Here is a 220,170-nt window from a genome sequence, read left to right on the forward strand (position 1 = left end):
AGGTCGACGGCTCCCTCCGCTGCCGCATCTGGGGCCCGTCCCGTGCCAAGACCTGGGACTACCAGGTCGAAGCCCACACCGTCCGCCCCATCCCCCGGCCCCCCCCCCCCCCCCCCCCCCCCCCCCCCGGGGCGCCCCCCCCCCCCCCCCCCCCCCCCCCCACTATGCGCAGTAGTAGAGTGCCCCTACTTCCCGAGCACCGACAGCAGCGTGCTGGTCAGCACCCGAGCGGCGTCCTCCCGGTCCAGGCGACCCATCTCCACCTCCCGCGCGGCACTGTGCACGAGGCCGAAGAAGGTCGCCACCAGCCACGAGAGCGGCAGGTCGTCCCGGAACCCGGATTCCTCCTGCCCGCGCCGGATCAGCTCCTCGACCCGCTGCAACGGCTGCCGGTGATGTTCCCGGATCTGCTCGGTCGCCAGCACCCGGTCCGCCGCGATGAACAACCGGCTGTGCCGGTCGAGGATCTCCCACGACGACCGCACCAGCGCCTCCAGCGCCTCCGCCGCGGGCAGATCGTCCCGGAAGCCGGCCGCGAGCGCCTCGTCCGCCTGCGTCACCGCGTGCGCCAGGACCGCTTCCACCAGCGCCTCCCGCGACGGGAAGTGCCCGTAGAGCGTGACCCGCCCCACGCCGGCCGCCTTGGCGATGTCGGCCACGCTCGCGCCGGCATCGTCCCCGAGCAGGCGGCTCCCGGCCTCCAGGATGGCGGCGATGTTGCGTTCCGCGTCGGCCCGTCGCCCACGATCGGCACGGCTCTGACGGGTCATCGGCGACTGCCTCCGGGAGCGAGGAAAGACGAACAGAATCTGATCCGCTCAGGATAGGCCGCCCGGCAGCGGGGGCCAGGCCGCCGCCCTGCAGCCGGGGATTCGGGTCCGCAGTCGGGCAGTCGCGGTGCCGGCGACCACGCCTGGTGCGTACGTGCTCCTTCGAGGGCGACTGGCGACAGCCCAGAAGGTCAGCGCGCGTCATAGGCGGGCGAGGTGAACGGCCAGTCCGCCGCCAGCCAGGCCGACACCGCCTCGTACAGCGGCACGTCCAACTCGGCCCGCCCGGCGGTGACCCAGGAGGACACGTCGGCGTCGTGCCCGTCCTTGGGGCAGGGGTAGATGTAGACGCAGCCGATCACGTCGCCGCTGTCCGGGTCCAGGACGGTGTAGGTGAAGCCGCGCCGCTGCGTGAAGTCGTCGGCGTGCCGCCGGAGGTCGGCGAGGTTCGCCTCCAGGGACATGCCGCCTAGGGGAGGCCAGTTCCCGTCCGGGTAGCCCGGGGTGGCGCGGATGTGCTCGATGCTGCCGGTCCACGCGGCGTGGTCGGCGAGGTTGTGCTGGGGGCCCAGAGGCTCCAGCCGGAACCGCGGGGTGACCAGGCTGTGCGGGACGTCGAAGTCGGCCGGGACGAAGGCGCTGGTGTTCATGGCAGCGAGGCTAGAAGGGCAGCCCCTCCCCCCCACACCCCATTTGTCACACCTGACGTAGCGCCCGCATGGCGTCCCCTTCGATGCGCGACAGGTCATGCAGGAGGGCGCCAGCCTGCCGCAGGTGGCCAGGGTCGCCGCTCTCCCCCGCCTTCTCGACCAGCCCGGCCACCTCCGTCCACAGCACGGCTGCCTCGCCGTACAACCGGTGACCGGTGCGAAGGTGCTCATGATCGATCACCCGCACACACTCGCCAAGAAAGTCCCGGTAGAGCACCCGGAACAGCGCACCCCCGGTGCCACCCCGCTCCATGAGCAGCGCCGCCTGCGCCAGGTCACGCCGCGGTTCCTCAGCACGCCCCAGCCAGCCCGGCACCAACCGCCCGGCCTTCTCGATCCCCCGGTAGCCCAGGTTGGCGATCGGCGCAGTGAGAAAGGCCTCCGCACAGTCCCGGACGGCCGGGAGCAACTGCTCCTGCCAGCCGACCGGCCGCCCCGGCACGGCCAGGGTGAACGACCGGTTCCGCGCCGTCATCGGCCCGCGCTCGCCCCGCGCCAGAGCCAGCGCGGCCAGGCTGGTCCGCACCGCCCCACCCTGCTGGTCGGTGTCCACCAGGTAGGCGTCCTGCTCGTCGTAGCCGTACATGGCGACGACATGCCCGCCGAAGTGCACCTTCGTCCGGAAGTAGTCGAGGTGATAGGAGTCGAGTTGCAGCCCCACCGGCCGCCCGGCGTCGATAGCGCCGGCAACGTTCTCCCACGCCCGGCGGGCCGAGGTCGTCTCCGCGACCGTCAACGTCAGCCCCAGCCGCGCGGCGAGGTTCCGGGTCAGCTCGAAGGGCTTCACCCGCCCGCCCAGAAAGGGGAACGGCATGCCCTTGCCGTCCCAATAGACGAAGGACAGACCGGAGCCCAGCCCGAACAGCAGGGGCTCCGACAGCTCAAGCCCCTCGTGCCGCAGCAACACCCCCAGCGCGGTCGTCTCGCAGTGCTGCAGCCCGCGGGGTTCGACGTCCTGCACGACGGTCATGCGTGGTCCTCTCTACGCGATCGTCCCAGCATGAGGTCTCCCACGAGGGGAGAGACAAGCCTCACCGGGTCAGTCGAGCTCGGCGCTGCCCTCCCGGTAGATCTTCGCCGCCGCGATCCGTCCCTCCCTCAGCCGGTAGAACCCGGCGATGGCGAAGGACCGCTCCTCCCCGTCCACCGTCAGGGTCTCGGTCATCTCGCACGCCGCCCGGTCCCCCTCGGCCAGCAGCTCGTGGATCACCAACGTCGGCAGCAGCCCCTCCATCGCCCCGGCGAACAGCTCGGTCAGCTCGGCCCGCCCCTGCACCCGGCTGGTGCCGGTCACCCACGAGGCGTCCTCGGTGAACCCCGCCATCAACGCGTCCAGGTCGCGGGCATTGAAGGCGTCCACATGCGCGCGCAGGACGGCAGCCGCATCAACTTCGATCATCGTCGGAGTCTGACAGCCCCGGACCCCCGCCTGCCATCCGATTTGCCCCGCCCCGGAGCACGCCCGCCAGATCCGCCGGCACCGGCATCGGCTCCCTGATCCCCACCCGAGCCCGCCCCGTGTTCCCCTCCGGATACCGCCCCAGCGCCGACGCCGGCGCGGCCGCGACGATCCGGACCACCTGCCCGAGCGCCTCCCGCCGATCCCGCTGCCGTACGGCAAGCACGAACATGGCCACGTGATTGACCGTGTGCGGCCACGCCCACGGCTGGGAAAGGATGTGCGCCCGCTCCAGATGCCGCCACCGCACCTGGTCATCCACGGCCACCCGCGCGGCCCGCATCTCCTCGTCGTAAGCCCTGCGCACCTGTGCCGGCATCGCCCTGCCTCGTCCCTGCATGACACGACAATACAGCCAATCCTGAATTAACTCAGCACTGAATCAACCCTGCTGCCGATGCCGCTGGCCCTGGTCCTGCGTCAGCTTCGAGAAGGCGGCGTCCAGGCCGGTGGCGTCGAGCACCCGTTGCAGCGTGCCGTGCACATGGCTGAGCCGGAACCCGGCCCCGGCCGCTGCGGCGGCGTCGCGGGCGTCAAGCAGGGCCTCCAGCCCGTTGGAGTCGCAGAACGTGAGCGACTCCACGTCGATCACCACCTGCTTCGGCGCCTCGCCCAGCGCGTCCTGGACGACCGCGCCCAGCAGTGGCGCGGTCGAGACGTCCAGCTCACCGGCCAGCCGTACGACGACCTGGCCGGGCTCGGCGTCCGACTGGGCCGTCTCGGTCGTGAGAGTGGTCATGGCCACCGCCTCCCCCGGCCTCGGCGCTGCTGTCGCGGGAAGCCGTTGTCCGGCTTCCAGCTACCCCCGGCGGCTCCGGCGAATCCCCTGACCTGGTCAGACGTCCGCGACCCGGCGGAAGAACCACAGGCTGCGCACGAGCGCGACGGCCCCGAGGACGAAGCAGACGAGGCCGAAGAGCGCCAGCAACGGCAACAGCCAGAGCGTGACGATCCAGTACTGCAGGTCGAACGCCCCCCAGATCAGCGCCGGAACCACGGCACCCGCCACCGTCACCAGCGTCAGAGGCGCGAGCCGCAGCACCAGCCAGGGCCGGCGGGCCGCCCGGCGCCGGACGGCCCAGCGGCGCGCCCGGACGATCGCGGTGACCAGCAGCACGGCGATCACCACCGTGAGCCCGAGCAGGATCACGTTGACCAGCGTCAGCGCGTTGCTCATGGGCGTCGTAGCCGCCCCGATCCGCTCCGCGAGCAGGTTGGCGGCCAGCAGGCCGGGGTCGCCACCGCTGTTGGTGAGCACGATGGCCGCGATCCCGGCCTTGGGAGAGAAGGCCATGTCCCCGGTCCATGTGGCCAGCGTGCCCCCATGGCCGATCACCGGCGTTGGCGCGCCGGGCCTCGACTGCCAGCCGAGGCCGTACCCCTCGGCTTGCGGCTGCGGCGTGTGCATCTGGGCCAGGGAGGCGGCGCTCAGCAGGTCGGACCCGGAAGTGCCCTGGTTGAACCGCAGCCAGCGCACCATGTCGTCCAGCGTCGAGATCACCCCGCCGTTGCCGACGCACGTCCCCGGCATCTCCGGCACCGCGACAGCCACCCCGAGAACCACCTCATACGCGTACGGCAGGCCGTCCGCCTCGTCGGAGCACCCCAGCGTCGAACTCGTGCCGGTCATGCCCAGCGGCGTGAACACCTCGGCCTGAAGGAAGGCGTCGAAGGGCTTGCCCGACACCACCTCGACGATCCGAGCCGCGATCGAGTAGTTGGTGTTGTGGTACTCCGACCGGGTGCCCGGATCCGCGGCCAGCCGCTTGTCCCCCAGCGTGGCGACGACCTCCTGGGCGGTGCGCGGCGGCGGGAACACGTACTCGTTGTTGGTAGTCCCCGACAGTCCCGAGGTGTGGCTGAGCAGATGACGCACGGTGATCCCGGCGAACCGCGCATCGGCCAGCTTGAAGTCCGGCAGGAGCTTCACCACCGGGTCGTCCAGCGAGACACGGCCCCGGTCGACCAGCACCATGATCGCCGCAGCGGTCATCGACTTGCTCATCGACGCGATCCGGAACCGCGTCCGCGCGGTCACCGCGTTGCCGTCGCCGTCCCGGCCACGGACGATCGTCTCGACCGCCTTCCCGTCGACCACCGCCGCCGCCACCCCCGGCGTCCCGTAGACGGAGCGATACTCGTCAACCAACCCGTCGCCCGAGGCGTGCGCGGCTCCCGTCCACCCCAGCAGCAGTACGGCAAGCGTCAGGAAGGCGGTCACGAGCGGAAAGCGGAGACGCGAAAGAGGCACGCCCACGACCGTAGGCCGGGCCTACCCGGGCAAACCTCACCCGAAGGGGTGAGACGGGCCCCCTCGCCAGGATGGACTTTCAGCCCGGCAGCTCCTGCCGTCCCACCAGCCCGTTCTCGTACGCGTAGATCACCGCGTGCACGCGGTCGCGCAGGCCGAGCTTCTGCAGGACCGCCCGGACGTGCGACTTCACCGTGTTCTCGCTCAGCACCAGCTCGGCGCAGATCTCGTTGTTGGACCTGCCCCGGGCGAGCAGGCCGAAGATCTCGGCCTCGCGCGGGGTGAGGCCGTCCAGGGCCGCCGTGCGCCGCATCGGCGCCTGCCGTACGAGGTCCAGGACCGTCGCGGCCACCCCCGGAGCCAGCGCCGCCGTCCCCGACGCCACGTCACACACCGCCTGAGCCAGCGCGGCCGGCCGGACATCCTTCGTCAGATACCCGCTCGCCCCCGCCCGGATGGCGGCCACGACCAGCTCGTCATCATCGAACGTCGTCAACATCAGCACCCGCGTCGCCGGCGCGATCCTCACGATCTCGGCCGTGGCGGCGACGCCGTCCATACGTGGCATGCGGATGTCCATCAGCACCACGTCGAGCCGATGCCGCCGGACCACCTCGATCGCGTCACTCCCGTTCCCCACATCGTGGGTGACCTCGATCCGCTCATCCGCCGACAGCACGGTCCGCAGCGAGACCCGCAACAACTCCTGATCATCAACGAGCATGACGCGGATCGTGGTCATGCCCCCTCCTTCGTGGGGAGCCGCGCCCGCAGCGTCCACCCGTCGTCCTCGACGATCTCCAACGTGCCGCCCGCCGTACGCACCCGCTCCTCGATCCCCAGCAGCCCGGTCCCCTGCTCACCTGCCGCGCGCCGCGCCTTCCCCCCGTCGTCCCGCACTTCCACCACCACCTCGCCCTTAGCCCAGTTCAGCCGGACCCGAACCACAACCGGCGGCTCCAGATGCCGCAGCGCATTGGTGACCCCCTCCTGCACCATCCGAACCACCGCCACCTCCGCACTCAAACTCAACGCCCGCCGCTCCCCCACCTCCTCCAGCGTCACCGTGTGCAACGGACTAGCCGCCGAAGCCACCAGATCGGGCAACACCTCAAGCGAGATCGGCACCTGCCCCGGCGACACCCGCTCCGCCGCCCCCTGCTCCGGCAACACCCGCTCGGCCGACCCCTGCCCCGGCGACACCTGCTCGGCCGACCCCTGCCTTAGCGACGCTTTCCCTGACGGCACCTCACGCTGCGACCCCAAGGTCGCCAGCATCGCCCGCAGCCCCTGATGCGCATCCCGCCCAGCCTCGGCGATGTCCCCCAGCTCCCGCCGAGTAGCCGCATCCCCCGTCGTCACCGCCGCAGCCTCGATCCGCGCCACCATCACGGTGACCGTGTGCGCGATCACATCATGCAGATCCCGCCGAATACCGGCCCGCTCCCCCGCAACCGCCGCCGCCAACCGCTCACTCTCCGCCCGCCGCCGAGCCTCCCGCCGACGCCGAACCACCAACGCCGCCAGCCACACCCCACCAACCACGGCCATCAGCAACCCGCCCTCAACCAGGCGAGTCCACACCGGCACATCAGCCGCCAGCCGCGCCCACTCCACCACCTCGGTGAGCACCACCCCCAGCCCCGCCACCACCAGCGCGACCACCGAAGCCCCGACCGGCACCACACTCGTCAGCCGCCACAACGTGTACGGAAAACACAGCGCCGACGGCAACATGCTCAGCGACCACCCCGGAAACGGCATGACCACCAGCACCAGCATGGCCAGCGCACAAACCCCGAACCCCACCCACACCCGCCGCGCATCGGCATGCCCCGCCCAGGTGGGCCGCCCAGCCACCACCGCCCCCACATGAAGCAGCCCCACAGCCGCGGCAACCACACCGACCTGCCACAGCGCCGCCCCCAGATACCAGGCCCCCACCAGGATCACCAGGGACAGCGCCCCCAGAACCCCATGCACCACCACCGCCGTCACCGGCCACTCACCCCGGCGCTGCGAGGCCATCACAGCCCTCCCCGCCTTCCGACGAGCTCCCAATGCCGCCCAAAACCCAGCCCGACCAGCCACAGAGTAGTCAGCGCCCCCACCCCCGCCTCTCGGCCGATACGCGACCTGGCCCCACCGCGAAGACCACCGGTGGACACCGGCACAGACCCGTCCACAGGACCCGATAGGTTCACGCCCGTGGACGGCACAGCAGGAACCATCGCGACCGCAGCCGGCATGTTCGCCGGCACCAACGTCGACGACCTCATCATCCTGACCGTACTGTTCCTGTCCGCCCGAGCCGGCGGACGCCCCAGACCATGGCAGATCTGGGCCGGCCAGTACGCCGGCATCACGGCCCTCGTCCTGATCTCCATCCTCGCCGCCCTGGGCCTGACCATCGTCCCCGACGCCTGGACCGGCCTCCTGGGCCTGCTCCCCCTCGCCCTGGGCATCCGCGGCCTGATCTCAGCCCTCCGAACCCGCAACGACCAGGACCACACCCCACCCCCCGTCGCCTCCGGCGTACTCTCCATCGCCGGAGTGACGATCGCCAACGGCGCGGACAACATCTCCGTCTACACCCCGGTCTTCCGCACCATCGGAGCCGTCCCCACCCTGGTGAGCATCGCCGTCTTCGCCGTCGGCGTGGCCCTGTGGTGCCTGGCCGGCTCCTGGCTCGGCTCCCACCCCAAGGTCATCGACCTCGTCGAACGCTACGGCCGATGGCTGGTCCCCACCGTCTTCATAGCGATCGGCACCTTGATCGTCCTCGAATCCGGCGTCATCACCAAGATCCTCTAACCACAGCGTCCCGCCCGGGAACCCCAGCCAGCAGGACCAGCCCCGCAACAGCGCCGTAGAGCGGAAGCACCAGCTCCACCCCCTGCGTACCCGCAGGACAGTAAGGCTCAAAGAACGCAACAGTCGAAACCGCGTAGTAGGCCCCGGTCACGACCGCCCCGCCCGCCCCCAGCCGCGTGAGAACGCGACGCCTCCGGCCCGACGACCGTCTTACCGCCACGGCCAGCACCACCAGCACAAGCGGCAGAAGGGCAGCCATCACGCCGAACCCCAAACTGAGCACATCGCGCCAGGTGTACCCGCCTTCAGTGTTCAGGAAGGCACAGACCTGAATCTCCGCGTCCGCTTGCACCATCGACCAGTTCGGCAAAGCGGCCAGACAGACAGCCCCGACCCAGCACAGAGCCGCCCGATACTTCACCACCTGCGACCCACCAGCCAACCTGCCGAACGGAACGACATCAGTCGTCCATACCCTAGGACCTCGATCCCCCCAAGGCGCGGCGAGCGTAGGCTCGGACGTCGGCGTCGGAGTCTCCTTCCGCCGCCCGCAAGGCCAAGGCGACCTGGGGCTGCCCGGCCCAGGGGGCGAGGCCCTGAACAGCGGCCTTGCGCACGTCGATGTGCGGATCCCGGAGCGCGGAGAGCAGCGGATCCGGTGCGGCGGCTCCGGCCAGACCGTGAGCAGCGCCCACCCTGACCTGCCACAGCGGATCTTCAAGAGCCTGTACGGCTACCGCGACGAACTCCTCCGGTAGCGGCCCGAGCCCTGCGGCGGCTTCCAGGGCGGCCGCACGGACGAGAGGATCCGGATCGGCCGAGAGGGTGAGCAGGACCTTCAGCGCAGAGGGCTTGCCGATGGACGCGAGGCCGTGCGCCACGCGGATCCTGACTTCCCTGGAGGCGTCTCCGGCTGCAACCGCCAGGGCGGTGTCGTCGTCGAGCGACACGAGTCCGCGCACGGCCTCGATCCGCACCCTGGCGTCTGCATCCGCCAGCGCGGTGACGAAGACGTCGCGGCCGGCCAGCCGCAAGGCCCGCAGGACGTCCAAGGCCGTGGCGCGGACGACTGCGTCCTCGGAAGTGCCCCCCAGGGCCTGGAGCCGCGCGCCGAAATCCGCTCCGCCGGGGAGGACCTCCACCAGTTCACGGAGCGCGGTGGCCGCCGCGCGCCGGACCGTTCCGTGCGGATCGGCGAGCGAGAGGAGGAGGGCCTCCCCGGCGTCCGGGGGAGCGGTCTCCGTCAGGGTCGCGATGGCCGCCCGCCGTACCTTGGGGTCCGGGTCCCGCAGATAGGGCTCAAGGTCGGCGGAATCACCCAGGCGCAGGAGCTCGAGGATGCGGGGGGAGCGGCCGATCGCCTCCACCGCCAGGCGCGCCCGGGAGGCGGGACCCGAGGCGGCGGGAGCGAAAGCCGCCAGGACGACGGGGCCGGAGGCGGGTGGCGCGAAGTCGTCCACGGGCACGATGTAGGGGTCCACCGGCCGCTTGAGGAACTCCATCGCCCCGGCGGAGTTCTTGCGCAGGTTGAGGTGGAACAACCATTGCGCGTCGTCGCGTGCGGGCAGGTCGGCCCGGTCGTGGTAGAGGCCCCAGCGGCTCTCGGTCCGCACGGACGACGACCTGGCCGCCATCTCCGCGCAGTCGCGGATGAAGCTGACCTCCACGCATCGCATCAGCTCGTGCGGAGTGCGTGCCCCCATCGACGAGATCTCCGCACGCATCCGCTCGAAGGTCTCGACGGCGATCTCCAGCTTCCGCGAGGTTTTCGGAGGCGCGACATAGTCGTTGACGAAGCGGCGCAGCTTGTACTCCACCTGCTGCTGGGGCGGCCCGTCCGGGTGCCGCAAAGGCCGGTACATCAGTTCATGGGCGTCGGCGATCTGGTCTTCGGGTAGCTCTGCGCCGGTCGAGAAGTGCTCGGCCGCGTGCGCTCCGGCCAGGTCGCCGAAGACGAAGGCGCCGATCATGTAGTTGTGCGGCACGCACGCCAGGTCGCCCGCGGCGTACAGGCCGGGGACGCTGGTCAGGCCGTTCTCGTCGACCCAGACGCCGGAGGCGGAGTGGCCGCCGCACAATCCGATCTCGGAGATGTGCATCTCCACGTCATGCGTCCGGTAGTCGTGACCGCGTCCGGCGTGGAAGGTGCCGCGCGTCGGGCGTTCTGTGGTGTGCAGGATGCCCTCGATGGAACGAATGGTCTCGTCGGGCAGGTGGCTGAGCTTGAGGTAGATGGGACCACGCGCGGAGTCGATCTCCCGGGCCACCTCGGCCATCATCTGGCCGGACCAGTAGTCGGAGTCGACGAACCGCTCCCCCTCGCCGTTGACCTGGTAGCCGCCGAACGGGTTGGCGACGTAGGCGCACGCGGGACCGTTGTAGTCCTTGATCAGCGGATTGATCTGGAAGCACTCGATGCCGCTGAGCTCGGCGCCCGCGTGGTAGGCCATCGAGTGGCCGTCGCCGGCGTTCGTGGGATTCTCATAGGTGCCGTAGAGGTAGCCGCTGGCGGGCAGCCCGAGCCGGCCGGCCGCGCCGGTGGCGAGGACCACTGCCCCGGCACGCACCACCACGAACCGCCCGGACCTGGTGTCGAAGCCCGCCGCGCCGACCGCCCGGCCGCCCGAGGTGAGCACCCGCACCGGCATGACGCGGTTCTCGATGCGCACCCGCTCGCGGATCTCCCTGCGGCGCAGGATCCGGTAGAGCACCTTCTTGACGTCCTTGCCCTCGGGCATGGGCAGCACGTAGGAGCCGGACCGGTGCACCTTGCGCACGTTGTACTCGCCGTACTCGTCCTTCTCGAACTTCACGCCGTAGCGCTCCAGCCGCCGGACCATGTCGTAGCCGCGGGAGGCGGTCTGATACACGGCCCGCTGGTTCACGATGCCGTCGTTGGCGCGGGTGATCTCGGCGACGTAGTCCTCCGGGGTGGCCTTGCCGGGGATGACCGCGTTGTTCACGCCGTCCATGCCCATGGCCAGCGCGCCGCTGTGCCGTACATGGGCCTTCTCCAGCACCAGCACGTCGGCCCCGCGCTCGGCGGCGGTGATGGCCGCCATCGTCCCCGCGGTGCCGCCGCCGATCACCAGCACCTGGCACTCGAGCTCCAGCCGGTCGGCGAGAGGGGGAATCTCCACTACAGCTCCTCAAGAATCCGTTCGCGGGTCGGCCGGCTGACGATTTTGGGCCCGGTACGGCTCAGCACCACGATGCGATCGGCCAGCAGGAGTGCCTCGTCCACGTCGTGGGTGACGAAGACGACCGTGGCGCCCGTGGTGGCGAGCACCTCGCGCAGCAGGCGCTGCATCTCGGCGCGCGTCTGCACGTCGAGCGCGCCGAACGGCTCGTCCATCAGCACAGCTCCGGGCGCGGCCACCAGGGTCCTGGCCAGTTGCACCCGCTGGCGCATGCCGCCGGACAGCTCGCGTGGCAGCCGGTCCTCGAACCCGGCCAGGCCCACCCGCTCGATCCACTCCTCGGCTCGGGCCCGGCGTGAGCTCCTGGCCTCGCCCCGGATCTTCAGCGGCAGCTCGACGTTGCGCCGGACGCTGCGCCATGGCAGCAGTCCGTCCTCCTGGAAGACCATCGCCCGCTCGGCCGACGGCCCGTCGAACGGGGTCCCGTCGGCGAGGACCTTTCCTTCGTACGGCACGAGCAGCCCGGCCAGGCCGCGCAGCAGCGTCGACTTGCCCGACCCCGAGGCGCCCACGATCACGAGGAACTCCCCCGCCTCCACGGTCAGGTCGAGCTCGCGGATCACCGGGGAGCCCGCATAGCCGAACCCGGCTCGCTCCAGCGTCAGCGCGATGCCCATCGCAGGCTCCCTTCCGCCCGCGGCAGCCAGCGGGTCAGCCGGCGTCCGAGCAGCTCGACCGCCGCCGAGGTGAGCCAGCCGAGCACGCCGATGGAGGCCATGCCGACCAGCACCGCCGGATAGTCCACGACGGTGTACGCGTGCCAGGTCCGATAGCCGATCCCCAGTTCGCCCGAGATCATCTCCGCCGAGATGACGCAGATCCAGGCCACGCCCATCCCGACGGACAATCCGCCGAAGATTCCCGGCAACGCCCCCGGCAGGACCACGTGCCACAGCACGTGTCGGCGCTTGCCGCCCAGCGTGCGCACCGCGTCCTCCCAGAGCGTCGGCAGAGCTCGTACGGCATGCCGCGTGCTGACGAAGATCGGGAAGAACGCCGCCGCGGTCGTGATGAACACGATGCCCTGCTCGTCCCCGGGGAAGATCAGGATGGCGATCGGCACCAGCGCGATGGCCGGGATGGGCCGGACCGCCTCCAGCGGAGGCAGCAGCAGGTCGGCCGCCCACTGGGAGCGGGCCACGAGCACGCCGAGGCCGATGCCCGCCAGCGCGGCCAGCCCGAACCCGGTGACGATGCGGATCACGCTCTGCGCCAGGTCGAGGTAGTACACGGAGGTCGCGAGCTGCTGGGCGAACTCTTCCACGACCTCGCTGGGCGAGGGCAGCCGGTCGAAGTTCACCCCGATGCGCGCGTCCACCGTGGTCAGCACCTGCCAGACGGCGGCCACGAGCCCCAGCGAGAGCAGGCGGACCACCCATCGGAGACTCAGCACCCGGCCCTTGGCCGCTTCGGCGACGGGCGCGACGGCGACCGGCCGCTCGAGGGAACGGATCCCGGTCACACCGACCCGCCCGCCTTCCGCGCCTCTTCATAGGGGATCCGCTCGGCTCCGGGGTGGGCCTTGACGTAGAGGTCCGCGGCCTCCGCGGTGGTGAACGGCTTGAACAGGTCGTTCTTGTCCGCTGCCGGGTCCTTCACCCAGACGGCCTTGTCGGCGAACCAGTGGGTGCCGGTCTCGGTGTCCGGGACGTAGGCGGCCTTGACGGACCCGGGGGCGGCCGAGGCGACCTGGCGCAGCAGGCAGGTGGGCGTGGCGGCCGGCTTCAGCTCGTCGCCGATCCAGATCTCGCCCGCCTTGGCCGGGTCGGAGACCTGAATGCCGCAGGCGGCGTCGGTGCCGGTGATCGCCGCTGGATTCACCGTGGAGGCGGCAGCGGTGTCGTAAGCCGCGCCGTACGCCTTGCGGATGTAGGAGTCGTTGACGAACTTGCCGAGGTCGATGTCCTGGAAGTCGGTGCCGATCTTCTTCAGGTACGGGATGTCGTGCGCGTGCGCGTCCCTGAGCTGCTGTTTGAGCGTCACGTCGAAGGTGGAGACGCCGTTACGGCCGTTGTAGAGGTAGACGACCTCCGGCGGCAGGCCGGTTTCGGCTGCCACGCTCTTCGCCGCCTCGAGGGGATGCTCGTGCAGGTACTTCGTCGCGTCGATCTGGGCTTGGAGGAAGGCCTGCACGACGTCGGGGTGCTCACGCGCGTAGGCCTGCCGTACCACCACACCGTGGAAGGTGGGCACGCCGAGCGCGGAGCCGTCGTACAGCAGCCTGGCCTTGTCCTGGAAGACCACCAGCCCGGGCCAGGCGACGAACTGCGCGTAACCCTGCACCGCCCCGGACTCCAGCGCCGAGGCGCCGACCGGCGGCTGCTGGTTCACCACCTCGACGTCGACTCCGGCCTTCTCCAGGCCCTGGACGAGGGTGCCGTGCCCGGCCGAGCCGACGCTCGCCGAGACCTTCTGGTTCGCCAGGTCGGCGAGGGTCCTGGCCGGCGAGTCCTTGGGGACGACCACCATGTTGAGCCCGCCGCGCAGGTTGTAGCCGGTGGTGGAGACCAGCTCGGTCCTGGCGGTGTCGATCGCCTGGGTCCGCGAGGCGTTGATGAGCAGCGGATAGTCGCCCATCGAGCCGATGTCGATCTTCCCGGCGACCATCTTCGCGGTGATCGGCGCACCGGTGTCGTAGTCCTGCCACTCGACCGTGTACGTGCCGCCCAGGCGCTTTTCGAAGTAGCCCAGCTTGCGCAGCAAGGTGCCCGCGGTGACCGTGTTGATGGTCTTCGACTGGTAGCCGATGACGACCGTCGGCTTGCCCTGCGCTCCGCTCGCGGCCACCGAGCAGGCGCTCGTGGCGGCCAGGACGGCCAGCGCTGTGATGATCTTGCGCATCGATGGCCCTTCTATCGCAGCAGGTAGGGGATGTTGACGGTGACGGCATCGGCCGGGCAGCGGTCGGCGCAGGGGCCGCAGTACCAGCATTCGTCGACGTGCATGTAGGCCTTGCCGCTCACCTCGTGGATGGCCAGCGAGTCGAGGGGGCAGACATCCACGCAGAGCGTGCAGCCCTCGATGCAGAGGGACTCGTCGATCGTCACCGGGACGTCGGCTCTGGCGTTCACGAGGGCCATGGAAGCTCCGTTCTGGTCAGTTCGCCGCGCATGGTCAGCCGGTCGCCGCGGAAACGGATGAATTCCAGGTCGACGGGACGGCCGTCGGACAGGTGGGCGAGCCGCTCGACCATGAGCAGCGCCGCACCTCGCGTCGTGCCGAGCACAGCGGCGGTGTGCGGGTCGGCGTTGACGGCCTCGATGGACAGCTCCGCGTTGCCGAGCGGGCATCCTGCGATGCCTTCCAGCAGGACGAACACGTCGTTGTGCACGAGATCGGCGTCGAAGAGCGGCTCACCTACCTCACGGACGAGGTAGGTGAGGTCGAGGGAGAGCGGGACGCCGTTGAGCTTGCGCAACCGCTCGATGTAGACCACCTGGTCGGTGGTGCGCAGCCGGTCGGCGACGAGGGCCGGCGGGTCGATCAGGCTCATCGCTCTGACCTCGTTCAGCACCTCGCCCTGCTCGTGCAGCGTTTCGCCCAGTCCGAGCAGGCGGTGCAGCCCGTGCGCGACCTTGCCCTTTCCCGCCGTGGTGGTGCCCAGACCGGGACAGCGCTCGATGAGGCCCTCGTCCCGCAGCAGGTTGAGCGCGTCCCTGATCGTGTTGCGCGAGGCGCCGAACCGCCTGGCGAGGGCGTGCTCCAGGGGCAGGCGCCCGGCGTACGTCTCGGACAGGACCTCGTGACGCAGCAGGTCGGCCACCTGTCTGGCCCTGTCCGCGCGCAGCCGTTTGACGTGCATGAACAAACCATAGCTTTCAGGTAGGAAATTGTGGATAACGGCTGGATTGCGCCACCTCCGCCGCTTCCCCACCTCGGGCTTCGCGCCAGAACCGCCACCTGTCAGATCGGCGTGACCGGGTGCCCCACGATCGCTCCGAACAGACGACCCATGGCGCCGCTCACGAGATCACCGCCAGGCCGGGCGTGGAGTATTGGGAGGCCGGCCGCGCCAAGCCGTAGTGCTCGCGCAGCGTCCGGCCCTGGTAGTCGGTCCGGAACAGGCCCCTGACCTGCAGTTCCGGGACCACGTGATCGACGAAGTCGGTCAGGCTGGAGGGCAGCAGCGGGGGCATGATGTTGAAGCCGTCCGCCGCGCCGTACTCGAACCACTCCTGCAGCTCATCCGCGATCTGCTCCGGTGTGCCCGCCACCACCCGGTGACCGCGCCCGCCGGCCAGCCGGGCGAGCAGTTGCCTGACGGTCAGTCGCTCGCGGCGGGCCAGGTCCACGACGAGCCTGCGGCGGCTCTGCGCGCCCTCGGTCTCGACGGAGACCTCGGGCAGCGGCCGGTCGAGCGCGCTCTCGTCCAGGTCGATGCCGACCAGGTTCGACAGCTGGCTCAGCCCGTAGGCCGGGATGATCAGCTCTTCGAGCTCCTTCTCCAAGCGGAGCGCCTCTCGCTCCGTGGAGCCGATGATCGGCGAGATGCCGGGCAGCACGAGCAGCTCGTCCTGGCGCCTGCCATGTCGGGGAAGCCTCGCCTTGAGGTCGACAGAGAACTCGCGCGCCTCACGAAGCGTCTGCTGGGCGGTGAAGACCGCCTCGGCGTGCCGGGCGGCGAACTCCTTGCCGTCCTCCGACGATCCCGCCTGCACCAGGAGCGGGCGGCCCTGCGGCGACCGCGAGGTGTTCAGCGGTCCCTCGACCCGGAAATGCGGACCGCCGTGCCCGATGGGGTGGATCCTGGAGACGTCGGCATACGTCCCGCCCACGCGGTCACCCACGATCGCGTCGTCCTCCCAGCTGTCCCAGAGCTTGGTGGCCACCTCGAGGAACTCGTCGGCCCTGGCGTACCGCTCGGCGTGCGGAGGGCGCTCGATGCCGAAGTTGCGCGCCTCGGCCTCGCCGGCCGAGGTGACGATGTTCCACCCGGCCCGGCCGCCGCTGATGTGGTCGAGGGAGGCGAATTTCCGCGCCACGTGGAAGGGCTCGTTGTAGGTGGTGGAGACCGTCGCGATCAGGCCGATGCGGTCGGTGACGGCGGCCAGGGCCGACAGCAGCGTCAGCGGTTCGAGCCCGCCCAATGCGTTGTGGCGCACATCGCCCCACAGCGCCAGGCCGTCGGCCAGGAAGAGCGAGTCGAGCTTGCCGCGCTCGGCGATCTTGGCCAGTTCCTGGTAGTGGCGAACGTCGGTGAGCCGGGACGGCTCGGTGCGGGGATGGCGCCAGGCGGCCTCGTGGTGACCGACGCCGTACAGGAAGGCATTGAGATGGAGCTTCTTCATGACGTCCTCCAGGTCGAGAAGCGGCGCTCCAACGTGACCAGGAGCAGGTTGAAGAGCAGGCCGACGACGGAGATCGTGACGATGCCCGCGTACATGTCGGTGATGCGGAAATTCGACTGGGAGGCCTGGATGAGATAGCCGAGCCCGGCCTTGGCGCCGACCATCTCGGCGAACAGCAGCACCAGGATGGAGTAAGTGCCCGCCAGCCGTACCCCGGTGAAGATCGTGGGCACCGCGGCGGGCAGGATCACCTTCTGGAACAGGCGGACCGGGCCGAGGCCGAGCGAGCGGGCCGACTTGATCAGCAGCGGTTCGACCGTTTTCACCCCGCTGATCGTGTTCAGCAGGATCGGCCACGAGCAGGCGTAGAGCACGAAGGTGACCTTGGTGGTCTCGCCGATGCCGAGGATCAGGGTGAAGACCGGCAGCAGCGCCACCGCCGAGGTGTTGCGGAAGATCTCCAGCACCGGGCTGAGGAACTCCGCGACCGGCCGGTACCAGCCGATCGCCAGGCCGAGCGGGATCGCCAGCGCGACGGCCAGCAAGAACCCCGCCAGCGAGCGGGCCAGCGAGGCGGCCACGTGCTCCCCGAGTCGGCCGGTGGCCAGCAGTTCCCACCAGGCGCGCAGGTTCTCCGACAGCGGCGGCACGAACACCGGGTCCAGCAGGCCGATCCTGGGCAGCGTCTCCCACAGCGCCAGCAGCACCACCACGGCGGCCGACCGGCCGGCCACCTTTCGCAGCAGCCGCCACCGACGTGGCCGGATCACGGGAGCGGGAGGCTCTGTTTCGACGTCGTCGTCGGGCAGGTCGTACCAGTGCACGTCGCCGGAATACTCGTCCTTCTTGAGCACCGTCTGCTCAGACACCGGCGCTCACCTCCTCGCGCAGAAGGCTCCAGATGGCGTGGCGGTACTCACCGAAGCGCGGTTCGGCGCGCAGGTCGCCCTGGCGCGAGTCGAACTCGACCTCGATGATCTCCCTGATCCGTCCCGGCCTGGCGCTCATCACGGCCACCCGCTGGCCGAGGTAGACGGCCTCGTCGATGCCGTGCGTGATGAACACGACGGTCTTGCCGGTCTTCTCCCAGATGCGCAGCAATTCCTCCTGGAGGGTCTCGCGCGTCTGCGCGTCCAGCGCGGCGAACGGCTCGTCCATCAGCAGGACGTCCGGGTCGAAGGCCAGACTGCGCGCGATCGCCACCCGCTGGCGCATGCCGCCGGACAGCTCGTGCGGATAGCGATCCTCGAATCCGGTCAGCCCGACCAGGTCCAGATACCGTCGCGCCAGCTCCGCACGCTCCTTCTTCGGTACGGCTTTCGCCTCGAGCCCGAACTCGACGTTTCCGCGTGCGGTCCGCCAGGGGAACAGGGCGTACTGCTGGAAGACGATGCCCCTGTCCAGCCCGGGCCCGGTGATGGGGATGCCGTCGATGAGGATCTGCCCGGCGGTCGGCTCGGCCAGCCCGGCGATCAGGTCCAGCAGCGTGGACTTGCCGCAACCGCTCGGGCCGACCAGGGTCAGGAACTCGCCCTCGCGAATGTCCAGGTCGATGCCCTCGACGGCGGTGAAGGGCCGGTCGGAGTCGCGGATGGGGAAGGTCTTGCCGACACCTCGGATGCTGATCTTGCTCATCAGGCGCTCCCGTTCGCGTGCGGGTTGAACTCGTTGGTGAACAGGTCGGCCAACTTGACCTGGCCCGGCTGGATCTCGCCCTCGCGCTGCAGCCAGTCGATCCAGGTCTGGAACTCCCGGTCGGCGATCACACCGCCCTTGCCGGCGACGCCGGAGCCCTTCCAGTACTGCACCGCCGCGGCGTCCTCGTTGCGCCCACGCTTGGCGATGATCTCCTTGAACTTGGCGACCACCTCCTCCTTGCTGTGGGTCTGCGTCCACTCCACCGCCTTGGCGAACCCCGCGACGAAGGTCTTGACGGTGGTGGGGTTCTTGGCGATGAAGTCCTCACGCAGCACCACCGACCCGGCGGTGAACGGCCCGAACAGGCCGACGTCGGTGAACAACGGGCGCAGCCCCCCGCGCTCCAGCGCCTTGTCCTTCAGGATTCCGCCGAGCGTGCCGACCTCCACCTGGCCCTGCCGTACGGCTTGCTCGGTGTTGACCGGCGGGACGACGACCAGCTCGACCTGCTTGATCTCCTCGGGAGTCAGGCCCTCGCGCTTGAGGTATTCCTTGATGACGGCCTCGTGGTGCGCACCGAGAGTGTTGACGCCGATCTTCTTGCCGATCAGGTCGCGTGCGGTCCTGATGGGGCTGTTCTCGGTCACGTAGTAGCCGCTGAAGCTCTTCTCGTCGGAGCCGTAGTAGCCGATCACCGCCTTGATCGGCGACTTGGCCGCCTTGAGCTTGATGATGGCGCCGTTGAAGGCGCCGCCGAAGTCCGTCTGGCCGGTGGCCGCCGACTGGATGTCCTGCGGGCCGCTGGTGGTGTCGCCGACCCAGGTCAGCTTGATGCCGGGAAGGTAGCCGAGCTCCTGGGCGAGTTCGGGAAAGGTGACGAAGCCTGCGCTGCCCTGGTAGCGCAGCTCGGTGACCTCGGCGTTTCCGGTGGCCTCGGCGGAACCGCAAGCCGCCAGCGCGGTCACGACGATCAGGACGGACAGGGCATGTTTGATCTTGATCACGATGAGCCCTTCGCCTATTTCATGTATTTCCTATTGACTTTGCGGGAAATGCGACCGAAGGTCAAGAGCGTGAACCTTCTGGTCGCCAGGCTCCACGTCGATCTGATGCGGCAGGCGAGCGCGCTCTGTACCCGGCCCGCCCTCGCCCACCCACCAGACCTCACGGAGGAACCGTCATGTCATCAACCCTGGACATCCGGCGTGTAGCCGGGCACATCGGCGCCGAGATCCGCGGCGTCGACCTCTCCCACCCGCTCGACCCGTCCACCGTCGCGGAGATCAGAAAGGCCCTGCTCGCCTACAAGGTCGTCTTCTTCCGCGGCCAGACCCTCGACCACGGCTCCCAGATCGCCTTCGCCCGCCAGTTCGGCGAGCTCACCCACGCCCACCCGCACGAGGACGCACCCCCGGAGGAGCATCCGCAGATCCTGACCATCGACCCGCGCCGCTACGAAGAGCGCTACGGCGAGGGCTACCGCGAGCTCTACCGCAAGCGGCAGTACTCCTACTACTCCGGTTGGCACACCGACGTCACCGCCGCCGTCAACCCGCCCGCCGCCTCGATCCTGCGGGCCGAGACCGTCCCACCCTTCGGCGGTGACACCCAGTGGACCAACCTCGTCGCCGCCTACGAGGGGCTCTCCCGGCCGCTGCGCGACTTCGTGGACGGGCTGCGCGCCGAGCACCGCTTCCTCGCCGGGTACCAGACCGCCGAGGAGGACGGCAAGCTGCTCAAGCGGATCAACGACAACCTGCTCGTCTCCGTCCACCCGGTCGTCCGGGTGCACCCCGAGACCAGCGAGCGCGCCCTGTTCGTCAACCCCGGCTTCACCGACCGGATCGTCGGCCTGTCCACCCAGGAGAGCCGCCGGGTCCTGGAGCTGCTGTACGAGCAGATCACCCGTCCCGAGTACACCGTCCGCTTCCGCTGGCAGCCGGGCAGCGTCGCCTTCTGGGACAACCGGGCCACCGCCCACCTCGCGCCCAGTGACCTCGACCACCTCGACGTGCAGCGGACCCTGCACCGGGTGACCCTGATCGGCGACCGGCCGGTCGGGCCCGACGGGTTCGTCTCAGAGATCATCGCCGGACGCGAGTTCACCGCCGAAGCCCTCGTCGTCGCCTGACGACCCCGAGCCGCGGGCGGGACCGGGGTGATCCCGCCCGCACTGGTGCAGGAGGCCGCGAAGGGGACGAGGGGCGAGGTGGTCGCGGGCCGGACCAGCGCGGTTCCGACGCCGCCGCGCACCAGCCCGACGCCTGCCCACAGGTGGAGCCGGATGCCGAAGCGGAGGGTCCGGCCTACCGCGGCGGAAAGCTCCCGGATCCAGGCGATCTTCTCGGCGCGCGCGTAGCGGGCGTCCTTGTCCAGGAAGTCGCCGTAGGAGCGCTGCTCGCGCGACTCCCCACCGGTGACGACGTTGAGCAGCAGCCGCCCCTCCGACTGCGCGACCAGAGTGGGGCTGACGAAGCCGGGCTGGAAGGCGACCAGGAACTGATGAGGCGGCTGTCGCCGTTGGTGGGCAGGAACCAGTGGAACCTCATCAGGTCACTCCGTGCCGGGCGGACGGGCGCCGTCGAGGTCACGGGATCCCCTTGACGGAGGTGAACGGCACCGGGATGGCGGGGAAGGGGTTGTCCGGCAGCAGGGTGAGCCGTCTGGCCTGGTCGGATTGGAGAGCGGCGTCCAGGTGGAGCAGGGCCGCGCCGATCCCGGCCGCGCCGACCAGGTAGCCGGTGTCGGCGGAGACCTCGCCCGGGCGCGATCGCCGGTAGGCCTGGTACCAGCGCAGGCCGCGGCCGTCGTGGCCGGTGGCCCGGCCGATGAGGTGCTCCCCGAGCGTGCGGGCGAAGTCGAGGTATGGCTCCCGCCCGGTGGCGGCCCACAGCCCGACGAACAGCTCCAGCAGTCCGGCCGCGCCGCAGCACTGGCAGGCGACATCCCAGAATCCAGGGGTCTGGCGACGTGGCACAGCGCTCTGCAGGATCCCGCGGGCCAGCCGCTCGGCCCAGTCCAGGTGTCCCGCGTCGCCGGTGATCCTGTGCAGCTCGTAGAAGGTCCGGGCGACGCCGGCGGAGCCGGAGCAGAAACCCAGGTAGTACAGCCCTCTGCCCTGCGGCACGTGGTGGGGGATCATCGCGTGGGTGTCCGCCACGACGGCGATCGAGCGGACGAAGCCCGCGCCGCGCTCGGCGGCCGTGAGGAAGTCGCGCTCTCCGGTGGCCGCGTGGAGGCGGGCGAGGGTGAAGGAGGTGCCCGCCGTACCCAGCAGGAACCCCGGCGTGACCGCGTCGGCGGGCAGGTCCGCGCAGTCGCCGAACCGGTGGCCCGGCACCGGCAGCCGGGCCAGGCGTGCGCCCGCTTCGGCGGCCACCTCCGCGCAGGAGGGTGCGCCCAGTGCGGTGGCGGCGCGCAGCAGGCCCAGCACGATCCCGCTGTCGCCGCGCAGGGCGGGTTCGGACGACCAGCCCGCTCCGCCCTCCAGCAGGCGCGCGGCACGCATGATCCGGTCGGCGGCGCCGACGGCGGCTTCGGCGAACTCGTCGTCGCCCAGCACCCAGGCGGCCTCGGTCAGCGCGACGAGCGTGCCGGTGAGGCCGTGGTAGAGGGTCAGATCCTGCTGCTTCCGCCAGGTCGCCGCCAGGTAGCGGGCGCCGGCCCGCGCGTCCTCGAGGTAGGCCTCATGGCCGGTGGCGGCGGCCAGTTCCAGGAAGAACAGCACGATGCCGGCCGCACCCGCGTAGAGCGAGTGGAGCTCGGGCGCGAGAGCCGATCTGCCACTCGGGTCGGGGTTGGCCCGCCAATGCCTGCCGTCCGTGTCGTCGACGGCCGCGGTGCGGATCCAGCGACCCGCCGCGATCGCGGCCGTGAGGGGCGTGGACGCGTGCTCGCTCGTCATGCCTCGCAATATCCCACAGATTTGGTAGGAAAAAAAAGGAAACGAGATTGAAGGCCACCGGCCGCCGACCCTGACCGGACATGGCGGATCACCTCCGCCGTGGGAGTTTCATGTATTTCCTATTGACTTTAGGGGAAATACCGACTTAGCGTCGAGGGCATGAGCCAGGGCTTCCTCCTGACCAGGCGCTTCCACGTGGACTTCGGCCACGTCGCCAGCGCGCACTGTCGCTGATCACCGGACCTCTCATCCATCAGGCCATCTCCCGTGAGGACCCTCCAGTGACCGACACCCTTCCTGACCGCGCCATCGCGACCGACCAGTTCAAGCAGGCACTCGCCGTCCACGCCAGCGGCGTTGTGATCATCACCGCGCAGCACGACGGCGTCCCCGCCGGACTCACCGCCACCTCCTTCTCCTCCGTCAGCCTCGACCCGCCCCTGGTCTCCTTCTACGTGGACCGTTCCTCGACCACTTGGCCGCTCCTGAGCGTCGCCGACCACTTCGCGGTCAACGTCCTGGCCAGCGACCAGGCCGAGCTGGCCGCCCGGTTCGCCCGCAGGAACATCGACCGCTTCGCCGAGCCCACCCGCTGGCAAGCGGGTCCGCTGGGCGCCCCGCTGCTGCAGGACGTCTCGGCGCATCTGATCTGCCTGCCCCACGACAGGGCCGAGGTCGGCGACCACCTCCTGGTGGTCGGCCTGGTGGCCGAGGCGCACGTGCACAGCCAGGGCCGCCCGCTGCTGTATCACCAGGGCCGCTTCGGCCGCTTCCTCGCCCATCCCGAAGCCTGAACCCGGAGGACACGTGTCCGTCTCCACGCACGCCTACGCCGGCCCCGTCGACCTCGCCACCTACGGTCCCTACACCCGGGGAGAGCCGATCTACCCCTTCAAGGGCCGCATCGGCACCGAAGCCTTCCCCGCCGAGCCCGGCCGCTACCACCTGTACGTCGCCTGGGTCTGCCCCTACGCCCATCGCGCCGCGATCGTCCGCAAGCTCAAGGGTCTGGAGGAGGTCGTCTCCCTGTCCTATGTCGACGACGAGCGCGACGGCCGGGGCTGGGCGTTCAGGGAACGTCGTGGACACGACCCGATCAACGGCTTCACCCTGCTGGAACAGGCCTACGAGGCCACCGAGAAGGGGTACGGCGGGCACATCTCGGTCCCCGTGCTCTGGGACGGCAAGAACGGCGTGATCGTCAGCAACGACTTTCCGGACATCACCCTCGACCTGGCCACCGCGTTCGAGCAGTGGGCCGACGCCTCCGTCGACCTCTACCCGGTCGCCCTGCGCCCGGAGATCGACGAGCTCAACGCCTGGATCTACCAGAACGTCAACAGGGGTGTCTCCCCCGGCGCGCTGGAGCGGCTGGACGAGCGGCTGTCCGGGCAGCGGTTCCTGCTCGGCGAGACGATCACCGAGCCGGACGTGCGCCTGTGGGTGACGCTGGTCAGACTCGGTCCCGAGCACGACCTGGCCAGCCACCGGCACCTGTGGACCTACGCCCACACGCTCCACGAGCTGCCCGCCTTCAGGGACACCACCGAAGCCTGGCGGGATCGATGACCCGCAGGCAGGTCCACCTGGCGGCTCATTTCCCCGGCGTCAACAACACCACGGTCTGGACCGACCCGCGCTCGGGCAGCCAGATCGACTTCGCCTCCTTCGTCCATCTGGCCAGGACGGCCGAGCGCGGCAAGTTCGACTTCTTCTTCCTCGCCGAGGGCTTGCGGTTGCGCGAGCTCAAGGGCCGCATCCACGATCTGGACGTGGTGGGACGGCCGGAGTCGCTCACCGTGCTCAGCGCGCTGGCCGCGGTGACGGAATGGCTGGGCCTGGCCGGGACCGTCAACGCCACCTTCAACGAGCCCTACGAGCTGGCCAGGCGGCTGTCCACGCTCGACCATCTGAGCGGGGGCCGGGCCGCCTGGAACGTGGTGACCACCTCCGACGCCTTCACCGGCGAGAACTTCCGCCGCGGCGGCTACCTCGACAAGGCGCACCGCTACGAGCGGGCCGAGGAGTTCGTACGGCTCGCGCGAGAGCTGTGGGACTCCTGGCGGCCCGACGCCATCGTGGCCGATCCCTCAACGGGACGGTTCCTGCGCGACGACGGCATCGGGACGGTCGAGCACCGGGGCACGCACTTCTCCGTGGAGGGCCGCTTCACCCTGCCCCGCAGCCCCCAGGGACATCCCGTGATCATCCAGGCGGGCGACTCCGACGAGGGGCGCGAGTTCGCCGCCGCCAACGCCGACGTGATCTTCACCCCGCACGTCGATCCAGTCTTCTACGCCGACGTCAAAGGCCGCCTGGCCGCCTACGGCCGGAAGCCGCACCAGCTCAAGATCATGCCCGGAGTGACCTTCGCGCTCGGCGACACCGAGGCCGAAGCGGTCGAGAACGCCGCGGCCATCCGCCGCCAGCAGGTCGGCCCGCAGACCGCGATCGCCTTCCTGGAGCAGATCTGGGGTCGTGACATGTCGGCCTACGACCCGGACGGCCCGCTACCGGACGTGGAGCCGGACCTGGCAGAAGGCGTCTCCCAGGGTCGGGTGCCGGTCAAGGACCGCGCCGCCGTGGCCGCCAAGTGGCGGGCGCTGGCCGAGGAGAAGGATCTGACGATCCGTGAGCTGGTCATCGAGGTGACCGGGCGGCAGACCTTCATCGGCACCCCGCAGAGCGTGGCCCGGCAGATCGACGAGCAGGTGCAGGCGAACGCCGCCGACGGCTTCATCCTCGTGCCGCACCTGACACCGGGCGGGCTAGACGAGTTCGTCGACCGGGTGGTGCCGGAGCTGCAGGAGCGCGGCGTCTTCCGCACCGAGTACACCGGCTCCACCCTTCGTGACCATCTGGAGCTCGCATGACGTTGCACCTGGCCGTGGCCCTGGATGGGGCGGGCTGGCATCCGGCCGCCTGGCGGGAGTCCGCAGCGGATCTCTTCTCCGCCCGCTACTGGGCCGGGCTGGTCGCCGAGGCGGAGCGGGGACTGCTCGACTTCGTCACCATCGAGGACTCCTTGGGGCTGCAGTCCACCCTGCCCGACGGACCGGACGAGCGGACCGACCGGGTGCGCGGCCGGTTCGACGCGGTGCTTCTCGCCGCCCGGCTGGCCCCCCTGACCACCCGGATCGGCCTGGTGCCGACCGCCACCACGACCCACACCGAGCCGTTCCACGTGGCTCTCGGCATCGCCACGCTCGACCACGTCAGCGGCGGCCGGGCCGGGTGGCGGGTGCAGATCTCGGCCCGCGCCTCGGAGGCGCGGCTGGTCGGCCGCCGGGAGTTCCCGCCGCTCGATTCGGTCAAGAGCGATGATCCGCACGTGCTCGACCTGTTCGCCGAGGCCGCCGACTCGGTGGAGGTGGCGCGGCGGCTCTGGGACAGCTGGGAGGACGACGCCGAGATCCGCGACGTGGCCACCGGCCGGTTCATCGACCGGGACAAGCTCCACTACGCCGACTTCGCGGGGCGGTTCTTCTCCGTCAAGGGGCCGTCGATCACGCCGCGACCTCCTCAGGGACAGCCGGTGGTGACGGCTCTGGCGCATGCGCGCCTGCCGTACGAGTTCGCGGCGGCAAGCGCCGACGTCGTCTACGTCACCCCGCACTCGGCCGAGGAGGCCGGCGCCATCGTGGAGGAGGTCAGGGGGCTGTCCGGCGAGGTGAAGATCTTCGCCGATCTCCTGGTCTTCCTCGGCGACGGCGCGGCCCGTCGCAAGGGGCGCCTGGACGAGCTCGACGAGCTCTCCTCCGATGCGGCGACCTTCACCGGGACCGCCGTGGAGCTGGCCGACGTGCTGCTGGAGTGGCGGCGGGCCGGGATCCAGGGGTTCCGGCTGCGCCCGGGCGCCGTGCCGTACGACCTGGAACAGATCACGCGCGGGCTGACCGCAGAGTTGCGCCGGCGCGGGGCGTTCAGGAGCGGCTACGAGGCCACCACCCTGCGCGGGCTGCTCGGCTTGGCACGCCCCGCCAGCCGCTACGCGGAGGCGTCATGAAATTTCTGGCCATCACGTTGATAGTCCACAACGGGGAGAAGTCGACCACCGAGCGATTCCGCGAGGTCGTCCAGAACGCCGTCCTGGCCGAGGAGCTCGGCTTCGACGGGTTCGGCGTGGGTGAACGGCACGAGCGGCCCTTCATCTCCTCCTCTCCCCCGGTCGTGCTCAGCCACATCGCGGCGAAGACCTCCAGGATCCGGCTGTTCACCGCAGTCACCACGCTGAGCCTGCTGGACCCGGTGCGGGCCTACGAGGACTACGCCACCCTCGACCACCTGTCGGACGGGCGGCTGGAGCTGATCATCGGCAAGGGCAACGGCGCCGCGCAGGCCGAGCTCTTCCACGTCACGACCGAGGACCAGTGGGAGCGCAACCACGAGAGCTACGAGTTGTTCCGCCGGCTGTGGCGGGAGGAGAAGGTCACCTGGAGCGGGCGTTTCCGCCCGCCGCTCGTCGAGGCGGAGACCTGGCCTCGGCCCCTCCAGCAGCCGATCAGGGTCTGGCACGGCAGCGCCACCAGCAAGGCGTCGGTGGACCTGGCCGCCCACTACGGCGATCCGCTCTTCTCCGCGAACGTCACCAATCCCATCGACCCGTACGCCGAGCTGATCGACTACTACCGGGAGCGCTGGGAGCACTACGGGCACGATCCCGCGGACGCGCTGGTCGGAGCGGGCAGCGCCGGGTTCTACGCGGCCCGCACCTCGCAGGAGGCCATCGAGACCTACCGGCCGATCTACGAGGCCCGCCTGGCCTTCCAGCGCAGGCTCGGCATCCCGATCGTCTTCCCGTCCCTGGAGGACGCCATCGAGCGCAGCTCGATCCTGATCGGCAGCCCGCAGCAGATCATCGACAAGGTCCTGCGCTACCACAAGCGCTTCGGCCACCGGGTCATGCACCTGCCCGTCGACGCCGACGGCCTGACCCCCGGGCAGCATCGCGCCGCGCTGGAGCTGTTCCAGTCCGACATCGCCCCCGTGCTGCGCAAGGAGATCCCATGACGCTGTCCATCCTGGACCTGGCCCCCATCGTCTCAGGCGGCACCGCCGCCGAGGCGCTCCGCAACACCCTTGACCTGGCGCGAAAGGCCGAGGGGTACGGCTACCGCCGCTACTGGCTGGCCGAACACCATTTCGCGCCCGGCGTGGCCAGCTCGGCCCCGGCCGTGCTGATCGCCCTCGTGGCGGCGGCCACCTCGACGATCCGCGTCGGGTCGGGGGCGGTGCAACTCGGGCACCAGACGCCCCTGTCGGTAGTCGAGCAGTTCGGGCTGATCGACGCGCTCCACCCGGGCCGCATCGACCTGGGCATCGGCCGCTCGGGACAGCGCCGCGCCGAACTGGCCGTCTCCGCCGGCTTCGAGAGCAAGCCCGCCGAGATCGTCGACGGTCTGCTCATCCCGCCGCCCTTCGACTGGTCGCGGCTGGCCAAGCACCCGCACCTGGCCCACTACGCCACCCTGCTCCAGCAGCCCGGCGCGCAGACACCGGACTTCGCCGACCAGATCGACGACGTGCTCGCCTTCCTGCACGGCACGCACGACGCGCACGCCGTCCCCGGCGAGGGCGCCGCGGTGCAGGTGTGGATCCTGGGCAGCAGCGGCGGGCAGAGCGCCCAGGTCGCCGGGGAACGCGGGCTGCCCTTCGTGGCGAACTACCACGTCAGCCCGTCCAGCGTGCTGGAGGCGGTCGAGGCCTACCGGGAGGCGTTCAAGCCCTCCACCGAGCTGGCCGAGCCGTACGTGATCGTCTCGGCGGACGCCGTCGTCGCCGAGGACGAGGTGCGCGCCCGCGAGCTGGCCAAGGGCTATGACCTGTGGGTCCGCAGCATCAGGACCGGCGCGGGCGCGATGCCGTACCCCTCTCCTGCCGAGGCCGACGCCCACGTCTGGAGCGACGCCGAGCGCGAGCTGGTGCAGGACCGGGTCGACACCCGGTTCGTCGGCTCGCCGCGGCAGGTCGCCGACGGGCTGCGCGTGCTGCGCCGGGTCACCGGCGCCGACGAGCTGCTCGTCACCACCATCACCTACGAACACGACGACCGCGTGCGCTCCTACGAGCTGCTCGCCGAAGCTTGGAACCACCAGTGAAGCGCATCCCCGCTCTCCTCCCCTCCCTCCTGCTCACCCTGGCCGCCTGCGGCACGCAGCCCGCGCAAAGCACCGCCTCCACGTCGCTGACCTGGGCCGTCGAGACACAACCCCTTACGTTCAACCCGCAGCTGTGGGCGCAGAACAAGGCCAGGCTGCTGGTGTTCAACCAGTTCGACGCGCTCCTCTCGCGCGGCGAGGACGGTTCCTTCCAGCCGTGGCTCGCCAAGGCGTGGAAGGTGTCGGACGACGGGCTGACCTACACCCTGGACCTGCGTGAGGACGTCACCTTCCACGACGGCACCAAGTTCGACGCCGCCGCGGTCAAGGCCAACTTCGAGCAGTTCCTGGTGCCCGGCTACAACCCGGCGGTGGCCTCGATCCAGCTGAAGTCCTTCGCCAAGGCCGAGGTGGCCTCGCCGTACCGAGTGAAGGTGACGCTGAAGACGCCCGACGCGCTCTTCCCGGACTTCCTCGCCTCGCCGTACGCCGGGCAGGTCTCACCGAAGTCGCTCAAGAGCGCCAAGGACCTCAAGTTCGGCGGCCCCGACCTGGTCGGCACCGGGCCGTTCATCCTCGACCGGTACGTCCAGGGGCAGGAGGTCCGCTACCGCCGCAACCCCGCCTACAACTGGCCGCCCGCACGGGCGGCGCACCAGGGTCCCGCCCACCTGGCGGAGATCACCTACCGGTTCCTGCCCGAGGCGGCGGTCCGGGTCGGCGCGCTCACCTCCGGCCAGGTGCAGGTCATCGAGGGGGTGCCTGCGACCGAGGTCGCCCTGATCAAGAAGGATCCGAACCTGACGTTGCAGACGTCCTTGAATTCGGGCACCGCCTACTCCTACTACTTCAACACCTCTCACGCCCCCTTCGACGACAAGCGGGTCCGCGAGGCCTTCCGCGAGGCCGTGGACGTCGACGCGGTGCTGGCCTCCGTCTACCAGGGCACCGCGACCAGGGCGTGGAGCATCGTCGGCAAGCGCAGCCCCTTTTACGACGCGACGCTGGAGAAGTCCTTCGGTGGCGACGTGGCCAAGGCCAACGCCCTGCTCGACGCGGCCGGCTGGAAGGAGCGCGACGCCGAGGGCTTCCGCGTCAAGGACGGCAAGCGGCTCACTGTGCGGGAGGTCGCCTCCGCGCCGTTCGTCCGCGACCGCCGCGACATCCTCGCCCAGGCCATCCAAGCCCAGGTCAAGCAGAACGCCGGCATCGACTTCCAGGTCAAGATCGTCGACCAGGGCACCGCGCAGAAGGCCCTGGAGGAGGGCGAGTACGAGCTGTTCGGCAACTCGCGCGGCGACTCCGACGCCGGGGCTGCTCTCAACCTCCTCCTGCCGGGCAAGGCCGCGATCAACCGCACCCACTTCGCCGACCCGCACCTGGACGAATGGCTGGCCGCGGCCGCTTCCACCGGCGACCGCAAGGAGCTGTACGGCAAGGTGCAGCAGGCGGTGGTGCGGGAACACGCCATCGTCTTCCCGCTCTACGTCCCCGCCGACCAGATCGCCGCGTCCAAGAGCGTCCAGGGCCTCGGCTTCGACCCGGCCTCCGGCACCCCTGCCGGCGCCTACGACGTGCGCCTCGGCACATGATCAAGCGCCTGGGCACCGGGCTGGCCGTGCTCTGGGCCGCCGCCACCGCCTCCTACGTCGCGCTCCTGCTCGCTCCCGGCGACACCGTCGACATCCTCGTCGGCGAGGGGCCCGACACTCCGGAGATCCGGGCGCGGATCATCGCCGAGTGGGGGCTGGACCGGCCGGAGATCGTCCAGTACCTGTCCTACCTGTGGCGGCTGCTCCACGGCGACCTCGGCCGCTCCTACCAGCAGCAGCGCGACGTCGGCGAGATCCTGTCCACCCAGCTCTGGCCGACCGCCGAGCTCACCCTGGCCGCGGCGGTGACCGGGGTGGTGGTGTCGGCGATCATCGCGGTCACCACGGCGGGCCGGGGGCGGTGGCTGCGCGGCGCCGCCTCCGCCGCCGAGCTGGTCTCGGTGTCGGTCCCGCCGTTCCTGATCGGGATCGTGTTGCTGTCGGTGTTCTCCTTCACGTTCGGCTGGTTCCCCGTCTCCGGGGCTCAGGGATCGTCCGCGCTGGTCCTGCCCGCGCTCGCGCTGGGCCTGCCCATCGCCGGAGTGCTCGGCCAGGTGCTGCGCGGCGGGATCGAGCGGGCGCTGGAGCAGCCGTTCGCGGTGACGGCCCGGGCTCGCGGGCTCACCGAGCGCGCGCTGGTCGTCCGCCACGCCGTACGGCACGCGCTCATCCCCGCCGTGACGCTGGCCGGCTGGTTCACCGGGACGCTCCTGGGCGGCGCGGTGATCACCGAGGTGCTGTTCGGCCGCCCCGGGCTCGGCCAGGTCGCGATGCAGGCGGTGACCGGGCGGGACATGCCCGTCGTCATGGCGGTCGTGCTGCTGTCGGCCGTGGTGTACGTCGTCCTCAGCACGCTGCTCGACCTGGCCTATCGGGTCATCGACCCCCGGATCCGCTGATGAGCGTGCTCACCCGCGGCGCTCCCGGCCGCATCCGGCTCCTTCCGGTGGCCTACCTCGCTCTGCTCGCCCTCGCTGTGGCCGCTCCCTGGCTCCTCACCGGCACCGACCCCCTGGCCGCCGACCCGCTGGCCGCGCTCACCCCGCCCGGCGCCGACCACTGGCTCGGCAGCGATCATCTCGGCCGCGACGTGCTGGCCAGGGTGCTGTACGGCGCGCGTCACTCCGTCAGCATCGGCGTCGCCGCCACCGCCCTGGCCGTCACCGCCGGCGTCCTGCTCGGCCTGGCCGCCGGGCTGGCACCGAAGTGGCTGGACGAGGCGCTGGCCCGCTCGTTCGACGTCCTGTCCACCCTGCCCGAGCTGCTGCTCGCCCTCTTGGTGGTGGCGATCACCGGACCCGGCACCGGCAACGCGATCCTCGCCATCGCCATCGCCCAGATCCCGAACTACGCCCGCGTCATCCGCGCCCAGACCTTCGTCGTACGCCGCTCCGGCTATGTCGAGCACGCTGTCACCTTCGGCCACTCCCGCCTGGCGATCACCGCCGGTCATGTCCTGCCCAACGTGCTCGGCCCGATCCCGGTGCTGGCCACCATCGGGCTCGGCCAGGCCGTGATCGCCGGGTCCGGTCTCAGCTTCCTCGGCATGGGGCCGCAACCGCCGGCCGCGGAGTGGGGCGCGATGTTGTCGGAGGCTCGCAACTACCTGCGGGTCGCCTGGTGGGAGGCGCTCTTCCCGGGCCTGGCGATCACCCTCACCGTCGTCTGCCTGACCGTGGTCGGGCGCCGCCTGCAGGCCCGTTTCGAAGGGAGAACCCCGTGATCGTCGCTGTGGAGGATCTGCGCGTGAGCTTCGGCCGGACCGAGGTCGTGCACGGGGTCTCGCTGTCGATCGAGCCGGGCGAGTGTGTGGCGATCGTCGGCGAGTCCGGCTCGGGCAAGAGCGTCACCGCGCGCACCCTGCTCGGCCTGGCCGGACCCGGTGCGAGCGTGCGGGCCTCGGCGTTCCAGGTCGCCGGGCGGGACGCGCTGGGCTTCTCCCCCGGCGACTGGCGACGGGTTCGCGGCCGCTTCGCAGGACTCGTGCTGCAGGACGCGCTGGGATCGCTCGATCCGCTGCGGACCGTGGGCGCCGAGATCACCGAGGCGCTCCACGACGTGGTCCCGCGCGCCCGCCGTACGGACCGAGTGCTGGAGCTGCTCGAAGCCGTGGGCGTGCCGGAACCGGCCCGGCGCGCCCGGCAACGGCCCCACGAGCTCTCCGGCGGCCTGCGCCAGCGCGCGCTGATCGCCTCGGCGATCGCGGCCGACCCCGCTCTCCTCGTCGCCGACGAGCCGACCACCGCGCTCGACGTCACCATCCAGGCGCAGATCCTGCGCCTGCTCGCCGAGCGCAAGACCGCCGGGACCGCGCTGTTGCTGATCAGCCACGACCTGGCCGTGGTCGCCTCCATCGCCGACCGCATCCTGGTCATGAAGGACGGCCGGTTCGTGGAGGAGGGACCCACCGCGCGGGTGCTGGCCGCGCCCGCGCACGACTACACCCGCGCGCTGCTGGGCGCCGTCCCCTCGGCCGCGTCCAGAAACAGCTCCCTCACCACCGGCGCCCCACGCGCCCGCCCCACACCCGATCCGTCCGTCGCCCTGGCCGGAAAGGGACTCACCCGCTCGTACGGCAAGCGCCGCGTCGTCGACGACGTCTCCTTCACCCTGCGCCACGGCGAGACCCTCGGCGTCGTCGGCGAGTCGGGCTCCGGCAAGACCACGCTGGCCCGGCTCGCCCTCGCCCTGCTCGAACCCGACGGAGGCGAGGTTACCCTGGGACAGGGTCCGTGGAGCCGGCTTCGCGAACGCGAGCGCCGTCCCCTGCGAACAAGCGTCCAGCTCATCTCCCAGAATCCGCTGGACTCCTTCGACCCCCGCCATACCGTCGGCCGCCTGGTCGCCGAACCTCTCCGGCTGCCCGGGCCTGAGCGGCGCGCCCGGGTGCTCGACCTGCTGGCACGTGTCGGCCTGCCGGCCGAGATCGCCGATCGGCACCCGCGCGAGCTGTCCGGCGGCCAGCGCCAGCGGGTCGCCATCGCCCGGGCCCTCGGCCCCCGCCCGGACGTGCTGGTCTGCGACGAGCCCGTGTCCGCACTCGACGTCTCCATCCAGGCGCAGGTGCTCGACCTGCTCGCCGACCTCCAGGCCGAGTACGGCACGGCGATCCTGTTCATCTCACACGACCTGGGCGTCGTTCACCATGTCGCCGATCGGGTGCTGGTCATGAAGGACGGCCGGATCGTGGAGGAGGGCGAGGTCGAGGAGGTGTTCACTCGGCCCGCCCACCCTTACACGCAGGCCCTGGTCGCCGCTGTCCCCCGCCTGGAACTGGTCTGACCCCGGCGTCCCAGGCGGACCGAGCAACCCCGGCTGGTCCTTCTGGGTGCCGCGAGCGGCCACCATGAGCACCAGCCCACCACCGCCCCAGCCCGTCCGGCGGCACGCTCTTTCGCTGAGAACTCCCGGCTGTCCTTCAGAAGCCGATCGCCTCATGAACCAGGACGACGGTGCCGCGGTCCGGGAGGGCCTCGCGCTCCATGATGAGAATCTTGCCGATGAAGGAGGAGGAGCCGAACTCCCGCAGCCGCTGGTGCTCCCTCGGCAGGCTGTAGGAGCGGAGCCGCTGCAGGGCCGTCGCCAGGTCCGGCACCACCTTCTGGGCGCCCACCACCCAGATGGCCTTTCCAGCCCCCGAAGCGTACGGAGCGAACTGGCTGCCGCTCGCCGAGGCGACGACCAGGTGGCCTTCCTCGGTCACGGCGTGCACGCTGCCGACGACGACGTCCGGCGTGGCGCCCAGCCGGACACGGGCCAGCAGGTCGTCTCCGAGCTCACCGGCTTTGGCCCGCACGGAGAAGAACTCTCCCGACTCATCGAGATCGGCGGCGATGCCGGACAGCCGGAGCGTCTCGCTGGAGGTGGTGAAGACGCTTTCGTCGCGGGGAACCAGACCGGTGACCAGAGCGCGGGCCTCGGCCACGGTGTCCACGACGTGCACCAGGTAGCCGTTGGCGCGCAGCGCGGCCGCGGCCCGCTCCACCTGGGCAGCCGGTGCGGCGGTGGCGAACTTTTCATCGGGCGGCATGTTGCTCCCTTCCCGTCATTGGCAACGGGATCAGTCTGTATAACCATAAATACCTACAGGAAGTAGGCACTTTTTAGTGCCTCGGTGATGCGGAGATAACCGTGCACGCCAAAGCCCTGCCATCGGCCGTATTGAAGGCACGCGACGAGATGACCTGCCAGGTCCGCGACATCCTCAACCGCGTCGGCGACAAGTGGACCCTGTCGGTCGTCAACGAGCTCGGGCAGGGTGCGCGGCGCTTCACCGCGCTCAAGCACGCCGTCCCAGGGATCAGCCAACGCATGCTGACCGTCACGTTGCGCGTGTTGGAGCGCGATGGGCTCGTCTCTAGGCGCGTGTATCCCGTGGTGCCACCCCGGGTCGACTACCAGCTGACACCGCTTGGCCGCACCTTGCTGGAGCAGGTCTGGGGGCTGATCGATTGGGTCCAGGCGCATCACGGCGACATCGAGGAAGCCCGCGGCCGGTACGACGAGCGACAGGTTCCCGAATCGTTCGACCCGGACGATGGTAAGACCCACTGATCAACTGGGATTACCCACGAAAATCCAAAGGCCAGTTCCGCCATCACGGGACTGGCCTCTGAGCTGGAAAATCTCGGTGGGGCTAAGAGGACTTGAACCTCTGACCTCTTCCTTATCAGGGAAATCAGGAGGGGCCGGGAGCTAGATCGACATCTGCCCCCATCTGCAAAGACATTCCTTGATGATCCACAGACGTCCAGAGAGTTCCGCAGCGATTGTCACTCAGTTAGTCACTCAGAATTCGTCGTACCCGGACACCTGGCCAACGGAGAAGATGTGCCGGTTACCAGCACAGATCGTTTCCAGGACGTGGATGGGCGTGCCCTCGGTGGAGTAGCTCGCCCTGAGCACCTGCACGACCCAATCCCCCGGCTCAAGCTCCAAGGTCTCGCGCTCGAAGACCGTAGGCGGCCGAGCCGTCAGGCTCTCCTCCGCATGCCCGAACGAGTACCCGAGGGCGATCAGAGCAGACTGGAGTGAGGGCTGGACGAACTCTGGTTCGGCCAACCGGGTGTCGCCGAACAGGTCGGCGCGGAAGTAGCTCGTGGCGATCCGGACGGGGATATCGTTCGCCGTCATCATCTTGCGACGCGCGACGATCTCACTGCCGGGCTCGACCCGCAGGCAGGCCGCGACATGATCACTGGCCGGTTCCAGACCGACGTAGAGCATACGGCGATCAGCCCGGAGCCCCTGGCGCTCGGCCTCGGCTAGGAACAACGACTGGGAGCCACGAACGGACGGCTCGGTCGGCAGTGCGCGATGAACGAGCACCTTGGGAGCAGGCAGGGCCGGTCCCTCTGGTGCCCTCGCGGCCGGTCCTTTTCGCATCTGAGAGATGCGGCCAGGCGAGACGCCAAGTCGGGAGGCGATTTCCTCCTGGCTCAAGCCGGACTCGCGCGCCTCCGCAATAGCCTGCCTTCGCATCTTCGCCGCTTCGGTCACCAACCCCTGCTCCTCGGTCATGAGGCGGCTCAGCACACGGGCTCGCTCGACGGGATCAACGATCTCGGCAACTTCCCTCAGCGTCTTCAGGTCCATGAGGTCCATCCTCCTCGATAACCCTCAGTGACTTTAGCCCCCCTATTGCGGGGTCAAGCTACTCGCCCTACTCTCGACTTTAGCCCCCCTAAAGGAGGGGGTGAGAGAGGACCCCCGCCACGGGAGACCGGTGCTGGAACACCGCCCGCAGTCGGGGGTCCTGAAGCGCATCGAGAGCTTTGGGGCGTCCACGATGCTTATTCAGCGTACTGCCATGCCCTCCGACGGCAAGGCAGGGTTAGCCGTGCTTTCGGCTCATCGGCTACAGAGCGAGCTGTCCGCGCAGCATGGCGTTCCATCTGATCTCCACGACGGATACGGCTTGGCCTTGGTATCCGTTTGGGTCGGCCTCGTCGTGTGGTGCGACGGCGAACGGTTCTGGTGGCTCAGCGGCTGGGACGAACGCCGCCACCGGCCGGTATACGCCTGGCACGCCGCCTTGGACATCGAACGCGCGGCCCACCGGATCGCACGACGGCGGCAAACTCTGCTCAGTGATCATCCACTGTCCCCCGCCATTGTCGAGCTCTCCTCGACCACGCTCAGCCGGGAATGACAGTGACCCCCAAGCAGGCACCGGTCGGATGCACGGCCAAGATCGCGAAGTTGCTACACAGCCCAGCCCAGACCAGAGCAGCCGCCTACTTCCTGCGCGGCCAGCACGGGACCATCGTGGCATGTCTGCTCCAGGGAACCCTGGCGCTGGTCGAGTTGGACGATGGGGCAGACCTTCCCGGTGGCGTGCGTCGTTGGGCAGTCCATTGGGACGATCTCCTCATCGACCCCGTTCCGCCTCAGCCTTCGCCACTCGGCGGCGACCATCTTGTGGGGGTTTCGGGTGGGGTTCAGCATGCCGTACCTCGGGGCAAGAAGACGGGCCTGTGTGGTGAGCCCGTCAGTCCCTTGCCGTTCTCCGGCTGGTCGCTGCGCTTCTCGCCTGATGCCGTGCGGGCATGTCCGGCCTGCGCTGAGTTGCTTGCTTCTGCGTGATCGTGGGGCGGGCCGGTTCATCCCACGGCCCACATCTCCCCCGCCCCCGATAGCTGCCCGATTGTGTGTCCCGACCGAGGTGTCAACTCCGTCTTCCACTACCGCCGATGTCGTAGCGGTGCCGCACAGACGGAGTTGACGCCGACCGAGGGACACGAACAATGTGGTATCGGGGGCGGGGGTACGGACATCAGCCCGAAGTCGTTCAAGCAATCGGTAGTGCAGCGGCCGGCGTCCATGCGAAGCACCCCGCAGGGGCCGCGAAGCGGTGGAGGCCGGCGGCGGAACGGCCCTGGAACTCCCTTATGGCTAGTGACTGTCGCGCCGCCAGGAGCGTGGGCGGTGCGCGCCGGGACCGGCCTCCAGGCCGCATGCCCGGTGCGCAGCCGCCCCGGAGCGGGCGGCGGCGCGGCGAGCGAAGCGAGCCCTTGAACCAGTAGAGAAACTTTGAACCAGCTAGAGCATGAGCACGACAGGACCATCCGGGCTCATCTGCGAAACTTCTCCGTCATCGTCGACGCCTGAGGTGTCGCTGGCGGATTCGACGATGGATGCCGTCTCGAACTCCTCGGCCGCCGCCTTGATCTCGGTGGCCTCCAAAGGCTGGCCGTCCTTGCTGAACATGACGCGGCGAATCAGCAGAATGGGCGCTCCGACCTCCAAGTGCAGGCGTAGCCGTTCGGTCTCGTACGGCATGCGAGCCGTGACGGTGGTGAACCACTCGATCGGCCCCCGGTCGGCCTGAATACGCTCGTAGAAGGGGGCGAGCTGGGCCTGGACGCGCCCGCGCTTGTCCTTGGTCGGCGGCGGGATGACGTCGGTGTTTGTGTAGGAGTTGACCTCGATGAAGCGCTTCTTCACGTGCATCCACACGTTGAAACGGTGGTTGATCTTGTGCCCGAGCCGGGTGCCGAGCATCGCGGCGACCTCCCGGTTGGCGGGGATGGTGCGGTTCAGGCCGTAGACCTCGCCTCCCTCGCCGTCGTGCTCGCCCGGGATCGGGACGCGCAGCCATCCCCACGACTGATTGATCGGGTTGAACGCGAGATCGACCAAGTCGGGTCGCGGCTCCGCACCAAGCAAGATCAGAAAGCGATCGGGGACGGTGCGGACAAATGTGCCGCGCCCGCGCACGATGGTGACCAGCCCCTCCAGGACCAGGTTCTTGAGGGCCTGGCGGACGGTGGGTCGCGAGACGCTGTAACGGCTGGCGAGCTGGGTCTCACTCGGCAAGGGACTGCCGGGCGCGTAATGGCCTTCGAGGATGTCGGCGCGCAGCGCTGAGGCGATCACACGCCAGATCGAGTCTTCAGATGGTCCAAGCACTCCGTCGGGAAGTTCGTCGTTTTCCATCTTTCCTCCACTGGACTACTCCACTTGTACTACAGGTTGAGCTACTCTCAAACCATGACACAACTTGTAGTACAAGCAGAAGCACAGGAGCGTTCACGACGAATGGAGGACTGCTTATGACGACGCCCGCGCAGCATCCCGCCTGGATGCACGACCTCACCCGCCTCCTCAACGACCCCCGACACGGCCGCTGGCGACAGATGGTCGCCGCCACCGGCGGCTGCTCCCACCCCATCCACCTGACCGGTGGCTCCACCCTCGTCAATGCCAACACCGGCGAAGTCCTGCACGACTACCAGACCACCGACGAGCCCGGCGGCCACCTGCTCGTCGCCTGCGGCAACCGCCGCGCCGCCGTCTGCCCCGCCTGCGCCCAGCTCTACCAGGCCGACACCTTCCACCTCATCCGCGCCGGACTGACCGGCGGCAAGGACGTCCCCGGCACCGTCGCCACCCACCCCCGCGTCTTCGTCACCCTCACCGCCCCCTCCTTCGGCCCGGTCCACTCCCACCGTGACGGACGGCCCTGCCGCCCCCGCAAGCTCGGCACCCGCTGCGAGCACGACCGGTCCATCGGCTGCCACACCTACCACCACGCCCACGACGAGCGGCTCGGCCAACCCCTATGCCCCGACTGCTACGACTACCCCGGCGCTGTCCTGTGGCAGGCCCACGCAGGCGGGCTCTGGCACCGCTTCACCCTCGCTCTACGACAGCACCTCGCCGACACCACCGGCATGAGCCGCCGCGTCATGAGCCAGCACTTACGGCTCTCGTTCGCCAAGGTGGCCGAGTACCAACGACGCGGCCTGGTCCACTTCCACGCGGTGATCCGCCTCGACGGCCCGGACGGACCCCACACGCCTCCGCCCGCCTGGGCCGACCACGACCTGCTCACCCACGCCATCCCACCCGCCGTACAGCGGGCCACCCTCACCACCCCAGCAAGCGACCTCGGCCAATGGCACCTGACCTGGGGCGACCAACTCGACATCCGCCCCATCCACACCGACGGCCTCAGCGACCAAGCAGTGGCGGGCTATATCGCCAAGTACGCCACCAAGGGCGCGGAAGCCGCCGGCACCATCGACCACCGCCTGTCCTGCCCGGCCTGCACCGGACACGGACGCCTCCCCCGAATCGGCCCATGCGCGCACTGCCACGGCACCGGCCTCAAACCCGGCCTCCACCTCGACACGCTTCCCGTCACCGACCACGCCCGCCGCATGATCCGCACCTGCTGGGACCTCGGCGCACGCCCCGAATACCGAGCGCTCCGCCTGCGCCCCTGGGCTCACATGCTCGGCTTCCGTGGCCACTTCTCCAGCAAGAGCCGCACCTACTCCACCACCCTGACCCAGCTCCGCAACGCCCGCCGCCTCCACCGCGCCGCCCAAGCCCGCCAAGAGCGCGGCCTGCCCGCCCTCGACGACGCCACCACCCTCGTCCTGTCCCACTGGCGCTTCGCCGGAACCGGCTACACCCCCGCCGAAGCGATCATCGCCGAGCACATCCGCCAACGTGTCCAGACCGCCCGCCAAATCGCCCAGCGGGAGGACACATGGGCGCGCCCATCCTCATCCACTCGCGGCGGCTCTACCGGGTCTGCGACGCCATGCGCGTTCTCAGCCTCAGCCGCAGCGTCATCTACGAGCTCATCCGCTCTGGTCGCCTGCGGTCGGTCACCGAAGGCCGTACCCGCCTCATCCCGGCATCCGCCATCGACGACTACATCACCCTGCTCGAACAGGAGGCATCATGACCGCACGACGCAGCAAAGGAGACGGCGGCCTGCACTGGGACGAGGCGCGGCAACGCTGGATCGCCTCCGTCACCGTCGGCTACACGCCCGCCGGAAAGCGCATCGTCAAGAAGGCCAGCGGCAAGACCAAGACCGAAGCCAAGGGCAAGCTCAAAGAGATCATCCGCGACTACGAAGACGGCTTGATCACCAAGGACGACAAGGCCACGGTGGCGCAAGCCGTACGGGACTGGCTGGAGTTCGGCCTGAGCGGTAGGGGAGCCTCCACCGTGACCACCCGCCGCATCCTCGCGGAGCAGCACGTCATTCCGGAACTGGGGGCGCGGAAGCTCCGGGAGCTCTCCGCCGATGATGTGGACAAGTGGCTGGCCAAGAAGGCCAAGGTGCTCAGCACCGACACGCTCCGGAAGATCCATTCCATCCTCAAGCGCTCGATCTCTCGCGCACAGGCGCGCGACAAGGTGAAGCGCAACGTCGTCATGCTCTGCGAGATCCCCAAGGGCCAGGACGGGAGGCCGTCGAAGTCCTTGACGCTCAGCCAGGCGGAAGCCGTCCTCAAGGCGGCTGAGTCTGCCGTACTGCATGCCTACGTAGTGCTGTCGCTGCTCATAGGCGCGCGTACGGAAGAGCTCCGGGCGCTTACCTGGTCGCATGTCGATCTTGACGGACGGCCTGAAGCCGAGCCGCCCGTTCCTCCGTCGATCATGGTGTGGCGCTCCGTGCGGATGGGCGGGGACACGAAGACCCAGAAGTCACGACGCACGCTGGCCCTGCCGAACCGATGTGTGGCGGCTCTGCGAGCGCATCGAGAACAGCAGGAATTGATCAAGAAAAAGGCAGGGGAGCGGTGGCAGGAAAACGATCTGGTGTTCACCAGCAGGATCGGCACACAGTTGGACGCCGCCAACGTACGGCGTGCCCTCCGCGTCATCCTGAAGCGCACTGAGCTCGACCCGGACGAATGGACTCCTCGGGAACTGCGCCACAGCTTCGTGTCGCTCATGTCGGACGCGGGCGTCGCCCTGGAGGACATCGCCAGGCTCGTCGGACACAAGGGCACGGCGGTCACCGAGCGGGTCTATCGCAAGCAGCTCCGACCGGTGCTCCTGGAAGGCGCGGAGGCGATGGACAGGATCTTCAAGGACGAATAGCAAGCGATAGTCACTCAGTTAGTCACTCAGAAGATCAAAAAGGCCGTTTCCGACTACCGGAAACGGCCTTTGGGCTGGGTGGGGCTAAGAGGACTTGAACCTCTGACCTCTTCCTTATCAGGGAAGCGCTCTAACCGTCTGAGCTATAGCCCCGCACACACCGAACCGTATCGCATTCCGACCGGTTGCGGTGACGGAGAAAAGCTTACCAAGTCCTGGGGGCTGCTCGCGCCGCCCCCAGGACGAGATCTCAAAACTACTCAGCCTCACTGAAGGTGACCTCAACACCGCCGACGAGATCCGCCGCGACGTTGTAGATCACCGCCCCGAGGGTGGACAGGGCGGTGATGAGCACCACGTTCACCGCGCCGATCAGCGCGGTGTAGCCGAGGATGCGCACGGGCTCGAACCAGCCGGCGATGTCGAGCCCCAGCGTGTTCTGGCCGTCGGAGTTGTTCAACTGGTTGTACATCTGCACGATCGAGTCGAAAACCCCGAGAGCGGACAGCACGCCGTACAGGACGGCCACAGCCACGAACAGCACCACGAAGCAGACGAGGGACAGCACGAAGCTGAACTTCATCGCCGACCACGGCTCGACGCGGCGCAGGACGAGGTGCGCCTTGCGCGGCAGCCGGGCCTGTGAGGCGGCCTTTCCCTTCTTGGACGATTCGGCGGGCGCCGAGGGGGACGGAGGCGGCGCCTCGGAGGTGAGGGAGGGGCGCACGCGAACGGTGTCGTTCACGTCCTCCTTCTCCTCGACCGCGGCCTTCGTGCCGGCCTCATCGGTCTCCTTCTCCTCGACGGAGACCTTGGGATCGTCCGGCTTCTGCCCATTTTCGCGAGTCTTGGCTGAGCTGCCCTGCACGCTCATGGATTACTCTCCTCCCCCGTCTTCCTCGGCCTCCACCGCGTTCTCCATCGACTCGGTGTTACGAGCGAGGGCTACCACGCTGTCGCGTTCGGCGAGATTCATCAAGCGCACTCCCATGGTCTGCCGGCCGGACTGCTTGATGTTCCCGGCGGGCGTGCGGATCACGCCGCCGTTGGATGTGATCGCGAACACCTCGTCCTCCGGGTTGACCATGACAGCTCCGACCAGCTTGCCACGTGCGCTCACGATTTTCGCCGTCAGCACGCCCTTGCCGCCACGACCTTGAAGTGGGTATTGCTCTACGGGTGTCCGCTTCGCGTACCCACCTTCTGTCGCGATAAGCACATCCTCGCCGTCTCCGAGCCGATTCATCGCGAGAAGTTCATCACCCTCAAGGAATCGCATGCCGATGACGCCCGAGGTGGCCCGTCCCATCGGACGAAGCGCCTCGTCGGAGGCGGTGAAGCGGATGGCCTGCGCGTGGGTGGAGATCAGCAGCAGGTCGTCGGCCTCGGAGACCAGCCTGGCGGCGATGACCTCGTCGTCGTCACGCAGGTTGATCGCGATCAGACCGCCGGATCTGGGGGAGTCGTACTCCGACAGCCTGGTCTTCTTGACCAGTCCGGTCCGGGTGGCCAGCACCAGGTACGGCGCAGCCTCGTAGTCACGCAGGTCGAGGACCTCCATGACGACCTCGTCTGGCTGCATGGCCAGCAGGTTCGCCAGGTGCATGCCGCGCGCGTCACGCCCGGAGTCGGGCAGCTCGTACGCCTTGACCCGGTAGACCCGCCCCTTGTTGGTGAAGAACAGCAACCAGTGGTGGGTCGTGGTGACGAAGAAGTGGTCGACGATGTCGTCCTGGCGCAACTGCGCCCCGCGCACGCCCTTGCCGCCCCGCTTCTGCGCGCGGTACAGGTCGGTGCGGGTGCGCTTGGCGTAGCCGCCGCGCGTGATGGTGACGACGATGTCTTCCTCGGCGATGAGGTCCTCGATCGACATGTCGCCGTCGTAGGCGATGATCTCGGTGCGCCGGTCCTCGCCGAACTTGTTGACGACCTCGTCGAGCTCGTCGGCGATGATCTGCCGCTGGCGCGTCTCGGAGGCCAGGATCGACTGGTACTCGGCGATCATCGTCATGAGGCCGTCGTACTCGTCCTGGATCGCCTGCCGCTCGAGGGCGGCGAGCTTGCGCAGCTGCATGTCGAGGATGGCCTGCGCCTGGATCTCGTCGATCTCCAGGAGCGTCATGAGGCCGCGCTGGGCCTCGGCCGCCGACGGCGAGCGCCGGATGAGGGCGATGACCTCGTCCATCCGGTCGAGCGCCTTGAGCAGCGCACGCAGGATGTGGGCGCGCTCCTCGGCCTTGCGCAGCAGGTACCTCGTCCGGCGGACGATGACCTCGATCTGGTGCGCCACGTAGTACGTGATGAACTGGTCGAGGCGCAGCGTGCGCGGCACGCCGTCCACCAGGGCCAGCATGTTCGCGCCGAAGGTGTCCTGGAGCTGGGTGTGCTTGTACAGGTTGTTCAGCACGACCTTGGCGACGGCGTCGCGCTTCAGGACGATGACCAGGCGCTGGCCCACCCGCGAGGAGGACTCGTCGCGGACGTCGGCGATGCCGGTGACCTTGCCCTGCTTCACCAGGTCGGCGATCTTCAGCGCGAGGTTGTCCGGGTTGACCTGGTAGGGGAGTTCGGTGACGACGAGGGCGTGCCGGCCCTTGTTGTCCTCCTCCACCTCGACGACCGCGCGCATCGTGATCGAGCCACGGCCGGTGCGGTAGGCGTCCTCGATGCCGCGGCGCCCGACGATGAGCGCGCGCGTCGGGAAGTCGGGGCCCTTGACCCGGGCGATCGACGCCTCGAGCAGCTCCTCGTCGCTGGCGTCCGGGTTCTCCAGCGACCACTTCACCGCCGAGGCGACCTCGCGCAGGTTGTGCGAGGGGATGTTGGTCGCCATGCCGACCGCGATGCCGCCCGCGCCGTTGACCAGCAGGTTGGGGAAGCGCGCCGGCAGGACGACGGGCTCTTGGGAGCGGCCGTCGTAGTTCGGCTGGAAGTCGACGGTGTCCTTGTCGATGTCGCGCAACATCTCCATGGCGATGGGCGCGAGCTTGCACTCGGTGTACCGCATCGCCGCGGGCATGTCGTTGCCGGGGGAGCCGAAGTTCCCCTGCCCGTCGACCAGCGGGTGGCGCAGCGACCAGTGCTGCGCCATGCGGACGAGGGTGTCGTAGATGGAGGTGTCGCCGTGGGGGTGGTAGGACCCCATGACGTCACCCACGACGCGCGAGCACTTGAAGTACCCGCGGTCGGGCCGGTAGCCGCCGTCGTACATCGCGTACAGCACTCGGCGGTGCACCGGCTTGAGGCCGTCACGCACGTCGGGCAGGGCTCGCGACACGATGACCGACATCGCGTACTCCATGTAGGAGCGCTGCATCTCGGTCTGGATGTCGACAGCCTCGATACGATCCCCGGGAGGCGGCGGGGTGTTCACTTCCGTCACGATAGTCCTTTACACGTCCAGGAAGCGGACATCACGGGCGTTGCGGATGATGAAGGACCGACGGGCCTCGACATCCTCGCCCATGAGCACGCTGAACATCTCATCCGCCTGCGCGGCGTCGTCGAGGGTGGCCTGTCGCAGCAGCCGGGTGGCCGGGTCCATCGTGGTCTCCCACAGCTGCTGGGCGTTCATCTCGCCCAGACCCTTGAACCGCTGCACACCGTCATGCGCGCGCGGGTCGCGGCGGCCGTTGGCGATGCCCTCGGCGATGATCGCGTCGCGCTCGCGGTCGGAGTAGGCGTACGAGGCGTCGTCGCCGCGCCGGTCCCACTTGATCTTGTACAGCGGCGGCTGGGCCATGAAGACGTGGCCGTTCTCGATCAGCGGGCGCATGAACCGGAACAGCAGCGTCAGCAGCAGCGTGGTGATGTGCTGGCCGTCGACGTCGGCGTCGGCCATCAGGATGAGCTTGTGGTAGCGGAGCTTGGCGATGTCGAACTCGTCGTGCACGCCGGTGCCCATCGCGGTGATCAGCGACTGGACCTCGGTGTTCTGGAGGACCTTGTCGATCCGGGCCTTCTCCACGTTGAGGATCTTGCCGCGGATGGGCAGGATCGCCTGGAAGCGCGAGTCGCGGCCACCCTTGGCCGAGCCGCCCGCGGAGTTGCCCTCCACGATGAACAGCTCGCACTTCTCCGGCTCGTTCCAGGTGCAGTCGGCCAGCTTGCCGGGCAGGCCGGAGCCCGACTCCAGCAGCGACTTGCGCCGGGTCAGGTCGCGCGCCTGGCGAGCCGCCACCCGCGCCCTGGCCGCCTGGAGCGCCTTGTTGATGATGTCCTTGGCCTCGCCCGGGTTGCGCTCGAACCAGTCGCGCAGGTGGTCGTTGCAGGCCTTCTGGACGAACGACTTGGCTTCGGTGTTGCCCAGCTTCGTCTTGGTCTGGCCCTCGAACTGCGGGTCGGCCAGCTTCACCGAGACGATCGCGGTCAGGCCCTCGCGGACGTCCTCACCGGAGAAGTTGTCGTCCTTGCCCTCCTTGAGGAACTTCTGCTCGCGCGCGTAGCGGTTGACGATCGACGTCAGCGCGGCGCGGAAGCCCTCCTCGTGGGTGCCGCCCTCGGCGGTGTTGATCACGTTGGCGAAGGAGTAGACCGACTCGGCGTAGGAGTTGTTCCACTGCATCGCGACCTCGACCGAGATGCCCTCGCCCTCCTCCTCGAAGGAGATGATCGACGCGTGCGCCGGCTCCTTCTTGCCGTTGAGGTAGGCGACGAAGTCGGACAGGCCGCCCTCGTAGTGGTACTCGACCTTGCGGGGCTCGCCGTTGATGTGGTCGGGCCGCTCGTCGGCCAGCGCGATGGTCAGGCCCTTGTTGAGGAAGGCCATCTCCTGGAAACGACGGGAGAGCGTCTCGAAGCTCCACGTCGTGGTCTCGAAGATGTCCGGGTCGGCCCAGAAGGTGATCTCGGTGCCGGTCTCGTCGGTCTCCTCGTCCGTGGACAGAGGCGCGACGGGCTTGGCGTTGACCAGGTTGAGCCGGTGCACGCGGCCGTTCTGCTTCACCACCACGTTCATGGCTGTGGACAGCGCGTTGACCACCGCGGAGCCCACGCCGTGCAGACCGCCCGAGACGGCGTAGGACTGGCCGTCGAACTTGCCGCCGGCGTGGAGCGTGGTGAGGACGACCTCGACCGCGGACCGCTTTTCCACAGGGTGGATGCCCGTGGGGATGCCTCGGCCGTTGTCGATGACCCGCACGCCGTTGTCGGCGAGCAGGGTGACCTCGATGCGGTCGGCGTAGCCGGCCAGGGCCTCGTCGACGGAGTTGTCGACGATCTCCTGGACCAGGTGGTGGAGCCCGCGTTCGCCGGTCGACCCGATGTACATACCCGGTCGCTTGCGAACCGCCTCAAGCCCTTCGAGTACGGTGATTGAGCTAGCGTCGTAGGACAAGTGCGAAATCCTCCTGCCGCGGACACGCGGCGTGGGTGAGACGACTGTCGCAGCCGACCGCCCTGCCGTGCCCGTCACCGTCGTGAGTGCCCCGATGCGTTCGCCACCCAGGGGAATCGGCTCGCATGCCGGGGGTGACACGCAAGCGGACGTGTCCGGAATCCGCTTTCATTCTACCGGGTCCCAGGGCCCTAGGTGTGCATGAACGCGCCTGAACGCGCCTGTCGCTTGTTTGCCCCTCGGTTGGGCATCCCCCCACCGACTCGGGGGTCATCGCGTCAGAGGCTCGATTAGCCGTAGGTGTCGCCCGGTCCTTTGCTCCCGGTGACGCGCAGGCCGCCCATCGGGCGTGGGGCGTTTTGCGGGCCTCTGACCTTTACCTTTGTTACCGTCCCGTCGCCGAGTTCCTCGTTCAGGCGGCGGATCAGGTCTCTGGCCAGCATGCGGACCTGGGTCGCCCACGCGGTCGAGTCGGCCACGATCAGCACCTCGCCGTCCTCGAACGACTCCGGCTTGGTGTGGGCCGCCATGGCCGGGCCGGCGATGTCCGCCCATCGGCCGAACACCCCGCCCACCTTCGCGCTCTGCTCCCAGCCGCGGTCGGACAGCAGGTCCATGATGGCCCGTCCGAAAAGCTGGGGATCGCCGCCGAGCCTGGTCGCGCCGGACACCTTTCGCCGGGGTTCGCGGCGGGGGAGCTGGCCTCTTCTGGCGGCGTCGGCCTTCGCTTGAGCCAGCTTCTCGCGCGCCATCGCCACCCCACGCGCCGTCGCCGCCGGCCCGGACGCGCCGCCGCCGGGGGAGGACCCTCCAGGAGCACCGGCCCCGCCGGACGTGGTTCCCCGGGACGCGGTTCCCCCGGCCGTGGTTTCTCTGGATGAGGTGCCGCTGGAGGCGGTTGCGCTGGATGAGGTGCCGCTGGAGGCGGTTGCGCTGGATGAGGCGCCGCTGGATGAGGTGGTGCTGGATGAGGTGGTGCTGGATGAGGTGGTGCTGGATGAGGTGGCGGCCGGCGCAGCACCGCCGTTGCCCCGCCCGGCATGGCCCCCGCCGTCACCGGACGCCGGGCGAGCTGTCCCGCCCCCGCTGTTGCCGGGCACGCCGCGACCTCCTGCCGCGCCACCCGCTGCACCACTGTTGCCCGGGAAGGGGGAGTTCCGGGGGCCGTCCGCCGCGGACCTAAGCCGGGCGTCCACATCGCCGCGGCCACCGGCGACCCGCGGCCCATCCACAGCCGACCCCGACCCGCCGAACCCGCCCGCGGGCCGCCGGCCGTACCCGCTGGGATCACCAGGGAGCGCACCAGAGCCGGGGACAACCCCCGAGCCGGACACAGAGCTCGGGCCAGGCACGGAGCTCGGGCCAGGCACGAAGCTCGGGCCGTCGGCCCGTGGGCTCGGTCCACTGCCTGTGGACAACCCGCCGGCCTCGGGGAGCCGGGCGGGGGAGCGGCCGGGCGACCCGCCCGCCGTACGGCCGGCCCCGTCCACAGGGCCGCCGCCGGTCACACCCCCCGAAAAGCCCCCCAAGGTACGGCCGACCGCCCGGGTGGTGCCGAAGGACGGCCCCCCGGCCATCCCGCCGAAGGGCCCGCCGGACCCCCCGCCGAAAGGCCCCCCGGACATCCCAGGTTGTCCACCGGTGCCTGTGGAAAACTCAGCGGACACGAGTCACGCCCCCCTCCACCACGTCGAACCGACCCCCGACCAACTCCGAAGGCACATCGTCCGGAACAGCAGCCGTGATCAACACCTGCTCGGCCGGCGCGACGATCTCGGCCAACCGCCGACGCCGCTGGGAGTCGAGCTCGGCGAAGACGTCGTCGAGGATCAGCACAGGATCCCCGCCATCCGCCCTGAGCAGGTCATACGCCGCCAGCCGCAAAGCCAGCGCGAACGACCACGACTCCCCATGGCTGGCATATCCACGCGCGGGAAGATCACCAAGGCCGAGGGTGAGGTCGTCACGGTGCGGCCCGACGAGGGTGACCCCCCGTTCGAGCTCCGCCGTACGCACCTCCGCCAGCCGTTCCCTCAACCGCTCCTCAAGGGTTTTCCCCAAGTCTGTGGATAACGTCTGTGTATCGGGAGCTCCGACCGGCACGGGCACGCCGTCCTCCTCGTTGTCCCCACCTGTGGACAACGTGCTCCGATAGGTGAGATCCGCAGGCGCGCTCGTCGGCGCCAGCGAGGCGTACGCCGAGGCCACCATCGGCCGGAGCGTGTCCACGAGCGCCAGCCGCGCCTGGAGCAGTTCGGCGCCGTGCCGCGCGAGGTGCTGGTCCCACACCTCCAGCGTGCTGAGCACGTCACCGGCGCCCGCCGCCTCGAAGCCGGTGTCACGCTCGGCCCGGCGCGGGCTCCGCCCACCTCCGCGACGCGCCTGGGCGGCCGTGCGCAGCAGGGCGCTGCGCTGCTTGAGGACCCGGTCGTAGTCGGCTCGCACCCCCGCGTACCTCGGCGTGCGCGCGACCAGCAGGTCGTCGAGGAAGCGCCGCCGTTCGGAGGGATCGCCCTTGACCAGCGCGAGGTCCTCGGGCGCGAAGAGCACCGTGCGGAGCAGGCCGATCACGTCACGCGGGCGGGACACGGGGGAGCGGTTGAGCCGGGCGCGGTTGGCCTTGCCCGGGTTGATCTCCAGCTCGACCAGCGCCCTGCGGTCGTCCCTGTGGACAGCGCACCGGACGATCGCCCGCGCGGCGCCCTGCCGGACGAGCGGGGCGTCGGTGGCGACCCGGTGGCTCGAGTGCGTCGCCACATAGCCCAGCGCTTCGACCAGGTTGGTCTTGCCCTGGCCGTTGGGCCCGACGAAGGCCGTGACGCCCGGCTCCAGGCCGAGCTCCACGGACGCGTAGGACCGGAAGTCGGTCAGCGAGAGGTGGGCGACATGCACCCCACGAAGGTTAGTCGGCCACACCGACCACTGGAGTCACCGACAGGCAACCTGTGGAAAACCGCTATGACCCGGCCTCTACCTGTGGATGATCCACACCACGGACGTGGCGCGCGCCCGCCTGTGGACAAGCGGGCGCGCACTGGTGAGACGCGTCAGAGGGCGGGCGGGGTGACGTCCGCGCCGGGGGAGTCGGCGCCCTTTTCCACAGACCCGGCCGCGGAGGTGACCGCGTGCCCGCCGAACTGGTTGCGCAGCGCCGCGACGACCTTCATCGCCGGCGAGTCGTCCTGCCGCGAGGCGAACCGCGCGTAGAGCGCGGCGGTGATCACCGGCAGCGGCACCGCGTGGTCCACAGCCGCCTGCACCGTCCACCGGCCCTCGCCGGAGTCCTGTGCATAACCGCGGATGTCCTTGAGGTCGGGGTCCTCCTCCAGCGCCCTGACCAGCAGGTCGAGCAGCCAGGAGCGGATCACCGTGCCCGTGCGCCAGCTCTTGAACGAGCCGGTCACGTCCTTGACGATGTCGGAGGCCTCGAGCAGCTCCCAGCCCTCGGCGAAGGCCTGCATCATGCCGTACTCGATGCCGTTGTGGACCATCTTGGCGAAGTGCCCGGCCCCCACGTCACCGGCGTGCACGAAGCCGTCGGGGCCCTCGGGCTTGAGCGTCTCGAAGATCGGCATCAACTGCTCGACGGTACGGCTCTCGCCGCCCACCATGAGCGCGTAGCCGTTCTGGAGACCCCAGACGCCGCCGCTCACGCCGCAGTCGAGGAAGCCGATGCCGCGCTTGCCCAGCTCGGCGGCGTGCTTCTGGTCATCCACATAGTGGGAGTTGCCGCCGTCGATGACGATGTCGCCTTCGGAGAGCAGCTCGCCGAGCTCGTTGACGGTCGCCTGGGTCGGGTCGCCGGCGGGCACCATCACCCAGACCGCGCGGGGCGCCTGCAGCCGGTCGACCAGCTCCTGCAGGCTTCCGACGTCGCTGACCTCGGGATTGCGGTCGTAACCGACCACCTCATGACCGCCGCGGCGCAGCCGCTCGGCCATGTTGCCGCCCATCTTGCCGAGCCCGATCATGCCGATCTGCATGTGTACCTCCCCCTTGGGGTTCCATCATCCCGCACGCCCATACCCGCCGGATCGGGGGGCATCCACCGGTGGATCTCCGAAGAGCCCGTGCCGCCTCGACGCCACACCGCCGGCCCCACGCGCCCCAGAGGGCCCAGGAGCCGCCGACAGCCCACCGTAGCCGCCGCGCTCCGTCGGGGCCGGGAAGAGCCCCTCAGAGCGCGCCACAGCCGCGAGAAGGCGCCACGCGTGACGCCCAGGCACCCGGGTCGGCCGCCGAAGATCCTGCCACACCCGCCTGCCGTACCCCACATCGGTTATCCACAGGCGGTGGACAGATCAGCTGGACAGGCGGATCGGCATGATCAGGTAGCGGTAGTCGGGCGCGCCGTCGCCGTGCTTGCCGCCGGTGAGGATGGCCGGCTTGGTCGAGGTGGTCATCTGCAGGCGCGCGACGTCGGAGTCGACCGCGCCCAGGCCCTCCAGCAGGAACTGGTGGTTGAAGGCGATGTTCATCTCCTCGCCCTCGTAGTCCACAGGCAGCACCTCGACCGCCTGGGCCTCGTCGCCGCTGCCCGCCTCCAGCACGACCTCGCCGCCGCGGAAGGCCAGCCGTACCGGCGTGTTGCGCTCGGCGACCAGCGCCACGCGCTTGACCGCCTCGACGAACGGGCCTGTGGACAACTCCGCCTTGGCGGCGAACTCGGTCGGCAGCAGCGAGCGGTACTTGGGGAACTCGGGGTCGAGCAGGCGCGTCGTGGTGCGGCGGCCGGCGCTGGAGAAGCCGATCATGCCCTCGCCGGTGCCTCCGGAGGAGCTCAGCGCGATCTCCACCTCGGCGCCGGTGGACCCCAGCGACTTGGCGGTGTCGGCGAGCGTCTTGCCGGGGATCATCGCGATCGCCGCGAAGTCGGGCTGCCCCGGGCTCCACTTCAGCTCACGTACGGCGAGGCGGTAGCGGTCGGTGGCGGCCAGCGTGACGGTGTCGCCCTCGATCTCCATGCGCACGCCGGTGAGCATCGGGAGGGTGTCGTCACGGCCCGCGGCGACGGCCACCTGCGCGACGGCGGCGGCGAAGACGTCGCTGCCCACCCGGCCCGCGGCCGGCGGCATCGCGGGGAGCAACGGGTAGTCCTCCACAGGCATGGTCAGCAGGGTGAACCGGGCGCTTCCACAGGTCACGACGGCCTTGGGACCCTCGACGACGAAATCCACAGGCTGTGCGGGAAGGGCGCGGGTGATCTCGGCGAGCAGCTTGCCGGAGACGAGGACCACGCCCGGCTCACCGGTGTGGACCTCCAGCGTGACCTCGGCCGAGACCTCGTAGTCGAAGCCGGAGAGTTTGAGTTGCTGCTCCTCGGTCACTTCGAGGCGCATGCCCGCCAGGACGGGCACGGATGGGCGGGCAGGGAGGCTGCGTGCCGTCCATGCCACCGCCTCAGCGAGGACGTCTCGCTCGATTCGGAACATCACGGTGATCAACCTCCTGGGTTCGTCGCTGATTCAAGTGTTCACTCTCCCGCACCTTGGAACGTGCGGAACCCCTCTATGGGTCTTCAGTTTCTTTGTAAGAGAGATATCTGGTCTTCACACTAGGGGCTGGGGAAACTGTGGACAGCCAACGTTTTCCCAGCTCAGCATGGCTACCGTCATCCACGTGCCCTGTGTGTGACGCCTGGGGGAAACCTGTGCGCCTGGGGACGGCCGAAGTTTCCCCACAGGCCTTCCCCAGATCTTGGGTGCTTCATCCACCGGTCATCCACCGGGTTTCAACAGGTTTTCCACGGGGTACGGAGATCGTTTGGATGCCCCGAATTCTGTTCGCACAGGCTGCCCACAGGTTGTCCACGAGTAGCCCACAGGTTGTCCTCAAGGTGTCCCCAGGGTTATCCCCAGCCGCTGTGTACGAATTTTCGGCGATCGTCCACGGTCCCCGCGCCAAGATCGCGTCCACACCAGGCTTTTCACTGATCCACAAGGTTATCCACAGGGTGTGAATCATCCACGGGACTGCTGCTTGATCCGCATCGTCAGCTCGTTGACCTGGTTGTACATCGAGCGACGCTCGGCGATGAGCGAGCGGATCTTCCGTTCGGCGTGCATGACGGTGGTGTGGTCGCGCCCGCCGAACTGCTGGCCGATCTTCGGCAGCGACAGGTCGGTCAGCTCCCGCGCGAGGTACATCGCGATCTGCCGGGCGTTCACCAGGGCCCGGCTGCGGCTCGATCCACAGAGGTCGTCGATGCCGATGCCGAAGTACTCGGCGGTCTTCCCCATGATGGTGCTGATGGTGATCTCCGGCCCCGACTCGGAGGTGATCAGGTCCTTCAGCACCACCTCGGCGAGCTGCAGGTCCACCGACTGCCGGTTGAGGCTGGCGAAGGCCGTGACCCGGATGAGCGCGCCCTCCAGCTCGCGGATGTTCGTGGAGATCCGCGAGGCGATGTACTCCAGCACCTCGGGCGGCGCGGCCAGGCCCTCCTGGATCGCCTTCTTCCTGAGGATGGCGATGCGCGTCTCCAGCTCGGGCGGCTGGACGTCGGTGATCAGGCCCCACTCGAACCGGTTGCGCAGCCGGTCCTCCAGGGTGATGAGCTGCTTCGGCGCCCGGTCGGAGGAGATGACGATCTGCTTGTTGGCGTTGTGGAGCGTGTTGAAGGTGTGGAAGAACTCCTCCTGCGTCTGCTCCTTGCCCTCCAGGAACTGGATGTCGTCCACGAGCAGGATGTCGATCGCGCGATAGCGGCTGCGGAAACCGTCGGCCTTGTGGTCGCGGATGCTGTTGATGAAGTCGTTGGTGAACTCCTCGGAGCTCACGTACCGCACGCGCGCACCGTCATAGAGAGACTGTGCGTAATGGCCGATGGCGTGGAGCAGGTGGGTTTTCCCCAGGCCCGAGTCACCGTAGATGAACAGCGGGTTGTACGCCTTGGCCGGCGCCTCGGCGACCGCGACGGCGGCCGCGTGCGCGAAACGGTTGCTGGCGCCGATGACGAAGGTCTCGAAGGTGTACTTCTGGTTGAGGCGGGCCGGCTCGCTCGGCTTGTTGCTCTTCGCCTCCCACCTGTTCTGTGGCTGAGCCTGTGGATATTCGGTGGACGAAGGCCGCGGCTCAGGCTGTGGAGAGTAGTACTGCGGCGGCTCAGGGGCCTGGAAATGCTGGGCGGGCGGCGGCGGAGCATACTCGCGCGGCGGTTCCACACCCTGGGGATAACTCGACGGCCCCGGCTGGGGAGGGGCGACCGGCTCGTCGGGAATCGTGGTGTCGATCAGTACGGCGAGGCGGACCGGACGGCCGAGCTCCTGCGACAACGCGTGCGTCACCATGTCCCGGAGCTTGCGCTCGATCAGGTCCTTGATGAAGTCGCTGGGCACGCCCAGCACGATGGTGTCGTCGGCCAGCGCGATCGGCCTGACCATCGACAGCCAGGTGCGCTGCTGGATCGGCAGGTTCTCGCTGAGGAAGTTGTTGAGCGCTCGCGACCAGATGGGTACCAGATCCCCATTACTCACCGGGTGGTCCCCTCCTTCCCTCTCGCGGGCCCCCGCGATTGTTTATCCACACCCGCCTGCGGTACCGCCGGGGGCGGGCCCCCGCTGTCCACAGGTGGGCGTCCACCGGGTCTCCACAGGAGATCCACAGGCTGTGCACAGCCCCTCAAGCCTTGGGAGTGGCCGACAGTAACCTTGTGCACACCTGTGTTCAAGACGTTGTCCACAGCGTAGTGGTCTCTGGGTGCACATACTCTGGAGTGAGGCCACCGGTGGAAAAGTCGCCTGTGGATTCGTGGATAACCTTCTCCGGTATCCGTGGACAACCCGTCTCGGTTTGACCTGGAGCAGGATCGCCCCGTAACGTACGACGGTCGGCTTGCGCGCGACGGCTCTTTCGCATGCCCTCGCTACCACGGCCGGCCAACCATGTGTGTCAAGCGTCCTTGCACCTGGCGAGGGCGCACTTTTAAGCCCTGGAGCCCACCCGTGAGCAAGCGTACTTTCCAGCCGAACAACCGTCGCCGCGCGAAGACCCACGGCTTCCGGCTGCGTATGCGGACCCGGGCCGGCCGAGCTGTCCTCGCCGCTCGCCGCCGCAAGGGTCGCGAGAAGCTGTCGGCCTGACGCCTCATCGTCGACGCCCGACTTGATCGCCCGCCGGCAGTACCTGCCGGCGGGCGATAGGTGTCTATCGTGCTGTCCCGAGAATCCCGCATGCGGCGGGGAGCGGAGTTCACGGCCGCCGTCAAGCGCGGCAGCCGTGCCGGCCGCCCGGCCCTCGTGGTGCATCTGACCGAATCAGGGGAAGAAGCGCCGAGGGTCGGTTTCGTCGTGAGCAAGGCCGTCGGCGTCGCTGTGGTCCGGAACACGGTCAAACGGCGTCTTCGACACCTGATGCGGGACCGACTCGACCGGCTTCCACGAGGTAGCCTGCTGGTGGTACGCGCCAACCCGCCGGCCGCATCCGCGCGGTACGAGGACCTGGCCGCCGACCTCGACCTCGCGCTGGACCGAGTGCTCAGACGGCGCTCGATGGATGGACAGAGATGATGGACCAGATCGCGGAGCCCGGGCCTGCCGCCCGGATCCTCATCGCCCCGATCAGGTTCTACCGCGCCTTCATCAGCCCCCTGCTGGGTCCGCGCTGCCGCTTCTACCCCTCGTGCAGCGCGTATGGACTTGAGGCGATAGCCGTACACGGTGCACTTCGAGGTTCGTGGCTGACCGTCCGGCGCATCGGGCGATGCCACCCGTTCCATCCCGGAGGCCTCGACCCGGTGCCCCCACGATCACACGAAACGCAAGGGAGCTAGCTCGGTGGAGTTCAGCTGGCTGAATTGGCTCTATACGGCCATTGCCCAAGTCATCACCTGGATTCACCAGGCTTACAGCACCTTCATCAACCCGGACAGCGGTCTCAACTGGGTGCTGACGATCGTCACGCTCACCGTGATCATGCGGTTGCTGATCTTCCCGCTCTTCCTCAAGCAGATGCGCTCGTCGAAGAAGATGCAGGAACTGGCCCCCAAGGTCCAGGAACTGCGCAAGCGGTACAAGAACGACAAGCAGCGCATGAACCAGGAGGTCATGGCCCTCTACCAGGGCCAGGGCGCCAACCCGCTCGGCGGCTGCCTCCCGATCCTCGCGCAGTTCCCGATCTTCATCTCGATGTTCACCGTGCTGAACGCGATCGCGGACGTGAAGCGCGCCGACGTGTTCGGCATGCCGGCGAACGTCGTCGCCAGCGCCCGTGAGGCGCACATCTTCTCGGCGGGCATCTCCGAGACCTTCTTCTCGACGGACAACATCACCAGCAAGATCATCATTGGCGTGTTCGTCGCGGTCTCCTCGCTGACCACGTTCCTCACCGTCAGGCAGAGCGTCACCCGCTCGATGGCCCAGATGCCCGACAACCCCATGGCGCAGCAGCAGAAGATCCTGATGTACATCTCGCCGCTGTTCGCCTTCTTCAGCCTGAACTTCCCGCTGGGCCTCATCCTCTACTGGGTCACCACCAACCTGTGGACGCTCGGCCAGCAGCACTGGTACTACACGCGGCACCCGATGCCCCAGTTCGACGACAAGGGCCGGCTCATCCCCGTCCAGCCCAAGCCCGGCCTGCTGGCCAAGTTCAGGAAGAGCGAGCCGGCGCCGCCGCCCGCCCCCGAGCCGGAGCCCGAGCCCAAGGTGGTCAGGAACCAGCCCAGCCGGCAGACCCGCAGCAAGCGCTCGGGCAGCAAGAAGTCCTAGACTCGCTAGATCATGGAAGGGGAGGCCTGAAGTGACCGAGGCCGAGCAGGGGACCATCACCAAGACGGCCCCCGACGTCAACGCCCTCGAGGCGGAAGGCGAGATCGCGGCGGACTACGTCGAGGGACTGCTGGACATCGCCGACATCGACGGCGACATCGACATGGACGTCGAGGGCGACCGCGCGCTCGTCTCCGTCGTCGGCGTCAAGGGCACCGACCTCGTCGGCCGCTCCGGCGAGATCCTCGAAGCGCTCCAGGAGCTCACCCGCCTCGCCGTCCACCGGCAGACGGGGGAGCGGTCGCGGCTCATGCTCGACATCGCCGGGTACCGCGAGCGTCGCCGGGCCGAGCTCACCAAGCTCGGCACCGAGGTCGCCGGCGAGGTCAGGAAGCACGACGAGCCCCGCTCGCTGGAGCCGATGACGCCGTTCGAGCGCAAGATCGTGCACGACGCGGTCGCGGCCGCCGGACTGCGCAGCGAGTCGGAGGGCGAAGAGCCCAACCGCTACGTCGTCGTTCTGCCCGCCTGATCCACCACCCCACCCACCGCCGGCGCCCTCCCCGGGCCGCCGGCGGTTGTGTTTTCCGGCCGCGTCGCTTTCGTGCGGTACGGCAGGCGCCCGCACCACTGCCGGCGCGCCAGGCCAGTCGGTGATCTTCCGCATGCCTCGGGAAGCAGGGGGTCCGAGGCCGGAATCGGCATCCTCCGATACCCCCTAGTCTTGGGACGACAATGCAGATGAGAAGGGCCAGCCACCAGTGACCGACGAACTGCCTGCACCCCCGCCGATCGCGCGAGAGGTCTTCACGGGAGAGTCGTGGGAGCGAGCGGAGACCTACGCTCAGTTCCTCGCCGGTCCCGGGGTGGTCCGCGGGCTGCTCGGCCCCCGGGAGATCCCGCGCATCTGGGACCGGCACCTGCTGAACTGCGCGGTAGTGGGGGAGGCCGTCCCGCAGGACGTGCGCGTGGTCGACATCGGCTCCGGCGCCGGGCTGCCCGGCCTGGTCCTCGCCATCGTCCGCCCGGACATCACCGTCACGCTGCTGGAGCCGTTGCTCCGCCGTACGGTCTTCCTGGAGGAGTGCGTCGAGACCCTCAAACTCGACAACGTCGAGGTGCTGCGCGGGCGCGCGGAGGAGCTCGTGGGGGAGCGCGAGTTCGACGTCGCCACCGCGCGGGCGGTCGCGCCGCTTGGCCGGCTCCTGACGTGGTCGATGCCGCTTTTGCGGGAGGGCGGCGAGCTCATTGCCATGAAGGGGGAGCGCGCCGCGGGCGAGTTGGCGGAGGCGGCGGCCGAGTTGCGGTCCACAGGAGCGGCGTCGGCCGAACTCATCTCCGTCGGGCACGGTAAGGTCGAGCCGCCCGCAACATTGGTGCGGGTGGTAGCCGGTCGCACCCCCGAGCAACAGAGCGGCCGGCGCCGGCGAAGGAGGTAGCGGCTGTGCCCGGCGTGTCGAGTGGTCTTGGCTGGCCCGGGGAACCCGTCGTAGAACGCCGATCCGGTGTAGGTTGGCCGGAATTGGGCGTGTCGCGGCAAGGATTTCCCGGCACGACCCCGCCTCCTGTTGAAAGGATGGCCGTCGTGACCCAGACCCCCCTTAACCCCGGTGATTCGCCGCTGGTACGAGAGGCGCTCAACTCAGTGGTTTCACGTGAAACATCCATGACCCAGACGGCGCCCCTGGCGGGGCAGAGCGACGCGCCCGGGGGAGAGACCTGGCCGCGCCCGTCCAAGTGCCGGGTGATCGCCGTGGCGAACCAGAAGGGTGGAGTGGGGAAGACCACCACGTCGGTCAACATCGCCGCCGCGCTGTCGATGCACGGCCAGCGGGTCCTGGTGATCGACCTTGACCCCCAGGGGAACGCCTCGACGGCTTTGGCGACCGAGCACCGGGGCGACATCCCGGACATTTATCAGGTCCTCGTGGATGATCTGCCGATGTCCGAGATCGTCAACCCGGTTCCCGACATGCCCGGCCTCTACTGCGCTCCGGCGACCATCAACCTGGCCGGCGCCGAGATCGAGCTCGTCTCGCTGGTGGCGCGGGAGGCCCGGCTGCGTCGCGCGCTGGCGTCCTTCGACACCCTCGAACTCGACTACATCATCATCGACTGCCCGCCGTCGCTGGGACTGCTCACGGTCAACTCGCTCGTGGCCGCCGACGAGGTCATGATCCCGATCCAGTGCGAGTACTACGCGCTGGAGGGGCTGAGCATGCTGCTGCACAACATCGACCTCATCAAGGCGCACCTCAACGCGACCCTCAAGGTCTCCACGATCCTGCTCACCATGTACGACGGCCGCACCCGGCTGGCCTCGCAGGTGGCCGACGAGGTCCGCTCGCACTTCGGTGACACAGTGCTCGACACCGTCATCCCGCGGAGCGTCCGCGTGTCCGAGGCGCCCAGCTACGGCCAGTCGGTCATGACCTACGACCCCGGTTCCAGCGGCGCGACCGCCTATCTGGACGCGGCCCGCGAGATCGCCTACCGGGCGGCGCACGTCTAGGTCACCGGAGCGACCCAGGAAGAGGGCTCCAGGAGGCGACCGCGTGTGGCGAGCGAACACCCAGCCGCACGCACGGCGGTAACCTCTCCTGATGTGACCGGAATCGGCCGGCTGAACGAGGAGACGCAGTGAGCCAGCAGCGGCGTGGGTTGGGCAAGGGACTCGGGGCGCTCATCCCCACCGGACCGATCGTCGACGGCACCGGCACGATCCCCACCACGGCGGAGGTCCAGGAGAACGGCGGGCCGAAGCCGATCGCCGGGGCGTACTTCAAGGAGATCGCGCTGGACGCGATCGTGCCGAACCCCCGGCAGCCGCGTGACGTCTTCGACGAGGTGCGGCTTCAGGAGCTGGCCGCGTCGATCCGCGAGGTCGGCCTGTTGCAGCCCGTCGTGGTGCGTTCCGTGGGCGGGGGCAAGTACGAGCTGATCATGGGGGAGCGGCGCTGGCGGGCCAGCCAGCTCGCCGAGCTCGAGCAGATCCCGGCGATCGTGCGGAACACGCAGGACGACGACCTGTTGCGGGATGCGCTGATCGAGAACCTGCAGCGGGAGCAGCTCAACCCGCTGGAAGAGGCGGCGGCCTACCAGCAGCTCCTGGACGACTTCAGCGCGACGCACGAGCAGCTCGCCCAGAAGGTCGGCCGCTCTCGCTCGCACATCACCAACACATTGCGCCTGCTTAACCTGCCGCCCGAGGTCCAGCTCCGCGTCGCCGCCGGGACCATCAGCGCCGGGCACGCGCGGGCGCTGCTCGGGCTGGACAGTGCCGAGCAGCAGATCGCGCTGGCCAAGCGGATCGTCGCGGAACTGCTGTCCGTGCGGGCGGTCGAGGAGATCGTGGCGATGGGCAGCTCCGCGGCGGCACCGAAGGCCACCCGGGAGCGCCGTGCCAACCAGCCGACCGCGCCCGGGCTCAACCATCTGGCCACCCGACTGTCCGACCACTTCGAGACCAAGGTGAAGGTGGATCTCGGGCGGCGGAAGGGGCGGATCGTGGTGGAGTTCGCCACGATCGACGACCTGGAGCGGATCATCGGGACGATGGCGCCCGACGCGGTCCGGGCTATGCGGGAGTCGGAGAGCTAGCCGCCCGCCCGTTTCACGTGAAACATCGTCCATCAGCGCCGCCCCGTCCTCCGGACCGGGCGGCGTTTCACGTGAAACAGGGGCGGTGTTTCACGTGAAACGGCGTCAGCTCTTGGTGGCTCGGCGGGCGTCGTCCAGGAACTCGGCCACGTGCTCCGGGGCAGTGTCGAAGGCGGTCATGAGACGGACGAGGTCGTTCTCGCGGTCCCAGTAGTGGAACTGGTGGCGCCGCATCAGCTCCTCCACGGCGGGAGCGGGGATGCGGGCGAAGACCGCGTTCGACTGGACCGGGAAGGCGAGACTCACGCCGGGGATGGCGGTGAGGCCGTCGGCCAGACGCCGGGCCATCGAGTTGGCGTGGGCGGCGTTCGCGTGCCAGAGGTCCTCGGTGAGGAGCGCGGTGAGCTGAGCGGAGATGAACCGCATCTTCGACGCGAGCTGAAGTGACTGCCGCCGGAGGAACGGCACGCCCTCCTGGAAGGCGGGGTTGAGGACGATGACCGCCTCGGCGGCGAGCGCGCCGTTCTTGGTGCCGCCGAAGCTGAACACGTCCACCCCGGCGTCGGTGGTGATCGTGCGGAGGTCGGCGTCCAGGAAGGCTGCGGCGTTCGCCAGGCGGGCTCCGTCGACGTGGAGGTGGAGGCCGGCGGCGTGGGCGGTGTCGGCCAGGGCGGTCAGTTCGGCGGGGGAGTAGACGGTGCCGAGTTCGGTCACCTGGGAGATGGAGACCACCTTCGGCTGGGACTCGTGGGGGTTGCCCAGGCCGTCCAGGCGGCGGGTGATGTCGGCAGGGGTCAGCTTGCCGTCCCCGGTGGGGACGGTGAGGAGCTTCACGCCCAGCAGGCGTTCGGCGGCGCCGGCTTCGTGGGTGGCGATGTGCGCGGTGGCGGCGCAGATGATCGCGTCGTAGCGGCCGAGCATCAGGGCCAGGCCGACCATGTTGGCGCCGGCTCCGTTGAGCACCGGGAAGCCGGCGGCGGCCGGGCCGAAGGTTTCGTGGACCCGGGTGTCGAAGTCGGCGGTCCAGGGGTCGCCGCCGTAGGCGGGTGCGTCGCCGGTGTTGGCGGCGGTTATGGCGGCTAGGACGGCGGGGTGGACGCCGGCGTGGTTGTCGCTGGCGAAACTCTTCGAGAAGGGTGTGTCGATCAGCACCCCGCCAGGCTACGTGCCCACCCCTTGAAGGACCGGATAAGGGGGGCCGGGTAAGGGGGACCGGTTAAGGGGGGCCGGGCAAGCGGGGAGCGTCGGGGACTAGCTAGGCGGGGTGGTGGGGAGTGGAAGCCCGGGAGGCGGCGATCTCCAGGAGGGTGCGGCAGAGCGTGCCGAGGTCCTGGCCGGCGGCCTCGACGGCCATCGGGAACAGGGAGGTCTCGGTCATCCCCGGAGCGACGTTCACCTCGAGGAAGTGCGGAAGCCCGGCGGAGTCGACGATGAGGTCGGTGCGGGAGAGGTCGCGAAGGCCGAGAGCGGTGTGCGCGGTGACAGCCATCTCAGCACAGGCGGCAGCCGCCTCGGGGGAGAGGCGGGCCGGGGCGAAGAACTCGGTGTGCCCGGCGGTGTAGCGAGCCGCGTAGTCGTACACCCCGGCGTCGGGGACGATCTCGACCGGGGGCAGGGCGACCGGGCCGTCGCCCTGGTCGATGACGGAGACGGAGACCTCGACGCCCTCGACGAGCCGCTCGATGAGAGCGGTGTCACCGTAGGCGAAGCAGCCGACCATCGCCGCGGGAAGCTCCTCGGCGGTGCGTACCGCGGACGCGCCGAGAGCGGACCCGCCCCGGGCGGGCTTGACGAACAGCGGGAGCCCGAGGTGCTCGATGATGCGGGTGAGCACGGCGGAGGCGCCAAGGTCGTGGAAGGTCTCCTTGGGCAGCGTCACCGAGTCCGGCGTCCGCAGCCCCACCGAGCGCACGACCGCCTTAGCGGTGGGCTTGTCGAAGGCGACCCGGCACGCGTCCGGGCCGGCGCCGACGTAGGGGACGTTGAGCAGTTCGAGGATCGACCGGATCGCGCCGTCCTCTCCGGCGCCGCCGTGCAGGGTGACGAACACCGCGTCGGGCCGCTCGGCCAGGACCGAGGGCACGAGGGCGGCGTCGGTGTCGCGCGTCTCGACGTCGATGCCGACCGAGCGGAGCACCTCGCTGAGCCGCCGGCCGGAACGGAGGGAGACCTCCCGCTCGTAGGACAGGCCGCCGGCCAGCACGAGCACATGGCCCAGGTCGCTCATCTCAGTGTCCTCCCTCGCTGTCCGGCACGCCGTCTAACCGTACCGGCGGGCGGGGGTGGGAGTCGCATCGACGTGACCGTAGAGCCGAGAACTGACAAAAGCCTCGGAACGCGGGCCGCCGGCCTGACGAGCTCCCCGGAAAGCGGTACGGCAGGCGCCCCGAAACGCGGGACGCCTGCCGTACCGGAAAACTCAGGCCAGGTCCGGCCCGGGGGTGTCCACCCCGGCGTGGTCCAGGGGCGAGCTGGTGCCGAAGGTGTCGCGCAACTGCAGCTCCTGCTCGATCACCCCGGCCAGCCGCCGCACCCCTTCGCGGATACGGTCGGGCTCGGGGAAGCAGTACGACAGCCGCATGTGCCGCGACCCGCCCCCGTCGGCGTAGAACCCGGTGCCGGGCACGAAGGCCACCCGTTCGGCGACCGCCCGGGGCAGGAGCGCCTTGGAGTCGAGCCCGTCCGGCAGCGTGGCCCAGACGAAGAACCCGCCGCCGGGCCGCGTCCAGGTGACTCCGGCGGGCATGAGCGCCTCCAGGGAGCCGAGCAACGCGTCCCGGCGCTCCCGGTAGAGCTCGCGGAAGGACTTGATCTGCTCCTGCCACGGCTGCGTGGCGAGGTACTGCCCCACCGCGAGCTGCGTGAAGGACGAGTGCGACAGCACCGCCGACTCCATGGCCAGCACCAGCTTGTCGCGGATGGCGTGCGGCGCGAGGGCCCAGCCGACGCGGAAGCCGGGTGCGAGCGTCTTGGAGAAGGAGCCGAGATAGACCACCCCGTCGGGATTGTCGGCTCGCAGGGCGCGCATGGGCTCGCCGTCGAAGCCGAGCAGCCCGTAGGGGTTGTCCTCGACGATGAGCACGCCGGCCTTCTGGCAGATGTCGAGCACCTGCTGCCGGCGCGCGATGTTGAGCGTCACGCCCGCCGGGTTCTGGTAGGTCGGGATGGTGTACAGGAACTTGATCCGAGCTCCGGCCGTCTGGAGCGCGTAGATGGTCTGCGCCAGGGACTCGGGCACGAGGCCCTGCTCGTCCATGGCGATATGCACCACCTTGGCCTGGTAAGCGGCGAATGTACCGAGGGCGCCCACGTAGGACGGCCCCTCGGCCAGCACCACGTCACCGGGATCGATGAAGATCCGGGTGATCAGGTCGAGCGCCTGCTGCGAGCCGACCGTGACGACGACGTCGTCCGCCCCGGCCTCGATGCCCTCGAGCGTCATGAACTGGCAGATCTGCTCACGAAGGTGCGGATCGCCCTGGCCGGAACCGTACTGCAGGGCCACCGGGCCACGCTTGGTGACCAGGTCGGCCACCAGCTCGCCGACCATGTCGAGGGGGAGGGCCGTGACGTACGGCATGCCGCCGGCCAGCGAGACCACCTCGGGCCTCGATGCGACGGCGAAAAGAGCTCGGATCTCGGAGGCGACCATCCCGGTAGCTCGTGCCGCGTAACGATCCACGTAGGCGTCGATACGCGACCCGTGGGTCGCGGGCGTCCGACCGTGATCCGTCTCTTCTGTCACGGTCCACCTCCTAGGCGTAGAAAGAGCCGAGAGTCCAGGGTACGCGAAGCCGCTGAGTCCACTGGTGCTGGGCTACGATGCGAGCTGATGACGTCACGTCAACGATAGGGGCGCTAGTTGTCGCGTCGGCTGGCCAACATCACCCTGGACAATCTCGGCGACCTGCCGCGACGGTGCCGGGCCTGCGTCTTCTGGGAGCTCGACCCGGTCAGCAGCGACCGCGCGGTCAACGCCGGCGACCCGGGCCTGGAGAAGGAGGCGTGGCTGTCGGCGACCCTGCTGGAGTGGGGGAGCTGCGGCAAGATCGCCTACGTCGACGGGGTGCCCGCGGGGTTCGTGCTCTACGCGCCGCCGCTGTACAGCCCGCGCTCGGTGGCGTTCCCGACCTCGCCGGTGAGCGCCGACGCGGTCCTGCTGATGACCGCGCACATCATCCCGGAGTTCTCCGGCGGCGGCCTGGGCCGGATGCTCATCCAGGGCGTGGCCAAGGATCTGACCCGCCGCGGGGTCAAGGCGATCGAGGCGTTCGGCGACCTGAAATGGGAGGCGCCGGGCGCCTGCCTGGTCCCGGCCGACTACCTGCTGTCGGTGGGGTTCAAGACGGTCCGGCCGCACATGCGCTTCCCGAGGCTGCGGCTGGAGCTCAAGACCGCCGCCTCGTGGCGGGAGGACGTTGAGGTGGCGCTGGAGCGGCTGCTGGGCTCCATGGGGTCGATGTCCCCGGACCGGGCGCTGCGGCCCGTCTGACACCCCTTCCAGGGCCGCCGGAACGCTCCCAAGATCGGTTCGCCTGCCGTACCCGCAGAAAAGCCCGGCCGTAACCGCCAGAAACGGAAAACCCCCTGCCCGCAGCGGCGGACAGGGGGCCGGGACGGCCGGGCGATCTAGATGATGCCCTCGAGCTCGCGCAGCAGCATGGCCTTCGGCTTCGCGCCGATGATCTGCTTCACGACCTCGCCGTTCTTGTAGACGTTCAGGGTCGGGATCTGGAGCACACCGTAGGCACGCGGGGTCTCGGGGTTCTCGTCGATGTTGAGCTTGACGATCTCCAGCTTGTCCCCGTGCTCGTTCGCGATCTCCTGCAGGATCGGCGCGACCTGGCGGCACGGGCCGCACCACTCGGCCCAGAAGTCCACGAGGACGGGCTTGTCGTTCTTGAGGACGTCAGCCTCGAAGCTCTGGTCGGTCACAGCCTTCACGATGTGCTCCTTCTAGTCGTTCTCGGCCAGCCAGCGCTCGGAGTCGAGTGACGCCGAGCAGCCGGTGCCCGCTGCGGTGATGGCCTGGCGGTAGGTGTGGTCCACCACGTCTCCGGCGGCGAACACCCCGGGGATGTTCGTCCGGGTCGAGGGCGAGTCGACCTTGATGTAACCCTCGTCGTCGAGCTCGATCTGGCCCTTGACCAGCTCGGTGCGGGGGTCGTGACCGATGGCGATGAACAGGCCGTCCGCGGCCAGCTCCTGCTCCTCGCCGGTCTTGACGTTGCGCAGCCGCACGGCGTTGACCTTGTCCTCGCCCAGGACGTCGACGACCTCGCTGTCCCAGACGAAGCTGATCTTCTCGTTGGCGAAGGCGCGTTCCTGCATGATCTTGGAGGCGCGCAGGGAGTCGCGGCGGTGCACGACCGTCACCATGCGCGCGAAGCGGGTGAGGAAGGTGGCCTCCTCCATGGCGGTGTCGCCGCCGCCGACGACCACGATGTCCTTGCCGCGGAAGAAGAAGCCGTCACAGGTGGCACACCACGAGACGCCGTGACCGGACAGGCGCTTCTCGTTCGGCACACCCAGCTCGCGGTAGCCGGAGCCCATCGACAGGATGACCGACTTGGCGTAGTAGGTGTCGGTGTGGGTCTTCACCACCTTGGGCGAGGCGTTGAGGTCCACCTCCACCACGTCGTCCGCCACCAGCTCCGCGCCGAACCGCTCGGCCTGCTTGCGCAGGTTGTCCATGAGGTCGGGCCCCATGATGCCGTCCGGGAAGCCGGGGAAGTTCTCCACGTCGGTGGTGTTCATCAGAGCGCCGCCCGCGGTCACCGATCCCTCGAAGACCAGCGGCTTGAGCTCGGCGCGCGCCGAATACACCGCGGCGGTGTAACCCGCGGGTCCGGACCCGATGATGATCACGTTACGGACGTCGGTCATGTCTCATCCCCTCTAGCCGATGGCATCAACAGATCCTAGGCGTCGGAGATTCCCACCCCTGCCCAAAAGCGAGCGCAAAACAAAAGAGCCCGGGAAACCCGGGCTCTGATGTGGGCGGACGGCTACCAGGAGCCGGTCGTCGCCTTACGGATCGGCTTGCAGAAGAAGGGGTCGACCACGTCGATGTAGACCTGCTTGGCCGCCTGGTTCCGCCAGGAGACCATGATCAGCGCCTCGTTGCCGTTGTACATGGCCCGGTCGACGGCGAACGGCGCGCGCTTGGTGCGCGTGCGCACCTCGGTCGCGCACTTGCTCACGTCGCCGGGGTCGTTGATGATCGTCGCCGGTGCGAGGAAGTCGCTGAGCGGCTGCCGGAGCGTGGCCGCGCTGTAGTTGTAGTCGCTCTGGGTGAGCGAGTACGCCAGCGCCGCGTTCATGCTCGGCGAGGCCTGTGGACCCTCCGAACTCGGCCCGGCCAGCAGCGAGCTCCCGGTGCCGGTGGCGGCCAGATTGGTCACCGTCACCGTCCCGATCACCGCGGCGGCGGCCGCGACCGCAGCGGCGGGCATGGCCCACCTGCGTGCCGTACGGCGACGCCGCCTGCTGGGCGCGGCCGGGACGATGGTCCCGTCGTCGGCCACGACGCCTAGGCGAACCGGCTCCTCCACCACCGGGGGAGCGTCTTCCACCAGCACGCCAACGCCGGAGCGTTCGGCGGCCAGGGCCTGCTCGATGCGTTTCGCGACCCCCACCGGCATGGCCGGCACCGGGGTCGCGGCGAGCACCTCACGAACGGCCGCCAGATCGGCCAAGCGCTCCCCGCAGGGGTCGCAGACCGCGAGATGCTCACGCACCCGCGTAGCCGTACCAGCGTCCAGGAGACCCTCGGCCAACTCGGCCAGGATTTCCAGATCGTAGTGCGTATCACCCGTCACGAAGTTCTGCTCCCTTCGCGGATGAGACGCTACTCAGGTCGGATCGGTTCCGCAGATGCGAAAGAATTGGGGCAAGTTTCGCGCGTCCCCGCGCACACCTGCTTTTCACCGTACCGCTGGGCACATCGAGCACCTGAGCTGCGTCTTCGACGGAGTAGCCCATCATGTCGACGAGAACGAGCGCCGCCCGCTGGTCCGGAGGCAGGAGTTTGAGTGCGGCCGAAACCTCCATCGAGACCTCCCGCTCGACCGTCTGGTCGGGCAGCGGGCTGTCGCGTTCGGCGGCTTCGATGAGCTCGTCGTCGGCCACGGGACGCACCGACTTGCGGCGCATCCGGTCGAGGCAGGCGTTGACCACGATGCGGTGCAGCCAGGTGGTGACGGCGGCCTCGCCGCGGAAGCTGCCGGCCTTGCGGTAGGCGGACACGAACGCGTCCTGGACGGCGTCGGCGGCCTCGTCGGGGTCGCCCAGCGTGCGCAGGGCCACCGCCCACATGCGGTCGCGGTGCCTCCTGACGATCTCGCTGAAGGCGTGTGGATCCCCGTTGATGTGCGCCGTCAGCAGCGCGGCGTCGCTCGCCGCGCTGGAGGGTGTCTCGGGTGGGGAGTTCACAAGTCGCTTATGCCGTTCCGGGAGAATGCACCACTACGTCATAGATGGTGCCACGAAACCTGCCCTCTTCCGCCGGGAGCCGGGTAAACCAGATCAAAACGTACTGGCCGCTTGCGGACTGCGCAGGCGTCAGGGTGATCTTGCCAGAGACGTTCTTCTGGGTCGCCACCGGCTTCAGCGACTCCAGCGAGGCCGAGTCACCGACCCGGAGCTCGACCGTGGCCCCCGGCGTCTGGCCCAGGGTCACCTCGACCTGGCCGACGCCGGTCTTCTTGCCCAGGTCGACCAGGAGCCCGACGCCCTCCTTCAACCGGCCCAGCTCGGCGCTGTTGTAGTAGGTGGTCTGCCAGAAGGTCGAGGGCTTGCCGTCGATCGCGTTGGCCGCCATCTCCGGATGCTCGGACCGGTCGTCGCCGAGCGGGTCGAAGCCGTCGGCGCCGGCCGGCTTGATCACCTGCGCCTGGACCGCCGGCTTGACGCTGCGTTCCTCGGGCCGGGCCGACTCGGCCGACGGGTTGGTGGGGGTGCCGAGGCTGCGGCCGACCGTCCAGGCGCCGAAGCCGACCGCGGCGATCACCAGGAGGACGACGAGCGTCATCAGCACCCGGTTGAGCGTGCTCGGGCGCGGGGGCGGCGCGGCGTGCCGTACCGGGGCGAGGGTGGGCTCCTCCTTGAGGCCCTCGGAACGGGAGACGGAGGGCGGCGGGGTGTCGAAGGCCATGGGCGCGGGCAGCGGCCGCGCGACGTCGGACAGCGCCTCGGCGACCTCGGCCGGGCTGCTCAGCGCGCTCTGGCCGCGGCGAGACTCGGGCAGCGCGGCCCGGCAGGTGACCGAGTCGAGGTAGCCGGGCACGCCCGCGGTCACCTGGCGGGGCGAGCAGAAGTGGCCGTCGATCATCGGGGCGGCCGGCAGGCCGCCCTCGTCCTCGTCGCCCGGCCAGTGCCCGGTCAGCCCGGCGTAGAGCAGGCGGCCGAGCCCTTCGGCGTCGTCGAGGGCCGGATCGTCGGTGGTCAGCCCGGCCAGCGTGGCGTCGACCCCGACGCCGAGCACCTTGACGGTGTTGCCGGTCGTCCAGACCAGGTGGCTGGGACGCAGGCAGAGGTGGTGGAGGCCCTTCTCGTGCGCGTGGGCCAGGGCCTCGGCCGCCTCGGCGACCAGCCCGGCCGCGCGCTCGGGGTCGAGCGGACCGGCGGCGAGCAGGTCGGCGAGCGACTCGCCGGAGACCCACTCGCTGACCACGTAGGAGTGGTCCTCGTCCTCGGCGGCGTCGAAGACCTGGGTCAGTCGGGGATCGGTGAGGCGGGAGGCGGCGCGGGCGGCGATGACGACGTCATGGGCCCGTTCGAAGTCGGGGGCGAAAGTGAGGACGGCGACCGGGCGTGCGAGGATCTCGTCGATGGCTTTCCACAGCGTCGCGCCGTCGGACTCGGTGACGCGATCTTCCAGCCGGAATCGTTCGGATAGTCTCGTGCCCGGCTGAACCGAGATGCTCATGACTCCACCACCTGCTCCGCAGGTGTGATTGGCCGGATGAATCCGCCCACGCCCCTCCTGCTTCCGTTCGCCGCGTGTCCGGCACCATGGTAGTGCCGCGCCGCGTTCTTTACCGGCCTACCCGGCCAGCCACCATTCCAACGATCGAGTTGACCTCCGGGATGCGCATTCTGTGCGCGATCATCAGATAGAGCGCGCCGCCCAGCCCGCCGCCGACCGCCAGGATGATCAGCGAGGTCAGCACGGTCAGCGAGCCGAAGAAGCGCTGGGACGCCCAGACCGCGCCCAGGGCGAGCAACGCGGTCGGCAACGCCGCCACGTACATCTTGGTCAGCGCCGAGCCGATCGTCCAGCCGCCCAGGCCGCCCACCCGCCGCGAGGCGAGCGTCCAGGCGATCACCGCGCCGACCGCGTAGGCGACGGCGTAGGCGAAGGCCAGGGCCATGACCAGGTAGGCGGGCGGGACGAGGCTGTTGAACAGCACCATCAGCGCCGCCATCACCGCGGTCGTGCCGGTGCCGACGTAGACCGGCGTGCGGGTGTCGCCGAAGGCGTAGAAGACGCGCAGCAGCATCTGGAAGATCGCGAACGGCACGAGGGCCATGCCGTACACCTGGAGCACCTGGCCGATGTAGGTGGCGTCGGCCACCGAGGTGGCGCCGCGGGCGTAGAGCGGCACGGTGATCGCCGGGCCCAGCACCATCAGCAGCAGCGACACCGGCACCATCACCGAGGCGATCAGCCGCACCCCGGAACCGAACTCCGCGCGCACCTCGTCGAGGCGGCCCTCGCCGACCGAGCGGCTCATCCGCGGCAGCATCGCGGTGATCACCGAGACGCCGATCACCCCGTAGGGGAGCTGGAAGAGCTGGAAGGCCAGGGTGTAGGGGGTGATGCCGTGCCCGGCCACCACGTCACCGGCGGCGCTGGACAGGTTGGTGATCAGGACGAAGCCGAGCTGCGTGACGATCACGTACCCGATCGTCCAGACGCCCGCCCCGGCCATCTCGCCCAGCCGCGCGCCGCGCAGCCCGAGCCGCGGCCGGAAGGAGAAGCCGACCCGCTTCAGCGCCACGATCAGCACGACCGCCTGCGCGACGATGCCCGCGGTGGTGCCGATGCCGAGCAGCGCGAGCGCGGTGCCGGAGGGCCGGGTGTCGCCGTAGCCGAGCACCCAGTAGGCCACGAAGACGCCGATGACCACGACGTTGTTGAGCACCGGCGCCCACATCGGGGCGGCGAAGCGGTCGCGGGTGTTGAGGATCGCCCCGGCCACCGCGCCCACGCCGAAGAAGGCGAGCTGCGGCAGGATGAAGCGGGCCAGCGTCACCGCCCACTCGAACTTCGGCTCGCCCGGCCGCCAGTCGGTGTAGAGGTCGATCAGCAGCGGCGCCGCCCAGACCGCCAGCACGGCGACGACGATCAGCGCGAGCGTGGTGAGCGTGAGCAGGCGCTGCTCGTAGGCCCGCCCGCCGTCGGCGTCCTCGCGGTGCGCCTTGACGATCATCGGGACGACCACGCTGCTCAGCACGCCGAGCAGCAGCAGGTCGAGGATGGCGTACGGGATGGCGTAGGCGGCGTTGTAGGCGTCGCCCAGCGCGGCCGTGCCGATCGCCGCGGCCAGCACCATCGTGCGCACGAAGCCCGTGGCCCGCGACACCATCGTGCCCGCGGCCATGATCGCGCTGGCTCGCAACATCCGGCTCATACGACCTCGGCCTCCCTGGCCTGCGCGCTGCGCGCCACCCGCTTCTCCGACCGGCGCCGCAGCACCCGCATGACGACCGCCGCCAGCATCACGGCCAGCGCGCCGCCGACGATGACCAGCGCCACACCCGTGTAGCCCGTGGTCCTGATGACCAGCTTCGACGGCTCGCCGTACGGCACGCCGTCCTTGGTCAGGAGCTGGACGCTCACCGTGGCGTCACCGCTGGTCTTGACCCGCATCGGCACCGGGATGGTGCCGCTCTGGTTGGCGTCGATGGTCAGCTTGGGCTCGTAGTCCTCGATCACGAGGTCCTTGCTGCCCGAGGTGACCGAGACCAGGACGGTGATGTTCTCCTTGCGGCCGTTGGTCACGCTGATCGGCACCAGGCCGTCGGTGCCCGCGAGCGTCTTGGACTGGTCGGTGCCGGTGCCCGGCACGGTGACGAGATCGTGGCGAGTCTTGACCCGGCTGTGCACGCTCTTGCGGGCCGACTCGGCGGCCTTGAGGCGCTTGCGCCATCCGGCCGAGGTCAGCCGCAGGATGGCCTCCTCGAAGCCGGACTGCGGCAGGCCGGGGGAGATCTCGGCGGTCAGCCGCGCCTCGTCGGCGACCTTCTTGACCCTGGCGAGGTACTCCTGGTCGAGCTCGGCGGCGCGGTTGTCGTCGGTGTAGTTGAGGTCGGCCCGCGGCGGGGTGCCCTTGGCGGGCTTGATCGAGCCGAGCGGCGAGACGCTCACCCAGGGCAGCGTCGCGGCGGTCTTGAGCAGCGCGGTGACGTGCTGGGGGTTGGGGTCCCAGCGGCGCTGGGGCGCGACCACGACGGAGGTGGCGGCCGGCTCGGCGGCGATCAGCGCCGTCTCGGCCACGAACCGCTGGCGGCTCTGCACCCCCGACTGCTCCAGCGTACGGCTCAGCATCTGGTCGGGCACGAGCGCGGTGACCACGCCGGCCACGGTGTCGAGCGGCGCGGCTGCGGCGGGCGTGGCGGCGAGCTGCTGGCGGGCCGGGAGGTTCTCCGGGCTCAGCAGCACGGTGTCGACCTTGGAGATGGCCAGCACGTCGAGGGCGTCGGCGTCGATCAGCCCGCCCGCCGGCCAGTTGGCGGCGGTGGAGACGTCGCCGCGCTCCAGCCGGCTCTTGACGACCGCGGCGGCCTTCTCGATCGCGCCGCCGGTCTGCCGGTCGAGCCCCTGGTGCGCCAGGGCGACGACGTCCGGGTCGGCGTACGGCACGGCCACCACCGGCACCCCGGCGAGCGCGGTGCGCAGGCCCTTGAGCCAGGCGTCGGCGCGCGCGTCGGCCGGGCGGTCCTCGACCTTGCCCTTGATCCGGACCTGGTGCGCCGCCGACATCGTGGCCAGGTCGTCGAGCAGCGACGGCTCGACGAACCAGGTGACGTTCTTGGGCGCGCTCTGCGCGAGCTGCAGCAGCCGGGTGAGCTGGCCCTTCTCCTCCAGCCCGGCGGCCAGGTCGTTGTCGAGGAAGGTCGTGGTGTCGGTGCGGTGCGGCTCGTCGATGATCGGCAGCGCGAAGGCGAGCTTGGTCTTGTTGAGCTTGGGCGCCGCCGGGCCGGTGGGCGCGTAGGTGAGGAAGCTGCGCCAGGTGTCGACCGGCTGCCCGGTGTAGAGGTCGCTCGCCTCGACGGAGAGCGGGTAGACGCCGAACTGGCCGAACTGGAGCTGCGCGGGCGTGACGATCAGCTCGAAGGTGGCGCTGGCGCCGGGCTCCAGCGGGGCCTGCAGCTCGGTCGAGCCGACGCCCCAGCTCACGTCGCGGCCGATGGCCTGGCCGGTCTGGTAGACCTCCAGCTCGGCGCGGCTGGTGAAGCGCTGGCTGGAGGTGCGCAGGCCGATGCGGACCCGCTGCAGGGCGGCCTCGCCGCGGTTGGTGATCGAGCCGCTGATCTTGATCTCGGTGGTCGGCGTCCGCGGCACGTCCGGGGTGATCGACCTGATCGCCAGCCGGGTCTCCTGCCGGGCCTGCTGTGCCTGCTGGGCCGTTTCGGCGGCAGCCGTACCAGCCGGCGTCGCGACGAAGGGGGCGAGCAACGCGGCGGACAGGACGGCGAGCAGCGTGAGCTTACGGGTCACGCGGCTGCCCGGGCAGATGTACGGCGCACGCCCGCAATGGTACGGGCTCAATGCCGAAGTGCGACCGCCTCACGTGATCCTCTCGGCCTCAGGTCGACCGACCGGCCGGACAGGGCGGACCGCAGGTCCAGCCCGCCGATCGCCAGCGCGGTGCAGCGCTCGCCGGTCGCGGTGTAGACCGGGTCGTCGCAGGTGGGCAGCCGGTCGTCGAGCAGAACGGGCAGATCGGGCGGCAGCAGGAGCGGGGCGACCAGGCCGTCGGCGTAGTCGGTGAGGCGGTTGACCACGAACGCCGGGGCGACGCGTACCCGCCGGGCGCCCAGCAGTCCGGCCAGCACGCCTGGCCTGGGCGGATCGGCCACCGTCGAGACCACCGCCACGGCCTCCCTGCCCTGGCGCGTGGCCAGTTCGAAGACCGTGACCGACACGCACCGGGAGGGCGGTGCGAGCACTGACTCAGGCAGTTCGTCCACGCACGTCATGGGCCGGGGAAGGCGTACGATCTCATGGGGGACGAGGTGTGCGAGGAGCCAGCGGTGGATCGCGAGGGCGTCCTTCATATGCGCTCCTTTCCCCACCGACGGTAACCCGGACCCGATGTGGCTCGGGGGATATGTTCCGGAATCGAAGGACCTACCCAGCTTGTCCGACTCGAACCTGACCCAGATCAACGACCGGTTCCACAAGATCGCGCCGGTCGCCGACGAGCTAGGCGAGCTGTTCGCCGCCCGCGGGCACGAGCTCGCGCTGGTCGGCGGCTCCGTCCGCGACATCCTGCTCGGCCGGATCGGCAACGACCTCGACTTCACCACCGACGCCCGCCCCGAGCGCGTGCTGGAGATCGTGCGTGACTGGGCCGACTCCGTCTGGACGATCGGCATCGACTTCGGCACCGTCGGCGTGCGCAAGGGCGGCTGGCTGCTGGAGATCACCACCTACCGCAGCGAGTCCTACGATCCCAAGTCCCGCAAGCCCGAGGTGATGTACGGCGACACCCTCGAAGCCGACCTGCGGCGGCGCGACTTCGCGGTCAACGCGATGGCCGTGCGCGTGCCCGGCCACGAGTTCGTCGACCCCTACGGCGGCATCTCCGACCTGGCCGCCCAGGTGCTGCGCACGCCCGGCACCCCCGAGCAGTCCTTCGACGACGACCCGCTGCGCATGCTGCGCGCCGCCCGCTTCGCCTCCCAGCTCGGCTTCACCGTCGCCCCCGAGGCCGTGGCCGCGATGACCGAGATGGCCGAGCGCATCGAGATCGTCTCCGCCGAGCGCATCCGCGACGAGCTCGACAAGCTGATCACCGGCGCGCACCCGCGCGAGGGCCTGCTCCTGCTGGTCGAGACCGGCCTGGCCGCGCACGTGCTGCCCGAGCTGCCCAAGCTGCGCCTGGAGATCGACGAGCACCACCGGCACAAGGACGTCTACGAGCACACCCTGATCGTGCTGGAGCAGGCCATCGCCCAGGAGGAGGACGGCCCCGACCGGATCCTGCGCTGGGCCGCGCTCATGCACGACGTGGGCAAGCCCAAGACCCGGCGCAACGAGCCGGGCGGCCGGGTCTCCTTCCACCACCACGAGGTGGTCGGCGCCCAGCTCACCCGGCGCCGGATGCAGGAGCTGCGCTTCCCCAAGGAGGTCGTCGCCGACGTCGCCCGCCTGGTCGAGCTGCACCTGCGCTTCCACGGGTACGGCACGGGCGAGTGGACCGACAGCGCCGTGCGCCGCTACGTGCGCGACGCCGACCACCTGCTCACCCGCCTGCACAAGCTGACCAGGGCCGACTGCACCACCCGCAACAAGCGCAAGGCCCAGGCGCTGAGCCGTACCTACGACCAGCTCGAGGAGCGCATCGCGCGGCTGGCCGAGGAGGAGGAGCTGGCCAAGATGCGGCCGGAGCTCGACGGCAACGAGATCCAGCGGGTGCTCGGCGTCGGCCCCGGGCCGGTGGTGGGCCAGGCCTACAAGTTCCTGCTCGACCTGCGGCTCGACCAGGGTGTCATCGGCACCGAGGCGGCCACCGAGGCGCTGCGCACCTGGGCCAAGGAGAACGGCGTCGGCTCAGCGGACTGACGGGGCGGGTTGCCGGCGGGCGACGGCCCGGTAGCCCACCGCCCCGAGCAGGTACCCCACCACGATGATGGCCACGGCCAGGTAGGACTTGCCGTTCGCCGGCAGGATCACCGCCGAGAGGGCCGCGGCCAGCACGTACATGCCGTTGAAGAGCATGTCGTAGATCGAGAAGGCGCGGCCCAGGTAGGCGTCCTCGACGTCGCGCTGCACCGCGGTGTCGGCGCAGATCTTCACGCTCTGGCCGGCGATCCCGAGGAAGAACCCGGCGACCGGCAACCCCCACTCCTGGAACGGCGTCACCAGCACGGCCACCGCGACCGCCATGCCGCCCAGCATCCACGGCACCCAGCGCTCCAGGGTGAACCGCGCGGTGGCCAGCGGGGTGACCACGACCGCGAGCGCGAAGCCGATGCCGGAGGTGACCAGCACCAGGCTCATCCCGCGCAGCGCGGTGTCGGCGTCGCCGCCGGTGAAGTAGTAGCGGTAGAGGATGATGCCGAGCGCGCTGGCCATGCCGAACATGAAGCGGTGCAGCGCCATCGCGCCCATCGTCGCCGCGGCCAGCGGCCGGTGCACCAGGTGCTTGGCCCCCGCGGCCAGCCCCTTGGCCACGTTGCGCACGGCCTCACGCGCCTGCGGCCGCTCGGGGTCGTGGTCGGGGCCGAGCAGGTCGCGCGGCATCGACACGGCCACCAGCGCGCTCAGCCCGAAGACCAGGCCGGAGACCGCCATCATGAGCCCGATGTGCGCGTGGGCCTCGCGCATGACGAAGCCGACGCCCACGCCGAAGAAGGTGACGACCGTGCCGGAGGTCGGGGTGACCGCGTTGGCGGCCATGAGCCGGTCGTGCGGCACCACGTGCGGCAGCGCCGCGCTCAGGGCGGCCAGGAAGAAGCGGTTGACCCCGAGGACGCACAGCGCGAGGCCGTAGAAGATCCCGTCGGGGATCCCGGCCAGCAGCAGGACCGCGGTCAGCAGCAGCAGCCCGCCGCGCACGAGTGGCGCGACGACCAGGATCTGCCGGCGCGACCACCGGTCGATGAAGACGCCGACGAACGGCCCCAGCACGCTGTACGGCAGGAGCAGCACGGCGAACCCGAGCGCCACGTCCATGGCGCTGGTGTGCTTCTCCGGATTGAAGAAGGCGAACCCCAGCACGCTGAACTGGAAGATGCCGTCGGAGAACTGGGAGACCAGCCGGGTGCCGAACAACCGCCTGAAGCCCCGGCCGCGAAGGACCACGCGGAGATCGGCAACAAAAGACACACCGTCAGCCTATCCAGAGGATCTCAGCGAACGGTCATCCTTACCCCTCATGATCACGTACGCTTTCGTAGCGTGACGATAGAGGAACACGTCGTACTCGTCGACGCCGACGGCAATGCCGTCGGCACTGCGCCCAAATCCTCGGTGCACGGCCCCGACACCCCCCTGCACCTCGCCTTCTCCAGCTACGTCTTCGACTCGGCCGGCCGCGTGCTGCTCACCCGCCGCGCCGGACACAAGATCACCTGGCCCGGCATCTGGACCAACAGCTGCTGCGGCCATCCCCTGCCCGGCGAGCGCCCCGAGCAGGCGGTGCTGCGCCGGCTCTCCGACGAGCTGGGCCTCTACGCCGCCCACGCCGACCTGGTCCTGCCCACCTTCTCCTACCGGGCGGTGATGCCGAACGGCGTCGTCGAGCACGAGCTGTGCCCGGTGTTCCGCGTCGTCACCGACGCCCCCATCACGCCCAATCCGGACGAGGTGGGGGAGGTGCGGTGGATGCCGTGGAAGGAGTTCACCGAGGGCGTGCGCAGCGGGCTGCTGGCCATCTCGCCGTGGTGTTACGAGCAGGTCCCGCAGCTCGACGCGCTCGGCGCCGACCCGTTCGGCTGGCACGTGGCCTCGCCCGACGAACTGCCGCCCGCGGCCCGCTGAGAACCCGCGGCCCGCTGATAAAACGGCGCGGCCCCCGCGCGCCCCGGGGTGGGACGGACGGGGGCCGGGCAGAGGGATCAGCGCTCGACTTCGCCGCGGATGAACTTCTCCACGTACTCACGGGCCTCTTCGTCGGAGTACTGCTCCGGCGGCGACTTCATGAAGTAGGAGGAGGCGCTCAGGATCGGGCCGCCGATGCCGCGGTCCTTGGCGATCTTGGCCGCGCGGACGGCGTCGATGATGATGCCGGCCGAGTTGGGGGAGTCCCACACCTCGAGCTTGTACTCCAGGTTGAGCGGGGTGTCGCCGAAGGAACGGCCCTCCAGGCGGATGTAGGCCCACTTGCGGTCGTCGAGCCACGGCACGTGGTCCGACGGGCCGATGTGCACGTCGGCCTTGCTCATCTCGTGCGGGATCTGCGAGGTGACCGACTGCGTCTTGGAGATCTTCTTGGACTGGAGCCGCTTGCGCTCCAGCATGTTCATGAAGTCCATGTTGCCGCCGAAGTTGAGCTGGTACGTGCGCAGCAGCTCGACCCCGCGGTCCTCGAAGAGCTTGGCCAGGACGCGGTGCGTGATGGTCGCGCCGACCTGGGACTTGATGTCGTCACCGACGATCGGCACCCCGGCCTCGGTGAACTTCTCGGCCCACTCGGGGTCGGAGGCGATGAACACCGGCAGGGCGTTGACGAAGGCGACCTTGGCGTCGATCGCGCACTGCGCGTAGAAGCGGTCGGCCTCCTCCGAACCCACGGGGAGGTAGGAGACCAGGACGTCGGCCTGGGTGTCCTTGAGGATCTGGACGACGTCGACCGGGGCCTCGTCCGACTCGTCGATGATCTCGCGGTAGAACTCGCCCAGACCGTCGAAGGTGTGGCCTCGCTGGACGATGACGCCCGACGGCGGCACATCCGTGATCTTGATCGTGTTGTTCTCGCTGGCGACGATCGCCTCCGACAGGTCACGACCGACCTTCTTGGCGTCCACGTCGAAAGCGGCCACGAACTCGACGTCACCGACGTGGTACTCGCCGAACTTCACGTGCATCAGGCCCGGCACGCGGGTCGCCGGGTCGGCGTCCTTGTAGTAGTGGACGCCCTGGACCAGTGATGACGCGCAGTTGCCGACACCGACAATGGCTACGCGAACCGAACCCATCGCACTCGCTCCTTATTGCTCTGATGCCTCTTCAGCGGAGGCCCGTCTCTCTGTTGCGATCAACTCATTCAGCCAACGCACTTCGCGTTCGACCGATTCCAGACCGTGACGCTGCAGCTCCAACGTGTAGCTGTCGAGGCGTTCCCTGGTGCGTGCCAGCGCGGCCCGCACGTTTTCCAGCCGTTCCTCCAGCCGGCTGCGCCTGCCTTCGAGGATGCGCAGCCGTACCTCTTGCTCGGTGTGCCGGAAGAAGGCGAAGTGCACGCCGAAGCTCTCGTCCTCCCAGGCCGCGGGACCGGCCTGGGTCAGCAGTTCCTGCAGGCGCTCCTTGCCCTCGGCGGTCAGCTTGTAGACGATCTTCGATCGCCCGGTGACCGTCGCGGGATGCTCCTCCACGATCAGGCCCCGCTCGAGCAGGGTCTTGAGGCAGGGATAGAGGGAGCCGTAGGAGAACGCCCGAAACATACCGAGAAGGGCGTTGAGCCGCTTGCGCAGCTCGTAGCCGTGCAGGGGAGTCTCGTGCAGCGACCCGAGTACGGCGAGTTCCAGGACTCTGCGCTGGTCGCTGGCCATGGGAACCGCCTCCTCTCGCGCCGATGTATCGAGTCGATACATCCCCAGGATACGTCGAGTTGCTATATCGCGCCACTTAAGGTCTTCGCCAAGAGGTTGGGGACATTCGGTAAAAAGACGTAATGTGGCGCCCATGTGGTCGCAGAGGAGGGTGGTGGACTACGCCCTGGCCAAGCGAGCGGTGGTCCGCTCGCTCCACTCCGGGCGCGCTTCGCGCGGGGAGATCTGCGATGCACAGCCCTACCTCCTGCGCGCGGCGCGGCATTTCGGGGAACCGACCGAACGCCCCTGCCCGGTATGCGAGAGGGAGAACGTCACCGAAGTGACCTATGTCTACGGGGACTCGCTAGGCCGCCATGCCGGTCGGGCAAAGGTCGCGGCGGAGCTGGCCGAGATGGCTCATGATTACGACGAGTTCCGGGTGTACGTCGTCGAGGTCTGCCAAAGTTGTTCTTGGAATCACTTGACGGTCTCGTTCGTCCTCGGGAACGGGCCGCCCGACGACACCCCAGGAACCACCCGAGGCGGCGCAGAGCCTGCCGGGCAACCCGACGACGATGCGAGGACGAGTGAGTAACAGTAGCCACTACCCCGACGAGCACCCCGAAAGGCCGGCTCGCCAAGGGAGGCGTCGCCGCTCGAGCTCACCCCGATCAGTCCCCCCGGGCCAGCAGGCCCAAACCTGGGGGGCGGCGGCGCAGCCGGACGACGCTCCGGGTGGCCGGCGGGCTGAAGCGGCCTACGAGCAGACGGGCGCCATGGGCGCGCTGTCGGCCGATCCGGGCGACGGTCCCACACCGGCCGGCGGTTTCGGCTCGCAGTCTCCGTACGGCCGTCCGGAAGGGCCCGGCCGTCCCGGCCGCCCCGGTGACGATCCCCGTGGAGGCGACCTCGACGCGCGCCCGACGTTCGTGCAGCCGCGCTCCCGGGGCGACCAGCCCACGCAGGTGAACCCGCGCCCGACGCGCCGGTCCCGTTCGGGCGGCCCGGCGGGTCCGGCAGGCCCCACCGGACCGGGTGGCAACGGCGGCTCCGGCGGAGGCGGCGGCAGGCCCGAGGGCGGCCCGTCGCCCAAGCGCGCCGGCTGGCGCCGCTTCCTGCCGAGCTGGAAGATCGTCATGGCCGGTATGGTCATCCTCGTCGCGGGCCTGTTCGGCATGATCGCCGTCGGCTACGCCAACACCCCCCTGCCGAAGCAGACCCAGGGCGAGGCGGTCGCGCAGGAGAGCGCGGTCTACTACAGCAGCGGCAAGAAGATCGCCAGCATCGGCACGCCGCGCAAGATCGTCGACATCAAGGACATGGCCGAGGCCGTCCAGCACGCCGCGGTCGCGATCGAGAACAAGTCGTTCTACGAGGACTCGGGCATCGACCTCAAGGGCATGGTCCGCTCGCTGTTCAGCACCGTATCCGGTGAGCAGGTGCAGGGCGCCTCGACGATCACCCAGCAGATGGCGCGTAACTACTACGAGGGCCTGAGCACCGAGCGGTCGCTGGAGCGGAAGATCAAGGAGATCTTCGTCGCGGTCAAGATCAACAAGGAGTACACCAAGGACCAGATCATGGCCAACTACCTCAACACGGTCAACTTCGGCCGTGCTTACGGGGTAGAGGCCGCCGCGCAGGCCTACTTCACCAAGAAGACCCACGCGAACAACCTGACCGTGGAGCAGGCCGCCTACCTCGCCGCCCGCATCCAGCAGCCCAACTGGGGCCCGAAGGAACCGGCGCTGGTCGAGCGCTGGAAGCAGGTCCTGCGCAACATGGCCGAGCTCTGGCCGGACAAGTACGGCCAGCTCCCCGCCACCGCCAAGTTCCCCAAGGTCCGCGAGACCCTCAAGGACGGCCAGGAGCTGTGCGGCCTGAACGGCTACATGGTCTCCGAGGTGCTGCGCGAGCTCAAGGACAAGCACAACCTCACCGACGAGGACATCGAAAGCGGCGGCTACCGGATCGTCTCCACCTTCGACGAGCGCCTGATGAAGGAGGCCAAGAAGGCGGTTCTGGCGACCACGGCCAACTGGTCCAAGACCTTCCACGCCGGCCTCGCCGCGGTGGACACCAAGACCGGGCGCGTGCTGGCCAGCTACGGCGGCTCCGACTACTGCACCGACAACTGGAACGAGCCCTGGGACTCGAAGAAGCAGGCCGCCTCCGCCTTCAAGTCCTACGTCCTGGCCGCCTGGCTCGACTCGGGCAAGAGCCTCAAGAGCTGGGTGCCCGGCAACGTGACCGTGCCCAAGCAGCTCCCCGGCACCACCCCGATCACCAACGGCCACGGCGGCAAGGCCGCGATCGACGTGGTCAACGCCACCGCGCACTCGATCAACACCGCCTACGCCTCCATGGGCTACGCGCTCCCCGGCCAGCTCGAGGACATCGAGAAGATCGTCGACGACCTCGGCTTCAACAAGGAACGCATGCGGCAGTCGATCGACGACCACTCCTACGGCTTCACCATCGGCAGCGCCCTGGTCACCCCGGTCGAGCAGGCCTCCGGGTACACGATGTTCGCCAACGGCGGCAAGCACGTGCCCGCGCACGTCGTGCAGGGCGTCTACCAGGGCAAGAAGCTGGTGAAGGGCGAGATCAAGCACGCCCGGCAGATCATCTCCGAGGGCGCCGCCGCCGACTCGACCTACGCGCTGCAGTCGGTGCTGAAGTACGGCACCGCCGGCGGCAAGGGCCTGGGCCAGTACCCGGCGGCCGGCAAGACCGGCACCAACAACGACGAGAAGGAAGCCTGGTTCGTCGGCTACACCCCGCAGATCTCCACCGCCGTCGGCCTCTACCGTGAGCAGTGCATCGTGGTGAAGACCGGCAAGGTCGTCGAGCCCTGGGGCGCCAACTGCCCGACCAAGCCCTCCAAGAACTACAAGGGCACCAAGTACGGTGACCACAACCCGTGGTCGAAGGGCAAGGAAGTCTCCCTCGGCTTCGAGGGTGCCGGCCCGCCCACCACCATCTGGCGCACCTTCATGCTCGCCGCGATGGAGGGCAAGAAGGTCGAGCAGTTCCCGCCGCCCGCCAACATCGGCGTGCCGGACGACATCGTGCCCAAGCCCGAGCCCAAGCCGGAGAAGACCGAGGAGGACGACAACCCCTTCGGTGAACCGCTCGGCGACGGCGACCAGGGCGGCTGCCTCTTCGACATCTGCGACGACGGCAGCAACGGCAACGGCAACGCGCACGGCGGCAACGGCAACGACAACGGGAACGCCAACGACGACACCGGCTCGTGGGGAGACGGCTCGGACGACGGCATGGGCGGCAGCCAGGCGCCACCGCCGCCGGGCGCGGCCGACGTGCCCGACCCGCTGGCCACCAACCGCGACGACTGATGGCCTCCACTACCGAGGCGCACGTCCCGCTCTACCTGAGGGCCGTGCCGTACCTGCCCCTGGGGCTGTTCGCAGCCCTGGGGGCGGTTCTCGCCTACGTGCAGAAACTGCCCTGCCGGCTGGGCGGCTGGGACCAGGGGACGTCGACCTACACCAACTTCTGCTACACCGACATCTTCCCGCTGTACTTCGCGCGGCAGCTGTCCACCCAGGACCCCTACTTCGCCGACGTCCCCTTCGGCGAGCACGTCGAGTACCCGGTGGTGCTCGGCGAGGTCATGCAGGTCTTCGCCTGGCTCGCCCGCTGGCTGGCCCCCGGCGACGTCTACCGGCAGGCGGTGGGCTTCTACGACGCCACCGTGATCCTGCTGGCGATCTGCCTGGTCATCGGGGTGCTGCTGATGGCCGCGGTCGCGGGGCCGACCCGCCGCTGGGACGCGTTGTGGTACGCGCTCGGCCCGGCGGTCATCCTGTGCGCCTACATCAACTGGGACCTGATCGCCGGTGCCCTGTCCATGGGCTTCCTGCTGGCCTGGGCGCGCAAGAATCAGGTGCTGGCCGGCGTGCTGCTCGGCCTGGCCATCGCGACCAAGTTCTACCCGCTGATGTTCGTCGGCGCGCTCTTCCTGCTGACGCTGCGGACCTTCGCCTGGCGGCCCTTCCTGACCACCGTCGGCGCGGCCGTGGGCGCGTGGCTCGTGGTCAACGTGCCCTTCATGTACTTCGCGTGGGACGGCTGGCGCCGCTTCTACGTCTTCTCCCAGGAACGCGGCGTGGACTGGGGCTCGCCCTGGCTCTACTTCGAGCGCAAGGGCTGGCCGGTACTGGGGACGACCGACCCCAGTGTGCTGGGCATGGTCTCGCTGCTCCTGCTGTGCGTGGCGATCGCCGGCATCGCGCTCTTCGCCCCGCAGCGGCCCCGGCTGGCGCAGCTCTGCTTCCTGGCGCTGGCCGCGTTCATGATGACCAACAAGGTGTGGTCGCCGCAGTTCGTGCTCTGGCTGGTGCCCTTCGCGGTGCTGGCGCGGCCCAACTGGAAGCCGCTGGCGCTCTGGCAGGTCGCGGAGGTCTGGTACTTCCTGGCGATCTGGCTCTACCTGCTCTACCAGGACGAGGCCAGCAAGCACCTGGGCATCGGCGACGACGTCTACTTCACCGCGGTCTGGGGCCGGATCATCACGATCCTGATCATGGTCGGCTTCGTCGTGCGGGACATCTTCCGGCCGGACAAGGATCTGGTACGGCAGGCGGGCATCGACGACCAGGGCGGCGGCGTCTTCGATCGGGCGGAGGACCGGTTCCCCGCCTTCCGCTGACGTAAACCTTCCGCTATCCAGAAATGTTATCCACAGGCTGTGGATTCTCCGGGGCTAGCTCAGGCGCTTCCGGGGGAAACCGGGGCTAGCTCAGGTGCTTCCGGAGGAAGGCGATGTCCTCGGCCTGGCCCTCGGCGGGCGTCTCGACCACGATCGGGGCGTTCGCCGCCCGGCAGACCGCGACGATCAACTCCGGGTCGATGGTGCCGCTGCCCAGGTTGGCGTGCCGGTCCGCGCCCGAGTCGAACGCGTCCCGCGAGTCGTTGCAGTGCACCAGGTCGATCCGCCCGGTGATCGCCAGCACCCGGTCCACCAGGTCGAGCAGTTCCTCGCCGCCGGCGTGCGCGTGGCAGGTGTCCAAGCAGAAGCCCACGTCGAACCCGTCGAGGGTGTCCCACAGCCGGGCGATGCTCTCCAGCCGCCGGGCCATCGCGTTGTCGCCGCCCGCGGTGTTCTCGATCAGCACCGGGATGGGCTGCTCCAGGCGCTCGAACACCTTGCGCCAGTTGTCGTAGCCGACCTGCGGATCCTCGTCCTTGGCCAGGTGCCCACCGTGCACGATCAGCCCCGTGGCGCCGATACTGGCCGCCGCTTCGAGATGCTGCTGGAGCAGTTTGCGGCTGGGGATGCGGATGCGGTTGTTCGTCGTGGCGACGTTCAGCCGGTAGGGGGCGTGGATGAACACCTCCACCCCCTCGACCGCCTTGGCCGGCAGTTCGGGCGCCTTGTAGCTCTGCGGGTCGCTCAGGAAGAACTGCACCACCTCCGCGCCGACCGCCTCCGCGTGGGCCTGCGGGTCGTCGCCGTGGACATGAGCTCCGATGCGCACCATGCGCCCGAGCCTATCTGTTTGCCGGGCAGACAGAAGGGCAGTCGTTTTCTCGACCCCCCATTCCGAGGAGACGACACGATGGCGTACCGCCGCCGAGGCATCAGCCTCATATTCCTGATCTACATTCTCGTCGGCATCTACGTTGCCTGGGTCTACGACTACATCACCCCGGCCCTGCTCAAGGACGTCGCCGAGGCGCTGCTTGCGATCTTCCTGTGGTTCGTCCCGCTGCTCGGCGGCGACCTCCACCTAGGCTGACCCACCCCCGGCCGCCGTGCCCACCGCACGGCGGCCGGCCCCGGGTCACTGGCCGGCCTCGCCTGGGGTCACCTATGCGGCGAGCACCCCATCGGCGGACCATGCCCCTGTACGGCGGCGCACCCACCTTCGGAGCCGGCTGACGGCCGCCGGCGGCTAGGGCAAGAACCCCCCACGAGCGATCCCCAGCGCCACCCCGATGAACGACGCCACCATCCCCACCACATTGAGCGACCGCTGGAACGTGGACTCGGAGATGTACTGCGAGTACAACCCCACCCCGAACCCCAGCGTCCCCGCCCACGACGCGACCACATACCCACCAGGGAAGAAGGTCGCCACGAACGCGATCAACCCGAGCCCCAGCGCCGCGAACGCCAGAATGCTCTCGATCCCGCGACCACTGAGATCCACCCTGAACCGCTCAGGCTCGGAAGGCTGGAAGACGTGCGGCACAGCGGACCACCCCCTGGGTATTCCTACAGGCCATCGTTTCCTACAGGCGTTCCCACGCTTGCACGGCTGGTAACCTGGCAAAGCTGCGTTGTGATGTCCGGAGACCGAAAGGGGTCTCCGTTGGCGAACGTCAGCGTCCTCCTGTCACGGCACAGGGCCGTGACCGCAAGAGTCCAGAGGAGGTTGGAGTCCCGCATGCGTCGTTACGAAGTAATGGTCATTCTGGACCCTTCGCTCGATGAGCGCACTGTGGCGCCGTCCCTCGACCAGTTCCTCACCGTCGTTCGCACCGACGGCGGCACTGTGGAGAAGGTCGACGTCTGGGGCCGTCGTCGGCTGTCCTACGACATCAACAAGAAGTCCGAGGGCATCTACGCCGTCATCGACCTGACCGCGGAGCCCGCCACGGTCAAGGAGCTCGACCGGCAGATGAACCTCAACGAGGCCATCATGCGCACGAAGGTTCTCCGCCCCGAGCTGCACTAGTCCCCGGAATTTGTCGGGGCAGAGCCGTACTCTGAGCCATAACCCAGAGAGTGCAGGAAGGTCAAGGCCATGGCAGCAGGCGACACCGTAATCACCATCGTCGGCAATCTCGTCGACGACCCGGAGCTTCGCTTCACCCCGACGGGGCAAGCCGTGGCCCGGTTCCGCATCGCATCCACTCCGCGGTTCATGGATCGCCAGACCAACGAGTGGAAGGACGGCGAGAGCCTCTTCCTGACCTGCAACGTGTGGCGGCAGGCCGCTGAAAACTGCGCCGAGTCGCTGCAGCGTGGCATGCGGGTCATCGTTCAGGGCCGGCTCAAGCAGCGGTCTTACGAGACCAAGGAAGGCGAGAAGCGCACCGTCTACGAGGTTGAGGTCGACGAAGTCGGCCCCTCCCTGCGTAACGCCACCGCCAAGGTCAACCGCAGCTCCCGTCAGGGTGGCGGCGGTGGCGGCGGCTTCGGCGGCGGCCCCTCCGACGACCCGTGGGCGTCCGCGTCGCCCGCCGCACCTTCGGGTGGCGGCGGTTACGGCGGCGGCGGTGGCGGCGGGTTCGGCGGCGGTGGCGGCGCATCGCAGGGTGGTGGCGGCGGCTTCGGCGGCGGCAACGACTTCAGCGATGAGCCTCCCTTCTAATTCACCCAGTCCAGTCCGAGTCCATTCCCGCCTGACGGCGGGGCTCTGAAAGGAGCACCACGATGGCTAAGCCGGCACTGCGCAAGCCCAAGAAGAAGGTTTGCCTGTTCTGCCACGAGAAGATCTCCTACGTCGACTACAAGGACACGGCGCTGCTGCGGAAGTTCATCTCCGACCGCGGCAAGATCCGTGCGCGCCGGGTGACGGGCAACTGCACCCAGCACCAGCGCGACGTTGCCACCGCGATCAAGAACGCCCGTGAGGTGGCTCTGCTGCCTTACACGAGCACCGCGCGCTAAGGAGGTCTGTCGAAATGAAGCTCATCCTCACCACTGAGGTCTCCGGTCTCGGCGCTCCCGGTGACGTTGTCGAGGTCAAGGACGGCTACGGCCGTAACTACCTCCTGCCCCGCGGCTACGCGATCCTCTGGACGCGTGGCGGCGAGAAGCAGATCGGGTCCATCAAGAAGGCCCGTGACGCCCGTGAGATCCGTGACCTCGGCACTGCCAAGGAAGTCGCCGGCCAGCTCGGCGGCCTCAAGGTCAAGCTGACCACCCGCGCCGGCGACTCCGGTCGCCTGTTCGGCTCGGTGACCACCAGCGACATCGCCGACGCGGTCAAGCAGGCCGGTGGCCCGGCCCTCGACCGTCGCCGGATCGAGATCGTCAACCCGATCAAGAGCGTCGGCTCCCACCGGATCAGCGTCAAGCTGCACCCGGAGGTCTCCGCCTCGCTCGACGTCGAGGTCGTCGCCGGCTGATCCGGCACAGCTTTTCGTGAACCCCGCCTGGCTTGGCCCGGCGGGGTTTTCACTTTTTTTACGGCATCGCCCTCGTGGGGTGTGCGTCTGGCTCGGCCCTCTCACGGCATCGTCCTCGTGAGTGGCGCTTCGCGCTTTCGGGCTTGGGCTGTGCTTTGTGGGGGGTCGCCTGCGGCGTCCCCCCACACCCCCGGGCGAGGGGCCTGCCGGCCCCTCGCGCTCCCCGTGTCTGGGGCGATTTCCAGGGCGAGTTCGGCAAGGCACCTTCAGTCGGGAGAAACGGCGAACGGTTGGAGCCACCCATAGCTGGGCTCGGTTGCCGCCGGGCAGCGTGTCACGGCCACTACGTTGGTCAGCGTCGACCTCGTGCGGGCCGGAGCCCGCTCAGAGCGCGACATCCTGGCCGGAGGCGAACCGGACGTCAAGGCCTGACCGCCCCCAAGTGCGCCCGCTGCTCTTCCTTGATGTGGATGGGCCGCGGTTGCCGTTCGGCGATGGCCGGGAGCGCCGATCGCGCCGCGGATCGGGTTGCCGCGGCTGCCAGTCGTCCACTGGCCCGAGCCCTGCGAGGAGGACGAACGGCAGGACCGGTGGTTCGGGCTCTGTTGGAAGACCAGGGCCCTGGTGGCGTGGGCCGACGGGTGTCCGTTCGCCTGGGTTGACGATGAGATCACCGATGCTGATCGGGAGTGGGTGGCGGCACTCGTTCCTTCTGTGGGTCAGGGTGGGGATCGTAGGTGATTCGGCTGGGAGCTGCGGAGGCTTGAGTGATCATCATCGCTGGCACGTTGGATGTGGATGCCGAGGCCAGGGACGCCTATCTGGCGGCCTGTGTCGAGGTGGTCGAGCAAGCACGGAGGGCGCCCGGGTGTCTGGACTTCTCGGTGTCGGCGGATCTGGTCGAGGCGGGGCGGATCAACGTCTACGAGCGGTGGGAGTCGGATGAGGACCTGGAGCGGTTCCGGGGTGAGGGTCCGGAGGCTGAGCAGGTGGCGGAGATCAGGGGAGCCGAGGTGAGCAAGTACCGGATCTCGGGGGTGGAGGCGCCCTAGAAGCCAGGCGGCCCGGAGGGTGGGAAGGCCGTCGAGGATTCTGCGGGAGCTCGACCGGGGCGCGTGGGCTACCGAAAGGGACGGCAGGGAGACGGACGTCACATTGGGGCGTGTCACAGGGAAGCGTGCAATCTCGTCGTAGACGTGGAAGCAGCGTCAAAACGGCAAGGAGCACGTCATGGAAGCCCGCCTGAACCTCTTCACCAACCCGGTCGCCGCCAAGGCCCTCAAGCACATCGTCGCCGCGAACAAGGTGGTCATGGAGTCGTCGCTGCCGCATGCGACGCAGGAGCTGGTGAAGCTGCGCGCGAGCCAGATCAACGGCTGCGGGTTCTGCACGGACATGCACACCAAGGAGGCGATGCACGCCGGGGAGGACGTCACGCGGCTGCATCTGGTGGCGGCGTGGCGGGAGGCCACGGTGTTCACGGACGCGGAGCGGGCCGCGCTGGAGCTGACCGAGGAGGGCACCCGGATCGCGGACGCGGCCGGCGGGGTGTCGGACGAGGTGTGGGCCAACGCGGCCAAGTACTACGACGAGGAGCAGCTCGGGGCGCTGGTGTCGCTCATCGCGCTCATCAACGCCTTCAACCGGGCGAACGTCATCATCCAGCAGCCGGCGGGTGACTACCAGCCGGGCATGTTCGGCTGATCGCCACGTCCACCGCTGGGCAGAGACGCCCCGGGCCCGAGGGGGAGCCCGGGGCGTCGCGCGTTTCGGCTGCCCGGTGCCGGCCGTACATCGGTCAAAAGCCCGGAAGTCCGATGTCCGTAATCGGGGGCTCCGCCGTACCGAAGGGTCAACAGCCCAGGTGGGGCCAGATTCCCGAGCGGGCTGGCGTAGAATTCCGGAGTTCCCGAAATGTCCTTCAGGAGGCTGAACCATGGCCCGTCCCTCACTGCTGATCGCAACCGGCGTGCTCGCGCTGGCGGCGGTGGCCTGTGCCCCTGCGGACAACACGGGGAGCGGCACGACGTCCGCGACCGCGACGGGGTCGGCCCCGGCGGCCGCGCCGAGCACGGCGTGCACGAAGGACCAGCTCAAGCTGATCACCCCGGGCAAGCTGACGATCGGCACCGACAAGCCCGCCTACGAGCCGTGGTTCAAGGACGACGACCCCAGCAACGGCCAGGGGTTCGAGAGCGCCGTGGCGTTCGCGGTCGCCGGTGAGCTGGGCTTCGACCGGGACGAGATCGTCTGGCAGACGGTGAAGTTCGACACCGCCTTCGCGCCCGGCCCGAAGAAGTTCGACTTCGACATCAACCAGGTCTCGATCACCCCCGAGCGCTCGGAGGCGGTGGACTTCAGCAAGGGCTACTACACCGTCAAGCAGGCCGTGGTCGCCATCAAGGGCAGCAAGTACGCCAACGTGCAGACGCTCGCCGAGCTCAAGGACGCGAAGATCGGCGTCCAGATCGGCACGACCTCGTTCGACGCGGTCGGCAAGGGCATCCAGCCGAGCAACCAGCCCAAGGTCTACAACGAGCAGATCGACGCGGTGAACGGCCTGAAGAACGGCCAGGTGGAAGCGCTGGTCGTGGACCTGCCGACCGCGTTCTACGTGACCGCGGCGCAGGTGGAGAACTCCACGATCGTCGGCCAGTTCTCCTCGACCGGCGGCACGCCGGAGGAGTTCGGCCTGGTCATGGAGAAGGGCACGGCGCTCAAGGGCTGCGTGGACAAGGCCGTCGAGGCGCTGAAGTCCAAGGGTGAGCTGGCGAAGATCGAGCAGGAGTGGCTGAGCGCTGCGGCCGGTGCTCCCGAGCTGAAGTGAGTACGGCCGGCAAGCCCGGCACGAGCTGGGTCAAGAGCGGCAAGCAGATCGAACGGGAGCGGTTGAAGCGGCAGCGCGGCATGCGCTCGGCGTCGACCGCGACCGTTTCGACGATCATCTTCCTGGTCCTGGTGGTCTGGGGGGTCACGAACTCCCCGGGCTGGCCGCGGGTCGAGGAGACGTTCTTCAACGTCGACAAGTTCGTGGCCGCGCTCCCGGACGTGCTCGACGGCTTCCTGCTGAACATCAAGATCTTCCTGATCGCCGAGCCGCTGATCCTGATCGTCGGCCTGCTGGTGGCGCTGGCCCGCGGGCTGAAGGCGCCGGTCTTCTTCCCGCTGCGCTGCCTGGCGATCGCCTACACCGACATCTTCCGCGGCATCCCGACGATCCTGCTGATCTACTTGGTCGGCTTCGGCCTGCCGGCGCTGCGGCTGCAGGGCATCCCGACGGATGAGGCGACGCTGGGCATCATCGCGCTGACCCTCTCCTACGGGGCCTATGTCGCGGAGGTCTTCAGGTCGGGCATCGACTCGATCCACCCGAGCCAGGTGAACGCCGCCCGCAGCCTCGGTCTGTCGTACGGCAAGACGATGCGCTTCGTCGTGCTGCCGCAGGCGGTGCGCCGGGTCGTCCCGCCGCTGCTGAACGACTTCGTGTCGCTCCAGAAGGACACCGCCCTGGTGGCGACGATCGGCGCGATCGAGGCGCTGCGGCAGGCGCAGATCCACACCGCCAAGTCCTTCAACTACACCCCGTACCTGGTCGCGGCGCTGCTGTTCGTCCTGCTGACGATCCCGATGGCGCGCTTCACCGACTACCTGGCGGCTCGATCGCAGAGGCGGCGCGGAGCATGAGTGTCCTGAAGATCGAGGGGCTGCGGAAGAGCTTCCACGGCCACGACGTGCTCAAGGGCATCGACCTGGAGGTGCGCTCGCACGAGGTGGTCTGCCTGATCGGCGCGTCGGGCTCGGGCAAGTCGACGCTCCTGCGCTGCGTGAACCTGCTGGAGGAGGTGGACGACGGCGCGATCTACCTGGAGGGCAAGGAGATCACCGACCCACGGGTGAACGTGGACGACGTCCGCAAGCGGCTGGGCATCGTCTTCCAGGCCTACAACCTTTTCCCGCACATGACCGTGCTCGACAACATCACGCTGGCGCCGCGCCAGGTGCACAAGGTGACGCGCAAGGCGGCCGAGGAGCAGGCCCGGACTCTGCTCGCGCGCTTCGGGCTGGAGGGCAAGGCGGACGCCTACCCCGACCAGCTCTCCGGCGGGCAGCAGCAGCGGGTGGCGGTCGTCCGGGCGATGGCCACGCAGCCGACGCTGTTGCTGCTGGACGAGATCACCTCGGCGCTCGACCCGGAGCTGGTGGTCGAGGTGCTCGGGGTGATCAGGGAGCTCAAGGCGACGGGCATGACCATGGTCATGACCACGCACGAGATGAGCTTCTGCCGGGAGATCGCGGACACGGTCTGCTTCCTCGACAACGGCGTGCTGGTGGAGAAGGGGGCGCCGGAGCAGATCTTCACCGATCCCGAGCAGCCTCGCACCCGTGAGTTCCTGCGCAGCGTGCTGGAGTCGGGGCGGTTCTAGCGGCGGTGCCTGCCCCGGCCCGTTGCCGCGCGCGGGGTCGCCAGGAGGCTGTGGCGCCTGCCGTACAGGAGGTAGACCACGAGTCCGAACGCCATCCACACCGCGAAGGACACCCAGGTCGCGACCTTGAGGTTCACCATGAGCCACAGGATCGCCAGCAACGACAGGATCGGCACCCAGGGGTGCAGCGGGGCGCGGAAGTCGCCCGACAGGTCCGGACGGCTCCGCCGGATGACCAGCACCCCGGCGGAGACCGCCAGGAACGCGCACAGGGTGCCCATCACGACCAGCTCCTCCAGCGCGGGCAGCGGGGCGAAGAGGGCGAGGCCGATGGCGATGAGCCCGATGAGCGCGGTGATCCGGGCGGGGGAGCGGTAGCGGCTGAGCCCGGCCAGGCGGCGGGGGAGCAGGCCGTCGCGGGCCATGGAGAACAGCACGCGGGTCTGCCCGACGATCAGCACGAGGATGACCGTGGTCAGTCCGAGCACCGCGCCGACGTTGACCACGTGGACCATCCAGCCCGCGCCGGCCTGCCGGAAGCCGCTGGGCAGGGGCGCGTCGACCGAGATGGCGGTGTGCGGGACCATGCCGACCATGACCAGGGCGACGCCGATGTAGATGAGCGTCGCGACGACCAGGCTGCGGATCATGCCCTGCGGGATGGTGCGCGGCGCGTCGGCGGCCTCCTCGGCGGCGGTGGCGACGATGTCGAAGCCGATGTAGGCGAAGGCGATCGCGGGCGCCGCGGCGAAGACGCCGACCCAGCCGAAGGTCGTGCTCGTGCCGAGGACGAAGTCGATGATCGTGTCCGGCGGCGCGGAGGACGGCTTGGGATCGACCACGAAATCGCCCAGGTTGGCCGGGTCGAAGTTCAGGAAGCCGACCACGATGACCGCGCCGATGGCCACCAGCTTGGCGGTGACTGATCCACAGGGCCCGCAGCCCGATCCGGGTGCCGAGGATGACCAGCGCGGACAGAGCCAGCAGGATGCCGACCGTCAGCACTTTGGAGGTCACCGCGGGCGCGGGCACGCTCAGCCCGAGATCGGTGACCGCGCGCACCGCGAACGACGACCAGATGTCGGCGACCACCGCGGCGGCGAGCTGCATCTCCAGCACCAGCGCCCAGCCGATGATCCACGCCCACACCTCGCCGAAGACGACGTAGGTGATCGTGTAGGCGCTGCCGGAGGAGGGGATGGCCGAGGCCATCTCGGCGAAGCAGAGGCAGGCCAGCATGCACGCGATGCCGGCGATCATGAAGGAGAGGATCACGCCCGGCCCGGCGGTGGTGGCCGCCTGGCGGCCGGCGATGCTGAAGATGCCGGCGCCGATCATCACGCCCAGGCCGAGCACGACGAGATCACTGGGACGGTAGGCCTCGTCGAGGCGGTGCCGGGCGCCGGTGCGTAACCCGGTCACCTCACCGGGCGGCAGCCGACGCAGGATCGTGGTCACGACACACCACCCGCCCATCGGCACGCACGCCTAGCTGAAGCCTCGTTTCATGGACAGTGCCTTACCACTCGGCCAACTAGCAAGCACGGCAGGGTTACGCCCCCGTAACCAGCCAGGCGCGGCCGCGGGCGCGGGTCCCCAGGGCCACCAGCCGGGCGAGCATCCACACGCCCAGCGCGCACCACAGGACCACCAGGCTGCCGCTCCACGCCGCCACCGCGGCGGCCGGCAGGTAGGCGATCGTGTTCCAGACGCCGGCCCATGCCAGGTAGCGCTGATCGCCCGCGCCGATGAGCACGCCGTCCAGCACGAACACCACGCCGCAGAGCGGCTGGAAGAGCACCACCGGCCACAGTACGGCCAGCAGCTCGGCCGTGACCTGGGCGTCCGCCGCGAACAGACCGGGCAGCAGCGGGCGTACGGCAAGCACGAGCAGCCCGAGCACCGCCCCCGACCACACGCCCCACACCACCATGCGCCTGGTCGCCGCCCTGGTCTCGGCGACGTCCCCGGCGCCCAGGCTGCGGCCGGTGATGGCCTGCCCGGCGATCGCGATGGCGTCCAGCGCGAAGGCCAGCAACGACCAGATCTGCGAGGCGATGGCGAACGCGGCCAGCTCGGGACGGCCCATCCGGGTGGCGACGACCGTGGCGACCAGGAGCACGATGCGCAGGCAGATGGTACGGACGAGCAACGCCAGCCCGGCCGAGCCTGCGGCCTTGATGCCCCGCAGGTCCGGCAGCCACGTCGGCGCGCGGCGCAGCACCACCACGAGGTACACCGCCGCGCCCAGCGTCTGGGCGATCACCGTGCCCCAGGCCGAGCCGGCGATCCCCCAGTCCATCCACAGGACGAACCAGGCATTCAGCACAGCGTTCAGCACGAACGAGCCGATCGCCACCACCAGCGGGGTCACCGTGTCCTGCAGCCCGCGCAACACGCCCGTGCCGGCCAGGACCACCAGCATGCCCGGGGTGCCGAGCAGGCTGATCCGCAGGTAGGTGACGGCCATGGCGGTCTGGTCCGGCGCGGCGCCGAACAGCTCCACGATCGCCGGGGCCAGCGGCCAGCCCAGCGCGATCAGCGCCACGCCGATCCCGATCGCCAGCCACAGCCCGTCCACCCCGCTGCGCATCGCCCGGTCCAGGTGGCCCGCGCCGGTCAGCCGGGCCACCGAGGCCGTCGTGCCGTAGGCCAGGAACACGCACAGGTTGACCACCGTGGTCAGCACCGCGCCCGCGACGCCCAGCGCGCCCACCGCCGTCGTGCCCAGCCCATGGCCGACGATGGCGTAGTCGGCGATGAGGAAGAGCGGCTCGGCGACCAGGGCGCCGAAGGCCGGTACGGCAAGCCGCAGGATCTCGCGGTCCCTGGCTGTAATGGGCATAGGACTAGTATGGCCCTTACTCGGCGTGTCGGTTCAACTTTCTTTCCTCCACAGGGAGTGGATAGTATCTGCCCTGGTCACATCGGTGCTGTGGATGATCGGCCGGAGTTATCCCCAGGACGTTCCACAGCCCGTCCCCACCCCCTGCACAGCTTGACCACAGCCTTGTCCACAGGTCGCGTTGCCGATTGCCTCAGGTGCCGCGAAACTGTCACTCGCGCTGCTTAGAGTGCTATCGAGAGTTTGTTCGAAAGGGGGTCGATCTCGTGGACGAGGAACCGTCCGGCCCCTCCTTCGAGCGCACCCCGCCGCACAACATCGAGGCCGAGCAGTCGGTGCTCGGCGGCATGCTGCTGTCCAAGGACGCCATCGCCGACGTCATCGAGCTCATCCGGGGCGACGACTTCTACCGGCCCGCCCACCAGATGATCTACGACGTCATCACCGACCTCTACGGCCGCGGCGAGCCCGCCGACGCCGTCACCGTCTTCGACGAGCTGCAGAAGCGCGGCGAGATGGCCCGCGTCGGCGGCGCCGCCTACCTCCACACCCTCACCGCCGTCGTCCCCACCGCCGCCAACGCCGGCTTCTACGCCCGTATCGTCCGCGAGCAGGCCATCCTCCGCCGCCTCATCGAGGCCGGCACCCGTATCGTCTCCTTCGGGTACGGCGGGCAGAACGAGGAGGTCGACGACCTCGTCGACCGGGCCCAGGGCGAGATCTACAAGGTCACCGAGCGCCGTACCTCCGAGGACTACATCCCCCTCGCCGAGATCATGCCCGGCGCTCTGGACGAACTCGAGGCCATCGGCAGCCGTAGCGGCCAGATGGTCGGCGTCCCGACCGGCTTCCAGGACCTCGACCAGCTCACCAACGGCCTCCACCCGGGCCAGATGATCGTCGTCGCCGCCCGCCCCGCCATGGGTAAGAGCACCCTGGGACTGGATTTCGCCCGCTCTGCGGCCATTCGCCATGGGATGACCACGGTCATCTTCTCCCTGGAAATGTCGCGCAACGAGATCACCATGCGTCTGCTCTCGGCCGAGGCCCGGGTGGCGCTGCACTCGATGCGGTCCGGCACGATGACCGACGACGACTGGACCAGGCTGGCCCGGCGGATGAGCGAGGTCGCCGAGGCGCCGCTGTTCATCGACGACTCGCCCAACATGTCGATGATGGAGATCCGCGCCAAGTGCCGCCGTCTCAAGCAGCGGCACGACCTGCGCTTCGTGGTCATCGACTACCTCCAGCTGATGAGCTCGCCGAAGAAGACCGAGAGCCGCCAGAACGAGGTCTCCGAGATCTCCCGGTCGATCAAGCTGCTGGCCAAGGAGCTCGAGGTCCCGGTGATCGCGATGTCGCAGCTCAACCGTGGTCCGGAGCAGCGAGCCGACAAGCGCCCGGCGGTGAGCGACCTGCGTGAGTCGGGCTGCCTGACGGCCGGCACGCGGATCATGCGGGCCGACACCGGTGCTGAGGTCACGCTGGGCGAACTGCTGGAGGCAGGCGCGCGGGACGTCCCGGTGTGGTCGCTGGACGAGCGGCTCAAGCTGGTGCCGCGCACGATGACGCACGTCTTCCCGAGCGGGGTCAAGCAGGTCTACCGGGTTCGCCTGCGGTCGGGTCGCGAGGTGGAGGCGACGGCCAACCATCCGTTCCTGACCTATGACGGCTGGCGGGCGATCGGCGATCTCGTGGCGGGCACTCGGGTCGCCGTGCCCCGGCACGTGCCACCGCCGCTTGAGCTGAAGTCCTGGGACGAGGATGAGCTGGTCTTGCTGGCGCATCTGATCGGGGACGGGTCCTTCGTGCGGCGGCAGCCGATCCGGTACGCGAGCACCGATGAGGCCAATCTCAGGGCGGTGACCGAGGCGGCGGCCCGGCGCTTCGGGATCACGGCGGTCCGCGACGAGCACGAGGCGGCGCGGTGCACGTCGCTGCGGTTGCCCGCGCCCTTCCGTCTGACGCACGGCCGGCGCGACCCGGTGGCGGCCTGGCTCGACGGGCTGGGCCTGTTCGGGCTCAGGAGCCACGAGAAGTTCCTGCCCGAGGGCCTCTTCGCCCTCCCCAAGCTCCAGGCGGCGAGCTTCCTGCGGCACCTGTGGGCGACCGATGGGTGCGTCTGGTGGGACGAGAAGCAGGGCCAGGCCCGCATCTACTACGCCTCGACCAGCCGGCGTCTCATCGATGACGTGGCGCGCCTCCTGCTGCGCTTCAACGTGATGACCCGGGTGAAGGTGGTCCGCAAGGGCGAACACCGGCCCGGGTACCAGCTCGTCATCGCCGGGGCGGAGAACCAGCTCCGCTTCCTCGACGACATCGGCGTGTTCGGCGGACGGGGCGAGATGGCCCGGCTGTGCGCCGACCGGCTGCGTGGCGTGACCCCGAACACGAATGTCGACACGATCCCCACGGAAGTGTGGGACCGGGTGCGCGGGGTGTTGTCGCAGCGGGAGATGACGCAGCGGGAGTTCTCCGCGGCGATGAACGTCCAGCACAGCGGGTCGGCGGTGTGGAAGCGCGCGCCGAGCCGGGAGCGAGTCGGCCGGATCGCGCAGGTGCTCGACGCCTCCGACCTGGAACTGCTCGCCACCAATGACGTGTTCTGGGACGAGGTCGACAGCGTCGAGCCGTTGGGAGAGCAGCCGGTCTACGACGCGACCGTGCTCGGCACCCACAACTTCGTGGCCAACGGCATCTCGGTCCACAACAGCATCGAGCAGGACGCGGACATGGTCATCCTGTTGCACCGGGAGGACGCCTACGAGCGGGAGTCGCCGCGGGCGGGTGAGGCGGACCTGATCGTGGCCAAGCACCGTAACGGTCCGACCGCGACGGTGACGGTGGCCTTCCAGGGTCACTACAGCCGGTTCGTGGACATGGCCCAGCACTGACCCAGGCATACGCGCCCTTCCACTGGACCCCAGGCAGAGGCCAGGTTCAGGACTGGCCTCCGGCGGAACGCTCAGGTGAGGAGGCCTCGGCGGTAGCCTTCGCCGACGGCGGCGGCGCGGTCGCGGACGCCGAGTTTGTCGTAGATGTGGAGCAGGTGGGTCTTGATGCTGGCCTCGCTGATGAAGAGCTTGGCGGCGGCCTGGCGGTTGGAGGCGCCGTCGGCGACCAGGGAGAGGACCTGGAGTTCGCGGTCGGTGAGGGCGACCTTGGCGGGTTTGCGGACCTGGCCCATGAGGCGGCCGGCGACGGAGGGGGACAGGACCGGTTCGCCGGCGGCGGCGGCGCGGACGGCGCGGAGGAGTTCGTCGGTGGGGGCGTCCTTGAGGAGGTAGCCGGTGGCGCCGGCCTCGATGGCGGGCAGGACGTCGGAGTCGCCGTCGAAGGTGGTCAGGACGAGGGTCTTGATGTGCGGGTGGGAGCGGCGCAGCGCGGTGATGGCGGTGACGCCGTCCATCTCCGGCATGCGGAGGTCCATGAGGACGATGTCGACCTGGAGGGCGGCGGCGCGGTCGAGGCCCTCACGGCCGTTGGCTGCTTCGCCGGCGACCTCTAGGTCGGGTTCGGCTTCGAAGACGGCGCGCAGGCCGTCGCGGACGATGGGGTGGTCGTCGACGATGAGGAGGCGGATCACTGGGGGTTTCCTTCGAGGGCGGGGACGGTGTCTCCTGCGGGGACGGTGTCTCCTGCAAGGACGGCGTCTTCTCCGGGGGTGGGGGTACCCCTGTGAGCGGGGGTGCTTTGGAGGGCGGGGACGGTGGCGCTGACGGCGGTGCCTTCGCCGGGCGTGCTCTCGATCTCAAGGGAGCCGCCGACGCCACGCAGCCGCTGCCGCATGCTGCTGAGGCCGAAGCCCTTGCCGTCGTGGGTGTCCTGGATGCCGATGCCGTCGTCGCGGATGTCGAGGAGGACGAGGGTGCCGGTGTAGGAGAGGGTCAGGCCGGCCCGGGTGGCGCCGGCGTGCTTGGCGACGTTGGCCAGGGCTTCCTGGGCGACACGGAAGAGGGTGACCTCGATGGCGGGGCTGAGCGGGACCCGGTCGCCGGTCACCTCGACGTGCAGGTCCACGCCGGTGGTCTGCGACCAGTTACGGGCCAGGGTGGTCATGGCGTCGGGCAGGTGGGCGTTCTCCAACTGGTGGGGCTGGAGGGCGGCGACGGAGCGGCGGGCTTCGGTGAGGCTGTCGCGGGCGAGGTTCAGGGCGAGCTCGACGTGGGTGTCGGCGTTCTCGACGCGCTGGGCGGCACGGAGCTGGGTGATGATGCCGGTGAGGCCCTGGGCGAGGGTGTCGTGGATCTCGCGGGCCATGCGCTGGCGTTCGTCGAGGATGCCGGCCTGATGCGCCTGGGTGAGGAGCTGGGCGTGCAGGTCGGCGTTCTCCTCCAGGGCGGTCTGGAGGTCGGTGACCGCTTTCCGGTACTTGCGCTGCCGGTCCTCGATGCGGATGCCGGCGATGGCGCCGCCGCCGATGGCGACGGTCTGGACGGCGACGATCGCCAGGTGGAAGGCGATGAGCTGGACAGTGGCCTGGGACCAGTCGAGGGTCGAGCCGTACACGATGCAGGAGGTGGCGGCGACGGCGGCGAAGGTCCACTTGGAGGGGGCGAAGTTCGCGGCGAGGAAGAAGCCGGAGATGCAGTAGATGACGAAGATCGGGTCGTGGAAGGACAGCAGGGCGGCGGTCGCCAGGACGCCGGCGAAGTGAACGCTGACGAAGGCCCGGCGCCCGCGCACCTCGGCGGGTACGAGGAGGCGGGCGCCGAGGATCCAGGCGAGGGCCAGGGCGGTGAAGGCCAGCGTACGGAGCACCCCGCCGGTCGGCTGGTCGGGCGTGGCCAGGCTGATGGCCAGGGAGGCGGCGAGGGTGACGAAGGGGACGATCTCCACGAGCCGCTCGAAGCGTCGTTCCCACTGGGAAGGGGGGAAGGGATCGTTCATCGGGGGCTACCCCTCCTGTCAGGTATGGACGGGTTTCACCTGGTCGCAGCAGTTGAGGAGGAGTTTAGGCGGATGGGGAGAAGGATGGCATAGCCGTACATGAGCAGTCCCAGAGCGATCATGAAGATGATGGTGGGCCACTGCCAGATCGGCGGGAGGTGCAGCGCGAGGAACCACACGGGCTCCTCGACACCGAAGATCTTCATGAACATCGGCACGAGCCCCTGCGGGAACAGCGGGAGCCAGGCGATGGCGTAGCAGAACGTGACGCCGATGCGGTGCACGAGCGGCAGCTCGGCGGTGGCGGACTCGGCCGGCTGGGGCGGCGGGCCGTACTTCATCAGGTTGAGCAGCTCGATCCCGCGCTTCTCCAGCCGGCGGTAGGCGATCCTGCCGAGGCCCCAGGCGCTGAGCGCGCCGGTCAGCAGGCCGGTGGCGACGCCGGCCCAGGGGTCGAGGAGGATGGCGCCGGCCGCGGGCAGGGCGGTGGCGGGGACGGCGAAGAGCACGAGCCAGGCGAGGCTGGTCTCGGCGGTCTCGTCGGCGCCGGTGCTGAGCGGGTTGCCGCCGCGCTTGTGCGGGTCGGTGCCGGGGACCAGCGAGGTGACGGCGAGCAGGACGATGACGCCGGCGCCGCCGCCGAGCAGGGCGGGGAGCAGGCCGAGCACCCACGGCCAGGCCCAGGTCTCCCCGCTGACGAGGGTGCCGGCCAGGGACAGGACGACTGCGGCCGGGCCGATGACGAGCAGCCAGGCCAGTTGCCGCCCGCGGACGTCGGCGCGTTCGGCGCCGGGTGTCATGAGGGTGAGCCAGAGGGCGGTGCCGTCGCTGCCGTAGAGGTTGGCCGAGCTGGCGGCGGCCATCACGATCGCGATGAGCCCGATGAAGGGGACCATGATCCAGGCGTCGATGGTGACCAGCAGCAGCGGGGTGATCAGGGCGTAGGAGAAGGCGGTGGCGAGGAGCTGGATGCGGACGAGGTCGCGCCACCAGGCGCGCAGTTCCTTGGCGGCGGTGATGCGGGCGCCGCTGGTGGTGGCCGGAAGGGGCCGGGGTGCGCCGCGGCGGGGCGGGACGCCGCCTCGGGCGGAGGAGACGACGCGGCGCGCCAGCAGGGCGGACCAGGCGGCCAGCAGCAGGGCGATCACGACGACGCCGCCGACGAGGATGGCGAGCGCGACGGGCCAGGAGGCCTCGATCGCGGCCACGCCCCAGCCGGAGGGCAGGGCGCGCAGGAGGCGCTGGATCCAGCTGTCGGAGCCGCCGAGGGCGATGACGAGGGCCCAGCCGTTGCTGCACAGGGCGATGGCGGTGCCGACCACGATGCCGACGGCGGCCGCGGTGGCGCGGGAGCGGACGAACAGTCCGATGAGCGCGATGATGACGCGGGAGAGCATGATCATCGTGACGAGGGTGGTGACGGCCGCGACCAGGCCGATGAGCACGCCGGTGGGGCCGTAGCGCCAGCCGTACACGGGGAGTGAGAGCAGGGCGAGGAGGTTGACCGCGGGGGCGGGGCCGGCGAAGGCGCCGGCGAGCAGGGCCGCCGCGATCCGGCGCGGCGGGGCCGGGAGCATGGAGAAGTACTCGGGGCGCAGGGACTCGTTGCCGCCGCCGATGAGGATGGGGCCGAAGATCCAGCCGGAGAGCCAGGCGGCGAGGGTGAGGGGCAGGTGGGCGGGCCACAGGACGGCGACGGCGATCGTGCCGATGGCCAGGGCCAGCCCGACCGTGACGCCGGTGTAGAGGTTGGTGGCGTTGTCGCCGCGCAGGGTGTTGCGCATGAGGGTGAGCCGCAGCCGGATCATGTGCTGGGCCAGGGCGGCCGGGCGGGGGGTCAGGAGGTGAGCCATGCCAGCCCCTCCGTTCCGCCGGTGCGGGCGCCGACGAGTTCGACGAAGGCGTCTTCCAGGGTTCCGGAGCCGCGGACCTCGTCCAGGGGGCCGGCGGCCATGACGCGGCCGTCGGAGATGACGCCGACGTGGTCGCAGAGCTGTTCGACGAGGGCCATGACGTGGCTGGAGATGATCACCGAGCCGCCGTTGGCGGTGAACCGGCGCAGGATGGCCCGGATCGTGGCGGCGGAGACGGGGTCGACGGCCTCGAAGGGCTCGTCCAGGACGAGCAGGCGGGGCGCGTGCAGCAGGGCCACGGCCAGGCCGATCTTCTTGCGCATGCCGGTGGAGTACTCGATGACCAGGGTGCGCTCGGCGGAGTCGAGTTCGAGGACCTGGAGGAGTTCGTCGGTGCGCTCGGCGACGACGGCGGGGTCCATGCCGCGCAGCAGGCCGAGGTAGGTGAGGACCTCGCGGCCGGTGAGCCGTTCGGGCATGGAGTTGCCGTCGGGCAGCACGCCGATCAGGCCCTTGGCCTGGACGGTGTCGCGCCAGACGTCGACGCCGAAGATCTCGGCGCTGCCGGCGTCGGGGCGCAGCAGGCCGACGGCCATGGCCAGGGTGGTGGTCTTGCCGGCGCCGTTGGGGCCGACCAGGCCGTAGAAGGATCCGGCGGGGACGGTGAGGTCGAGGTCGGCGACGGCCACGTGGTCGCCGAAGACCTTGCGCAGTCCGGCGGTGCGGAGGGCGGGCTCCCGGTTGGTTGGCATGCCTTGAGCATCGCGCCGGGACGAAGGGTGGCGGATCGTCCGGACAGTGAGCTGGGTGGTGGATTCCGGCATCAACCGATCGGTTGATGCCGGAACCCACGCAGCCCGTCAGGCCAGGTAGTCCTGAAGCGTGATCGACCGGCTGGGGTGGCGGAGCTTGCTCATCGTCTTCGCCTCGATCTGCCGGATCCGCTCCCGCGTCACGCCGTACACCCGTCCGATCTCGTCCAGCGTCTTGGGCTGGCCGTCGGCCAGGCCGAAGCGCAGGGCGATGACGCCCGCCTCGCGCTCGGTGAGCCCGGCGAGGACCTCCCGCAGCTCCTCGCGGAGCAGGTCGTGCCCGATCACCTCGCTGGGGTCGCCGGCCTCGGCGTCCTCGATGAGGTCGCCGAGCTCCGTCTCGCCCTCGTCGCCGATCTGCACGCTCAGCGAGATCGGCTCTCGGGCGTAGCTCTTGATCTCCTTGACCCGCTCGGCGGTGAGCTCGGTCTGAAGGGCGATCTCCTCGTTGGAGGGCTCGCGGCCGAGCGAGTGGAACAGGTCGCGCTGCGCCCGGTTGACCTTGTTGATCAGCTCAGTCATGTGCACCGGGATGCGGATCGTGCGGGACTGGTCGGCCAGGGCGCGGCCGATCGCCTGCTTGATCCACCAGGTGGCGTAGGTGGAGAACTTCAGCCCGAGCTTGTGGTCGAACTTCTCCACCGCCCGCATCAGCCCGAGGTTGCCCTCCTGGATCAGGTCCAGCATGGGCAGGCCGCGTCCGGTCTGGCGCTTGGCGATCGAGACGACCAGGCGCAGGTTGGCCTCGATCATCTGGTCCTTGGCCAGCCGGCCGTCGGCGGCGATCCACTCGAGGTCGGCGCGGTCCTGGGCCGGGAGGCCGGCGGACTCGCGGTCGAGGCGGTCCTGGGCGAACAGGCCGGCCTCGATGCGCTCGCCGAGCGCCACTTCCTGCTGGGCGTCGAGCAGCCGGATCTTGCCGATCTGCTTGAGGTAGTCCTTGACCGGGTCGGCGGTCGCGGTCGGGGTCGCGGTGGTGGTGGCTGCCATGGGGACCTCCCGAAGGTGAGCGGACGTGCGGCGGGCGGCGGTGGTGCGGGAAACGGTCAGGTCGGCTCCTGGCTGGAGGTGGGCCGGGTCAGTAGGCGGCGCGGCGCGGGACTGCGGCGGTGCGGCGCGGGAGGTGGGGCCGTGGTGCGGGGCTCTGGTCAAGAGCCGGTACGGCGGAGCGGCGCGGCAACCGTGGCGTGTGCAGGCGAGCGGTGGCGTCGGTGATGGTGTCCGGAAGTTTGATCCGAATCGACTCTGGCATACAGCGCCTTCCATTGAGCGAAACTTGCGACGATGGTAAGATTACGACCGAAGCATCGGATCGTCAAGAGGAAATTTATGTCCGACGTAAAAATGCTCGGCCTGCGTGAGCTGAAGAAGCGCGAGACCCGCCAGGAGATCTCCGACAAGGCCACCCGCCTCTTCATCGACCAGGGCTTCGAGCAGACGACGATCGCCGAGATCGCCGAGGCGGCGCGGGTGGCCAAGAAGACGGTCACGAACTACTTCGCCCGCAAGGAGGACCTGGCCTTCGACCACCACGAGCAGTTCGTGGCCACGCTGGCGGCCATCGTCGCCGAGCGCGCGCCCGGCGAGTCGGCGCTGGCCGCGCTCAGGCGGGTCTTCCTGGAGGCGGCCGAGCGGCAGGATCCCATGCTCGGCTTCACCCGCGACGGCTTCGCGCGGATGATCGTGGACTCGCCGACGCTGGTGGCCCGGCTGCGGGAGCTGATGGAGCAGCGAGAGGAGGCCCTCGCCCGGCTGCTGGCCGCCGAGACGGGCGACGCGGAGGGCACGGTGTCCCGGCTGGTGGCGGTGCAACTGGCCGCTCCCTACCGGGTGCTGCTGCAGCGCATCATGGAGCTGACCCTGGAAGGGGTGGACAACGCGCGCATCGCCGAGGTCGTCGGGGCGGCGGCGCGGGAGGTGTTCGAGCTGATGGAGCCCTCGCTCGGGAGCTACGCGGTCAGGTCCTAGGGTGGCCGCGTGACGATTCGCGGCATGCTCTTCGACATCGACGACACGCTCTTCGACTACACCAGCTCCGAGCACTCGGCCGTCGTCGGCCATCTGACCGCCGAAGGCCTGCTGGGGCGTTTCCCCTCGCCGGAGGCGGCGGTGGCCAGGTGGCGGGACATCATGGAGGAGGAGTACGCGCGGTTCCTCGCCGGCGAGGTCACCTTCAAGGAGCAGCAGCGCCTCCGCACCGCGCGCTTCCTGGGCGAGCTCGGGATCGAGGCCGAGGATCCGGACGCGTGGTTCGCCGGGTACGCGGCCCGGCGCAACGAGAAGTGGTCCGCCTTCCCCGACGCGGCCCCGGCGCTCGAGGCGCTGGCCGGGCGCTACCGGCTGGGCCTGATCTCCAACTCCTCCATCGAGCACCAGCGCGGCAAGCTCAGCGCGATCGGGCTGAGCGGGTTCTTCGAGGAGAGCGTGATTCTCTGCTCGCACGAGTACGGCTGCGCCAAGCCGGACCCGCGCATCTTCGTAGCCGGGTGCGAGCTGCTGGGGATGGAGCCGGGCGAAGTGGCCTACGTGGGGGACAAGTACGACGTCGACGCCCTGGGCGCCAAGGCGGCCGGCCTGCGCGCCTACTGGCTGGACCGCAAGGCCGGCGGGACGCACGTCGAAGAGGGGATCACGGTGATCACCTCGCTGGCCGAGCTCGTGTGACCCATCAGACAGCCCGCCGGGAAACAAACGTGATCGTCGCGGTGCTCCACCAGATATGAGTATTTTGATCGCATATGACGGTTCTGAAGACGCCAAGGCGGCCATCGAGTACGCGGCCAAGCACCTGAAGCCCGAGCCGGTGGTCGTCCTGTCGGTGTGGGAACCCTTGCTGGTCCAGTTGCGGCACTACCCGGCCGCGGGCGCCGCGTTGCTGGCCGCCGATCCGTCGGCCGAGTCGCAGGCCGCGGCCGAGCACAACGCCGCCGAGGGCGCTGAGCTGGCCAAGCAGGCGGGGCTGACCGAGGTGAGCGCCCGGGCGGTGGCCGACACCGAGTCGATCTGGCGCACCATCCTGGACACCGCCGACGACATCGACGCCTCGGTGATCGTGACCGGGTCGCGTGGACTCAACGGGGTGGCGTCAGTGTTGCTCGGCAGTGTCTCCAACCACGTGCTCCACCACGCACGACGCCCGATCATGGTCGTCCCCAGGAAGGGCTGACCCGGCGGGGGGATTGAGCCGGGTGTCCAGCCTGCGGGCGCCCGGCCCCTGGTCGCCGAGCCGGTCGAACGGGTTGGCCAGGGCGCAGCGGTCGAGGGACAGGCAGCCGCAGCCGATGCAGTCGGTGAGGTCGTCGCGCAGCCGCTGGAGCTGCTCGATGCGGTCGTCGAGCTCGGTGCGCCAGGCGGCCGACAGGCGGGCCCAGTCGCCGCGCGTGGGGGTGCGCCCGTCCGGCAGGGTCGCCAGGGCGTCCTTGATGGTGTTGAGCGGGATGCCGAGGCGTTGCGCGAGCCGTACGAACGCCACCCGGCGCAGCGTGTCGCGGTGGTAGCGGCGCTGGTTGCCGGCGGTCCGCCGGCTGGTGATGAGCCCCTTGGACTCGTAGAAGTGCAGCGCAGAGACGGCGATGCCGCTGCGTTCGGCGAGCTGGCCGACGCTCAGCTCCTTGCTGTTCCACGGGACCTGGGACATCACAGCACCGGCCGGAAGTGGGTGACCAGGCGCCCGCCCTCGAAGACGTGCAGGGCGTAGGCGGGCGGGAGGTCGTAGGAGACCGGGACGCGCCCGCTGGTCTCGACCGGGGTGAGGCCGGTGGACAGCACGCCCGGCGCGACGATCACGGGGAGCCCGGCTAGCGTGCCGGAAGCGCTGGTGTGCGCGTGCCCGGTAAGCACGCCGGCCACGTTGGCGTGCCGGACCAGCAGGGCTTCGAGCCGCTCCACTGCCTGGAGCATGATCGAGTCGACGTACGGCACGCCCAGCTTGATCGGCGGGTGGTGGAAGCCGACGAAGGCCGGCAGGTCGGGGCGCTCGCCGAGCACCTCGTCGAGCCAGGCGAGGGCCTCGTCGCCGAGGTAGCCGTCGTCGCGGCCGGGCAGGCTGGAGTCGGCCAGCGCGATGGTCAGGTCCGGCAGCCGCAGCGCCTGGTTGACCGGGCCCAGCGCGGCGGTGAAAGCCTCCGGGTTCTGGTCGTGGTTGCCGGGGCAGACGATCACCGGCACGTCGCTCTTGAGCAGCGCGCGGGCGATCTCGTACTCCTCCGGCAGGGCGTGGTCGGCGATGTCGCCGGTGACCAGGATGGCGTCGAGCCGGCCGGGCAGCTCGTTGAGGTGGCGCAGCACCCGTTCGGTCCGCGGGACGCTCTGGTCGGTGGCGCCGATGTGGATGTCGCTGATGTGCGCGAATACGGCCATCTCAGGAGTCTAGAGCGGCGGGACGTGGACGCCGCGTTCGAAGAAGCTCTCCAGCACCACGATGGTCTGCGTGCTGGACACGCCCTCGACCTCGAACAGCCGCCTGAGCACCTGCTGCAGTTCGGCGGTGCTCGCCGTACGGACCTTGGCCAGCAGGGAGGCCGGCCCGGCGATGACGTGCGCCTCCTCGACCTCCGGGATCGCGCGCAGGGCGTCGGCCGTCCCGCCCATCCAGGTGTTCCCCTCGATCAGCACGTAGGCGAGCACGCCGCGCCCGGCGGCGGCCGGGTCGACCTCGACGGTGGTCCGCCGGATCACCCCGCGCTCGCGGAGTTTGCGCACCCGCTCGTGTGCCGCGGCCCCGGACAGGCCCACCGCGGCGCCGAGCGAGGCGTAGGAGCGGGTGGCGTCCTCCTGCAAGAGGCCTATCAGCGTTCGGTCGATCTCGTCCATTGCCATATGCTATCCGGTGAACATGGAGGTTTTCCGGATGGAATCCATGGTGGCCGAGTTTGAAGCTCTCGACCCGCGCTTCGAGGGCGTCGGCGGCGACGAGCGGGTGGAGCGCATCGCGACCGGGTGCCGCTGGGCCGAAGGCCCGACGTACGTGCCCGCCGGGCGCTACCTGGTCTGGAGCGACATCCCCAACGACCGGATGATGCGCTGGGACGAGATGACCGGCGCGGTCGGCGTCTTCCGCAGCCCGGCCGGCTACACCAACGGCCACACCCTCGACGCCCGGGGCCGGCTCGTCTCCTGCGAGCAGGGCAACCGCCGGGTCACCCGCACCGAGGCCGACGGCTCGATCACCGTCCTGGCCGACCGCTGGCGGGGCAAGCGCCTCAACAGCCCCAACGACGTGGTCGTGCGCTCCGACGGCAGCATCTGGTTCACCGACCCGAGCTACGGCATCACCAGCGACTACGAGGGCCCGGGCCGCGCCGAGAGCGAGATCGGCAACGACCAGGTCTACCGCCTCGACCCGGCCACCGGCGAGCTGACCGCCGTGGCGACCGACTTCATCCGCCCGAACGGCCTGGCCTTCTCGGCGGACGAGTCGCTCCTGTACGTCGTCGACACCCGCCGCAAGCACATCCGCGTCTTCGACGTCGACGCCGCGACCGGCGAGCTGAGCGGCAGCCGCGTCTTCGCCGACTGTACGGCAGGCAGCTTCGACGGCATCCGGCTCGACGACACCGGCCGGGTCTGGGCGGCGACGCACGAGGGCGTCCACTGCTTCGACCCGGACGGCACGCTGATCGGCCGCTTCCTGCTGCCGGAGAAGTGCTCGAACCTGGTCTTCGGTGGGCTCAAGCGCAACTGGCTCTTCGTCACCGCGTCGAGCTCGGTCTACGCGCTCATGACCAACGTGCGCGGCGCCGCCCCGGCCTACGCCCGCTAGCGCGCTCACTCCCAGCGGAACAGCCGGACCGCGAGGCCGCCGAAGAGCAGCACGCCCAGGGCGACCACCGCGAGGTGCGCGAGCTGCGGCGGCTGCCCGGACCAGGTGTCGCGCAGGGCCTGCACGAACGGCCCGGCGACGGAGTAGTCGCTGATCGTCTTGAGCGCCGGCGGCATGACGTCGCGCGGGATCCACATCCCGGCCATGAACAGCAGCGGGAACATCACCGCCGTCCCGATCAGCGGCGCCGACTTGGCGCTGGGTGCGACGGCGGCGATGAGCAGCCCGATCGCCATCAGCGCCGCGGTGCCGAGCAGCAGCACCGGCACGAAGGCCACCCCGGACGGCAGCGCCGAGCCGAACACCAGCCGGCCGGCCGCCAGCAGCACCACGACGGCGACCGCGCCGAGGGCCGTGTTGATCAGCAACTGCACGGTGAGCATGGCCGCCGGGCTGGCCGGCGTGGTCGACATCCGGCGCAGCACGCCCTGCTTGCGGTAGGTGGCCAGCACGCCGGGCAGCACGTTGAACGCCACCGTGCACAACGCCAGCAACATCATCGACACCGGCAACTGGACGTCGACGAAGCGCTCGCCGCCCAGGTTCGGGTCCGGCTTGCTCAGGTCGGGGATGTGGCCGAGCGCCACGAGCAGGGTGAGCGGCAGCCCGAGGGTGAACAGGATCGACCAGGGCTCCCGCAGGTGCAGCTTGGTCTCGGTGATGAGGATCTGCTTCATGCCAGCTTCTTTCCGGTGAGCGCGAGGAAGGCGTCGTCGAGGGTGGCCTGCTCGATGCGCAGGTCGGTGGGGACGATCCCGGCCGAGGCCAGGGCGAGGGTGACGGCGTGCGGCAGGTTGCCGGTGCCGGTGACCGCGATCTGGGCGCCGTCGCGGGCCAGGCCGGTCACCTCGGGCAGGCCGCGCAGCACCGACTCGTCGAACGGGCCGGACGGGCGGAAACGCAGCCGCTGCTCGCCGTTGACCCGGTCGATCAGTCCGACCGGGCTGTCCACGGCGACCACGCGCCCGGCGTCGATCACCGCGAGCCGGTCGCAGAGCCGCTCGGCCTCCTCCATGAAGTGGGTGACCAGCACGATCGTCACGCCGGAGTCGCGCACCTCGCGGATGAGGTCCCAGGTCTCGCGCCGGGCCGCCGGGTCGAGCCCGGTGGTCAGCTCGTCCAGGATCGCCACGCGGGGCCGGCCGACCAGGGCCAGCGCGATGGACAGCCGCTGCTTCTGGCCGCCCGACAGCTTGCCGAAGTAGGCCTCGCGCTTGGCGGTCAGCCCCACCCGGTCGAGCAGGTCGCCGGGTCGCTCGCCGTAGAAGGAGGCGAACAGCTCCAGCGCCTCCCAGACCTTGATCTTCTCCGGCAGTTCGGAGCTCTGGAGCTGGACGCCGAGAATGCGGCGGATCTCGCGCCGCTCGGTGAGCGGGTCGAACCCGGCGATCCGGATCGTGCCGCCGTCGGGCGAGCGCAGCCCGGACAGGCACTCGACCGTGGTGGTCTTGCCCGCTCCGTTCGGGCCGAGCACGCCGAAGATCTCGCCCTCGGCGACGGAGAAGCTGACGTCGTCGACCGCGACGTGGTCGCCGTAACGCTTGTGGAGCTTGGTGACTTCGATGAGGGCCATGGCCAGAACGCTAGGAAGCGCGCTCGGTCCCCGGTATGCGGCTGGGTGCCGGGAAGGGTGTACCTAGCTGCAATACCGGATGGGCGGCGACATCGAGGACACTTGGGACATGCCCCGGGTCCTCTCCCTCCTCGCCATGATCGTCGTGCAGGTCGTCGTCCTGGCGATGTCCATGGTGGTGCTGGTGTTGTGTTTCGGGCTCGGCCTGGTCTTCCTGTTCCCGCCGCAGGCGATGGCCATCCGCCGGTTGGCCGAGCGTACCCGGCGGATCGCCGGGATCGCCTCGCCGTACCGGCCGGCGCCCCCGCCGCCGCGGCCCGGCGCCGACGGCTGGTACCGCTCCGACCGCACGCTCTACAAGACGCCGCGTATCCCGGCCTGGAACAACCGCTGGAAGTGGCTGCTGCACGACCCGCAGACCTGGCGGGACGCGTTCTGGCTGCTGCTCGACCCGCCGGTCAAGGTGCTGATGGCCCCGATGCTGCTGCTCGTTCCGGGCCGCGGCCTGCGGGTCTACCGGGCATGGGCCGAGCTGCTGCTCGGGCACACCGAGAGCAGCCGGCTGGCCGGCGAGGTGCGGCACCTGACCCAGGTGCGCAGCCTGGTCAACGACTCGCAGGCGGCCGAGATGCGGCGCATCGAGCGTGACCTGCACGACGGCACCCAGGCCCGCCTGGTCGCGCTCGGCCTGACCCTCGGCGCCGTCGAGGAACTCGTCGACAAGGACCCGGTCGCGGCCAGGGCGCTGGTCGTCAAGGCCCGCGAGGCCTCCGCCGAGGCGCTCGTCGAGCTGCGCCGCGTCGTCCGCGGCATCCACCCGCCGGTGCTGGCCGAGCGCGGCCTGGCCGACGCCGTCCGGGCGCTCGCGCTGGACTGCCCGCTCCCGGTCGAGGTCACGGTGGACCTGGCCCAGCGGCCCTCCTCGCCGGTCGAGGCCGCCGCCTACTTCGCCGTCAGCGAGCTGCTCAACAACGCGGTACGGCACGCCGACGCCACCTCGGTGCGGGTGGACGTCAGCCATCGTGGCCCCGACCTGCGCATCACCGTCACCGACGACGGCCACGGCGGCGCCGACCCGGACAACGGCAGCGGCCTGTACGGCATCGAGCGCCGCCTGGCCGCCTTCGACGGCGTGGTCGCGCTGAACAGCCCGCCCGGCGGCCCGACCACGGTGACGCTGGAGTTCCCGAAGGTGCTGTCCGACCACTGGGCGAGCGCCCTGCCGCGGATGCCGAGGTGGAAGGCGATCGTGGTGGCCACCTGCTGGCTGACCGCCTGGCTGCCGACCTTTCCTCAGGGCATCGTGGCCGGGGTGCTGAAGGCGCTGGCGGTGCCGGAGAAGTCGTGGTTCCTGGCCCTGCACCTGCCCGAGCCGTGGCAATGGCCGATGATCGTCTTCATGATCCTGCTGGGAGCCTCCATGTACGTCCTCGCCTCGCTGCTGTCGGCCCAGGCGGTGCGCGCGTGAACCGCGTGCTCGTCGCCGAGGACCTCTACCTGCTCCGCGACGGCCTGGTCCACCTGCTGCAGGCGCACGGCTTCACCGTCGTGGCCGCGGTCGAGAGCGGCCCCGAGCTGTACAAGGCCCTCATCGAGCTGCGGCCGGACGTCTCCATCGTGGACGTACGGCTGCCGCCCACCTTCACCGACGAGGGCCTGCAGGCCGCGCTCGCCGCCCGCGAACGCATCCCGGGCCTGCCGATCCTGGTGCTCTCCCAGCACGTCGAGCAGCTCTACGCGGGCGAGCTGCTCGCCGACGGCGCGGGCGCGATCGGGTACCTGCTCAAGGACCGGGTCTTCAACGCCGGCCAGTTCGTGGACGCGGTGCGCCGGGTGGCGGCCGGCGGCACCGCCATGGACCCGGAGGTGATCGCCAAGCTGCTGGCGCGCAACCGGCGCGACGAGCCGCTGGGCAGCCTGACGCCGCGCGAGCGCGAGGTCCTGGAGGCGATGGCCGAGGGCCGTTCCAACGCGGCCATCTCGCAGCGGCTCTTCCTGAGCGAGAGCGCGGTGGCGAAACACACCGCCTCGATCTTCGGCAAGCTCGACCTCGTGCCGTCCGACGACGACAACCGCCGGGTACTGGCCGTTCTGGCGTACCTGAACGCTGCCAACCGCGGCTAGCCTGGGGGCGCGCGCACGCCTGAGGGGCCGCTGAGCCGGGGCTGACTCCCGCTTCTGTCGGTGGGGCCAGATATTTTTCTCTCATGGCCCGCTGGACGAAGGGGTAGATCACGTGAAAATTCGGGTGAGTCGCGATGTGCTGGCCGAGGCCGTGGCTTGGGCGGCGCGGGTCCTGCCCAGCCGCCCCGCCGCGCCGGTGCTCTCCGGCCTGCTGCTGGAGGCGGGCGAGGAGCTCACGCTCTCGGCCTTCGACTACGACGTCTCGGCCCAGGCCACGGTCGACGCCGACGTCTCCGAGCGGGGCAGCGTGCTGATCCCCGGCAAGCTGCTGGCCGAGATCACCCGTGCGCTGCCGGGTGACAGCGTCGAGCTGGTGACCGAGGGCGCCGAGGCGGTGCTGACCTGCGGGTCGGCCGAGTTCGGGCTGGTCACCATGCCGGTCGAGGACTTCCCCACCATGCCCAAGATGCCACCGGTCATCGGCCACATCGGCGGCGGCGTCTTCGCCTCGGCGGTGAGCCAGGTGGCCCCCGCCGCCAGCCGGGACGACACACTGCCGATGCTCACCGGCATCCGGGTGGACATCGAGGGCGCGGAGGTCGCGATGGCGGCCACCGACCGCTACCGCATCGCCGCCCGCGACTTCACCTGGCGTCCGGCGCAGGCCGACGCGGCGGTCTCGGCGATGGTCCCGGCACGCGTGCTGGTCGAGGTGGCCAAGTCGCTGCGCGGCGGCGAGGTGGCGATCGCCATGGGCGGCGGCGTGGCCGGCTTCGAGAGCGTGGGCCGCAGCACCACCGTGCGCCTGCTCGACGAGCAGTTCATCGACTACCGCGCGCGGCTGCAGAGCGACTGGTCGATCAAGGCCGACGTGCGGGTGGCGCCGTTCATCGACGCCATCAAGCGGGTCGCGCTGGTCGCCGAGCGCAACACCGCGATCCGGCTGACCTTCACCCAGGGCCAGGTCAAGATCCAGGCGGGCGGCGGCGAGCTGGGGCGCGGCGTCGAGGTGCTCGACTGCGAGCTGCGGGGCGACGACATCCAGATCGGGTTCCAGTCGCACTTCCTGCTCGACGGGCTGAGCGGCGTCGAGTCGGAGTTCGCGCGCATCGCGATGGACTCGCCGACGCGTCCCGCGCTCGTCTCCGACGTGCCGGGTGACGCCCAGCCCGCCTTCCGCTACCTGGTCATGTCGCTGCGCCTCGGCTGATCTCCACCAGCTTGCGCAGGGTCGCCTTGAACGCGGCGAACTCCTGCTCACCGACCGCTTCGGCGTAGCGTCGCTCGATCCCGGCGACGACCTCGTCGGAGCGGTTCATGCGTTCCACGCCCTTGGCCGTGGGCACCACCAGCTTGGCCCGCCGGTCGCTCGGATCCGGCCGGCGTTCGACGAAGCCCAGCTCCACCAGCTCGTCGATCAGCGTGCCGATGACCTGCTTGTGCTGGCCCGACAGGGTCGCCAGGTCGGTCGCGCGGCTGCCCTCCTCGTCCAGATAGGCCAGCACCGCGCCGTGTTTCGGCCCCGGCCCCTGCCGGTCGTCCAGGTCACGGACCATGTCCCGCTGCAGGCCGAAGAGCAACCGGGCCACCAGGATCCCCAGGTCGGGATCGGTCTGCTTGCGCTCGCTCCGCCTCACGCCGCCTCCAAATTAGTCACTGATATTGACTGTCACTAAAACTGACTATATGGTCTTCTCATGACCATCCTGATCACCGGTGCTACCGGAAACGTGTCGTCCGCCCTGATCCGCGCGCTGCCCTCCACAGAGAATGTACGAGTCCTGGTGCGTGACCCGGCAAGGGCTCCCGAGGGCGTGGAAGTGTTCGTGGGCGACCTCGACCACCCCGAGACGCTCACCGAGGCGTTTGACGGGGTCGAGACCCTGTGGCTGCTGACCGCGATGGGCCCCAGCTCGCCGCACGCCAGCGGCAATGCGGTCTGGGCGGCTCGCCAGGCGGGGGTCAAGCACATCGTGCGGTTGTCGGCCATCGGCGCCGCCCATGATGCGCCCACCCGCAACGGCCGCCTGCACGCCCTGTCCGACCTCGAACTGCAGGCCTCGGGCATCGCCTGGACCATCATCCGGCCCGCCTTCTTCATGCAGAACCTGTTCGGCTCGGTCAACGGCGACACCCTGTACGGTGGGCTCGGCGACGGGCGACTCGGCATGATCGACGTGCGCGACATCGCGGAGTTCGGCGCCCGGGTGCTGGCCGACCCCGCGCCGCACGCCGGCCGGATCTACACGCTCACCGGCCCGGAGAGCATCTCGCTGCAGCAGGCCGCGGCGGCGGTGGGGGCGACCTACCAGCCGGTGCCGGAGGAGGGCGTGCTGGAGGCCATGCTCGGCGCCGGCTTCCCCGAATGGGACGCCAAGGTCTCCGTCGAGTACGGCAGGGCCTACGCCGCCAACTGGGGCGACTACACCACGACCCACTTCAGCGACGTCGTCGGCCGACCGGCCCGGTCGTTCGCCGACTTCGCCCGCGACCACGCCGCCCAGCTCCGGCCGTGAGCCGTCGGAGCGCGTGGCACGCGGCGGGTCAGTCCTGGTCGGTGAGCGCGATGAGGATGTGCTCCATGCACGCGTGCCCCGCGCGCTCGGCGGCGGTGGCGTCGCCGGCGGCGATGGCGCGGGCGATGGCGTCGTGCGGGATGTAGCTCTTGTTGAGCGAGGTGCCGGCGGCGGTGATGCTGGCGCGCAGCGCGGCGGAGAAGTCCTCGTAGAGGTCGATCAGCACGAGGTTGTGGGTGGCGTGCACGATCGCCATGTGGAAGACGAGGTCGGCCTCGACGAACTCCTCGGCGGTGCCGGACTCCCAGGCCCGGTCACGGGCGGCCAGCGCGGCCTCGATGCGGACGATGTCCTCGTCGTTGCGGCGGGTGGCGGCCAGGCGGGCGGCCTCGACCTCGAGGGCTCGCCGCACTTCGAGGATCTCGAGCTGCTCGGCCTGACGCAGGCGGCGCAACATGGCGCCGGACAGCTCGCTGGTGGCCCGGACGTAGGTGCCGTCCCCCTGACGGCACTCCAGCAGTCCGGCGTGGGTGAGCGCGCGGACGGCCTCGCGGACGGTGTTCCGCCCCACTCCGAGCTGCTCAGCCAGGACAGTCTCGGTCGGGATCTTGCGGTTCATCGACCACGAACCTGAGGTGATCTGCTCTTTGAGCTGGTCGATCACCTGGTCGACGAGCGAAGCTCGCTGCGCCGTACGCAGACTCACAGTCCGCCTCCTCCGGGGAAACCAGTCATCCTATGAGTCAATGACTGGTAGACCCTAATTATTCCAGGGCCCAAAGACAAATCCGGAGGTCAACGAGGGGTGGTTGCGTGGACGGTCACGCCGGCCAGCGCCGAGCGCACTCCGGCGGCCTCGAGCGCTTTACGATACGCGGACGTCTGGTCTGCTCGCGCCCCGACCTGGCCGAAGAGATCACCGAGCTCGCGCCAGGTGCGGGCCGCCTGCCGGTTGGCGCCGTAGAGCGGGCCCTCCAGCGCGGTCAGCAGGGCGCGGGCGCTGGTGAGCGAGCCGGTGGCGTCGGCGCCGAGGCCCAGGGAGACCTGGGCGAGCACGAGGTGCGCCTGCGCGGTCACCGTGCCGGGGGCCTCGCCGAGCAGTTCGAGCGCCGTGGTGGCCAGCTCGCCGGCGCGCGCCGGGTCACCGGCCCGCAGCCGGACGCGGGCGTGGATGACCTGGCTCTCGCCGAGCTCCCCACGGGTGGCGGTGAAGACCGACAGGGCGCGGGCGGCGGCGGTGACGTGTTCCTCGGCCTCGGCCACCGGGCACGACTCCAGCCGCGCCCAGTGCATGGCGGCCCGGGCGAGCTGCAGGCCCAGCCGGGCCGGACGGCCGGCGGCGATGGCGTCGTCGGCCAGGCGGACGGCCAGCGCGGAGTCCTCACCGGCGGCGGCGGCCTTGGAGGCCTCCCACAGCGTGCGGATCTCCGCGGAACGGTCCAGAACCTCGGGAACGCCGTTGGTCTCCAGCACCCGCCTGAGGAAAGCGATTTCAGTGGGGTTGTCCTCGCCGATCTCGATCAGCGTGGCGGCCAGGTCGACCGCGAGCTCACCCTGGTCGACGCCGAGGCGCGACATCTGGCCGAGCGCGTGCAGCCCGAGGTCGCGGGCGCGCAACCGGTCGCCGGCGCGCTGGTAGCAGCGGCTCAGGGCGATGGTCAGCGGCAGGTCCGCCAGGCGTTCGGGGTGGGCGGAGGCTTCGGCGCGCAGCCGCTCCATGGCCTCGACGGCCTGCCCGAGGCGGCCCTGCTCCTCCAGGGAGCGGGCGCGGCCGAGCCGGGCCTGGGCGGCGAGCATGGCGTTTTCCTCGCCGACCGCTTTGACGATCTCGTTGAACCGCTCGGCGGCCAGGGCGGCGTCGCCGTGACGCAGCTCCAGCTCGGCATGACGGAGGCCGAGTTCGGTGTCGATGCGCTGGCGCGGCTCGATGCCGTGCAGGAGGAACTCGGTCGTGCAGCCGAGGCGTTCGGCCAGCAGGCGCGCGACGACGGGCGTGGGCGTGCGCTTACCCGACTCGATGAGCGAGACATAACTGTCAGACAGGTCCGGTCCGGCCAGCTGGGCCTGAGACATCCGCCTGTTCAGCCGCAGTCCGCGGACGCGGTCACCGATGGTTCCCTGACTCGGCATCTCATCTCTCAGGGCGGGGAAGGGTCAACAACACGCAATGATTGCATGAAGTGGCCCGATCGGGTATCCCCGCGCCAGGAAATCCCTACCTGAGAGGATTAATCATCACCCTTGTCGTCGCCCGGGAATAGCATCGAGCACACCTCGAGATAGAGCGTTTCGGGGTAGGGAATGTACCCCACTCGCGACAAGGCCTGATCTTGACCCGCCGACTCGAGGATGAACTCGCCGTAACCGAGCAGGCGGCCCATCAGGGAACGCTGGAAGCTCATGTCCGTGACCTTGCCGAGGGGCATCATCGCGACCTTGCGGGTGATGAGCCCGGTCGTCTGCAAGATCCGCTTTGTCGTGACGACGAAGTAGTCAACTGACCATTCGGCGACTTTCCAGACAAAGCGGATCAGCAACAGCAACCAGAGCCACCACACCACGACGAGTGCGGTGCTGCTGTTTCCCTCGCCGAAGAAGCGGCTGAGCAGTCCGGCGATGATCAGGCCGCCGAAGACCTCGGCGACCGGACGGAGTAGTACGGCGGGGTGTCGCCGCACCATGATGTGTGGCTGTTCGTGGGGGAGTAGGTAACGGTTGACCGACGACGGAGCAGCGTCCCCGTGGGTCACAAGTCTCATGCGATGCTGGTCACAAAGTGCGCGAGAGAGTCGGCTGCGTTGAACACGGTGTCGAGAGCGCCCCTGACGGCATCAGCCGCGTCCGCGGGCCTCGCGAAGAGGAAGTACGCGACAAACGCGATACCCCCCCAGATGGCATACTTCTTGACCTGCACTGTCGCCTCCGTACTTACTACCCACTACACCCGCCGAGTACATTACCCACCTCACTGGCCGGGTAAAGCGTAACTTCGCCGGTAAGTCTTGATCTTCTTTAACCGCGCTCGCTCGCGACGAGCGCGAGGACGTGAAGGTGCTTGCGCGCGATGCGCTCCACCAGGCCGGGGTGGGCGTAGCCCGTGACCTCCAGCGCCCCGTAGTGCGCCGCCTCGACGCAGCGGGTCACCGTCGAGGCGGAGTGGACGCCGGCGAACTCGTCGCGCAACGCCGACTCCACCTCTTCATACGGACCGGGATCCGCTTCGATTCGCTCGCTCATGGTGCTCCCAAAGATCCGCGTCAGTAACGCGGAGGAGATGCCTTCCTCACTGTACGTACCCGTGAGAACACAGTATGTAACGAAGCGGCGAGCTTGGTGAAGGGAAAGAGCTACTCAGACAACGCCATAGAGACGGTCACCGGCGTCGCCGAGACCAGGCACGATGTAGCCGTGCTCGTTGAGCCGCTCGTCCAGCGAGGCGGTCACCACGCGGATCGGCCGGCCGGAGTCGGCGAACTCCTTGTCCATGTAGGCCAGGCCCTCGGGCGCGGCCAGCAGGCACAGCGCGGTCACGTCGTCGGCGCCGCGGTCGAACAGGAAGCGGATCGCCGCGACCAGGGTGCCGCCGGTGGCCAGCATCGGGTCGAGCACGTAGCACTGGCGGCCGGACAGGTCGTCGGGCAGCCGGGTGGCGTAGGTCTCCGCCTGGAGGGTCTCCTCGTTGCGGATCATCCCCAGGAAGCCCACCTCGGCGGTGGGCAGCAGGCGGGTCATGCCGTCGAGCATGCCCAGACCGGCCCGCAGGATCGGCACCACCAGCGGCTTCGGGGAGGCCAGCCGTACGCCGTGGGCCTCGGAGACGGGAGACTGCACGGTCACGTCGGTCACCCGGACGTCACGAGTGGCCTCGTAGGCCAGCAAGGTCACCAGCTCGTCCGCCAGGCGACGGAAGGTGGGCGAGTCGGTGTTGACATCACGCAGCGTGGTGAGCTTGTGGGCCACGAGCGGATGATCGACGACAAGGGTCTCCATAAGGGACAACGCTATCTTGTGTGGGAGGAGGCGGCACGTCGCGTCCCTGGTTTTGATCACAATTTGGCAGGAGCGGCCCACGACGAGTGGCCGGTTCTGAAACCATGCGCAGTGGGGGTGGGCAATGACAGACGAGGACGCGCTCGACTTCGCCATCGTGGTCTACCGCGAAGACGACCGGTGGTACGCCGATCTGTTGCCGGTGGCCTTGACGTCGGACCTGCACGGCCTCCTCCACGCGTTGCGCCAGCAGCCCAGTGAGAGCGGCACGATCGGGTTGATCGCGGTGGGCGACGAGTTCTTCGTGGCGCTGCGGGTGCTGGGCGACCGGGTGGACGTGTTCCTCTCCGACATCGCCGCGGCGCTCGACTTCCCGCTGGCGCAGCAGGTGCTGGAGTATCTCGACGTGCCGGTCCCCGACGAGGACGAGCTCGACGAGATCCTCGACGAGGACACCGTGCTGCCCGCGGGCGACCTGTCGATCTTTGTGGACCTCGGGTTGGACGAGATGGAGCTGGGCATCCTCTCCGGTGACATCGACCTGCACCCCGAGGACGTGTTGTCCAGCATCGCCGCCCGGCTGGGTTTCTCCGAGCCCTTCGAGCGGGCGATCGACTCCGTTTTCGGCTGAACCGGGAGCTCGGCCCATGGTCTCCAGCGCTGTCTTCGCCGCCGCCTTCGTCCGCACCCCCGACGGCTGGTCGGGGGCGGAGGTGGATCTCAGCGGCGCCGAGCTCGTGGACGATCTCGGCGACGCGACGGGCGAGGCCCTGCGGCTGACCGGCGACGAGCTGGCCCTGCTGTGCGTGGAGGTCGAGGACGAGTGGTTCGCCATCGCCCGCTACCGGGGCGTGGAGGAGCCGCGGGTCTTCCTCTCCGACGCGCACGCCGTCGGGCCCTCCAGCCTCGGCGAGCTGTTCGCGGAGTTCGCCGGCTTCGTCCCGGACAAGGACTCCACCGAGCTCGGCGTCCGCCCGGCCGGCGACCTCGAACTGCTGAGCGACCTCGGCATGAGCGCCGAGGAGCTCATGGAGCTGAGCATGGAGGAGGGCGTGCTGCCCGCCGACATCCTCTCGGTGATCGCCGAGAAGCTCGGCTTCGCCGACGAGCTCGACCGCCTGCGGTGACCTACGACGCGGCCATGCGGCTGGCGCTCGCCCAGGCACGGCTCGCGTCCGAGCGCGGCGAGGTGCCCGTGGGCGCCGTCGTGCTCGGCCCGGACGGCGCCGTGCTGGCCGAGGCCGGCAACGACCGCGAGGCCACGGCCGACCCCACCGCCCACGCCGAGGTGCTGGCCCTGCGCGCCGCCGCCGCCCGGCTGGGGACATGGCGGCTCGGCGGCTGCACCCTCGTCGTCACTCTGGAACCCTGCACCATGTGCGCCGGCGCCGCCGTACTCGCCCGGGTCGACCGGATCGTGTACGGCGCGGCGGACCCGAAAGGCGGCGCGACCGGCTCGTTGTGGGACGTCGTGCGCGACCGCCGCCTCAACCACCGCCCCGAGGTGATCCTGGACGTGTTGGCGGAGGAATGTGCCGGGTTGCTCAAGGAGTTCTTCGCCGCTCGCCGGATCCGGTAAGCTGCTCCACGGTGGTGTCGCCTAGTGGCCGATGGCGCGCGCCTCGAAAGCGCGTAAGGGGGCAACTCCTTCGAGGGTTCAAATCCCTCCACCACCGCCAGACGAATCAGGGCCCCTGCTCCGGCAGGGGCCCTGACGCGTTTCCGCAGGTGTTACCGCGGGTCAGGTGTCACTGGATGTCCAGCACGCGGGCGTGCAGGATCGAACGCTGGTGCAGGGCCGCGCGGAGCGCCCGGTGGAGCCCGTCCTCCAGATAGAGCTCGCCGCGCCACTGGACGACATGCGGGAACAGGTCGCCGTAGAACGTGGAGTCGGCGGCGAGCAACGAGTGCAGGTCGAGCATCGCCTTGGTGGTGATCAGCGAATCGAGCCGCACCTGCCGAGGCGGAATCTGCGCCCATTCCCGATTGCTCAACCCATGATCGGGATAGGGGCGGCCGTCGCCCACCAACTTAAAAATCACCTCATCGAGTTTAGGAGACAATCCGCTCGCGCGCGCTCACTGCAGTCCCGCGGGGTTGCAGCCGTTCGGGTCGCCGCCCGCGTAACCGGTCTTGAAGGCGTTGACGCGCTGCTCGGAGCTGCCGTGGGTGAAGGAGTCGGGGTCGACCCGGCCCTGGGTGCGCTCCTGGATCCGGTCGTCGCCGACGGCCGCGGCCGCGTCGAGCGCCTCGGCGATCTGCGCGTCGGTGAAGGGGGCCTCGAAGAAGCCGGTGTCCACCGCGTTCTTGGTCCAGACGCCGGCGAAGCAGTCGGCCTGGAGCTCGGTGCCGACCGAACCGCCGCCGCTGAGGCCGCCGGTGAGGTTCTGGACGTGGTGACCGTACTCGTGAGCGATCACGTACGCCTGGGCGAAGGGGCCGCCCTTGGCGCCGAACTGGCTCTGGAGCTGGTCGAAGAAGGTCAGGTCGAGATAGACGCGGCGGTCTCTCGGGCAGTAGAACGGCCCGACCGCCGAGGTGGCGTCGCCGCACCCGGTCTGCACCGCCTGGGAGAAGAGCGTGGTCTTGGCCTGCTCGTAGCCGGGCAGCGCCTCACGCCAGTAGGCCTGGATGCTGTTGACCACGCCGACCACGCGGCACTTCTCCGACTGGTCGGCGTCGGCGCCCGTGCGGCACTGCTCGGAGAGGTTGGAAGTGGGTTGCACGCCGGCCGGCTGGCCGCCCTCGCCGCCTCCGCCTCCGCTGCCCACGCCGAAGACGAGCGCGACGATGAGCGCGATGATGCCGGTGATGCCGCCGCCTATGGCGAGACCGCCGCCGGGGAACCCGCCGCCCCGACCGGCGTCCTGAACTTGTGAGCTGTCTAGTTCGGCTTCGTCCCTGAAGTCCATAGGGAGGGAACTGCCCTATATCGCGCCCGTGAACGTGTCGCAGCGGCTGGGGTTACCTGACTCGTAGCCCGTGGTGAACCATTTGGCCCGCTGGGCGGAGGTGCCGTGGGTGAACGCGTCCGGCACGACCATGCCCTGCGAGCGGCGCTGGATGCTGTCGTCGCCGACCGCGGCGGCGGCGTCGAGGGCCTGGTCGATGTCGGCCTGGGTGAAGGGCTCTGAGTAGAAGCCGGTCTCGACCGCGTTCTTGGCCCAGACGCCGGCGTAGCAGTCGGCCTGCAGTTCGAGGCGGACCGCGCCGCTGGTGGCGCCCTGGCGGTCGTTGCCGACCCGGTCCATGGTGCCGAGCAGGTTCTGGACGTGGTGACCGTACTCGTGGGCGATCACGTACGCCTGGGCGAACGGGCCGCCCTGCGCGCCGAACTGGCGCTGGAGGGTGTTGAAGAAGGACAGGTCGAGGTAGACCTTCTGGTCGCCGGGGCAGTAGAAGGGGCCCACGTTGGAATCCGCCGTGCCGCATGCCGTACGGACGCGGTCGGAGAAGAGCACGGTCTTGGCCGCCGTGTACGGCTGGCGCCCGCGCTGGCTGAAGGCCTGCTTCCAGTAGGCCTGGATGCTGTTGACGATGCCGACGATGCGGCAGTCCTCCGACTGGTCGGCGTCCGAGCCGGTCTGGCAGCGGGCGGCGAGGTTGCCCGAGGGGCTGGCCGCGGGCACCTGCTGGCCGCCCTGCGGCTGCGCCGGCTCGTCGGTCAGCGTGGACGGGACCAGCTTGAACAGGAAGAGCGCGGCGACCGCCACCAGGAGCAGCAGGCAGCCGCCCTTGCCCCCGATGGGTACGGCGCAGCCGCCGGGCAGGCCACCGCCGCTGCGGCCCGGCCGCTGACCGGACGCCCGCACGTCCTCGATCTGGGACGGGTCGAGCTTGGCATCGTCGTCGAACTGCATGCGGTCCGTGTTCCCGGGTAATGGCGTGATTACCCTCCGTGTTTCGTTACGCTTGGCCCATGTCGAGTGGATTGCTGGGAATTGCCCTGGTTTCTTTGGGCATGGTGCTGACGCCAGGACCGAACATGATCTACCTGATCTCCCGGTCGATCACCCAGGGCCGCCGCGCGGGCCTGATCTCGCTGACGGGGGTGTTCCTCGGCTTCACGCTCTACCTGGCCGCCACCTGCCTCGGCCTGACCGCGATCTTCACGCTGGTGCCGGCCGCCTACACCGCGCTCAAGCTCGGCGGCGCGGCCTACCTGCTGTGGCTGGCCTGGAAGACGCTGCGACCGGGTGGCGCCTCGGCCTTCGAGCCGCAGGCGCTCGAAGTGGCCTCCAACCGGCGGCTGTTCTCCATGGGACTGCTGACCTGCCTGCTCAACCCCAAGATCGCGATCCTCTACCTGTCGTTGCTGCCGCAGTTCGTGGACCCGGCGGCGGGCAACGTGCTCGGCCAGAGCCTCGCGCTCGGCTCGGTGCAGATCGTGGTCGCCACCACCGTCAACGGGCTCATCGCGATCTCGGCGGGCGCGCTGGCCGCCTTCCTCGCCGCCCGGCCCGCCTGGCTGCGCATCCAGCGCTACGTCACCGGCTCAGTGCTCGGCGGCATGGCGATCCTGATGGCGACCGACCGGTCGAAGGCCGTCGCCGCCTGAGCTTGAGTAGGGGCTTACTCATGTAGCCGCGGCGGGCCGGTGCCCACAATCGCGCCATGACCGTGGAAACCATCACGCTCCAGGACACCGTCGCGGCCGTCCCGCTGGCGCGGTTCCTGGCCACCGCGGGCCGGCTGGCCCCCGAAGGCCGCCGGGCCATCGCCGAGCAGGCGCTGCTGGTGCTGGAGCGCAACTACGTCAACCTGCCGCTCAAGACCACGCGGTACGCGATCAACCCGGTGCAGCGGCTGCGGCTCCTGCTGGCGCGGCTGCGCCCGGAGACGCCCGAGTGGGAGTTCCACGCCGAGCTGGTGTCGATCTTCAACTCGCTGCGTGACCTGCACACCCGCTACTCGCTGCCCGCGCCCTTCTCCGGGGCGGCCGCCTTCCTGCCCTTCCGGATCAAGGACTTCGCGGCCGGCGGGCGGCGGCGCTACCTCTACGCGCCCGACGGCCGGCCGCCGCCCGCCGGGCGCTTCCGTCCCGGGGTCGAGCTGCTGCGTTGGAACGGCGTGCCGATGGACCGGGCGGTCCAGCTCTACGCCGACCGGCTGCCCGGCGCCAACCCGGCCGCGCGGCACGCCCGTGCCGTCGACACCTTCACCGTGCGCTCGCTGGCCTTCGGCGGGCCGCCCGACGAGGAGTTCATCCTCATCGACTTCCTCGACCTCGACGGCGAGCCCGGCGCGGTGGCCGCCGAATGGCTCGTGCCCGCCGGGCTCGCCCCGGCCGCCGCCGACGGCTCGGTGGGGGCCGGCCGTACGCTCGCGGTGGACATCGAGGGCCGCCAGCTCGCCCGGCTGCGCACCCTGCTGTTCGCCCCGCACATCGCCGAACAGCAGGACGCCGGCGCCACCGTGGTCGCCGGCCCCGGCGACATCCCGGTCAGCGGCGAACTGGCCGAGATGTTCGAGGCCCGCGTGCTCACCACGCCCAGCGGCGACTTCGGCCACCTGCGCATCCGCAGCTTCCACCCCAACAACCTGCCGGGGGACGTGGCGATCCCGCTGTTCGTGAACGAGTTCATCCGGCTGCTCGGCCAGATGCCGCCCGCCGGGGTGATCCTCGACATCCGCGGCAACGGGGGCGGATACGCCGAAGCCGCCGAGCTCTGCCTCCAGGCGCTCACCCCGGGGCCGCTCGCCTCCGAGCCGCTGCAGTTCCTCAGCTCCGAGCTCAACCTGCGCATCTGCCGGAGCCAGGACTGGCTCGGCGGCTGGGTGCCGTCGCTGGAACAGGCCATCGAGACCGGCTCGCCGTACTCCGCCGGCCTGCCGATCACCGACGCGCGCGACCTGGCCCGTGTCCCGCAGTCCTACCTCGGGCCGCTCGTCCTGCTCACCGACGCGCGCAGCTACTCCGCCGCGGACATCTTCGCCGCCGGCTTCCAGGACCACCGGCTCGGGCCCGTCATCGGCACCGACCCCACCACCGGCGCCGGAGGCGCGGCGGTCTGGAAGCACACCACCTTCCTCCAGGTCCTCAACGCGCCCGGCGAGTTCCCCTACCGGCCGCTGCCCGGCGGGGCCGGGCTGTCCGTCGCCATCATGCGTCTGCTGCGCGTCGGCCCGGCCGCCGGCGTCGCCATCGAGGACTTCGGCGTGGCCGCCGACCTCGTCCACGCCACCACCCGGGACGACGTCCTGCACGGCTCGCGTGACCTGTTCGCCCGTGCGGGCGCCGAACTCTCCCGAGGGGTACGGCGAAGCTTCGAGGTCACGCTCGGGGACGGCGACCTCCAGATCGCCGCCGAAGGCGTGGACCGCGCGGACATCTACGTCGACGGCCGCCCCCGGGCCTCGGTCGACGTCGACGGCGTCGCCAAGGTCTCGCTCGACCTCGGCTCCCGCTCGATCCGGGTGGAGGGCTTCTCCGCCGGCCGGCTCGTCGCCGTCCGCCGCTTCGAGCAGGGAGAACTCGTGACCTCGCTGGCCTAGCCGGGCCGGCTGGGCGGCTCTTATGATCAGGCTCCCCCCAGTCGCGCTTTCTCCCTTGAGGTCTTGAATGTCGGAAACCCCGAAGCTGCCGTCGCCCGCTCCGGCGAAGGAGTACCTCCCCTCGGAGGTATCCACCGCCCGGGTGATCATGTTCGTCCAGGTGGGATTCGGGCTGCTCGCCCTGGCCTTCGTCCTCCCCACGCTGCTCAGCGCCGGCGTGGGGCTGGAGCTGCTGATGCTCCTTCCCGCTCTGCTCGGCCTGTTGCTCCTTCTCTTCGCCGCCCTCCGCTTCCGCTCCCGCAAGCGCTGGGCCCGCTACGTCGCCCTGGCCGCCGAGGGCTTCAGCGTGCTGACCTGGATCTACGAGCTCATCGAGCTCGACGGCGGCCAGAACGGCATCGGGAACCTGTTCAGCCTGGGCTTCCCGCTCATCGTCGTCATCCTGCTCAGCCGCACCCCGGCCGCCCGCTGGTTCGACCGCTGACCCCGCCCCTGGCCGTCCGGGTCAGCCGTCGCCTGCTGCTGCTCGAGATCCTCTTCAGCACGGTCTGGCTCGTGGCCGGCCCTGCCGTTCTCGCGTCCATGGGCCAGGACTTCCGTGTCGCGGGCGTGCTCTACCTGATCGCCCATGTCGTGACCACGATCTTGCTGATCCGCTTCTTCTACCTCTGGCCCTCGGGGCGGTGGGGGATCATCGCGGTCGTCGCCTTCCGCGAAGCCGTCCAGCTCGCGGCCCTCGCCGTCGACGGTCCCTTCCGCTGGGCGGTGGCGTTTCCGCAGCTGCTCCTCCCGTTGACCTTGGTGATCCTGCTCCTCACCCCGTCAGCGGCCCGCTGGTTCGCCCGCCCTTGATCGGTCGGAGGCGGCTCCGTACGCTCGGCGAATGATGGCCACCGACTTAATGTCCGCCCTGTTCTGGGCGTGTTCCTAGGGGCGCCTGCGGCGCTCTGGTGGCTGGCGGTCGTTCTGGCGAGAGCGTCGGCCGATCGCCCCGACCGGAGGTGGCAGGAGCCTTCATCCCGGCCGCGTTGACCATGGTGCGGAGGGGCACCTCCCGGCTCTTTCCGGTGATCCGGCTCGCGGCCGCCGACCTGGCCCGGAACGCGCGCCACGTGGCTGGCCGGATCGCCGTCGTGCTGATGTCGACCGCCTTCGCCGTCACGGTCATCGTCGTCGCCGCCGCAGAGTCCGAGCGGGACAGGGTCGAGTACCGCCCCTAGGCAAGGCCCGGCGCTCTGGTCGCCCGCGTCTGGCTGGACGCCGCGCCCGTCCGGGCGGCCATCGAGCGGGAGCTGCCGGGCGTGCCGATCGTTCAGCGGGACGGTCCTGAGCAGCCGAGTCTGCTTCGGGTGGAGGCCGAGGGGATGGACCGCTACGAGCAGCCAACCCTGTTCGTCGGTGACCAGGCGTTGTTGCGCTATCTCACCGGAGATCCGGCTACGCCGTACGACGAGGGCGTCGCCGTACTGATCACATCCGACGCCCAGAAGATCGACGCCATCACGATCGAATACAAGCCCGCCCCGTCCAACCCCGATGACACACTGTCGGCCGAGGCCATCCCCGCTTACCCGGCGAGATCCTCGGACCCCACCACGCAGGGCATCTTCCTTCCGACGAAGCTCCTGCACGAGCTGGGCATGCGCCCGCAGCCGGAAGAGCTGATCATCGACCCCGCCCTCCACCGCACGACCGAGGCGGAGCAGGCGCGGCTCGAGGGACACCTGGGCCAGGAGGACGTCCATGTCGAGCGGGGGTACCAGCCGACCCCGAGGGGGATCGTCCCCGTCTCGACAGCGGCCGCCATCGCGCTCAGCGCCGGGCTCGTCGCCGGCCGCCGCGCCGGCCTTCGAAGCCGCGCGGCGCGCACCCTCACGCGCGCCACCGGCAGGCCGTCCCTCCGCCTGTCGGCGGTCACGCGGACCGGGCTGGCCACGCTGTGCGGGGCGCTGCCCGGCGTCGTCATCGGGGTGACGGTCGGGATGCTCCTGGTGTGGCCGGCCACGGCCCCGGTCGGTTACCTCGAGGTTCCGCCCAGGGGCTCCTTCCACACCCCGTGGGAGACGGTTCTCTCCTTCGCCGCCGCCCTTCCCGTGCTCGCCGCGGTCATGGCCGCGCTGTCCAAGACGCGGGCGAAATGACCAGGGCGTTGGCATAATGCCTCGATGCACGATTTCGCCCAGATGTACGAAGACGGGCGCAAAGCCATCGAGACCGGCCAGACCTTCGTGGAGCAACCGCTGCACGAAGGCGGGCGGTGGGGGGCCTCGGCCATCCTCCGGCCTACGGGGGAGGTTCTGGATCGTCTGGCTGAGCTGGCGGCCTCTGCGGGTGCTGCGGCGGGGTCTGGGCAGTGGGTGCATGACCGGCGGGTGCTGCACTTCACGCTCAGGGCTCTGGAGCGCTATCGGTCGGTGATCTCGGCGGATGATCCCCGTCGTCTGGTCTACGCGGAGTGTCTGCGGGCGGCTGTCGCGGGGCTGTCTCCGATCGAAATCGACCTGGTGGGGATCGTGCCGCACCCGGGCGGTGTCCTGGTGGCCGGCCGCCCGGTCGGCGACACGATCGTCACCCTGCAGCAACGTCTCGCCCAGGGTCTTCTGGAGCGTGGGGTCCATGATCTGGAGTACGAGACGCGGGATCAGCTGGTCCGAGACCGCTGGTACGTCAGCCTGGTGCACTTCGCTGCCCCTGTCGCCAAGCCTCGCTCGCTGCTGCGCTGGTGTGAGGAGCGGCGTGGGCTGGTTGTGGGCCGGGCGACGCTGAGCGAGGTGGAGATCATGCATGCCGTACAGACGGGTCAGGGCGTGCGCCTGGACCCGCTGGAGACTGCCTCGCTCGACACGGTCGTGGCTGGCTAGCTGCTCAGCTTTCGAGGGGGTCCGCGCCGAGGAAGCGCAGGGTGCGCAGGTCTGTCGAGGTGGGGAGGCCGGTGATGTGGCCGGCCAAGGCGAAGGCGCCTCCCAGTGAGTCGACGATGTCCGGTCCCTCGATGTCGTGGTCGGGGTCCAGCCCGACCTCGCGCATCTGGTCGACGAAGCGGTCGGGGTCGCTGCCCGAGCGGTCGTCCGGCATGTCCGGGGTGAAGTGGACCACCGGAGCGCCGTCGACGATGTAGGCGAAGGAGTCCTCGGCGTACTCGTGGCGGCAGACCGACACGACTTCGGTCCCGCGTGAGACCCGCGTGTAGATGTCCTCGTCCACGGCGACCTGCCAGCCGCCCGGCTCGATGAGCACGGTCCAGTCGCCGATCCGGGCGGCGCCGACGAAACCGGCCGCGTCCTCGCTCATGGCCTCCACCGAGCGATGGCCCAGCTCGTCGAAGTCGACCTCCTCCAGGGTCTCCTCGTCCACGCCGAACCGGCGGAGGGCTTCTTCCGGGGAGATGCCGCGGACGAAGGACACGCAGTAGATCTCACCCAGCGTCTCGTAGCCGGGGAAACAGGGGGACTCGGGGGCCTCGGTCATGATCGCTCCTCGCTTGACGATGTGAGCGGCATGATCGCAGCAGGCGCCGACAAAAACGAGGCAACGCAAGAGGGCCCCGGCCGGTGTTCCCGGCAGGGGCCCTCTTGGCTGGCGGAGGATGGGGGATTTGAACCCCCGATAGGTTGCCCTATACACGCTTTCCAAGCGTGCGCCCTCGGCCACTAGGCGAATCCTCCGCCGACGAGCTTACCGGACTTCCGGCGGTGAAGTGACCACGAATTCGGGGGTCCGAGCACTGCCGGACGGCGTTAGACTGTTCAGGGACCCCTCGCGCGGCGTCATCCTGTGAACCTCCCCAGGGCCGGAAGGCAGCAAGGATAAGCGGGCTCTGATGGGTGTGCGGGGGGTCTCTTCGTTGAACCCCTTGCAGGCGGGATGGTCGCATGAGCCTTGCGCTTTATCGCAAATACCGGCCCGGGACGTTCGCTGAGGTCAAGGGGCAGGATCACGTCACCGAGCCGCTGAGGCAGGCGCTGAGGTCGGGGCGGATCAACCACGCCTATCTGTTCAGCGGCCCGCGTGGGTGCGGCAAGACGTCGAGTGCCCGAATTCTTGCGAGAAGTCTCAACTGCGAAAAGGGTCCGACGCCTGAGCCGTGCGGCGAGTGCGAGTCGTGTGTGGCGCTGGCCGCGACGGGGCCGGGGCACCTGGATGTGATCGAGATCGACGCCGCCTCGCACGGTGGTGTCGACGACGCGCGTGACCTGCGGGAGCGGGCGTTCTTCGCGCCGGTGTCCGCGCGGTTCAAGATTTACATCATCGACGAGGCGCACATGGTGACCCGCGAAGGGTTCAACGCGCTGCTCAAACTGGTCGAGGAACCGCCGCCGCACCTGAAGTTCATCTTCGCGACGACCGAGCCGGAAAAGGTCATCGGCACCATCAAGTCGCGTACCCACCACTACCCGTTCCGGCTGATGCCGCCCGCGACGCTGAAGGCGTTGCTGGAAGAGATCCTGGTCTCCGAGGACGTGCCGTTCGAGCCGGCGGCGTTGCCGCTGGTGGTGCGGGCCGGCGCGGGATCGGCGCGTGACTCGCTGTCGATCCTCGACCAGTTGCTCGCCGGGGCCGACGACGCGGGCATCACGTACGGCCGGGCGGTGTCCCTGCTGGGGTACACCGACGGCGACCTGCTGGACGAGATCGTCACCTCGTTCGCGGCCCGGGACGGCGCGGCGGTGTTCCAGGCGGTCAACCGGGTGATCGAGGGCGGGCACGACCCGCGCCGGTTCGCCACCGACCTGCTGGAGCGGTTCCGCGACCTGGTGATCCTGGCCAACGTGCCCGAGGCGGCGAGCAGCGGGCTGCTCGACCGGCCCGGCGATGAGCTGGAGCGGCTGGTTCAGCAGGCGTCCTCGATGGGGCCGGCGGAGCTCACGCGGGCGGCGGAGATCTTCAACACCGGGCTCACCGAGATGCGGGGGGCCACCTCGCCTCGGTTGTTGCTTGAGCTGATGTGTGCGCGGGTTCTGTTGCCCGGGGCGGCGCAGGGGGAGGAGGCGCTGCTGGCTCGCCTTGAACGGCTTGAGCGGAGCGGCGTGGTTTCCCAGGTGGCGCTGCAGGCTTCTCCTTCTTCCGCTGGGGCGTCCCATTCGGGGGCCATCTCGCCGCAGGTGCCGGTGTCCGCGCAGCCTCCGGCGCCGGTTGCTTCTCCGCCTCCGGTGGCTGAGGTGGTTGCCAGGGTTGAGGGCGCCGGCTCCGGTACGGCAGGCGAAGGTGAGGGGGACTGGCCTGAGGCGGTGCGGCCGGGGGCGGCTGCGGCGGCCCCGTCTGTTCCCCAGGCTCCGGCTCCGGCTCCGGCTCCGCAGGGTGGTGGGAGTGCGCTGGCGGGGATTCAGGCGCAGTGGCCTGCGGTTCTGGCGGCTTTGAAGTCGCGCAGCATCGTGGTGTGGGCGAACGTGAACACCAACGCCCAGGTGGTGGGGGTTGAGGGGAACATCGTCACGCTTGGGTTCACCCAGGTCGGGGCGATGAAGAACTTCACCGGTGGTGGCAAGGACGCGGTTGTTGCGGCGGTACTCAACGATGTGCTCGGGGGGCACTGGCGAGTTGAGGCCGTGGTTGGGGGGTCGCCTGCGCCAAGGGCTCAACCCGGGGGGTCGGCTAGGCCGGCCCCCTACGCTCCGAGCTCTACGGGCGCGCCGGCTTCGGCGGGTTCTCCTTCGTCGCCGGGTGCTCCGGGTGCGGTGAGTTCGCCGGCCGCGCCGGGTTCGGTGGGTTCGGCGGATGGTGGGCCTGGGGCTGGTTCGGGTGCTCCCGGTTCGGGGGGTGCTGAGGCCGCGGGTGGGCCGGGGCAGTCGGCTGGGGCGGCTCACGGTGGCCCTGGGCAGGGGAACGGTGGCTCTGGGGTGGTCCCGGAGGCGGTGGCTCGGCCGACGACGGATGAGTCGTGGCCGGATGCGCCGGATGAGCCTGATCCTGGTAGTCCCCCGATGGGGGCGGCGAACGGGTTCTCCTCGGCTTCGGGGGCTCCCGCGTCGGGTGGTTCTGCTTCAAGTGGGGCGGCTGCTGGTGCGCCGGTGGTTGGGGCTGGGCTGGCGGCGGCCAGGTCGGCTGCGCGGGCCGCTGCACAGGCTGGGCCGCGACCGCCTGCGCCGCGTAAGGGTGGGGCTTCGGCCTGGCCGGATGCTGTGCCTGGCAAGGGGGCGGATGCCGATGAGGTCGATCCGCTCAACGACGCCGACGCCGATGTGGACGAGGTCGGCGGGATGGAACTGCTCAAGCGGGAGCTGGGCGCCGTGGTGATCGGGGAGATCGACCACACGTAGCAGCGGGGCCGGCCGAAGATCGGTCAGGTCGCTGCGGCCCCCAGAGGGTCCCTTACGGCATCTCGCAAGGCCCGATACCCGCCGGTCAGTCCAAGGTGAGGCGGCTGCGGGCGGCCAAGGCGCGGGGGTCGTGGGCGGGGAGGTCCTGGGTGAGTTGTTCGAGCACCTCGAAGTCCTCCCGGCCGTTGAGGGTCTGGGCGTAGGTCCAGAGGTCCTCCGGCGTGCCGTACGCCAGCAGACACCCCCGGAGCTGGATCTCCAGCTCGTCGCGCTCGCGCCGCAGTTCGGGGGACTCGGAGCGCGGCAGGAGCGGCCCGCCGTACAGGGTGACGGCGGCGGTGGTGCGGCGGGTGGCGAGCAGGTCCTTGAGGGCGAGGAAGTCGGCCTCGACCCGGGCGTTGAGCCGGTACGGCTTGGCCTCGACGATGCCGCCGAACTGGGCACGGAGCCGGTGGATCTCGGCGCGGAGGGTGGAGGGGTTGCCTTCGTCGCCGTACAGGTAGTACGAGAGCTGCTCGCCGGTGAGGCCGTGGGGGTGGAGCGCGAGGAGGGCGAGGATCTCGGCGTGCCGGGGCGACAGCAGGAGGGTCCGCTCGCCGTACTGGGCGGTGGGGGCGCCGTCGTTGAGGAAGGTGAGCCGGAGCGGCGGCGGGTCGGCGGCGGCAGGGGGACGGAAGAGAAGGAAGCCGTCGTGGAAGGGTTCGAGGAGCCCGAGCGCGCCGTCGGGCAGGACGGTGTAGCCGCCGGGCCCGGGCACGGCGATGCGGTTGCCGAGCCGGCCGTCGGGGTCGCCGGCGAGGACGCGGCCGGTGGAGCTGATGAGGACGCCGCCCCGGTGCCGGAAGGCTTCGCGCAGGACGCGGTCACGCTCGTACATGCGCAGGGCGAGCTGGCTCTCGGCGAGCCGGGCGACGGTGCCGACGAGGGCCACGGTGGCGGGGTGGAGGCTGCGGGACAGGCCGGAGACGTCGATGCAGCCGAGGACCTGGTCGGTGTCGGGGTCGACGATGGGGGCGCCGCTGCAGGACCAGACGTGCAGGGCCGGCAGCAGGTGCTCCTCGGAGTAGACGTGCACGGGTTTGCGCGCGACGAGGGCGGTGCCGATGCCGTTGGTGCCGACGCTGCCCTCGGCCCACAGGTGGCCGTCGGCGAGGCCGACGCGGTCGGCCATGCGCATGGTGGCGGCGTGGCCGTCGCGCCACAGGATGCCGCCGCCGGCGTCGGTGATGACCATGATGTGCGCGGTCTCGTCGGCCATCCGCCGGAGCGCGCCGGTGATCGTGGGCAGGAGCGGGTCGAGCGGGTGTGATCGGCGGACGTCGCCGACGGTGCCCGAGTCGTAGACCAGCGGGGCGACGGCGGTCTGCATGCTGACGCCCGCCTGGAACGAACGACCCCAGGATTCGGAGATCTCCGGGCGCGGGCCGGGATAGGGGGCGTCGGACTCGTGCGCGTTGCGGAGCCGACGTGAGTACTCGTCGAGGTCGGCAGTCACATGTGTGAGCATCGGACGATTGGTGTGCCGCCGCAACCGATTCCGGAGATTGCGCTTGGTGATTGCTTGAGTGCAACGTGTGCGCAACGTTGGAGTCGCTACCTTCTCTTTGGGCGCGTCGGCATGGTGCGGCCGCTCCGGCCGACGCTTGGCCGGGTTCCGGACGCTGGAGGGGGGCCGGAACCCGGCCATAAATGCCCGCACCACCCGGCCATGAAAAGGCCCGCCGACCGGCCATGAAAAGGCCCGCCGACCGGCCGTCGCGCCGACACCTCAGTGCCGCAGTGCGTGGCGGCGCTCAAACACCGTAGGCTCGTGGGAGTTGCAAATAGTCGGAGCCACGAGGAGCGCACACCGGTGAACCCAGGGGATGTCAACCTGCAGCAGTTGCTGGAGCAGGCGCAGCTCATGCAGCAGCAGCTCGTGAACGCCCAGCAGGAGCTCAACGACGCGCAGATCGAGGGTTCCGCCGGCGGCGGCCTGGTCAAGGCGGTCGTGAACGGCTCCGGCGAGCTGCTCGAACTCAAGATCGACCCCACCGTCATCGACGCCGCCGACCCGCAGGAGACGGCCGAGACGATCTCCGACCTGGTCATCGCGGCCGTCCGCGACGCCGTACGCGCCGCGGCCGACCTGCAGCAGGAGAAGCTCGGCCCGCTCGCGCAGGGGCTGGGCGGCGGCGGCCTCGGCCAGTTGCCGGGGTTCTAGGCCATGTACGAAGGGGTCGTCCAGAATCTGATCGACGAGCTGGGCATGTTGCCGGGCGTCGGTCCCAAGAGCGCGCAGCGGATCGCGTTCCACCTGCTCGCGGCCGATCCCGCCGACGTCAAGCGGCTGGCGCACGCGCTGCTGGAGGTCAAGGAGAAGGTCCGGTTCTGCCGGACCTGCGGGAACGTCGCCTCCGAGGAGGAGTGCCGCATCTGCCGCGATCCGCGGCGCGACACGCACGTCATCTGCGTCGTCGAGGAGTCGAAGGACGTCGTCGCGATCGAGAAGACGCGCGAGTTCCGCGGCACGTACCACGTGCTGGGCGGCGCGATCAGCCCGATCGACGGCGTCGGCCCCGACGACCTGCGGATCAGGGAGCTCATGACGCGTCTGGCCGACGGCCGGGTGACCGAGTTGATCCTGGCCACCGACCCCAACCTGGAGGGAGAGGCGACCGCGACCTACCTCGCGCGCCTCATCAAACCTATGGGCATCAAAGTGACACGGTTGGCCAGCGGGCTGCCGGTCGGGGGTGACCTCGAATACGCTGACGAGGTCACGCTCGGCCGAGCTTTCGAAGGACGGAGGCTGCTGGATGTCTGACCACTGGAGCACGCTCGCGGAGGAGACCGCAGGTCACGCGCAGGACTTCATCGACGGTCTGACCCGGGTCGCCTGCGGTGAGGGCGGCGACGCGATCTGGTCGCTGCTGCTCGTCGAGGTCGCCCAGGTCAGCCTGGCCGGCGCCAAGCTGGGCGCCAGCAAGGACGTCATCCTGGCGGGCAACCTCGAACCGGCGATCGGTGAGGACCCCGACCTCGACGGCGTCCGTACGGCTCTCGCCGAACGGCTGGGCGCGGTCGACGACTACGCGGAGGTCTTCGACCCGTACAAGGACACGGGCGTCACCCCTTACCGCCTGTCCGACGACCTGACCGCGGTCGCCGCCGACCTCGTCCACGGGCTGCGGCACTTCCGCGCCGGCCGCCCGCTGGAGGCGTTGTGGTGGTGGCAGTACTCCTACTTCAACACCTGGGGCAACCACGCGGGCGCCGCCATGCGGGCGTTGCAGGCTCTGGCCGCGCACACCCGTCTTGACGTGGCCGAAGAGGCGTTGTCCACATAGTGGTCCGGCTCAGCGGGCGTCCGGGAGGTCGCCGGTAGACTGGCCGTTCACAGTCCAAACCGGGAGACTCTCGTGGCGCTCGTTGTGCAAAAGTACGGTGGTTCGTCCGTCGCCGACGCGTCCTGCATCAAGCGGGTCGCGCAGCGGATCGTCGCGACGAAAAAAGCCGGCAACGACGTCGTCGTGATCGTCTCAGCGATGGGTGACACGACGGACGAACTGCTCGACCTGGCCGAGCAGGTGTCGCCGCTGCCCCCGGGGCGCGAGCTCGACATGCTGCTGACCGCCGGCGAGCGCATCTCGATGGCCCTGCTGGCCATGGCGATCGCCAACCTGGGCTCGGAGGCGCGGTCCTTCACCGGCTCCCAGGCGGGGGTCATCACGACCTCCTCGCACGGCAACGCGCGCATCATCGACGTGACGCCGAGCCGGATCCAGGACGCCCTCACCGAGGGCCAGATCGCCATCGTCGCCGGCTTCCAGGGCGTCTCGCAGGACACCAAGGACATCACCACCCTGGGCCGCGGCGGCTCCGACACGACCGCCGTCGCGCTCGCCGCGGCGCTCGACGCGGACGTCTGCGAGATCTACACCGACGTCGACGGCATCTTCACCGCCGACCCCCGCATCGTGCCCGCGGCGCGTCAGATCCCGCGCATCTCCTACGAGGAGACGCTGGAGATGGCCGCCTGCGGCGCGAAGATCCTGCACCTGCGCTGCGTGGAGTACGCTCGCAGGTTCAACCTGCCGATCCACGTGCGCAGCTCTTTCAGCACCAAGGAAGGCACGTGGGTCGTGGCCGACCCTTACACCGAAGGAACCGAGATGGAGCAGCCCATCATCTCCGGCGTCGCGCACGACCGGAGCGAGGCCAAGATCACCGTTGTCGGGGTTCCCGACAAGGTCGGAGAGGCTGCCGCCATCTTCAAAACGCTGGCCGACGCCGAAGTCAACATCGACATGATCGTGCAGAACGTCTCGGCCGCCGCCACGGGACGCACCGACATCTCCTTCACGCTGCCCACGACGGACAGCTCGACGGCGCTCACCGCGCTGAAGAAGATCCAGGAGCGGATCGGCTTCGAGTCGCTGCAGTACGACGACCAGATCGGCAAGATCTCGCTGATCGGCGCGGGGATGCGTTCGCACCCCGGTGTCACGGCGACCTTCTTCGCCGCCCTCGCCAACGCGGGGGTCAACATCGAGATGATCTCCACCTCGGAGATCCGCATCTCGGTGATCGTGGGTCAGGGTGACGTGGACACGGCGGTCGCCGCCGCCCACAAGGCCTTCGACCTCGACTCGGACCAGGTTGAAGCAGTGGTGTACGGAGGTAGCGGACGATGAGCAGGCCCACTCTCGCCCTGGTGGGGGCGACCGGTGCCGTGGGCACCGTGATGCGTGACTTGGTGACCAACCGCGAGGACATCTGGGGCGAGATCCGTCTCGTCGCCTCGGCCCGCAGCGCCGGCAAGCTTCTGCCGGTCCGCGGCGAGGACCTGGTCGTCCAGGCGCTGACCCCCGAGGTCTTCGACGGCGTCGACATCGCCATCTTCGACGTGCCCGACGAGGTGTCGAAGGAATGGGTGCCGATCGCCGCCGCGCGTGGCGCGATCGTGGTCGACAAGTCCGGCACCTTCCGGATGGACCCCGACGTGCCGCTGGTGGTGCCCGAGGTCAACCCGCAGGACGTGCGCAACCGGCCGCGCAACATCATCTCGACGCCCAACTGCACCACCCTGTCGATGATGGCCGGGATCGGCGCGCTGCACGCCGAGTTCGGGCTCACCGAGCTCGTCGTGGCCTCCTACCAGGCCGTCTCGGGCGCCGGTGTGGCCGGTCCGGAGCGGCTCTACGACGAGATCGAGGCGCTCGCCGGTGACCGTACGGTCGGTTCGACCGCCGGTGACGTGCGCAAGGCGCTCGGCAACAAGCTCACCGAGGAGTCGCCGTTCCCCGCGCCGATCGCGTTCAACGTGATCCCGTGGGCCGGGTCCTACAAGGACGGCGGCTGGGCCTCCGAGGAGCTCAAGCTCCGCAACGAGTCCCGCAAGATCCTCGGCATCCCCGACCTCAAGGTCTCCGCGACCTGTGTCCGGGTGCCGGTCGTCACCACCCACTCGCTGGCGGTCCACGCCCGTTTCGAGCGGGAGATCACCGTGGCCGACGCGCACCGCATCCTGGAGGCCGCGCCGACCGTCGTGCTCGTGGACGACCCGGCCAACGGCGTGTGGCCGACGCCGATCGACGTGGTGGGCACCGACCCGACCTACATCGGGCGGATCCGCCAGGCGATCGACTTCCCGAACACGCTCGACCTGTTCGTGTGCGGTGACAACCTGCGTAAGGGTGCCGCGCTGAACGCCGCCGAGATCGCTGAGCTGGTCGCGGCCGAGCTCTGACCGTCCCCGCCGAGCCCGGCACCTCCTGGAAGGGGTGCCGGGCTCGGCCTTTTCCGGGTGTACGGCAGGCGGTGGCCGAGCCGGGCCTGTGCTTGCCGTACGGCAGGCGGTGGCCGAACCGGGCCTGTGCTTGCCGTACGGCAGGCGGTGTCGACGAGCCGGGAACGGTCAGCGGAACAGGATGTCCCAGTGATCGCTCTCGTCGGCGAAGACCGTGCCGCCTGGTGAGCGATACAGCCGGGACCCGTCGCTCCGCACCCCGACCCGTGGATAGTTGCCGGTGATGAACCGGTCGATGCACCCGTTGTGCGCGATGTCGAGCTTGTACCCCCGCGCGTGGCTGAAGTGGCCGGGCGCGTGCCCCGCCTCGGTGCCGCCGGTCACCATGATCGGGCACCCGCTGGCCCGCTTGAGCGCGATGGCGTCGTGGATGGTGTCGGACCGGACCGCCTGCAGCGAGGTGCACCAGCGGACCCGCCGGTCCACGCACCGCCCGCTGGACTTCCAGCGGAACCCGGCCGAGCTCAGGGCGCGGATGGCGTGGCCGTGCGAGACGCGCACGGTCCGTGGCGCCGGGCGTGGTCGCCGGGCGAGCTCAGCGGCCGCGGCCTTGGTGGCCACCTTTCCCGCGTACCAGCGCGCGGCCTGGACGACGCCCGAGAAGTCGTAGGTACGGATGGTCGGCGGCGGCGCATGCCGTCCCGAGTCGTGCCGGGGTGTCACCGGTGCGGCCGAGGCCGCCGAAGCCAGTGCGTTGACAGAGACCACTGCGCCCAGAAGGGTTACTCCAAGGAGCCGTATCCACATGTCTATCGCTTTCTCTGCGGACATAGCCCTTCCGCCAGAAACATCAATCCCACTGCGCACAGTGGTTCATTCCTGTACCGTGGCGATCTTTGCCAGGTGACCGTGATCACCGTGCCAATTCATGACTTTCGGTAGGCTGGGCGGTGTGTCCCAACCCCGAGGGAACGCCCGCGAGGTGATCGTCGAAACGGCGCTGCGCCTGTTCCGGGAGCGCGGGTACGAGGCGACCACGATGCGGGCGATCGCCGCCGAGGCGGGGGTCTCCGTGGGGAACGCCTACTACTACTTCGCTTCCAAGGAAGCGCTGATCCAGGCGTACTACGACCGCGCGCAGGCGGCGCACGAGGAGGCCTGCCGGGAACTGCTCGCGACCGAGACGGCTTTCGCGGCCCGGTTGAGCGGCGTGCTCAAGGCGTGGGTCGAGGTGTCGGAGCCGTATCACGGGTTCGCGGTGAAGTTCTTCAAGCACGCGGCCGAGCCGGACAATCCGTTGAGCCCGTTCAGCGCGCAGTCCTCGCCGGTGCGGGAGGCGGCGATCTCGATCTACCGGCGGGTGGTCGAGGGGGCGAAAGGCCGGATGGATCCGGAGTTGCGGCGGGAGTTGCCCGAGCTGCTGTGGTTGATGTCGATGGGGATCATCCTGTTCTGGGTGCATGACAATTCGCCGGGCTGCGAGAAGACGTATCGGCTGATCGAGGTTTCGGTGGCGATGGTGGATCGGCTGGTGGGGTTGTCTCATCTGCCGGGGTTGCGGGGAATCACCAAGGACTTCCTGGCGGCGATCCAGGAGCTCAGGGGCTGAGCCGGCCCAGAAACGCCCGTGCCGCCCTGGCGCCGGCTGGGAGCGTCTCCGGGTCGCCGGTGCTCCGCCGGGCCGTTCTGGGGGCGCTGAAGCTCTGGCGCACCCCTACATACCGGTTGGTATGGTGCAGGCACCGGACCGCTCTCTGGAGGTTGGCCATGGCATGGGGCATGACGATCCCGTTCTTCGACCGCTCACTGGCCCAGTCGAAACAGCTCGTCGCGGAGCTGGCCGCGCTCGGCTACACCGACGCCTGGTCGGCCGAGGTCAACGGGGTGGACGGCTTCACGCCGCTGGCGCTGGCCGCCGAATGGGCGCCGGAGCTGCGGCTGGGCAGCGCGATCGTCCCGGTCTCGACCCGGGGGCCGGGCCTGCTGGCCATGTCCGCGGCGACCCTCGCCGACCTGGCGCCCGGGCGGTTCGTGCTGGGCATCGGCGCCTCCTCCCCGGCGATCGTCGAGCAGTGGAACGCCGGCGAGTTCGTCAAGCCGTACGCCCGCACCCGCGACACGCTGCGCTTCCTCAAGCGCGCCCTGGCCGGGGAGAAGGTGAGCGAGACCTACGAGACCTTCGCGGTGAAGGGCTTCAAGCTGGAGCGCGCGCCGAAGGTCGCCCCCAAGATCGTGCTCGCCGCGCTCCGGCCGCGCATGCTGCACCTGGCCGCCGCCGAGGCCGACGGCGCGATCACCAACTGGCTCGCGCCCGAGGACGTCGGCAAGGTGCGGGCGGAGATCGGCCCGGAGACCGAGCTGATCGCCCGCCTGTTCGTGTGCGTGAGCGAGGACGTCGACAAGGTGCGCGAGATGGCCCGCTGGATGCTGGCCACCTACCTCAACGTGCCGGTCTACGCCGCCTTCCACGACTGGCTGGGCCGCGGCGAGCTGCTCCGGCCGATGCACGAGGCGTGGGCGGCCGGCGACCGGCAGGGCGCGCTCAAGGCGCTGCCCGACGAGGTGGTCGACGCCCTGGTCGTGCACGGCGACGCGGAGACCTGCCGGGCCCGCGTCCAGCAGTACGTGGACGCGGGGCTCGACACGCCCGTGCTCGCGCTCATCCCGGGCGGTGAGGTGTCGATCCAGGACGCCGTCCGGGCCCTCGCCCCCCGCTAGAGAGGATCCCGCCATGCTCGAACAGGATGCCTTAGCCCAGGCCCGTGCCGTCCACAAGGGCGAGGTCTCGCCCCGCGAGCTGGTCGAGGCGGCCATCGCGCGGATCGAGGCGCTCGACCCCGAGCTCAACGCGGTCGTGCACCGCCGCTTCGACAAGGCGCTCGGCGAGCTCGACGCCATCCCGGAGACCGCGCCCTTCCGCGGGGTGCCGATCCTGCTCAAGGACCTCGGCTGGGCCCAGGCGGGCGAGCCGTACAACGCGGGGTCGAGGACCCTGGACGGCGTCCGGGTGCTCCAGAGCGGGTACGGCGTGGCCAGGCTACGCGAGGCCGGCTTCGTCGTCCTGGGCCGGACGAACACCCCCGAGTGGGGCACGACGATCACCACCGAGCCCGTCGCCTTCGGCCCGACCCGCAACCCCTACGACCCGGCCTACAGCGCGGGCGGATCCAGCGGAGGCTCGGCGGCGGCCGTCGCCGCGGGCATGGTGGCCATCGCGACCGCCAGCGACGGCGGCGGGTCGATCCGCATCCCGGCCAGCCTGTGCGGCCTGGTCGGCCTCAAGCCGTCGCGCGGCCGGGTCAGCTCGGGGCCCGGGATGGGCGAGGGCTGGAACGGCTTCTCCTGCTCGGGCTTCGTGACGCGCACGGTCAGGGACACCGCGGCGGCCCTCGACCTGGTCGCGGGCTACGAGCCGGGCGACCCGTACGTGGCGCCCGCGTTGCCCCGGCCGCTGGCCGAGGAGGTGGGAATCGAGCCGGGCCGGCTGCGGATCGGCTTCGTGACCGCCCACCCGCGCAAGGACGTCCCGGCGTCCCCCGAGCTGGTCGCGGCGGTGACCGGGGCGGCGCACCTGCTGGAGAGCCTGGGCCACGACGTGGTGGAGGCCCATCCGGCGCCGCTGGCCGATCCGGCCTTCCCGCTGTACTTCGGCGCGATCGTGGCCAACAACGTCGCCGCCGAGGTGGAGAACGTCGGCCAGTGGCGCGGCCGGCCGGTGGACCTGGCCGAGCTGGAGCCGCGCAACCGCGCGATGGCCGAAGGGGCGGCCCGGCACACCGCGGCCGAGCAGATCCGGGCGACGCAGTGGACGGACGCCTTTCGCCGCCGCATGGCCGCCTGGTGGGGCCGGTTCGACCTGCTGCTCGCGCCGTCGCTCGGCGTCGAGCCGTTCGAGCTCGGCTGGATCCCGGAAGACGACCTGAGCACCGCGCTGGGCCGGACCGCGCACGCGGTCTCCTTCACCGCGCCGTTCAACGCCACAGGCCAGCCGTCGATCTCGCTGCCGCTGCATCGCACCCCGGCGGGGCTTCCGGTCGGCGTGCAACTGGTGGCGGCGATGGGCCGCGAAGATCTGCTCGTCCGGGTCGCGTCGCAGGTCGAGGCGGCCCGGCCGTTCGAGCATCCGGCGGCGCGTTAGGGAACCCGCCCGCCGGGGCACTGCGTTGAGTCGTGAGGGAGGTGCTCACGATGACAAAAGCTGTCAGGGCGTGGCGCACGTACAGGGATATCTCACGTCCGGGGACCCCGGGGCTGATGGCCAGGCTCCGGGCGATCCCGCGGATGCTCGGCGCCGCCGGCCGGGGCCACTACCCGGCCCTGGGCAAGGGCAAGCTGACCATGATGGCGTTAGGCCTGGTCTACCTGATCTCGCCGGTCGACGCCATCCCGGAATTCCTGCTCGGGATCGGCGTCGTCGACGATTTCGGGGTCTTCCTGTGGCTCATGGCCTCGCTGCTCGGGCAGAGCGGCGACTACGTCGAGCACGAACGCCGCCGGCTGATCAGATCGACTCCCGCCTGAGCCAGGCTCGGGAGGGCAGGGGGTGGCCGAACAGGCGCGCGGCGTTGCCGTAGGCCACCCTGGCCAGATCTACCGGCGGGAGCTGACCGAGGTTGCGCGTCACCGCCTGCTGGGTGTCGGGCCACGTCGAGTCGGAGTGCGGGTAGCCGCTCTCCTGCAGCACGTGGTCGAGCCCGACGGCCAGGCGGACGCCGGACAACGCGTGGTCGTCGAGCGTGCCGAAGAAGAAGTTGCGCCTGAGCACCTCGCTCGGCTTGAGCCCGCCGTCCCAGGAGGCCTCGCCGGCGACCGGGTGGTCGAGCGCGTAGTCGGCCCGCTCGGCCAGCATCGGCACCCAGCCCACGCCGCCCTCGACGATGAGGATGCGCAGCGCAGGGAAGCGCAGCGGCACGCCCGACCACAGCCAGTCGGCGCAGGCGAACATCGCGCTGGCCGGCATCATCGTGGTGATCGCCTCGATGGGGGTGTCCGGGGAGGGCACCGGCGACCACGAGGACGAGCCGGTGTGCAGGCAGACGACGGTGCCGGTCTCCTCGCAGGCGGCGAAGAACGGATCCCAGTGGCCGGTGTGGATCGACGGCAGCCGCAGCCGGGTGGGGAACTCGGGGAAGACGACCGCCTTGAAGCCGCGCGCCGCGTTCTCCTTGATCTGCTGCGCGGCCACCTCCGGGTCGGGCAGCCACGGCAGTTGCAGGCCGATCATGCGCTCGGGGTAGGTGCCCGCCCACACCTCGATGTGCCAGTCGTTCCAGGCCTTGACCAGCGCCAGGCCGAGGTCCTGGTCGCGGGTGCGGGCGAAGGGCATGCCGGACTGGCCGGCCAGCATGCCGGGGAAGCACAGCGCCGCCCAGATGCCGGCCAGGTCCATGTCCTCGATGCGGGACTCGATGTCGTAGCAGCCCGGCCGCATGTTCTCGAAGCGGACCGGCTCCAGCGTCCACTGCTCGCGCGGCAGGCCGGCGCCGACGTCGAGGCCGACGCAGGGGTAGGTGGCTCCGCCGTACCGCCAGACCTGGTGGCCGGCGTCGGTTTCCACGACCTTCGGCGCCGCCTCGGCGTACTTGGCGGGCAGTCGGTGCTCGAACAGGTCGGGGGGCTCGATGAGGTGATCGTCGGCGGAGATGATCACATAGTCGCGCCGCCTCTGCTCGGGGTGGGGGAGGAGCGCCGTAGTCACGCAGGTAACCGTACGACGTGCGTGAGGCGTCGAACAAGCGGACCCGGGATCGCCGGAGGGGGAAAGGGGCCGGCGATCCCGGTCGCTCCGTGCCCGTGCCAGGCTCGGGCACGAGGGCCCGCCATTTTGAGGAGGGTACTGCTGCTTTGCGGACCCGGCCTCGCCCCTACCCGACCGAGGCGCTTTCAGTCCGCGCGGCTTGACGCCGATCGGCGACCTCGCGTCTGATCAGCAACAACCAGCCGCCGATCGCGACGCCGATGAACAACCACCACTGCACGCCGTAGGCGAAGTTGAGCCCGCCGCCCGCGCCCACGTCGGGCGCCGGCACCGGTTCGGGCGAGGTGCCCGCCGCCGGCCGCTGCTCGATCAGCTCCACGTACCCGCCGCTCAGCTTGTACGGCAGGCGTCCGGCGATGGACTCGGTGTCGATGAGCAGGATCTGCCCGGCCGGAGCCCCGGCGCGCTCCTTGATCCCGGTCGACTCCTCGGTCTCGCTCAGCCGCAGCCGTCCGGTCACCGTCACCTGGCCGGTGGCCGGCGGCGGCACCTCGGGCGCGCTCAGCGCGGTCGCGCCCACCTTGACCCAGCCGCGGTTGACCAGGACCGCCTGCCCCGGCGCGGTGACCAGCGGGGTGAGCACGTAGTAGCCCGGCCGCCCGTTCTGCGAGCGCAGCCGCACCAGCAACTGGTTGGCCGGGTCGTAGGCGCCGCTCGCGGTGACCGCGCGGTAGCGGTTGGCCTCGGTGGCCGGCACCTGGCCGATCGGGGCGGGCGCGGCGGCGAGGTTGGCGGTGATCAGGTCGCTGCTGGAGGACCGCTCCTCGAACCGCCCGAACTGCCAGTTGCCCAGGAAGACGAAGGCCGGGATGACCAGCAGCACCACGACGTGGAGCGTCAGCCATCGAGGGGTCAGCAGGAAGCGGTACACGTCATCCAGGGTAGGCACCGTGGGCACCGGTCGGGCCACCGGACTCCGAGGCCGTCACTTGCGAAAGCGGGACGAAGTCGGCGTCGATCGCGTACGGTCGTGAGCTGTCCCGGAACGCTCCATCCCTCAGGAGCTGCGCTCTCGTATGTCTGTGCTCGAAGCGGCGCCGATCGCGGCGCCGTTCACCATGCCTCCGCTGCCGGCTCTCGTCCGGCACGCGATCCCGCGGGTCGTCGAATCGATGATCATGCCGCCGGTGGTGACCTATGCCGGAATCTTCCTGTTCGACCTGTCGGCCGGGCTGATCGCCGGGCTGTTGTGGGTGTTCGGGTGCGCGTTGTGGCGGCTGAGCCGCCGGGCGGTCCTGCCGGGGCTGGTGATCCTCGCGATGGCGGCGATCACCGCGCGCACCGCCTTCGCGCTGGTGACCGGGAACAGTGTGTTCTACTTCCTGCCGCCGATCGCGGGGGTGTTCTGCGTCGCGCTGGTCTTCCTCTTCTCCGCCCCGACCCGGCGGCCGCTGGCCAGGCGGGTGGCCTGCGATCTGGTGCCCATGCCGGCACGGGTTCAGGAGCATCCGGCGATGCGGCGCTTCTTCCGGCGGCAGTCGCTGATGTGGGGGTGCGTGCAGCTCGGCAACGCGTCGCTGAGCGCCTGGGTGCTCTTCCACGAGAGCGTGCAGGGCTTCCTGCTGCTGCGCACCTCGGCGGTGGCGGTGTTGCTGAGCCTGGCCGCGCTGGCGGCGCTGCTCGACTTCCGCCGGACGTTGTCGGCCCTGCGAGTGGAGGCTGAGCTCTAGGCGCTCTGGAGCTTGGCGCCGGTCCCCGGCTCGGGGGTGACCTCGCGCGGTCCGGGGACCTCGTGTCCTTCGGCGCAGCGGAAGACCTGCTCGATGGGGGCGCCGCAGTCGCGGTGGGTGAGGACGACCGGCGGGCCCTCGGGGTCGGCCAGGTAGCGGTCGCCCCAGTGCATCAGGGCCACCAGGAGGGGATAGAGGTCGCGGCCCTTGTCGGTGAGCCGGTACTCGTCGCGCTGGCGCTGCCCCGGCTCGCGGTAGGGCACCTTCCGCATCAGGCCCTCGTCCACCAGCCGGGCCAGCCGGGCGCTGAGCACCTGCCGGGGGGCGCCGGTCATGGCCTGCATGTCGGCGAAGCGCCGCACGCCGCTGAAGGCTTCGCGCAGCACGAGGAAGGTCCACTTCTCGCCGACGATGCCGAGGGTGCGCTCGATCGAGCAGTTGTCCACCCGGAAGGCCACGTTCATCCGCCCATCATATCTGAGTTCAATTGACAGACCCAGACGAGCGGAGGATGCTGAGTCTATGCTCGGAACTCAGATCCGCCCGGTCACCCCGGAGGACGAGGAGGCGCTCACCCGCTTCCTGAGCGGGTTGTCCCTGCACACCCAGACATTGCGCTTCTTCAGCGGGCTGGGCCGCCCGTCGCCGTGCCTGGTGCGCGGCCTGCTGGCCGTGGACGAGACGCGGGACGCCATGGTCGCCGTCCTGGAGGGGGAGATCGTCGGCCACGCGATGTCCTACCGGGGCGGCCCGGTCGGCGCCGACGTCGAGATCGGGGTGGTGGTGGCCGACCAGTGGCAGGGCGTCGGCATCGGGCCCAGGCTCATCGACGCGATCCTGTCGCGGGCCTGGTTCAGGGGCGCCGAGACGGTCGGCATGGACGTCCTGGGCGAGAACCGCCGGGTCCTGCGCATGATCCGCAGGGCGTGGCCCGAAGCACGATATTCCGTCTCTTCCGGTGCCGTGGAGGTGATCGCTATGATCGGACCGGCAGGGCTATTTGCAGAATAAGGTTCTAGTGGTACACCATTGACCTTGTGAAGACTGCTAAGAACGGACGCGACGGCCGCACCCGCATCATCGAGGGTGCCCTGCGCCGCTTCAGCCAGGACGGCGTCTCCGCCACCACCCTCGCCAGCCTGCGCGAGGAGAGCGGCGTCAGCGTCGGCAGCTTCTACCACCACTTCGCCAGCAAAGAGCATGTCTACGGCGTGCTCTACGCCGAGATCCTCGCCTCCTACCAGGCGGCCTTCCTCGCGGAGCTGACCAGCCACGACGGCGCGAAGGCCGGCATCGAGGCGATCCCGGCCTTCCACATGCGCTGGGCCGGGGAGTATCCCGAGCAGGCCCGCATCCTGGTCAGCGAGCGCCCGCCGCGCAAGAACGAGCCGGGCGGCGCCGAGGTGGCAGAGGCCCGGCGCACCTTCTTCCGCCAGGTCTCCGACTGGTGGAAGCCGCACATGAAGAACGGCGAGCTCCAGCCGGTCCACCCCACCATGTGCTACGTGCTCTGGCTCGGGCCCACCCAGGAGATGTGCCGGCTGTGGTTCGCCGGGGCGCACGCGCCGACCGAGGAGGAGATCAAGGCGCTGGGCGAGGCGGCCTGGCAGAGCCTGCGGCAGCGCGAGGCCTGAACGCCTGCCAACGGGGAGCGATGATCCGCACACCCTCTGTGCTGTATTGTCGGCTTTGTGGGACGACCTCGGGCGCTGGTTCTGACCGCCCTGCCGCAGAGCGCTCTGGCACGTCTCGGCGAGTTCGCGGACGTGGTCGGCGCGCCTGACCGGCCCAACCTCGGCTTCACCGACGAGCAGCTCGCCGACCTGCTGATCGAGACCGGCGCCACCATCCTGATCACCGACGGGGACGAGGTCCGCCGCTCGGTCCTTAGCCTGCCGCTCGACGTGGTGGCCAGCCTGGGCGCCCCGGTCACCATCGATCTCGCCCTCGCCGCCGAACTCGGGGTGAAGGTCCTGCGGGTCGACGACCGCGACTCCGACGCCGTCGCCGAGCTCACGCTGGCGCTGCTGTTCGCGCTCAGCCGGCACATCGTCCCCGCCGACCGCGAGGTACGGCGGGGCCGCGTCTACCGCACCAAGGTGCCACCGGCCGAGCGCTACCGCGGTTCGCGCCTGGCCGGCCGGACCTTCGGCATCGTCGGCCTGGGCCGCGTCGGCCGGGCGGTGCGCTGGCGGTGCGAGGGGCTGGGCATGCGGGTGATCGCCTGCGACCCCTACGTCCCTGAGGCCACGCACACCCTGCCCGAACTGCTGGCCGAGGCCGACGTGGTCTCATTGCACGTGCCGGTCACCGCCGAGACGCGCGGCTTCATCGGCGACACCGAACTCGGCCTGATGAAGCGCGGCGCGATCTACCTCAACACCTCGCGCGGCTCGCTGCACGACCTGTCGGCCCTGGTGGACGCGTTGCGCTGGGGACATCTGGGCGGCGCGGGCATCGACCACTTCGAGGGCGAGTGGCTCGACCCCCGCCACCCGCTGACCCGGCTGTCCAACGTGGTGCTGACGCCGCGCCTGGGCGAGGCGACCGACGAGAGCCAGGAGGAGCGGGCCGAGCGGGTCGTCGAGGAGATCGAGAGCCTGGTGCGGGGCGAGACGCCGGTGGTCATGCCGAGTGCCGGGCTCGTGTAGGCACCCGCCAGTTGCCCGAATCGAGAGAGATGTCCAGTCGCAGCTCGCCCCTGGTGCGCCGCAGCCCCGGCACCCGCACCCGGTCGCGCACGGCGAAGCGGCCATGGCGGGGATAGCCGAATCCGAGCTCTCCCGGAAGCACGCGCAGGTCGTCGTGGTTGCCGCAGCGCGGGCAGGTCCAGGAGACCAGGTCGCGGCCGCGGTGGTAGTCGGAGCAGGCCCGGAAGTACTCGTCGGGCCCGAACCGCGCCTCGCAGGCCAGGCAGGGGATCAGCATCGATCCTCCTCGTGGGATGGTCGGATTGACCGCACCAGAGATATCGCGGGGGACTTGGTCCCCGCTTGTGGAACGCTTGGGTAAGTTGTAACAGTCTGGTTACTGTCCGTCGAAGGAAGTCGATGAAACACCTGCGGAACCTGCTCCTCGAAACCGGCTACACCGTCGACGGGGTGCGCGAGCGGCTCGGCGACGTCGCGGCGACCGCGCTGGCGCGGGAGGAACTGGTCCCGGCCCTGCGGGCCACCCGCGAGCTGGATCCGCTGGCCGTACTGATCCGGCTGTTCTGGCTCGGCGTGCCCGTCGAGGGCCCGATTCCCGCCCCGCTGGTCGAGACCGGGCTCGTGGCCGACGGCCGGGCGCGCTACCACCTGCAGCCCTGGGGCGAGGACGGCTACCTGGTCTCCGACCGCAAGGTCCGCCCCGGTGACCCGGCGCTGCGCCCCGACCACGTCGTGGGCGCCGGCGGCGCCTCGGCCAACCTGGCCCAGCTCGTCACCAGGCGGCCGGTCGAGCGCGCCCTCGACCTCGGCACCGGCTGCGGCGTCCAGGTGCTGGAGCTCGGCGATCGGGCCGCGCAGGTCGTGGCCACCGACCTCAACCCGCGGGCGATCGAGCTGGCCCGGATGAGCTGGGAGCTGTCCGGCATCTCCGGCGTCGACGCCCGGGTGGGCTCGATGTTCGAGCCCGTCCAGGACGAGCTGTTCGACCTCGTGGTCGCCAACCCGCCCTTCGTGCTCTCCCCCGGCAAGCGCTTCACCTACCGCGAGAGCGGCGGCGACGGCTTCTGCCGCGAGCTCGTACGGCAGGCGCCCGACCACCTCAACCCCGGCGGCCAGGCCCACTTCCTGGCCAACTGGCTGCACATCGAGGGCGAGGACTGGCAGGAGCGGGTCGGGAACTGGATCACCTGCGACGGCTGGGTGGTCGAGCGCGACGTCCAGGACCCGGCCGAGTACGTCGAGCTGTGGCTGAAGGACGCCGCCGAGCAGGGCACCCCCGCCTACACCCAGCGCTACGACGAGTGGCTCGGCTGGTTCGAGGAGCAGAAGGTCGAGGGGATCGGCTTCGGCTGGATCACCCTGCGCCGCTCCGACAGCATCGACCCGGTCGTGCGGGTCGAGCGGCTGACCCAGCAGGTGGAGCTCCCGGTGGGCGGCTACGTGGACGAGATCCTCGACGCCATCGGCCTGGCCCACCGGCTGACCGAGCTCGACCAGGCCCGGCTGCGCACCGCCGAGGGCCTCCTGGACGAGCGCATCGGGCTGCCGGGCGCGGAGGACCCGTCCAGGATCGTCCTGCGCCAGACGCGCGGCCTGCGGCGCAGCACCGACGTCGGCACCGTCGAGGCGGCCCTGGCCGGGGTCTGCGACGGCCAGCTCGCCCTGGGCCCGCTGCTCAACGTCATCGCCGAACTGGTCGGCGGCGACCGGGTCGACGCCGACCGGCTGCGCCCGCTCATCGCCGAAGGCTACTTCCGGCTGTGATCCCAGGTCGGGACGCCCTTTGATCCGGCGTTGATCGGGCGTTGAGCCTCCGGGAGCACCCTGAGGAGGCAGGCGCGTCCCGGGGGGTTCGGGGCCGTGCCTGGCCCGGCCGGTCGTCTTGTGAGGCGGCTAGCCGCCGCGTGGAGCATCCGGACAACCGGGCCCCCTGGCGAAGCGCGGCGGCCGGATGACCGGCCGGGCTGAAACCTTCTGGGACAAGGAAAGCCCGTTGTTCAACCACGTGTGGATGACCAGGCTCGACGACGAGCTGTACTCAGGCCTCGACGACGGAATCGACGGCCGCGGCCCCGCCGACGGCCGGGGCGGCGGCGAGGAGGGCCTTGAGGTCGGCGGCCTCGGGAGCACCGAGGCGGGAGAAGATGTCGTAGGCCTGCCGTAGGCAGTCGGTGCTGCGCGAGAGGCTGCCCATGCCGTGCAGCGCCTTGCCGAGCACCGCGAGCGACAGCGCCTCGCCGTAGGGGTGACCGATCTCCCTGCTCACCACGAGAGCCTGTTCGGCGTGCCGGACCGCCTCCGGGTAGCGGCCGGCGGCGATGAAGGTCTCCGCCAGCCGGGAGCAGACCCGCTGCTCCCAGACGCGTTGCTTGCCGGCGCGGAAGAAGGCCAGGCACTCGGCGTGGTGGTGGACCGCCTCGGTGAGGCGGCCGACGCGCGACAGGACGATGCCCAGGTGGTAGCGCGCCCGTGCCATGCCGGCGCCGCTGCCGATCTCGGTGAAGATGGCCAGGCCCTTCTCGGCCGCCGCGATGGCGTCCTCCGGGCGGCCCAGGCCCAGGTGGTCGCGGGCGGAGTAGCTCAGCACGAGCGCCTCGCCGCCGGGCACGCCGGCCTCGCGGTAGCAGGTCATCGCGCGGTCGAACCACTCCAGGGCCTCGGTGTGCCGGCGCTGGCGGCCCACGACGACGGCCAGGGCGTTGAGCACCTCGCCGGTGACGACCTTCTCGCCGCGCTCGGCCGAGAGCCGCTCGACGATCCTGAACTGCTCCTCGGCCTCGGTCAGCCGGTTGGCGGCGAAGAGCACGCGGCCCAGGACATAGCGGGCGCGCAACTCGGCCGCGGGGTCGCCGAGCTTCTGGGCGGTGGCCAGGACGGCGCGGGTGGCGAGGTCGAACTCGCGGGTGTGCGTGCCGGACTCCAGCAGCGGCTCCATCGCCACCAGCAGGTCGCCGGCCGGAAGGAGCTGCTCCGCCGTACGGGAGGCTTCTGAAGCCTGGTTGATCGCGGCGAACAGGGCGTCGCCCTCGGCGATCAGCCACGCGACCGCCTCGTCCACCGAGCTGAAGCTGCGCCCGCTGCCGATCACGACCAGGTGGTCGGCGATCAGGCTGCCCTCGTAGGCCAGGCGGTGCGCGGACTGGGCAGAGGCCAGGTAGAAGCCGAGCAGGCGGCGCAGCGCCAGCGTGCGGGCCTGGACGCGCTCGGCCTGTTCGAGCTGGCGGCGGGCGAACAGCCGCAGCAGGTCGTGGAAGCGGTAGCGGCCCGGCGTCGGCGCCTCCAGGAGGCTGACGTCGACCATCGACTCCAGCAGGTTCTCGGCCTCGAAGGTGCTCATCGACAGCACCGCGGCGGCCGCGCCGGTGGAGATGTCGGGGCTGTTGGGCAGCGACAGCAGCCGGAACGCGCGCGCCTGGGCGGGCGAGAGCTGGCCGTAGCCGAGGGCGAAGGTGGCCTCGACGGCCAGGTTGCCCACCCGCATCTCGTCCAGGCGGTGCCGCTCGTCGGCCAGCCGCGAGACGATCGAGCTGACCGTCCAGCTCGGCCGCGCGGCCAGGCGCGCGGCGACGATGCGTACGGCCAGCGGCAGGAACCCGCACGCGGCGACCACGTCCATGGCCGCGGCCCGCTCGGCGGCCACCCGCTCCGGCCCGGCCACCGCGGCGAACAGCGACAGGGCCTCGTCCGGTTCGAGGACGTCGAGGTCGATCAGCCGGGCGGAGGGCAGGTCGGCCAGCTTGGCGCGGCTGGTGATCAGCGTCGCGCACCCCTGGGAGCCGGGCAGCAGCGGCGTGACCTGCGCGGCGTCGCGGGCGTTGTCCAGCAGCACGAGGATGCGCCGGTCGGACAACAGCGAGCGGTACAGCGCCGAGCGCTCGGCCAGGCCCTCGGGGATGACGTCCGGCGGGATGCCGAGCGCGCGCAGGAAGGCGCCGAGCGCGGACTCGGGCGCGGTCGCCTCGTCGGTGTAGCCCCGCAGGTCGGCGTAGAGCTGGCCGTCGGGGAAGAGGTCGTCGCAGGCGTGCGCGACGTGCACGGCCAGGGCGGTCTTGCCGACGCCGCCGATGCCGCAGATGGCCGCGACCGGCACGCCCTCCACGGCGCTCTGCGCCGCCAGCAGGCTGCGCAACCGGCCGACCAGCTCGCGGCGGCCGGTGAAGTCGTTGACCGCGGCGGGCAACTGCGCCGGGCGGGGCAGGTCGAGCCAGCGCTCCTCCTCCGCCTCCTCCGGCGCGGGCGCCGGGCCGGTCTCGGCCGGCGGAGTGGCGGCCAGGCCGGGGTCGGCGTTGAGGATGCGCTGGTGCAGGGCCGACAGCTCGGGGCCGGGCTCGATGCCCAGCTCCTCGATCAGCGCCTCGCGGGTCTCGGTGAAGACGTTGAGCGCGTCGCCCTGCCGGCCGCAGCGGTAGTAGGCCAGCATGAGCTGGGCGCGCAGCCGCTCGCGCAGCGGGTGGTCGGCGGTGAGCGCGATCAGCTCCGAGACCACCGCGGCGTGTTGGCCGAGCTCCAGGTCGAGGTCCATGAGCGTCTCGACGACGGTCAGCCGCCGCTCGACCAGCCGGTCGCGCTGGTGGTCGGCGTACGGGCCGACCGCGCCGGCCAGGGGCTCGCCCTCGAAGAGCGCGACCGCCGAGCGCAGGGACTCGGCGGCGTCCTTGAGCGCGCCGGCCTTGCGGGCGGCCTCGCCCTCGTGCACCAGGCGCTCGAAGCGGGTCAGGTCGAGCGCGCCGTCCTCCAGGCGCAGCGCGTAGCCGCGGCCGACCGAGGTGAGCAGTTCGGGACGGGAGCGGGCCGGCCGGTCGGGCTCCAGGACCGTGCGCAGCCGGGAGACGTAGGTTCGCAGGGCGCCGAGCGCCCGAGGAGGCGCGTCGTCGCCCCACACGGCGTCGATCACCTCCGTCGGGGTGACCGCCCGGCCTTCGCGCAGCAGCAGGACACCGAGGATCGACCGCTGCAACGGAGTACCCAGGTCGAGCTCGATGCCCTCACGCCAGGCCCGGACGGGACCGAGCACGGCGAACCGCAGTCCTCCAGCCATGCCCCTGTCTCCCAGTCAAAGGAATATTTTGTGACCAAATGATAGAACGACTCATGCCTAACACATAGGCATGCCTTGATTCGTTCATCGAAGTGTTGATCGAGCGTTGATCAGGCATTGAGCCCGAAAGCCCATGCTCTCTATCAAAGAGGCATGGTCCCACGGGGGCGGCCATGCCTTCCAGATACCGGCGGGGCCGGGCGGTGGGTGTTTCCCGCCCGGCCCACGACGGGCCGACGTGCGGTTACCAGCGGCCTCTGACCACGTTGGAGTTCTTGGACAGGCGGGGGTAGCCGGGGCCGTCGAAGACGACCTTCACGTAGATCTCGTCCCCTTCGGTGTCGAGGTTGGAGCTGCGGTCCTCGTCGAGGGCGGAGCACGGCAGGGTGGGCTGGGCCGTGACGACCAGGCCGCTGCCGTACCGGCTGGCGGTGAGGGCGGCGTTAGGGGCCTTCAGGATGCGGTTGTCGTAGACCAGGTCGTCGGCCCACACCTCGATCCGGGCGACCGCCCGTTGTCGATCTGATACTGCGCCTGCGCCTGTGCCATGCCCACCGAGGTGAGCACGGTGAGCCGGCACTGGCCGCCGCCGGCCTGCTGGATGGTCAGCCGGGGCGAGGCCATGACGCCGGGCTTCGGATCGGCCTGGGCCGGAGCGGCACCGAGACCGAGGATCGCGGCGACCGCGCCGAGCAGGGCGAGAGAACGAACGGACATGAGCTGCCTCCTGAATGGTGCTTCGTGGAAAGTAAGAAATGGTGACTATTTATCGGCGTTCCACCGGGTTCCGCCCCGGTTCCACGACGGGGCACGTAGGGTCGGCTCATGGCCGAGGACGTCTGGACGCGCGGGGACGCCTACGAGCGGTACATGGGCCGGTGGGGCCGGCTGGTGGCCGCGGAGTTCGTGCCCTGGCTGCGGGTGCCGGCGGGTGGGCGGTGGCTGGACGCCGGGTGCGGGACGGGGGCGCTGGCCGCGACGGTGCTGGGGGTGGCCGAGCCGGCCGAGGTGGCGGGGATCGACGCCTCTGCGGGGTTCGTGGCGCATGCGCGGGGCCAGGTGAGTGATCCACGGGCGCGGTTCGAGGTGGGGGACGCCCAGGCGTTGCCGTACCCGGACGACCGGTTCGACGCGGCGGTCTCCGGGCTGGTGGTGAACTTCCTGCCCGAACCCGAGCGGGCGCTGCGGGAGTTCGTGCGGGTGGTGGCGCCCGGCGGGGTGGTGGCGGCGTATGTGTGGGACTACGCCGAGGGGATGGGGATGATCCGGTCGTTCTGGACGGCCGCTCTGGCGCTCGATCCGGACAGAGGGTCGGAGGCCGCGCTCTTCCCGCTGTGCCGGCCGGGGCCGCTGGAGGAGCTCTGGACAGGGGCCGGGCTGCGCGAGGTGGCGGTCGAGGCGATCGAGGTGGCGACCGTCTTCCGCGACTTCGCCGACTTCTGGACGCCGTTCCTCGCCGGGGTGGGTCCGGCGCCGGCGTACGTGGTGTCACTGGGCGAGGAGCACCGGGCCGACCTGCGCGAGCGGCTGCGGGCGAGCCTGCCGGTGGCGGAGGACGGGTCGATCGCGCTCAAGGCTCGCGCGTGGGCCGTGCGCGGGCTGGTCGGGCCGGAAAAGAGTTGACGCCCGGCTGGGGGTTCCAGCCGGGCGTCCGCGAAACGAGTCGGAAGATCGGTCTAGGCCGCCTCGACGAGTCCGAGGCGCTGGGACAGGCGATCACGGATCGCCGGCCATTCCTCACGCAGGATCGAATAGAAGGCGGTATCTCGGACCGTGTCGTCGGCCCCCCTGCTCTCCGCCCGGCGGACCCCGTCGAAGTGCGCGCCGAGCGCTTCGATGGCGGCTCGCGACCGGACGTTGCGCACGTCGGCCTTGAGCGTGATGCGGTGGACGTTCCAGGTGTCGAAGGCGAGCGAGAGCATCAGGAACTTGCTCTCCCGGTTGACACCCGTGCCCTGGGCCGAAGCGGCCAGCCAGGTGTAACCGATGTCGGCCACGGACGGAACGTCTCCCACGAGGCTCCGAACCCCGGGAGGCCAGGGCATGGGGCCCTGCCAGTACTCGAGGTTCATCAGACGGGTGGCACCGACGATACGGTCGGTGTTCAGCCACCGGACGGCGAAGGGCATCGCGAGACCCTCCGCCTGCTCAGCCATGGCGGCCTCCACGTAGGAGGCCATCTCGTCCCACCCATGAGGGACGCGAGTGAAGGCATACGTGCTGCGGTCTTCACTCGCCGCGGCTACGAGGTCATCGACCACCGCGAGGCTGAGAGGCTCCAGGCGCACAAGGCGCCCGGACAAGGTGACAAGAGCGGGCATGAGCACATGATGGGGCCTGCCGGCAGTGCTCGGTACCAGCTAACCATCCCGGAATTCTGCAACTTTATGCAACCTGCTTGTTTTCCCTGGTCAAAGCGGTCAGACCGGTGCTCAGGAAGGCCAGGTTGGCGGCTATCCAGGGCAGTTCGAGGGGGTTGTCGGCGGCCAGCGCGTCGAGCCTTTCCTCGGCCAGTTCGCCGTAGAGCAAGCTGGTCGCGACGCGCACCCGCGCGTGCTCCGGTTCGTCGCCGAAAGCATGGCCAGGCAGGACACCGATGCCGTGCTCGTTGAGAAGGATCTTGGTCAGTTCGGCCGATCCACCGAGCCCGAAATGTGAAAAATCCGGGTAGAGGTAGAAACCGCCCTGAGGCGGCGCGACGACCGCTCCGGCCTGGATGAATCTTTCGCAAACTTCTCGTGCGACGAGGCCGTGGAGTCTTCTGCTGCGCTCGACATGGGCCACCAGATCGGCCGGCTCCTCGAAGGCGAGGGCGGCCGCGGCCTGCACCGGAGCGGCCGGCGCGGACCAGATCTCGCTGGCGACGGCCAGCAGGGTCCGGCGCAGGTCGTGCGCTCCGTCGGGCAGTCGCGCCACGCCGATCCGCCAGCCGCCGAGCGCGAGGCTCTTGCTCAGACCGGTGGTCACCACGGTCCGCTCGGGCGCGAGGTCGGCGGGCGAGAGGTAGGGCAGGGCCGGGTCGTGCACGAGGTCGCGGTAGATCTCGTCCGAGATGATGACCAGGTCAAGCTCGCGCGCGACCGCGACGAGCCGCTCGATGGTCGCGGGGGTGGCCAGGCGTCCCGTGGGGTTGTCCGGGAGGGTCACCAGGATCGAGTGGACGATGCGGCCCTCGGCGCGGGCCCGCCGTACGGCGTCGAGGACGAGCTCGGGGTCGGGCACGCCGCCCTCGCTCGCCTGGACCAGGATGGAGCGGGAGCCGACCAGGTCGGCCTGCGCCGCGTAGCTGACCCAGCTCGGCCTCGGCAGCACGATGTCACCGCCGAGCACCAGCAGCAGCGCGTAGAGCAGCGACTTGCTGCCCGGTCCGCAGACCACCAGCTCGGGATCGGTCTCCAGGCCCCGCCGGCTCCAGTAGCCCGCCGCCGCCGCGCGCAGCTCGGCCGCTCCGGCGACCGGCCCGTAGCCGTTGCGTCCTGAAGCCTCGACGAGCCGGTCGCGCAGCGCCGGGTGGACGGGCAGGCCAGCCTCGCCGAAGGCGAGGTGCAGCACACGTTCCCCGGCGCGTCGTCTTCGTTCGATGTCCTCGTTGGCCGCCAGTGTGGCGGAAAGGGTCACGGTCATGTTTGTCACGTTCCCAAGATGGTTGGATGAAAGGCATCACCACAAGCGAGGCTTTTGGTGGGTAGGCATAAGGAAGAGTGATGCTCGATCTGCGGAGACTTGTCCTGATCCGCGAATTCGCCCGTCGGGGCAGCATCGCGGCGACGGCCGCATCCCTGGGTTACAGCCCGTCGGCGGTCTCCCAGCAACTGGCCGCGCTGGAGCGGGAGGCGGGCGCGGTGCTGCTCGACCGGACCGCGCGCAGCGCCGAACTGACCGATGCCGGACGCCGGCTGGTCCAGCACGCCGAGCGCATCCTGACGATGGTGGAGGAGGCCGAGTCCGACCTTTCCGCGCATGCCGGCAAGCCGTCCGGGCGGGTCGTGCTCACCGCCTTCCCGACCGCCGCGGTCGCCTTCGCTCCCGCGCTGGCCCGGTCCCTGCGTCGCTACACCGAGCTCACCCTGCGCCTGGGGCAGTCGCGGTCCGGGCGCGGCATGCGCGAGGTGCAGTCGGGCGAGGTCGACCTCGCCCTGATCGACAGTTGGTACGGCAGGACCCGGGCCTTCGAGACGTTGCGCGTCTTCCCGCTGCTGCACGACCCTCTGGTGCTGGTCGTGCCGCGCAAGCACCGGCTGGCCGACCCCGCGGTGCCGATCGACCTGCGCGAGCTGCGGGACGAGCCGTGGATGGCCACGCCCGACGGCGAGCCGTCGCGGCTGGCGGTCGACCGGCTCTTCGTCGACGTCGGCGGCCCGCGGCCCACGCCGTGGGAGTTCGAGGGCCTGGGCACGATCCTGTCGCTGGTCGCCAAGGGCATCGGCATCGCCGCGGTGCCCGCGCTGGCGCTGGCGGCGGGGGTGCGCGGCATCGCGGTGCGGGAGTTCCCCGGCAACCAGGTGGCGCGGGAGGTGCACGCCGTGGCGCGCGAGGCGTCGGTGCACCGGCCCGCGGTCATGGTCACCCTGCGCGCGATCCACGTGGCCGCCCGGCTGCTGGCCTCCGACCTGGAGCCCGTACGGCTGGCCTGACCCGGCTCCCGGCCCGGGCCGGTCCGGCTAGCCTGATCGGGTGCCCACGTATGACATCGAACGGTTGCTGACCGCCCGGCCGGGGACCCTGGTGGCGGGGGTGGACGAGGTCGGCCGGGGCGCCTGGGCCGGCCCGGTGCTGGTCTGCGCGGTCGTCACCGACCTGTCCGAGCCGCCCGCCGGGCTCACCGACTCCAAGCAGCTCTCGGCCGCCCGCCGCGAGTCGCTGGCCGCCGAGATCGCCACGTGGGCCACCGGCATCGGGTACGGCGAAGCCTCCCACGAGGAGATCGACACCCTCGGCATGACCGAGGCGTTGCGCCGGGCCGCCCGCCGGGCGCTGGAGGCGCTGCCCGCGCGGCCCGACTTCGTCATCCTCGACGGCTCCCACGACTACATCGGCCCGCCCTGGCCGGTGCGGCTGGAGGTGCGCGGCGACGCGGCCTCGATCTCGGTGGCCGCCGCCTCCGTGCTGGCCAAGGTGCGGCGGGACGCGTTCATGGCGACGCTGGGCCGGGCGGAGTTCGGCTTCGCGGAGAACGCGGGTTACCCGTCGCCGGTGCACCAGGCGGCGCTGGCCGAGTTCGGGCCGACCGAGCATCACCGGTTGTCGTGGTCGTATCTCGACGACCTGCCGCAGTGGCGGCACCTCAAGCGACACCGCGATCCGCTCGCCGGGGAGGGCCAGCTCTCGCTCTTCGGGTAAGAGCTGGGGTGTGCGGATCGGGATATTTCTCATCGCGGCCGGTTTTCCCGGCATTCCTCCGGAAGTGACCCTCAACCAGACCCTGGACGCCGTCGTGGCCGCCGAACAGGCCGGGTTCGACGACGTGTGGCTCGCCGAGCACCACTTCATGTCCTACGGCGTCTGCCCCTCGCCGGTCACGCTCGCCGCGCTCGCCCTCGGCCGGACCCGGCGCATCGGCCTGGGCACCGCGGTCAGCGTGCTGTCCACGCAGCACCCGGTCGCCCTGGCCGAGCAGGCGGCGATGCTGCACCACCTGTCCGGTGGCCGCTTCACGCTCGGGGTCGGCCGGGGCGGGCCGTGGGTGGACCTGGAGGTCTTCGGCACCGGCGTGGAACGGTTCGAGCGCGGCTTCCCCGAGGCGCTGGACCTGCTGTGCGCCTGCCTGTCCGGCGAGCGGGCGGTGGCGGCGGCGGGGGAGTTCTTCGCCTTCCGCGAGGTGGCGATGGTGCCCGCCGCGCGGCTGCGGCCGGTGGTCGCCTGCACCTCCGAGCCCACCGTACGGCTGGCCGCGGCCCGCGGGTTGCCGATGCTGCTCGGCATGCACCTGGACGACGCGGGCAAGCGCGAGATGCTCGACTCCTACGGCGGCTCGCCCGCCGAGCACGTGGCGGTGGTGGTGGCGCACGTCGCCGGCAGCACGGCCGTCGCGGTGCAGGAGGTCAGGGAGCAGATGCCCGCCTGGCTGGAGCCGGGCCTGGCGGGCTACGTCACCGTGGACGGGCGGGAGCGGACGCGCCGCGACACCGGCGCGTACGTGGACTTCCTGACGCGGGTGCACCCGGTGGGCTCGCCCGAGCACTGTGCCGAGGTGATCGCGCGCACCGCGCAGGCCACCGGGCTGCGGCGGCTGCTCCTGATGGTCGAGGCGACCGGCGATCCGGCCGGGTCGATCCGGCGGCTGGGGGCCGAGGTGCTGCCCCGCCTCACCGGGCGGGCGGGGCCGCCCGCCCGGTGAGGAGCAGGAACGTCAGCAGTCGACGAGTTCCGGCTTCTGGTTGAGGATCTGCGCGCGGGGCGTCACGAACTCGCGCAGCGCGCTCTCGGCCGACGGGTCGAAGACGGCGACCCGGTGGCAGTTCTGGAAGGCGAGCCGTACGCCGAAGTGACGCTCCAGCGCGCTGCGCATGGCGTCGCTGGCCAGGCAGCGCAGGAGCTGCCCGCGGGCCGCCTCGTCGGGCGGCGGGACGTGGTTGTCGGCGAACTCGGCGCCGGTGGTCTCACGCTGCTGGACCAGGCCGCTGATCACCGACCAGGCGTACGGCAGGGACTCGCGGACGCAGTCCACGAAGGCCTGGTCGTCCACCTCACCGAGCTTGGCCTGGTCGAGCAGATCGTTGGGAACGGTCAGCGACATGCTGTCTCCTCTCGAAGGGATCTCTTTGACGCTAGGTTCTCCGGGGGAAGCCGCAAAGGGGACAAAACTAGATCCTTCCGTACACAAACCCCGGGTCGATCTGGTCGGCGAGGTCGCGTCCGGTCCGTGCGTCACCCCAGGCGCGGGCGTTCTTCAGGTGGAACTCGGCGGCCTGGCGGCCGAAGCGCGCCCAGTCCTTCTCCTGCGAGTCGAGGTGCTTGAGCACCATCGCCAGGGCTTCTGAGTTGGCCGGCTCCAGGTCGTCGAGCTCGAAGGGCCGGCCCTGCTCCAGGGCGCGGACGGCGGCGGAGTGCTCCATCCAGGTGAGCAGCGCATCGCCCACGTGCTCGCGCAGGAACTCCACGTCGTGCGCGGTGTGCACCTTGTTGCCGACCACGGCCAGGCTGACGCCGAAGTCGGCGGCGTGCTCGCGGTACTGCTGGAAGACGCTCACCCCCTGCCGGGTCGGCTCGGCGACCAGCACGGTCAGGTCGAAGCGGGTGAACAGCCCCGAGGCGAAGGCGTCGGCCCCGGCGGTCATGTCGACCACCACGTACTCGTCGTGTCCGTCGACGAGGTGGTTGAGCAGCAGCTCCGCCGCGCCGATCTTGGAGTGGTAGCAGGCGACGCCCAGGTCGTCCTCGCTGAACGGCCCGGTGGCCATCAGCCGCAGGCCGTGCGGGGTCTCCATGGTGTACGGCAGGCCGTCGAGGCCGAGCAGGCGGGAGCCACGGCCGGGCGGGGTGGTCTTGAGCATCTCCTCGGCGCTGAGGATGCGCGGGTTGTCGCCGCGCAGGAACTCCTTGATCTCGTTCAGGTGCGCGCCGAGCGGCTCCGGCTGCCGGTCGAGGCCGAGGACCAGGGCGAGGTGCTGGTTGATGTCGGCGTCGATGGCGACCACCGGCCGGCCCTGCCGGGCGACGAACCTGCTGAAGAGCGCGGAGAAGGTGGTCTTCCCGCTGCCTCCCTTGCCGACGAAAGCCACGCGCACGGCGGCACCTCCTGGTCCGAAATGAAAACCGTTTCCGTTGCCGACGATGATGACATACTGCGCGCATGTCTGATGAGGAAAAGCTGAACGACTTGCTGGCGCGGCTCGCCGAGCGCCCGGATGATCCGGATTTGTTGCGGCAGACCGCCTACCAGCACGACCGGATGGGGCTGGAGCACGAGGCGGTGCCGTACTACGAGCGGGCCCTGGAACTCGCGCAGGAGGACCGGCTGGGACTGTGGACCGGCTACGGCAGCACGTTGCGGGTGATCGGGCGCTTCGAGGACGCGGTGGCCGCCTTCGACCGGGGGCTGGCGGAGTTCCCCGGCGATCCGGCGCTGCGCGCCTTCCGGGCGATGGCCTGCTACAACCTGGGGCGCTCCCGCGAGGCGGTCGGGGAGTTGCTGCACCTGCTGGCGGAGAAGGAGCAGTTGGGGGGCTACGAGCGGCCGGCGGCCTACTACGCCGACCACCTCGACGAGACGGTCTGAGCGCTCAGGGCCGGACGATCTGGGCGAAGGTGATCTCCGTGAGCAGCCGCTCCTCGTGCTCGCGCAGGGCGTTCCAGACCTCGGCCAGCGGCTGCGCCACCCCGGGGTAGTCGGCCTGGTACTCCGGCCGGCCCTCCACGACGTCGATCACGTCGGCCAGGGTGATGTCGGCGGCCGGGCGGGCCAGCCAGTAGCCCCCGTCCGGCCCCCGGAGGCTGTGCACGATCCCGGCCCGGCGCAGTTGCAGCAGGATGTTGTCGAGGAAGCGGCGCGGGATGTGCTGGGCCAGCGCGATCCGCTCGGCCGGGACGGGACCCGGCGGGGCGGCGGCCAGCTCGCTCACCGCCCGCAGGGCGTACTGGGTCCTCGCGGAGAGCCTCATCGTTCCTGGTGCAGGCCCCAGCGGCGGCGCAGCGACAGGTCGGCCGCCTCGAAGAGCAGGTCGATGAAGATGCCGATCGCCAAGATGACGATCATCGTGCCGATCAGCCCCGGCGAGTCGGACAGCTCGCGCGCGATGGCGAGCTGCTCGCCGAGCGAGGCCTGGTAGGCGATGATCACCATCAGCTCGCCGGCCATCAGCGAACGCCAGGCGAAGGCCCAGCCCTGCTTGAGCCCGGCCAGGAAGCTGGGCAGCGACGCGGGCAGGATGACGTGCCGGTAGAGCTGCAGCCGGCGGAAGCCGAGCACGTGCCCGGCGCGCAGCAGCAGCGGCGGCGTGTAGTCCACACCCGCGATCAGGCCGTTGGCGATCGACGGCGCGGCGCCGAGGATGACCACGAACTGGATGGCCGACTCGGTCAGCCCGAACAGCAGGATCGCGAAGGGGAACCACGCGATCGACGGCATGGTCTGCAGGCCGGTGATGAGCGAGCCGAACGCCGCGCGCAGGATCTTGATCCGCGACACCGAGGCGCCGATGACCAGGCCGATCAGCACCGCGAGCGCGAACCCGGTGACCGCGCGCCGCATCGTGGTGGCCAGCGCCTGGTAGAACTCGGGCTCGCCGAGCCGATGCCACAGCTCCTGGAAGGTGGTGACCGGACCGGCCAGCACGTACTCGGGCCAGCGCCCGCTCAGCACCACGAGCTGCCAGACGGCCAGCACGAGCGCCACCGCGGTCAGCATGGGCCAGGCGCGTCCCCAGATCCGGCCGGCCAGCCCGGCCCGTTGCTCGGTGACCAGTTCGAGGGCGTCGAGCCCGGTGATGCGCCGCTCGTGCGAGGTGGTGTCGCGGTCCTGCGACGGGGTGTCCTTGACGTCAAGAGCCATGGCGGGAGACCTCCTCGCGCAACCGGTCGGTGATCTTCCCGGCGAGCGTGGCGACCTCCGCCGAGTCGGTACGGCGGGGCCGGGCCAGCTCGACGGGGAACTCCTCGACCACCCGGCCGGGCCGGCTGCTGAGCAGGATGACCCGGTCGCCCAGCCGCACGGCCTCACGGACGTTGTGCGTGACGAACAGCACGGCCAGCTCGCGCTCGCGCCAGATGCGCTCCAGCTCGTCGTGGAGCAGGTCGCGGGTCATGGCGTCGAGCGCGCCGAACGGCTCGTCCATCAGCAGCACCCCGGCGTCCTGGGCGAGCGCCCGGGCCAGGGCGACGCGCTGGCGCATGCCGCCGGACAGCTCGTGCGGGCGCTTGGCGCCGAAGCCGCCGAGGTGCACGAGGTCGAGCAGCTCCTCGGCTCTGGCCTGCCGTACCGGCTTGGCGATGTCGTCGGCGCGCATGGCCATCTCGACGTTGGCCTGGACGGTCAGCCAGGGGAAGAGGGCCGGCTCCTGGAACATCATGGCGATGCGGGAGCCGGAGGTGGCGATCTCGCCGCTGCTGACCTGGTCGAGCCCGGCGACCAGGTTGAGCAGCGTGCTCTTGCCGCAGCCGGAGGCGCCCAGCAGGCAGACGAACTCGCCGGGCCGTACGGACAGGGAGACGTGGTCGAGGGCCAGCAGGCTGCGCGCGCCGTGGCCGTAGATCTTGGAGACGGCGTCCAGCCGGACCGCGTGGCCGTCGGTCCGGCTGGTGGCCTGCTCCGTGAGCGGAGCGGTCATGTGGGGTGGCCTCCTACTTGTCGGCGATCGACTGCTGGCCCTGGGCGGTCAGGATCTCGTTGAGGAGCTTCAGGTCGTAGATGCCGGTCAGGTCCACCGGCTCCAGCAGCCCGACCTGGACGGCGTGCTCGGCGCTGCCGGTCAGCGACGAGGCGATGGGGTCGTTGGTGAAGGTGATGTTCTTGAACGCGCTGTCCAGGACCTCGGGCTTGAGCGGCTTCTGGGTGAGCTTCTCGATGGCGGCGTTGACGGTCTGGGCGGCGGCCTTGGGGTCGGCGTTGATGAACGTGGTCGACTCGACGTGCGCCTGGATCAGCTTCTTGAGCAGGTCGGGGTTCTGCTCGGCCCAGGCCTGGCGGACGATCAGGTGCGTGATCACGAACTGCTTGTCCGGCCAGAGCTCGCGCTCGTCGAGCAGGATCTTGCCCTTGCTCTCCAGGACCAGGCGGCTGGCGAAGGGCTCGGGGACCCACGCGCCGTCGATGTCGCCGGTGGCGAAGGTCTGCAGGGTCTGGGAGTTCTCCTGCGGGACGATGTGCACGTCGCCGCCGCCCTTGGTGTCGGTGTTCAGGCCGTTCTGCTTGAGCCAGTAGCGCAGGGCGACGTCCTGGGTGTTGCCGAGCTGCGGGGTGGCGATCTTCTTGCCCTTGAGGTCGGCGACGCCGTTGATCTCGGGCTTGGTGACCAGGTAGACGCCGCCGGAGGCGGAGCCGGCGACGATCCTGATCGCCTCGCCCTTGGACTTGGCCCAGGCGTTGATGGCGGGGTTGGGGCCGATGTAGGTGGCGTCGATGGCGCCGGAGAAGATCGCCTCGATGGCGGCGGGTCCGGCGTTGAAGGTGCTGGTCTTGACCGGGACGCCCAGGTGCTTGGCGTAGAAGCCCTTCTCGACGCCGACCAGGGCGGTGGAGTGGGTGATGTTAGGGAAGTAGCCGAGCCGCACCTCCTTGGCGGCGCCGCCCGCGCCGGTCTCCGCGCCGCTTCCGCAGGCGGCCGCCAGGAGGGTGAGCGAGAGGGCGGCGACCACCGCGCGGATCTTCATGGGTTCTCCCTAATTCCTACTTAATCAGTCGGCTATGTGCACATCAAAGAGCCAGATTCCCCTCTCGTCAAGTCGGAATTATGGAGAAGGTCAAGTCCGGCCTGGCCCGAAGCGCGGGGTGCTTGACTCGAAACCATGCTTGACCAGCAGATTCTGGAAGTGGAAGAGCGGCTGGCCAAGCTGCGCTTCGATCCCGGCGTGGTGGACGGGGTGTTCACCGAGGAGACCGCCACCGCGCTCTGGGCCCTGCAGAAGCTCAACGGGCTGAAGCCGGTCTCGCGGGTCACCCCCGCCACGGAGCGGGCGCTGAAGCGGCCCCGCAAGATCCGCCGGCCGGTGCGGGACGGAGTGGTCGTCGACCTCGGCGACCAACTGCTGTTCCACTACGAACGCGGCAAGCTGCGGCTGATCGCGCACGTCTCGACCGGGGCGAACCGGCACTACTGCCTGAAGGGCCACTGCGGCTACGCGGTCACGCCGGTCGGCGAGTTCCAGGTCCAGCGCCGGGTGCACGGCTGGGAGGACGGCCCGCTCGGCGCCATGTACAAGCCGGTCTACTTCAACGGCGGGATCGCCCTGCACGGCTCGGTCGAGGTGCCGAAGCGGGCCGCCTCGCACGGGTGCGTCCGCATGCCGCTGCACATCGCCGACCGGCTCTTCCCCCGCCTGCCGGTCGGCACCACCGTGCTCGTCCGGCGCTAGCCGCAGGCCTCGTCGAGGGAGACCGGGCGGTCGGGGTGCGAGGGCGCCGAAGGCCGGGCGCCGGGCGCGGGAGCCGCCTTGGCGGTCGCCGAGCGGTGCGCCGGGCGGTCGGCGATGGCGGCGTCCACCTTCTGCTGGATCAGGTCCCAGTCCGGGTAGACCGTGCTGATCAGCGGGGGCACGAACTGCAGGCTCTTGATCTGCGTGCCCTTCACCTTCGCCGCGAGGTCGATCAGCGCGGGCAGCAGGCTCTGCGGCAGGTCGGTGGAGATCGCCCGCTTAGTGGCGGTGGCGAGCTTCTCGAAGCTGTTCAGCACGGTGATCGGGTCGGCCTGCTTGGCCACCGCGTTCAGCAGGCACTTCTGCCGGCCCATCCGCACGTAGTCGTCGCTGTTGGTGCGGCTCCTGCCGTACCAGAGGGCCTCCTGGCCGGAGAGCTTGCGAGTGCCGGCGGGCAGGTAGCCCTCGCTGTACTTGCCGTAGGTGATCGGCTCCCTGATGGTCACCTTCACGCCGCCCATGGCGTCGATGATCTGCGCGAAGCCCGCCATGTCGACCATCGCGTAGTACGGCACCGGCAGGCCCAGGATGCTGCCGACGGTGCGCTTGAGCAGGGCCGGGCCGCGCTGGCCCCTGTGCACGCCCGGGACCATCTCGGGGTAGTCCTCGGCGTACTGGAAGACCTCGTTGAGCAGGCCGGGCGTGTAGGGCGGCTCGCCGGTGAAGCCGTAGGGGAAGCGCTGGCGGGCCGGGCCGGGCGGGAACTGCACGTTCTGCAGGTTGCGCGGCAGGCCGAAGAGCGTGGTCGCGCCGGTGGCGGTGTCGATGCTGGCGACGGTCATGCTGTCGGTGCGCACGCCCGGGCGGTTGGGCGCGGCGTCGGCGCCGATCAGCAGGATGTTCACCCGCTTGGCGCCGTTCCACGGGTCCTGGGCGATCACCGGGGTGCTGGTGGGGGAGAACACGCTGGTCACGACGTCGTGTGAGAGGTAGGCCAGACGGGTGGCGTAGGCGCTGGGCGCGATGATCAGGGCGCACAGCGCGGCGGCCAGGCCGATGCTGCCCACGCGGGCCCCGGGGGTGGGGTTGGCCGGCCGGACCAGGACGTAGGACCAGACGATGACGATCGTCCACACCGCGGCGACGGTGGCGAGCGCGACGGCGAAGGCGGTCAGCCAGCCCGGCTGGACCGCCAGCGAGAGCAAGCCGGGGCCGCCGACCAGCACGAGCGTGGCCACGAGCGCGGCCAGGAGCGCCCAGGCGGTCAGCAGGACCATGCCCGTGCGCTTGTGCCCGGTGGCCAGGTGGGCGGTCCCCCAGACCAGCGCCGAACCGAGCGTCAGCGCGACGCACCTACCGAGCCCGAAACCGCGCTCTCCGCCTGTCATGCCTGTTCAACCCCCGTTACCAGCAGATCTCTCACAGGCTAGTAACGGCACCTGGATGGAAGCGCCAACGTGCAGATCGGGTCTTGTCAATTCACGGGCAAGGGCTGATTGCGATATAACGCGGAGATGCGCAGGAGCCGTGGATTCGACGCCCCCGGTCCGTTCCTGGGACTGGTCCTGGGGACGTTCGTCCTGGTCGCGCTGGCGGTCGCCGGGTTCTCGACCGGGGCCGCGCCTGCAGGGGTGGCCTTCCTGGCCGGTGCGCTGTACACGGCGCTGAGCGCGGCGAGCTACGGCTACACGATGGGGTGGGGCAGGGCCAGGGTCTGGGCGGAGCTGCTGGGGCCGGGCGGTGGGGAGAGCGTGCTGGAGCTGGGCCGGAGGTCCTTGCTGGTGCGGGCTGGGTCCGCGTCCGGGGCGGCTGTCGGGGATCTGCGGGACCTGCCCTTCGCGGACGGCTCGTTCGAGGTGGTCATCTCCAGCCTGGCTCTGCGGGATCTCCGGGATGCCGAAGGGCGGGCGCGGGCGGTCGCGGAGGCCTTCCGGGTCGTGCGGCCGGGCGGGCGGGTGCTGCTCGCCGAGGTCCGGGGGAGCGAGGCGGACGAGGAGGTCCTGCGCGGGCTCGGCGGTGCCGACGTGCGGCGGCGCAACCTCGGCTGGCGCGCCTGGTACGGCGGGCCGTGGTTCGCGACCTGGCTGGTGGAGGCCCGCAAACCGAGCTGAGCCACCTTGCTGGTGGAGGCCCGCAAACCGAGCTGAGCCTCCTTGCTGGTGCCCAGGCTCGTAAGCCGGTTCAGGTCACCAGGTTGCTGCGCCGGTGAAGGAGGTGGGGGCGGGGGCGTAGCCGAGGCGGTCGCGGGCTCTGGAGATGTCGAGGGTGCGCTCCACCGCGAGATGGCCGACGGCGTAACGGGTCAGCCGGGGCGTGGCCGACAGCCGCTCGCTCACCACGGCCACCGCATGCGCCAGCCGGGCGGGCAGGTAACGCGGGACGGCGTCGATCTCGCGCTCGCGCAGGAGGGCCCGCAACGCGTCGTCCAGCCGCACCGGCTCGGCGTCGGTCACGTTGTAGACGGCCGGTTCCGGGTGGTCCACAGCCAGCAGGCAGGCCCGGACGAGGTTGTCCACCGCGGTGAGGCTGACGAGTTGGTCGCCCCCGCCGACCGCGAGCAGCCACCGGCCCCGGACCGCGCCCAGCACCCGGGGCAGCAGCGTGGTGTCGCCGGGCCCGTAGACCGCGTGCGGCCGCAGGATCACCGCCCGGCCCGCGACCAGCCGCTCCGCCGCCGCCTTCGAGGCGCCGTAGGCGTTGACGTACCGCGCCACCGGCGCCTCCTCCTCCCGCGCCCGCACGGTCGGCCGGATGGGGTCGTAGACGCTGGCCGTGCTCACGTGCACCAGCCGCGCGTCCGGAAAGGTCTCCAGCACGGTCCGGGTGCCGGTCACGTTCGCCCGCCAGATCTCCGCCGCATCGCCCCAGTCGGTCACGCTGCCGGCGCAGTGCACCACCGCGTCCACCCGCAGCTCGGGCCGGGGCCCGCGGGTCAGGTCCCAGGATCGGTACGGCACGCCGCCGGTCTCGGCGTGCGCGCGGCGGCCGAAGGCGAAGACCTCCCAGCCCCGCGCCGCGGCGGCCCGGACGACCGCCCCGCCCACGAACCCCGACGCCCCGGTGACGGCGACCCGCACGGCTCAGCTCGCCTCGATCCACAGGTATGCATAGGTGGGCAGCAACACCCGCCGGGCCGCGCGCCGGCGCACGATCCGCACGCGGTGCCGCAACACGACGCCCGCCACCGCCCGGATCTCGGCCAGCGCCAGCGGGTAGCCGATGCAGAAGTGCGGCCCGGCGCCGAACCACAGCCGCCGCAGCTCGGGCGGGTGCGGCCGGCCGGGGTCGAAGCCGCCGTAGGCGCGGGCGCACGAATGCGTGGCGATCACGACGCGGTCGCCCGGCCGGACCGGCACCCCGCCCACGGCGGTCGGCCGGGCCACCGAGCGCAACATCACGGGGGTCGGTGTCGTGATCCGCATCGCCTCCTCGATCGCCCGGTCCAGGTCGAGCCCGGCATCCAGGGCGTCGTGGTCGTGCAGCAGCGCGATCAGCCGGGGGACGAAGGTGGCCACCGTCTCGGTGCCGGTCAGGAAGAAGGCCCCGGCCGCGCCGCGCGCCTCGGCCTCCGACAGGCCCAGCTCCCGCATCCGGCCCATCACCGTCGCCGGGTCGCCCGCGTGGTAGGCGGTGGCGGCGATGTCCCCGATCTTGTCCAGCACCTGCTTGGCGAGGCCGACCTGGCGCTCGGAAAGGCCACGGGTGCGCAACGACACCATCGACACGACCCGCTCGCCGTCGGCGAACAGCTCGCGGGCCTTGGCCTCCGAGACCTCGCCGAGGCCCACCGCGCGGCAGATCACCGCGCCGGCCATCAGCCGCATCGTGTCCACCAGATCGACCCGCTCGCCCCGGCCCAGCCGGGCGTCCAGCTCGGCCAGCGGCCCGGCCAGCACGTCGGCCACCAGCGAGCGCACCGACGCGGGGGTGAACAGCGGCGCCAGCTTCGCGCGCAGCGCCGCGTGCGGTTCGCCCTCCATGTTGAGCAACACCGACGGTCCCAGCACCGGCGTCCACAGGTCGCCCGGCGAGCCCGGGCCGTCCTTGCGGAAGTCGGCGTCCATCAGCACGGTCCGGGCGACGGCCGCGTCGTTCACCACCACGCCCAGGCCCGGGACCCGCACCACCGGGCCCATCCTCGCCAGCAGCCGCAGCAGCGGGTAGGCGACGGGATGGGCGGCGAGGTGGAGCCGGGTCTCGTGGTTCACGTTCCTGATCTCGGGGTGCGGGGTGGTCGGTGGGGGTTCACATCTCGGCGAACATGACGCCCAGGCTGATCCCTCCGCCGAGGCCGAGCATGGCCACCCGATCGCCCGGCCGCCAGCCGCCCATGGACAGCTGCAGCGGCAGGGTAGCCGACGCGCAGTTGCCGTGCTCGGGCAGGCTCAGCACCAGCTTCTCCTCCGGGATCTCCAGCGACCTGGCCAGGAAGTGCAGGTACGGCAGAGCCACCTGGTGCACGGCCACCATCGCGAAGTCGTCCCAGGTCAGGTCGGTCTGCTTGAGCGCGTTGAGGAACAGCGTCGGCCCGACCAGCTCGAAGGCCTCCTTCAGCCGCCGCCCGTCGCCGCGGAAGTAGCTGTACTCGGGGTCGCGGGGATGGGCGGTGCCTCCGCCGGGCAGCGTGCCGATCGCCCACGCGGTGGAGTCGGCCGAGAAGTCGCGGTAGAAGATCCCGCGCTGCGGGTCGGCCGCCAGCAGTACCGCCGCCCCCGAGTCGGAGAGCGTGTAGCCGGCGAAGGAGTCCACGAACTGTGCCCGGTCTCGCACCTGCCACCGGATCGCCCGCGACGGGACCTCGCCGGTGACCACCAGCACCCGCCGATGGGCCCCGGTGAGGATCAGCGCCTCGGCCACCTGGACGCCGTTGAGCAGGCTGTTGCAGGCGTTCTTGACGTCGAACACCGGGCAGCTCAGACCCAGCTTGGCGGCGACGATGTGCGCGGTGGCCGGTTCCACCATGTCCTGGGAGGCCGAGGCGAAGATCAGCAGATCCACGTCGCTCAGATCGGTCCCGAGGTTGGTGGCGGCGGCTGCGGCCAGGTCAGAGGCCTGCTCGTGCGGGGCCGCGACGTGGCGCCGCCTGATGCCGGTCATCCGCTCCACGATCCCTCGCGGCGGCCGGAACCCCTCGATCCTGCGCTCGACCTCGTCGCTGGCCAGCGTGTCCTTCGGGAGGTGGACGGCGGTGTGGGTGATCCGGGCTTTCATCCCAGGCAATCTAGTGGGCGCGGATTGCAGAGCGGTTGAGTCCCTCTTGCGGGGATCGGACGGCATTTGTCGGGGGCTTCTGGGTATCGCGTCACCGGTATGACGGGCACAGTCACCACCAAGGTCCCCGCTCGCCTTGACCGGCTTCCATGGTCTCGATGGCACTGGATGATCGTTATCGGTCTCGGCACGGTCTGGATCCTCGACGGTCTCGAAGTGACCATCGTCGGGAATCTCTCCGCCCAGCTCGCCAAGCCGGGCAGCGGTCTGGAAATCACCCAAGCCCAGGTAGCCGGGCTCGCCGCGGCCCTCTACGTGGCCGGCGCCTGCACGGGGGCGTTGTTCTTCGGCTGGCTGACCGACAAGTTCGGGCGCAAGCGGCTGTTCATCATCACGTTGCTGGTCTACCTGGTGGCCACGGCGGCCACGGCCTTCTCCTTCAGCGCCTGGTGGTTCTTCCTGTTCCGGTTCCTGACCGGGTTCGGGATCGGCGGGGAGTACGCGGCGATCAACTCGGCGATCGACGAGCTGATCCCCAGCCGGCACCGGGGGCGGATCGACATCATCATCAACGGCAGCTTCTGGCTGGGCGCGGGCATCGGAGCCCTGCTGACCGTGCCGTTGCTGAACAACTTCGCGGTGAACGTCGGCTGGCGGATCGCCTTCGGGCTGGGCGTGGTGCTGGGCGTGGGCATCCTGCTGGTGCGCAAGAACGTGCCGGAGAGCCCGAGGTGGTTGTTCATCCACGGCCGGGGCGAGGAGGGCGAGGCGATCGTCCGCGACATCGAGGAGGAGGTCGAGCGCGAGACGGGCGCGCGGCTGCCGGAGCCGGAGACCTCGATGACGATCCACACCCGCAAGTCGATCGGCTTCGTGCGGATCGCGCACACGCTGGTTGCGCTCTATCCGAAGCGCACGGTCCTCGGGTTGTCGCTCTTCCTGGGGCAGGCCTTCCTCTACAACGCGATCACCTTCGGCTACGCGCAGATCCTGTCCACCTTCTTCGGGATCGACACGAACACCGGCTACTACTTCGCGGTCATCTGCGTCGGCAACTTCCTCGGGCCGTTGCTGCTCGGGCCGCTGTTCGACACCGTGGGACGGATCCCGATGATCTCGGCGACCTACATCGGGTCGGGGCTGTTGCTGCTCGGCACGGCGTGGTTGTTCAACCAGGGCGTGCTGACCGCGGTCACGCTGACCGCGTGCTGGTGCGTGGTGTTGTTCTTCGCCTCGGCCGGGGCGTCGGCGGCCTACCTGACGGTGAGCGAGATCTTCCCGATGGAGACGCGGGCCATGGCCATCGCCTTCTTCTACGCCATCGGCACCGCGGCGGGCGGCATCGCCGGGCCGCTGATCTTCGCCTCGCTGGTGGAGACCGCGGACCCGAGCAAGACGGCGCTGGCGTTCGCCATCGGAGCCGGTGTGATGATCGCGGCGGGCATCGTGGAGTTGCTCCTGGGGGTGAAGGCCGAGCGGCGCGGCCTGGAGGAGATCGCCGCGCCGCTGTCCACCGCACCGGCCTCCAGCCCCGCCTGAGCGGCGGGGCCGGGTCAGCCGGTGAGGGCGGAGACCTCCGTCAGGTCGCTCAGGTACAGGTGCGGCACCGCGACGAAGACGTGCATGGGGCCGCAGCCCAGGCCGAGATTCCGCGCCATCCCGGCCTGGACGTCTGAGAGCGGCACATAATTCAGGTAGCTCGTGTAGGCGTTCTGCGAGCGGAACGCGGCGGTGAGGACGAGGCGGTCCTGCCGGATCCGGAAGGCGACCCCGGCCAGGCAGGGCACCTCGTTGGGCGGCTCGGCCGGCCGGGTCAGCGAGATCCAGGCGCTCTTGCTGTACGGCTTGCGTCGCAGCACGTCGGCGGCCCAGGTGAGCTGCCCGTTGATGCGTTCGCCGTAGCTGTACTTGAAGGGCGCCACGACCTGCTCCTCGGTGAACTTGCGCGCGTACAGGGCGGCCTTGGCCGGGTCGCCGTGCCGGGCGAGGAGCGGGTCGTCGTGGCTGATCTGCTTGATGGTGAACAGGACGGCGGGCGCTTCGAGGATGGGCCCGCGGTCGTCGTCGGCGGGCGTGCCGTACGCCCGGACATGCCGCATGAGCCACAACCACGCCTCCCCACAAGACGCCCATTCGACGGGGCCGTGCATTCAGTTCTCCAGGTAGGGATCGTGGGGAAGGCGCCGGCGCCGGGTGACGTTGCAGCGCACGTAGTAGACCGAGTAGTGCACCAGCGCGACCATGAGGATGCCGGTCAGCAGCAGGAGCAGGTGGGGCGCCTGGCCGCTGAGGCCGGTGACGCCGACGGTGAGGTAGGTGGAGTTGACCAGGGCGAGCATCATCACGTTGATGCCGGGCCAGGTCAGCGGGGCGTAGGTCTCGGGGAAGCGCGGGTCGAGCGGCAGGTTGGGCACCCAGTCGAGCTGGTCCCGCAGCCGCGTGGTGTACAGCAGCCGGAAGTTGTTGATCGCCCGGGCGGTCCTGGCGTGGGCGTTGACCGCTTCGATCATGCGCAGGAAGGGCAGCACGCCGAGCAGGCCGAACGCGGCGACCAGGGCGAAGAGGTACCACGGCACCTCGTGCCAGGAGGTGAGGCTGGCCGGGTCGATGACCTTGGTGCTCGCCAGGGCGATGGCCGCGGCGAACGGCACCGACAGCAGGCTCATGGCCAGCCGCGTCATCTTGAGCCGCTCGTCCTTCGCGGCGAGGTGCACCGCGTAGATGCCAGTGAAGTCCACTGCGACGAGAGGCAGGAACTCGCTCGTGTCGAGGAGTTCCGCTGGGGATGTCATGCGAGGGGGCGTCTTCCGCATGATGCGCTCCTGAACCGGGGTTCCTTCAGTATGCGCACTTTGCCGGGCATTTCCAGGGCTTTCTTGCCATTTGTTCCAACAAATCTCAACTGGCATGGGTCAACCACAGTCAAGGGCTTGTGGCTGACACCGTGTGAGGCTTTAGACAGGGACGTATGACTCACGACTGGACAAGCGACGCCTGGCACCCGGCCCTCCACGGCCTGGTCGTACGGCGTGGCGGCGAGATCATCCACGAGCGGTACGGCGAGGGCGAGGACTTCCACCTCGACCAGGCGCTCGGCCACGTGACCTTCGGGCCGGAGACGCTGCACGACATCCGCTCGGTGACCAAGAGCGTGGTCGGCCTGCTGTACGGCAAGGCGCTGGGCGACGGCCAGGTCGCCGCCCCCGAAGAGCCGCTGATGGCGCAGTTCCCCGAGTACCCCGAGCTCGCCGGCCGGACCGAGCTGACCGTCGAGCACGCCCTGACCATGACGATGGGCTTGCTCTGGGACGAGAGCGCCCCGTACACGAGCACGGCCAACAGCGAGATCGCGATGGAGTTCGCGCCCGACCGCTTCCGCTTCATCCTGGAGCAGCCGCAGGTCGAGCCGCCGGGCCGTACCTGGACCTACTCCAGCGGCGCGAGCGCCCTGGTGGCGCGGCTGATCGAGAAGGGCACCGGCCTGCGGCTGGACGACTACGCCAGGAAGGTGCTGTTCGAGCCGCTCGGCATCGACCGGTTCGAGTGGTCGGCCGGGGCCGACGGGGTGGTGCGGGCGGCCTCGGGGTTGCGGCTCACGCCCCGCGACCTGGCCAAGATCGGGCAGTACGTGCTCGACCAGGGCATCACGATGGAGCCGCACTTCAAGATCGCCGACGAGTTCTGGTACGCGCACCAGTGGTACCTCGGGCCGACGCCGCAGCCGTGGATGGGCGGGTTCGGCAACGGCGGGCAGCGGCTCTACGTCGTGCCGAGCCTCGACCTGGTCGTCGCGGTCACGGCCGGGCTCTACAACCTGCCGATCGAGGAGCAGGGCGCGCCGAGCGGGAAGGTCGTCGAGGCGATCCTGGCCGCCATGGCGCGCTGAAAGGCGCTGATCGCGGGATGCCCGCCGTACCCGCGCCGGAAGGCGATCAGGGTGCGGCGGCTGATCGGCAGCGGCGTCAGCCGTACCCCGGCGGGCGGGGCCGGCGCCGCCAGGCGCGGCACCAGGGCGACGCCCTGACCGGCGGCGGCGAAGGTGAGCACGGTGTCGAAGTCGTCGATGTAGTGGCGCACCCGGGGCTCGAAACCGGCGGCGTGGCAGGCGCGCACGGCCATCGTGTGGCAGAGCGTGCCGGGCTTGCTGAGGATCCACGGCTCGTCCCGCACGTCGGCGAGCGAACCGGCGGCGGCCGGATCAGCGGGGGCGGTCCGGGCGGCGCGGGTGGTCAGGTAGATCGGCTCGCTGAACAGGGGCGCGCACTCGACCCCGGCATCCACCACCGAGGGCACGAAGTCGTACTCGTGGATCAACGCCACGTCGAGCTCACCCGCTCGCAACGCCGCCGAGACGTCGGCGGGGTCGATCTCGGTGACCATCGGTTCGAGCCCCGGCGGCAGCTCGGCGAGCGCCGCCGGGACCAGCGTGCGGGTGACGGTCGGGAAGGCGCCGATCCGGAGCGGCCCGGTGGGTCCCTCCCGGGTGGCCGCGAGCGCCGCCGAGGCCCGGTCGAGCTCCTCCAGCACGGCCTGCGCGTGCTCGACCAGCAGTCGCCCGGCCGGGGTGAGCGTCACCGTGCGCCCGGTGCGTTCCAGCAACGGCACCCCGGCCTCGCGCTCCAGCGCGGCGAGCTGCTGGGAGACGGCCGAGGGGGTGAAGGTGAGCGCCTCGGCCACCGCGGCGATCGTCCCGCGGTGGGCGAGTTCGCGCAGCAGGCGCAGCTTACGAGGGTCCAGCATCAGGTCAGCTTACGCTCGACGGTAGAAACCTGAACTGGACCTGCACGATGCTCCGGGGTCAGGCTCGTTCCATGCTGAACGGAATCTTCGTGCCGCTGATCACGCCCTTCACCGCCGAGGGCGAGGTGGCGCTGGACGCGGTGGAGAAGCTGGGCCACCACGTGCTCGACCAGGGCGCGGCCGGGCTGGTCGCGCTGGGCACCACCGGCGAGGCGGCGACCCTGACGGCCGCCGAGCGCGCCGCGGTGATCGAGGTGTGCGCGCGGGTGACCCGCGAGCGCGGAGTGCGGTTGATCGTCGGCGCGGGCGGCCCGGACACCCGCGCGACCGCCGTAGCGCTGCGCGACCTGCCCGCCGGAGCCGCCGCGCTGGTGACCGTGCCGTCGTTCGTCCGGCCGGGTGAGCGGGGGGTGATCGCGCACTTCGAGGCGCTGGCGGCGGAGTCGCCGGTGCCGATCGTGATCTACCACATCCCGTACCGCACCGGGCAGGCGCTGAGCGGGCGGGCGTTGCGGCGGCTCGGCGCGTTGCCGATGATCGCCGGGGTCAAGTACGCCGGGGGCGGCGTGGACGGCGAGACGATGGACCTGCTCGGTGACCTGCCGCCGGACTTCGCGGTGCTCGCCGGTGACGACGCGGTGGCCTCGCCGCTGCTGGCGCTGGGCGCGGCCGGGGGCATCCTGGCCTCGGCGCACCTGGCGACCGGGGAGTTCGTGGAACTGGCCGGGGCTTGGGCGGCGGGGGACGTGGTGCGCGCCCGGGCGATCGGCGGGCGGCTGGCCAGGCTGTCGGCGGCGCTCTTCGCCGAGCCCAACCCGACGGTGATCAAGGGGGTGCTCGCCGCCCAGGGACTCATCCCGACGGCGGGGGTGCGGCTGCCGCTGCTCCCGGCGAGTCCGGAGACGGTGGCGGCGGCCCTGGCACTGCTCTGACGGGCTTTCCCCAGAACAGGTCTTCGCAGGAAGGGTCAGACGAGGTCGACGTGGTGGTGGAAGAGCCAGGTCAGGTTGGTCTGGCTGGCCGTGCGCTTGAGGAAGAACGGCATCATCAGGTCCCGCAGCACCCGCCCCACCGGCCCGGCCGCCTTGTTGTTGCTGATCTGCCGCGAGTACGCCACCACCCGCTCGACCCGCTCGCGCCGTGCCCGCTCGAAGGCGGTGAAGGCCCAGCCCGGGTCCCGCTCGGTGCTCAGGCAGCGGGCCAGGACGATCGCGTCCTCGGCGGCCATCGAGGCGCCCTGCCCGGCACTGGGTGAGGTGGCGTGGGCGGCGTCGCCGGTGAGGATGACCCGGCCCCGGTGCCACAGCGGCAGCGGCGGCAGGTCGTAGATCGGCACGGCGGGGTCGATCCTGGTGCGGGTGAGCAGGTCGGAGGCGGCGATGAAGTCGTCGGCGAACGCCTCGACCAGCAGGGGCCGCCACGCCTCGACCGACTTGGCCGGGGCCGGGACGTCGCCGAGGGCGCGGGGCAGGTTGGCGAACCACCAGGTGTCGCCGGACTGCGCGACCGTGTAGCCGAAGAACGCCCGCTTGCCGAAGATCATGTGATAGACCCCGACCTCGCCGGGCAGGCCGCCGTCCTTGACCAGGCCGCCCAGGCTGTACAGGCCGCTGTAGCGCGGCGCCGGGGCGCCGGGGTCGAGGACCTGGCGGGTGCGGGAGTGCACACCGTCGGCGGCGACCAGCACGTCGCCCCGGGCGCTGGTGCCGTCCTCGAAGTGGGCGGTCACGCCGGTGCCGGTGTCGTCGAAGGAGACCAGGCGCTTGCCGAAGGTGATCGGGATCTCTCGCGCCAGGGCGGTGTCGCGGACCACACGGTAGAGGTCGGACCGCTGGATGGTGTGGCTCACCGTGCCGTCGTCCAGAGCCATCCCGTTGGGCACCTCGCCCAGGCGTTTGCCGTTGCCGTTCCACATGACCATCTGCGGAGTGGGGATACCTGCAGCCATGACCGCTTTGTGGGCGTCGAGCACGCGCAATGCGTCGAGCCCGTTGGAGGCGACGTTGAGGAAGGAGCCGACGCCCACGGCGCTGTCGCCGTAGGCCTCGTAGATCTCGGCGTCGAGGCCGACGCGCTGGAGTGCCATCGCGGTGAGCGGGCCGCCGATGCCGCACCCGATGATCAAAACCTTCATGGTGATATCCTTTCGTTCGCTTGAACGAAATATTAGGCAGACGGGAGACGGCGTGTCCAGATATATTTCGGAGCACCGAAAGAAATTGCTCGACGACCTCACCGTGGCCGGGCGGGAGAACAGCCAGGCGGCCGTGATGTTCCATAGCGCGGTCGCCGCGCGCATGGGGCTGGGGCCGAGCGAGGAGAAGACCCTCGACCTGCTGCAGCGGCGTGGCCCGCTGAGCGCGGGCGAGATCGTGCAGCACACCGGGCTCGCCCCGGCTTCGGTGACCGGGCTGATCGACCGGCTGGAGGCCAAGTGGTACGTGCGCCGGGTGCGGGACGCGCGGGACCGCCGGCGGGTCATGGTCGAGATCAACCCCGAGATGCTCCACGGCGGCGAGGACCTGTTCGCGACGCTGGTGAACGGGCTGGCCGAGCTCTACGAGGGCTACACCGACGAGCAGTTGGAGCTCATCCTCGACTTCCTCAACCGGGTGACCGCCATTCAGACGGCGGCGACCGCCGAGATCTCCTGAAGAATTTCTAGACGAGACGTTGCGTCTTGTCTTGGGTTTGTGTACCGTAACGCCCATGTTGTCGTTCCTGTGATCGCCGTACGGCGTCGAGCCCCGCTCCGCCGTACCACGCCGCCCTCAGCCATGCCGAGACAACAGGAGCACGCTTACATGCGTACCGCGCAACTCACCCTTGACTCCGTCACCAAGCGTTTCGACGACCGGGTCGTCCTCGACCAGGTCTCCCTCACCGTCAAGCCCGGCGAGAAGGTCGGGATCATCGGCGACAACGGCTCCGGCAAGAGCACCCTGCTCAAGCTGGTCGCCGGCGTCGTCGCGCCGGACAACGGCGAGCTCACCGTGAGCGCGCCCGGCGGGATCGGCTACCTCGCCCAGACCCTCGACCTGCCCGTCGAGGCCAGCGTCCAGGACGCCGTGGACCTGGCACTGGCCGACCTGCGGGAGCTGGAAGCCCAGCTCCGCGCGGCCGAGGCCGACCTCACCGACCTCGACGCCTACGGCGAGCTGCTCGCCCGCTACGAAGCCCGCGGCGGGTACGAGGCCGACCTGCGGCTCGACATCGCCCTCGACGGGCTGGGCCTGCCCGGCCTCGACCGGTCGCGGGCGCTCGGCACCCTGTCCGGCGGCGAACGGGCGCGGCTCGCGCTCGCCGCGGTGCTGGCGTCGTCGCCCGAGCTGCTGCTGCTCGACGAGCCGACCAACGACCTGGACGACCAGGCCGTCACCTGGCTGGAGAACCACCTGCGCGGGCATCGCGGCACGGTCGTCGCGATCACCCACGACCGGGTGTTCCTGGAGCGGATCACCGCCACGATCCTGGAGGTCGAGGGCGGGCAGGTGCGGCGGTTCGGCAACGGCTACGAGGGCTACCTCGCGGCCAAGGCGGCCGAGCGGCAGGCGATGATCCGGGCCTACCAGGACTGGCTGCTGGAGATCGACCGGCACAGCTCGCTGGTCACCGCGAACGCTGGGCGGCTGGCCGCCATCCCGCGCAAGGTCACCCAGGCCGGGATGGGGACCGGCGCGTGGCGGGCCCGCTCGCGCAGCCACGGGGCGATGAGCCGGATCCGGCAGTCGCACCAGCGGCTGACCGCGCTGCAGGACAACCCGGTCGCGCCGCCTCCCGAGCGGCTCCGCTTCACCGCGGCCATCGGCCACCCGCACGAGAACCCGGACGGGCACCAGCCGGCCCGGGCGGTGGCCGAGCTGGTCGACGTGCGGGTGGGCTCGCGGTTGCGCCTGCCGTACCTCACCGTGGGGCAGGGCGAGCGGCTGCTGGTCACCGGGCCGAACGGCGCGGGCAAGTCCACCCTGATGCGGGTGCTGGCCGGCGAGCTGACGCCGGGCGGCGGCACGGTCGCGGTGCGGGGGAAGGTGGGCTACCTCCGCCAGGAGGAGACGCCCTGGAACCCGGCCCTGCCGGTGCTGCGGGCCTTCGCCCAAGGCCGGCCGGGCGACCCGGCGGAGCACGCCGAGCTCCTGCTCTCGCTGGGCCTGTTCCACCCCGGCGACCTGCGGCTGCGGATCGGGGAGCTGTCGTACGGCCAGCGGCGGCGGATCGAACTGGCGCGGCTGGTGACCGAGCCGGTGGACCTGCTGCTGCTGGACGAGCCGACCAACCACCTCTCGCCCGCCCTGGTGGAGGAGCTGGAGGAGGCGCTGGAGAGCTACACCGGCGCGCTGGTCGTGGTCACCCACGACCGGCGCATGCGGGCCGGCTTCTCCGGGCGGCACCTGGAGCTGGACGCGGGCCACGTGGCCCACCTCCAGGCCGCCTGACCGGCGGGGCCGCGCAAGAGGTCACTCGCCGCGGATGGCGGAGCCCACCTCGCTCACCCGGTCGGCGAGCAGGCCGATCGCGCCGACGGCGCGGGTCATCGGATCGTCCTCGGACCCTCCGAGGGCCCGCGCCCGCAGGTACGCCTGCTTGATCGCCGCCCACCGGGCCGCCTGCTCGGGCGTGAGCGTGCCGCGCAGTTCGGCCAGCTTGAGCAGGTTGGCTTCGGCGTCGCTGGTGAGCGTCTGCGCCTCGCCGACGTAGTGGTCGTCGATGACCGACTCCAGCTCGGCGTCGTTCATCGCCGGCACGATGCGCTCGGCCAGCTTGTTCATGTTGCGGTAGGAGCCCTGCAGCTTGAAGGGCGGCTCGGTGCGGGAGTCGTCGGACTGCGCGGCCGAGGCGATGTAGGCCTGGTTGTTGGCCAGCACCACCTGCTGCACCCGCACCAGCTTGCGCAGCACGCTGAGCACCTGGTCGAGCTCGACCTTGGAGTAGGGGTGGGTGAGCTGGTCGGGCCGCACCGCCGAGTCGCCGCGGGCCAGCCGGACCAGCAGCTCGACGTCGGCTCGGTCGCGGGTGGACAGCGGCGCGAGCACCGGGTTGGAGGTGAGCGCGTTGTCGATGTAGCTCAGCGCGAACAGGTCGTCCCGGCCGCTGAGCACGTCGCCGAGGTTCCAGACGTCGGCCCGGTTGGAGAGCATGTCGGGGATGCGGAAGCGCTGGCCCGACTCGGTGTAGGGGTTGCCGGCCATGCAGACCGCGAAGCGCTTGCCGCGCAGGTCGTAGGTGCGGGTGCGGCCGTTCCAGACGCCCTCGATACGGCGCTGGGCGTCGCAGAGCGAGATGAACTTCTGCAGCAGCTCGGGCGAGGTGTGCTGGATGTCGTCCAGGTAGAGCAGCGTGTTGTTGCCCGACTCCAGGGCGAAGGAGATCTTCTCCACCTCCTGGCGGGCGGTGGCGTTGGGCGCCTCCTCCGGGTCCAGCGAGGTGACCTCGTGGCCCAGCGCCGGGCCGTTGACCTTGACGAAGAGCAGGCCCAGGCGGCTGGCGACGTACTCCATCAGCGTCGTCTTGCCGTAGCCGGGCGGGGAGATGAGCAGCAGCAGCCCCATCTGGTCGGTGCGCTTGCCGGACCCGGCCGCGCCGAGCTGCTTCGCCAGGTTGTCGCCGATCAGCGGCAGGTAGACCTCGTCCAGCAGCCGGTTGCGCACGAAGGCGCTCATCACCTTGGGCTTGTACTCCTTTAGCCGCAGCCGGGACTTCTCGGCCTGCACCAGCTCGTTGCGGCGCTTCTGGTAGGCGCGGTAGGCCGGGACGCGCTCCTCGCGGAAGGCCTTGGCGCGCGGCAGCAGCTCGTCGAGGCGCAGCTCCAGCTTGCGCTCGCTGATCCGCGGGTGCGTCCCGAGCAGGCCCTCGACCGTCGCGGTCAGCGTGGCGCTGGAGTCGTACCTGGGCAGCTCGGCCAGCAGCAGCGCCACCGCCTCGGGCAGCTCGGCCGAGTCGTCGAAGGCCGCCAGCCACGCCTGGGCCAGTTGCACCCGGTACGGCAGGCCGAGCTGTTCGAGGTCGTGGTCGAACTCCTTGGCCCGCGCCGGGCCGAGCGCCTGGCGGAAGCGGTCGAGCAGAGCGCGGGCCGCGGCGCTGGTGACGAAGCCGGGCGGGGTGGCGGCGAGCTCCTCGACGAGGTACTCGCCGGCCAGGCCGGCCATCCCGGCGGAGTGGTCGGGGGAGAGCGTGGTGAGGAAGGCCGTGACCGCGGTGGCGAGTTCGTCGGTGAACTGGTCGAGCGCGGGCGAGGCGCCGAACGCCTCACGGGCTCTGACCAGCGACGACGCCCGGATGGTCAATGTTTTACGTGAAACCTCGTCCACGCCGTGGGCCCAGTAGAGCTGTGCCGCCGCCCGGGCCGCGGGCGGGTAGCGCAGCAGCCCGGCTCCGGCGGACAGGCGGACCAGCGCGTCGAGGATGAGGGTGGCGTCGTGGTCGTGCACGCCGCGCTCGTAGCCCTCGTCGTAGCGTTGCTCGGCGGCTTGCCGTACCAGCGAGGAAAGATCGGCGCCGGGCTGCGCGGCAGGCAGCAGCGAGGCGGCCAGGTGCTCGGCCCGGTAGACGTCGGGCGTCTCGGACACGACGAGCTGGTCCCAGAAGGGCCGCGTCTCGGCGAAGGCGGGCGGCGCGGGGGAGCGGTAGTCGGTGCCGGTGATGGAGAAGTGCATCTCCCCGTCGTGCGGCACGAGGGTGAGGTCGATCGGCTGGGTGTTGACCGCGAAGGCGTGCCGGCCGAGCCGCAGGGTCTCGCCGCCGTCGGTGAACAGGTCGAGCCGGTCGCGCAGCGAGCGTCCGGCCTCCTGCTGGGCGGCCTTGACCCGGCCCTCCAGCTCCTCGGCCCGTACGGCGTCGCCCAGCGTGCGCAGCTCGGCGGCGACCGAGGCGAGCTTGGTGACCATCGGGTCGGTGGCGAAGTAGGTGTTGACCTCGTCCAGCGAGGCGAGGGTGGCCACGCGGCGCGACACGCTGGACAGAATGCGCTCGGCGGAGGTGAACAGCCGGTCGGCGCGGCGGGTGCGGTCGTCCAGCAGTGACTGCTTGCGCGCGGAGAAGGCCTCGTAGACGTCGTCGCGCTTGTCGGCGAGCTGGGTGGCGAAGTCGTCGAGCTCGCCGAAGCGGGATTCGAGGTTCTCGACCTGGAGCATCAGCTTGCCGAGCTGCTCGTCGCAGCGCTCGGGGGTGTCGGCCATGGCCAGCGCGCCGGTGACCGCTTGGCCGAACAGCGCGAACTCGGCGGCGAAGGCGGCCCGGCCCTCGGTGGTCATGAGCTCGCGGCGGCGGCCTTCGAGCAGGGCGCGGGCGCGGTTGACGCCGGCGACGACCTCGCCGATGCGCGACAGGATCGCGGTGCGGACGGTGGCGTCGGCGATGTCGAGGGAGCCGACCACCTCGGTGACCACTTCGAGTCCCTCGGCCTGGGCGGCGAGCTTCTCGGTGACCGGGGCGGCCCCGGCGACGGTGGTGATCGCGGCGGCGTCGGCGGCGAGCTGGTCGACGGCGGCGTGGTAGCCGGTGAAGGCCTCCTCGCCCTGGAGGAAGGCGACCGCGCGCTCGCCCACGGAGGTGAGCTCGGCGGCCAGGTCGGCGACGAGCCGGTCGAGCTGGGCGGTGTCGAGGTAGCGCACCTCGCGCAGGCCGACCAGCCGGCCCTGCGCCCGGCGCAACGTCGCCAGCGAGGCGACCCAGGCGTCGGCGGTGGCCGGGATGTCGGCGCGGGCCTGCCGGATCAGCGTGGTCGTCTCGGCGGTGGCCTCGGCCAGCCGCGTCGCGGCCTGGGCGGTGAGCTGCTCGACCTTCTCGTACTCGTCGAGCACCTGCTCGGCGGTGGCCCGCACGTCGGCCAGCGGGGTGCGCAGGCCCTGCTCGCCGAGCCAGTGGTAGGCGTCGAAGGCGCGCGTGCAGGACGCGATGAGCGCCTCGAACATGGCCAGCGAGGGCGCCATCTCGTCGGCCATCCGCGCGACCGACAGGCAGTCGGAGATGCCGCGCACCAGCTCGGCGTTGCCGATGCGCTCAAGCGGGCCGGTGCCGGCGGGCTGGGCGGCGGCGTAGGTGTCGGAGACGTACGGCGTCTGCCAGACCTGCATGGGGTGCACGCGGGTGGGCTCGTCGGAGGTCGCGCGGAAGATGACCATCGTGCCGTCGTCGAAGATCGAGTAGCCGTGGCACGGGATCGGGTTGGCGACCTCCTTCCTGATCACGTTGTACGGCAGGAGCAGCGAGCGGCCGTCGCCGCGCGCGTGGAAGACGTAGAGCACGTCCTCCCCGTTCGGCGAGCGGATGGCGCGCTCGAACTCCAGGTCGGTGACGTCGGTGTCGAAGGTCTTGCTGATCCCGGTGGCCAGGTAGTACCCGCCCGGGAAGATCAGCCCCTGGTCCTCGGGCAGCCGCTGGCAGGCCTGGCCGAGCCCGTCGAGCCGGACCACGGTCCTGGTGCGGGTGTTGAAGACCAGGTGCCGCCAGACCGTCTCCTTGTACGGCTTGACCCGCAGCAGGATCAGCGGCCCGACGCGGGCGTGCTCGACGTCGGCGTCGGCCAGCGACTGCAGCTTCTCCTCGACCGGCTCGGTGTAGATGCCCTCGCCGGACTCGGTGTTGTTCTCGATCTTGATGGTCAGGTCTCCGCCGACCGTCTCGACGAAGACCTCGTTGCCGATGGAGATGTGCGGGTGGCGGCCCAGGATGTGGTCGTCGCGGGTGGTGGGGATCCACTCGAAGTCGTGCGAGGGCGGGAAGACGTGATCGCGCTCGCCCCGGTTGTCCAGGTACCTGGGCGTTCCGGCGGTGTCGACGGACCACCGCAGCACCCTGGTGTCGCTGGGCCCGGTCTGGAAGACCGCCAGCAGCTTGCCCTCGACCCGCCGCAGTTGCAGCAGGCGGGTCTCCTTGTAGTAGCGGTACAGCTCGGCGAAGTCCTTGCGGAAGCCCGGCTCGGCCAGCGTGGCGAGCTCCGCCGGGTCGAAACGGAAGGCCGCGCCGTCGCGGGTGAAGCGGTGCACGGAGAAGACGTCGTCGACCGCGGTCTCCGACTTCAGGCCGATGAACACGTTGTAGCCGAAGAGCATCACGTCACCGAGCGAGACGATGTCCCTCGGGACGCAGTTGTTCTCCGTGCGCAGCCGCTCGGTGCCCACCAGGGTGAGCTCCGAGCCGCCGAAGACGCCCAGCCGCTGGGCGTTGAGCTCCTCGGCGGCCTCGGCGAGCTGCTTCGACTGCGCCAGCAGGCGGTTGCGCAGCACCTCGTAGGTGCCGGCTTCCAGCCCGGTCGTCTCCGTGGAGACCGTGGTCATCGATCAGTCCTCCGTGCTAGCTCCGTGCTTGCCAGTGCTCGCCGAGATCAGGCCCGCGCGGCGGCGAGGGCCGCCATGGGGGCGTCGGCCACGCCGAGCCGCCTGGCCGTGTCGAGCAGCTCGCTGAGCTTGGAGCTGTCCGGCCCGCCGTCCTGGATGAGCTTGAGCAGCAGCGCGGAGAGCGTGAGGTTCTTCAGGTCCTCGCTGGACACCCCGCCGATGATCCGGCTGAGGTCGTCGGGCAGGCTCGCCGACCCGTTGAGGTACGGCTGGGCCAGCGTCGAGGCGATGTCGGAGTGCTCGACGAAGCCGTCCACGACCTTGCCCGCGGTGATCGAGCCGACCACCCGGTCGAAGAACATGGTGTCGCCGCCGACGATGTCGATGTTGGCCTTCGACAGCCCGGCGGAGATGACCGCCGCCTGCGACTCGGCGATCTGCCGGTTGACGTCGATCTGCTTGAGCCGCACGTCGCGGTCGGCCTCCAGGCGGAGCCTGAACTCCTCGTGGGTGCGGGAGGCCTCGTCGAGGGCGGCCAGGGCCGCGGCCTTCTCGGTGAGACCTTCGGCCTCGGCCTTGAGCTTCTCGCCCACCGCCGACGCCTCCGCCAGGGCCATCGCGGTGGCGCCTTCCGCCTGCGCCTTGAGCTTGGCCGCGGTGCCCTCGGCCTCGGCCCTGAGCTTGGCGGCCTCGGCGCCGGCCAGCGCGGTCTCGCCGTCGGCCTGGGCCTTCAGCCGCTCGCCCTCGACCAGAGCCATGGCGCGGGCGCCCTCCGCCTCGGCGCGCAGCTTCTCGCTGAGCACCGCGGCCTCGGCGCGGCCCACCTTCTCGGTCGCCTCGGCGTCGCGCTCACGCACCTGGACCCTCGCCAGGCCCTCGGCCGCCGCCGACGCCTGCACGCCTTCGGCGAGCCGGATCTTGGCCCGCGCCTCCAGGTCGGCGGCCTGCTGCCGGGCCTCGGCCAGGACGAGCTCCTCGCGCGCCTTGAACTTCGAGGCGGCCTCGGCGGCCTCGGCCGCCTTGATGTCCTTGACCAGGTTCTCCTGGGCCTCGGCCTCGGCGGCGATGATCGTGGTCTGGCGCAGCCGCTCGGCCTCCTCGATGGCGCGCAGCTTCTTGATGCCCTCTTCCTGCTCCGCGACGGTCTTCTCGACCACGATGCGCTCGCGGACCACCTCGGCGATGGAGCGCTTCTCGGTCTCCAGCTCCTTGTCCTTGGAGATGCGCGACAGCTCGGTCTCGCGCTCGCGGGAGATCACTTCGAGCATGCGGTCCTTCTCGATCCGCTCGCTCTCGATGGCGATGACGCGTTCCTTGTTCTTGGCGGCGACGGCCACCTCGCGCTCGCGGTTCTCGTGCTGGATGCCGAGCTGCTCGTCGGTCTTGATGTTCGCGGCGGTGGCGCGCAGCCGCTCCTCGGCCTGGACGCGGGCGATCTCGGCTTCCTCGCGGGCCTTGAGCGTCTCGATCTCGCGCTTCTGCTTCATCTCGGCGTCGGCCTGGCGGCGCTTGAGCTCCAGGATGGCCTCGGCGGCCTCGACGTTCTGCCGGGTGATCTCCTTCTCCTCGGCGCGCTGGAACTCGTTGGTGCGCACGTGCTCCAGGGCGGTGAGCTCGGTGATCTTCCGGATGCCCTGCGCGTCGAGGATGTTGCTCTTGTCGAGCGAGAGCAGCGCGGTCTGCTCCAGGTAGTCGATCGCGGCGTCCTCCAGGCTGTAGCCGTTGAGGTCGGTGCCGATCAGCCGGACGATCTCGTCGCGGAACTCGTCGCGCTTGGTGTAGAGGTCGACGAAGTCGAGGTGCTTGCCGGCCGTCTTCAGCGCCTCGGAGAACTTGGCGTTGAACAGCTCCTGCAGGGTCGTCTCGTCGCTGGCCCGCTCGGTGCCGATCGCCTGGGCGACCTTGATGACGTCCTCGGCGGTCTTGTTGACGCGGACGAAGAAGGTGATCCGGATGTCGGCCCGGATGTTGTCGCGGCAGATCAGGCCCTCACGGCCGGTCCGGGCGATCTCGATGGTCTTCACCGAGATGTCCATGGTCTCGGCCTTGTGCACGACCGGCCAGACCACCGCGCCGGTGAAGGTCACGTCGACCCGGTTGACCTTCGAGATGATCAGCGCCTTGCCCTGTTCGACCTTGCGGAACAGCCGGCTCACGATGACGAGGAGGCCGATGACGACCAGGAGGATGACGGCGAGCACGATGCCCAGGCCGCTGGTGAGGATGTCCATCAAAGTTGCCTTTCGAAGGGCATGACGTAGAAGAACTCGCCGTTCGCGTCGTACTCGAAGATCAGGGCGGTCTCGCCCCGCCCCAGGACGTCGGAACCGGTGGTGCGGACCTGGATGATCGCCGTGGACCCGTCCGTCGCGGTGACCTCGGCCTGGCCGAAGGCGCCCGTGACCTCGCCGGTGCGGATGACGCACGACTGCCCGACGAAGTCGACGCGCGAGGGCTGCTTGCCGTCGGGGAAGAGCTTGCGCAGCGGGATGACCAGGAGCCGGGTGATGTACCAGGCCCCGGTCAGCGCGACGGCCAGCACCGCCACCCGCAGCAGGGTGTGCGAGACCAGCAGCCCTCCGGCCAGGGAGAGGAACCAGGCGATCGGGATCAGCAGCGACAGCGTGACGCCCGCCGGCACGCCGCCGAGCCCCAGCCAGGGCAGCTCGTCGTCGAGCTCGGCCAGGCCGGTCAGCACGATCAGCCAGTAGGCCACCACGACCAGCAGCAGAAAGGTGAACACCACAGCCGGAAAGTCGAGTGCGGCGTCGATGAAGTCGCTCATCGGCTCCCCGTTTGTCCCCGTAAAAGCGGAAGGCCGACTATATCCCCGGTAACCATCGCTTTTCAGTATTCGAGGCGGTATTGCAGTCGACTTGCGACCTAGTTGACCTCAACCTTGGTTGAGGTAGCACGCTGGTCGCCATGAGAGCTGCCGCGTTCGAGATTCCGGGATCCCCGGAAGTGCTGAAGGTCATGGAAGTGCCCACCCCGCAGGCGGGGCCCGGGCAGGTCAGGGTGCGGGTGAAGGCGGCCGGCGTCCAGCCGTACGACGCCGCGGTGCGGGCCGGCTGGGTGCCGGCGGGCGTGACGGACGTGCTGCCGCGGATCCCGGGCAACGAGTTCGCCGGGGTGGTGGATCAGTCGGACTCGCTGCCGGTGGGCACCGAGGTGCTGGGCTTCACCCAGCTCGGCGCCTACGCCGAGTACGTGGTGGTGCCGGCCGACCAGGTGACGCCCAAGCCGGCCGGGCTGGCCTGGGAGACGGCCGGCGGGCTGACCGCCGGGGTGCAGACCGCGGAGATCGCGATCGACAACCTGGCGGTGGGGCCGCAGGACACGCTGCTGATCCACGGCGCCTCGGGGTCGGTCGGCACCGCGGCGGTGCAGATCGCGCGGATGCGGGGCGCCCGGGTGATCGGCACCGGGCGACCGGAGAACCACGAGCACCTGCGGGCGCTGGGCGCGATCCCGGTGGCCTACGGCGAGGGTTTGCGGGAGCGGCTGGCCGGGCTCGGGCCGGTCACCGTGGTGCTCGACGCGGCCGGGGGCGAGGCGCTGGACCTGTCGCTGGAGCTGGTCGGCGAGCGCAAGCGCATCCTCACCCTGGTCGAGCACGGGCGGGCCGCCGAGCTCGGGGTGCGGGTGACCGAGGGCGTGCGGACGGCCGAGCGGCTGGGGCGGTACGCGGCGCTGGTGGCCGAGGGGCGCTTCGCCTTCCCGGTCCGGCGGGCCTACCCGCTGGAGCGGGCGGCCGACGCGCACCGGGAGATCGAGACCGGGCACGGGCGGGGCAAGGTCGTGGTGGTCGTGGCGTGATCTGAGCGGTCAGCGGCGTTCCCGCCACTGCCGGGCGGGCGGGCGTGCCTGGAGGATGGGGGCTACGCCGTACCTGACCTGGAAGGACTCGCTCATGAGCACCGACGCCATCGCGTACTACACCGCCCGCCTCGCCTACGAGACCGACGTCTCCGACGTCGCCGGCGAACTGGCCGCCGGCACGGAGGGGCTGGTCGTGGTGGACACCAGGAACCTGGAGAGCTGGGAGCAGGGCTTCATCCCGGGCGCGCTGCACCTGCCCACCAGGGAGATCGCGGCCCGCGCCGAGGCGGAGATCCCGCGCTCGGCGCGGGTGGTCACCTACTGCTGGGGGCCGGGCTGCAACGGGGCGACGAAGGCCGCGCTGGAGTTCGCCAAGCTCGGCTACCAGGTGAAGGAGATGCTCGGCGGGTTCGAGTACTGGGCCCGGGAGGGCTTCGAGGTGCAGACCGCCGACGGCGTGAGCCGGCCGCCGATCGACCCGCTGACCGCTCCCAAGTCGGGCATCGCCTGTGCGTGCTGAATAGGCGCAGGTGAAAGCCTGCCGGAAGCTGGCGCCCCCGACCGGACACACCTGTCGGGGGCGATCGTTTTCTTACCCCGTCTGACCTCGGTCAACCAGATTCCGTGATCGCTGGTTGAAACGACCCACCTTGGCGCGGTTCCCGCAGCCCTCCATGGAGCACCAGCGCCTGCTCCCGTTCTTGCTGACGTCCAGGAACCACAGCACGCACTCCGGGTTCGCGCACTTGCGCACCCGCTCGGGCCGCTCGCCGAGCAGCCGGACGAAGGCCGCCGCGCTCACCCAGGCCGCGTGCCACGCCGGGTCGGCCACGATCACCTCCTCGTACGGCACGCCGTCCCGCAACCGGGGCCGCACCGAGCCGCGGTCGAGCACCGCGTCGAGCTCCCGCTGATCGCCGGCCAGCGCGGCCCGCATGGCCGCCCGCGTGGCGCGCAACGGCTCGCGAACGGCCTCCGCGTCGCCGGGCAGGCCGAAGGCGGCCAGCCACTCGGCCACCCGGGCGACGTCGTCGAACCAGTCCACCGGCTCCCCGTGCTCGACCCAGTCGGTGTCGACCAGGTCCAGCGGGAGCGGCTCACCGAGCAAGGGTCTCTTCATGTAACCACTATATCTCCGTTGACTGGTTAATGCTGGGAGTGCTAGCTTAACCGGCGTAACAACTTTTGGAGGTTAATCCCATGAAGCATCAGACCCTTGACGTCGACGGCTTGGAGATCTTCTACCGCGAGGCCGGCGACCCGTCCGCGCCCACGTTGCTCCTGCTGCACGGCTTCCCGACCTCGTCGGTCGCCTACCGCACGCTGATGGAGGAGCTGGCCGGGGAGTTCCACCTGATCGCTCCCGACTACCCCGGCTTCGGGCTGAGCTCCGCGCCCCCGGTCGAGGAGTGGGACTACACCTTCGACCACCTCGCCGACGTGGTGGACGCGCTGCTCGACCGGCTGGGCGTCGAGAGGTTCGCGCTGTACGTGCACGACTACGGCGCGCCGGTGGGCTTTCGCCTCGCCCTGCGCCACCCGGAGCGGGTCACCGGGATCATCACCCAGAACGGCAACGCCTACGACGAGGGCCTCACCCCGTTCTGGGCGCCGATCAAGGAGTACTGGGCCGAGCCGACCCCCGAGAACGGCGACGCGCTGCGCGGCCTGTTCACCCGGGAGGCCACGCACTGGCAGTACACCCACGGCGTGCCGGACGTCGCGCACGTCGACCCCGCGCTGGAGCTGCACGACCAGGCGTTGCTGGACCGGCCGGGCAACCAGGAGGTGCAGCTCGCGCTCTTCCTGGACTACGGCACCAACCCGCCGCAGTACCCGGCCTGGCAGGAGTACCTGCGCACCCACCAGCCGCCGGTGCTGGCGGCCTGGGGCGAGGGGGACGAGATCTTCGGGCCCGACGGCGCTCGGGCCTTCGCCCGTGACGCCAAGGACGCCGAGATCCACCTGCTGGACGCGGGGCACTTCCCGCTGACCACGCGGCTGGCGGAGAGCGCGGACCTCATCCGCGCCTTCCTGCGCCGCCTGCCCCGATGACCGGCCCCCGGCCGCTGCCCGGCCCGATGACCGGCCCGATGACCGGCCCCCAGCCGGTGCCGGCCGTCGCGACCGGTCCCCAGCCGGTGGCCGCCGCGCCCCGGACCGGCCGGGCCGCGCTGCTGATCACCGGCGTGGCGCTGGCGCAGTTGCTGCTGCTGGCCGCCATCACCGCGACCACCGGCCTGCACCTGTTCGCCCTGCCGTTCGCGGCCAGCGCGGCGATCGTCGCGCTGGCTCCGGCCGCCCCCTTCGCCCAGCCCAAGGGCATCCTGGTCGGTCACCTCACCGCGACCGTCCTGGCCCTGGCCGTCACCGCGGCGGCCGGCCCGTCGGTCTGGGCGGCGGCGGTCGCGGCGGGGCTGTCCCTGGCTCCGATGGTGTTGCTCAAGGCCCCGCACCCGCCCGCGGTGGCGACCGCGGCGCTGGTCGGCCTGACCGCTCCGGAGCCGCTCTTCCTGCTCAACCCGGTGCTGGCCGGCAGCCTGGTGGTGATCGCCGCGGGGTGGGTGCTGACCAAGGCCACCGGTCAGTGGCGCTGAGGCCGGGACCGGCTCGCTCAGCCGCGCCGGTACAGCGCCTCGGCCAGGGCGAACTCGTCCTGGTTGAGCTCGCTCTCGCCGTCCTCGATGTCCCACAGGGTGTTCTGGAGCACCCGCCCCAGCGTCCAGCCGACCGCCCGCGCCCGGTCGAGGCCGAGCATCTCCACCAGGAGGTCGAAGCGCTTGACCGAGTCGGCCACCCCGTCCCAGCGGTTGCCCAGCGCGGGCAGCAGGTCGAAGCCCGGGTCGCCGGCCAGCGGCTTGGGGTCGATCGCCAACCACGGCTCGCGCTCGGCGGCCAGGACGTTGTCGAAGTGCAGGTCCCAGTGGAGCAGCCGGTCGCCGGGCTCGGCGACGAGCTCGCGCACCGGCCCGGCCACCAGGTCGAGCCAGGGCCGGTCGGCGGGCGAGATCCGCTCCATCGCCCACGGGACCTGCTCCAGCATCGCGCCGGCGATGTCGCGCAGGTGCCGCAGCCCGGCCGGCGCCGGGTGCGCGGTCAGCCGGGCCAGCAGGCCGCCCAGCAGCTCGGTGGCCGTCATGACGTCGGGGTGGGTCTCCAGCGTCGGGCCGGTCAGCCGCTCCAGCAGCAGCACGTTGCCCAGCCCGGACGGCCCGGCGGCGGGCAGCGTCTCCTCCGCCAGCAGCCGCACGATGCCGTCGCCGTCCCAGGCGCGCAGCCCCGGCCCCTCGGTGAGGTTCTCGTCCGTGCCCGGGGACAGTTTCAGTACGGCAGGCGTCCCGTCGGCCCGCAACACCGGCACGACCAGGGACACCACGCCGTGCATGGCGGCGCCGTCGACGCGCAGGTCCCAGCGGGTGACGAAGTCGCCGACCAGCCCGGGCAGCGCCGCCGTCCACTCCGGACCCGACTCGTGGGCGCACTTCGCGTGGTGGGCGGCCAGCTCGGCCGGGACGTCGATCATCAGAAGTGCCAGGGGTAGGGCGACCAGTCGGGTTCGCGCTTCTGCAGGAAGGAGTCGCGCCCCTCGGCCGCCTCCTCGGTCATGTACGCCAGCCGGGTGGCCTCACCGGCGAAGAGCTGCTGGCCGACCAGGCCGTCGTCGACCGCGTTGAAGGCGTACTTCAGCATCCGCTGGGCCATCGGCGACTTGCCGTTCACCTTGCGCGCCCACTCCAGCGCGACCCGCTCCAGGTCGGCGTGCGGGACGACCGCGTTGACCATGCCCATGCGGTGCGCGTCCTCGGCCGAGTAGGTGTCGCCCAGGAAGAAGATCTCCCGGGCGAACTTCTGCCCGACCTGGCGGGCCAGGTAGGCCGAGCCGTACCCGCCGTCGAAGGAGGCGACGTCGGCGTCGGTCTGCTTGAAGCGGGCGTGCTCCTGCGAGGCGAGGGTGAGGTCGGAGACGACGTGCAGCGAGTGGCCGCCGCCGGCCGCCCAGCCGGGCACGACGCAGATGACGACCTTGGGCATGAACCGGATCAGCCGCTGCACCTCCAGGATGTGCAGCCGCCCGGTCGCCGGGGTGCCGTCGGCGTACTGGTAGCCGTCCTTGCCGCGGATGCGCTGGTCGCCGCCGGAGCAGAAGGCCCAGCCGCCGTCCTTGGGCGAGGGGCCGTTGCCGGTGAGCAGCACGCAGCCGACGTCGGGCTGCTGGCGCGCGTGGTCGAAGGCGCGGTAGAGCTCGTCGACGGTCTGGGGCCGGAAGGCGTTGCGCACCTCGGGCCGGTTGAAGGCGATGCGCACCGTCCCCTGGTCCACCGCGCGGTGGTAGGTGATGTCGGCGAAGTCGAAACCCTCGACTTCCTTCCACGCCGCGGCGTCGAACAGCTCGGAGACCATGGCGGAAAGCCTAACTGATCTGCTGTTCGGCCCAGCGGGCCCACTCGGCCTCGGCCTGGTGCAGCCGCAGGCCGTACTCGAAGGCGAGCCGGCCGTGGTGGCGCAGGTCGTCGTCGCCGCCCTCCACCACACCGCGGATGGACTCCAGCTCGGCCAGCGCCCGCTCGGCCTGCTCGCCCTGGCGGCGCAGGTAGGCGCGGGCCTGGTCGGGGTCGACCTGCGACAGGAAGAACACCCGCAGCAGCATGTCGCTGCGCCGCACGCGGGCCGGCGGCACGTCGATCAGCCAGCGGCGCAGCTCGTCGCGGCCCTCCGCGGTGATCGCGTACTCCTTGCGCCCGCGCGGGCCCTCGGCGACGACCTCGATCATCCCGTCGGCGGTGAGCTTGCCGAGCTCGCCGTAGAGCTGGCTCTGCGTGGCCGGCCAGACGTTGGCGAGGGACAGGTCGAACGCCCGCATCAGGTCGTAGCCGCTCGCCGAGGAGTGGGCGAGCAGGCCGAGCACGCCGTGCCGAAGACTCATCTTCCTATATTGACATATCGCGACGTGACGTTCTACTTTCGACATGTCAGGCATGGAACGTGGTGAGCTCCTGCACCAGAGGCGCCGCCGATGATCGAAGATCGTGAAAGGCGTGTCATGAAGACCTACCTGGAGGGGCACCTCGCCCCCGTCCCCGACGAGATCGACGCCACCGGCCTGGCCGTCGAAGGCGTCCTGCCCGCGGAGCTCAACGGGCGCTACTTCCGCAACGGGCCCAACCCGCGGCCCGGCGAGGACCCCGGCCACTGGTTCGCCGGGCACGGCATGCTCCACGGCGTGCGGCTGCGCGACGGCCGCGCCGAGTGGTACCGCAACCGCTGGGTGCGCACCTCGCTGTTCACCGACGGGGCCTCCTTCGTCGGCGACAACGGCTTCGACCGGGCCGCGGTCCAGGCCAACACGCACGTCGTGCGGCACGCGGACAAGATCCTCGCGCTCGTCGAGGTCGGCCTGCCGTACGAGGTGGACGGGGAGCTCAACACCATCGGGCCGTGCGACTTCGGCGGGCGGCTGACGACCAGCGGGATGACCGCGCACCCCAAGGAGCTCGACGGGGAACTGCACTTCTTCGGGTACGGCTTCGCCCCGCCGTACCTGACCTACCACCGGCTGGACGCCAAGGGCGAGCTGGTGGAGAGCCGGGTGGTGGACGTGCCGGGGCCGACGATGATGCACGACTTCGCGGTCACCGAGCACTACGTGGTCTGGCTCGACCTGCCGGTGGTGTTCGACCTCGACCGGCTCGGCGGCGGCATGCCGTACGGGTGGGACGACGGCTACGGCGCGCGGCTGGGCGTGATGGACCGCGCGGGCAAGGTGACGTGGTTCGAGATCGACCCGTGCTACGTCTTCCACGTCGGCAACGCCCGCGAGGACGCCGCCGGCCGGGTGGTGCTCGACGGCGTGCGCTACACCCGCGAGGCGTTCACCAGCGTCTGGGACGAGATCGGCGGCGAGCAGGACCCGGCGGCACACGCGGCCGGCGCGACGCTGCACCGCTGGACCCTCGACCCGGCCACCGGCCGGGCCGCCGAGGCGCAGCTCGACGACCGGCAGGTGGAGTTCCCGACCTTCAACGACGAGCGGCTCGGCCGGGCCAGCCGCTACCTCTACACGGTGACCGACGCGGAGATCGTCAAGTACGACACCGAGAGCGGCACGAGCCAGGTGCGGGCGATCGACGGACGGCCGGGGGAGGCCGTGTTCGTGCCCGCGCAGGCGGCGCGCACGGAGGACGACGGGTGGCTGATGTCGATCGTGCACGACCGGCTGCTCGTGCTGGACGCCGCCGGGCTGGAGACGGTGGCGACGGTCCGGCTGCCGCGCCGGGTGCCGGCCGGGTTCCACGGCTCCTGGATCGCCGACTGACCCACACCCCGCTGGGCGGAGGACCAGCGAGCATTCGATGACAGCGGCAATGACAGCGCCAATGACAGAGCCGGGGCCCTAACTTCGGGCCTCGGCTCTCAGTTCTGCCAGGAGTTCTTCCTGGTCCACGAGCATGTCGGTGAGGATCCGGCGGGCGTCGGTGAGCAGGTGCGCCACGTCGGGGCTGGCCAGGGAGTAGACGACGCTTCCGGCTTCGCGGCTGGCGCTGACGATGCCGGCGCGGCGGAGCACGGCGAGTTGCTGGGAGAGGCTCGATGCCTCGATGTCGATCTGCGCCAGGAGATCCCGGACCGGCAGTGGCCCCTTCTGCAACAGCTCCAGCACCTGGATACGGGCTGGATGCCCGAGCGTTCTGAAGAAATCTGCCTTGGCCTGGTACAGCGGAACGGGCATGTGGTCAGTGTAATATAGCGACTTGCATAATTCTTCAAGTCGTAACGGCGTTGGCTAGGATGACAGACGGGACGAGGGAGTAGCCATGGGCCGAGGAAGATCGAAGGCGAAGCAGACGAAGGTCGCTCGCCAGCTCAAGTACACCAGCCACGATCTGGACGTCGAGAGCCTGAGCAAGGAACTGGGCGCGTACTCATCGAGCGACGACATTCCCCAGACCTCCACGCACGATCAGGAGTCCGAGCCCGCGCGCTGACGCGGACTCACGGGGACGAACGAGAGGCCGGTGGGCGGGTGCCGACCGGCCTGTCGCGCGTGGGACTGCCCGGCTGAGCTCAGCTCGCCGGAGTCGGGGCCTTGGGCTTGGGCGCCTGGGGCGTCGACCCTGACCGCTGAGCCGCGTTCTGCTGGCCGGCGTTCTGCTGGCCGGCGTTCGGCTGGGCCGTGCCGCGCTGGGCGGCGGCGGTCGCGCTGGCGACGGCGGCGCGCAGCTGCTCCTCGGCCTCCTGGCTGAGCGAGGTCTGCATGATGTCGCCGCCGAACTCGGCGATCTGCGGGATGACCTTGTCCGGCGTGCTCTGGCTGACCAGCAGGAAGAGCGCGGCGGTGCCGGGCGGGATCTTGGCGGCGACTTCCTTCATGAAGCTGTCGGAGACCCCGACGTCGGTCATCGCGCCACCGGCCGCGCCGCCCGCGGCGCCGATCGCCATGCCCAGCAGCGGCATGAAGAAGATCAGGCCGATGAGCCCGCCCCACAGCGCGCCGCTGGCCGCGCCGAAGCCGACGGTGCTGTTGAGCTGGTGAAGCTTGATCTTGCCGTCCGGGCGGTGCTCGACGACGACCGCGTCGTCCAGCGTGATGAGGTTCTGCTTCTGCAGGTCGAGGAGACGGTCGCGAGCCCGCTGGGCGGTCTGGACGTCGGGATAGTCGATGGCGATGAGGTGGCTCATGCAGCCACCCCTCCCCGCCACCGGGTCACCGGAAAGTCAGGACAATTCCTCGGCTTCCTTGCCGTGCACGATCAGCGCGTAGAGGATGAACACGTCGAGCACGATGATGATCAGCGACCACCACGGGTTCACCGCGATCCAGACGAGCTGGGTGAGCGCGTTGATCATGACCAGGATGACCGAGACGAACCGCGCCCAGCCTCTGCCGACCGAGACGGCCATGCCGACGATCACGAGCAGGAAGCCCAGGATCAGGTGGACCCAGCCCCAGCCGGTCCGGTCGAACAGCAGCAGCCCGAAGCGCGAGGGCACGTAGAGCTGGTCGTCGAAGATCGCGTAGAGACCTGTGATCACGTTGAACAGGCCGTTCATGATGAGCATCATGCCGGCGAACCAGATCCAGCCAACCCAGCCGGTGATCTTTGCCATGGCCCGGTGGTACCCGACGCACGTCCGGCCTAGGGCAAAGTCAGGGCGATGATTTGCCCGCTACCAGGGGAGATGCCCAGGAGGTCGCCGGGTCGGCGTCGAGCAGCACGGCCCGCACGAACGCGCTGAGCGGCACGGCCAGGATGGCGCCGAGCGCGCCGAGCGCCCAGGTCCAGACCAGCAGGGACAGGATCGTCACCGTGGTCGACAGCCCTGCGGACTCGCCGACGAACTTGGGCTGGATCACCGACTGGATGACGAAGTTGAGCACGCTGTAGACGACGATGACCCAGATCATCGTGCCCACGCCCGAGTCCAGCAGCGCCAGCAGCGCGGGCGGCACGAGCCCGATGAGGAAGCCGATGTTCGGGATGTAGTTCGTGATGAAGGCCAGCAGCCCCCACAGCAGCGGCAGCGGCACGCCGAGCAGCATCAGCCCGACCGTGTCCAGCACCGCGACGATCAGCCCGAAGAGCGTGGAGACCAGCAGGTACTGGCAGGTCTGGCGGGCGAAGCGCACCAGCGCCCCGGCCAGGTCGGCGCGCTTGGCGGGCAGGGCGGTGATGGCCTTCTGCAGGAAGGCGGCGTCGAGGCTCATGCCGTACAGCAGCAGGACGACGATCAGCACCGTCGAGGCGGTGCCGGCCAGGCTGGACAGTACGCCGCCCGCGGCCCGCAGGACCTGGCCCATGTCGAGGTGGGAGAAGACCTGGCCGGCCTGGGCCGAGGTCACGCCGTGCGTCTCCAGCCAGCTCTGGGCCTGGGTGAGGAGGGCCTGGTACTGCGGGGCGTAGGTCGGGATCAGCGCGGCGAACTCCGCCACCGAGACGACGACCGCGAGCACCAGGCCGATCAGCATGAGCAGGACGACGGTCAGCGGGGCCGCCACCACCAGCCAGCCCGCGGCGCCTCGCCGTACCAGCCGGGAGCGCAGCGGGGCGACGGCGATGGTCAGGGTCAGGGCCAGGAAGGCGGGGCCGACGATGCCGCTGAGCGACTTCGCCCCGGCCAGGATGATCATCGCGGCCGCCAGACCCACCAGGATGCGCATACCGCGGGAGAGCATGGCGGCACGCTATCCCCGGGTTCCGGTCATGCCCGCTGGCAAAACGGTCAAAGATGCATAAACTACATGCAATCTTTGGGAAGGGCGGCGGAAGATGGCGCTGATTGTCCACGTCAGGCCGGTTGATGATGCGATCGGGCACGAGGCTTCCGCGGACTGCGCCTGCGGCCCCCTCGGCCAGCTCGCCCCGCGCGGGCTGGGTCTCATCTTCCATCACCAGGCGCTGCTGCCCTGCCACGAATGGGAGGCCGCCCCCTTGGCGAGCCCGCACCAGGCGGGTTAGATCGTCGGGAAGAGCCCTGAGCGATGGGAGAACCCGCAGTGAACTGGACTCTCGAAGTGGTCGTCGTCCCGGTGGCCGACGTCGACCGGGCCAAGGCCTTCTACGCCGGGCAGCTCGGCTTCGCCGTGGACCACGACACCGACACCGGCACGCTGCGCATCGTCCAGCTCACCCCGCCCGGCTCCGGCTGCTCGGTGGTCATCGGCAGCGGCCTCACCACGATGAAGCCGGGCTCGCTGGAGGGCCTGCAGCTCGTCGTCAACGACGTGCGGGCGGCACGGGAGATCCTGGCGGGCAAGGGCGTCGAGGTCAGCGAGGTGCAGGTGGCCGGACCGAACGGGTTCCGGCCCGCGAGGGAGGACGAGACCGAGCTGAACAACGTGGGGTTCGTGTCCTTCGCCGACCCCGACGGCAACCGCTGGATGGTGCAGCAAATCACCTCACGCGCGTAATCCACTAGCATTCCGGGGGTTATGAGCCCACTAGGCAGGCGTGCGCGCTGGTCAGCGGCACTGCTGGCGCGCTTCAACCACCCCACGCAGATCGTGGTGGCGGCTTTCGCCCTGGCGTGCGCGCTGGGCACGGTCCTGCTGCTCCAGCCCGCCGCCGCGGCCGGAGCGCCCGCCACCTTCACCGACGCCCTCTTCACGGCCACCTCCGCGGTGACCGTGACCGGGCTGGCCACGGTCGACACGCGGACGCACTGGTCCGCCTTCGGCGAGGTGGTGATCGCGGGGCTGGTGCAGGTGGGCGGGCTCGGCATCATGACCTTCGCCACCCTCATCGCCGTCCTGGTCGGCGGCAAGATGGGCCTGCGCTTCCGGCTGCTGGCCCAGGCCGAGACGAGCATGCTGAGCATGGCCGACGTCGGCCGGATCGCCCGCAAGGTGGTCCTGTTCAGCCTGAGCTGCGAGGCCGTGATCGCCGCCGTGCTGGCCGGCCGCTTCGTGATCGGGTACGGCGAGCCGTTCTGGCAGGCGCTCTACTACGGCGTCTTCCACTCGATCATGGCCTTCAACCACGCCGGCTTCGCGTTGTGGCCGGACAGCCTGAGCCAGTTCGTCAGCGATCCATGGATCAGCCTGACCGTCGCCGCCGCGATCATCGTCAGCGGCCTGGGCTTCCCGGTCGTCTTCGAGCAGGTGCGCAACTGGCGCCACCCCAGCCGCTGGTCGGTGATGACCAAGCTCACCGTCGGCATCTCGCTGGCGCTGCTGGTGGCCGGCACGCTGCTCATCCTGCTGACCGAGTGGCGCAACCCGAAGACGCTCGGCGGGCTCGACGACGGCTCCAAGGTGCTGGCCGCCTTCTTCGCCTCGGTCAACACCCGCTCGTCCGGCTTCAACTCCATCGACATCACGCAGATGTCGGAGTCGAGCTGGCTCGTCTCCGACCTGCTGATGTTCATCGGCGGCGGCAGCGCCAGCACCGCCGGCGGCATCAAGGTCACCACCTTCGGCGTGCTGCTCTTCCTGATCATGGCCGAGCTGCGCGGCGAGCCCCGGGTGAACATCGCCCACCGGCGCATCTCCGAGGCGGTGCAGCGCCAGGCGATCTGCGTCGTCCTGCTCAGCGCGGCGGCGATCGGCGTGGCCTCCTACGCGCTCATGGTGATGACCAAGCACGACCTCGACCAGATCCTCTTCGAGGCGATCTCGGCCTTCTCCACCACCGGCCTGTCCTCGGGGATCACCACCGAGATGCCGCCCGCCGGGCACGTCGTGCTGGCGCTCCTGATGTTCATCGGCCGGATCGGCCCGCTTACGCTTGGCTCTGCGCTGGCGTTGCGCGACCGGCGCACCCGCTACGAGCTGCCCGAGGAGAGGATGCTCGTTGGTTGACAAGAACCGCGACCCGGTCGTGGTCATCGGCCTCGGCCGTTTCGGCAGCTCGCTGGCGCTGGAGCTGACCCGGCGCGGCACCGAGGTGCTGGCCATCGACAACAGCCCCAAGACCGTGCAGCAGCTCTCCGGGCACATCACGCACGTGGCCGCCGCCGACGCCACCGACATGGAGGCGCTCAAGCAGCTCGGCGTGCCCGACTTCTACCGCGCGGTCGTCGCGATCGGCACCGACCTGGAGGCGAGCATCCTGACCGCCTCGCTCCTGGCCGAGCTGGAGATCGAGGACATCTGGGCCAAGGCGATCAGCAAGCAGCACGGCCAGATCCTGCACCGCATCGGCGTGCACCACGTCGTCTTCCCCGAGCACGACATGGGCGAGCGGGTGGCGCACCTGGTCAGCGGGCGCATGCTCGACTACATGGAGGTCGACGAGAACTTCGCGATGGCCAAGACCCGGCCGCCGAAGGAGTACGTGGGCCGCCCGCTGGGCCAGTCGAATTTAAGGCGTAAGCACGGGGTGACCATCGTCGCGGTGAAGAGCCCCGGCGAGGACTTCACCTACGCCACCGCCGACACCGAGCTGAGCTACGGCGACGTCATCATCGTCTCCGGCAGCGTCGAGGCCGTCGAGCGCTTCGCGGAGCTGCCCTGAGGTGACACGATCGGGCCATGGCTCGATACCACGAGGTCTACCGGCGGAGCCTCGACGATCCCGGCGCGTTCTGGCGCGAGGCGGCCGCCGGGATCGACTGGCACACTCCCTTCACCGAGGTCTTCGCCGGGGAACGCTGGTTCCCCGGCGGTGAGCTCAACACCTGCTACAACGCCCTCGACCGGCACCTGGCCGACCGCGGCGGCCAGGCCGCGCTGATCTACGACAGCCCGGTCACCGGGACCAGGCGCAGCTACACCTACGCCGAGCTGCACGACGAGGTCGCCCGGACGGCCGGGCTGCTGAAGTCGCTCGGCGTGCGCCGGGGCGACACCGTCGTCATCTACCTGCCGATGGTCCCCGAGGCGGTCGTCGCCATGCTGGCCTGCGCGCGGCTCGGCGCGGTGCACTCGGTCGTCTTCGGCGGCTTCGCCGCGCCAGAACTCGCCGCCCGGATCGAGCACGCGCGGCCGAAGGTCGTGCTGAGCGCCTCCTGCGGCCTGGAACCGGGCCGGATCGTGGAGTACAAGCCGCTGCTCGACGCGGCCCTGGCCGCCTCCGCGCACCGGCCGGAGCACTGCGTGATCCTGCAGCGCCCGCAGTGCGAGGCGGCCATGGGCGAGGGCGACCTCGACTGGGCCACCGCCGTGGCCGGGGCCGAGCCGGCCGGCTGCGAGTGGGTGGCGGCGACCGATCCGCTCTACATCCTCTACACCTCGGGCACGACCGGCATGCCGAAGGGCATCGTGCGCGACAACGGCGGCCACGCGGTGGCCCTGCACTGGAGCATGGCCGCCGTCTACGACACCGGGCCCGGCGAGGTCTTCTGGGCCGCCTCCGACGTGGGCTGGGTCGTCGGGCACTCCTACATCGTCTACGCGCCGCTGCTGGCCGGCTGCACGACCGTGCTGTACGAGGGCAAGCCGGTCGGCACGCCCGACGCCGGGGCGTTCTGGCGGGTGGCGGGGGAGTACGGCGTCAAGACGCTGTTCACCGCGCCGACCGCGATCCGCGCGATCAAGAAGGAGGACCCGAACGGCGACCTGGTGAAGGACCACGGCCTGCGCTACCTGTTCCTGGCGGGGGAGCGGCTCGACCCGGACACCTACCACTGGGCCTCCGACCTGCTGGGCGTCCCGGTGATCGACCACTGGTGGCAGACCGAGACCGGCTGGCCGGTCGCGGCCAACTGCATGGGACTCGAACCGCTGCCGCCCAAGCCCGGCTCGCCGACCGTGCCGGTGCCCGGCTACGACGTGCGGGTGCTGGACGAGAACGGCGCGGAGTGCCCGCCCGGGGTCGAGGGCGCCATCGTGGTACGGCTGCCGCTGCCGCCGGGCACGCTGCCCACGCTCTACCGCGACCACGACCGCTTCGAGTCGGCCTACCTGGCCCGCTACCCGGGCTACTACCTCACCGGCGACGGCGGCCACCTGGACGCCGACGGCTACCTGTTCGTCATGGGCCGCACCGACGACGTGATCAACGTGGCCGGCCACCGGTTGTCCACCGGGGCGATGGAGGAGGTCGTCGCCACCCACCCCGACGTCGCCGAGTGCGCGGTCATCGGGGTCGCCGACGAGCTCAAGGGGCAGGTCCCGGCCGGCTTCGTGGTGCTCAAGAGCGGGACGGCGCGGCCCGCGGCGGAGATCGAGGCCGAGCTGGTGGCGCTGGTGCGCGAGCGCATCGGCCCGGTCGCGGCCTTCCGGCGGGTCAGCGTGGTCGCCCGGCTGCCCAAGACCCGGTCGGGCAAGATCCTGCGGGGCACGATGCGGGCCATCGCCGACGGCAGGACCTACCGGCCGCCGTCCACGATCGAGGACCCGGGGGTGCTGGCCGAGATCGAGCGGGCGCTCAGGTCCGGCTGAAGGCGGTGTCCCGGTCGTGGGGGGACACCGCCGTCAACCGGAGCAGGATGAACATCGGGGGCGCTGAGCGCGGCGGTGGCCACGCTCCCCGCCCCTGATGTGCTCATGTCCGGATTCCTATCCCCGCTTGGGTCAAGCTAGGGCAGGTGAACGGTCACAGCTCCGGGTAGAGCGGCCTCCGCTGCGCCAGTTCGGCCACCTTGGCCCGCAGCCGGGTGCGCGCGGGCGGGTTGAGCTCGGGGCGCAGCGCTTCGGCGATGACCGCGGCCACCTCGGTGAAGTCCCGGGCGTCGAAGCCGCGGGCGGCCAGCGCGGGGGTGCCGATGCGCAGCCCGGAGCTGACCATCGGCGGGCGCGGGTCGAACGGCACGGCGTTGCGGTTGACCGTGACGCCGATGGAGTGCAGCCGGTCCTCGGCCTGCTTGCCGTCCAGGACCGACTCGCGCAGGTCGACCAGCACCAGGTGCACGTCGGTGCCGCCGGTGACCAGGCGGTGCCCGGCGCCGGTGAGCGTGGCGGCCAGGATGCGGGCGCCCTCCAGCGTGCGCTCCTGCCGCTCGCGGAACTCGGGGGTGGCGGCGAGCTTGAAGGCGACCGCCTTGGCCGCGACGACGTGCTCCAGCGGGCCGCCCTGCTGGCCGGGGAAGACCGCGGAGTCGATCTTCTTGGCCAGCTCGGCGGTGGACAGGATGACGCCGCCGCGCGGGCCGCCGAGCGTCTTGTGCGTGGTCGTGGTGACGACGTCGGCGTGCGGCACCGGGCTGGGGTGCAGCCCGGCGGCGACCAGGCCGGCGAAGTGCGCCATGTCCACCATGAGCCGGGCGCCGACCAGGTCGGCGATCCGGCGGAATTCGGCGAAGTCGAGGTGGCGCGGGTAGGCCGACCAGCCGGCGACGATCAGGGCGGGCCGGTGCTCCAGGGCCAGCTTCTCGACCTCGGCCATGTCCACCCGGTTGTCGCTCTCCGAGACGTGGTAGGCCACGGCGTTGTAGAGCTTGCCGGAGAAGTTGAGCCGCATGCCGTGCGTCAGGTGGCCGCCGTGGGCGAGGTCGAGGCCCAGGATGGTGTCGCCCGGCGTGATCAGCGCGTGCATGGCGGCGGCGTTGGCCTGCGCGCCGGAGTGCGGCTGCACGTTGGCGTGCTCGGCGCCGAACAGCGCCTTGACGCGGTCGATCGCGAGCTGCTCGACGACGTCCACGTGCTCGCAGCCGCCGTAGTAGCGGCGGCCGGGGTAGCCCTCGGCGTACTTGTTGGTGAGGGTGCTGCCCTGCGCCTGCATGACCGCGACCGGCGCGAAGTTCTCGGAGGCGATCATCTCCAGGGTGGTGCGCTGGCGGTCGAGTTCGGCGTCCAGCGCCGCCGCGATCTCGGGGTCGACCGCGGACAGGGGTGCGTCGAGCATGAGGCTCCTCACGTAGCCGTAGGGCCTCCCCCTCTGTCATAGGCCTGAGAGATTCACCGCGCTTGCGTGCGGTTTGCCCCGTGGGCGAGACGCCGGGTGCGCCTCTTTCCAGAGTTCGCCTCCTCCACGCGGTCTTGGGCCTGAGAGTTTCCGGGGAGGTTTGCTCCTTCGGCGTCCACAGCCTGTGGACTCTCCCGCGCGGGATCATGGGCTTATGCAGTTGTCCAGGTCAGGACATGTTGTCCAGGTCAGGACATTAGGTACGGCTCAGCCGTCGTGTCAACAAGTCGCGGATAATCACCGTTGTGTCCCCCCTCTCGCGGCGCGCACTGGCCAGGCTGGGCAGCCTCGCCGCGCTCGGCACGCTGGCCACGCTCCTCCCGGCCCGGCCCGCCCACACGCCCGACGCCACCTTCCCGTTGTTGCGTCGCCGCTGGCGTGAGGTGACGGCGGTGCCGTACGCGGGGAGGGTGGAACAGGCGGCGGCCGGGCACCGGGCGAGCATGCGGCCCGCCCGCGGCGGGCTCTGGGCCGACCTGCCCTACCCGTCGCTCGACGACACGCCCGCGCGGCTGCAGACGATGGCCAGGGCGCACGCGATCACCGGCGATCCCGGCCTGGCCGAGGCGACCGCCGAGGGCCTGGCCCACTACGTGCGGCACGTGTACGCCGAGGGCGCCGAGCCGGTCGGCAACTGGTGGGACTGGGAGATCGGGGTCCCGCGCAAGCTGCTGGACGCCGCCGTGCTCATCGGCTCGCGCGACCGGGCCCTGGCCGAGGCGGTGCGGCACTTCGTGCCGGACAACCGGCTGAGGGCCTACCGGGGGCGGAGCACGGGCGCCAACCGGGTGGACCTGTGCCTGGTCCGGCTGCTGCGCGCGATCGTGGTGGAGGAGCCGGACGAGGTGCGGCGGGCGGCCGAGGCGCTGACGCCGGTCTTCCGCTACGTCGAGAAGGGCGACGGGTTCTACCGCGACGGGTCCTTCCTCCAGCACACGACCATCCCCTACCAGGGCGGCTACGGGGCGGTGCTGCTCTCCGGGGCGGCGATCATGCTGGCGCTGGTGCGCGGCACGCCGTGGGAGGTGGACGGGCGGTTCCTGTTCGACCAGGTGGAGCGCAGCTTCGCGCCCTTCGTGCTGGACGGGCTCTGCATGGACCTGGTCAGCGGCCGGGGGATCGCGCGCCGGCCGTACGGTGACCACCGGCGCGGCCAGGCCATCGCCTCGGCCGTCCTGCTGCTCGGCGAGTCGGCGCCCGCGGCGGAGCGGGCCCGCTGGCGGTCGCTGGTGAAGGGCTGGGCGGAGCGGGGCGGCTACCGGGCGGGGTTCGAGGACCTGCTGGCCGACGCGAGCGTGCCCGCGGCCCCCGAGCCGGTGGGGCACCGGCTGTTCCCGATGAGCGCCCGCGCGGTGCACCGCCGGCCGGGCTGGACCGCGGCGCTCAGCATGTCCTCCTACCGGATCGGGCACTACGAGCACGGCAACGGCGAGAACCTGCGCGGCTGGCACACCGGCTCCGGGATGCTCTACTGGTGGGCCGCCGGGCAGCGCGACCACTACTCCGACTTCTGGCACACCGTCGACCCCTACCGGCTGCCCGGCACGACCGTCTCGACCCGGCGGCTGGCCGACGGGGCGGGCCGCGGCTGGGGCGACACGCGCACGAAGTGGCGCTGGGTGGGCGGGGCGAGCGACGGCTCCTACGCGATCGTGGGGCAGCACCTGGCCGGGCTGGGCAGCACGCTGGAGGCGTTCAAGGCGTGGGTCTTCCTCGACGAGGCGGTGGTCTGCCTGGGGGCGGGCATCACGTGCTCGGACGGGGTGGCCGTGGAGACCGTGGTGGACAACCGGCGCTCGGCGGCGCAGCCGGCCGAGGGGGCGGGGTGGGCGCACCTGGCGGGGCACGCCGGGTACCTGGGCGAAGGCTTCCGCACTGCCGGGGAGCGGGGGTATCGCACGTTCTGGTTCGACCACGGCGTCGACCCGCGCGGGGCGGGCTATCGGTACGTGTGCTGCCCGGGGCCTCCGAGGCCCGCACGCGGGAGCTGGCCGGGCTCGGCTGGCTGGAGGTGCCGGCGAACACCGACGCCCAGCAGGCGGTGCGGGTCCCGGCGCTCGGGCTCACCGCGGTCGCCTTCTGGCAGCCGGGGACGGCCGGCGGCATCACGGCCTCGGGGCCCTGCGCGGTGCTGCTCCGGGGCGGGCGGCTCACCGTCGCCGATCCGCGGGACGAGCTCGCCGAGCTGACCGTCACGGTGGACGGCCGCGACCTCACCTTTCCCCGGCCCGGCCCGGGCGGCGCCACCGTCGACCTGACCTGAAGAGCCGTACGGCACGCGGTCGCGGGCGGTACCGGTCCCCCTCAGCCGTCAATAGGTGTCGCGGCGGACCTGATCGGCCTGATCGCGGGCCTCCTCCTGGCCGCTCTGGCCGCTCTGTGCGTAGCCCTCGCCGGGCTGGGGGCGGGGGGCCCGCTCCTCCCGCTGGAGCTCCGCGCCGGCCTTGGCGGCGCGTCCGGCCAGGAAGCCGGCGGCGATGGCGCCGAGGACGAACAGCGCCGGCCGGCGGCGGGCGAACTGCTGCAGATCCTGCATCGCGCCCGAGAAGCCCTGCTGCTCCAGGTAGTCGGCGGCCCGGCGGCCACCCCCGGCGATCTGGTGCGTCACCCGGTTGATCGGGGAGTCGGGCTTGCTGCTCTCGGCCATCGTGCTGAGGTCGTCGGCCCACTGGCGGATGCCGTGGGCGGCGCGCTGGGCCTGGGAGTCGGCTTCGCGTCCGGCCCGCTCACGGAGCCGGCCGACCACGCGCCTGGTCTGGAACCCGGCCTCGCCCGCCACTTCACGGGCCGCTTGCTTGGTGCGCTCCGCCGGTTGCCCGGTCTGCTGCGTTGGGTAGTCGGTCACCGGATACCTCCTGAGGTAACGCTTGGACGGTGCCTGCTGCTACCCGGCGGCCACCGACGGAGCGCCCGAAGGGGGATAGATGCCTCTCACGTGGAAAGAGTGGAACGTATCGGAGGGGATATGGACGAGGTGCTCACGCTGGAGGAGCTGACCGAGCTGGTGACGGAGCGGCCCGGACTCTTTCTGCGCTTTTCCAAGGGTCCGGAGACCGACGGGGCCGAGGCGAGCGTCGACTACGAGAGCGGGCTCGAACTGCCGGGGCTGTCGGCGACCGTGCTCGACCCCGAGTCGTGGTGGACCCGGCCGCCGCAGGACTGGCTGGCCCGGCAGGTCTGCAAGTACGCCGACCTGGGACAGGACGGACGCCGGGCATGGGTCCTGGCCGGTCGCGTGGTCGCCCACGGGCCCGACCACGAGCCGCTCGTCGTGGACGCCGAACCGGTCGCGTGGCTGGCCGAGCGGGTGGTACGGCAGGCCCGCCGCCGCTACCACGAGGCCTTCGAGGTCGGCCGGGACTCGACGAGCTGAGCCCTACCGGTCGCGCATCTCCTCGCAGGCCACGTGGCCGACCGTGTAGGAGGTCATGGTCACGCCCACCATCTGGAAGATCGCCACCAGCAGCAGCGGTCCGGCGATGCCCCAGCTCGGTTCCTCGCACCACGCCGCCGCCAGGGCCAGCAGCACGCCGAGCACCTGCGGCTTGGCGGCGGCGTGCATGCGCGACAACGTGTCGGGAAACCGCACCAGGCCCACCCCCGCGGTCAGCCCCAGCCCGGCGCTGACCAGCGCGCACGCCGCGGCGACCAGCTCAAGCGCCTCCATCGCCGCGCCTCCTCATCACGCACTTGGCGATCGCGGTCGAGCCGGCGAAGCCGAGCAGCGACATCGCCAGCAGGATGGGCAGCACCACCACGCCGCCCAGGCGGCTCATCCCCAGGGCCATCCAGCACATGGCCAGCGCGGTCAGCGTGTCCAGCGCGACCGCCCGGTCGAGGGTGGAGGGGCCGCGTGCCGTACGCCAGGAAGCCAGGGCGGAGGCCACGCCGAGCATGGCGACCACGATCCCGTAGACGACTGTCATCCCAGTTCCTCCTTGTCGGTCCTGGTCCCGAAGGCGCCCACGACCAGGGCCTCCTGCCGCGACACGTCACGCTGGGCGGTGGCCTGCGGCTGGTCGCCCGCGCCCAGCACGTGCAGCGTCATCCGGCCGGTGCCGGGCCGGGCGTCGACCACGAGGCTGCCGGGCTGCGCGGACAACGCCATGGTGGTGAGCATGAGCATCGTCTCCGAGGAGCTCCGCAGCTCCACGGTCACGATCGCGGTGTCCGGCGGCGGCCCCGGACGCAGCGCCCACCAGGAGATGCGCAGGCTGGAGCGGGCCAGGTCCCACAGCAGCCCGCCCAGGAAGGCCACCAGCCCGACGGGGTGCACCCGGAAGCCCAGCGAGGTCGAGGGCAGCGGCAGCAGCACCAGCACCAGCGTGCCGACCACCGCGCCGGAGACGACCACGCCCAGGCTGAGGTGCCCCCACAGCGCGGTCCACACCACGGTGAGCCAGAGCACCTGCCACCCGGAGGGCCGCCGCCACAGCCGCCTCACTGCCGCCTCACCGCCCGTCGCCTCCCAGCACCGCGGTGATGTACGGCTGGCGCGCCAGCAGTTCGGCGCCGGTCCGCTCGGCCAGGCCGGACAGCGGCCCGGCGAAGACGGTGAAGGACAGCGCCAGCGCCACGAGCCCGGCGGTCGCCACCCACATCGGCGCGGGCACCGACTCCACCAGCTCGACCGACTTCGAGGGCCGCCAGAACGCCCGGTTCCAGACCCGGGCCACCGCGTACAGGGTGAGCAGGCTGGTCAGCAGCAGCCCGCCGACCAGGATCAGCTCGCTGTCGCCGCCGTCGGCCAGGCCCGCCTGGAGCAGGCCCAGCTTGCCGATGAAGCCGGACAGCGGCGGGATCCCGGCCAGGTTGATCGCCGAGACGAAGAAGAGCACCGCGATGGCCGGGGTGAGCTTGGCCAGGCCGCCGAGCCGGTCGAGCGAGGTGGTCCCGGTGCGCCGCTCGATCAGGCCGACGATGAGGAAGAGGCTGGTCTGCACGGTGATGTGGTGCACGGCGTAGAACACCGACCCGGCCAGGGCGTGCGGGGTGGCCAGGGAGACGCCGAACACCAGGTAGCCGATGTGGCTGACCAACGTGAAGGAGAGCAGCCGTTTGATGTCGCTCTGCACGATCGCGCCGCAGATGCCGACCAGCATGGTGGCCAGCGCGACCCACTGCAGCAGCGAGGCGACCGGGCCGCCGGGGAACAGCAGCGACTCCAGGCGGATGATCGAGTAGACGCCGACCTTCGTCAGCAGGCCGGCGAAGACGGCGGTGGCCGGCGCCGGGGCGGTCGGGTAGGAGTCGGGCAGCCACGCCGACATCGGGAAGACCGCGGCCTTCACCCCGAACACCAGCAGCAGGGTCAGCTCCACCAGCAGCTTGATGGCCAGCGGCAGGCCGTCGAAGCGCTCGGCGATGTGCGCCATCGACATCGTGCCGGTGGCGGCGTAGGTGACCGCGATGGCGATCAGGAAGAGCAGCGAGGAGGTCAGGCCCATCACCGCGTAGGTGGCGCCGGCCCGCACCCGCGACTCGGTCCCGCCGAAGGTGAGCAGCACGTAGGAGCCGGACAGCAGGATCTCGAAGCCGACGAACAGGTTGAACAGGTCTCCGGCCAGGAAGGCGTCGGAGACACCCGCGACCATGACCAGGAAGGCCGGGTGGAAGATGGACAGCGGGGCGGTCTCGTCCTGGTCGGCGAAGTCCTGGGCGATGGAGTAGACCATCACGGCCAGCGTCACCGCCGCCGACACCGCGAGCATCAGCGTGGACAGCCGGTCGGCGACCAGCGAGATGCCCATCGGCGCCGCCCACCCGCCCGCCTGGGCGACCAGCGTGCCGTCACGGTCCACGGCGACGGCGAGCACGATCGCGATGGCCAGCACCACGATCAGCGTGACCACGCTGATCAGCGACTGGAGGCGGCTCAGGCGCTGGCCGATGGCCAGCTTGAGCGCCGCGGCCAGCAGCGGCAGGACGACGGGCAGGCAGATCAGCGCGGACATCAGTCGTCCTGCCCCTCCATCTCCGGGTCGAGGGCGAGCGCCTGGCGGCGGCGGTCCTCGCGGATGGCGTGGCGCATCTCCTTGCGGGCCTGCCGCGCCCGGGCCTGGATCTTGCGCCGGGCCTGGCGTTCGGTCGCCTCCTGCTCGCGGCGCCTGGCGGCGTAGCGCTGGCGGAGCTCGCGCTCGCGTTCGGCGAGGTCCTGCTTGGAGGACTCCTCCAGGCGGCGGGCCTCCTCGAACCTGGCCATGAGCTCCTCGGGGGACAGCCCGGCGTTGCGGTGGTCCTCCATCCAGCGCCCGAGGTCGACGTTGACCGCGAGGATCTGCTGTTCGAGCTCGGCCTCGCCCTCCTCGACCCGGCGGCGTGACTCCGCGGCCAGTTCGGCCAGCTCGCGCTCCTGCTGGTCGAGGATCGCGCGGTAGCGCTCCCGGGTCGCCACCACCGAGTCGATCAGGTCGCCGCGGGTGGCGGCCAGCCGGACGCGGCGGTCCTCGGTGTCGTCCTGGACGGTGTCGTCGCCGACGAGCTGCCAGGTGCGGTGGGCGAGGGCCAGCAGGTAGGCCGTGACGCCGAGCGTGATCACGATCGCGGTCAGGACGAGGGCCTGGGCGAGCGGGTCGGCCATGCGGTCGGGCTCGAAGCGGCCCTTGATCGGTGGCTGGCCGCCGGGTCCGCCGACGGTGAGGATCAGCAGGTTGACGCCGTTGCCGGCGACGATGATGCCGACCAGGATCCGGACCAGGCTGCGCTCCAGCAGCAGGGTCACCCCGGCCGCGATGAGCGCGGCCACGGCGACGAGCAGGATCAGCGAGGTGGTCACCGGGCGGGCTCCTTGATCTGCCGGTCCAGCTCGGTGCCGACGGCCCGCAGCACGTCCCGGATCACGCCCAGCACCAGGATGTAGACGCCCAGGTCGAACAGGAGCTCGGTGGACAGGTGCAGCTCGCCCAGCCACGGCACGTGCGGGTGGGTGGAGAGCACGGTGAGCGGGCTGCCGGTGACGACCAGGCCGATGAGCGCGGCCGCGGTGGACAGCAGCAGGCCGACGCCGATGAGGATGCCGGCGCCGACCGGCAGCGAGACCTCCAGCTCCAGCCCGCCGCCGGCGAAGTAGCGCAACGTCAGGGCGAGCCCGGCGACGATGCCGCCGGCGAAGCCGCCGCCCACCGAGTTCTCGCCGTTGAAGACGAGGAAGACCGAGAAGAGCAGGATCAGGTGGAACAGCAGCCGCGCGGAGATGGCCAGGACCGCCCACTGCCGGTCCGGCGGCTCGGGGGTGACCAGCCAGCCGCGCGGCGCCTCGGTGAGCACCGGCTTGATCGTCTCGGTACGGCTCCGCACGAAGATCATCGAGGTGACGCCGAGGGTCAGCGCGAGCAACACCGAGCTCTCGCCCATCGTGTCCCAGGCGCGGATGTTGACCAGCAGGGTGGTGACCAGGTTACCCTCGTCCACCGCCCCCTTGACCAGCGCGCTGACCGGGGTGGTGACGCGGGCGCCGGCCGCCAGCACGCCGGCGCAGACCACCACGGCCGCGGTGGCCAGCCCGACGGCCAGCCGGAAGCCGAGCCGCATGCGCCGCCGGTCGTGCTCGGGCGTGCGGGGCAGCCGGCGCAGCACCAGCACGAAGACCACCAGGCTCACCGTCTCGCAGAGCACCTGGGTCAGCGCCAGGTCGGGAGCGCCGTAGCTGAGGAACAGCAGCACCACGCCGTAGCCGGTGAGCCCGGCGACGATGGCCAGCCCCAGGTAGGAGCGCATCCACAGGGTGGTCACGGCCACCGCGACCAGCAGCAGGGCCACGCCGACCCGCTCGGGCCGCTGCCACAGGATGACGTCCACCCGCAGGCCCTGGTCGGTGCCGTAGAGCAGGGAGAAGGCCCCGATGGCGACCAGCGCGAGCAGCGTGCCGAGCAGGTAGTCGGGCAGCGAGCCGCGCTGGACGATGCCGGTGAGCTGGAGGGCGAAGGAGTTCACCCGGCCGAGCAGGCCCCAGTACACCTCGTTGGCGTCGGGCAGCGAGATCGCCGTCCCTGCGCGGGCGACCAGGTCGCGGGCGAGGAAGAGCACGACGCCGCCGGCCAGGGCGAGCGCCGACAGGGCCAGGGGGAGGGTGAAGCCGCTCCAGGCGGTCAGGTGGGCTTCGCCTGCCGTACCGCGGAAGGTGGTGAAGTAGGGGGCCATGGCCTCGCCGTACGCGACGGCGAACGGGCCGCCGGCCAGCCCGAGGACGGCGAGCAGGCAGGCGGGCGCCGCCATGGAGGCCGGGGTGGCGTGGAGCGGGGTGGGCTCCAGTCCGGGCTTGGCGGCGAAGGCGCCCCACAGGAAGCGCAGCGAGTAGCCGGCGGTGAGCATCGAGCCGAGCACGACGACGGCCAGCGGCACCGGCCAGCCGAGCAGGGCGGCCAGGGCGGCCTCCTTGCCGGCGAACCCCAGGAAGGGCGGCAGCCCGGCCATGGACGCGGCGGCCAGCACGGCGGCGGCGCGGATCCACGGCATGCGCCGGCCGAGCCCGCTGAGCTCGCGCAGGTCGCGGGTGCCGGTGGCGTGGTCGACGATGCCGACGACGAGGAAGAGCGCCGACTTGAACAGCGCGTGCGCCAGCAGCATGCCGGCCCCGGCGATGGCGCCGCCGACGATGCCCGCGCCGAACAGCACGAACAGGAAGCCGAGCTGGCTGACCGTGCCGTAGGCGAGCACGAGCTTGAGGTCGGTCTCGCGCAACGCGCGCCAGCCGGCCATGAGCATGGTGAGCCCGCCCAGGCCCATGGCGGTGAGCTTCCAGGCGGGCAGGCTGCCGAAGGCGGGGTCGAGCCGGGCCAGCAGGTAGACGCCGGCCTTGACCATGGCGGCGGCGTGCAGGTAGGCCGAGACCGGGGTGGGCGCGGCCATCGCGCCGGGCAACCAGAGGCTGAAGGGCCAGATGGCCGACTTGGCCAGCGCGCCGACCAGGACCAGGCAGACGCCCACGGTGACGGCGGTGCCGGAGGGCGGGTCGGCCAGCAGCAGCGAGAGCCTGTAGGTCCCGGCCTGCTGGCCGAGGACGATCAGCCCGGCGAGCATGACCAGGCCGCCGGAGCCGGTGACGGTGAGGGCCTGGATCGCGGCCGAGCGGCTGGGACGCCGGTCGGCCTGGTAGCCGATCAGCAGGTAGGAGAAGACGGTGGTCAGCTCCCAGAACACGTAGAGCAGGAGCAGGTCGTCGGCGGCCACCAGGCCGTACATGGCGCCGGCGAAGGCGACGAGGAAGGCGCCGAAGCGGCCGGCTCCGCGATCGTCGGCGTCCAGGTAGCGGGCGGAGTAGATCAGCACCAGCGCGCCGACCCCGGTGACCAGGTACATCAGCAGCAGGGTGAGGGCGTCGGCGCGGAAGGACAGGCTCAGCCCGAGCGCGGGCGCCCAGTCGTGGCTGCTGGTGCGCGCCCCGGTCCACAGGGTGTGGACGAAGCCGGCCGCCGGGGCCAGCGCCAGGAGGTAGAGGCCGTTCCGTCCCCACCGGTGGGCCAGTGCGGGCGCGGCCAGAGCCGCCACCGCATGGACGACCAGCATCACCTCCATGGGACAGAAGCGTCTCAGCGGGAGATACCGCGCACCCGGTGGGCGCGCTCGGGCGGCGGCTCAGGATTCGGTCACCCGAGCGTCAAGGAAGCGGCTATCCGCCGGTGCAGGTGAGCTTGGGCTCCGGCTGGTAGACGGTGTGGAAGCGCTGCTCCTTGATCTTCTTGCCGTCCTTCTTGAAGGTGCGCCACACGTCGATCGCGAAGCCCTGCGCGCCCGGCATGGAGATGCAGTCGGGTCCCGACTCCTGCAGCGTGGGGAAGGGCTTCACGTCGTAGGGGCCGGAGGTGCGCGACTCGATGTCGAAGCGCTTGGTGCTCCAGAACTGCACGGTCACCGAGGTCGAGGTGTAGGACGCCTTGATCAGCACGCCGTGCTCGGAGTCGTTCTTCCAGCGGAAGTCCGGCTGCGGGAAGGAGACCGTGGACTCGCGGCCGGCCGGGTAGCGGGAGATGTAGAACTGGTGCGGCGTGTGCTGCACGTCCTGGAAGCCGCCGAAGAAGACCGCGTTGAACATCGTGGTCGCGAACTGGGAGACCCCGCCGCCGACGTCGTTGACGAAGCGGCCGTTGAGGATCATCGGCGCCTCGACGAAGCCGCGGGCGGTGTCGCGCTTGCCGACCAGGCCGTTGAGCGAGAAGGTCTCGCCGGGCAGCACGACGTGGCCGTCGACGATCTCCGAGATGCGGTGGATGTTGGTGACGCGCGGGGCGCAGCAGGGGTAGTTCGTGGTGAAGCTGCTGACCTTCTCCTTGATGCCCAGCGTCTCGGCCTTCTCGGTGGTCAGGCGGGGCTGCTTGTCGCGGGTGGGCACCGCGACCGTGCGGGTGCCGCCGGCCAGGGCGTCGGCGATGGCCGTGCCGAGGGCCTTGCCGTCCACCTGCTTGCCGGGCTTGGAGGGCACCACGCGCGGCTTGCCCTTGACGATCTTGAAGGTGGCGTCCTTGGGTTCGCCGCCGACCAGCTCGCCGGCCAGGCCGGAGGCGTCGAAGTTCGGCCGTAGCGCGCCCTGTCCGTCGTTGACGAAGGTCAGGCGCTCGGCGACCTGCTCGGGGGTGAGCGTGGCCTGCTTGTCCTCGCTGCCGGTGAGCGTCAGCGGCCCCTCGACCGCCTGCTTGGCGGTGGACTCGGCGACCTGCTGGGCCTCCTCGGTGGTCACCGACGGCGGCCGCTCGCCCACCGGCAGGACGATCCGGGCGGGGGTGAGGTCCTCGCGATAGGCCTTCTGGATGGCCTGGGCGGACTGCTCGCGGTCGATGCCCTGGCCGGTGCGTGACTGCCGCACCACCGGCTTCAGGCCCTCGTAGCCGATGCGGGCCTCGACCGGCTTGCGGTCGGTCTGCTCGCCCAGCTCGGTCAGGGCGCTGGCCAGCCGGCCCTCGTCCACCTTGATCACGGGATGCAGGTCGCGGCGGCCGAAGAGCGAGGTCCACAGGCCCGCCGGGGTGAGCGCGCCCTCCTGCGCCTTCTCCAGGGTGGCGACCGTGTCGAGGGTCAGGCCCAGCTCGTCGGGGGCGAGCCGTACCTCCTCGTTGTTGGCTTCGAGGGTGAGCGGGACGGCGGCCTGGGCGGCGTACTCGCGGGTGAGTTTGGCGTGCGCCGCGTCCGGGGAGAGGCCGCCGAGGTCGATGCCCGCGACCCGGGTGCCGGGCGGGATCTTGCCCGCGAGGGACAGGGCGGCGGCCGCGTAGCCGAGCACCGCGAGGATGACCAGCCCCAGCAGGAGCAGGGTCCATCGTCGCCTGCGAATCATGCGCACACCTTATACGCCCTCTACCACGACATTTGCCGCTAAAAGGATCTGCTGCAAGATTCGTAATCTTCCTCTCAGGGAACCTTCATGCGACCTCCGTATAACTGGTCCCATGAAGATCCGCGTGGCGCGTCCCGAGGAGCTGAGCGGCTCCGAGCTGGAGGTCTGGCGGACGCTGCAGCGGGCCGGGGACGAGCTTGTCAGCCCCTTCCTCTGCCCCGAGTTCACCCTGGCCGTCGGACGGCACCGCGACGACGTGCGGGTGGCCGTGATCGAGGACGCCGGGCAGCTCGCCGGCTTCCTGCCCTTCGAGCGGCATCCACGCGGCGTGGGCAAGCCGGTGGGCGCGGGCCTCACCGACGCCCAGGGCGCGGTCCTGGCGCCCGGCTTCACCCCCGACCCCCGGCTGCTGCTCAAGGGCGCCGGGCTGAGCGTGTGGGAGTTCGACCACCTGGTCGCCGGCCAGTTCGCCGATGCGCACACCAGCCGGCACGCCTCGCCGATCATGGATCTGCGGGCCGGTTACGAGGCCTACGCCGCCGAGGTCAGCCGCGAGTCGGGCAAGACCTACCGCAGCACGCTGGCCAAGCAGCGCAAGCTCGGCCGCGACTTCGGCGAGGTCACGCACCGCTACGGCATCACCGACGTCGAGCAGCTCCGGGTGCTGCTGCGCTGGAAGAGCGAGCAGTACCGGCGCACCGGCCGCTCCGACCGCTTCGCCAAGCCGTGGATCGTGGCGCTGGTGGAGGACCTGCTGGCCACCCAGACGCCGGGGTTCGCCGGCGTCCTCGACCTGGTCTACGTCGCCGGCGTGCCGGTGGTCGGGCACTTCGGGCTGCGCAGCGAGAACGTGCTGGCCGGCTGGTTCCCGGCCTACGACCCGGCCTTCTCCCGCTACTCGCCGGGCCTGGTGCACCACCTGGCCATGGCCCGCGAGGCCGCCGCGCACGGCATCCAGGTGATCGACCTCGGGCGCGGGGCCAAGGAGTACAAGGACAAGCTGAAGACCGGCGAGCTCGTCGTCGCCGAGGGCCGGCTGGCCCGCCGTACCCCCGCCGCCGCCCTGCACTGGCTGGGCAGCGCCCCGGTCCGTACGGCACGCAACACCGTCCTGGCCCACTCGGCCCTGCGCGTCCCGGCCGACCGCCTGCTCAAGCGCTACGGCCGGCTGCGCGGCTCGCTGTCCCGCCTCACAGGAGATACCGGATCCACAGGTACGGCACGCACAGGGCGAGCGTGACCCCGGTGACGACCAGCCCGTAGCGGGTGAACTGCCAGAAGCTGATCGGCGCCCCGTTGCGCGCCGCGATGCCCAGCACGACCACGTTGGCCGCCGCCCCCACCGCCGTGGCGTTGCCGCCCAGGTCGGCGCCGAGCGCCAGCGCCCACCACAACACGGTGTCGCCGCCGTTGGCCTGCACCAGCTCGGCGACGATCGGGCTCATCGTCGCCACGTAGGGGATGTTGTCCACGATCGCCGACACCCCGCCGGAGAAGCCCAGCAGCCCGAGCGTGGTCAGCGTGAGCTGCCCCTGCGTCGCGGACACGGCCGCCTCGGAGATCAGCCCGATGACGCCGGTCTCGACCAGCGCGCCGACCATGACGAAGAGCCCGGCGAAGAAGGTCAGCGTGGGCCACTCGACCTCGGCCAACGCCTCCTCGGTGGTGACCTTCGTGGCCGCGACCAGCACTCCGGCGCCGAGCAGGGCGACCACCGAGGGCTCGTAGAGGTGCAGCACGAAGGCGACCATGACCACGGCGAGCACGGCCAGCGACTGCCACAGCAGGCGGCGGTCCTGGATGGCCTCGCGCTCGTTGAGCAGCATGATCTCGGCCGCGCGGGCCGGGTCGTAGCGGAAGGCGTCGCGGAACAGCCACCGGCACAGCCCGATGAAGACCACCATGAGCACGATGACGATCGGCGCCAGGTGGATCAGGAAGTCGTTGAAGGTCAGCCCGCCCCGGCTGGCGATGATGATGTTCGGCGGGTCGCCGACCAGCGTCGCGGTGCCGCCGATGTTGGAGGCCATCGCCTCGGCGATCAGGTAGGGCGCCACCGGCAGCGCCAGCCGCTCGCAGACCAGGAAGGTCACCGGGGCGATGAGCAGCACGGTGGTGACGTTGTCGAGCAGGGCCGAGGCGCTCGCGGTGATGACCACCAGCAGCACCATCAGCCGGAAGGGCCGGCCCCTGGCCCGTTTGGCCGCCCAGATGGCCAGGTACTCGAAGATGCCGGTCTGCTTCAGCACCCCGACGATGATCATCATGCCGAGCAGCAGGAAGACGACGTTCCAGTCGATGCCGGTCTCTTCGCTGAAGAACGCCGGGCCCGCGCCGGTCGCGCTGATCAGCAGCATGATCCCGGCGCCGCCCAGCGCCGCCGCGACCCGGTGGATCTTCTCGGTGGCGATGAGCGCGTAGGCGCCCAGGAAGACCGCCACCGCCAGCCAGGCGGTGAGCGTCACGAAGCCACCAGCCGGTCCAGCAGCGCCTGCAGCGTCACCGCGCCGAGCAACCGGCCGTCCTCGACGATCGCCACCAGCGGGCTGTGCGTACGGGCCATCAGCGCGGCCAGTTCCAGCGCCGTGGCCTGCGGGCCGGTGATGGGCAACTCTCTAGGCTCCGGTGGCAGCGCCGCCCGTACCTTCCGGTCGGCCAGCGCGTCGAGGAAGCGGTCGGCGTGCGCCTCGTCCACGACTCTGGCCAGCGCCGGGTCGTCCATGCAGTAGCCGGGCACGGCCAGGCGCAGCACCTGGGTGCCGGGCAGGATGCTGGAGGGCCGGCCGTGCTCGTCGACCACGATCAGGCCGGGCAGGTCCTGGTCGGCCAGCAGCCGGGCGGCCTGGAGCACCGGCGTGTCGAGGGAGACGGCGGGGAAGGGGGCGACGAGGTCACGGGCACGCATGGGAGCCTCCGGGGTCGGCGAAACGTCTCGCCGACCAGACTTCCCGGCACACCTGTCACGAACGTATCAGGCGCTCACGTCAGCCGGTAGGAGATCGGCAGGCGCTTCAGGCCGCCGACGAACAGGGTCTCGATCCAGCTCGGCTCGCCCGCGAGCTCGACCGACCGCAGCCGGGGCAGCAGTTCGGTGAACAACGCCTTGGCCTCCATCCGGGCCAGCGCCGCGCCCAGGCAGTAGTGCGCGCCGAACCCGAAGGCCAGGTGCCGGTTGGGCGAGCGGCCGACGTCGAAGCGGAACGGGTCGGTGAAGACCTCCTCGTCGCGGTTGGCCGAGGGGTAGGCCAGCAGCAGGGAGTCGCCCTCGCTGATCTTGGTGTCGCGCAGGGTGTAGTCGCGGGTCGCGGTGCGCATGAACTCCTTGACCGGGGTCACCCAGCGGATCATCTCGTCCACCGCGCTCGCCATCAGGGCGGGCTCGGCGCGCAGCCGGGCGAGCTCGGCGGGGTTCTCGATCAGCGCGTGCAGGCCGCCGGCGATGACCGAACTGGTGGTGTCGTGGCCGGCGGTGGCGATGATCACGTAGTAGGAGGCGGTGTCGAAGTCGTTGAGGCCGCCGTTGGCGATGGCCGAGGCCAGGTCGTCGGTGGGGACGGCCCGGCGGGCGGCGGTCAGCTCCTGGAAGTAGGCGAAGAAGTCGAGCAGCACCGTGATCTGGTCGTCGACGGTCTCGCCGCGGCGGCGGTCGGCGTCCTGGCCGCCGAACAGCTCCTGGGTGAGCTGGAGCATCCGCGGGAAGTCGCTCTCCGGCAGGCCGAGCAGCGACAGGATCACGTACAGCGGGTAGTGCGCGGCGATGTCGGTGGCGAAGTCGCACGAGCCCCCGAACTCCAGCATGCGGTCGACGTACCGCTTGGCCAGTACGTCGATGCGCTCCTGCATGCGGCGCATCGCGGCCGGCTTGAACCAGTCGGCGCCGATCGCGCGGAAGACCCGGTGGTCGGGGTCGTCGATGTGCACCAGCGTGCGCAGGGCCAGGCCGGAGGCGGCCACCCGGTCCTCGGCCTCGGCGGGGCTGAGCAGCGGCCGGGGCGCGTTGAGGAACAGCTCGTGCTGGCGCTCGATCTCCAGCACGTCGGCGTGCTTGGTCACCGCCCAGAACGGGCGGTAGCCAGGCCCGTCCACCCGGTGCACCGGCGACTCGCGGCGCAGCAGGGTGCAGGCGGCGTGGTAGCGCGCCTCGTCGGCGTAGGCGCTCGGGTCGATGAGGGTGAGTCCCGCCTCGGTCACGTTCACCGCCCGACGGTAGACCAGAGATCCACACCCGGTCCACAGGCGGGAGTGTCAGGACCGGGTGTCGATGACCTTGCCGAAGGGGACCCACCGCTCGCCCTCGAAGCGCGCCAGCCGCATGGCCTCGATCGGGAAGCCGTCGCCGGGGCCGGTGGACAGGGTGATGCCCGGCAGCAGCATGTCGATCTCCACCTCGGTCAGGCTGCGCATCGCCTGCCGTACGCCCTCGCGGGACGGGCAGGGCATGCGTTCGAGCACCCGGACGAAGGCCTGGGCCGCGGCCCAGCCGAAGACGACCTGCTGGCTGCGCGGGTCGGCCTCGGGCACGTGCCTGGCCATGGCGGCCAGGTAGGTGCGCACGCCGGGGTCGTCGGCCCACTCGGGCGCGCCGGGGTCCTTCTGGAAGCCGGCCGTCACCACGCCCTGCACCTTGGCCACCCCCACGGCCTTGAGCACGGCCGGGGAGGCGGCGACGCCGTTGACGATGTGCAGCGGGTTCCAGTCGGTCATGGCCGCGTCGGCGGCCAGCGCCTGGGCGGCGAACTTGGGCGTGCTCACGTTGAGCAGCACGTCCGCGCCGGAGGCGGCGAGGTTGGCGAGCTGGCCCTGCACGCTCGGGTCGGTCACCTCGTAGGCGCGGGTGGCCACGATGGACACCTCGGTGCCGCGCACCGCGGCCCGGAAGGCCTCCAGCAGGTCGCGGCCGAAGTCGTCGTTCTGGTAGAGCACGGCCACCCGCGCGCCGGGCCGTTCCCGGGCGAGGTGGCGGGCGTAGACGCGGGCCTCGGCGGTGTAGCTGGGCTGGAAGCCGATCGTCCACGGGTGCTCGCCGTCCGCGCCCCACTGGGTGGCGCCGGTGGCGACGAAGACCTGCGGCACGCCGCGCCGCCCGGCGAACTCGCGCACGGCCGCGGTGGACGGCGTGCCGAGCGTCTGGAACAGCGCGAAGACCCGGTCGTGCAGCACCAGCCGGCGGGCCTCCTCCAGCGCGCGGGCGGGCTGGTAGGCGTCGTCGCGCACCACGAACTCGATCCGCCGGCCGTCGACGCCGCCCTGCACGTTGACGTGCTCGAAGTGGGCGCGCACGCCCTGCGCGACCACGGCGTAGGCGGAGGCCGGGCCGGAGAGCGGGTAGATGCCGCCGACCTTGACCGAGTCCGGGGTGATCCCGGTGGCGACCTGGCCGGCGCAGGCCCCGCCCAGGACGACCTCGCCGTCCCCGCCGAGCCGGCACCCGGCCAGCACCAGGACCAGCAGCAGGACCGGGATCAGCACGACGCGCTTCACGACCGCCTCCTGAGCAACGACCCGGCCGCCCGGCGCAGCAGCCCGCTCAGCCCGGTCGGGGCCAGGCAGATCACCACGATGAGCAGCGCGCCCGACACCAGCCCCGGCGCGGCCGGGTTGACCTCGGAGGTGAGCGCCAGCACCACGACGGCTCCGATCAGCGGCCCGGCCAGGCTGCCCAGCCCGCCGATCACCACGCCGGCGAGCATGGTGATCGACAGCGCCAGCCCGAAGGAGTCGGGCGCCACGAACCCGACCGTCCAGGTGTAGAGCGCGCCGGCCACCCCGGCGTACATCGCGCTCCACGCGAAGGCGTGCGCCTGGTAGGTGGCCGGCCGCATGCCCAGGACCTCGGCCGCGGCCGGGTGGGCCTTGACGGCCAGCAGCGCCCGCCCGGCGCGCGAGCGGGTCAGGTTGCGCACGCCGGCGAAGGCCGCGACCGCCACCGCCAGCACCAGGAAGTAGAGCACCTGGTCGTCGTCCGGGGTGGGCACCGGCAGTCCCATCGCGCCGCCGGTGAGCCCGGACAGCCGTTTGAGCAGCGGCGGCACCACCACCGCGACGGTGAAGCTGATCATCGCCAGGTACAGGCCGCGCAAGCGCAGCGCCGGCCGGGCCGCCGCCAGTCCCAGCCCGAAGGCCAGCAGCGCCGCCACCGGCAGGGTCAGCGGGTACGGCAGGCCGACCCGCGAGATCAGCACCGCCGCGGTGTAGGCGCCTACACCGAAGAAGGCGCCGTGCCCGAGGGAGATCTGGCCGCCGTGCCCGGCGACCAGGTCGAGGCCGAGCAGCGCGACCGCGTAGACGAGGACGAGCGTCACCTGGAAGAGCCGGTAGGGCGGGAGCACGAAGGGCAGGGCCGCCGCGAGCAGCAGCACCGCCGCCAGCGCGGTCCGCCGCCACGGCCACACCTGCCGCCGGTCGCCCGCGACCTGCCCGACCGCCACCCGCCGCCGCCCGGCGGCGACCGCGTTCACGCCCGCTCCACGAGCGGGGCGCCGAACAGGCCCTGGGGCCGGAGCACCAGCACGGCCACGATCACCACGAGCGGCACCGCGATCTTCAGGTCCGCCCCCACGAAGCCCACATACGTCCCGGCGAGCGTCTCGGTCACCCCGACGACCAGCCCGCCGAGGATCGCCCCCCGCGCGCTCCCGAACCCGCCCAGCACCGCCGCGGCGAAGGCGTAGACCAGCACCCCGGTCATCATCCCCGGCTCCAGGAAGAGCGCCGGAGCCAGCAGCACCCCGGCCAGCGCGCCCACCGAGGCCGCCGTGCCCCAGCCGATCGCCAGCACCCAGCCCACCCGGATCCCGGACAGCCGGGCAGAGCGCTGGTCGGCGGCCACCGCCCGGATCACCAGTCCCAGCCCGGTGTGCCGCAGCACCAGGACGAGCGCCCCGAGCACCAGCCCGGCCAGTCCCGCCGCGCCGAGCGCGGCCAGCCCCGGCGGCGCGTCAGGGAACGGCCCGGGAAAGACCCGCAGCGTGGAGCTCCACACCAGCGAGGCCAGCGCGTTGACCAGCACGTACAGCCCGATCGTGGTCACCACGAGCCCGAACTCGCCGCTCACCCGGCGGATCACCAGCCGCTCGGTCACCGCCCCGGCGAGGAAGGCGATGGCCACGGTCACGGGCAACGCCACCCAGTACGGCAGGCCGTCCTCGATGAACTGCCAGGCGACATAGGTGGCCAGCATGGTCAGCTCGCCCTGGGCGAAGTTGACGATCCCGGTGAACCGGTAGCTGAGCACCAGGGCCAGCGCCAGGGCGGCGTAGCCGGCGCCCGCACCGAGCCCCTGGAGGATCTGCTGGAGCACGGCTCACCACCTCTGCCGGGTGCGCAGGCCGGTGATGCGGCCCGATTCCATCGCGTACATCCGGTGGGCCACCTCCAGCACCGCGGCCACGCTGTGCTCGACGATGATCATCGTGGTTCCCTCGTGCCGGTTGATCGAGTGGAGGGTGCGGAAGAGCCGGGCCCCGGCGGCCGGGGCCAGCGCGCGGGTGGGCTCGTCCAGGAGCAGCAGTCTGGGCCGGGCCATCAGCGCCCGGCCGAGCGCGAGCAGGCGTTGCTCGCCGCCGCTGAGCGTGCCGGCGGGTTGGGTGACGTGCGCCTGGAGCACCGGGAAGTGGCTGAAGACCCGGGCCACGTCCTCGCTCACCCCGCGTCTGGGCCGTGGCCTGGCCCGGGCCGCGACGCGCAGGTTCTCCTCCACGGTGAGCGGGGCGAAGGTGCCGTCCTCCTGGGTCACGTGGGCCACGCCGAGCCGGGCGATCTCGTCCGGGGAGCGCCCGAGCAGCGGGACGCCGTCCATGCTCACGCTGCCGCGGGCCCCGACCAGGCCGGACAGCGCGCGCAACACCGTCGTCTTGCCCGCGCCGTTCGGCCCGAGCAGCACCGCGACCTCGCCGGGCCCGGCCTCCAGGTCGATGCCGTGCACCACCTGGGCCGCGCCGTAGCCCGCGCGCAGCCCGCGCACCCGCAGCCCGCTCACTGGACGGTTCCCAGGCACGCGGCGACGACCGCGGGATCGCGCCGCACGACCTGCGCAGGACCGTCGGCGATCTTGCGGCCGAGCTCGAAGCAGACCATCCGGCGGCACAACGCCAGCACGAACTCCAAATGATGCTCGACCAGCACGATCGTGATGCCGCGCTCGTGGTGGAGCCGCGCGATGAGCTGGGCGAAGGCCGGCACCTCGCCGGGCGCCAGGCCGCCGGTCGGCTCGTCCAGGAGCAGCAGCCTGGGCCGCGCCGCCAGCGCGCGGGCGATCTCCAGCCGCTTGCCGATCCCGTACGGCAGGCCGGCCGCCGGATGGTCGGCGTACCCGGCCAGCCCGAACCGCTCCAGCAGCTCGTCGGCGTCCTGCCGCAGCCGCCGTTCCT

At 70.5% G+C, this 220,170-nt stretch carries 221 protein-coding genes, 4 tRNA genes, 1 other RNA gene, 3 pseudogenes and 1 riboswitch (1 of these 230 only partly in view); of the genes and pseudogenes, 103 read left to right on the forward strand and 126 right to left on the reverse strand.

What is annotated here, in order from left to right:
- Window positions 1-185 precede the first annotated feature (185 nt).
- From ACIBG7_RS16120 to ACIBG7_RS16160, 9 genes are all read right to left on the reverse strand, one after another.
- Window positions 186-770, reverse strand: a complete 585-nt coding sequence (locus ACIBG7_RS16120; protein WP_397336707.1) for a TetR/AcrR family transcriptional regulator — start codon at window positions 768-770, stop codon at window positions 186-188.
- 191 nt (window positions 771-961) lie between these two features.
- The gene (locus tag ACIBG7_RS16125) at window positions 962-1,420 is read right to left on the reverse strand and encodes a GNAT family N-acetyltransferase (protein ID WP_397336708.1); all 459 of its coding nucleotides are present in this window, start codon (window positions 1,418-1,420) and stop codon (window positions 962-964) included.
- A gap of 46 nt (window positions 1,421-1,466) precedes the next feature.
- Window positions 1,467-2,450, reverse strand: a complete 984-nt coding sequence (locus ACIBG7_RS16130; RefSeq protein WP_397336709.1) for a BtrH N-terminal domain-containing protein — start codon at window positions 2,448-2,450, stop codon at window positions 1,467-1,469.
- Between the two features lie 69 nt (window positions 2,451-2,519).
- Window positions 2,520-2,879, reverse strand: coding sequence for a nuclear transport factor 2 family protein (locus ACIBG7_RS16135; RefSeq protein WP_357918622.1), 360 nt, complete (start codon window positions 2,877-2,879; stop codon window positions 2,520-2,522).
- Window positions 2,866-3,279 carry a DUF3703 domain-containing protein gene (locus ACIBG7_RS16140; RefSeq protein WP_357918619.1) on the reverse strand — a complete coding sequence of 138 codons (414 nt, stop codon included), beginning with the start codon at window positions 3,277-3,279 and terminating at the stop codon, window positions 2,866-2,868. Before ACIBG7_RS16140 ends, ACIBG7_RS16135 begins: the two co-directional genes overlap by 14 nt.
- Window positions 3,280-3,321: 42 nt before the next feature.
- Entirely contained in the window at window positions 3,322-3,678 is a 357-nt protein-coding gene (locus ACIBG7_RS16145) for an STAS domain-containing protein (RefSeq protein WP_397336710.1), read from the reverse strand.
- Window positions 3,679-3,774: 96 nt separating this feature from the next.
- Complete coding sequence (locus ACIBG7_RS16150) at window positions 3,775-5,190, reverse strand: serine hydrolase domain-containing protein (protein ID WP_397336711.1); 1,416 nt, start codon at window positions 5,188-5,190, stop codon at window positions 3,775-3,777.
- Between the two features lie 79 nt (window positions 5,191-5,269).
- A complete protein-coding gene (locus tag ACIBG7_RS16155) occupies window positions 5,270-5,932 on the reverse strand; it encodes a response regulator transcription factor (protein ID WP_357918610.1) in 663 nt (220 codons plus the stop codon).
- Entirely contained in the window at window positions 5,929-7,218 is a 1,290-nt protein-coding gene (locus ACIBG7_RS16160) for a sensor histidine kinase (RefSeq protein ID WP_397336712.1), read from the reverse strand. Before ACIBG7_RS16160 ends, ACIBG7_RS16155 begins: the two co-directional genes overlap by 4 nt.
- 180 nt (window positions 7,219-7,398) lie before the next feature.
- Between ACIBG7_RS16160 and ACIBG7_RS16165 the strand changes: the two genes are divergently transcribed.
- Complete coding sequence (locus ACIBG7_RS16165) at window positions 7,399-8,004, forward strand: cadmium resistance transporter (RefSeq protein ID WP_397336713.1); 606 nt, start codon at window positions 7,399-7,401, stop codon at window positions 8,002-8,004.
- 476 nt (window positions 8,005-8,480) lie between these two features.
- Here the strand turns inward: ACIBG7_RS16165 and ACIBG7_RS16170 are convergent, their stop codons facing one another.
- From ACIBG7_RS16170 to ACIBG7_RS16215, 10 genes are all read right to left on the reverse strand, one after another.
- Entirely contained in the window at window positions 8,481-11,144 is a 2,664-nt protein-coding gene (locus tag ACIBG7_RS16170; RefSeq protein WP_397336714.1) for a fumarate reductase/succinate dehydrogenase flavoprotein subunit, read from the reverse strand.
- A complete protein-coding gene (locus ACIBG7_RS16175; protein ID WP_357918596.1) occupies window positions 11,144-11,821 on the reverse strand; it encodes an ABC transporter ATP-binding protein in 678 nt (225 codons plus the stop codon). The genes ACIBG7_RS16170 and ACIBG7_RS16175 overlap by 1 nt, the downstream gene beginning before the upstream one ends.
- Window positions 11,806-12,666, reverse strand: coding sequence for an ABC transporter permease (locus tag ACIBG7_RS16180; RefSeq protein ID WP_397336715.1), 861 nt, complete (start codon window positions 12,664-12,666; stop codon window positions 11,806-11,808). Before ACIBG7_RS16180 ends, ACIBG7_RS16175 begins: the two co-directional genes overlap by 16 nt.
- Window positions 12,663-14,045, reverse strand: a complete 1,383-nt coding sequence (locus ACIBG7_RS16185; protein WP_397336717.1) for an ABC transporter substrate-binding protein — start codon at window positions 14,043-14,045, stop codon at window positions 12,663-12,665. Before ACIBG7_RS16185 ends, ACIBG7_RS16180 begins: the two co-directional genes overlap by 4 nt.
- An 11-nt stretch (window positions 14,046-14,056) precedes the next feature.
- Entirely contained in the window at window positions 14,057-14,284 is a 228-nt protein-coding gene (locus ACIBG7_RS16190) for a ferredoxin family protein (protein ID WP_357918587.1), read from the reverse strand.
- The gene (locus tag ACIBG7_RS16195) at window positions 14,272-15,006 is read right to left on the reverse strand and encodes a GntR family transcriptional regulator (RefSeq protein WP_397336718.1); all 735 of its coding nucleotides are present in this window, start codon (window positions 15,004-15,006) and stop codon (window positions 14,272-14,274) included. The genes ACIBG7_RS16190 and ACIBG7_RS16195 overlap by 13 nt, the downstream gene beginning before the upstream one ends.
- A 160-nt stretch (window positions 15,007-15,166) precedes the next feature.
- A complete protein-coding gene (locus ACIBG7_RS16200; RefSeq protein WP_357918582.1) occupies window positions 15,167-16,492 on the reverse strand; it encodes an LLM class flavin-dependent oxidoreductase in 1,326 nt (441 codons plus the stop codon).
- Window positions 16,489-17,361: an ABC transporter permease gene (locus ACIBG7_RS16205; RefSeq protein ID WP_397336719.1), complete on the reverse strand. Its 873-nt coding sequence runs from the start codon at window positions 17,359-17,361 to the stop codon at window positions 16,489-16,491. Before ACIBG7_RS16205 ends, ACIBG7_RS16200 begins: the two co-directional genes overlap by 4 nt.
- Window positions 17,354-18,127, reverse strand: coding sequence for an ABC transporter ATP-binding protein (locus ACIBG7_RS16210; RefSeq protein WP_357918576.1), 774 nt, complete (start codon window positions 18,125-18,127; stop codon window positions 17,354-17,356). Before ACIBG7_RS16210 ends, ACIBG7_RS16205 begins: the two co-directional genes overlap by 8 nt.
- On the reverse strand, window positions 18,127-19,134 hold the full coding sequence (locus ACIBG7_RS16215) for an ABC transporter substrate-binding protein (protein ID WP_397336720.1): 1,008 nt from the start codon (window positions 19,132-19,134) through the stop codon (window positions 18,127-18,129). Before ACIBG7_RS16215 ends, ACIBG7_RS16210 begins: the two co-directional genes overlap by 1 nt.
- A 176-nt stretch (window positions 19,135-19,310) precedes the next feature.
- Here ACIBG7_RS16215 and ACIBG7_RS16220 point away from each other — a divergent pair, with 176 nt between their 5' ends.
- Window positions 19,311-20,261, forward strand: coding sequence for a TauD/TfdA dioxygenase family protein (locus ACIBG7_RS16220; RefSeq protein ID WP_397336721.1), 951 nt, complete (start codon window positions 19,311-19,313; stop codon window positions 20,259-20,261).
- Between the two features lie 456 nt (window positions 20,262-20,717).
- Here the strand turns inward: ACIBG7_RS16220 and ACIBG7_RS16225 are convergent, their stop codons facing one another.
- Complete coding sequence (locus tag ACIBG7_RS16225; RefSeq protein WP_397336722.1) at window positions 20,718-22,034, reverse strand: lanthionine synthetase LanC family protein; 1,317 nt, start codon at window positions 22,032-22,034, stop codon at window positions 20,718-20,720.
- Window positions 22,035-22,315: 281 nt separating this feature from the next.
- Here ACIBG7_RS16225 and ACIBG7_RS16230 point away from each other — a divergent pair, with 281 nt between their 5' ends.
- Genes ACIBG7_RS16230 through ACIBG7_RS16275 form a run of 10 tightly spaced genes read left to right on the forward strand, consistent with a single transcriptional unit; the run spans window position 22,316 to window position 33,006 of the window.
- On the forward strand, window positions 22,316-22,828 hold the full coding sequence (locus tag ACIBG7_RS16230) for a flavin reductase family protein (protein ID WP_397336723.1): 513 nt from the start codon (window positions 22,316-22,318) through the stop codon (window positions 22,826-22,828).
- Between the two features lie 13 nt (window positions 22,829-22,841).
- Entirely contained in the window at window positions 22,842-23,603 is a 762-nt protein-coding gene (locus ACIBG7_RS16235; RefSeq protein WP_397336724.1) for a glutathione S-transferase C-terminal domain-containing protein, read from the forward strand.
- Window positions 23,600-24,907, forward strand: a complete 1,308-nt coding sequence (locus ACIBG7_RS16240; protein WP_397336725.1) for an NtaA/DmoA family FMN-dependent monooxygenase — start codon at window positions 23,600-23,602, stop codon at window positions 24,905-24,907. The genes ACIBG7_RS16235 and ACIBG7_RS16240 overlap by 4 nt, the downstream gene beginning before the upstream one ends.
- Window positions 24,904-26,040 carry an LLM class flavin-dependent oxidoreductase gene (locus tag ACIBG7_RS16245; protein WP_397336726.1) on the forward strand — a complete coding sequence of 379 codons (1,137 nt, stop codon included), beginning with the start codon at window positions 24,904-24,906 and terminating at the stop codon, window positions 26,038-26,040. Before ACIBG7_RS16240 ends, ACIBG7_RS16245 begins: the two co-directional genes overlap by 4 nt.
- Window positions 26,037-27,044 (forward strand): LLM class flavin-dependent oxidoreductase, encoded by a 1,008-nt coding sequence (locus ACIBG7_RS16250; RefSeq protein WP_357918554.1) that lies wholly within the window; start codon window positions 26,037-26,039, stop codon window positions 27,042-27,044. The genes ACIBG7_RS16245 and ACIBG7_RS16250 overlap by 4 nt, the downstream gene beginning before the upstream one ends.
- Window positions 27,041-28,132, forward strand: a complete 1,092-nt coding sequence (locus ACIBG7_RS16255; protein ID WP_397336727.1) for an LLM class flavin-dependent oxidoreductase — start codon at window positions 27,041-27,043, stop codon at window positions 28,130-28,132. The genes ACIBG7_RS16250 and ACIBG7_RS16255 overlap by 4 nt, the downstream gene beginning before the upstream one ends.
- Window positions 28,129-29,724, forward strand: coding sequence for an ABC transporter substrate-binding protein (locus tag ACIBG7_RS16260; RefSeq protein ID WP_397336728.1), 1,596 nt, complete (start codon window positions 28,129-28,131; stop codon window positions 29,722-29,724). Before ACIBG7_RS16255 ends, ACIBG7_RS16260 begins: the two co-directional genes overlap by 4 nt.
- On the forward strand, window positions 29,721-30,623 hold the full coding sequence (locus ACIBG7_RS16265; RefSeq protein ID WP_397336729.1) for an ABC transporter permease: 903 nt from the start codon (window positions 29,721-29,723) through the stop codon (window positions 30,621-30,623). The genes ACIBG7_RS16260 and ACIBG7_RS16265 overlap by 4 nt, the downstream gene beginning before the upstream one ends.
- Window positions 30,623-31,447: an ABC transporter permease gene (locus ACIBG7_RS16270; RefSeq protein WP_397336730.1), complete on the forward strand. Its 825-nt coding sequence runs from the start codon at window positions 30,623-30,625 to the stop codon at window positions 31,445-31,447. Before ACIBG7_RS16265 ends, ACIBG7_RS16270 begins: the two co-directional genes overlap by 1 nt.
- Window positions 31,444-33,006 (forward strand): dipeptide ABC transporter ATP-binding protein, encoded by a 1,563-nt coding sequence (locus ACIBG7_RS16275; protein ID WP_397336731.1) that lies wholly within the window; start codon window positions 31,444-31,446, stop codon window positions 33,004-33,006. The genes ACIBG7_RS16270 and ACIBG7_RS16275 overlap by 4 nt, the downstream gene beginning before the upstream one ends.
- A 136-nt stretch (window positions 33,007-33,142) precedes the next feature.
- On the opposite strand, the gene ACIBG7_RS16280 is transcribed toward ACIBG7_RS16275, so the two are convergent.
- The gene (locus tag ACIBG7_RS16280) at window positions 33,143-33,754 is read right to left on the reverse strand and encodes an LUD domain-containing protein (protein ID WP_397336732.1); all 612 of its coding nucleotides are present in this window, start codon (window positions 33,752-33,754) and stop codon (window positions 33,143-33,145) included.
- 101 nt (window positions 33,755-33,855) lie between these two features.
- On the opposite strand from ACIBG7_RS16280, the gene ACIBG7_RS16285 reads away from it, so the two are divergent.
- On the forward strand, window positions 33,856-34,278 hold the full coding sequence (locus ACIBG7_RS16285) for a helix-turn-helix domain-containing protein (RefSeq protein WP_357918535.1): 423 nt from the start codon (window positions 33,856-33,858) through the stop codon (window positions 34,276-34,278).
- Between the two features lie 77 nt (window positions 34,279-34,355).
- Here ACIBG7_RS16285 and ACIBG7_RS16290 read toward each other — a convergent pair.
- A tRNA-Leu gene (locus ACIBG7_RS16290) sits at window positions 34,356-34,438 on the reverse strand.
- A 74-nt stretch (window positions 34,439-34,512) separates the two neighbouring features.
- Complete coding sequence (locus tag ACIBG7_RS16295; protein ID WP_397336733.1) at window positions 34,513-35,319, reverse strand: UTRA domain-containing protein; 807 nt, start codon at window positions 35,317-35,319, stop codon at window positions 34,513-34,515.
- A gap of 130 nt (window positions 35,320-35,449) precedes the next feature.
- Between ACIBG7_RS16295 and ACIBG7_RS16300 the strand changes: the two genes are divergently transcribed.
- Window positions 35,450-35,875, forward strand: a complete 426-nt coding sequence (locus tag ACIBG7_RS16300) for a hypothetical protein (protein WP_397336734.1) — start codon at window positions 35,450-35,452, stop codon at window positions 35,873-35,875.
- 890 nt (window positions 35,876-36,765) lie between these two features.
- Here ACIBG7_RS16300 and ACIBG7_RS16305 read toward each other — a convergent pair.
- A complete protein-coding gene (locus tag ACIBG7_RS16305; protein ID WP_397336735.1) occupies window positions 36,766-37,662 on the reverse strand; it encodes a GntR family transcriptional regulator in 897 nt (298 codons plus the stop codon).
- 200 nt (window positions 37,663-37,862) lie between these two features.
- Here ACIBG7_RS16305 and ACIBG7_RS16310 point away from each other — a divergent pair.
- The 3 genes and pseudogenes from ACIBG7_RS16310 to xerC all read left to right on the forward strand — a co-directional run.
- Window positions 37,863-39,119: pseudogene (locus tag ACIBG7_RS16310) on the forward strand (replication initiator); the annotation flags it as partial.
- Between the two features lie 104 nt (window positions 39,120-39,223).
- Window positions 39,224-39,424 carry a helix-turn-helix domain-containing protein gene (locus ACIBG7_RS16315; protein ID WP_397336736.1) on the forward strand — a complete coding sequence of 67 codons (201 nt, stop codon included), beginning with the start codon at window positions 39,224-39,226 and terminating at the stop codon, window positions 39,422-39,424.
- Window positions 39,421-40,575, forward strand: a complete 1,155-nt coding sequence (xerC, locus tag ACIBG7_RS16320; RefSeq protein ID WP_397336737.1) for a tyrosine recombinase XerC — start codon at window positions 39,421-39,423, stop codon at window positions 40,573-40,575. Before ACIBG7_RS16315 ends, xerC begins: the two co-directional genes overlap by 4 nt.
- 79 nt (window positions 40,576-40,654) lie before the next feature.
- On the opposite strand, the gene ACIBG7_RS16325 is transcribed toward xerC, so the two are convergent.
- The 9 genes from ACIBG7_RS16325 to dnaA form a co-directional block, all read right to left on the reverse strand.
- Window positions 40,655-40,728: transfer RNA gene (locus ACIBG7_RS16325), tRNA-Ile, on the reverse strand.
- Window positions 40,729-40,831: 103 nt separating this feature from the next.
- Window positions 40,832-41,449 (reverse strand): DUF3566 domain-containing protein, encoded by a 618-nt coding sequence (locus ACIBG7_RS16330; RefSeq protein WP_357918532.1) that lies wholly within the window; start codon window positions 41,447-41,449, stop codon window positions 40,832-40,834.
- A gap of 3 nt (window positions 41,450-41,452) precedes the next feature.
- Window positions 41,453-43,957, reverse strand: coding sequence for a DNA gyrase subunit A (gene gyrA, locus ACIBG7_RS16335; RefSeq protein WP_357918530.1), 2,505 nt, complete (start codon window positions 43,955-43,957; stop codon window positions 41,453-41,455).
- A 9-nt stretch (window positions 43,958-43,966) separates the two neighbouring features.
- Window positions 43,967-45,889 (reverse strand): DNA topoisomerase (ATP-hydrolyzing) subunit B, encoded by a 1,923-nt coding sequence (gene gyrB / locus ACIBG7_RS16340; RefSeq protein WP_397337123.1) that lies wholly within the window; start codon window positions 45,887-45,889, stop codon window positions 43,967-43,969.
- A 311-nt stretch (window positions 45,890-46,200) separates the two neighbouring features.
- Window positions 46,201-46,662: a DciA family protein gene (locus tag ACIBG7_RS16345; protein ID WP_357918524.1), complete on the reverse strand. Its 462-nt coding sequence runs from the start codon at window positions 46,660-46,662 to the stop codon at window positions 46,201-46,203.
- A 904-nt stretch (window positions 46,663-47,566) separates the two neighbouring features.
- Window positions 47,567-48,802, reverse strand: a complete 1,236-nt coding sequence (gene recF / locus ACIBG7_RS16350) for a DNA replication/repair protein RecF (RefSeq protein ID WP_397336738.1) — start codon at window positions 48,800-48,802, stop codon at window positions 47,567-47,569.
- Between the two features lie 155 nt (window positions 48,803-48,957).
- Window positions 48,958-49,893 (reverse strand): phosphogluconate dehydrogenase (NAD(+)-dependent, decarboxylating), encoded by a 936-nt coding sequence (gene gnd, locus ACIBG7_RS16355; protein ID WP_357918517.1) that lies wholly within the window; start codon window positions 49,891-49,893, stop codon window positions 48,958-48,960.
- 318 nt (window positions 49,894-50,211) lie between these two features.
- A complete protein-coding gene (gene dnaN, locus ACIBG7_RS16360) occupies window positions 50,212-51,345 on the reverse strand; it encodes a DNA polymerase III subunit beta (protein WP_397336739.1) in 1,134 nt (377 codons plus the stop codon).
- A gap of 525 nt (window positions 51,346-51,870) precedes the next feature.
- Complete coding sequence (dnaA, locus tag ACIBG7_RS16365) at window positions 51,871-53,385, reverse strand: chromosomal replication initiator protein DnaA (protein ID WP_357918511.1); 1,515 nt, start codon at window positions 53,383-53,385, stop codon at window positions 51,871-51,873.
- Between the two features lie 468 nt (window positions 53,386-53,853).
- Here dnaA and rpmH point away from each other — a divergent pair, with 468 nt between their 5' ends.
- The 8 genes from rpmH to ACIBG7_RS16405 all read left to right on the forward strand — a co-directional run bounded on the left by rpmH (window position 53,854) and on the right by ACIBG7_RS16405 (window position 59,217).
- Window positions 53,854-53,991: a 50S ribosomal protein L34 gene (rpmH, locus tag ACIBG7_RS16370; protein ID WP_090937838.1), complete on the forward strand. Its 138-nt coding sequence runs from the start codon at window positions 53,854-53,856 to the stop codon at window positions 53,989-53,991.
- A 69-nt stretch (window positions 53,992-54,060) separates the two neighbouring features.
- Window positions 54,061-54,417: a ribonuclease P protein component gene (rnpA, locus tag ACIBG7_RS16375; RefSeq protein ID WP_357918508.1), complete on the forward strand. Its 357-nt coding sequence runs from the start codon at window positions 54,061-54,063 to the stop codon at window positions 54,415-54,417.
- Window positions 54,417-54,680, forward strand: a complete 264-nt coding sequence (gene yidD / locus ACIBG7_RS16380; RefSeq protein WP_357920360.1) for a membrane protein insertion efficiency factor YidD — start codon at window positions 54,417-54,419, stop codon at window positions 54,678-54,680. The genes rnpA and yidD overlap by 1 nt, the downstream gene beginning before the upstream one ends.
- A 4-nt stretch (window positions 54,681-54,684) precedes the next feature.
- Window positions 54,685-55,617 (forward strand): membrane protein insertase YidC, encoded by a 933-nt coding sequence (gene yidC / locus ACIBG7_RS16385; protein ID WP_357918505.1) that lies wholly within the window; start codon window positions 54,685-54,687, stop codon window positions 55,615-55,617.
- A gap of 31 nt (window positions 55,618-55,648) precedes the next feature.
- On the forward strand, window positions 55,649-56,149 hold the full coding sequence (locus tag ACIBG7_RS16390) for a R3H domain-containing nucleic acid-binding protein (protein WP_357918502.1): 501 nt from the start codon (window positions 55,649-55,651) through the stop codon (window positions 56,147-56,149).
- 229 nt (window positions 56,150-56,378) lie between these two features.
- The gene (gene rsmG / locus ACIBG7_RS16395; RefSeq protein ID WP_357918499.1) at window positions 56,379-57,056 is read left to right on the forward strand and encodes a 16S rRNA (guanine(527)-N(7))-methyltransferase RsmG; all 678 of its coding nucleotides are present in this window, start codon (window positions 56,379-56,381) and stop codon (window positions 57,054-57,056) included.
- A 227-nt stretch (window positions 57,057-57,283) separates the two neighbouring features.
- Window positions 57,284-58,129, forward strand: a complete 846-nt coding sequence (locus tag ACIBG7_RS16400) for a ParA family protein (protein ID WP_357918496.1) — start codon at window positions 57,284-57,286, stop codon at window positions 58,127-58,129.
- Window positions 58,130-58,257: 128 nt separating this feature from the next.
- A complete protein-coding gene (locus ACIBG7_RS16405) occupies window positions 58,258-59,217 on the forward strand; it encodes a ParB/RepB/Spo0J family partition protein (RefSeq protein WP_397336740.1) in 960 nt (319 codons plus the stop codon).
- Between the two features lie 105 nt (window positions 59,218-59,322).
- Here ACIBG7_RS16405 and ACIBG7_RS16410 read toward each other — a convergent pair whose 3' ends face one another.
- The 3 genes from ACIBG7_RS16410 to ACIBG7_RS16420 all read right to left on the reverse strand — a co-directional run bounded on the left by ACIBG7_RS16410 (window position 59,323) and on the right by ACIBG7_RS16420 (window position 62,869).
- Window positions 59,323-60,369, reverse strand: a complete 1,047-nt coding sequence (locus tag ACIBG7_RS16410; RefSeq protein WP_397336741.1) for a threonine aldolase family protein — start codon at window positions 60,367-60,369, stop codon at window positions 59,323-59,325.
- A gap of 103 nt (window positions 60,370-60,472) precedes the next feature.
- Window positions 60,473-61,444 (reverse strand): D-alanine--D-alanine ligase, encoded by a 972-nt coding sequence (locus ACIBG7_RS16415; protein ID WP_357918489.1) that lies wholly within the window; start codon window positions 61,442-61,444, stop codon window positions 60,473-60,475.
- A gap of 192 nt (window positions 61,445-61,636) precedes the next feature.
- Window positions 61,637-62,869, reverse strand: a complete 1,233-nt coding sequence (locus tag ACIBG7_RS16420; RefSeq protein WP_357920357.1) for a PLP-dependent aminotransferase family protein — start codon at window positions 62,867-62,869, stop codon at window positions 61,637-61,639.
- A 210-nt stretch (window positions 62,870-63,079) separates the two neighbouring features.
- Between ACIBG7_RS16420 and ACIBG7_RS16425 the strand changes: the two genes are divergently transcribed.
- Window positions 63,080-63,709 (forward strand): GNAT family N-acetyltransferase, encoded by a 630-nt coding sequence (locus ACIBG7_RS16425; protein ID WP_357918486.1) that lies wholly within the window; start codon window positions 63,080-63,082, stop codon window positions 63,707-63,709.
- 137 nt (window positions 63,710-63,846) lie between these two features.
- Here the strand turns inward: ACIBG7_RS16425 and trxA are convergent, their stop codons facing one another.
- From trxA to ACIBG7_RS16465, 8 genes are all read right to left on the reverse strand, one after another.
- Window positions 63,847-64,161 carry a thioredoxin gene (gene trxA / locus ACIBG7_RS16430; protein ID WP_357918483.1) on the reverse strand — a complete coding sequence of 105 codons (315 nt, stop codon included), beginning with the start codon at window positions 64,159-64,161 and terminating at the stop codon, window positions 63,847-63,849.
- 12 nt (window positions 64,162-64,173) lie between these two features.
- Window positions 64,174-65,103, reverse strand: a complete 930-nt coding sequence (gene trxB, locus ACIBG7_RS16435; RefSeq protein ID WP_397336743.1) for a thioredoxin-disulfide reductase — start codon at window positions 65,101-65,103, stop codon at window positions 64,174-64,176.
- Window positions 65,104-65,225: 122 nt separating this feature from the next.
- On the reverse strand, window positions 65,226-66,038 hold the full coding sequence (locus ACIBG7_RS16440) for a zf-HC2 domain-containing protein (protein ID WP_357918477.1): 813 nt from the start codon (window positions 66,036-66,038) through the stop codon (window positions 65,226-65,228).
- Window positions 66,028-66,651: an RNA polymerase sigma factor SigM gene (gene sigM / locus ACIBG7_RS16445; protein WP_357918474.1), complete on the reverse strand. Its 624-nt coding sequence runs from the start codon at window positions 66,649-66,651 to the stop codon at window positions 66,028-66,030. The genes ACIBG7_RS16440 and sigM overlap by 11 nt, the downstream gene beginning before the upstream one ends.
- A 7-nt stretch (window positions 66,652-66,658) precedes the next feature.
- Window positions 66,659-68,146, reverse strand: coding sequence for a protein kinase family protein (locus ACIBG7_RS16450; protein WP_357918471.1), 1,488 nt, complete (start codon window positions 68,144-68,146; stop codon window positions 66,659-66,661).
- A 109-nt stretch (window positions 68,147-68,255) separates the two neighbouring features.
- Window positions 68,256-69,854, reverse strand: a complete 1,599-nt coding sequence (gene murJ, locus ACIBG7_RS16455; RefSeq protein WP_397336744.1) for a murein biosynthesis integral membrane protein MurJ — start codon at window positions 69,852-69,854, stop codon at window positions 68,256-68,258.
- A complete protein-coding gene (locus tag ACIBG7_RS16460; protein ID WP_397336745.1) occupies window positions 69,851-71,944 on the reverse strand; it encodes a DUF6049 family protein in 2,094 nt (697 codons plus the stop codon). Before ACIBG7_RS16460 ends, murJ begins: the two co-directional genes overlap by 4 nt.
- Window positions 71,945-71,991: 47 nt before the next feature.
- Window positions 71,992-72,504 (reverse strand): YbaK/EbsC family protein, encoded by a 513-nt coding sequence (locus ACIBG7_RS16465; protein WP_357918463.1) that lies wholly within the window; start codon window positions 72,502-72,504, stop codon window positions 71,992-71,994.
- Between the two features lie 37 nt (window positions 72,505-72,541).
- On the opposite strand from ACIBG7_RS16465, the gene ACIBG7_RS16470 reads away from it, so the two are divergent.
- Window positions 72,542-74,014 carry a CCA tRNA nucleotidyltransferase gene (locus ACIBG7_RS16470; RefSeq protein ID WP_357918460.1) on the forward strand — a complete coding sequence of 491 codons (1,473 nt, stop codon included), beginning with the start codon at window positions 72,542-72,544 and terminating at the stop codon, window positions 74,012-74,014.
- On the opposite strand, the gene ACIBG7_RS16475 is transcribed toward ACIBG7_RS16470, so the two are convergent.
- The gene (locus ACIBG7_RS16475; protein ID WP_357918457.1) at window positions 74,003-75,280 is read right to left on the reverse strand and encodes an MFS transporter; all 1,278 of its coding nucleotides are present in this window, start codon (window positions 75,278-75,280) and stop codon (window positions 74,003-74,005) included. The genes ACIBG7_RS16470 and ACIBG7_RS16475 overlap by 12 nt on opposite strands.
- 72 nt (window positions 75,281-75,352) lie before the next feature.
- Between ACIBG7_RS16475 and idi the strand changes: the two genes are divergently transcribed.
- Window positions 75,353-75,934 (forward strand): isopentenyl-diphosphate Delta-isomerase, encoded by a 582-nt coding sequence (gene idi, locus ACIBG7_RS16480; RefSeq protein ID WP_357918455.1) that lies wholly within the window; start codon window positions 75,353-75,355, stop codon window positions 75,932-75,934.
- 77 nt (window positions 75,935-76,011) lie between these two features.
- Here the strand turns inward: idi and ACIBG7_RS16485 are convergent, their stop codons facing one another.
- Complete coding sequence (locus ACIBG7_RS16485) at window positions 76,012-77,091, reverse strand: inositol-3-phosphate synthase (protein WP_357918452.1); 1,080 nt, start codon at window positions 77,089-77,091, stop codon at window positions 76,012-76,014.
- 12 nt (window positions 77,092-77,103) lie between these two features.
- On the reverse strand, window positions 77,104-77,664 hold the full coding sequence (locus tag ACIBG7_RS16490; RefSeq protein ID WP_357918449.1) for a PadR family transcriptional regulator: 561 nt from the start codon (window positions 77,662-77,664) through the stop codon (window positions 77,104-77,106).
- Between the two features lie 133 nt (window positions 77,665-77,797).
- Here ACIBG7_RS16490 and ACIBG7_RS16495 point away from each other — a divergent pair, with 133 nt between their 5' ends.
- The 3 genes from ACIBG7_RS16495 to ACIBG7_RS16505 all read left to right on the forward strand — a co-directional run bounded on the left by ACIBG7_RS16495 (window position 77,798) and on the right by ACIBG7_RS16505 (window position 82,321).
- Complete coding sequence (locus tag ACIBG7_RS16495) at window positions 77,798-78,241, forward strand: DUF5318 family protein (protein ID WP_357918446.1); 444 nt, start codon at window positions 77,798-77,800, stop codon at window positions 78,239-78,241.
- 181 nt (window positions 78,242-78,422) lie between these two features.
- A complete protein-coding gene (locus tag ACIBG7_RS16500) occupies window positions 78,423-81,005 on the forward strand; it encodes a transglycosylase domain-containing protein (RefSeq protein ID WP_357918443.1) in 2,583 nt (860 codons plus the stop codon).
- Complete coding sequence (locus ACIBG7_RS16505; protein WP_397336746.1) at window positions 81,005-82,321, forward strand: glycosyltransferase family 87 protein; 1,317 nt, start codon at window positions 81,005-81,007, stop codon at window positions 82,319-82,321. The genes ACIBG7_RS16500 and ACIBG7_RS16505 overlap by 1 nt, the downstream gene beginning before the upstream one ends.
- A gap of 85 nt (window positions 82,322-82,406) precedes the next feature.
- Here ACIBG7_RS16505 and ACIBG7_RS16510 read toward each other — a convergent pair whose 3' ends face one another.
- Window positions 82,407-83,153 (reverse strand): deoxyribonuclease IV, encoded by a 747-nt coding sequence (locus ACIBG7_RS16510; protein WP_397336747.1) that lies wholly within the window; start codon window positions 83,151-83,153, stop codon window positions 82,407-82,409.
- A 78-nt stretch (window positions 83,154-83,231) separates the two neighbouring features.
- Here ACIBG7_RS16510 and ACIBG7_RS16515 point away from each other — a divergent pair, with 78 nt between their 5' ends.
- Complete coding sequence (locus ACIBG7_RS16515) at window positions 83,232-83,411, forward strand: hypothetical protein (RefSeq protein ID WP_357918434.1); 180 nt, start codon at window positions 83,232-83,234, stop codon at window positions 83,409-83,411.
- A gap of 156 nt (window positions 83,412-83,567) precedes the next feature.
- On the opposite strand, the gene ACIBG7_RS16520 is transcribed toward ACIBG7_RS16515, so the two are convergent.
- Window positions 83,568-83,867, reverse strand: a complete 300-nt coding sequence (locus tag ACIBG7_RS16520) for a hypothetical protein (protein WP_357918431.1) — start codon at window positions 83,865-83,867, stop codon at window positions 83,568-83,570.
- Between the two features lie 195 nt (window positions 83,868-84,062).
- Here ACIBG7_RS16520 and rpsF point away from each other — a divergent pair, with 195 nt between their 5' ends.
- The 9 genes from rpsF to ACIBG7_RS16565 all read left to right on the forward strand — a co-directional run bounded on the left by rpsF (window position 84,063) and on the right by ACIBG7_RS16565 (window position 90,176).
- The gene (rpsF, locus tag ACIBG7_RS16525; RefSeq protein ID WP_357918428.1) at window positions 84,063-84,353 is read left to right on the forward strand and encodes a 30S ribosomal protein S6; all 291 of its coding nucleotides are present in this window, start codon (window positions 84,063-84,065) and stop codon (window positions 84,351-84,353) included.
- 69 nt (window positions 84,354-84,422) lie between these two features.
- Window positions 84,423-84,992 carry a single-stranded DNA-binding protein gene (locus tag ACIBG7_RS16530; protein WP_357918425.1) on the forward strand — a complete coding sequence of 190 codons (570 nt, stop codon included), beginning with the start codon at window positions 84,423-84,425 and terminating at the stop codon, window positions 84,990-84,992.
- A 62-nt stretch (window positions 84,993-85,054) separates the two neighbouring features.
- Complete coding sequence (gene rpsR / locus ACIBG7_RS16535) at window positions 85,055-85,291, forward strand: 30S ribosomal protein S18 (RefSeq protein ID WP_084955402.1); 237 nt, start codon at window positions 85,055-85,057, stop codon at window positions 85,289-85,291.
- Between the two features lie 14 nt (window positions 85,292-85,305).
- Window positions 85,306-85,752 (forward strand): 50S ribosomal protein L9, encoded by a 447-nt coding sequence (gene rplI / locus ACIBG7_RS16540; RefSeq protein ID WP_357918422.1) that lies wholly within the window; start codon window positions 85,306-85,308, stop codon window positions 85,750-85,752.
- Between the two features lie 767 nt (window positions 85,753-86,519).
- A complete protein-coding gene (locus ACIBG7_RS16545; RefSeq protein ID WP_357928381.1) occupies window positions 86,520-86,804 on the forward strand; it encodes an antibiotic biosynthesis monooxygenase family protein in 285 nt (94 codons plus the stop codon).
- A gap of 178 nt (window positions 86,805-86,982) precedes the next feature.
- Complete coding sequence (locus ACIBG7_RS16550; RefSeq protein ID WP_397336748.1) at window positions 86,983-87,456, forward strand: carboxymuconolactone decarboxylase family protein; 474 nt, start codon at window positions 86,983-86,985, stop codon at window positions 87,454-87,456.
- A 232-nt stretch (window positions 87,457-87,688) separates the two neighbouring features.
- Window positions 87,689-88,579, forward strand: a complete 891-nt coding sequence (locus ACIBG7_RS16555) for an ABC transporter substrate-binding protein (RefSeq protein WP_357928386.1) — start codon at window positions 87,689-87,691, stop codon at window positions 88,577-88,579.
- On the forward strand, window positions 88,576-89,436 hold the full coding sequence (locus ACIBG7_RS16560) for an amino acid ABC transporter permease (protein WP_397336749.1): 861 nt from the start codon (window positions 88,576-88,578) through the stop codon (window positions 89,434-89,436). Before ACIBG7_RS16555 ends, ACIBG7_RS16560 begins: the two co-directional genes overlap by 4 nt.
- Entirely contained in the window at window positions 89,433-90,176 is a 744-nt protein-coding gene (locus tag ACIBG7_RS16565; protein WP_397336750.1) for an amino acid ABC transporter ATP-binding protein, read from the forward strand. The genes ACIBG7_RS16560 and ACIBG7_RS16565 overlap by 4 nt, the downstream gene beginning before the upstream one ends.
- On the opposite strand, the gene ACIBG7_RS16570 is transcribed toward ACIBG7_RS16565, so the two are convergent.
- The 3 genes and pseudogenes from ACIBG7_RS16570 to ACIBG7_RS16580 all read right to left on the reverse strand — a co-directional run bounded on the left by ACIBG7_RS16570 (window position 90,173) and on the right by ACIBG7_RS16580 (window position 93,021).
- Window positions 90,173-91,084 (reverse strand): APC family permease, encoded by a 912-nt coding sequence (locus ACIBG7_RS16570; protein ID WP_397336751.1) that lies wholly within the window; start codon window positions 91,082-91,084, stop codon window positions 90,173-90,175. The genes ACIBG7_RS16565 and ACIBG7_RS16570 overlap by 4 nt on opposite strands.
- Window positions 91,085-91,160: 76 nt before the next feature.
- Window positions 91,161-91,652 (reverse strand): annotated as a pseudogene (locus ACIBG7_RS16575) (amino acid permease); the annotation flags it as partial.
- A gap of 76 nt (window positions 91,653-91,728) precedes the next feature.
- Window positions 91,729-93,021 (reverse strand): MATE family efflux transporter, encoded by a 1,293-nt coding sequence (locus ACIBG7_RS16580; RefSeq protein ID WP_397336752.1) that lies wholly within the window; start codon window positions 93,019-93,021, stop codon window positions 91,729-91,731.
- 266 nt (window positions 93,022-93,287) lie between these two features.
- On the opposite strand from ACIBG7_RS16580, the gene ACIBG7_RS16585 reads away from it, so the two are divergent.
- Window positions 93,288-95,915 carry a replicative DNA helicase gene (locus ACIBG7_RS16585; protein WP_397336753.1) on the forward strand — a complete coding sequence of 876 codons (2,628 nt, stop codon included), beginning with the start codon at window positions 93,288-93,290 and terminating at the stop codon, window positions 95,913-95,915.
- 71 nt (window positions 95,916-95,986) lie between these two features.
- Here the strand turns inward: ACIBG7_RS16585 and ACIBG7_RS16590 are convergent, their stop codons facing one another.
- The 5 genes from ACIBG7_RS16590 to ACIBG7_RS16610 all read right to left on the reverse strand — a co-directional run bounded on the left by ACIBG7_RS16590 (window position 95,987) and on the right by ACIBG7_RS16610 (window position 101,566).
- On the reverse strand, window positions 95,987-96,607 hold the full coding sequence (locus ACIBG7_RS16590; protein ID WP_397336754.1) for a response regulator: 621 nt from the start codon (window positions 96,605-96,607) through the stop codon (window positions 95,987-95,989).
- A complete protein-coding gene (locus ACIBG7_RS16595) occupies window positions 96,604-97,911 on the reverse strand; it encodes a sensor histidine kinase (RefSeq protein ID WP_397336755.1) in 1,308 nt (435 codons plus the stop codon). The genes ACIBG7_RS16590 and ACIBG7_RS16595 overlap by 4 nt, the downstream gene beginning before the upstream one ends.
- A gap of 35 nt (window positions 97,912-97,946) precedes the next feature.
- On the reverse strand, window positions 97,947-99,764 hold the full coding sequence (locus ACIBG7_RS16600) for a hypothetical protein (RefSeq protein ID WP_397336756.1): 1,818 nt from the start codon (window positions 99,762-99,764) through the stop codon (window positions 97,947-97,949).
- Window positions 99,749-100,516 (reverse strand): ABC transporter ATP-binding protein, encoded by a 768-nt coding sequence (locus ACIBG7_RS16605; protein ID WP_357928413.1) that lies wholly within the window; start codon window positions 100,514-100,516, stop codon window positions 99,749-99,751. Before ACIBG7_RS16605 ends, ACIBG7_RS16600 begins: the two co-directional genes overlap by 16 nt.
- Window positions 100,517-100,624: 108 nt before the next feature.
- Window positions 100,625-101,566 (reverse strand): RNA polymerase sigma factor, encoded by a 942-nt coding sequence (locus ACIBG7_RS16610; protein ID WP_397336757.1) that lies wholly within the window; start codon window positions 101,564-101,566, stop codon window positions 100,625-100,627.
- 339 nt (window positions 101,567-101,905) lie between these two features.
- Between ACIBG7_RS16610 and ACIBG7_RS16615 the strand changes: the two genes are divergently transcribed.
- Genes ACIBG7_RS16615 through ACIBG7_RS16625 form a run of 3 tightly spaced genes read left to right on the forward strand, consistent with a single transcriptional unit; the run spans window position 101,906 to window position 103,742 of the window.
- Window positions 101,906-102,544, forward strand: coding sequence for a TetR family transcriptional regulator (locus tag ACIBG7_RS16615; RefSeq protein WP_357928418.1), 639 nt, complete (start codon window positions 101,906-101,908; stop codon window positions 102,542-102,544).
- Window positions 102,545-102,553: 9 nt separating this feature from the next.
- On the forward strand, window positions 102,554-103,240 hold the full coding sequence (locus ACIBG7_RS16620; protein ID WP_397336758.1) for an HAD family hydrolase: 687 nt from the start codon (window positions 102,554-102,556) through the stop codon (window positions 103,238-103,240).
- 55 nt (window positions 103,241-103,295) lie between these two features.
- Window positions 103,296-103,742, forward strand: coding sequence for a universal stress protein (locus tag ACIBG7_RS16625; RefSeq protein WP_397336759.1), 447 nt, complete (start codon window positions 103,296-103,298; stop codon window positions 103,740-103,742).
- On the opposite strand, the gene soxR is transcribed toward ACIBG7_RS16625, so the two are convergent.
- Genes soxR through ACIBG7_RS16640 form a run of 3 tightly spaced genes read right to left on the reverse strand, consistent with a single transcriptional unit; the run spans window position 103,662 to window position 105,388 of the window.
- Window positions 103,662-104,213 (reverse strand): redox-sensitive transcriptional activator SoxR, encoded by a 552-nt coding sequence (gene soxR / locus ACIBG7_RS16630; RefSeq protein ID WP_357928427.1) that lies wholly within the window; start codon window positions 104,211-104,213, stop codon window positions 103,662-103,664. The genes ACIBG7_RS16625 and soxR overlap by 81 nt on opposite strands.
- Window positions 104,213-104,935: a metallophosphoesterase gene (locus tag ACIBG7_RS16635; RefSeq protein ID WP_397336760.1), complete on the reverse strand. Its 723-nt coding sequence runs from the start codon at window positions 104,933-104,935 to the stop codon at window positions 104,213-104,215. The genes soxR and ACIBG7_RS16635 overlap by 1 nt, the downstream gene beginning before the upstream one ends.
- 9 nt (window positions 104,936-104,944) lie before the next feature.
- A complete protein-coding gene (locus tag ACIBG7_RS16640; RefSeq protein ID WP_357928432.1) occupies window positions 104,945-105,388 on the reverse strand; it encodes an Lrp/AsnC family transcriptional regulator in 444 nt (147 codons plus the stop codon).
- A gap of 37 nt (window positions 105,389-105,425) precedes the next feature.
- On the opposite strand from ACIBG7_RS16640, the gene ACIBG7_RS16645 reads away from it, so the two are divergent.
- A complete protein-coding gene (locus ACIBG7_RS16645; protein ID WP_397336761.1) occupies window positions 105,426-106,337 on the forward strand; it encodes an SMP-30/gluconolactonase/LRE family protein in 912 nt (303 codons plus the stop codon).
- 5 nt (window positions 106,338-106,342) lie between these two features.
- Here ACIBG7_RS16645 and ACIBG7_RS16650 read toward each other — a convergent pair whose 3' ends face one another.
- Both ACIBG7_RS16650 and ACIBG7_RS16655 read right to left on the reverse strand, forming a co-directional pair.
- On the reverse strand, window positions 106,343-107,074 hold the full coding sequence (locus ACIBG7_RS16650) for an ABC transporter permease (protein ID WP_397336762.1): 732 nt from the start codon (window positions 107,072-107,074) through the stop codon (window positions 106,343-106,345).
- Complete coding sequence (locus tag ACIBG7_RS16655) at window positions 107,071-107,970, reverse strand: ABC transporter ATP-binding protein (protein WP_357928440.1); 900 nt, start codon at window positions 107,968-107,970, stop codon at window positions 107,071-107,073. The genes ACIBG7_RS16650 and ACIBG7_RS16655 overlap by 4 nt, the downstream gene beginning before the upstream one ends.
- A gap of 109 nt (window positions 107,971-108,079) precedes the next feature.
- Here ACIBG7_RS16655 and ACIBG7_RS16660 point away from each other — a divergent pair, with 109 nt between their 5' ends.
- The 3 genes from ACIBG7_RS16660 to dnaN (ACIBG7_RS16670) all read left to right on the forward strand — a co-directional run bounded on the left by ACIBG7_RS16660 (window position 108,080) and on the right by dnaN (ACIBG7_RS16670) (window position 111,304).
- Entirely contained in the window at window positions 108,080-109,438 is a 1,359-nt protein-coding gene (locus tag ACIBG7_RS16660; protein WP_397336763.1) for a sensor histidine kinase, read from the forward strand.
- Window positions 109,435-110,094, forward strand: a complete 660-nt coding sequence (locus ACIBG7_RS16665) for a response regulator transcription factor (RefSeq protein ID WP_357928445.1) — start codon at window positions 109,435-109,437, stop codon at window positions 110,092-110,094. The genes ACIBG7_RS16660 and ACIBG7_RS16665 overlap by 4 nt, the downstream gene beginning before the upstream one ends.
- Before the next feature lie 112 nt (window positions 110,095-110,206).
- Window positions 110,207-111,304 carry a DNA polymerase III subunit beta gene (dnaN, locus tag ACIBG7_RS16670; protein WP_357928448.1) on the forward strand — a complete coding sequence of 366 codons (1,098 nt, stop codon included), beginning with the start codon at window positions 110,207-110,209 and terminating at the stop codon, window positions 111,302-111,304.
- Here dnaN (ACIBG7_RS16670) and ACIBG7_RS16675 read toward each other — a convergent pair.
- Window positions 111,282-111,731 carry a MarR family winged helix-turn-helix transcriptional regulator gene (locus ACIBG7_RS16675; protein WP_357928450.1) on the reverse strand — a complete coding sequence of 150 codons (450 nt, stop codon included), beginning with the start codon at window positions 111,729-111,731 and terminating at the stop codon, window positions 111,282-111,284. The genes dnaN (ACIBG7_RS16670) and ACIBG7_RS16675 overlap by 23 nt on opposite strands.
- A 60-nt stretch (window positions 111,732-111,791) precedes the next feature.
- On the opposite strand from ACIBG7_RS16675, the gene ACIBG7_RS16680 reads away from it, so the two are divergent.
- On the forward strand, window positions 111,792-112,610 hold the full coding sequence (locus tag ACIBG7_RS16680) for an SDR family oxidoreductase (RefSeq protein ID WP_357928453.1): 819 nt from the start codon (window positions 111,792-111,794) through the stop codon (window positions 112,608-112,610).
- A 28-nt stretch (window positions 112,611-112,638) separates the two neighbouring features.
- Here the strand turns inward: ACIBG7_RS16680 and ACIBG7_RS16685 are convergent, their stop codons facing one another.
- The 5 genes from ACIBG7_RS16685 to upp form a co-directional block, all read right to left on the reverse strand.
- Window positions 112,639-113,316 (reverse strand): FadR/GntR family transcriptional regulator, encoded by a 678-nt coding sequence (locus ACIBG7_RS16685; RefSeq protein ID WP_357928455.1) that lies wholly within the window; start codon window positions 113,314-113,316, stop codon window positions 112,639-112,641.
- A gap of 89 nt (window positions 113,317-113,405) precedes the next feature.
- Window positions 113,406-114,740, reverse strand: a complete 1,335-nt coding sequence (locus tag ACIBG7_RS16690) for a helix-turn-helix domain-containing protein (RefSeq protein WP_397336765.1) — start codon at window positions 114,738-114,740, stop codon at window positions 113,406-113,408.
- A gap of 98 nt (window positions 114,741-114,838) precedes the next feature.
- Window positions 114,839-115,369, reverse strand: a complete 531-nt coding sequence (locus tag ACIBG7_RS16695) for a PH domain-containing protein (RefSeq protein ID WP_357928460.1) — start codon at window positions 115,367-115,369, stop codon at window positions 114,839-114,841.
- Between the two features lie 253 nt (window positions 115,370-115,622).
- Window positions 115,623-115,847: a hypothetical protein gene (locus ACIBG7_RS16700; RefSeq protein WP_357928466.1), complete on the reverse strand. Its 225-nt coding sequence runs from the start codon at window positions 115,845-115,847 to the stop codon at window positions 115,623-115,625.
- A gap of 114 nt (window positions 115,848-115,961) precedes the next feature.
- Window positions 115,962-116,600 (reverse strand): uracil phosphoribosyltransferase, encoded by a 639-nt coding sequence (upp, locus tag ACIBG7_RS16705; RefSeq protein WP_357928468.1) that lies wholly within the window; start codon window positions 116,598-116,600, stop codon window positions 115,962-115,964.
- Between the two features lie 124 nt (window positions 116,601-116,724).
- Between upp and ACIBG7_RS16710 the strand changes: the two genes are divergently transcribed.
- From ACIBG7_RS16710 to ACIBG7_RS16725, 4 genes are all read left to right on the forward strand, one after another.
- Window positions 116,725-117,231 (forward strand): tRNA adenosine deaminase-associated protein, encoded by a 507-nt coding sequence (locus ACIBG7_RS16710; RefSeq protein ID WP_357928472.1) that lies wholly within the window; start codon window positions 116,725-116,727, stop codon window positions 117,229-117,231.
- 16 nt (window positions 117,232-117,247) lie between these two features.
- The gene (locus ACIBG7_RS16715) at window positions 117,248-117,727 is read left to right on the forward strand and encodes a tRNA adenosine deaminase-associated protein (protein WP_357928474.1); all 480 of its coding nucleotides are present in this window, start codon (window positions 117,248-117,250) and stop codon (window positions 117,725-117,727) included.
- A gap of 14 nt (window positions 117,728-117,741) precedes the next feature.
- Window positions 117,742-118,179, forward strand: coding sequence for a tRNA adenosine(34) deaminase TadA (tadA, locus tag ACIBG7_RS16720; protein WP_397337124.1), 438 nt, complete (start codon window positions 117,742-117,744; stop codon window positions 118,177-118,179).
- A 10-nt stretch (window positions 118,180-118,189) separates the two neighbouring features.
- A tRNA-Ser gene (locus ACIBG7_RS16725) sits at window positions 118,190-118,279 on the forward strand.
- A 69-nt stretch (window positions 118,280-118,348) separates the two neighbouring features.
- Here ACIBG7_RS16725 and ACIBG7_RS16730 read toward each other — a convergent pair.
- From ACIBG7_RS16730 to ACIBG7_RS16740, 3 genes are read right to left on the reverse strand one after another with little or no spacing between them, the layout of a single operon-like run.
- Window positions 118,349-118,642: a type II toxin-antitoxin system VapB family antitoxin gene (locus ACIBG7_RS16730; RefSeq protein WP_357928477.1), complete on the reverse strand. Its 294-nt coding sequence runs from the start codon at window positions 118,640-118,642 to the stop codon at window positions 118,349-118,351.
- A 36-nt stretch (window positions 118,643-118,678) separates the two neighbouring features.
- Window positions 118,679-119,512, reverse strand: coding sequence for a neutral zinc metallopeptidase (locus tag ACIBG7_RS16735; RefSeq protein WP_397336766.1), 834 nt, complete (start codon window positions 119,510-119,512; stop codon window positions 118,679-118,681).
- Window positions 119,513-119,527: 15 nt separating this feature from the next.
- The gene (locus ACIBG7_RS16740) at window positions 119,528-120,460 is read right to left on the reverse strand and encodes a neutral zinc metallopeptidase (protein ID WP_357928481.1); all 933 of its coding nucleotides are present in this window, start codon (window positions 120,458-120,460) and stop codon (window positions 119,528-119,530) included.
- A gap of 101 nt (window positions 120,461-120,561) precedes the next feature.
- Between ACIBG7_RS16740 and ACIBG7_RS16745 the strand changes: the two genes are divergently transcribed.
- The 7 genes from ACIBG7_RS16745 (at window position 120,562) to ACIBG7_RS16775 (ending at window position 125,956) form a co-directional block, all read left to right on the forward strand.
- Entirely contained in the window at window positions 120,562-121,158 is a 597-nt protein-coding gene (locus ACIBG7_RS16745) for a LysE family translocator (protein WP_357928946.1), read from the forward strand.
- Window positions 121,159-121,214: 56 nt separating this feature from the next.
- Window positions 121,215-123,095 carry a S41 family peptidase gene (locus ACIBG7_RS16750; RefSeq protein WP_397336767.1) on the forward strand — a complete coding sequence of 627 codons (1,881 nt, stop codon included), beginning with the start codon at window positions 121,215-121,217 and terminating at the stop codon, window positions 123,093-123,095.
- Between the two features lie 67 nt (window positions 123,096-123,162).
- Entirely contained in the window at window positions 123,163-123,579 is a 417-nt protein-coding gene (locus ACIBG7_RS16755) for a hypothetical protein (RefSeq protein ID WP_397336768.1), read from the forward strand.
- 71 nt (window positions 123,580-123,650) lie between these two features.
- Window positions 123,651-123,947, forward strand: coding sequence for a hypothetical protein (locus ACIBG7_RS16760; protein WP_397336769.1), 297 nt, complete (start codon window positions 123,651-123,653; stop codon window positions 123,945-123,947).
- 149 nt (window positions 123,948-124,096) lie between these two features.
- Window positions 124,097-124,315 carry a hypothetical protein gene (locus ACIBG7_RS16765; protein ID WP_397336770.1) on the forward strand — a complete coding sequence of 73 codons (219 nt, stop codon included), beginning with the start codon at window positions 124,097-124,099 and terminating at the stop codon, window positions 124,313-124,315.
- An 81-nt stretch (window positions 124,316-124,396) separates the two neighbouring features.
- On the forward strand, window positions 124,397-125,236 hold the full coding sequence (locus ACIBG7_RS16770; protein ID WP_397336771.1) for a hypothetical protein: 840 nt from the start codon (window positions 124,397-124,399) through the stop codon (window positions 125,234-125,236).
- Window positions 125,237-125,260: 24 nt separating this feature from the next.
- Window positions 125,261-125,956, forward strand: a complete 696-nt coding sequence (locus ACIBG7_RS16775; RefSeq protein ID WP_397336772.1) for a 2'-5' RNA ligase family protein — start codon at window positions 125,261-125,263, stop codon at window positions 125,954-125,956.
- 4 nt (window positions 125,957-125,960) lie between these two features.
- On the opposite strand, the gene ACIBG7_RS16780 is transcribed toward ACIBG7_RS16775, so the two are convergent.
- The gene (locus ACIBG7_RS16780) at window positions 125,961-126,563 is read right to left on the reverse strand and encodes a DUF6461 domain-containing protein (protein WP_397336773.1); all 603 of its coding nucleotides are present in this window, start codon (window positions 126,561-126,563) and stop codon (window positions 125,961-125,963) included.
- Between the two features lie 109 nt (window positions 126,564-126,672).
- Window positions 126,673-126,760: transfer RNA gene (locus ACIBG7_RS16785), tRNA-Ser, on the reverse strand.
- 83 nt (window positions 126,761-126,843) lie between these two features.
- Between ACIBG7_RS16785 and ffs the strand changes: the two genes are divergently transcribed.
- Both ffs and ACIBG7_RS16795 read left to right on the forward strand, forming a co-directional pair.
- An RNA gene (gene ffs, locus ACIBG7_RS16790) (signal recognition particle sRNA small type) lies at window positions 126,844-126,939 on the forward strand.
- 28 nt (window positions 126,940-126,967) lie between these two features.
- The gene (locus ACIBG7_RS16795) at window positions 126,968-129,352 is read left to right on the forward strand and encodes a DNA polymerase III subunit gamma and tau (protein ID WP_397336774.1); all 2,385 of its coding nucleotides are present in this window, start codon (window positions 126,968-126,970) and stop codon (window positions 129,350-129,352) included.
- 85 nt (window positions 129,353-129,437) lie between these two features.
- Here ACIBG7_RS16795 and ACIBG7_RS16800 read toward each other — a convergent pair whose 3' ends face one another.
- Entirely contained in the window at window positions 129,438-130,847 is a 1,410-nt protein-coding gene (locus ACIBG7_RS16800) for a GAF domain-containing protein (protein ID WP_357928500.1), read from the reverse strand.
- A 357-nt stretch (window positions 130,848-131,204) separates the two neighbouring features.
- Here ACIBG7_RS16800 and ACIBG7_RS16805 point away from each other — a divergent pair, with 357 nt between their 5' ends.
- The 5 genes from ACIBG7_RS16805 to ACIBG7_RS16825 all read left to right on the forward strand — a co-directional run bounded on the left by ACIBG7_RS16805 (window position 131,205) and on the right by ACIBG7_RS16825 (window position 135,083).
- Window positions 131,205-131,555: a YbaB/EbfC family nucleoid-associated protein gene (locus ACIBG7_RS16805; protein ID WP_357928502.1), complete on the forward strand. Its 351-nt coding sequence runs from the start codon at window positions 131,205-131,207 to the stop codon at window positions 131,553-131,555.
- Between the two features lie 3 nt (window positions 131,556-131,558).
- Window positions 131,559-132,158, forward strand: a complete 600-nt coding sequence (gene recR, locus ACIBG7_RS16810) for a recombination mediator RecR (protein ID WP_357928505.1) — start codon at window positions 131,559-131,561, stop codon at window positions 132,156-132,158.
- On the forward strand, window positions 132,151-132,681 hold the full coding sequence (locus tag ACIBG7_RS16815; protein ID WP_357928507.1) for a DUF5063 domain-containing protein: 531 nt from the start codon (window positions 132,151-132,153) through the stop codon (window positions 132,679-132,681). Before recR ends, ACIBG7_RS16815 begins: the two co-directional genes overlap by 8 nt.
- A 72-nt stretch (window positions 132,682-132,753) precedes the next feature.
- Window positions 132,754-134,028, forward strand: a complete 1,275-nt coding sequence (locus ACIBG7_RS16820; protein WP_357928509.1) for an aspartate kinase — start codon at window positions 132,754-132,756, stop codon at window positions 134,026-134,028.
- A complete protein-coding gene (locus tag ACIBG7_RS16825) occupies window positions 134,025-135,083 on the forward strand; it encodes an aspartate-semialdehyde dehydrogenase (protein WP_397336775.1) in 1,059 nt (352 codons plus the stop codon). The genes ACIBG7_RS16820 and ACIBG7_RS16825 overlap by 4 nt, the downstream gene beginning before the upstream one ends.
- A 168-nt stretch (window positions 135,084-135,251) precedes the next feature.
- Here ACIBG7_RS16825 and ACIBG7_RS16830 read toward each other — a convergent pair whose 3' ends face one another.
- Window positions 135,252-135,851 carry a hypothetical protein gene (locus tag ACIBG7_RS16830; protein ID WP_357928514.1) on the reverse strand — a complete coding sequence of 200 codons (600 nt, stop codon included), beginning with the start codon at window positions 135,849-135,851 and terminating at the stop codon, window positions 135,252-135,254.
- 184 nt (window positions 135,852-136,035) lie between these two features.
- On the opposite strand from ACIBG7_RS16830, the gene ACIBG7_RS16835 reads away from it, so the two are divergent.
- From ACIBG7_RS16835 to ACIBG7_RS16850, 4 genes are all read left to right on the forward strand, one after another.
- Window positions 136,036-136,692, forward strand: coding sequence for a TetR family transcriptional regulator (locus ACIBG7_RS16835; RefSeq protein WP_397336776.1), 657 nt, complete (start codon window positions 136,036-136,038; stop codon window positions 136,690-136,692).
- Between the two features lie 170 nt (window positions 136,693-136,862).
- Complete coding sequence (locus ACIBG7_RS16840; RefSeq protein ID WP_397336777.1) at window positions 136,863-137,801, forward strand: LLM class F420-dependent oxidoreductase; 939 nt, start codon at window positions 136,863-136,865, stop codon at window positions 137,799-137,801.
- Between the two features lie 13 nt (window positions 137,802-137,814).
- A complete protein-coding gene (locus ACIBG7_RS16845; RefSeq protein WP_397336778.1) occupies window positions 137,815-139,221 on the forward strand; it encodes an amidase in 1,407 nt (468 codons plus the stop codon).
- A 116-nt stretch (window positions 139,222-139,337) separates the two neighbouring features.
- A complete protein-coding gene (locus tag ACIBG7_RS16850) occupies window positions 139,338-139,604 on the forward strand; it encodes a YkvA family protein (protein WP_357928525.1) in 267 nt (88 codons plus the stop codon).
- On the opposite strand, the gene ACIBG7_RS16855 is transcribed toward ACIBG7_RS16850, so the two are convergent.
- Complete coding sequence (locus ACIBG7_RS16855; RefSeq protein ID WP_357928528.1) at window positions 139,585-140,781, reverse strand: amidohydrolase family protein; 1,197 nt, start codon at window positions 140,779-140,781, stop codon at window positions 139,585-139,587. The genes ACIBG7_RS16850 and ACIBG7_RS16855 overlap by 20 nt on opposite strands.
- Before the next feature lie 166 nt (window positions 140,782-140,947).
- Window positions 140,948-141,712 carry an SURF1 family protein gene (locus ACIBG7_RS16860; RefSeq protein WP_357928531.1) on the reverse strand — a complete coding sequence of 255 codons (765 nt, stop codon included), beginning with the start codon at window positions 141,710-141,712 and terminating at the stop codon, window positions 140,948-140,950.
- Window positions 141,713-141,857: 145 nt separating this feature from the next.
- Between ACIBG7_RS16860 and ACIBG7_RS16865 the strand changes: the two genes are divergently transcribed.
- Window positions 141,858-142,511 carry a VC0807 family protein gene (locus ACIBG7_RS16865; protein ID WP_357928534.1) on the forward strand — a complete coding sequence of 218 codons (654 nt, stop codon included), beginning with the start codon at window positions 141,858-141,860 and terminating at the stop codon, window positions 142,509-142,511.
- On the opposite strand, the gene ACIBG7_RS16870 is transcribed toward ACIBG7_RS16865, so the two are convergent.
- On the reverse strand, window positions 142,508-142,975 hold the full coding sequence (locus ACIBG7_RS16870) for a helix-turn-helix domain-containing protein (protein WP_357928536.1): 468 nt from the start codon (window positions 142,973-142,975) through the stop codon (window positions 142,508-142,510). The genes ACIBG7_RS16865 and ACIBG7_RS16870 overlap by 4 nt on opposite strands.
- 58 nt (window positions 142,976-143,033) lie before the next feature.
- Here ACIBG7_RS16870 and ACIBG7_RS16875 point away from each other — a divergent pair, with 58 nt between their 5' ends.
- Genes ACIBG7_RS16875 through ACIBG7_RS16885 form a run of 3 tightly spaced genes read left to right on the forward strand, consistent with a single transcriptional unit; the run spans window position 143,034 to window position 145,162 of the window.
- Window positions 143,034-143,522, forward strand: coding sequence for a GNAT family N-acetyltransferase (locus ACIBG7_RS16875; protein ID WP_397336779.1), 489 nt, complete (start codon window positions 143,034-143,036; stop codon window positions 143,520-143,522).
- 26 nt (window positions 143,523-143,548) lie between these two features.
- Complete coding sequence (locus ACIBG7_RS16880; RefSeq protein ID WP_357928542.1) at window positions 143,549-144,145, forward strand: TetR/AcrR family transcriptional regulator; 597 nt, start codon at window positions 143,549-143,551, stop codon at window positions 144,143-144,145.
- Between the two features lie 57 nt (window positions 144,146-144,202).
- Window positions 144,203-145,162, forward strand: coding sequence for an NAD(P)-dependent oxidoreductase (locus ACIBG7_RS16885; protein ID WP_397336781.1), 960 nt, complete (start codon window positions 144,203-144,205; stop codon window positions 145,160-145,162).
- Here the strand turns inward: ACIBG7_RS16885 and ACIBG7_RS16890 are convergent.
- On the reverse strand, window positions 145,137-145,439 hold the full coding sequence (locus ACIBG7_RS16890; RefSeq protein ID WP_397336782.1) for a hypothetical protein: 303 nt from the start codon (window positions 145,437-145,439) through the stop codon (window positions 145,137-145,139). The two genes, ACIBG7_RS16885 and ACIBG7_RS16890, sit on opposite strands and share 26 nt — an antisense overlap.
- A gap of 122 nt (window positions 145,440-145,561) precedes the next feature.
- On the opposite strand from ACIBG7_RS16890, the gene ACIBG7_RS16895 reads away from it, so the two are divergent.
- Window positions 145,562-146,926 (forward strand): methyltransferase, encoded by a 1,365-nt coding sequence (locus ACIBG7_RS16895; RefSeq protein ID WP_397336783.1) that lies wholly within the window; start codon window positions 145,562-145,564, stop codon window positions 146,924-146,926.
- Between the two features lie 274 nt (window positions 146,927-147,200).
- Here the strand turns inward: ACIBG7_RS16895 and ACIBG7_RS16900 are convergent, their stop codons facing one another.
- The 3 genes from ACIBG7_RS16900 to ACIBG7_RS16910 all read right to left on the reverse strand — a co-directional run bounded on the left by ACIBG7_RS16900 (window position 147,201) and on the right by ACIBG7_RS16910 (window position 150,917).
- The gene (locus ACIBG7_RS16900; RefSeq protein WP_397336784.1) at window positions 147,201-150,200 is read right to left on the reverse strand and encodes an AfsR/SARP family transcriptional regulator; all 3,000 of its coding nucleotides are present in this window, start codon (window positions 150,198-150,200) and stop codon (window positions 147,201-147,203) included.
- A 244-nt stretch (window positions 150,201-150,444) separates the two neighbouring features.
- The gene (locus ACIBG7_RS16905) at window positions 150,445-150,693 is read right to left on the reverse strand and encodes a hypothetical protein (protein WP_397336785.1); all 249 of its coding nucleotides are present in this window, start codon (window positions 150,691-150,693) and stop codon (window positions 150,445-150,447) included.
- The gene (locus tag ACIBG7_RS16910; RefSeq protein WP_397336786.1) at window positions 150,654-150,917 is read right to left on the reverse strand and encodes a hypothetical protein; all 264 of its coding nucleotides are present in this window, start codon (window positions 150,915-150,917) and stop codon (window positions 150,654-150,656) included. Before ACIBG7_RS16910 ends, ACIBG7_RS16905 begins: the two co-directional genes overlap by 40 nt.
- Window positions 150,918-151,025: 108 nt before the next feature.
- Here ACIBG7_RS16910 and ACIBG7_RS16915 point away from each other — a divergent pair, with 108 nt between their 5' ends.
- The gene (locus tag ACIBG7_RS16915) at window positions 151,026-151,823 is read left to right on the forward strand and encodes a class I SAM-dependent methyltransferase (protein WP_397336787.1); all 798 of its coding nucleotides are present in this window, start codon (window positions 151,026-151,028) and stop codon (window positions 151,821-151,823) included.
- A gap of 53 nt (window positions 151,824-151,876) precedes the next feature.
- Here ACIBG7_RS16915 and ACIBG7_RS16920 read toward each other — a convergent pair whose 3' ends face one another.
- Together ACIBG7_RS16920 and ACIBG7_RS16925 are read right to left on the reverse strand one after the other, a co-directional pair.
- Entirely contained in the window at window positions 151,877-152,521 is a 645-nt protein-coding gene (locus ACIBG7_RS16920) for a GNAT family protein (protein WP_357928560.1), read from the reverse strand.
- 64 nt (window positions 152,522-152,585) lie between these two features.
- The gene (locus tag ACIBG7_RS16925) at window positions 152,586-153,824 is read right to left on the reverse strand and encodes a pyridoxal phosphate-dependent aminotransferase (RefSeq protein WP_357928563.1); all 1,239 of its coding nucleotides are present in this window, start codon (window positions 153,822-153,824) and stop codon (window positions 152,586-152,588) included.
- 80 nt (window positions 153,825-153,904) lie between these two features.
- On the opposite strand from ACIBG7_RS16925, the gene ACIBG7_RS16930 reads away from it, so the two are divergent.
- The 3 genes from ACIBG7_RS16930 (at window position 153,905) to ACIBG7_RS16940 (ending at window position 156,537) form a co-directional block, all read left to right on the forward strand.
- On the forward strand, window positions 153,905-154,834 hold the full coding sequence (locus ACIBG7_RS16930) for a LysR family transcriptional regulator (protein WP_357928566.1): 930 nt from the start codon (window positions 153,905-153,907) through the stop codon (window positions 154,832-154,834).
- Window positions 154,835-154,874: 40 nt separating this feature from the next.
- Window positions 154,875-155,540, forward strand: coding sequence for a ribonuclease HII (locus tag ACIBG7_RS16935; protein ID WP_397336788.1), 666 nt, complete (start codon window positions 154,875-154,877; stop codon window positions 155,538-155,540).
- A 64-nt stretch (window positions 155,541-155,604) separates the two neighbouring features.
- Window positions 155,605-156,537 carry an LLM class flavin-dependent oxidoreductase gene (locus ACIBG7_RS16940; protein ID WP_397336789.1) on the forward strand — a complete coding sequence of 311 codons (933 nt, stop codon included), beginning with the start codon at window positions 155,605-155,607 and terminating at the stop codon, window positions 156,535-156,537.
- A gap of 12 nt (window positions 156,538-156,549) precedes the next feature.
- Here ACIBG7_RS16940 and ACIBG7_RS16945 read toward each other — a convergent pair whose 3' ends face one another.
- Window positions 156,550-156,936 (reverse strand): SCO5389 family protein, encoded by a 387-nt coding sequence (locus ACIBG7_RS16945; protein WP_357928572.1) that lies wholly within the window; start codon window positions 156,934-156,936, stop codon window positions 156,550-156,552.
- 67 nt (window positions 156,937-157,003) lie between these two features.
- Window positions 157,004-157,927, reverse strand: coding sequence for an ATP-binding protein (locus ACIBG7_RS16950; protein ID WP_397336791.1), 924 nt, complete (start codon window positions 157,925-157,927; stop codon window positions 157,004-157,006).
- A gap of 65 nt (window positions 157,928-157,992) precedes the next feature.
- Here ACIBG7_RS16950 and ACIBG7_RS16955 point away from each other — a divergent pair, with 65 nt between their 5' ends.
- Window positions 157,993-158,418: a tetratricopeptide repeat protein gene (locus ACIBG7_RS16955; protein WP_397336792.1), complete on the forward strand. Its 426-nt coding sequence runs from the start codon at window positions 157,993-157,995 to the stop codon at window positions 158,416-158,418.
- A 4-nt stretch (window positions 158,419-158,422) separates the two neighbouring features.
- Here ACIBG7_RS16955 and ACIBG7_RS16960 read toward each other — a convergent pair whose 3' ends face one another.
- From ACIBG7_RS16960 to ACIBG7_RS16975, 4 genes are read right to left on the reverse strand one after another with little or no spacing between them, the layout of a single operon-like run.
- A complete protein-coding gene (locus ACIBG7_RS16960; protein WP_357928579.1) occupies window positions 158,423-158,800 on the reverse strand; it encodes an Rrf2 family transcriptional regulator in 378 nt (125 codons plus the stop codon).
- Window positions 158,797-159,690 carry an ABC transporter permease gene (locus ACIBG7_RS16965; RefSeq protein WP_357928581.1) on the reverse strand — a complete coding sequence of 298 codons (894 nt, stop codon included), beginning with the start codon at window positions 159,688-159,690 and terminating at the stop codon, window positions 158,797-158,799. Before ACIBG7_RS16965 ends, ACIBG7_RS16960 begins: the two co-directional genes overlap by 4 nt.
- The gene (locus ACIBG7_RS16970) at window positions 159,680-160,465 is read right to left on the reverse strand and encodes an ABC transporter ATP-binding protein (RefSeq protein WP_357928584.1); all 786 of its coding nucleotides are present in this window, start codon (window positions 160,463-160,465) and stop codon (window positions 159,680-159,682) included. The genes ACIBG7_RS16965 and ACIBG7_RS16970 overlap by 11 nt, the downstream gene beginning before the upstream one ends.
- A 13-nt stretch (window positions 160,466-160,478) precedes the next feature.
- Window positions 160,479-161,507: an ABC transporter substrate-binding protein gene (locus ACIBG7_RS16975; protein WP_357928587.1), complete on the reverse strand. Its 1,029-nt coding sequence runs from the start codon at window positions 161,505-161,507 to the stop codon at window positions 160,479-160,481.
- 135 nt (window positions 161,508-161,642) lie between these two features.
- Here ACIBG7_RS16975 and ACIBG7_RS16980 point away from each other — a divergent pair, with 135 nt between their 5' ends.
- Window positions 161,643-162,209, forward strand: a complete 567-nt coding sequence (locus tag ACIBG7_RS16980; protein WP_397336793.1) for a L,D-transpeptidase family protein — start codon at window positions 161,643-161,645, stop codon at window positions 162,207-162,209.
- Here the strand turns inward: ACIBG7_RS16980 and ACIBG7_RS16985 are convergent.
- Complete coding sequence (locus tag ACIBG7_RS16985) at window positions 162,206-163,597, reverse strand: LCP family protein (protein WP_397336794.1); 1,392 nt, start codon at window positions 163,595-163,597, stop codon at window positions 162,206-162,208. The genes ACIBG7_RS16980 and ACIBG7_RS16985 overlap by 4 nt on opposite strands.
- 126 nt (window positions 163,598-163,723) lie before the next feature.
- Here ACIBG7_RS16985 and ACIBG7_RS16990 point away from each other — a divergent pair, with 126 nt between their 5' ends.
- Window positions 163,724-164,320, forward strand: coding sequence for a class I SAM-dependent methyltransferase (locus ACIBG7_RS16990; protein ID WP_397336796.1), 597 nt, complete (start codon window positions 163,724-163,726; stop codon window positions 164,318-164,320).
- Between the two features lie 75 nt (window positions 164,321-164,395).
- Here the strand turns inward: ACIBG7_RS16990 and ACIBG7_RS16995 are convergent, their stop codons facing one another.
- From ACIBG7_RS16995 to ACIBG7_RS17005, 3 genes are read right to left on the reverse strand one after another with little or no spacing between them, the layout of a single operon-like run.
- Window positions 164,396-165,286: an NAD-dependent epimerase/dehydratase family protein gene (locus tag ACIBG7_RS16995; RefSeq protein ID WP_397336797.1), complete on the reverse strand. Its 891-nt coding sequence runs from the start codon at window positions 165,284-165,286 to the stop codon at window positions 164,396-164,398.
- A 3-nt stretch (window positions 165,287-165,289) separates the two neighbouring features.
- Complete coding sequence (locus tag ACIBG7_RS17000) at window positions 165,290-166,417, reverse strand: cytochrome P450 (protein WP_397336798.1); 1,128 nt, start codon at window positions 166,415-166,417, stop codon at window positions 165,290-165,292.
- A gap of 37 nt (window positions 166,418-166,454) precedes the next feature.
- Entirely contained in the window at window positions 166,455-167,420 is a 966-nt protein-coding gene (locus tag ACIBG7_RS17005) for a 3-oxoacyl-ACP synthase III family protein (protein ID WP_397336799.1), read from the reverse strand.
- Between the two features lie 168 nt (window positions 167,421-167,588).
- Between ACIBG7_RS17005 and ACIBG7_RS17010 the strand changes: the two genes are divergently transcribed.
- On the forward strand, window positions 167,589-168,959 hold the full coding sequence (locus ACIBG7_RS17010) for an MFS transporter (protein ID WP_357928608.1): 1,371 nt from the start codon (window positions 167,589-167,591) through the stop codon (window positions 168,957-168,959).
- A gap of 14 nt (window positions 168,960-168,973) precedes the next feature.
- On the opposite strand, the gene ACIBG7_RS17015 is transcribed toward ACIBG7_RS17010, so the two are convergent.
- Window positions 168,974-169,519 carry a hypothetical protein gene (locus ACIBG7_RS17015; protein ID WP_397336800.1) on the reverse strand — a complete coding sequence of 182 codons (546 nt, stop codon included), beginning with the start codon at window positions 169,517-169,519 and terminating at the stop codon, window positions 168,974-168,976.
- Between the two features lie 51 nt (window positions 169,520-169,570).
- Window positions 169,571-170,212: a hypothetical protein gene (locus ACIBG7_RS17020; RefSeq protein WP_357928614.1), complete on the reverse strand. Its 642-nt coding sequence runs from the start codon at window positions 170,210-170,212 to the stop codon at window positions 169,571-169,573.
- Between the two features lie 176 nt (window positions 170,213-170,388).
- On the opposite strand from ACIBG7_RS17020, the gene ACIBG7_RS17025 reads away from it, so the two are divergent.
- The gene (locus ACIBG7_RS17025; protein ID WP_397336801.1) at window positions 170,389-171,306 is read left to right on the forward strand and encodes a serine hydrolase domain-containing protein; all 918 of its coding nucleotides are present in this window, start codon (window positions 170,389-170,391) and stop codon (window positions 171,304-171,306) included.
- On the opposite strand, the gene ACIBG7_RS17030 is transcribed toward ACIBG7_RS17025, so the two are convergent.
- Complete coding sequence (locus ACIBG7_RS17030) at window positions 171,228-172,160, reverse strand: LysR family transcriptional regulator (protein WP_397336802.1); 933 nt, start codon at window positions 172,158-172,160, stop codon at window positions 171,228-171,230. The genes ACIBG7_RS17025 and ACIBG7_RS17030 overlap by 79 nt on opposite strands.
- A 71-nt stretch (window positions 172,161-172,231) precedes the next feature.
- On the opposite strand from ACIBG7_RS17030, the gene ACIBG7_RS17035 reads away from it, so the two are divergent.
- On the forward strand, window positions 172,232-173,092 hold the full coding sequence (locus ACIBG7_RS17035; protein WP_397336803.1) for a 4-hydroxy-tetrahydrodipicolinate synthase family protein: 861 nt from the start codon (window positions 172,232-172,234) through the stop codon (window positions 173,090-173,092).
- Window positions 173,093-173,127: 35 nt separating this feature from the next.
- Here ACIBG7_RS17035 and ACIBG7_RS17040 read toward each other — a convergent pair whose 3' ends face one another.
- Entirely contained in the window at window positions 173,128-174,294 is a 1,167-nt protein-coding gene (locus ACIBG7_RS17040; RefSeq protein ID WP_397336804.1) for an FAD-dependent monooxygenase, read from the reverse strand.
- Between the two features lie 52 nt (window positions 174,295-174,346).
- On the opposite strand from ACIBG7_RS17040, the gene ACIBG7_RS17045 reads away from it, so the two are divergent.
- Both ACIBG7_RS17045 and ACIBG7_RS17050 read left to right on the forward strand, forming a co-directional pair.
- The gene (locus tag ACIBG7_RS17045) at window positions 174,347-174,814 is read left to right on the forward strand and encodes a MarR family winged helix-turn-helix transcriptional regulator (protein ID WP_397336805.1); all 468 of its coding nucleotides are present in this window, start codon (window positions 174,347-174,349) and stop codon (window positions 174,812-174,814) included.
- 150 nt (window positions 174,815-174,964) lie between these two features.
- Window positions 174,965-176,593 (forward strand): TlrC/CarA/OleB/SrmB family ABC-F type ribosomal protection protein, encoded by a 1,629-nt coding sequence (locus ACIBG7_RS17050; protein WP_397336806.1) that lies wholly within the window; start codon window positions 174,965-174,967, stop codon window positions 176,591-176,593.
- A gap of 21 nt (window positions 176,594-176,614) precedes the next feature.
- On the opposite strand, the gene ACIBG7_RS17055 is transcribed toward ACIBG7_RS17050, so the two are convergent.
- Genes ACIBG7_RS17055 through ACIBG7_RS17065 form a run of 3 tightly spaced genes read right to left on the reverse strand, consistent with a single transcriptional unit; the run spans window position 176,615 to window position 184,217 of the window.
- Entirely contained in the window at window positions 176,615-181,432 is a 4,818-nt protein-coding gene (locus ACIBG7_RS17055; protein WP_397336807.1) for a DNA repair ATPase, read from the reverse strand.
- Window positions 181,433-181,479: 47 nt separating this feature from the next.
- Window positions 181,480-183,663, reverse strand: coding sequence for an SPFH domain-containing protein (locus tag ACIBG7_RS17060; RefSeq protein ID WP_397336808.1), 2,184 nt, complete (start codon window positions 183,661-183,663; stop codon window positions 181,480-181,482).
- On the reverse strand, window positions 183,663-184,217 hold the full coding sequence (locus tag ACIBG7_RS17065) for a hypothetical protein (RefSeq protein ID WP_397336809.1): 555 nt from the start codon (window positions 184,215-184,217) through the stop codon (window positions 183,663-183,665). The genes ACIBG7_RS17060 and ACIBG7_RS17065 overlap by 1 nt, the downstream gene beginning before the upstream one ends.
- A 140-nt stretch (window positions 184,218-184,357) precedes the next feature.
- On the opposite strand from ACIBG7_RS17065, the gene ACIBG7_RS17070 reads away from it, so the two are divergent.
- Window positions 184,358-185,251, forward strand: a complete 894-nt coding sequence (locus ACIBG7_RS17070) for an NADP-dependent oxidoreductase (protein ID WP_397336810.1) — start codon at window positions 184,358-184,360, stop codon at window positions 185,249-185,251.
- Between the two features lie 94 nt (window positions 185,252-185,345).
- A complete protein-coding gene (locus ACIBG7_RS17075) occupies window positions 185,346-185,774 on the forward strand; it encodes a rhodanese-like domain-containing protein (protein WP_397336811.1) in 429 nt (142 codons plus the stop codon).
- A gap of 72 nt (window positions 185,775-185,846) precedes the next feature.
- On the opposite strand, the gene ACIBG7_RS17080 is transcribed toward ACIBG7_RS17075, so the two are convergent.
- Window positions 185,847-186,374, reverse strand: coding sequence for a CGNR zinc finger domain-containing protein (locus ACIBG7_RS17080; protein WP_357928647.1), 528 nt, complete (start codon window positions 186,372-186,374; stop codon window positions 185,847-185,849).
- Between the two features lie 80 nt (window positions 186,375-186,454).
- On the opposite strand from ACIBG7_RS17080, the gene ACIBG7_RS17085 reads away from it, so the two are divergent.
- Both ACIBG7_RS17085 and ACIBG7_RS17090 read left to right on the forward strand, forming a co-directional pair.
- Window positions 186,455-187,309, forward strand: coding sequence for an alpha/beta fold hydrolase (locus ACIBG7_RS17085; protein ID WP_397336812.1), 855 nt, complete (start codon window positions 186,455-186,457; stop codon window positions 187,307-187,309).
- Window positions 187,306-187,851: an HPP family protein gene (locus tag ACIBG7_RS17090; protein WP_397336813.1), complete on the forward strand. Its 546-nt coding sequence runs from the start codon at window positions 187,306-187,308 to the stop codon at window positions 187,849-187,851. The genes ACIBG7_RS17085 and ACIBG7_RS17090 overlap by 4 nt, the downstream gene beginning before the upstream one ends.
- Window positions 187,852-187,868: 17 nt before the next feature.
- Here ACIBG7_RS17090 and ACIBG7_RS17095 read toward each other — a convergent pair whose 3' ends face one another.
- The 3 genes from ACIBG7_RS17095 to ACIBG7_RS17105 are packed head-to-tail and all read right to left on the reverse strand — an operon-like array spanning window position 187,869 to window position 190,178.
- Window positions 187,869-188,777, reverse strand: coding sequence for an aminoglycoside phosphotransferase family protein (locus ACIBG7_RS17095; RefSeq protein WP_397336814.1), 909 nt, complete (start codon window positions 188,775-188,777; stop codon window positions 187,869-187,871).
- Window positions 188,777-189,655 (reverse strand): 1,4-dihydroxy-2-naphthoyl-CoA synthase, encoded by an 879-nt coding sequence (locus ACIBG7_RS17100; RefSeq protein WP_357928658.1) that lies wholly within the window; start codon window positions 189,653-189,655, stop codon window positions 188,777-188,779. The genes ACIBG7_RS17095 and ACIBG7_RS17100 overlap by 1 nt, the downstream gene beginning before the upstream one ends.
- Window positions 189,656-189,665: 10 nt before the next feature.
- Window positions 189,666-190,178, reverse strand: a complete 513-nt coding sequence (locus ACIBG7_RS17105; protein WP_357928661.1) for a PadR family transcriptional regulator — start codon at window positions 190,176-190,178, stop codon at window positions 189,666-189,668.
- A 117-nt stretch (window positions 190,179-190,295) separates the two neighbouring features.
- Here ACIBG7_RS17105 and ACIBG7_RS17110 point away from each other — a divergent pair, with 117 nt between their 5' ends.
- Entirely contained in the window at window positions 190,296-191,567 is a 1,272-nt protein-coding gene (locus ACIBG7_RS17110) for a carotenoid oxygenase family protein (RefSeq protein WP_357928664.1), read from the forward strand.
- 78 nt (window positions 191,568-191,645) lie between these two features.
- On the opposite strand, the gene ACIBG7_RS17115 is transcribed toward ACIBG7_RS17110, so the two are convergent.
- Window positions 191,646-191,981 carry a metalloregulator ArsR/SmtB family transcription factor gene (locus ACIBG7_RS17115; protein WP_357928667.1) on the reverse strand — a complete coding sequence of 112 codons (336 nt, stop codon included), beginning with the start codon at window positions 191,979-191,981 and terminating at the stop codon, window positions 191,646-191,648.
- An 85-nt stretch (window positions 191,982-192,066) separates the two neighbouring features.
- Here ACIBG7_RS17115 and ACIBG7_RS17120 point away from each other — a divergent pair, with 85 nt between their 5' ends.
- Window positions 192,067-192,237, forward strand: coding sequence for a DUF3073 domain-containing protein (locus tag ACIBG7_RS17120; protein ID WP_357928670.1), 171 nt, complete (start codon window positions 192,067-192,069; stop codon window positions 192,235-192,237).
- Between the two features lie 79 nt (window positions 192,238-192,316).
- Here ACIBG7_RS17120 and ACIBG7_RS17125 read toward each other — a convergent pair whose 3' ends face one another.
- The 3 genes from ACIBG7_RS17125 to ACIBG7_RS17135 are packed head-to-tail and all read right to left on the reverse strand — an operon-like array spanning window position 192,317 to window position 194,426.
- Window positions 192,317-192,931 carry a DUF1269 domain-containing protein gene (locus ACIBG7_RS17125; RefSeq protein WP_397336815.1) on the reverse strand — a complete coding sequence of 205 codons (615 nt, stop codon included), beginning with the start codon at window positions 192,929-192,931 and terminating at the stop codon, window positions 192,317-192,319.
- A gap of 36 nt (window positions 192,932-192,967) precedes the next feature.
- Window positions 192,968-193,360: a hypothetical protein gene (locus ACIBG7_RS17130; RefSeq protein WP_397336816.1), complete on the reverse strand. Its 393-nt coding sequence runs from the start codon at window positions 193,358-193,360 to the stop codon at window positions 192,968-192,970.
- Between the two features lie 40 nt (window positions 193,361-193,400).
- Window positions 193,401-194,426 carry an AI-2E family transporter gene (locus ACIBG7_RS17135; protein ID WP_397336817.1) on the reverse strand — a complete coding sequence of 342 codons (1,026 nt, stop codon included), beginning with the start codon at window positions 194,424-194,426 and terminating at the stop codon, window positions 193,401-193,403.
- Window positions 194,427-194,747: 321 nt separating this feature from the next.
- On the opposite strand from ACIBG7_RS17135, the gene ACIBG7_RS17140 reads away from it, so the two are divergent.
- Genes ACIBG7_RS17140 through ACIBG7_RS17155 form a run of 4 tightly spaced genes read left to right on the forward strand, consistent with a single transcriptional unit; the run spans window position 194,748 to window position 199,073 of the window.
- On the forward strand, window positions 194,748-195,161 hold the full coding sequence (locus ACIBG7_RS17140; protein WP_397336818.1) for a VOC family protein: 414 nt from the start codon (window positions 194,748-194,750) through the stop codon (window positions 195,159-195,161).
- A 21-nt stretch (window positions 195,162-195,182) separates the two neighbouring features.
- The gene (locus tag ACIBG7_RS17145) at window positions 195,183-196,550 is read left to right on the forward strand and encodes a potassium transporter TrkG (RefSeq protein WP_357928683.1); all 1,368 of its coding nucleotides are present in this window, start codon (window positions 195,183-195,185) and stop codon (window positions 196,548-196,550) included.
- Complete coding sequence (locus ACIBG7_RS17150) at window positions 196,543-197,205, forward strand: TrkA family potassium uptake protein (RefSeq protein ID WP_357928684.1); 663 nt, start codon at window positions 196,543-196,545, stop codon at window positions 197,203-197,205. Before ACIBG7_RS17145 ends, ACIBG7_RS17150 begins: the two co-directional genes overlap by 8 nt.
- Before the next feature lie 17 nt (window positions 197,206-197,222).
- Window positions 197,223-199,073, forward strand: a complete 1,851-nt coding sequence (locus tag ACIBG7_RS17155) for a propionyl-CoA synthetase (protein WP_397336819.1) — start codon at window positions 197,223-197,225, stop codon at window positions 199,071-199,073.
- Between the two features lie 154 nt (window positions 199,074-199,227).
- On the opposite strand, the gene glyA is transcribed toward ACIBG7_RS17155, so the two are convergent.
- Window positions 199,228-200,475, reverse strand: a complete 1,248-nt coding sequence (glyA, locus tag ACIBG7_RS17160) for a serine hydroxymethyltransferase (RefSeq protein WP_397336820.1) — start codon at window positions 200,473-200,475, stop codon at window positions 199,228-199,230.
- 119 nt (window positions 200,476-200,594) lie between these two features.
- A riboswitch (glycine riboswitch) is annotated at window positions 200,595-200,682 on the reverse strand.
- A gap of 296 nt (window positions 200,683-200,978) precedes the next feature.
- Between glyA and ACIBG7_RS17165 the strand changes: the two are divergent.
- Both ACIBG7_RS17165 and ACIBG7_RS17170 read left to right on the forward strand, forming a co-directional pair.
- Window positions 200,979-202,280 (forward strand): annotated as a pseudogene (locus ACIBG7_RS17165) (polysaccharide lyase 8 family protein); the annotation flags it as partial.
- A gap of 296 nt (window positions 202,281-202,576) precedes the next feature.
- Window positions 202,577-202,798 carry a polysaccharide lyase beta-sandwich domain-containing protein gene (locus ACIBG7_RS17170; protein WP_397336821.1) on the forward strand — a complete coding sequence of 74 codons (222 nt, stop codon included), beginning with the start codon at window positions 202,577-202,579 and terminating at the stop codon, window positions 202,796-202,798.
- A gap of 48 nt (window positions 202,799-202,846) precedes the next feature.
- Here the strand turns inward: ACIBG7_RS17170 and ACIBG7_RS17175 are convergent, their stop codons facing one another.
- On the reverse strand, window positions 202,847-203,380 hold the full coding sequence (locus ACIBG7_RS17175; protein ID WP_397336822.1) for a hypothetical protein: 534 nt from the start codon (window positions 203,378-203,380) through the stop codon (window positions 202,847-202,849).
- A 120-nt stretch (window positions 203,381-203,500) separates the two neighbouring features.
- On the opposite strand from ACIBG7_RS17175, the gene ACIBG7_RS17180 reads away from it, so the two are divergent.
- Window positions 203,501-203,908, forward strand: a complete 408-nt coding sequence (locus ACIBG7_RS17180) for a DUF6098 family protein (RefSeq protein ID WP_357928698.1) — start codon at window positions 203,501-203,503, stop codon at window positions 203,906-203,908.
- A gap of 3 nt (window positions 203,909-203,911) precedes the next feature.
- On the opposite strand, the gene ACIBG7_RS17185 is transcribed toward ACIBG7_RS17180, so the two are convergent.
- The 7 genes from ACIBG7_RS17185 to ACIBG7_RS17215 all read right to left on the reverse strand — a co-directional run bounded on the left by ACIBG7_RS17185 (window position 203,912) and on the right by ACIBG7_RS17215 (window position 211,801).
- The gene (locus ACIBG7_RS17185) at window positions 203,912-204,202 is read right to left on the reverse strand and encodes a monovalent cation/H(+) antiporter subunit G (protein ID WP_357928701.1); all 291 of its coding nucleotides are present in this window, start codon (window positions 204,200-204,202) and stop codon (window positions 203,912-203,914) included.
- The gene (locus ACIBG7_RS17190; RefSeq protein WP_357928704.1) at window positions 204,189-204,461 is read right to left on the reverse strand and encodes a monovalent cation/H+ antiporter complex subunit F; all 273 of its coding nucleotides are present in this window, start codon (window positions 204,459-204,461) and stop codon (window positions 204,189-204,191) included. Before ACIBG7_RS17190 ends, ACIBG7_RS17185 begins: the two co-directional genes overlap by 14 nt.
- Entirely contained in the window at window positions 204,458-204,979 is a 522-nt protein-coding gene (locus tag ACIBG7_RS17195) for a Na+/H+ antiporter subunit E (RefSeq protein WP_397336823.1), read from the reverse strand. The genes ACIBG7_RS17190 and ACIBG7_RS17195 overlap by 4 nt, the downstream gene beginning before the upstream one ends.
- Window positions 204,980-204,986: 7 nt before the next feature.
- Window positions 204,987-206,489: a Na+/H+ antiporter subunit D gene (locus ACIBG7_RS17200; RefSeq protein WP_397336824.1), complete on the reverse strand. Its 1,503-nt coding sequence runs from the start codon at window positions 206,487-206,489 to the stop codon at window positions 204,987-204,989.
- A complete protein-coding gene (locus ACIBG7_RS17205) occupies window positions 206,489-207,310 on the reverse strand; it encodes a Na(+)/H(+) antiporter subunit C (protein ID WP_357928712.1) in 822 nt (273 codons plus the stop codon). Before ACIBG7_RS17205 ends, ACIBG7_RS17200 begins: the two co-directional genes overlap by 1 nt.
- A complete protein-coding gene (locus ACIBG7_RS17210; protein ID WP_397336825.1) occupies window positions 207,307-210,048 on the reverse strand; it encodes a Na+/H+ antiporter subunit A in 2,742 nt (913 codons plus the stop codon). Before ACIBG7_RS17210 ends, ACIBG7_RS17205 begins: the two co-directional genes overlap by 4 nt.
- 94 nt (window positions 210,049-210,142) lie before the next feature.
- Entirely contained in the window at window positions 210,143-211,801 is a 1,659-nt protein-coding gene (locus tag ACIBG7_RS17215; protein WP_397336826.1) for a VanW family protein, read from the reverse strand.
- Window positions 211,802-211,913: 112 nt separating this feature from the next.
- Between ACIBG7_RS17215 and ACIBG7_RS17220 the strand changes: the two genes are divergently transcribed.
- Window positions 211,914-213,041, forward strand: coding sequence for a GNAT family N-acetyltransferase (locus ACIBG7_RS17220; RefSeq protein WP_357928721.1), 1,128 nt, complete (start codon window positions 211,914-211,916; stop codon window positions 213,039-213,041).
- Here ACIBG7_RS17220 and ACIBG7_RS17225 read toward each other — a convergent pair.
- From ACIBG7_RS17225 to ACIBG7_RS17260, 8 genes are all read right to left on the reverse strand, one after another.
- A complete protein-coding gene (locus tag ACIBG7_RS17225; protein WP_357928723.1) occupies window positions 212,992-214,266 on the reverse strand; it encodes an ArsB/NhaD family transporter in 1,275 nt (424 codons plus the stop codon). The genes ACIBG7_RS17220 and ACIBG7_RS17225 overlap by 50 nt on opposite strands.
- Entirely contained in the window at window positions 214,263-214,706 is a 444-nt protein-coding gene (locus ACIBG7_RS17230; RefSeq protein ID WP_397336827.1) for a CBS domain-containing protein, read from the reverse strand. Before ACIBG7_RS17230 ends, ACIBG7_RS17225 begins: the two co-directional genes overlap by 4 nt.
- Before the next feature lie 74 nt (window positions 214,707-214,780).
- Window positions 214,781-215,998 (reverse strand): cytochrome P450, encoded by a 1,218-nt coding sequence (locus ACIBG7_RS17235; protein ID WP_397336828.1) that lies wholly within the window; start codon window positions 215,996-215,998, stop codon window positions 214,781-214,783.
- 48 nt (window positions 215,999-216,046) lie between these two features.
- Window positions 216,047-217,282 carry an ABC transporter substrate-binding protein gene (locus tag ACIBG7_RS17240; RefSeq protein WP_397336829.1) on the reverse strand — a complete coding sequence of 412 codons (1,236 nt, stop codon included), beginning with the start codon at window positions 217,280-217,282 and terminating at the stop codon, window positions 216,047-216,049.
- Window positions 217,279-218,259 carry a branched-chain amino acid ABC transporter permease gene (locus ACIBG7_RS17245; protein ID WP_397336830.1) on the reverse strand — a complete coding sequence of 327 codons (981 nt, stop codon included), beginning with the start codon at window positions 218,257-218,259 and terminating at the stop codon, window positions 217,279-217,281. The genes ACIBG7_RS17240 and ACIBG7_RS17245 overlap by 4 nt, the downstream gene beginning before the upstream one ends.
- Window positions 218,256-219,101 carry a branched-chain amino acid ABC transporter permease gene (locus ACIBG7_RS17250; RefSeq protein ID WP_397336831.1) on the reverse strand — a complete coding sequence of 282 codons (846 nt, stop codon included), beginning with the start codon at window positions 219,099-219,101 and terminating at the stop codon, window positions 218,256-218,258. Before ACIBG7_RS17250 ends, ACIBG7_RS17245 begins: the two co-directional genes overlap by 4 nt.
- A 3-nt stretch (window positions 219,102-219,104) precedes the next feature.
- Window positions 219,105-219,779, reverse strand: a complete 675-nt coding sequence (locus ACIBG7_RS17255; protein WP_397336832.1) for an ABC transporter ATP-binding protein — start codon at window positions 219,777-219,779, stop codon at window positions 219,105-219,107.
- Window positions 219,776-220,170, reverse strand: the 3' portion of a protein-coding gene (locus ACIBG7_RS17260) for an ABC transporter ATP-binding protein (protein ID WP_397336833.1). The gene runs 367 nt beyond the window's last position; only the last 395 of its 762 coding nucleotides appear in the window; its start codon lies beyond the right edge, outside the window — the gene reads right to left on this strand; the stop codon is at window positions 219,776-219,778. Before ACIBG7_RS17260 ends, ACIBG7_RS17255 begins: the two co-directional genes overlap by 4 nt.

Source organism: Nonomuraea sp. NPDC050328 (genome assembly GCF_044459405.1).
Lineage (GTDB): Bacteria > Actinomycetota > Actinomycetes > Streptosporangiales > Streptosporangiaceae > Nonomuraea.

What these genes read in the sequence shown, in the direction of transcription:
- ACIBG7_RS16120 (WP_397336707.1), bottom strand. Translation starts at nt 770, where the DNA reads ATGACCCGTCAGAGCCGTGCCGATCGTGGGCGACGGGCCGACGCGGAA.
- ACIBG7_RS16125 (WP_397336708.1), bottom strand. Translation starts at nt 1,420, where the DNA reads ATGAACACCAGCGCCTTCGTCCCGGCCGACTTCGACGTCCCGCACAGC.
- ACIBG7_RS16130 (WP_397336709.1), bottom strand. Translation starts at nt 2,450, where the DNA reads ATGACCGTCGTGCAGGACGTCGAACCCCGCGGGCTGCAGCACTGCGAG.
- ACIBG7_RS16135 (WP_357918622.1), bottom strand. Translation starts at nt 2,879, where the DNA reads ATGATCGAAGTTGATGCGGCTGCCGTCCTGCGCGCGCATGTGGACGCC.
- ACIBG7_RS16140 (WP_357918619.1), bottom strand. Translation starts at nt 3,279, where the DNA reads ATGCAGGGACGAGGCAGGGCGATGCCGGCACAGGTGCGCAGGGCTTAC.
- ACIBG7_RS16145 (WP_397336710.1), bottom strand. Translation starts at nt 3,678, where the DNA reads ATGACCACTCTCACGACCGAGACGGCCCAGTCGGACGCCGAGCCCGGC.
- ACIBG7_RS16155 (WP_357918610.1), bottom strand. Translation starts at nt 5,932, where the DNA reads ATGACCACGATCCGCGTCATGCTCGTTGATGATCAGGAGTTGTTGCGG.
- ACIBG7_RS16160 (WP_397336712.1), bottom strand. Translation starts at nt 7,218, where the DNA reads ATGGCCTCGCAGCGCCGGGGTGAGTGGCCGGTGACGGCGGTGGTGGTG.
- ACIBG7_RS16175 (WP_357918596.1), bottom strand. Translation starts at nt 11,821, where the DNA reads ATGGGCATCGCGCTGACGCTGGAGCGAGCCGGGTTCGGCTATGCGGGC.
- ACIBG7_RS16185 (WP_397336717.1), bottom strand. Translation starts at nt 14,045, where the DNA reads ATGCGCAAGATCATCACAGCGCTGGCCGTCCTGGCCGCCACGAGCGCC.
- ACIBG7_RS16190 (WP_357918587.1), bottom strand. Translation starts at nt 14,284, where the DNA reads ATGGCCCTCGTGAACGCCAGAGCCGACGTCCCGGTGACGATCGACGAG.
- ACIBG7_RS16195 (WP_397336718.1), bottom strand. Translation starts at nt 15,006, where the DNA reads ATGCACGTCAAACGGCTGCGCGCGGACAGGGCCAGACAGGTGGCCGAC.
- ACIBG7_RS16200 (WP_357918582.1), bottom strand. Translation starts at nt 16,492, where the DNA reads ATGAAGAAGCTCCATCTCAATGCCTTCCTGTACGGCGTCGGTCACCAC.
- ACIBG7_RS16210 (WP_357918576.1), bottom strand. Translation starts at nt 18,127, where the DNA reads ATGAGCAAGATCAGCATCCGAGGTGTCGGCAAGACCTTCCCCATCCGC.
- ACIBG7_RS16220 (WP_397336721.1), top strand. Translation starts at nt 19,311, where the DNA reads ATGTCATCAACCCTGGACATCCGGCGTGTAGCCGGGCACATCGGCGCC.
- ACIBG7_RS16225 (WP_397336722.1), bottom strand. Translation starts at nt 22,034, where the DNA reads ATGACGAGCGAGCACGCGTCCACGCCCCTCACGGCCGCGATCGCGGCG.
- ACIBG7_RS16240 (WP_397336725.1), top strand. Translation starts at nt 23,600, where the DNA reads ATGACCCGCAGGCAGGTCCACCTGGCGGCTCATTTCCCCGGCGTCAAC.
- ACIBG7_RS16245 (WP_397336726.1), top strand. Translation starts at nt 24,904, where the DNA reads ATGACGTTGCACCTGGCCGTGGCCCTGGATGGGGCGGGCTGGCATCCG.
- ACIBG7_RS16250 (WP_357918554.1), top strand. Translation starts at nt 26,037, where the DNA reads ATGAAATTTCTGGCCATCACGTTGATAGTCCACAACGGGGAGAAGTCG.
- ACIBG7_RS16255 (WP_397336727.1), top strand. Translation starts at nt 27,041, where the DNA reads ATGACGCTGTCCATCCTGGACCTGGCCCCCATCGTCTCAGGCGGCACC.
- ACIBG7_RS16265 (WP_397336729.1), top strand. Translation starts at nt 29,721, where the DNA reads ATGATCAAGCGCCTGGGCACCGGGCTGGCCGTGCTCTGGGCCGCCGCC.
- ACIBG7_RS16270 (WP_397336730.1), top strand. Translation starts at nt 30,623, where the DNA reads ATGAGCGTGCTCACCCGCGGCGCTCCCGGCCGCATCCGGCTCCTTCCG.
- ACIBG7_RS16280 (WP_397336732.1), bottom strand. Translation starts at nt 33,754, where the DNA reads ATGCCGCCCGATGAAAAGTTCGCCACCGCCGCACCGGCTGCCCAGGTG.
- ACIBG7_RS16295 (WP_397336733.1), bottom strand. Translation starts at nt 35,319, where the DNA reads ATGGACCTGAAGACGCTGAGGGAAGTTGCCGAGATCGTTGATCCCGTC.
- ACIBG7_RS16305 (WP_397336735.1), bottom strand. Translation starts at nt 37,662, where the DNA reads ATGGAAAACGACGAACTTCCCGACGGAGTGCTTGGACCATCTGAAGAC.
- ACIBG7_RS16315 (WP_397336736.1), top strand. Translation starts at nt 39,224, where the DNA reads ATGGGCGCGCCCATCCTCATCCACTCGCGGCGGCTCTACCGGGTCTGC.
- xerC (WP_397336737.1), top strand. Translation starts at nt 39,421, where the DNA reads ATGACCGCACGACGCAGCAAAGGAGACGGCGGCCTGCACTGGGACGAG.
- ACIBG7_RS16330 (WP_357918532.1), bottom strand. Translation starts at nt 41,449, where the DNA reads ATGAGCGTGCAGGGCAGCTCAGCCAAGACTCGCGAAAATGGGCAGAAG.
- ACIBG7_RS16345 (WP_357918524.1), bottom strand. Translation starts at nt 46,662, where the DNA reads ATGGCGCGCGAGAAGCTGGCTCAAGCGAAGGCCGACGCCGCCAGAAGA.
- gnd (WP_357918517.1), bottom strand. Translation starts at nt 49,893, where the DNA reads ATGCAGATCGGCATGATCGGGCTCGGCAAGATGGGCGGCAACATGGCC.
- yidD (WP_357920360.1), top strand. Translation starts at nt 54,417, where the DNA reads ATGGACCAGATCGCGGAGCCCGGGCCTGCCGCCCGGATCCTCATCGCC.
- ACIBG7_RS16400 (WP_357918496.1), top strand. Translation starts at nt 57,284, where the DNA reads ATGACCCAGACGGCGCCCCTGGCGGGGCAGAGCGACGCGCCCGGGGGA.
- ACIBG7_RS16415 (WP_357918489.1), bottom strand. Translation starts at nt 61,444, where the DNA reads ATGAGCGACCTGGGCCATGTGCTCGTGCTGGCCGGCGGCCTGTCCTAC.
- ACIBG7_RS16420 (WP_357920357.1), bottom strand. Translation starts at nt 62,869, where the DNA reads ATGGTCGCCTCCGAGATCCGAGCTCTTTTCGCCGTCGCATCGAGGCCC.
- trxB (WP_397336743.1), bottom strand. Translation starts at nt 65,103, where the DNA reads ATGACCGACGTCCGTAACGTGATCATCATCGGGTCCGGACCCGCGGGT.
- ACIBG7_RS16450 (WP_357918471.1), bottom strand. Translation starts at nt 68,146, where the DNA reads ATGAGCATCTCGGTTCAGCCGGGCACGAGACTATCCGAACGATTCCGG.
- murJ (WP_397336744.1), bottom strand. Translation starts at nt 69,854, where the DNA reads ATGAGCCGGATGTTGCGAGCCAGCGCGATCATGGCCGCGGGCACGATG.
- ACIBG7_RS16465 (WP_357918463.1), bottom strand. Translation starts at nt 72,504, where the DNA reads ATGAAGGACGCCCTCGCGATCCACCGCTGGCTCCTCGCACACCTCGTC.
- ACIBG7_RS16470 (WP_357918460.1), top strand. Translation starts at nt 72,542, where the DNA reads ATGTGGCTCGGGGGATATGTTCCGGAATCGAAGGACCTACCCAGCTTG.
- ACIBG7_RS16485 (WP_357918452.1), bottom strand. Translation starts at nt 77,091, where the DNA reads ATGGGTTCGGTTCGCGTAGCCATTGTCGGTGTCGGCAACTGCGCGTCA.
- ACIBG7_RS16490 (WP_357918449.1), bottom strand. Translation starts at nt 77,664, where the DNA reads ATGGCCAGCGACCAGCGCAGAGTCCTGGAACTCGCCGTACTCGGGTCG.
- ACIBG7_RS16495 (WP_357918446.1), top strand. Translation starts at nt 77,798, where the DNA reads ATGTGGTCGCAGAGGAGGGTGGTGGACTACGCCCTGGCCAAGCGAGCG.
- ACIBG7_RS16500 (WP_357918443.1), top strand. Translation starts at nt 78,423, where the DNA reads ATGGGCGCGCTGTCGGCCGATCCGGGCGACGGTCCCACACCGGCCGGC.
- ACIBG7_RS16505 (WP_397336746.1), top strand. Translation starts at nt 81,005, where the DNA reads ATGGCCTCCACTACCGAGGCGCACGTCCCGCTCTACCTGAGGGCCGTG.
- ACIBG7_RS16510 (WP_397336747.1), bottom strand. Translation starts at nt 83,153, where the DNA reads ATGGTGCGCATCGGAGCTCATGTCCACGGCGACGACCCGCAGGCCCAC.
- ACIBG7_RS16515 (WP_357918434.1), top strand. Translation starts at nt 83,232, where the DNA reads ATGGCGTACCGCCGCCGAGGCATCAGCCTCATATTCCTGATCTACATT.
- rpsF (WP_357918428.1), top strand. Translation starts at nt 84,063, where the DNA reads ATGCGTCGTTACGAAGTAATGGTCATTCTGGACCCTTCGCTCGATGAG.
- ACIBG7_RS16530 (WP_357918425.1), top strand. Translation starts at nt 84,423, where the DNA reads ATGGCAGCAGGCGACACCGTAATCACCATCGTCGGCAATCTCGTCGAC.
- rpsR (WP_084955402.1), top strand. Translation starts at nt 85,055, where the DNA reads ATGGCTAAGCCGGCACTGCGCAAGCCCAAGAAGAAGGTTTGCCTGTTC.
- rplI (WP_357918422.1), top strand. Translation starts at nt 85,306, where the DNA reads ATGAAGCTCATCCTCACCACTGAGGTCTCCGGTCTCGGCGCTCCCGGT.
- ACIBG7_RS16550 (WP_397336748.1), top strand. Translation starts at nt 86,983, where the DNA reads ATGGAAGCCCGCCTGAACCTCTTCACCAACCCGGTCGCCGCCAAGGCC.
- ACIBG7_RS16555 (WP_357928386.1), top strand. Translation starts at nt 87,689, where the DNA reads ATGGCCCGTCCCTCACTGCTGATCGCAACCGGCGTGCTCGCGCTGGCG.
- ACIBG7_RS16565 (WP_397336750.1), top strand. Translation starts at nt 89,433, where the DNA reads ATGAGTGTCCTGAAGATCGAGGGGCTGCGGAAGAGCTTCCACGGCCAC.
- ACIBG7_RS16580 (WP_397336752.1), bottom strand. Translation starts at nt 93,021, where the DNA reads ATGCCCATTACAGCCAGGGACCGCGAGATCCTGCGGCTTGCCGTACCG.
- ACIBG7_RS16595 (WP_397336755.1), bottom strand. Translation starts at nt 97,911, where the DNA reads ATGAACGATCCCTTCCCCCCTTCCCAGTGGGAACGACGCTTCGAGCGG.
- ACIBG7_RS16600 (WP_397336756.1), bottom strand. Translation starts at nt 99,764, where the DNA reads ATGGCTCACCTCCTGACCCCCCGCCCGGCCGCCCTGGCCCAGCACATG.
- ACIBG7_RS16605 (WP_357928413.1), bottom strand. Translation starts at nt 100,516, where the DNA reads ATGCCAACCAACCGGGAGCCCGCCCTCCGCACCGCCGGACTGCGCAAG.
- ACIBG7_RS16610 (WP_397336757.1), bottom strand. Translation starts at nt 101,566, where the DNA reads ATGGCAGCCACCACCACCGCGACCCCGACCGCGACCGCCGACCCGGTC.
- ACIBG7_RS16615 (WP_357928418.1), top strand. Translation starts at nt 101,906, where the DNA reads ATGTCCGACGTAAAAATGCTCGGCCTGCGTGAGCTGAAGAAGCGCGAG.
- ACIBG7_RS16625 (WP_397336759.1), top strand. Translation starts at nt 103,296, where the DNA reads ATGAGTATTTTGATCGCATATGACGGTTCTGAAGACGCCAAGGCGGCC.
- soxR (WP_357928427.1), bottom strand. Translation starts at nt 104,213, where the DNA reads ATGTCCCAGGTCCCGTGGAACAGCAAGGAGCTGAGCGTCGGCCAGCTC.
- ACIBG7_RS16635 (WP_397336760.1), bottom strand. Translation starts at nt 104,935, where the DNA reads ATGGCCGTATTCGCGCACATCAGCGACATCCACATCGGCGCCACCGAC.
- ACIBG7_RS16640 (WP_357928432.1), bottom strand. Translation starts at nt 105,388, where the DNA reads ATGGACGAGATCGACCGAACGCTGATAGGCCTCTTGCAGGAGGACGCC.
- ACIBG7_RS16645 (WP_397336761.1), top strand. Translation starts at nt 105,426, where the DNA reads ATGGAATCCATGGTGGCCGAGTTTGAAGCTCTCGACCCGCGCTTCGAG.
- ACIBG7_RS16650 (WP_397336762.1), bottom strand. Translation starts at nt 107,074, where the DNA reads ATGAAGCAGATCCTCATCACCGAGACCAAGCTGCACCTGCGGGAGCCC.
- ACIBG7_RS16655 (WP_357928440.1), bottom strand. Translation starts at nt 107,970, where the DNA reads ATGGCCCTCATCGAAGTCACCAAGCTCCACAAGCGTTACGGCGACCAC.
- ACIBG7_RS16660 (WP_397336763.1), top strand. Translation starts at nt 108,080, where the DNA reads ATGCCCCGGGTCCTCTCCCTCCTCGCCATGATCGTCGTGCAGGTCGTC.
- ACIBG7_RS16680 (WP_357928453.1), top strand. Translation starts at nt 111,792, where the DNA reads ATGACCATCCTGATCACCGGTGCTACCGGAAACGTGTCGTCCGCCCTG.
- ACIBG7_RS16690 (WP_397336765.1), bottom strand. Translation starts at nt 114,740, where the DNA reads ATGCCGAGTCAGGGAACCATCGGTGACCGCGTCCGCGGACTGCGGCTG.
- ACIBG7_RS16695 (WP_357928460.1), bottom strand. Translation starts at nt 115,369, where the DNA reads ATGAGACTTGTGACCCACGGGGACGCTGCTCCGTCGTCGGTCAACCGT.
- ACIBG7_RS16700 (WP_357928466.1), bottom strand. Translation starts at nt 115,847, where the DNA reads ATGAGCGAGCGAATCGAAGCGGATCCCGGTCCGTATGAAGAGGTGGAG.
- upp (WP_357928468.1), bottom strand. Translation starts at nt 116,600, where the DNA reads ATGGAGACCCTTGTCGTCGATCATCCGCTCGTGGCCCACAAGCTCACC.
- ACIBG7_RS16710 (WP_357928472.1), top strand. Translation starts at nt 116,725, where the DNA reads ATGACAGACGAGGACGCGCTCGACTTCGCCATCGTGGTCTACCGCGAA.
- ACIBG7_RS16715 (WP_357928474.1), top strand. Translation starts at nt 117,248, where the DNA reads ATGGTCTCCAGCGCTGTCTTCGCCGCCGCCTTCGTCCGCACCCCCGAC.
- tadA (WP_397337124.1), top strand. Translation starts at nt 117,742, where the DNA reads ATGCGGCTGGCGCTCGCCCAGGCACGGCTCGCGTCCGAGCGCGGCGAG.
- ACIBG7_RS16735 (WP_397336766.1), bottom strand. Translation starts at nt 119,512, where the DNA reads ATGGACTTCAGGGACGAAGCCGAACTAGACAGCTCACAAGTTCAGGAC.
- ACIBG7_RS16740 (WP_357928481.1), bottom strand. Translation starts at nt 120,460, where the DNA reads ATGCAGTTCGACGACGATGCCAAGCTCGACCCGTCCCAGATCGAGGAC.
- ACIBG7_RS16745 (WP_357928946.1), top strand. Translation starts at nt 120,562, where the DNA reads ATGGTGCTGACGCCAGGACCGAACATGATCTACCTGATCTCCCGGTCG.
- ACIBG7_RS16750 (WP_397336767.1), top strand. Translation starts at nt 121,215, where the DNA reads ATGACCGTGGAAACCATCACGCTCCAGGACACCGTCGCGGCCGTCCCG.
- ACIBG7_RS16755 (WP_397336768.1), top strand. Translation starts at nt 123,163, where the DNA reads ATGTCGGAAACCCCGAAGCTGCCGTCGCCCGCTCCGGCGAAGGAGTAC.
- ACIBG7_RS16775 (WP_397336772.1), top strand. Translation starts at nt 125,261, where the DNA reads ATGCACGATTTCGCCCAGATGTACGAAGACGGGCGCAAAGCCATCGAG.
- ACIBG7_RS16780 (WP_397336773.1), bottom strand. Translation starts at nt 126,563, where the DNA reads ATGACCGAGGCCCCCGAGTCCCCCTGTTTCCCCGGCTACGAGACGCTG.
- ACIBG7_RS16795 (WP_397336774.1), top strand. Translation starts at nt 126,968, where the DNA reads ATGAGCCTTGCGCTTTATCGCAAATACCGGCCCGGGACGTTCGCTGAG.
- recR (WP_357928505.1), top strand. Translation starts at nt 131,559, where the DNA reads ATGTACGAAGGGGTCGTCCAGAATCTGATCGACGAGCTGGGCATGTTG.
- ACIBG7_RS16815 (WP_357928507.1), top strand. Translation starts at nt 132,151, where the DNA reads ATGTCTGACCACTGGAGCACGCTCGCGGAGGAGACCGCAGGTCACGCG.
- ACIBG7_RS16825 (WP_397336775.1), top strand. Translation starts at nt 134,025, where the DNA reads ATGAGCAGGCCCACTCTCGCCCTGGTGGGGGCGACCGGTGCCGTGGGC.
- ACIBG7_RS16840 (WP_397336777.1), top strand. Translation starts at nt 136,863, where the DNA reads ATGACGATCCCGTTCTTCGACCGCTCACTGGCCCAGTCGAAACAGCTC.
- ACIBG7_RS16845 (WP_397336778.1), top strand. Translation starts at nt 137,815, where the DNA reads ATGCTCGAACAGGATGCCTTAGCCCAGGCCCGTGCCGTCCACAAGGGC.
- ACIBG7_RS16850 (WP_357928525.1), top strand. Translation starts at nt 139,338, where the DNA reads ATGGCCAGGCTCCGGGCGATCCCGCGGATGCTCGGCGCCGCCGGCCGG.
- ACIBG7_RS16865 (WP_357928534.1), top strand. Translation starts at nt 141,858, where the DNA reads ATGTCTGTGCTCGAAGCGGCGCCGATCGCGGCGCCGTTCACCATGCCT.
- ACIBG7_RS16870 (WP_357928536.1), bottom strand. Translation starts at nt 142,975, where the DNA reads ATGAACGTGGCCTTCCGGGTGGACAACTGCTCGATCGAGCGCACCCTC.
- ACIBG7_RS16875 (WP_397336779.1), top strand. Translation starts at nt 143,034, where the DNA reads ATGCTCGGAACTCAGATCCGCCCGGTCACCCCGGAGGACGAGGAGGCG.
- ACIBG7_RS16890 (WP_397336782.1), bottom strand. Translation starts at nt 145,439, where the DNA reads ATGCTGATCCCCTGCCTGGCCTGCGAGGCGCGGTTCGGGCCCGACGAG.
- ACIBG7_RS16895 (WP_397336783.1), top strand. Translation starts at nt 145,562, where the DNA reads ATGAAACACCTGCGGAACCTGCTCCTCGAAACCGGCTACACCGTCGAC.
- ACIBG7_RS16900 (WP_397336784.1), bottom strand. Translation starts at nt 150,200, where the DNA reads ATGGCTGGAGGACTGCGGTTCGCCGTGCTCGGTCCCGTCCGGGCCTGG.
- ACIBG7_RS16910 (WP_397336786.1), bottom strand. Translation starts at nt 150,917, where the DNA reads ATGTCCGTTCGTTCTCTCGCCCTGCTCGGCGCGGTCGCCGCGATCCTC.
- ACIBG7_RS16915 (WP_397336787.1), top strand. Translation starts at nt 151,026, where the DNA reads ATGGCCGAGGACGTCTGGACGCGCGGGGACGCCTACGAGCGGTACATG.
- ACIBG7_RS16920 (WP_357928560.1), bottom strand. Translation starts at nt 152,521, where the DNA reads ATGCCCGCTCTTGTCACCTTGTCCGGGCGCCTTGTGCGCCTGGAGCCT.
- ACIBG7_RS16925 (WP_357928563.1), bottom strand. Translation starts at nt 153,824, where the DNA reads ATGACCGTGACCCTTTCCGCCACACTGGCGGCCAACGAGGACATCGAA.
- ACIBG7_RS16930 (WP_357928566.1), top strand. Translation starts at nt 153,905, where the DNA reads ATGCTCGATCTGCGGAGACTTGTCCTGATCCGCGAATTCGCCCGTCGG.
- ACIBG7_RS16945 (WP_357928572.1), bottom strand. Translation starts at nt 156,936, where the DNA reads ATGTCGCTGACCGTTCCCAACGATCTGCTCGACCAGGCCAAGCTCGGT.
- ACIBG7_RS16955 (WP_397336792.1), top strand. Translation starts at nt 157,993, where the DNA reads ATGTCTGATGAGGAAAAGCTGAACGACTTGCTGGCGCGGCTCGCCGAG.
- ACIBG7_RS16960 (WP_357928579.1), bottom strand. Translation starts at nt 158,800, where the DNA reads ATGAGGCTCTCCGCGAGGACCCAGTACGCCCTGCGGGCGGTGAGCGAG.
- ACIBG7_RS16965 (WP_357928581.1), bottom strand. Translation starts at nt 159,690, where the DNA reads ATGGCTCTTGACGTCAAGGACACCCCGTCGCAGGACCGCGACACCACC.
- ACIBG7_RS16970 (WP_357928584.1), bottom strand. Translation starts at nt 160,465, where the DNA reads ATGACCGCTCCGCTCACGGAGCAGGCCACCAGCCGGACCGACGGCCAC.
- ACIBG7_RS16975 (WP_357928587.1), bottom strand. Translation starts at nt 161,507, where the DNA reads ATGAAGATCCGCGCGGTGGTCGCCGCCCTCTCGCTCACCCTCCTGGCG.
- ACIBG7_RS16980 (WP_397336793.1), top strand. Translation starts at nt 161,643, where the DNA reads ATGCTTGACCAGCAGATTCTGGAAGTGGAAGAGCGGCTGGCCAAGCTG.
- ACIBG7_RS16985 (WP_397336794.1), bottom strand. Translation starts at nt 163,597, where the DNA reads ATGACAGGCGGAGAGCGCGGTTTCGGGCTCGGTAGGTGCGTCGCGCTG.
- ACIBG7_RS16990 (WP_397336796.1), top strand. Translation starts at nt 163,724, where the DNA reads ATGCGCAGGAGCCGTGGATTCGACGCCCCCGGTCCGTTCCTGGGACTG.
- ACIBG7_RS17005 (WP_397336799.1), bottom strand. Translation starts at nt 167,420, where the DNA reads ATGAAAGCCCGGATCACCCACACCGCCGTCCACCTCCCGAAGGACACG.
- ACIBG7_RS17010 (WP_357928608.1), top strand. Translation starts at nt 167,589, where the DNA reads ATGATCGTTATCGGTCTCGGCACGGTCTGGATCCTCGACGGTCTCGAA.
- ACIBG7_RS17015 (WP_397336800.1), bottom strand. Translation starts at nt 169,519, where the DNA reads ATGCGGCATGTCCGGGCGTACGGCACGCCCGCCGACGACGACCGCGGG.
- ACIBG7_RS17020 (WP_357928614.1), bottom strand. Translation starts at nt 170,212, where the DNA reads ATGACATCCCCAGCGGAACTCCTCGACACGAGCGAGTTCCTGCCTCTC.
- ACIBG7_RS17025 (WP_397336801.1), top strand. Translation starts at nt 170,389, where the DNA reads ATGACTCACGACTGGACAAGCGACGCCTGGCACCCGGCCCTCCACGGC.
- ACIBG7_RS17030 (WP_397336802.1), bottom strand. Translation starts at nt 172,160, where the DNA reads ATGCTGGACCCTCGTAAGCTGCGCCTGCTGCGCGAACTCGCCCACCGC.
- ACIBG7_RS17035 (WP_397336803.1), top strand. Translation starts at nt 172,232, where the DNA reads ATGCTGAACGGAATCTTCGTGCCGCTGATCACGCCCTTCACCGCCGAG.
- ACIBG7_RS17040 (WP_397336804.1), bottom strand. Translation starts at nt 174,294, where the DNA reads ATGAAGGTTTTGATCATCGGGTGCGGCATCGGCGGCCCGCTCACCGCG.
- ACIBG7_RS17050 (WP_397336806.1), top strand. Translation starts at nt 174,965, where the DNA reads ATGCGTACCGCGCAACTCACCCTTGACTCCGTCACCAAGCGTTTCGAC.
- ACIBG7_RS17055 (WP_397336807.1), bottom strand. Translation starts at nt 181,432, where the DNA reads ATGACCACGGTCTCCACGGAGACGACCGGGCTGGAAGCCGGCACCTAC.
- ACIBG7_RS17060 (WP_397336808.1), bottom strand. Translation starts at nt 183,663, where the DNA reads ATGGACATCCTCACCAGCGGCCTGGGCATCGTGCTCGCCGTCATCCTC.
- ACIBG7_RS17065 (WP_397336809.1), bottom strand. Translation starts at nt 184,217, where the DNA reads ATGAGCGACTTCATCGACGCCGCACTCGACTTTCCGGCTGTGGTGTTC.
- ACIBG7_RS17070 (WP_397336810.1), top strand. Translation starts at nt 184,358, where the DNA reads ATGAGAGCTGCCGCGTTCGAGATTCCGGGATCCCCGGAAGTGCTGAAG.
- ACIBG7_RS17075 (WP_397336811.1), top strand. Translation starts at nt 185,346, where the DNA reads ATGAGCACCGACGCCATCGCGTACTACACCGCCCGCCTCGCCTACGAG.
- ACIBG7_RS17080 (WP_357928647.1), bottom strand. Translation starts at nt 186,374, where the DNA reads ATGAAGAGACCCTTGCTCGGTGAGCCGCTCCCGCTGGACCTGGTCGAC.
- ACIBG7_RS17085 (WP_397336812.1), top strand. Translation starts at nt 186,455, where the DNA reads ATGAAGCATCAGACCCTTGACGTCGACGGCTTGGAGATCTTCTACCGC.
- ACIBG7_RS17090 (WP_397336813.1), top strand. Translation starts at nt 187,306, where the DNA reads ATGACCGGCCCCCGGCCGCTGCCCGGCCCGATGACCGGCCCGATGACC.
- ACIBG7_RS17095 (WP_397336814.1), bottom strand. Translation starts at nt 188,777, where the DNA reads ATGATCGACGTCCCGGCCGAGCTGGCCGCCCACCACGCGAAGTGCGCC.
- ACIBG7_RS17100 (WP_357928658.1), bottom strand. Translation starts at nt 189,655, where the DNA reads ATGGTCTCCGAGCTGTTCGACGCCGCGGCGTGGAAGGAAGTCGAGGGT.
- ACIBG7_RS17105 (WP_357928661.1), bottom strand. Translation starts at nt 190,178, where the DNA reads ATGAGTCTTCGGCACGGCGTGCTCGGCCTGCTCGCCCACTCCTCGGCG.
- ACIBG7_RS17110 (WP_357928664.1), top strand. Translation starts at nt 190,296, where the DNA reads ATGAAGACCTACCTGGAGGGGCACCTCGCCCCCGTCCCCGACGAGATC.
- ACIBG7_RS17115 (WP_357928667.1), bottom strand. Translation starts at nt 191,981, where the DNA reads ATGCCCGTTCCGCTGTACCAGGCCAAGGCAGATTTCTTCAGAACGCTC.
- ACIBG7_RS17120 (WP_357928670.1), top strand. Translation starts at nt 192,067, where the DNA reads ATGGGCCGAGGAAGATCGAAGGCGAAGCAGACGAAGGTCGCTCGCCAG.
- ACIBG7_RS17125 (WP_397336815.1), bottom strand. Translation starts at nt 192,931, where the DNA reads ATGAGCCACCTCATCGCCATCGACTATCCCGACGTCCAGACCGCCCAG.
- ACIBG7_RS17130 (WP_397336816.1), bottom strand. Translation starts at nt 193,360, where the DNA reads ATGGCAAAGATCACCGGCTGGGTTGGCTGGATCTGGTTCGCCGGCATG.
- ACIBG7_RS17135 (WP_397336817.1), bottom strand. Translation starts at nt 194,426, where the DNA reads ATGCTCTCCCGCGGTATGCGCATCCTGGTGGGTCTGGCGGCCGCGATG.
- ACIBG7_RS17145 (WP_357928683.1), top strand. Translation starts at nt 195,183, where the DNA reads ATGAGCCCACTAGGCAGGCGTGCGCGCTGGTCAGCGGCACTGCTGGCG.
- ACIBG7_RS17155 (WP_397336819.1), top strand. Translation starts at nt 197,223, where the DNA reads ATGGCTCGATACCACGAGGTCTACCGGCGGAGCCTCGACGATCCCGGC.
- glyA (WP_397336820.1), bottom strand. Translation starts at nt 200,475, where the DNA reads ATGCTCGACGCACCCCTGTCCGCGGTCGACCCCGAGATCGCGGCGGCG.
- ACIBG7_RS17180 (WP_357928698.1), top strand. Translation starts at nt 203,501, where the DNA reads ATGGACGAGGTGCTCACGCTGGAGGAGCTGACCGAGCTGGTGACGGAG.
- ACIBG7_RS17185 (WP_357928701.1), bottom strand. Translation starts at nt 204,202, where the DNA reads ATGGAGGCGCTTGAGCTGGTCGCCGCGGCGTGCGCGCTGGTCAGCGCC.
- ACIBG7_RS17190 (WP_357928704.1), bottom strand. Translation starts at nt 204,461, where the DNA reads ATGACAGTCGTCTACGGGATCGTGGTCGCCATGCTCGGCGTGGCCTCC.
- ACIBG7_RS17200 (WP_397336824.1), bottom strand. Translation starts at nt 206,489, where the DNA reads ATGTCCGCGCTGATCTGCCTGCCCGTCGTCCTGCCGCTGCTGGCCGCG.
- ACIBG7_RS17210 (WP_397336825.1), bottom strand. Translation starts at nt 210,048, where the DNA reads ATGGAGGTGATGCTGGTCGTCCATGCGGTGGCGGCTCTGGCCGCGCCC.
- ACIBG7_RS17215 (WP_397336826.1), bottom strand. Translation starts at nt 211,801, where the DNA reads ATGATTCGCAGGCGACGATGGACCCTGCTCCTGCTGGGGCTGGTCATC.
- ACIBG7_RS17220 (WP_357928721.1), top strand. Translation starts at nt 211,914, where the DNA reads ATGAAGATCCGCGTGGCGCGTCCCGAGGAGCTGAGCGGCTCCGAGCTG.
- ACIBG7_RS17230 (WP_397336827.1), bottom strand. Translation starts at nt 214,706, where the DNA reads ATGCGTGCCCGTGACCTCGTCGCCCCCTTCCCCGCCGTCTCCCTCGAC.